Below are 171,040 nucleotides of genomic sequence, written 5' to 3' on the forward strand. Positions count from 1 at the left end.
AATCTTCCAATACCGCGCCATCCAGGATATTAGCGCCAATCCCAATCAGACAAAAGTCACCCACGGTGCAGGCATGCACCACCGCCTTATGGCCGATGGTCACGCTGTTTCCAATGGTCAATGGATAGCTTTTACCCCCGGTAAATTCGCTGGCATGGGAGACATGCAAGACTGCACCATCCTGTATATTAGTCTTCTCGCCCACAGTAATTTTTTCGACATCGCCACGCAATACCGCCATTGGCCAAACCGAGACATCATCGGCTAAATGAACATCGCCAATCACAACAGCGCTGTCGTCAATAAATACCCGTTGACCCGTTTTCGGTTCACAATTTTTAAATGTTCTTATCGTCACATCAAACCTTTTCTACTATATTTAAGACAATAAACTCCGCAGAGTGCTTATGGCTATTATAAACAGTATCAAACGTCAATTACGATCCGTTATTACCTGGGATAACCCAAATCCAAACCTGATTTTCAGCCAATGGACCGAAAATGGCGATGAAATCAAAAATGCATCGAAGCTCATCATCGGCCCCGGACCGCTAAATGTCAACCAACCTGTCGCATTTTTTGCAATAATTTACGAAATGAATTTTATTAAGCTGCTTGACATTCTGTTGTGTTGAAATTTTCCTTATCCGGATTAAGATAAACATGGCCAATGGGCGTTAAATTTCGTGTTTGTCGTCCATTCCATCGCTCTGGATTGTCTCTTTTTGCTTGCTCGATGACTCGTTTTCTTTTTTCGAGTACGGCGCTGTCTAAGCCGTTATGGCGTTGGTTGGGTGTTACAAACTTGAGCGCACTGTGTTGATGTTCATTGTTGAACCAACAAACGAAAGCTTCAACCCAGTTCCTGGCTTCGCTTAATGTTTTAAAAGGGTTTTCTGGAAAGGTATGATGATATTTGACTGTTTTAAATAACGATTCTGAATAAGGATTATCATTACTGACACGAGGTCTGCTGAACGACGTGGCAATGTCTAAATCGACCAATTTGGCCCTTAATGTTGCGCCTTTCATCGGACTGCCGTTGTCAGAATGTATCACCAATTGCTTTTTGTCGATGTTTTCCCGGCGAGCGATATCTTCGATCAAATCAGCAGCGTGTGCGCTTGATTCGGCATCATGAACTTGCCAGCCTACGATTTTCCGACTATAGATGTCCATCACCATGTAGAGGTAAAAATACTGCCCTTTGACGGGGCTTAATAAATACGTAATATCCCACGAGTAGATTTGATTGGCCTGTGTGGCTTTGAGTGACTGCGGTTTATTATGCTGACCTGCGGCTCCTTTAGCTCTGTGCTTAAGCTGGTTGTGGGCTTTCATGACACGATAAAAGGTTGATTCTGATGCCCAAATCCAATAACCTCGGAACGATTTGATGCGGCGTTAAAGCGCTGTATTCCGGTTTATTAATCACGGTGATGATTTCTTGCTTGATGGCCTCGGATAATTGATTGTGCACAGGCGCTGTATTGTGCAGTCGTAGGTCTTCTGAGAGTCCTTCTCCCCGGTTCCAACGCTGATAGGTTCGAGCTGATATACCCACCAGTTCACAGGCTAATTTCTGCCGCGCTCCATTGTCAACGGCTTCATCAATGAGTGCGCTGTAGTGTTGGCGATCTGAGTAGGCGATTAATCGGCCGCCTTTTCCCCCAGATCGCTTGGCACTTTTTTGATAACACCAGTAAAGCCGCTGTTTCTGATAACGCTTTCTCTTTGCGGTTTAGCTCCTTATGCAAACGCTTGTTTTCTTGTTTGAGTTTTGTTTGCGCCTGTTTATATACGGATTCTGTTGATTTAGATTCTGACAAAAATTCCGCTTTCCAGGTATTTAGATGATGTAAGTAGATGCCTTGTTCACGACAATAGGCGCTAGCCTGATCATCGGTGAGATGATGACAATGAACAATGGCTTCAAAACGTTCTACTGTATTCCAATCTTGAGGGCTTTTTTCTTTTGACATGTTTGACTCTGTTTTTTCGAGTTGATTTTTCTTAGCTAACCGAATCCATTTTTGAAGTGTGGAGTAACCCACACCTAAAGTAACTGCAATTTGCTTTAGCGATTGTTCTGGTCTTCTGGATAATGCTTTTTCTACTGATTGTACTTTAAATTCTTGGCTAAATACGCTCATTTTTGTCTCCTGATTTAAAATTTCCTAGGCGACAGGTATGTTGACATAGGGGGGGACAGGGTTGTATTTTTGTGTATGAAGGCCAGGTTAGAGCGGTTATTGAAGAAGAATGTTTGCTGGATCTTGAAACAGCGAATATTCCATTCTGGACCACCATCAAAAAATTTATGCAATTTTTTGAGAGTGAACATAAAGTTGGTCTCTATTTTTATCGAACCACCACGTTTCTGAATCAAAAATGGGGTACGACCTCGCCGGTTAAATACGAAGACCCAAAATATCAATTCCCGGTCAGCTTAAAAGCCTATGGCAATTACAGTTACAGGGTCTATGACGCCAGAGACTTTTTCACGCATGTTGTCGGTGGCCAATCGGTATTCCTGGCCGATGATTTTCGCCACACCCTGTCGGCCCGAATTATTCATACGATTTCCGATTATTTAGCAGAAAGCCAGTACAGCTATGCTGAAATCGACAGTAAACGAGAGGAAATCGCTCACAGCATTTCCATCAAATTGTCCATTACCTTTCGTAAACTCGGTTTTGACATTACCGACTTTCGCATCGAAGGCACAGAGTTTGACGCGCCGACCCAACAACGTATTAACCGGATTGCCGATTTAATTGCCGAGTCACATGCCGCTGAAGCCGCCGGTTTAGACTACACTCACCTGCAACAACTAGAAGCCATGCGCGAGGCGGCCCGCAATGAAGGGGGTGGTGCCGGGCTTGGCATGGGGATGGGTGCGGGTATCGGTTTAGGCCAAAGCATGGCGCAATCGCTGAATGATCAAGTACAACACTCGCCGGCAACTCAGCCCAAAAACGACCCAATGGCGGCATTGACACAACTAAAAAAGCTGTTTGAAGCCGATTTAATCTCTGAAGATGAATATCGTGCCAAAAAACAGGATATTCTGAATAGTTTATAAATGCGCCGTTGCCACGCCTGCTCTGCACCCTTAAATGCCAACAGCAATATTTGTCAATATTGCGGGACGCGTAATGATATTGATTTGCATGGAAAAATAGATTTTAGCGTACAAGAAGACATTTCGAATCGTGTGTGTCCTCATTGCACAACGCCATTACAGACGGTTAATCTTTATACCGATGGCAGCGTACAAATTGAACGCTGTCAAAAATGCTACGGCCTATTTTTTGACCCGGGTGAAATAGAAACCGTGCTTGAAAACAGCGTTTCTGGCGCAAATATTATCAATCGAAAACTATTAACGGCCATCACTCAGGAACGTTCACAGCATTGGCAAAAAATCCGCTATCTGAAATGCCCGGTGTGTCAGCAGTTTATGCGCAGAATCAATTTTGGTTATCGCAGTGGCGTCGTGATAGACCAGTGTAGAACACATGGCATATGGCTAGACAATGGTGAAATTAGCCATTTGATGGAATGGAAAAAAGCCGGCGGCCAGATACTACACGAGAAAAAACAGGCCCAACTAAAACGTCAGCAATCACGACCAAAATCAAACCATTCTTCTGTTGAAATCTCTGAGAGCTTCAATCACACAGACGATGATAATTTACTCGGAACTGTCGCTCGCTTGATCTTCCAACTTATGCGCTAAATCAGCCAGCCATTTTTCCTTGTCAGCCTTGCGTTGCGCCATGTTTTGACGATACTGCTCCCGCGTTTTCGCATCAGCAGTCAACCAACTGGTGATTTCATCCAAATGACGATAACAGCCCAAACAGATATCCTCTGTATCCAGACAGCAGTTTCCAACACAGGGGGATTCAACCGTTGCAAATTTAAATTCGTCAGCCATTTTCTTATTGTTAATATCTAAGTTAAGTTTATTCGAAGCTCCGGATTCTACCCTAACACCTAAACTGTGCCAACTTTTTAATATGAACTAATCCGCACAATAACGCCAAAATGCGGATGATCCAAATAATGGATTTCGTTTAGGGGCTGTTGGTCACCTTTTGGGAGCTCTGCAACTAATTTCGGTGCTTCTTTACAGTCATGAACTTCGCCGCCTGTCACTGAGAAATGAATAGGAAGACCACAGGCATCAACGGCCATATGAATTTTACTGGTGTTCCCGGCGACAGATTTCCCTATCGCTGTTTCTTGTTCACAGGCCGCACCACTACTATGCTGATGTGCTTTCACAATACTCCCATCAATAAATTCCCATTCCAGGTCTGGATCAACAACCAAGGCGTTAAAAATACCCATCAGTTTTTCTTTACGAGACCAGTCATTGAATCGTTTATATACCGCATTCCAATTACCAAAAGCCGTGGGTAAATCTCTCCAGGGACAACCTACTCGCAAGCGATAAAAAATACCTTCGACTGTTTTTCGAAGACAAGGTTTGTCATAAATTCCCATTTTCAACATAATTATCTTCAGTTTCTCCCAAAGTTCATCCGTAAGCATTTGTCGGGGCATAGTTTGCTTGTTTTTGAGTCTAATTTAAATCGTCGTTTCTCTTTAAGATGATAAATCACACGATCATCCGGCTGGTATTCAAAATCGGCAATCAAATGTAACAAGTTCCCCCGCTGCACCCTAAAAAAACCATCGATACCGTGTGCGGCATTGTGTATTCTAACCGCCGTTCCCAGTCGATTGGCACCAATCCGTTGCACCCAGGCCACATGCAATAAAGGCTGGTAATCGGAACTCGCTTGCAAGCGCCGCCAAATCCCGGTCAGGCTTTTTCCAGCGGCCGAATAGGCATTTAAGGTCTGTAGCGCATGAGGCCATTGAATTTGGCTTTGATACTGATCGAACACTTCATTGCTTGAGCTCTGCTGCGAAAACACAATCAATTCGATTTTATAGTTACGCGCCTTAGCCCAGCTCTGTCCGCTTATCAGGCATAATAGACCCAGCAATACGCCATACTTTATCCATAACTTTGTCATCAGGCCGCCTCCAGCGCCAATGTGGTCAATAATTCTTGTAAAAATGCCAGCCGTTCTTCCACCGTTTCCAAGGGTTTGCTAAATTTAAGCTTGTCTGCCCCATCAAAAGTGTAAACCTGATTTTGCGTCTGAATCAGTTCAATCAACTTGTCGGTGTTAATCTTAGGCTGTTGCGTAAAAATAATGCGCCCTCCGGCCACATGCGCTTCCAGTTTTTTAATACCCATGTGTTCGGCCTGCTGTTTTAATTCAGTAATGCTGAACAAGACCTTAACCGGATCGGGCAATAATCCGAAACGATCGATCATTTCCACCTGCAAGGCCTTGAGTTCGTCGTCATTTTCAGCATTGGCGATACGTTTATACAAGACCAGTCGCGCATGAATATCCGGCAGATAGTCTTCCGGTATCAGGGCTGCTGCCTGGACATCCACTTCCGGCCCGGTTTCCAATGACGTATTCAACGCCGGCTGATCGCCCGATTTAAGGGCATCAATCGCACGTTCCAGCAATTCGGTGTACAAAGTAAAGCCGATTTCCTGGATTTGCCCGCTTTGATCTTCGCCCAACAATTCGCCTGCGCCGCGAATTTCCATATCATGTGAAGACAACATAAACCCTGCACCCAATTCGCCTGAGGCTTCCACAGCTTCCAGCCGTTTGCGCGCATCCTTGCTCATCAGAGTTTGTGGCGGCACAATCAAATAGGCATATGCTCGGTGGTGGGAACGCCCGACACGGCCACGCAATTGATGTAATTGCGCCAGCCCCAGCTTATCAGCCCGATTGATGATGATCGTATTGGCACTGGGGATATCGATTCCACTTTCGATAATGGTGGTGCTGATGAGCAGATTGAAGCGTTGATGATAAAAATCCAGCATAATTTGCTCTAGTTCGCGCTCCGGCATCTGGCCGTGAGCAATCTGAATACGCGCTTCGGGGACCAGTCGTTCCAACGTACGCGCCATTTTCTCCATGCTTTTCACATCATTATGTAAAAAGAATACCTGTCCGCCACGTTTTATTTCACGCTGACAGGCTTCCTGAATCTGGGCATCCACCCATTCAGAAATAAAGGTTTTGATGACGTGCCGATTCGGTGGTGGCGTAGCGATAATAGAAATATCACGCAGGCCCGACATCGCCATATTCAGGGTTCTCGGTATCGGCGTCGCCGTTAGGGTCAGCAAATCCAACTCATGCCGCAGCTTTTTGAAATGCTCTTTCTGACGTACACCAAAGCGGTGTTCTTCGTCGATAATCACTAACCCTAACTGTTTATAGTGGATGTCTTTAGACAATAATTTATGTGTGCCGATGACAATATCAACCTGACCTCGCGCTAATTCTTCGACAATATTTTTTTGCTGCTTAGCCGTGTTAAAGCGCGAAAGCACCTCGATTTTGACTGGCCAATCGGCAAAACGGTCACGAAAATTCTGGAAATGCTGTTGTGCCAGCAGTGTCGTCGGCACTAAAACCGCCACCTGTTTACCGGCTTGCACGGCAACAAAAGCCGCTCGCATGGCAACTTCGGTTTTACCAAAACCGACATCACCACACACCACACGATCCATCGGCTTTGTCGAACGCATATCCGCCAGAATAGCGTCGATAGCCGATTTCTGATCGGGCGTCTCCTCAAACGGGAAAGCGTCGGCAAAGGCTTGGTATTCGGCATCATCCACCGCAAATACATGACCTTCGCGAGCGGCGCGCTGGGCGTGAATATCCAACAGCTCTGCCGCTACATCACGCGCTTTCTCCAGCGCTTTTTTCTTAGCTTTACTCCACTGATCCGTACCTAAACGATGTAACGGCGCGTTTTCGGCACTAACGCCACTGTAGCGACCAATCAGATGCAAGGATGAAACCGGCACATACAGCTTGTCATCATTGGCATATTTCAACATCAAAAATTCAGCTTCAATATCGCCAACCGTCAAGGTTTGCAGCCCCATATAGCGGCCAACGCCATATTCCTGGTGAACCACCGGCGATCCGATAATCAATTCATTCAGGTTATTAAAGACATTTTCCAGCGTTTTAGCGGCCGACTGACGCCGCCTGCGACGTTGCTGAACCTTACCTCCATTTAATTGGGTTTCGGTAATAATGGCAATGCCCGCCTGCGGTAATAGCAAACCATGATCAAGCGGTGCGACGACAATCGCCAAGGTGGTATCGTTGTGAATAAAGCCTTGCCAATCGGCAACCGGTTTGAGTGCAATTTTATAGTGTTTTAATTTGTCGATCAGGCCTTCCCTATGGCCTGCTGTTTCGGCAACAAACAAAATTTTGCCGTCAAAACCTTCGATAAACTGACGCAAATGCTGTGCAGGTTCTTTCATGCGAGTATCGATGGTTAAATCAGGCAAGGGCTGACAGTTAAAATCAATACTATTTTCAGTCTGCCGCGCTAGAATCAAGCGGTAGAATTGCGCCAGCCGCTGCTGCAGTTGTTCAGGATTGAGAAACAGGGTTTCCGGCGCTAACAGTGGTCGGTGTGCATCATATTTTCGCTGTTGATAACGCTCTTCAGCTTCATGCCAAAAAGCCTCAGCCGCCGTTTGAAAAGTATCAGGCAATGCCAGAACGGTATCGTCGGGTAAATAGTCGAACAAAGTCTCGGTTTTATCCACAAATAATGGCAGATAATATTCGATACCGCCGGGCGCGACCGCCTTGCTGACATCCTGATAAATCGGATTTTTTTCCGAACTTTCGGGAAAAGCTTCTCGAAAGGCACGCCGAAAATGTTTAATGGCATCGTCGGTAAATGGAAATTCAAAGGCTGGTAACAGTTCGACCCGCTCAATTTTTTCAATACTGCGCTGCGTTTCCGGATCAAAGCTGCGAATGGTATCGATGTCATCATCCATCAAATCCAATCGAAACGGTTGCTTGCTACCCATCGGAAAAATATCGACCACTGACCCACGTATGGCAAATTCACCATGCTGATAAACCTGGGAAACCCGCTGATACCCGACGGCCTCTAATTTCAGGCGATTTAATTCCAAATCAAACTGTGCGCCTGCTTCCAGCACAAAACTATTGGCCAGCACATGCTCACGTGGGGCCAGCCGGTTCATCAAAGTGGCTACCGAAACGACCAATGCGCCTTGCCTTGTCGCCGGTAACAAGGCAAGCGTCCGCAGGCGTTCAGAGACAATTTCTGGCAATGGCGAAAATACATCATACGGTAGCGTTTCCCAGTCGGGAAAGTGTAGAATCGGTAAGCTCTGTCCCAGAAAAAAAGCCAGCTCATGCTCTAATCGTAATGCGGTTTGGGTATCTGGCGTCACAATCACAAACAGGCGTTGGCTTTGTTGAATTGCCGTTGCCAGTGCCAGAGCGTCACCACAACCTTCAAGCCCATACCAATAGATGGCCTGTGTTTTTTGGTCTGGCAAGACCGGAAGCATGATAGAAGAGTCAGCCATAACGTCGTGAAATTTCTTAAAAACAGAGCATTATAGCGTTTTATCTGGGCATGGCTGAATCTTGCGAAAGGTCAGATTGATTCGAGCGGATTTGGGTTTGCGCGTTTTCGGCAATTCATGCCGCCAATGATGTTGAATAGAACCTGCCATGACTAGGGGCTGTTGCCATTTCACATAGGTAACCATAAAAAGGCGCAAGCCAGAGCGATAGAGCCTTCAAAATTTCGTTTGAGTTTGTCATATCGCGTGGCGATCGCTCTGAAATGCTTAAGTCTTGCAAACACATTTTCAACGAGATGGCGATATTTGTAGAGACACCAATCCATTTCATCATTTCCCCGAGTTGAATTCTTTTTTCTTGGGATAACAGGAACAGCCCTTTGTCTTTAGACCACAGGCATCAACGGCCATATGAATTTTACTGGTGTTCCCGGCGACAGATTTCCCTATCGCTGTTTCTTGTTCACAGGCCGCACCACTACTATGCTGATGTGCTTTCACAATACTCCCATCAATAAATTCCCATTCCAGGTCTGGATCAACAACCAAGGCGTTAAAAATACCCATCAGTTTTTCTTTACGAGACCAGTCATTGAATCGTTTATATACCGCATTCCAATTACCAAAAGCCGTGGGTAAATCTCTCCAGGGACAACCTACTCGCAAGCGATAAAAAATACCTTCGACTGTTTTTCGAAGACAAGGTTTGTCATAAATTCCCATTTTCAACATAATTATCTTCAGTTTCTCCCAAAGTTCATCCGTAAGCATTTGTCGGGGCATAGTTTGCTTGTTTTTGAGTCAAAATAAACAATCTATGTGGCGGAGTTATTGAATTTCAAGGGGGATTTTCAAAACGGCAACAGCCCCTAATAAATCACCATTTTTCAACTCAATATCCAGTTTTTGGCTACTTTGCCCATGACGGAATCGCAATAAACGGGTCTCACCGAAACTGAGTGAAGCGATAAAAGGGTTTTGCCCCAGTTCTGGTTCATCATCGGCATGGCAGCCCATCGAATCCTGCCCATGCCGGTAGAGATTAGCCATCATGCTATTGAATGGCTGCTGACAATGCTTTTCCACATTCTGCTTTATTTGTGATAATAAAGCCAGCCAGTGCAAAGGTTCATGATCAACGCCAGAATAGCGATAATGGGTGCCTTCATCACCATACCAGGCCATCAACCGGGGGACATTGAGCCATCGACCATAAATAAACAAGCGTTCTTGTCGCCAGTCAATCTGCGCCAATAACTGCTGAAAAATATGTCGAGCCTGATCTATGGTATAAAATGAGCGATACAAATACAGTTCGCCATCAAAGGGCAACAAATTTGAGACCACACTTCCCGTCCTAGAAATTGACCTTCATTTCCAGATAAAAGCTTCGACGCGGAATCGGTATGTAATTCGGATAAGTACTAATGGCAGGGTCACGCCCCTTGCTATCCAGCAGATTACGCACGGAGCCGGTCAAGTCGATAACGCCTAATAATCTTTTGCTATTGAGGGTCAAATCCATCGTCGCATAATCGGTCAGATCAGGCCGGTTTCCCTGATCATTGATAAACCGATGCCCAACCCAGTTGACCTGAGTCTGTAGTTGCCACTGAGGCAAAAACTGCCAGGAAAGCGCAGAATAAAGTTTGTGTTCCGGCTGCCAGGCAACGCATGTTTTTGTCGCCAAATCGCGCGCCTGCTGCCAAGCATAATTGCCTTTAAAGCGCCAGTTCGGCAGAAAGAAGCGCCAGTCCCATTCAAATTCAGCGCCATAGGCATCTACTCCCGGTTGATTTGACACTTCTGCAACCAAACCGCTTTCTACTGAACTGATAGAATCCCGGATTTTATAATAATAGATATTCATCGTCGTCCGTAACACCTCATCCGGCCGATAATCAAATACCAATTCCACCGTTTCGATTTCTTCTGGTCTAAGTGCCGGATTGCCGGCAAAAAGCTGACTGTTTTTCTGAAATTGCTCTAAAAAGCTCGGTGCCCGAAACGCCTGGCCGTAAAGCAGCTTGGTCGTCAATTGTGGCGAAACATCCCAAATCAACGCTGCCCGTGGGTTAAAGGTACTGCCAAAATCTGAATATTCATCATAACGAATACCGGCTGTCAAATGCCAATCAGGCGCAATTTGCCATTCATCCTGCAAAACAAACGACCATATGTCGCGGTGATGATCACCCAAAAAGGCATCACCCGTACCAGTCAAATCCACCAAAGCGCCGCCCGGCGACGACACACCCACCCCATAATTTCGACTTTCTCTGGCAACAATGCCTTCGTAACGATACCCTGCTGAAAATTGCCATAAATGCTGCTTCCAGCCACGATAAACCGTCGTAAATTGACTACTGGCCACTTGGTTTTTCAAGCCGATCTGTGATTTCATTCCATCAGAAAAAAACTGTGTCTTAACAAAATTTGTAAGATTCAAATTATTCTGAGCATCCAGCGGCGCTACTGAACCTGCTGGCAAATAAAAAAACAAACCGTTAATTTCTGTTTCCAGATAAGTCGCTTTTGCCTTTAACTCCCAATCCTGAAACCAGTCCTCACTGGAAAAACGCAAATCGAATAAATAACTTTCACCATCAATATTCCCTCGGTTATCCAATGCACCACCAGCTCCGGCTCGGGTTCCTAAATCAACATTGGCATAAGCCCAAAAATTAAATGCTATATATTTTCGCTGTGCATTTAAATGCGCATTCCAGCGCTTGGCTTGTGTTTGCATTGGCCCAGGTGCTAACGAAGCCGATGTTCCCAATTGTTGATCCAGCTGGCTCTGCAAATCGAACTCGACTATCCGTTTATCATCAACATTATTATGAGAAAACTGTAACGATGCTGCAATATCCCAGCCTAACAGTTGACCACTTTGCTGTCCCCAGATACTTTGGGTATCATAACTCCCACCTCTGATACCCATCACTGTACCATCAATATCTTTGGCTTTTTTGGTGATAATATTGACCACACCGGCAAAGGCATCTGCACCATACAAAGCTGATCCAGGCCCCCTTATCACTTCGATACGCTGAATGGCTTCTACCGGGATTTCCATGCCGGCCATTAAACTGCCTTTATAAGGCACATTGATCCTTGTGCCATTCATCATGAACAGCACCCGGGAGCCGGTTGAGTTATTAATGCCGCGTAGACTGTAAATATAATCATTGGTAACCGGTTGAATGGAGGCAACCATGCCAGGTACGGTCTGCAACACCTCATGCAAGTCGGTGGCGCCCATGCGGTCGATTTCATCTGCCGTGATCACGGAAGTAACCGCCGCTGAGTGAATCAGTTTTTTGGCGGTACCACTGGCAATGGTGACCGGAATGGATGCCAATTCCGCTGGCGATAAGGCAAACAGGTCTTCCGGCACATCTGATTTAGCATAAGCGTTCGTCATACCGACAGAAAACATAAAACTGCTATAGACGACTTTTTTTGCCAGCTGATTCAAAAATATCATTTATAACTCATCCAATGGCACGGGCTTGGCAATACCATAGCCCTGTGCGTAGTCCACACCGATTCGTTTGAGTTTAGCCAGAATCTCGTCATTTTCAACAAACTCGGCAATTGTTTTCTTCTGCATGACATGGCCGATTGTGTTAATTGATTCGACCATTACCCGATCAACCTCATCATGCAAAATATCTTTGACAAACAAACCATCGATTTTCAAATAATCGACGGGCAGGTTTTTCAAGTATGCAAATGATGACAAACCGCTACCAAAATCATCTAATGAAAATGAACTGCCTTTATCCTGCAGATCTTTAATAAACATCCTGGCAGAACCTAAATGACTGATCGCCGCTGTTTCGGTGATTTCAAAGCAAATTTTCCGCCGAGGTATTTGCCAATCCTGAAATTGTTGATCAATAAAAGCCAGCATTTTTTCATCCGATAACGACAAGCCGAATAAATTAACCGAGCATTGCAACAAATCCGCCAGAAACAAGGGATGCTCGGCCAGCCAGCAAAATAAATTCCTGATCACCCACTGATCCAGAGCAACGGCTAGATTGTAGCGCTCAACTGCCGGCAAAAAAGCACCCGGCGGGATAATATTGCCTTTATCATCACGATAGCGAATCAAGGTTTCAAAGTGCTTTCCTTCCTTTTTTCCTGAAATCGGCACAATCAACTGGCCATATAATTGGAAGCGGTCCTCTTCCAGCCCACGTTGGATTTTCTCCACCCATTGCATTTCGCCCTGACGGCAGGCCATTTCTTCATCATCGGGTCGAAAAACATGGACCCGGTTGCGCCCTCGCTCCTTAGCGGCATAACAGGCCGAATCAGCTTCTTTTAACAGTTCGACAGAATTTGCACTGGTTTTATTGATCATCGCAATACCAATACTGACACCAATATTAAAACTGCGATCCTCCCAGCAAAATAAATAATCCCGAATGGCATTACGCAATTTTTCACAGACCTGAATCGCCTGCTGTGCCGAACAATCGATCATCAAAATACCGAATTCGTCGCCACCTAGACGCGCCAACAAGTCTCTGTGTCGAATATTTTTTTTAAGCAAGTCGCCAATTTGCCGCAATAATTCATCGCCGGCCATATGTCCGCAGGTATCGTTTACCACTTTAAATTGGTCTAAATCAAGATAACATAATGCGTGTTCAACCTTCTCCTCAGACAAATTATCAACGACTTGCTGCAAATAAACATCGAATTCTGCACGATTGACCAAGCCAGTCAAAGCATCATGACTGGCTTGATAGGCAATTTTTTCCGCTAACTCGCGTGTTTCTGTCACATCTTCACACACCAGCAATAAATTCTGCTCACCGGTATTATTATCAATCAATAGCCTTGCCGATTCTCTAGCCCAGATAATGCGTCCGTCTGGGCATACCTTCCGTATTTCTTCCTTATAGACTTTATGCGGATTAAGACGACATAATTCAAACATGGACTTACACGCGGTCACATCCTCAGGATGAATAAAATCAAAAATCACACAGCCACGTAAATGATCGGCTTTCAAATCCAACTGTCTGGCACCAAAGCGATTAACCGATAAGATAACGCCCTTCAGATTCAAATGAAAAATCATGGTCGGATTATTATCGAAGAGCGCTAAAAAGTTATTTTTTACACTCACCAACGATTTGTTCTGATGCTCTACCGTAGCAATCATCGTGTTAAATGCATCAACCAACACGCCCAATTCATCATTACTGCGTTTCTCTGCACGATGCGAGTAATCACGTTGGTGACTTATTTTATGTGCCACCGCTGCTAAATCGGCTATCGGTCGGGTAACGCGACCTAGCAATGGCGCCACCATAACAAACGCACCTAAAGATGCGCCTAGCATCACCAGCAAAACTAGCGAAATATGCTCCAATTGTTGCCACAGAGGCCCCCTTAAACTAGCCTTCATATACAACCAACCGATAGTCTCATCATCCAATATGACAGGTTGGTATATATTCAATTCGAAGCGCTGAAACTGGGATATGGCATTTTCAATTTTTTTAGGGCAATTTTGCCAGTCAGGCTCATGCAATACCGCTAAAATATGTTGAGAACGATCATACAAACAAGCTGTTTCAACAACGGCCAAATCATTAAGCGCCTGTAGATTCTCTTTAGCGACATCCGCATCATCGAAACTCAATGCCGCAGTACTGCGGTTAGCGATCAAGCTGGCCATCGCCAATAAATCTTTGCGGCTTTTTTCTTTAACATCCGAAATGGTCAATATCACCAAAATAATCGCCGCTAGCAGCAACGACAGCACGCTGGATAATATTAAAATAGCCAGCAATTTGGATTTAATTAAAAAGCGGTCAAACAATCTATTCATGTTCGCCTTCCTGAACCACTTCAGCCACTTCCAGTAATTTAGCGCTGATTTTGAGTCCACTTTGCCTCAATGTCGTCAAATTGATCTGCAACCGAACCCGTTGTTCAACGATGACAAAGCCAATCATACCGCCCTCGCGAATAAAAAAAGGCTGGCTGCTGACGGTCAACGCATGTTCAATGGACTTAATCACTAAAACACCTGCCGGCTTTTTCTGCAAGTGGAAACGCGCATTTTCGGCTAAATAGAGTATCTGGCACGCGGTATTTAAGTTTTTTAACGATTTAATCGGTCGCAAATGAATGGGTTTGCCTTGCGCTTTCCGACCTTCTAACGGCGCCAATAATTCTGTAACGCCATCCTGCCCGAGTAAACAAATCGTAAACTTGTCTTCGGGGATTTCTGGCCAACTGATAAATTTCGTAAAATTATAAAGATAGGCGGCCTTAATCTTATCTTCCAGGCGCGTTTGCGCCATTCCTGTCGTGATGACAAGAAAGCTAAGCAAAAAGACTCTGAAAAAGATCATGTAAATCGTATCCTATCCACTTTATGATTTTATAGACGACCGTTATCAATAATTAAGACGCTAATAATAAATAATAGTTGAAAACACGCGTGAAACGCTCATTTTCTGTAAAAAGACCGCAAAACATGAATTAAATCACGGTGATCGAACACGCCTGCGCTTTCCCGAATGCTATGCATCGCCCACATTGGGTTGCCAATATCGATACTGCGAACACCCAGGCGCGCTGATAACATAGGCCCGATGGTGCTGCCGCAGGGGATATCACACCGATGCGAGTAGTGTTGCCACGAAACGCCCGCCTGCTGACAGCATTCGATAAATAATGCACTTGATAGACTTTCTGAGGTATAACGCTGATTGGCATTGTGTTTGATGACAGGCCCTTGATTCACCAGTACCTTATGTTCTGGCTCATAGGCATTCGCAAAATTGGGCTGCCAGGCATGTGCCATATCAGCACTGATAAGAAAGCTCTGCGCTAGTACTCTGAAAAAATCAGCGTCACTAACCCCAACAGCCAATGCCATGCGCTTCAAACTATCTGTCAGAAAAGCGCTATCTGCACCCTTATGACTCTCGCTGCCAATCTCTTCATGATCAAAAAACGCACAAACCAGTGTATTACCACTGTTCAAACAATCGTCATCCAACAGTGCGACTAATGCGGCATGGCAAGATGCTAAATTATCCAGTTGACTGTTCGCGATAAACTGATCTTTATCGCCCCAGAACGTACCTTTCTGGGTATCATAGACATTTAGCTCCCAACTCAGAATTTCAGCATCCATCAATCCAGCTTGCTCAGCCAAAAGTTCGGCAAAGTAATCAGAACCCAGCTCTTGCGTAATTTGCTCTGCAATCAGCAGCGGCAATTCGTTTTGCTTGTGTAATTTCAAGCCCTCTTCATTGACCTGTCGATTCATATGAATGGCTAAATTCGGCAGTCGCAATAACGGCCTCTCAAAACAAATATTTTTTACCGCAATGTTGTGTGCACCCGCTTTATAACTAATTCGCCCGGCCAGACTTAAATCCCGGTCGCTGAATGTTGCCAAAATTGGCCCGCCATAAATTTCCACGCCTAACCGTACCAAATCACCCGATGTTATCACGGGCTTGGGTTTAACCCGCAGGCCTGGGGAGTCGGTATGTGCGCCAACCATTTTAAACCCGGTTTCGGTCAAAGGCTTGTCGCCTACTACAAACGCAATCAATGAAGAGCCATCCCGAATCACATAATAACGTCCACCTTGCTGTAATGGCCAGGGTTCAGCTTCAAGCAACGGTTTGAACCCTGCCTGCTGCAACTGGGTAACCATGCTATCGACCGCATGCCACGGACTCGGACTGGCATCAATAAAGTCTAGTAGCTGCTGTGCATAGGTTTGCGCTTGAGTCATATCGCGTTCTGTCATTCTCCATCCTCAACGTTTGTTGGCACAAAATCCAATGCCGCCGAATTGATGCAATAGCGCAGCCCGGTAGGTGCCGGCCCATCTGGAAACACATGGCCTAAATGCGCACCGCAACCGGAACACACGACTTCAACCCGCCGCATGCCATGACTGTTATCAATGACCTCCCGAATTGCCCCCGCTTCGGCAGCATCATAAAAACTCGGCCAGCCCGACCCCGAATCATATTTGGTCGCAGCATCAAACAACACCTGCTCGCAGCAAACACAACGATACCGCCCCGGCGCTTTGGTATGTACATATTTACCGCTGAATGGTGCTTCAGTCGCCTTATCCCAGCATACTGCCATCTGCTCTGGATTAAGCTTACCCTGGTATAATTTCTTTTTGTTTTCGGCTGTCATGCTTGCCTCTTGTTCAAAATCAGTGAATATCATGTCAACAACATCTTGTCGTTCAGCGCCCCGATAATTGCGCAATAAAAATTTCCGCCGGCACAAAAACAACCCGCCTACCCTTAAAGGGATAGGCAGCTAAAACGTGCATTTCGGCATCCTCGGAGACCACTTGCAACACGACCGTATTTGGATATTTTTCCAGCCATTTTTTCAGACTGGCGATCGTTTGCATTACAGGAATAGGCTGAATCAAACGGCCGACAAAATTATATTGGCCATGATATTTTGCGATATAAAACACCACCGGTATGTTGTCATTTTGTAGCTGTTTTATCTTTTCTGCCGCAGGCGCCATATCATAGCGATAACCTAATACCGAAAAGGCTGCCGCTTCAATCATCAAAAACAACAATACGCTGGCCACACTAATAATAATCCAGGTTTTTGGTGTTCTTAGCCATAATAAAAGTATCGCCCCCGCAACTATGCCCATCCCCCAAAGTGGCGACAATGACGAAAACTCAGCTTTTATTGGCCAATATTGATTGATAAACGGCAGTGCTGTAAGCAAAACACCTAAAAGGCCGTAAAACAGCGCAATACCCAACGGCCTGTTGTCTTCACGATGCGCTAAAGCATGCGTGAGTGCGGCAGAAATAAGTAAGGCAAACCCCGGAACCAGTGGCAACCAATAATGCAAGCGTTTACCACTAATCAATGAAAACGCAATAATAACCGGCACGATCCAAGCCAGGATAAAGCGAATGCGGGTATCGCCAATCTGAATAGCCCGTAAGCCTTGCCAAAACGGTCGCCATAACAACCACGGCAATAATAATAGCGGCAACCACTTAAAATACCACCACCAGGGTAATTGATGCGCAAAGGACTTTACAATCCGACCACTGGTCTGACCCCAGAAAATGGCCTGTCGATAGGCTTCACCGCCCTTGAACCCGGCTGGAATTGCCCAGGCTAGCGCTATCGCCGCACCGATTAAAACAGCGACAAACACACCACCATACCACTGACGCCAACTGAAATTTTTTGGCCTTTCAAGCCACCAGGGTGCCAGTAATGCCAGGGGCAGAACATGCAACAGAATAACCGGGCCTTTGCTCAAAATGCCGCCACCAATCGCCAAGCTTAACAGCAGCCAGCGTTGCCAGTTGAGTCCACAGCGCGCTAGTTTCAATACACTATAAATCCCTAATAGTGCAAAACAGGCTAACATCATGTCAAACATGGTCAGGCTGCCATACAGCATCCATAAGAACATGCCTAATAAAACCCATTGCACTTGGAACATGGTTTGTGGGTGCTGCGGCCATAACAAACGCGCAATTTGGCCTGTTAAATACAGCCCTGCCAGGGAAAACAACGGCCCAATAAATCGTATGGCGGTTTCATTAACACCTACCACAGCCCAGACCAAATTGATTAACCAAAATAACAATGGCGGCTTGTGGCTGTAAGTTTCACCATTTAAATGTGGCACCCAATAGTCATGATTCAGCCACATCTCCCAGGCCACCGAGACATAACGCGTTTCATCAACAGGAAACAACGGCCGCACAGTAATGCTGACCGAAGTCAGCAGCAGCCAAACAAAAAAAATCCAGAATGCCTCTGGAATACGCTTTAACATAACGCTTACCTGTGTCAGATGCGATAACATAAGCACTGCATTAAGTCTGCTGCAATGCCACAATTATTGAAAATGTTGATCAATCCGAGGTTTTTTCATCCGGCCGTTCAAAGTCTTCTCGGTGATAGATAATAAAATAAAGGTTTCTGAAATAAATAAACAAGCCAGTTGCCTGACCAAGGATAAACACCGGGTCTTGCTTGTGGATGGCATAGCTGAGTAATGTCACGCCACCAGCAATGCTGAAATACCAGAACGCTACCGGAAAAACACTTTTCTTTTCCCGCTCACTCTTTAGCCACTGTACCAAAAAACGCGCCGAAAACAGCCCCTGCCCCAAAAAACCGATCGCTAACCAAATCGTTTCTGAATCCATTATTTAACTTCCTCGGCAATAGGGCGACTCGCGCGTTTAATCAGCCATATAACACCCATAATATCGATAATACCGACCCATAGCCGACCCCAGGTGCCATATTTTGACACGCCTCGCTGCCGGCTGCGGTGATTGACAGGCTCTGATACCACACAACCGCCTTCACGAATAATCAATGCCGGTAAAAATCGGTGCATATGATCAAAATACGGTAACGCCAGGAAGCGCTCTCGAAAAAACACTTTTAAGCCACAACCTGTATCGGGTGTATTGTCTTTCAGCAAGAAACTGCGCACAGCATTCGCCAGTTTAGATGAAAAAATACGCCAGGCTGAATCCAAACGCTTTTGTCGCCAACCCGCCACCAGCCAGACATTGTTCTCAGTTTTATTGGATGTCAACACCCGATACAAGCGCGGAATATCGGCCGGATCATTCTGACCATCACCATCCAAAGTTGCAATCACAGGCAAGCGGGCATAGCGAATCCCGGTTCTGACGGCAGCACTTTGTCCGCAGCTTTGCTGATGACGAATGACACGCAGTGCGCTAACTTCGGCTTTAGCCTGCCGCAGCCGTTCGGCGGTTTCATCCTGACTGCCATCATCGACATAGATAATTTCATAGTCTTCGGCATCGACCATCGCCTGCTGAATTTCGCCGATTAACGGCAGGATATTTTCCGCTTCATTAAAAACGGGAACAACAATCGAAACTTTCATCAAAAACCTATCTAAATATAACGCTGAATCGTACGATTATACTCTTCAGACTCGTTTGAATACCAATGCCGTATTGATGCCACCAAAGGCAAAATTATGACTGACGACATATTCACACGATTTTTTGCGTATGCCACCGATAATATAATCAAGTTCGGCACAGGCAGGGTCGATGTTTTCCAGGTTTGCGGTCGGATGCAGCCAGTCTTCCTGAATCATTCGTAACGTAGCCCAGGCTTCAATTGCGCCGCAGGCGCCGAGGGTGTGACCGGTATAGCTTTTCATAGAACTGATGGCTATATTTTTTCCATAAACCGCCGCTGTTGCTTGGCTTTCAGCAATATCCCCCAGTTCAGTCGCTGTGCCGTGTGCGCTAACATAATCAATCGCTGCCGCCGGCAAGTCGGCATTTTCCAGCGCCAGTCGCATAGCGACCTGCATGCTGTCACTATTGGGCTGGGTTACATGCAAGCCATCGGTATTGGTGCCAAAGCCAACGATTTCGGCATAAATTTTTGCACCACGACTTAAGGCATGCTCCCGCTCTTCCAGAATGAAGGTGCCCGCACCTTCGCCAATCACCAAGCCATCACGATCACGATCAAACGGCCGCGGCGTTTTATCCGGCTCATCGTTACGCAAGCTAGTCGCATACAACGTATCGAATACGGCCGCTTGCGCCGGTGACAATTCATCGCTGCCGCCAGCAAGCATCATCGTCTGCAGGCCTTGTTGTATGGTTTCATAGGCATAACCAATGGCTAAGCTGCCGGAGGTGCAAGCCGTCGAGGTGGGAATAATACGGCCCTTGATGCCAAAATGTAGCCCAATATTGACGGCAGCGGTATGCCCCATCATGCGGATATACGATGTCGCATTCATACTTCCGGTATCTTTCTTCAACAACATTTTGGTAAAGTCAATCAAGCCATCGAAACTACCGGAAGAGCTGCCATAGGCTACGCCGGTGCGGCCATTCTGCAAGCATGGTTCACCCAACAATCCAGCATCTAGCAAGGCTAGCTCTGAAGCATAAACGGCCATCATCGCCACCCGCCCCATGCCGCGTACCTGTTTACGACTGTAATGCGCCGGCCGCCTAAAATCAGTCGCCGCAGCAAGACGGGTATTTAGCCCTTGATAACATTCCCAATCTTTCCGATATTGAACGCCAGTATTTTGCGCTTTCAGTCTAGCCGCAACACTCTCCCAATCATTGCCAATCGGCGTCAACGCTGCCATCCCTGTAATCACCACGCGCTTCATCAGCACAGCCCTCCATTGACGGCAATCACTTGCCGGGTAATATAGGCGGCCTCTTCAGACATTAAAAAGGCGACAGCAGCGGCCACTTCTTTCGTTGTGCCTACTCGCCGTGCTGGAATCATGTTTTTAATTTCATCTAGCGCTACATTTTCCAGCATATCGGTTTCGATCAAGCCAGGCGCGACACAGTTCACCGTAATTTTGCGTTTGGCCAGTTCCAATGCCAAGGCTTTAGTTGCGCCAATAATCCCAGCTTTAGCGGCGCTGTAATTAACCTGTCCGCGGTTCCCAATCAAGCCGGAAACAGACGATAATGTGACGATACGGCCGGGTTTTCGGCGCTGAATCATCGGCATGATGAGTGGATTCAATACATTGTAAAAGCCATCCAGATTGGTCCTCAGCACCTGGTCCCACTGCTCGCCGCTCATCGCAGGAAAAGCGACATCATCGCTGATTCCAGCATTACACACTACGCCATAGTAGGCGCCATACTGCTGCATATCCTGATTCAAAACCTGCTTGCACTGCTCCCGATCACTCAAATCAAACTGCAAAATACGCGCCTTTCGCCCAATTGCCTTAATCTGCGCCACCGTTTGTTCAGCCTGCGCCAGGCGACTGCGACAATGCACGACAATATCAAACCCTTTATCTGCCAAATATACTGCAATCGCCTTGCCAATTCCTCGACTGGAACCGGTTACCAATACTGTTTCGCTCATGTTTACACCTGCTCCTGTGTTGTTGCGGGCGGCTGATAGACATTCAGTTTGGCACTCGCCTGCACGCCATCGCCTGACAGCGTGCACTCAAACACAGCCAACGCCTGATCCTGCATCAACTTTGTCACCTTAATCGTCAATACCTCACCAACCCTGAAATATGGCCGGTCTGATTCATAACGCCGCGTTCCTAGCAAAAAACCGGAACGCACCGGCCTTCCGGCCCTGTGATCTTCAACGCCGGTGAACGCAGCAATGGTTTGCGCCATATATTCAATCCCTAACCAAGCGGGAACCTCTTGCCCTCGATCAAACAAGCCATCTTGTCGCACGACAACCTGTGCGCACAGTGATTCTTCATCGCAATCCAGCACCTTATTCAACAATGACATTTTGCCGCTGTGTGGAACTAACGCATCAATGTCAAAATCATTCATGACGTGAAATAATGATCGAGATATTGTTTCCACCGAAGGCGAACGAATGGCTTTGACAATGCATGACACGTTTAGTTAGCCCTGGCTGAACATAGTTTAAAAGCGGTAACTCCGGATCGATTTGATCACCGTTTATATTCGGCGGCAATAGCGTTTCACCCTGCCTCAGCAACTGCCAGCACAAGGCCAATTCAAGTGCGGCAGCAGCGCCCAAAGCATGTCCGGTCATTCCCTTGCTAGAACTGACGGGGGTCTTATCGCCAAATATCATGGCCATCACCTGGCTTTCCATCGCATCATTTAATGGTGTCGCCGTGCCATGTAAATTAACATAATCAATCTGCTCTGGGGCTAGCTTAGCCTGGCTTAGAGCCATTCGGATAGCGCTTATCACTGCCTCTCCAGATGGATCGGGTGCAGAAAAATGATAGGCATCACTGCTAGCCCCGATGCCAGCCAATTTAACCGGCCCTGGCTGTTTGCTCAAGATGAACAATGCCGCTGCTTCAGATAGGTTAATACCATCCCGGTGTGCGCCAAATGGCTTACATAACCCTGCAGAAACCGACTCTAATGCCATAAAACCATTGACGGTAAAGCGACATAAACTATCTGCGCCTCCGACAATAACTGCATCACATAAATCCAGCGCCAACAGTCGCCGTGCCGATGCCAGGGCGCGGCCACTAGATGAACAAGCTGTTGATACGGCAAATGCCGGCCCTTTCGCCCCCACAATCTGCGCCAGAAAATCGGCTCCTGCCCCCAGTTGTTGCTGTTTATAATGAAACCAGGCGGGTTTTTGTCCACTTTGCGCAACCTCCGCCAACGCCCGTTCGGTATTTCGCACACCAGAGGTGCTGGTGCCGAGAACGACACCGATACGGTCGGACGAATATTGCCGTCTTAGGTTATCGATACTTGTTTCGATTTGCGCCAGCGCCGCCAGCAATAATTGGTTGTTGCGACAATCGTAAAGCCTGTATTGGGCTGGAATCTTAGGCAATTCCTCTTCAATACGACCCACAAAAACTGGCCGTCCCGGGCTGTAATATTCGGTTCGTTGCAAGCCGCTGCGATCGCCACACTGAATTTTATGCAACAGTGCCTGACCTGAGCCTGTCGCTGACACCACGCCCATAGCATTCAAATAATAATTTACAGGCGACATAATTCCACCAGTGTTTTAAGCCGAGGCTCGGCATTTTTGACATAAGGATTCTCTTCGTCCCAGACGTAGCCAGCCAAAATCGCACAAATCATTTGTTTAATATTCGCTTGCTGACGTTGATAAAAAATAACATCCTGCAAACCACCCTCGTACCAGGCGCGGACAAAGGTTCTGAATACATCGACGCCCTTCTGTAGCGGTTCAGCGAAGGACTTTTGCCAATCCACTGCCTCACCATTAAGCTGTAAATCTACCGCATCGGCGGCCAACACAGCCGATTTCATTGCAATGGTAACGCCGGAAGAAAATACCGGATCCAAAAATTCGCCAGCATTACCTAACAAGGCATAGCCAGGGCCGAACAATCGACTGACATTAGCGCTATAGCCTGTCAGGCTATTGACCGGCGTATCCCAAACCGCATTTTCCAATAATTTCGCCAGCCCCGGCTCTTCCTGCACAATATCCTGAAACAAGATCGCAGCATCAGTGTCGGTGCGGTCGAAAAAACCTGGCTCAGCCACCACGCCCACACTGACACGGCCATTACTGAACGGAATCAGCCAATACCAGACATCCCGGCATTCAGGGTGCACGATAATCCGAATCAGGTTGCGATCATAGTTTGAGTCACGGATGCGGTCTTCACAATGACTAAACATCGATTGTCTAATTGGGAAGTTAGACGGTTTTTCAAGTCCTAAAAGCCTTGGCAAAACCCGGCCAAAACCACTGGCATCCAATACGAAATCAGCTTCCAGACGGTATGCTTCGGAATTGGTTTGAATCATCAGGCATGGTTTGCCAGCATCAAAATCAGCCGCAATTACTCGCTGTCGCCAGCGTATCTCCGCCCCTTTTTTTTCTGCTTCATGCGCCAGTACATGATCAAACCGGTCACGCTGAACTTGAAAGGTACTGTCAAAACCATGTCCAAATTTATCCGAAAAACAAAACTCGGTCTGTCGCTCGCCCTGCAAAAAAGCGGCGCCGGATTTCAGCTGAAATCCGGCTTGCTCGACCGCCGGTAACATCCCAGCCTGTTCGATAAATTCCATGCATTGTGGCAACAGGCTTTCACCGATACTGAAACGTGGAAATTGCTGACTCTCGATGAGGGTTACACGATGGCCTTTTTGCAGCAGGCAAGCCGCCGCAATAGCACCCGCAGGCCCCGCCCCAATAATGGCGATGTGTCCGCTTTCAGACATAGCTGCTTTTCAATCCAAAACGACTATTATAGCGTAAGCCTCAGCATTGATGTCGATGCCGCCAGCCATACAGAAAGTCTTGTACCAGCAAGTCGAGCGTATGCTCAATCGTATTGACACCCACAGCATCCAATGAACCTGTCAACGACAATACACAAACCCCGTGTACACCACTCCATAACGCCCGCGCCCCCTGTTTGACCTGCTCCTCAGTTGCCTCAGGCGTCATCCGCTGAAACAGTCGCTCAATATTAGCAAACAAGACATCCACTTTTTGCTGATACCAGTCAGGCAATCCGTCTTTATCCGGTTGCAGCGGGTCAAACAATAAGCTCCAACGATGGTAATGCTGATTGGCAAACATCAAATAACGTCTAGCCGAGGCGATAATAGCCTGTTCAGGATCATCATCTGCCAGTTTAACCGCCTGCAGCTCTGCGGCAAGATCATCCAAAATACGGCCTTTCAATTCCAGCATCAGCTCGCTCAGACTATCATAAATCATATAGAAAGTGCCGACGGTGTAACCGATATCAGCGGTAATTTTTCTGACTTTCAACGCCTGAACACCCTCTTTGGCCACAATGGATTCGGCCGCATTTAACATCATTGCCTTAATTTCAGCTTGTGTGTGTTCGCTTCTTCTCGCCATGGGTTTTTTGCAAAAACAAATCAAAACGGCTACCTTACACGAGCAGAGAGCAGGAATCGAGAATAAACATGCGCAACAATGAACTTTTAGCCGTCGTTGACGACAACGACAGCATTATTGAGCACCAACCCCGCCAATTTATTCATCGGCATAACTTAAAACACCGGGCCGTGCATATTCTGGTGTTCAACAGCCAAAATCAGCTGTTTTTACAAAAACGCTCGCTAACAAAAGATTTAAACCCAGGGCTTTGGGATACATCAGCCGCCGGCCATGTCGATAAAGGTGAAAACTATGACATGGCGGCTGTTCGGGAACTGCATGAAGAACTAGGCATTCAAACCGAAGCACTCACCCTACTATTCAAACTCGAGCCAACGCCCGCACTGGGCATGGAGTTCATTCAGGTCTATCATTGTGTACATGACGGGCCGTTTGAACTGGCTGCGGATGAAATTGATGACGGCCATTGGTCGCCTATCGATCAAATCACTCAACGCGTAAACACTAACGACCCCAGCCTAACCCAAACCTTTAAAACTATCTGGCGACACTATTTATCACAAACATGATTACACGCACAGAACTCGAGGCTTTTTTTGCCACAGTATTGCATCCCGAGCAGTATCCAGACTATGGCCCCAATGGTCTGCAAGTTGAAGGTACAGATCACATTGAGACCATCGCTTTTGCCGTCTCGGCCACCCGTGCCAGCATTTTACAGGCGAAAGAACACAACGCCGATGCCCTAGTGGTACATCATGGTTTATTCTGGTCTTTTCATGGCGCCAAACCCATCACAGGTGTCTTCGGACAACGAATAATTCCGTTGATTAAAAACAATATCAATTTATTCGGCTACCATTTACCTTTAGATGGCCATGCCGATATTGGCAATGCCGCGGTCTTAGGGCATCTGTTAAACTGCGAGCAACAACAACCTTTCGGTGATTATAAAGGTGTCAGCACCGGCATTAAAGGCGTGTTGAAAACACCTGTTACTGCACTCACGCTGGCAGAAAGACTGGAAACGGTTGTGCGCCATCCGGTCATGATGGCAACCACCGACAAACACCGCCTGGTAAACACGGTCGGCATTATCACCGGCGGCGCAAACAGCGAATGGAAAACAGCTGTTGAAGCGAATCTGGATGTTTTTATTACCGGCGAAATGAGTGAACACGATTGGCATGACAGCCAGGAACACGGTATAACCATGTTAGCGGCAGGACATAATGCAACTGAACAATTTGGCATTAAAGCCTTAATGGAAGAAACACAGAATCAACTGGACGTTGAGTGTTTTTTTATCCGCAGTGAAAACCCTGCATGACGGTTAGAATGAAATGGCGGAGCGGACGGGACTCGAACCCGCGACCCCCGGCGTGACAGGCCGGTATTCTAACCAACTGAACTACCGCTCCGAAGAAAGAGCGCGTATTATAAAGTAGATTTTAAATTCGTCAAACTTTTTTTATCACAATGAATACAGAAACCCATAAAATCCGCGTCAATGAAAAAGCCGTCGTCAGCTCTATCTGGCATATTCCCGATCATTATGAGCATATCCTGCTGATTGCGCCAGGCGCTGGCAAGGACATGCATTCTGAGTTTATCACCGCCCTGCATAATGGTATCGCCGAGCATGACATCATGACAGTCAAGTTCAACTTTCCTTATCTGGAACAAGGCCGCACGGCACCGAATACACCGACGGTTCTGGAAGATACCTGGCTGGCGGTAATTGATGCGGTCATGGCACAAACGGGAGCGCCGCGGGAAAAACTGTTTTTATCCGGTAAAAGCATGGGCGGCCGCTATGCCACATTATTGGCAGCAAAAATCGATGGTTTTGGTGGATTGATTCTTTATGGCTATCCGCTACACGCCCCGGGAAAAACTGAAAAGCCCCGCAGCCAGGAGCTTACCGCCATCCATTCGCCCATGCTGTTTTTCCAAGGCAGCCGGGATTCGCTCTGTGATTTGACTGTTTTCAAACCCATTCTGGAAAACCTGAATCCACCACCGGAACTAGTTGTCATCGAAGGCGCCGATCATTCATTTAAACTATTAAAGCGCCTCAAGCGCAGCCAGGAGTCGGTCTATCAAGAACTCATTGATAAAAGCGCTCAGTGGATTAAAAAAATCGGTGGTGGTACCGCATAAATCGGCATCGAATAGGACTGTTGCAGCAAATGAATACAACACACAGCCCTGCTTATCATCCAACCTCAAAATACCCGCCCTTCAAAAACAACAAAACTTGATCTAAATCAAAAAACAAAAACCCTATCTTTAGTATTGTTATTGCTCCTTTACAAAAACAATACAACGTGAGGTAAATAACATGAGCGAAGAAAATAATGGACCTGATAAATTTTGGATTTATATTGCTGGATTAGTTGTTGTTTTTGCTGGCGTTATGTATGCAGTAAAAAGTTCCGAACATACCAAATATGTAAAAGCAGAGCAATTGATCGCAGAGGACAGCAGTAATTCCGCCTATAAAACCAGACCTTAGTTTTGTTGTAGCGAGATTTCTCTCCTGTGATACAGGCTGCACCTTAACGGGTGTAGCCTGTTTTTTTGCGTTTGCTAAGGACTAAAAACCTGCTCAGTCGGCTTTAATTACCCCATCGCACAGACTATCGCAATAGATGCCGAACCGCGTTGCGCTCTTCTTTGAGCTCAGCCTCGGTAATCTGCAACCTGTCACGACTGAATTTATTGATAGGCAAATTCTGCACAATACTGATTTGGCCGTCTTTGACCGTTACAGGATAGGAAAATACCAGCCCCTCTTCAATACCGTAACTCCCATCCGAAGCAACTGCCATACTCACCCAATCACCTTCCGGGGTACCCCTGACCCAGGCTCTCATGTGACAAATCGCGGCATTTGCCGCTGACGCCGCGCTCGACTGTCCGCGCGCCTTGATAATAGCCGCACCCCGTTGCTGTACGGTCGGGATAAAATAATTTTCAAACCAATCCTCACCGACCAGCGTCAGCGCAGGCTGACCTTTTACCTTTGCATAATGTAGATCGGGATATTGGGTAGCGGAATGATTGCCCCAGACCACAATATTTTTGATTTCATTGCAGGTTACGCCACATTTTTCAGCCAACTGACTGATTGAGCGATTATGATCGAGCATGGTCATCGCGCTAAAACATTCCGGCGCCAAATCTGGCGCATTGTTCATCGCAATATAGGCATTGGTATTCGCGGGATTGCCAGTCACTAGAATCTTGACCTGCCGATGCGCAACATCATTCAAAATCCGCCCTTGCGTGGCAAAAATTTCGGCATTCGATTCCAACAGGTCACGCCGCTCCATACCTGGGCCACGCGGCCTGGCCCCAATCAAAAACGCATAATCGACATTTTTGAAGGCTTCTGCGGGGTCATCGGTCACCACAATTTTGTGCAATAACGGATAGGCACAATCATTTAATTCCATGACCACACCCCGCAGCGCATCCATGGCGGGCGTCACCTCCAGAAGACGCAAGTTAATCGGCTGCTCCTGTCCAAACAGAGCGCCGCCTGCCAAACGAAACAGTAATGAATAACTAATCTGACCAGCCGCACCTGTGACTGCAATATCAATTGGGGTTTTCATGACGTTAATCTTCCCTCGTTCCTGGGCTTAGGTTCAGGCTGATCAATCAACCTCTACATTTGGAGGCTGTCGGATTTAGAAGGATTCTACTGCGACCAATTTCCCATGCGTCTCGTTTCGAACCCTTAAACCCGACAACCTCCTAGTTCTGCCACAATATGACATATTTTTAGCGGACTGCAAAGCGTCCAATCCGCGCTCAAGCGGCCTTCAATGCCATTTTTAAGCTTCAGATATATTGTATAATAGTTACATTTTGTCATCTCGCAATATAACGTTGCGTATTACTGTCAGGTATTTTCATGAAAAAACTGTTATTCCAGTTTGACACCGACACCCATCCCGCTAGCTTTGATACGGTAGTTGCTTATGATGGCGGGGCCGACCATGTGATTACGCATGGCGGTGTCACACCAGAAAATGTACGGTCTTTGGTTGAAGGCTGTATTTTTACCCGTCCGCCCAAAGCAAAAAAAAATACCGCCATTTTCGTAGGTGGCAGTCAAATGGCAAAAGGCCAGGAACTTTTCAATGCGATCCAATCGTTCTTTTTTATGGATTTCAGAGTTTCGGTTATGCTGGACAGCAATGGCAGCAATACCACAGCGGCGGCGGCCGTCGCCAAGCTTGCCAGTAGCGGCAGCCTGAAAGGTAAAAAAGCGATCGTTCTGGCCGGAACCGGCCCTGTCGGGCAACGCGCGGCGGTTATGCTGGCGCAGGAAGGTGCCGAAGTCAGCATAACCTCGCGTCATATTTTCAACGCGGAACAGGCTTGCTACGCCATGAAAGAGCGGTTTGGTGTCGATTTAACACCAATAGAAGCGGCAACGCCAGACGAGCGTGCCGAAGCCATAGCCGAGGCTAATATTGTTCTGGCCACAGGCGCTGCCGGCGTTGAATTATTAAAGCCCGAACACTGGCAGAACAATCCAGCACTAGAAATGATGGCCGATGCCAATGCCACGCCGCCTTTAGGTATCGGTGGCACTGACATGATGGACAAAGGCCAGAACCGCCACGGCAAAATCATCTGGGGAGCCATTGGCTTTGGAACCTTGAAACTGGCTTTGCACAGGGCGTGTATTGCCAAATTGTTTGAAGACAACCAACTCATTTTGGATGCTGAAGAAATTTTTCAGCTGGCAAAAGAAATGGCCTGATAAGGCTTATGCCCACCATTCTCAATCAATTACGCCGCGACGCTGTCGCCTTGTTTGAGGCCGGGGTTCTGGCCGCGCACCCGGGCCATGCCGTTCAGCGGCATTTGCACGATTTAGCCAATGCCTTAGGTGTTGCCCGGCACAGCAATGAATTACCCCACACATCAATTGCTGTGCACCTTGTCGCCGTTGGAAAAGCCGCCTGCACCATGGCGGCAGCGGCACAACACATCATCCATCCTGAAAAAATAAAATCCGCCATCGTGGTGACTAACACGGAAAACTTACGCCCAATCGCGCATTTTCAAGTTATCGCGGCCGGCCATCCTTTTCCTGATGAAGCCGGCTTGAAAGCAGGAAAACGGGTACTGCAAAATCTGCAACACTTAGCCCCACACGACCATGTTCTCCTCTTGTTATCGGGCGGCGCTTCTGCGATGTTGCCCTACCCTGCACCAGGACTGACACTTGGCGATAAGAGTATGAGCACGCGCTTATTGATGGATAATGGCGCCACTATCTATCAGCTTAACTGTGTCCGCAAACATCTTTCAGCCATCAAGGGCGGACAATTAGCGCAATACGTTGCCCCACATCCATTACACAGCCTGATTCTTTCCGATGTTCCGGACAATGACTTATCGGTCATAGCCAGTGGCCCAAGCTATGCCGATGCATCCACATTTTCCGAAGCCATCACAATATTGCATCAGCTAAATATCTGGGATAAAGTACCCGATTCAGTTAAACAGCACTTGATTAAAGGTCGTAACGGACGCATTCCGGAGACGCCTAAATTAAATCATCCGTGTTTCAACACCACTCAAAACACGCTGATCGGCGACAACATGACCTGCATCAAGAGCATGACCCAAAAAGCGCAGTCGCTAGGATACCGTGTTATACATTACAACTACCCAGTCACCGGAAACTGCCGCCGCGAAGCCGAAAAACTAGTGGACTGGTGTATTAAATGGGAATTTATGACAAACCTTGTCTTCGAAAAACAGTCGAAGGTATTTTTATCGCTTGCGAGTAGGTTGTCCCTGGAGAGATTTACCCACGGCTTTTGGTAATTGGAATGCGGTATATAAACGATTCAATGACTGGTCTCGTAAAGAAAAACTGATGGGTATTTTTAACGCCTTGGTTGTTGATCCAGACCTGGAATGGGAATTTATTGATGGGAGTATTGTGAAAGCACATCAGCATAGTAGTGGTGCGGCCTGTGAACAAGAAACAGCGATAGGGAAATCTGTCGCCGGGAACACCAGTAAAATTCATATGGCCGTTGATGCCTGTGGTCTTCCTATTCATTTCTCAGTGACAGGCGGCGAAGTTCATGACTGTAAAGAAGCACCGAAATTAGTTGCAGAGCTCCCAAAAGGTGACTATATAGTTGCTGACAGAGGCTATGACAGTGAAGCATTACGTCTTCAAATTAAAGACAAAGGGGCTGTTCCTGTTATCCCCTTTTATGGTTACCTATGTGAAATGGCAACAGCCCCTAAAAACAAAAAAATAATAGGGTCAACAAAAACAGCGATCATTACCGGCGGCGAAACCACCGTCACCCTCATCGGCACGGGTAAAGGCGGCCGCAACCAGGAAATGGCTTTAACTTTTGCGTTGATGGCCAAACGCTTACAATTACAAGGCAACTGGGTATTTTTAAGCGCAGGCACAGATGGCCGTGATGGCCCGACCGACGCCAGCGGTGCCGTGGTTGACCCGCAAACCATAAACCGTATCCCCAATGCGGCAACATGGCTTGAGAACAATGATTCCTACCACGCCCTGAAACAATCCCATGACCTGCTTCAGACCGGGGCCACCGGCACCAATGTCGCCGACGTACAAATCGCACTGTTTCATCCTTAAATAACTTTTAAAAAATTTAAATCAGGAGACATTAATGTTTAAACAATCCATGACTATTGCCGATTTTGATGAAGAACTTCATCGCGCTATTGAACAAGAAAGTCAGCGGCAGGAAGACCATATCGAACTAATTGCTTCGGAAAACTACACGAGCCCGCGCGTAATGGAAGCCCAAGGCACATTACTAACCAATAAATATGCCGAAGGCTATCCTGGCAAACGTTATTATGGTGGCTGCGAATATGTCGATGTCGTCGAACAACTGGCTATCGACCGCGCCAAAGAGCTGTTTGATGCTGATTATGCCAATGTACAGCCACATTCCGGCTCACAAGCTAATATGGCTGTATTTATGGCGCTCATCCAGCCCGGCGATACCATTTTAGGGTTAAGCTTGGCCGATGGCGGCCACTTGACGCACGGCGCAAAGCCCAATTTTTCCGGCAAGATTTACAACGCCGTTCAATATGGGCTAAACCCTGAGACCGGTGAAATTGATTACGACCAGGTCGAACGGCTGGCACAAGAACACAAACCTAAAGTGATCGTCGCCGGCTTTTCGGCTTATTCCCGAATTTGGGACTGGCAACGCTTTCGAGATATTGCAGATCAAGTTGGTGCCTATTTATTTGTCGATATGGCGCATGTTGCAGGTCTTGTCGCTGCCGGCCTTTACCCCAACCCGGTGCCTATCGCCGATGTGGTCACCAGCACCACGCATAAATCATTACGCGGCCCGCGCGGCGGCTTGATCTTATGCAAAAGCAACCCCGACCTGGAAAAGAAACTGAATTCCAATATATTCCCGGGCATCCAGGGCGGCCCGCTAATGCATGTGATTGCAGCCAAGGCGGTTTCTTTCAAAGAGGCCATGACGACCGAATTCAAGCAATATCAACAGCAAGTCATCAAAAATGCCCAGACGATGGCTGAAGTCTTTATCAAACGCGGCTTTGATGTCGTTTCCGGCGGCACAGACAACCATCTGATGCTGGTATCGCTGATTAACAAAGGCATTACCGGCAAAGCAGCCGATGCCGCATTAGGTAAAGCCCATATCACCGTCAATAAAAATGCCGTTCCCAATGACCCAGAATCTCCGTTTGTGACAAGCGGTATTCGTGTCGGCACACCTGCACCAACAACACGCGGCTTTAAAGAAGATCAAATGCGCGAAATTGCCGCATTGATGTGTGATGTCATGGAAAATATTGACGACGACAACGTCATTGCTGATGTACGACAAAAAGTCAGCTTGTTATGTTCGCGTTTTCCTGTTTACCGCAACGACTAAATCTAACGGAGAACTGTTATGTCTGATATTGAAATTGCACAACAGGCCAAAATGCGGCCGATTACCGAACTGGCGGCTGAAAAGCTGGGCATTCCTGCTCAGCACCTTGACCCTTACGGCCATTACAAGGCAAAAGTATCGCTAGAATATGTCAAACAATTGAGTGACCGCGCCGATGGCAAACTGATTTTGGTGACCGCCATCAGCCCGACACCGGCCGGTGAAGGCAAAACAACAACGACGGTCGGCTTAGGTGACGCCATGAACCGGCTGGGCAAAAAAACCGTAATTTGCCTGCGTGAACCCTCGCTAGGCCCTTGTTTTGGCATGAAAGGCGGCGCCGCCGGCGGCGGCTATTCGCAAGTCGTGCCGATGGAGGATATTAACCTGCATTTTACCGGTGATTTTCACGCTATTGCCGTCGCCCATAATTTGCTGTCTGCCATGATCGACAATCATATCAACCACGGTAACGCGCTGGGTATCGACTCAAGACGTATCACCTGGAAACGTGTCGTCGACATGAATGACCGGGCACTGCGGAAAATCACGGTAGGCCAGGGGGGACCTGCCAATGGCTATTGTCGGGAAGACGGCTACGATATCGTCGTTGCCTCTGAAATCATGGCCATCCTGTGTTTAGCGACAAGCCGTTCCGATCTCAAGGAACGCCTGGGCCGCATCGTTATCGGCTATAAATCCGACCGTGTCACGCCAATTTACGCACGGGACCTGAAGGCACATGGTGCGATGGCCGCACTGTTAAAAGAAGCCATCAAGCCCAATTTGGTACAAACACTGGAGAACAACCTCGCCTTAATTCATGGCGGCCCTTTCGCCAACATCGCACACGGCTGTAACACCGTAACTGCGACCAAAACAGCATTGAAACTGGCCGATTATGCCATCACTGAAGCCGGATTTGGTGCCGACCTTGGCGCTGAAAAATTTATCGATATCAAATGCCGAATGGCAGGCTTAAAGCCTTCCGCCGCTGTTTTGGTTGCCACCGTTCGCGCCCTGAAATTTCATGGTGGTGTCGCCCGCGAAGCTTTGAACGAAGAAAACCTGGAGGCCTTACAAAAAGGATTTTCCAACCTGGAAAGACATCTTAAAAACATCAGGGAGCATTATGGCCTGGCCTGTGTGGTCTGCATCAATCATTTCAGCTTTGACAGTGATGCTGAAATTCAATTATTACAAGATAAATGTGCCTCGCTCGGTGTTAAATGTGTCGTTTCCAAACACTGGGCAAAGGGCGGCGCGGGAGCGGAAGAACTGGCTAAAGAAGTGCTGGAGATTGTCGATAACAACGCTCCCTCGTTCCAATATGTTTATGATGAAAGCATACCGTTATGGGATAAAATAGAAACCATTGCAACCAAACTCTATGGTGCGGCAGGCATTAGTGCCAACCCAAAAGTTCGTAACCAGATTAACGCTCTGCAGGAAAACTACGGACATTTCCCTATTTGCATGGCAAAAACGCAAATGTCATTTTCAACCGACCCTAACGCTAAAGGCGCACCAGAAGGTCACACGGTTGAAATTAGCGATGTACGCCTCGCTAATGGCGCAGGTTTTATCGTTGCGATTGCAGGCGATATGATGACCATGCCGGGGCTACCTAAGGCCCCTGCCGCCGAACGCATCGATATTAGCGACGATGGTGTCATTACGGGGTTGTTTTAACCCAGCCCTCTACCAACAATCATAAGTATCGGAAGCTTAGACTGACCTTCAAACACAAGCCCATATCGTTTTTATGGGCTTGGCTTCACGAAGATTCTTGCGAAAGCAATATCAAAAATGAGTCAACAATTTTGGGAGACCATAACCCATTAGCTCATTTACCAGCGTTTGTTTAGAAAAAAATCAAGCGCCTTATAAATACCCGAAAAGAATATAACAATCAGTAATAATTTAATTAAGTTATCAATCTCAAACAAGTAATGGGGTATTGCTAAAATAAATGCAACAAAACCTTGCGGCTCCTCAGCGTTTTCTGACTGCAATAACAGCTGAGTTGTATTCATATCATACGCTTGATTATATAACGAACGCTGCGCAGCACTGCCTTGTGGAAAACCGACAAAAGCCATATTATCATCCACCGGGAATAAAACATTCATTATAAAAAAATCTGCCCTGACCTTATTGAAAGCCTGTTCTATCTGAACATTTAAATTTGTAGCTTTCTTATTTAAGTCTTTAGCCACCCATTTTATCTGACCTATCTTTTCGTCATCTAACAGCGGAACTTTATCCTGCACCGTTTCTAAAAGCGCCTTAACGACATCCGAATTATTTTCGCCTATCCTTGCTAGTGCTGCACTATTTCTATCTAAACGACTTTCTCTAGCACTGAAATTACGCCGAACATCATACGACTCCTTCGCCATATCCACTTTTTTATCCGTATGAAATGGCTTTTTCTCCAGGCTTTTCAAATTAGATTTTTTAATTTTAGCCGCATTTTGTTGGACTAATTTAGGAGCAGATAATAAATCATCATTATCTGTAACGCTGGGAATGTTCATTACCGGAAAAGTGGCCGCAGAAACTTGAGTCATATTGCCAAACAACACAACTATTATTATATAAAGTGGCAATATATCTTGTGTCATTTTCCGGCTACCTTATTCACACAGCTACCTGCCCTTGATAATAATAAATCTTAAAAAAACATGTCAACTCTATTCCGCCCGGATAGTTTAACGCTAAAAAATATCCGGGCGAAAGGATTATTTTTTGAGTTTCTGTTTGAGCATTTTATTGACTTCAGCCGGACTGGCTTTGCCCTGAGTTTCTTTCATCACCTGGCCGACGAAAAAGCCAAACACTTTTTCTTTGCCACCCAAATATTGCTCCACTTGCTTTGGATTATTCGCAATAATCGTATCGATAATCGCTTCTATCGCGCCGCTATCGGTAATCTGCTTCAGGCCTTGCGCCTCGATGATGTCATCCGCACTGTCCTGACCATGCCACATTGTCTCAAAAACCTGCTTAGCGATTTTACCGGAAATAGTATTGTCGCTGATACGCTTAATCAGGCCACCTAGTCGCACAGGATCAATCGGACTCTCAGTAATATCAAGACTTTGTTTGTTCAAGGCACCGAGTAAATCACCACTGATCCAGTTGGCCGCAAGTTTAACAGCATTATCGGATGCCTCAACGGTCAGCTCAAAGAAGTGCGCTAATTCCCGCGTTGATGTCAAAATGCCCGCCGTTTCCTGATCCAGTCCAAATTGCGACATAAAGCGTTCTTTTTTAGCGGCAGGCAGTTCCGGCAGCTCACTTTTAACCTGCTCTTTCAAGCTGTCTTCAATATAAACCGGCAATAAGTCGGGGTCAGGAAAATAGCGATAATCGTTGGCTTCTTCCTTGCTGCGCATAGGCCGGGTTTCATCGGCATCAGCATCATACAAGCGCGTTTCCTGAATGATTGTGCCACCATTTTCAATCACATCAATCTGTCGCTCGACTTCATGATTGATGGCCCGTTCAACAAACCGAAAGGAATTAATGTTTTTCAGTTCGGTACGGGTTCCCAATTCCTGCTGCCCTTTAGGGCGCACAGAAACATTGGCATCACAACGAAAGGAACCTTCCTGCATATTGCCATCGCAAATTTCCAGATAACGCACAAGCTCATGTAATTTACGCATATAGGCCACAGCTTCCTTAGCCGATCGCATATCGGGTTCCGATACGATTTCCAGCAATGGCGTGCCGGCCCGGTTCAAATCGATACCCGTCAAACCATGAAAATCCGCATGTAATGATTTACCCGCATCCTCTTCCAGATGCGCTCGGGTCACACCAATGCGCTTTATATTGCCATCAACTTCAATATCAATATGCCCAGGCCCTACGATAGGTAATTCAAACTGACTGATTTGATAGCCTTTAGGCAAATCAGGATAAAAATAATTTTTGCGAGCAAAAACGGAATACGGTGCAATTTCAGCATCAATCGCCAAACCAAATTTAACGGCCATACGTACCGCTTCCTGATTTAAAACCGGCAAAACACCCGGAAAGCCGAGGTCTACCGCGCATGCCTGGGTATTAGGCTGCGCACCATAAGCGGTTGATGCACCCGAGAAAATTTTGGATTTTGTGGCCAGTTGAGCATGAATCTCAAGACCGATGACTACTTCCCACTCCATAATGACTCCTTATTCAAAACCGTGAGGCGAGCGTTGATGCCAGTCTGTCACCAACTGATATTGATGCGCTGTTTGTAATAGTTTCGCTTCCTCGAAATAGTTACCAATAATATGCAGTCCTACCGGCATATCATTGACAAATCCTGCTGGAATTGACATTGCCGGAAGCCCCGCCAGATTGATAGCGATCGTATAAATATCCGATAAATACATTTGAATTGGATCACCGGTTTTTTCGCCCAGCTTAAATGCCGTCGAGGGTGAAACCGGCCCCATGAGAACATCTACTTCAGATAAAGCCTGCTTAAAGTCATTACTGATCAAGCGGCGAACTTTCTGTGCCTTCAAATAATAGGCATCATAATAGCCGGCTGACAGTGCATAGGTCCCCATTAAAATACGGCGTTTAACTTCCGCGCCAAAGGCTTCACCGCGTGAGCGCGTATACATATCCTCCAGATCTTTCGGATTCTGGCAGCGATAACCGAAGCGCACACCGTCGTAACGGGATAAGTTAGAGGAGCATTCTGCCGAAGCGATGACATAATAGGCAGGAATCGCAAATTCAAGATGAGGCATGGAAACCGATTTGATTTCCGCTCCCAGTTTCTTGTATTCGTCAATGGCTTCCTGAATGACAGTGGCAATAGCCTGATCTAAGTCGTCACTAAAAAATTGTTCCGGTAATCCGATTTTAAGGCCTTGTAATGGTTGATTTAAATCAGCCGAATAATCGGGAACCGGGTGATCAACGCTCGTAGAGTCTTTCTCATCAAAACCGGCCATCACTTGAAGCAACCAGGCCGCATCAGCTGCAGAACGCGCCATCGGGCCACCCTGATCCAGACTCGAGGCATAGGCAATCATGCCATAACGAGAAACCCTGCCATAGGTTGGCTTCAGTCCGGTAATGCCGCACAATGCCGCCGGCTGACGAATCGAACCGCCGGTATCGGTGCCGGTCGCCGCCGGAGTTAAGCGCGCCGCTATCGCCGCCGCACTGCCGCCAGAAGAGCCGCCAGGCACGGTATCGCTATTCCATGGGTTTTTACTCGCACCATAAAAACTGGTTTCGTTTGACGAGCCCATCGCAAACTCATCCATATTCAGCTTGCCCAGCATCACGGCACCGGCATCGTTGAATTTTTCTACCACCGTCGCGTTATAAGGTGCGATAAAATTATCCAGAATTTTGGAGCCACACGTGGTTTTTACCCCATCGGTGCAAAAAATATCTTTTTGCGCCAGTGGAATCCCAGTCAAAAATCCAGCATCACCGCTGGCCAGTTTTTTATCGGCCTGCTCAGCCTGCTGTAACGCAATATCTTCGCTGACCGTAATAAACGCATTTAAATCTCGATGCTGTTGAATTCGGTTCAAGAAATGTTGCGTCAATTCGACGCTGCTATAGCTGTGGCTGCGTAAACCAGCCGCTAATTCGATAAGAGTTTTGTTATGCATGATCAGATCATCAGTCGATTACTTTTGGAACCAAATAAAGGCCATTTTCTACTTGAGGCGCAATGCTTTGAAACTTTTCCCGCTGATTAGGTTCTGTAACCTCATCGGGACGTAGCCGTTGCTGCTGGTCTAAAGGATGTGCCATCGGCGCGACATCATCCGTATTTAAATCATTCATTTGCGTCATTAAATCCAGCATGCGTGACAAATCTTGTGTGTAATTATCGATATTTTGCTGGTCGATACCTAAGCGTGCCAAATGCGCAATCTTTTTAACATCGTCCGCTGTTAAAGACATTTTAAGAACTCCGTAATAAAATGGATAATAATATGATACTTTATATCTTGCTCTAATACCTGCTTGATTGTTAAAGTAATACAATTTTATGCGTGTTAAGGATACAGGAAAAGATGTTCAAACGAATTCGCGGCCTTTTTTCTAATGATTTATCGATTGATTTGGGAACAGCCAATACGCTGATTTATGTACCGGGCCAAGGAATTGTTCTGAATGAGCCTTCGGTCGTTGCCATCAAGGAAGACCGGGTACGTGGCAACAAAACCATTGCCGCCGTCGGCACCGATGCAAAAAATATGCTGGGCCGTACCCCCGGCAACATTACCGCAATCCGGCCGTTAAAAGATGGCGTCATTGCCGATTTTGCCGTAACCGAGCGGATGCTGCGCTTTTTTATCGAAAAAGTGCATGAAAACAAATTACTCAGACCCAGTCCCAGAATTCTAATTTGCGTACCCTGCGGATCGACACAAGTCGAGCGCCGGGCTATTCGAGAATCGGCAGCGATGGCAGGCGCCCGCGAAGTTTATTTGATTGAAGAGCCTATGTCCGCTGCCGTCGGCGCAGGCCTACCGGTCGATGAAGCACATGGTTCCATGGTGCTCGATATTGGTGGTGGCACCTCTGAAGTTGCGGTCATTTCGCTCAATGGCATTGTTTATTCCGCCTCTGTCCGCATCGGTGGCGACCGTTTTGATGAAGCCATTATCAATTACGTCCGCCGTAATTATGGCACCTTGATCGGCGAAGCTACGGCGGAACAAATAAAACACGAAGTGGGCGCCGCTTATCCTGGCACGGAAGTCAAAGAAATTCAGGTTACGGGCCGAAACCTGGCAGAAGGCGTGCCCAGAAGTTTCTCATTAAACAGCAATGAAATTCTGGAAGCTTTGCAAGAACCTTTATCGGGCATCGTCGGCTCAGTAAAAGTCGCTCTGGAACAAACGCCACCCGAGCTTGGCGCTGATGTCGCTAGCCGCGGCATTGTGTTGACCGGTGGCGGTGCCTTATTGAAAGACATCGACCGACTGATTGCCGAAGAAACAGGCCTACCGGTTTATATCGCCGATGATCCTTTGACCTGTGTCGCCCGCGGCGGCGGTATGGTCCTGGAAATGCTGGATCAAAAAGGTGTCTCTGCCTTTTCGTTGGAATAATAGATTGAGTTGACTATGTTGTTTTACAGAATGGGTACGGCTGCATGAGCAGTTCGTTTTGATGGGTTTTTAGCTATCGCTCTACCCATTCTACGGCTTATTACAATACGTTACAGTTTGAACCATTACTGAATAATTTTTCAGTCTACTTGACTACCATCATTTATAACCACGGCTTAAATTCTAGAGGGTTATTACCATTAAGCTTTTATTTGCCTCAGGGCCTGTGCTCAATACACGGTTGCTGGTGGTTTTAATATTATCTGTCGCTTTGCTTGTTACAGATTATAAAACCGACAAATTGCAACCTTTACGTTCAGCGCTGGCTTATGTTGTCTATCCTGTACAGTTACTGGTCAACCTGCCAGAGGATATTTATCGTTTTTTCAACACCTCGATGATGTCCTACCGCAAATTAAAAGTAGAAAATGAAACCTTAAAGCGACAACAATTGATCAATGACGTCAAATTACTGAAGCTTGCCGCACTGGAGAAAGAAAATATCCGTTTGCGTGCGCTGCTGGAAAATTCATTCAAAATTGGCGAACAGGTGTTGATTGCCGAACTCCTGTCAGTCAAACTGGTACCTTATGAACATTTAATTCTCGTCAATAAAGGCAGCCATTTCAGCGTACATGCAAAACAACCGGTTCTGGATGCTCACGGTGTCGTTGGTCAGGTGATTCGAGCGTTACCTAATGAGTCGGAAATCATGTTGATTACCGATCCGGATCACGCCATCCCGGTTCAGGTTAACCGCAATGGTTTACGCACTATCGCTATTGGAAGTGGCCGGATGAACCGACTCAACTTACCGTTTTTACCCAATAATGCCGATATTCAGCCCGGTGATCTATTGGTCACATCCGGGCTAGGTGGGGTTTTCCCACAAGGTTATCCCGTTGCTGTCGTCGACAAATTTTCAGTGCAACCGAATAAGCCTTTTGCTTTGATTCACGCCACGCCGACAGCAAAACTGGATAAAATCCGCGAAGTACTGATTGTCTGGAGTCATTCAACCCCTGTGGCGCTCACCGATGAAAAACCTGCCATGCTTAAACAGGACGCGAACGATGACAAATAACAGCGCGCCACTACCCTACATTTTCACCCTTATTTTGGCTATGGCAGCACGTATTGCCCCGTTGCCCCCCATTCTGGCTGATATCAATCCTGACTGGGTGCTGCTGGTTTTAATTTATTGGAGTTTAGCAACGCCTGAGCATACTGGTGTGTTCAGTGCCTGGATTATTGGTCTGCTGGTTGATGTGTTAACAGGGCGCTTGTTGGGTCAAAATGCCTTAATTTATGCCGTGGTCTGCTATTTTGTGGTGCGCCTGCATAAACGCATCCGCCATTATCCGGTGCCTCAACAAAGCGTGTTTGTGTTTTTTTGTCTACTTTTGGCTTATCTATTGACGTACTGGCTCGAAACATTACAGGGAAAATCAGCGCTGTCTTTACACTTTTGGTGGCCGGTTTTCAGCGGCGCCTTGTTTTGGCCTGGGGTCTTTATCCTGTTGCGCATTATTCGTATCAGGGGGTAATGCAAAATGTATAAGCGTTATTCGGTTAAAGATCCGTTACAGGAAAACCGAATTTTTTTAACGCGTGTGGTCGCTATCTTCGGTTTTATCCTCTTGCTTACGCTAGGTCTGATTGTCCGGCTGATTTACTTGCAAGTTGTCGGCCATGAGCATTATGCCACGCTGGCTAAAGATAACCGGATTAAAGTCGTGCCCTTGCCACCTACACGTGGCATTATCTATGACCGTAAAGGCCGAATTCTAGCTGAAAATATTCCATCTTACAGTCTCGAACTGATTCCAGAACAAGTCAAAAGTCTTGATGACACCTTAGGCAGACTGCAAAAACTATTAAATATCAGCCCTGAAGACCTGGACCGTTTTCACACCTTGCGCAAGCGCAGAAAACCCTTCAGCAGTGTGCCCTTGTTGTTACGTATGAGTGATGAAGAAGTCGCTCGTTTTGCCACCGTCAGGCCCTTTTTCCCCGGCGTGGATATTCATGCTCGCCTGGTACGCCATTATCCTTACGCTGAATTAACCTCGCATGTCATAGGTTATGTTGGCCGCATTAACGAGAAAGAACTCAAGTCGCTGCCGGTAGCGGAATACCAAGGCACCCATCATGTCGGTAAAACGGGTATCGAAAAATATTATGAAACGCAATTACATGGCAAAACCGGTTATGCTGAAATTGAAACCAATGCGCAAGGGCGCGAAGTGAAATTAATCTCGGCGATTGACCCGGTACCTGGTGCTGATTTATCGTTAACTCTGGATATTGACCTGCAAAAAACGGCTTATGATGCTTTGGAATCCCATACTGGCGCCGCAGTCGCTATCGAAATCCCCAGTGGCGATGTCTTGGTGCTAGCCAGCCGACCGGGCTTTGATCCGAATCCATTTGTTTATGGCATCAGCCGCAAAGCCTATAAAGCACTAAAACAATCTGAAGATCAGCCCTTATTTGACCGAGTATTGCGCGGCCAATACCCGCCCGGCTCAACGATGAAACCGTTTATCGGATTAGCAGGATTGGAATATCAAGTCACAGACTTCCACCACAAACTGTTTTGCCCCGGCTATTATAAATTACCCAACGTCAACCATCGTTACCGTGACTGGAAAACATGGGGGCATGGCTGGGTTGATATGGATATCGCCATTACGCAATCCTGCGATGTCTATTTCTATGACCTGGCTATGGCTTTAGGCATAGACCGGATGCATGAATTTTTATCTCGCTTTGGTTTTGGCCAGAAAACAGGCATCGACTTAGTCGGCGAACGATCAGGACTGCTCCCATCACGGGAATGGAAACGACGCCGCAAACGACAACCTTGGTATCCGGGTGAAACCTTAATCGTTGGTATTGGTCAAGGCTTTATGCAAGCCACGCCATTGCAATTAGCGCGTGCGACAGCGACATTAGCAAACCGCGGCCAGGTTGTTACCCCTTATCTGGCTAAATCCATTAAAACGGCTGATGGCACGGCTCAAGGGCAACAACAAAAAACGACACAGATTCCATTAAACCTACAGAATCTGAACAATATTATTCAGGCCATGACCCATGTCGTGCACGGTGCCAGAGGTACGGCAAGACGCCTGGCCAAAGGCATTGACTATCAAATTGCTGGAAAGACAGGAACGGCACAGGTCTTCACTGTCAAACAGGAAGAAAAATATAATGCCAAAGATGTCCATAAGAAATTGAGAGATCATGCCTTGTTTATTGCTTTTGCACCGGTCAATGACCCTCAAATTGCAGTTGCCGTCGTAGTCGAAAACGGTGGACATGGCGGATCGGTTGCCGCCCCGATTGCCGGTAAGATTATCCGTCAGTATTTAAGCGAGCGAACAAAATCACATGAAGACTGAAACCCGCAGCGAACAATTCCAGCCCCCTTCATTATTGGGCAATGTATTGCGTAAACTGCATATCGATATTCCTCTGATGATCGGCTTAGTACTAATCTGCCTACTCAGTTTGGTGGTGTTATACAGCGCCAGTGGACAAAATATGGCGATTTTATACCGGCAAATGGTTAGAATGGGCATTGCATTTGCTGTCATGGTGGTATTAGCGCATGTTGATCCGCAACAATTCAAGCGTGTTTCCGTCACTTTGTTCAGTATAGGTGTAGCGCTATTGATTGCCGTGCTGGTTATCGGCATGGTCGGAAAAGGTGCACAACGTTGGCTAAACCTTGGGTTCATTCGTTTTCAGCCTTCCGAGATGATAAAAATTACTATGCCTATGATGATTGCCTGGTACTTGTCCGACGCACCACTGCCGCCTAACAAACGCCAATTAGTTATTGCTGGCCTGCTGATTTTAATGCCTACGCTGTTGATCGCTAAACAACCTGACCTGGGAACATCCTTACTGGTGGCTAGTTCCGGTGCGGCGGTATTGTTTTTTGCCGGCTTATCCTGGCGTTTTATGCTCAGCATTACCGGGGTACTCGCCGCATTGACGCCCGTACTCTGGCATTTTATGCGTGAATATCAACGCGCCCGCGTCCTCACCTTTCTGAACCCGGAAGCCGATCCGATGGGGCGCGGCTACCATATTATCCAATCCAAGATTGCAATCGGCTCAGGCGGCATCGATGGAAAAGGCTGGCTGGGCAGTACGCAGGCTAAACTGGACTTTTTACCCGAAAGCTCAACTGATTTTATTTTCGCTGTTTTTGCCGAAGAATTTGGGCTATTCGGCTGCGTTGGCTTATTGATTCTCTATCTTCTGATTATCGGGCGTTGCTTGTATATTGCAGTCGCCGCTCAAGACACCTATTCCCGCTTATTAGCTGGAAGCTTAACCTTTACGTTTTTTGTTTATGTGTTTGTTAATATTGGCATGGTCATCGGCATTTTACCGGTTGTCGGCGTCCCCTTACCGCTGATCAGTTATGGCGGTACCTCAATGGTGACATTGATGGCAGGATTTGGCATTCTTATGTCGATTCATACACATCGAAAATTTTTACCAACCTAACACCCTCATGATGAAAATAGAATTCTGGCTTATCCTTTGTTTAAGTATCGTCACCGCGACCGCTCAGGCTGAAGTACCGCCTTCCAAGCAACTTAATGCGTTTATTGACAAAATGGTTAAATTGCATCAATTTGAGCGCCCAGCACTGGAGTCCTTGTTCAAACGTGTCAACATCAAACAAAACATCCTTGACACTATGGCAAAACCGGCAGAAGCCATGCCCTGGTATAAGTATCGCAAGATTTTTCTACAACCATCTCGAATTGAAGGCGGCGTTAAATTCTGGCAAACACATGCGGCTGTTCTACAGGCCTCCGAACAGCAATATGGCGTACCGCCAGAAATCATTACCGCCATTATCGGTGTAGAAACCTTGTATGGCAAACGAACCGGCAATTATCGGGTCATTGACGCCTTAGCAACATTAGGCTTTGCCTATCCTAAACGCAGTCGTTTTTTTCTGCACGAACTGGAGAATTTTCTGTTGCTGACACAAAAAGAGCAACTCGATCCCTTGCAACCGAAAGGCTCTTACGCCGGCGCCATGGGGATGCCCCAATTTATGCCAAGCAGTTATTTAAGTTATGCCGCCGATTTTGAACACGATGGCAAACACGATATTTGGAACAATCCAGCCGATGTGATTGTCAGTATTGCAAATTATTTCGCTCGTCATCATTGGCAAAAAGGGCAAGCGGTCGCTTATCCTGTCGCGGCAGAAGGTGATTTGTGGAAGCAAGGCATAACCCCCGGGTTGAAGCCAGAACAGACGCTGGCCGATTTACGCAGACTCGATATCTATGCCCCCGAACATCTGAACGAAAAGACAGCATTGAAATTATTACGTTTTGAACAAGCAGAAGGACAAAGCCTATGGATTGGACTGGATAATTTCTATGTTATCACCCGTTATAACCATAGTCCTTTGTATGCAATGGCAGTGTATCAATTAAGCCAGGCTATAAAAACACGTTATCAAGCCCTGAAACCATGAAAACTCAGTTAAAAACAACATCTATTCTCGCATCAATCGTAGCGGCCTTGCTGTTACCCGGCTGTTCTACCTCGCCAGACGGTGCGCCCGAGCAGGTACCGCTGAATATTGCCGCAATTCCTGATGCTGTCCCCCGCCACGAACCCCGCACCCGCGCCGGTAACCCGGAAAGCTATGAGGTATTGGGTAAACGCTATGTGACCTTAAAACACAGCACAGGCTTTCGTCAGCGCGGTGTCGCCTCTTGGTATGGCACAAAATTTCACGGCCGTAAAACAGCAAATGGCGAAATCTATAATATGTATGCGATGACTGCGGCGCATAAAACCCTGCCGATTCCATCTTATGTCCGCGTGACCAACCTGAACAATCAACGCAGTGTCGTCGTCAGAATAAATGACCGTGGTCCATTCCATAGCAATAGAATTATCGATTTATCGTATGCAGCGGCAACTAAACTGGGAATCGTACAGACCGGCACCGGCTATGTTGAAATCGAAGCGATTGAACCTGGGCAAAATATCGCAAAACAAACAACAAAGCCTGTGCCCTCCTCTGAAGCGGCAAAAACCGGGCTGTATTTACAAATCGGTGCCTTTAAAGATAAATTCAATGCACGCCGCTTACAACAGAGAGTAGCACAACTGCCAGAAACTCAAGCTGCATTAAAAGTCGCAAAAAGTCCACAGGGTATTTTTTACAAGGTTCTGGTTGGGCCATTGACATCAGAACAACGAATACAACAAATGAGTGAAAAACTCGCCGCGCTCGGTATTAAAGACATCAGTTTAATAACGGCTGATTAAAGCTTAAAGACAGCGTGATACAATTGACCTTCCTGATATACAATTCATCACCCATGAAAAAGTATTTGACACTCAAACATAAAATTCCGGCGTTTTTACTGTTGCTGTTCTGTCTTGAATGGGCACAGGCGGCAACTATTTTGATTCCTCCGGCACCCAATATTGCTGCTAGCAGTTATATTCTGATGGACTTTAACAGCGGCAAAGTCTTAGCGGAAAAAAACCCCGACAAACCACTGCCCCCTGCTAGTCTGACTAAACTGATGACCGTCTATGTGGTCTTCAAAGAACTGGCCAGCGGTCATTTAAGCCTGGATGAAAAAGTGACCATCAGTAAAAAAGCATGGCAAACGCCGGGCTCTAGAATGTTCATCGAAGTCGGTAAACAAGTGTCGGTGGAAGATTTACTGAAAGGTGTCATTATTCAGTCGGGTAATGATGCCAGCGTGGCCTTAGCTGAACATGTCGCCGGCAATGAATCGACCTTCGCCGCCCTGATGAATCAGAATGCCGAACGTTTGAAGATGCTGAACACGCAATTTAAAAACAGCACCGGCCTTCCCGAAGAAGGGCATTACACTACAGCACATGACTTAGCGATTCTAGCACAAGCGATTATCAAAGAATTCCCGGAATACTATAAATGGGATTCACAAAAGGAATTTACTTATAACAATATTACCCAACAAAACCGAAACCGCTTGTTATGGCGTGACAAATCGGTAGATGGTTTAAAAACCGGTCACACTGAAGAGGCCGGCTATTGCCTTGTCGCCTCGGCAAAACGAGGTGATATGCGATTGATTTCGGTGGTGATGGGGACAAACAGCGAAAACGCGCGTGCAACCGAGAGCCAAGCCCTGTTAAATTATGGCTTTCGCTTCTTTGAAACACGAAAACTCTACGATGGACAAACGCCTATTATAGAAACCCGTGTTTATAAAGGTGACCAAAAATTACTCGGCTTAGGATTGGCTGAGGATTTGTATGTCACCGTACCAAGACGCCATGTACAAGACATGAAAGCCGAAACCGTTATTGATAAGCGCATCATTGCTCCGGTTAAAGCTGGCGAAGAAAAAGGTCTGCTGCGTGTCATGCTGCTCGATGAACAAATTGACAGCAAGCCGCTGATTGCATTGAATGAAATCAAAAAAGGCAGCTTGTTCCAGCGTATTTACGACGAAGCCCTATTGTTACTGGATCGATAATGAATAAAACAGCTTATTTGAATGGCGAATACTTACCGCTGGCAGAAGCTAAAGTGTCGGTGCTAGACCGGGGATTCCTATTCGGTGATGGCGTGTATGAAGTTATTCCGGCCTATCGTGGCCATTTGTTCCGTTTCGATGATCACTTACGCCGCTTGAACAACAGTCTTAGCAATATTCGCTTAGTGCTGCATAAAACAGCGGAACAATGGCGGACTGTTTTAGAGCCATTGCTTTCAACCGACCGTGATCAATATATTTATTTACAGATTACTCGCGGTGTCGCGCCAACACGGGATCACGCCTTTCCTGAACATGCCGAGCCGACAGTTTTCGCAATGTGCTCAGATATTAAACCGTTCACCGAACGCGAAACCGGTGTTAAAGCGGTTACCTTAGACGATAGCCGCTGGGATTTATGTCATGTCAAAGCGACGACCTTGCTGGCCAATATTCTGCTTCGACAACAAGCCGTGGAACAAGGCGCGGCGGAAGCGATTCTGGTCAAAAATGATTACGTCACAGAAGGTGCCGCCAGCAATATCTTTGCCGTCATTGATGGCGTACTGAAAACACCCGAAACCAGCGGCGAAATTTTACCAGGCATTACCCGTGAAGTTATTATTGAACTGGCACAGAAAGACCAGATTCCATATCAGGAAGCGCCTATTTCCTTAGCCGAAATCAAACATGCCAGTGAAATATGGTTAACTAGTTCGACCCGGGAGATCATTCCCGTCGTTGAATTAGATGGACAGAGAATTGGAAATGGAAAACCTGGCCCGATCTGGCAAAACATGAATCAACTTTTTCAGCAGTATAAACAAAACGTATCATGACAGAACACAGTAAAGACAACGAACAGCAAGAATCAGTACTGACCTTTCCCTGTGAATTTCCAGTCAAGGCGATGGGCAAAAGTGGCGAAGACTTCGATGCCAAAGTGGTCTCAATTATTCGTCAGCATGTCGATGATATTAAAGAAGGCGCCGTGACGACCAATACCAGTAAAGGCGGCAAATATACATCGGTCACCGTCATGATTACCGCAACCAGCAAACAACAACTGGATAAAATTTATCAAAGCCTGAACGATGATTCTGATATCGTCATGACTTTATAGCCTGTGTCCGCACACATAAAAAACCTTGGCGTTCAAGACTATGTAACAACCTGGCAGGCTATGCAAGATTTCACCCTGTCACGGGATCAAAATACACGGGATGAAATCTGGCAGGTGGAGCATCCGCCGGTATTTACACTAGGCTTAAATGGACGAAAAGAACATTTGTTGAACACGGCAGACATCCCGGTTGTGGAAACAGACCGAGGCGGTCAGGTGACTTACCATGGGCCGGGACAATTAGTGCTGTACATTCTTCTGGATATTAAACGGCTACAAAAAGGCCCTCGGCAATTGGTCAGTATTCTTGAAAATGCCATGATCGCAACACTGGCCCAATATGGCATTCAAGCCGCTGCAAAAAAAGAAGCGCCCGGCGTCTATGTTGATGAAAAAAAAATTGGCGCTGTCGGCCTCAGAATTAAAAAAGGCTGTTGCTACCATGGACTCAGTTTGAATAACGCCATGGACTTGAGTCCTTTCAAGGCCATCAACCCATGTGGCTATCCCGGACTGGAAGTAACCCAAATACACGCTTATGGTGTTAACATCGACACTCAAGAGCTGGCGTTACCCGTTATCACACAACTCACTGAGATGCTTTACACATGACCTATCAGGCACCTTCTCGACTCACCCCGACAACACATCAGCGTAATGCGGATAAATTATCAAAGATTCCGGTCAAAGTCGAAAAGACCAAAACCGTACTCCGCAAACCCGATTGGATCCGTATAAAAGTTCCCTCTGGTAATCAGGTTGCCCGTGTCAAACAGAATTTGCGAGCCAATAGTTTACATAGCGTATGTGAAGAGGCCGCATGTCCAAATTTAGGTGAATGCTTTAGCCAGGGTACCGCGACGTTTATGATTTTAGGTGATTTATGCACCCGACGCTGTCCGTTTTGCGATGTTGCTCACGGCCGACCACAAGCGCCCGATAAGCAGGAGCCTTTTAACCTCGCCAATACTATTGAACAAATGGGCTTGCGTTATGTTGTCATCACTTCTGTCAATCGGGACGACTTAAAAGATGGTGGTGCGGGTCATTTTGCTGCGTGCATACAAGCCATACGGCAACAAACGCCCAACACCCGAATTGAAATCCTGGTACCCGATTTCAGGGGGCGCCAAGCTGTCGCTATCGAAGCCTTGCAACAACAACCGTGTGATGTCTTCAACCACAACCTTGAAACCGTCCCCCGCTTGTATAAAAAAGCACGGCCTGGTGCAAATTACGTCGAATCGCTAAAGCTGTTACAGCAATTTAAACAAAAGCAGCCTCATATCCCTACGAAATCCGGTTTAATGGTTGGAATCGGTGAAACTGAGGATGAAGTCGTCGCCGTCATGGAAGACTTGCTCACGCACGGCTGCTCAATGTTGACGATAGGACAATATTTACAGCCGAGTAAAGACCATTTACCAGTACATGAATACATTCACCCAGATCAATTCAAACGCTATGCCAACCTTGCAAAACAATTAGGTTTTCAGCAAGTCGCTAGTGCGCCGCTCGTTCGTTCCTCTTATCACGCAGATTTACAAGCTCAAGCTGTCGTTTCTGTGAAATAGTTCAAGCTATTGTTTTTATAAATAAAAACTCTGAAACACATCACATTTTATTTTCGAAAAACCGGATGGATATCAAATTCTCAAATCCTATTCCGCCTTACCCTGTCGCTGTAGTTTTTACAGTTATAGGAGAACGAAGATGTGTGGAAAAATGGGACACAATGAAATAGAGTCCATGCAAAATATGATGGCAATGTCAGCTTATTTTGTGATTGCCGAAGTATTAGATATCGATGCAATGGAATTAGAAGATAAGCAAGATTTAGATCACGATCTTCATTTAACCGAAAAGAAGCGTCAACTATTATCAGATTCAATCGAGGATATGTTTAATGGCTTGAAGCTGGATTTTTCAAAAATCCATCAGATTAAAGACATCGTCGCTCAAGTGATCAATCAGAACGTTAATACATTACATTGATAGAAGCAAAAAGGCTGTCACTTTCGACAGCCTTTTTGCGCTCTATATATTTAAGCGAATTATCCTTTACTACTATCTGTAAATTCGGGATACGCCTCCATACCACACTCAGAAAAATCAACGCCTTGATACTCTTCCTCTTCACTCACTCGAATACCAAATATAACTTTGATGATATACCAAGTAATAAAGCTGGCAATAAACACAAAACCTAAAATTGAGACGATACCAATTAATTGAGCAGAAAGTTTAGCCTCTGGATTTGTCAAGCAGACAGCCAATAAGCCCCAAATACCGACAACACCATGAACCGATAATGCCCCAACAGGATCATCTATTTTTAATTTATCCATTCCCAAAATCGAGAAAAAGACAAGAACTCCACCGACAGCGCCAATTAACGTCGCAATCAGTGGTGTCGGTGTCAAAGGCTCGGCTGTAATCGCAACTAACCCTGCCAACGCACCATTTAAAACCATCGACAAGTCAGCCTTACCAAACATAAATTGAGATGTCAGTAAGGCAGCAACAACACCACCCGCTGCAGCAGCGTTCGTGTTAACAAAAACCAATGCAACGGCATTTGCTTCGCCAACATCCGATATTTTTAATTCAGAACCACCATTAAAACCAAACCACCCCATCCATAAAATAAATGTTCCCAGCGTCGCTAATGGCAGATTACAGCCTGGAATTGGATGTATTTCACCATTAGGCCCATATTTTCCTTTACGCGCCCCCAACAATAAAACACCTGCCAATGCCGCCGTTGCACCACACATATGAACGACACCAGAACCGGCAAAGTCCAGAAAACCCAAACCATCTAAAAACCCACCACCCCATTTCCAGAAGCCTTGGATTGGATAAATAAATCCTGTCATGACGACAGCAAATATTAAAAAAGCCACCAATTTCATTCTTTCGGCAACGGCACCCGAAACAATAGACATCGCCGTCGCAACGAAAACAACCTGAAAGAAAAAATCGGCCATAGTTGAATAGTAGGTTTCTCCTTTACTATTCAATACAGTTTCCAATGAATTATCTCCACCCAACAAAAAACCAATGCCAGGCCAGACACTGTTCACAGCTTCCCCCGGATACATTAAATTATATCCACACAACATATACATCACGCAAGCAATTGCAAACAAAGCAACATTCTTGGTCAGAATTTCGGTAGTATTTTTAGCTCGAACCAAGCCTGCTTCCAACATGGCGAAACCAGCCGCCATCCACATGACCAAGGCCCCACAGATTAAAAAATAAAAAGTGTCCAGTGCGTAACTCAGTTCGACCAATGTATTCAAATTTTCCATGTTATTCTCCAAGGCTCTTATAGTGCATCTTCGCCGGATTCACCGGTTCTTATTCTAACGACCTGCTCTAAGGCGGTAACGAATATCTTGCCATCACCGATTTTTCCTGTATTAGCCGCCCGAGTGATCGCCTCCACTGCATTTTCTAATTGATTATTGGCTACAGCCACTTCAATTTTAGCTTTTGGTAGAAAATCAACCACATACTCGGCACCCCGATAAAGCTCAGTATGACCTTTCTGACGGCCAAAGCCTTTGACTTCAGTGACTGTGACGCCAGAAACCCCTATCTCAGAGAGAGCCTCCCGAACATCATCCAACTTGAATGGTTTTACGATCGCAGTGATTAGTTTCATTATATTTACCCTTTGTTATAAAAACAGCATAAAAAGAATAAAGCACAATACATGCCACAAACATAAATTATTGATATAAAACACAATTACAAGAAGAAAAGCCACAACCGAACGCACCATAATGGGGCATACAAGAAAAAAGCGCCTCATTTTGATACATTCCCCCTTCAAGTTAACCCTCGGTAATACCTGACTCATTTTCCAAAGGCCAAAAAAAAGCCCAACCTTAGTATTAAGGTTGGGCTTTATTTTAAGAGCCTGGCGATTCCCTACTTTCACATGGCAACCTGCCACACTATCATCGGCGCTAAGCGGTTTCACTTCCGAGTTCGGGATGGGATCGGGTGGTTCACGCTCGCTATGTTCACCAGGCAAACTGTTTTGGCCTGTAAAGGCCGTTGCCTTGAGGGTTTCCCCTCGATGCAGAAATCTGTAATCTCATGCAGTCAAAACGTTATGTCATCGCTCACATAACACCAAACTCATTGGGTGTTATATGGTCAAGCCTCACGGGCAATTAGTACGGGTTAGCTTCATACATTACTGCACGTCCACATCCCGCCTATCAACGTTGTGGTCTTCAACGGCCCTTCAGGGACTTTAAGTCCCAGTGAGATCTCATCTTGGGAGGGGCTTCCCGCTTAGATGCTTTCAGCGGTTATCCTGTCCGTTCATAGCTACCCGGCAATGCCACTGGCGTGACAACCGGAACACCAGAGGAACGTCCACTCCGGTCCTCTCGTACTAGGAGCAGCTTCCTCAAATCTCAAACGCCCACGGCAGATAGGGACCGAACTGTCTCACGACGTTCTGAACCCAGCTCGCGTACCACTTTAAATGGCGAACAGCCATACCCTTGGGACCTGCTTCAGCCCCAGGATGTGATGAGCCGACATCGAGGTGCCAAACACCGCCGTCGATATGAACTCTTGGGCGGTATCAGCCTGTTATCCCCGGCGTACCTTTTATCCGTTGAGCGATGGCCCTTCCATTCAGAACCACCGGATCACTAAGACCTACTTTCGTACCTGCTCGACACGTCCGTCTCGCAGTCAAGCACCCTTATGCCTTTGCACAAACCTCCTGATTTCCGACCAGGATTAGGGTACCTTCGTGCTCCTCCGTTACGCTTTGGGAGGAGACCGCCCCAGTCAAACTACCCACCATACACTGTCCCCAACCCGGATAACGGGCCTAGGTTAGAACTTCAAACATACCAGGCTGGTATTTCAAGGACGACTCCACGAGAACTGGCGTCCTCGCTTCACAGTCTCCCAGCTATCCTACACAAGTAGGTTCAAAGTCCAGTGTAAAGCTATAGTAAAGGTGCACGGGGTCTTTCCGTCTAGCCGCGGGTATACGGCATCTTCACCGCAATTTCAATTTCACTGAGTCTCGGGTGGAGACAGTGTGGCCATCGTTACGCCATTCGTGCAGGTCGGAACTTACCCGACAAGGAATTTCGCTACCTTAGGACCGTTATAGTTACGGCCGCCGTTTACCGGGGCTTCGATCAAGAGCTTCCCCCTCACCTAGATTATCTAAACTGTCACGTATTCGTTGTTTCAAACTATGATACGCTTTTCCACTACGCTTTAAGTTACTTTCTCTTTTTTCTTGCAGCCTGCTCTGTTAAGTAAGCTTCATAATAAGAAAGTATCCAATCTTGTGTTTTTTAGTCGATTTATTTGCTCCGTTTTTATGTTGATTAAAACGCTGTTTTAAGTCAGCGGTATAACCTAAATAAAACGTGTCTTTTTCTCGACTATAAAGTACATAAACGTAATACATTTTATAAATAATCTAGGTGAGGGGTAACCCCATCAATTAACCTTCCGGCACCGGGCAGGCGTCACACCCTATACGTCCACTTTCGTGTTTGCAGAGTGCTATGTTTTTGCTAAACAGTCGCAGCCACCAGTTTAATGCTACCCTCTTCAGCTCCACCCGCAAGGGGCTTCACTTACCAAGGGCGTACCTTCTCCCGAAGTTACGGTACCATTTTGCCTAGTTCCTTCACCCGAGTTCTCTCAAGCGCCTTAGAATTCTCATCCCACCCACCTGTGTCGGTTTGGGGTACGGCTCGTCATAGCCTGAAGCTTAGAGGTTTTTCTTGGAAGCCGGGCATCAATCACTTCGCACGCTTAAAAGCATGCTTCGTCATCACGCCTCAGGATTAACAAGAGCCCGGATTTACCTAAGCTCTCTCCCTACACGCTTAAACGACCTAATCCAACAGGTCGCTGACCTAGCCTTCTCCGTCACCCCATCGCAGCTATAACAAGTACAGGAATATTAACCTGTTTTCCATCGACTACGCCTCTCGGCCTCGCCTTAGGTGCCGACTAACCCTGCGTCGATTAGCGTTGCGCAGGAAACCTTGGGCTTTCGGCGTGGGGTTTTTCACCCCCATTATCGTTACTCATGTCAGCATTCGCACTTCTGATACCTCCAGCAAACTTCTCAGTTCACCTTCGCAGGCGTACAGAACGCTCCTCTACCACTCATCCTAAAGGATGAATCCGTAGCTTCGGTACATAGCTTAGCCCCGGTAAATCTTCCGCGCAGGCCGACTCGACCAGTGAGCTATTACGCTTTCTTTAAAGGGTGGCTGCTTCTAAGCCAACCTCCTGGCTGTCTGGGCCTTCCCACATCGTTTTCCACTGAGCTATGATTTTGGGACCTTAGCTGACGGTCTGGGCTGTTTCCCTTTCCACGACGAACCTTATCACCCGCCGTGTGTCTCCCGTGCTGCAACTTGTTGGTATTCGGAGTTTGCATCGGGTTGGTAAGTCGGGATGACCCCCTAGCCGAAACAGTGCTCTACCCCCAACAGTTATACACGAGGCGCTACCTAAATAGCTTTCGAGGAGAACCAGCTATCTCCGGGCTTGATTAGCCTTTCACTCCGATCCACAGCTCATCCGCTCATTTTTCAACATAAGTCGGTTCGGTCCTCCAGTTGGTATTACCCAACCTTCAACCTGGCCATGGATAGATCGCCCGGTTTCGGGTCTACACCTTGCGACTTTTCGCCCTATTAAGACTCGCTTTCGCTACGCCTCCCTTATTCAGTTAAGCTTGCCACAAAATGTAAGTCGCTGACCCATTATACAAAAGGTACGCAGTCACCCCCCACCTAGATGGCACTCACAAGACTCGTGAATGTTGTCTTTCGGTGCTTCACTTAGAGGCGTGGTGTTTTAAACACCAGAATACCATCTAGGTGAGGGGCTCCCACTGCTTGTACGCATACGGTTTCAGGATCTATTTCACTCCCCTCTCCGGGGTTCTTTTCGCCTTTCCCTCACGGTACTGGTTCACTATCGGTCAGTAAGGAGTATTTAGCCTTGGAGGATGGTCCCCCATATTCAGTCAACGTTTCACGTGCGCCGACCTACTCGATTTCATCCAGCACCATTTTTCGTGTACTGGGTTATCACCATCTATGACTGCACTTTCCAGAGCATTCCACTAAATGGTGCTGGACTTAAGGGCTAATCCCCGTTCGCTCGCCGCTACTTAGGGAATCTCGGTTGATTTCTTTTCCTCGGGGTACTTAGATGTTTCAGTTCTCCCGGTTCGCCTCCTTACCCTATGTATTCAGGTAAGGATAATCGACTTGGTGTCGATTGGGTTTCCCATTCGGAAATCCACGGATCAAAGAATGTTTGCATTCTCCCCGTGGCTTATCGCATGCTACAACGTCCTTCATCGCCTCTTACTGCCTAGGCATCCACCGTATGCGCTTATTCACTTGACCATATAACCCCAATCAGTCTGTTTGACTGCACTTTCTTTCGAAACTGCGGCTGAACATCTGTTGTGTTATATCGTCAGCTGACACTACGATTTTTCTGCTTGAGAACTCATTAGCATCAAGTCAATAGTCGCCTATTGTTTGATGTAACTCGTTTCGATTCTGTTTAAGAATCGGTTACAGATTTCCACATTGTTAAAGAGCTATTAGTCTTTTTTTAAAACTAATGCTATCGGTTCTCGATAATAGTTTTTATCGAAATCAGATAGCATTGGTTTCTTCCCACCTGCCTCATGATGGTGGAGCCAGGGAGGATCGAACTCCCGACCTCCTGCGTGCAAGGCAGGCGCTCTCCCAGCTGAGCTATGGCCCCAGTAAACTGGTATTTGCTGTTAAGCAATTCCCGCTTTCCCAGACCATCTCCCGTTTAATCTATCATGACCAATCCTTTTGATTCGCCTTTTAGATTATTCGGATTTTGTGTTGATCAAGGCAAATGGTCGCGTAGCGTACGTTAGTACGTGAGCGAGCATTTAACGCAGAGCAACGCAAAATTGGTGGGCCTGGGAGGATTTGAACCTCCGACCTCACCCTTATCAGGGGTGCGCTCTAACCAACTGAGCTACAGGCCCAGGCTCATCTTCTCTCTCAATCGAAATAATTTGTTGTGGACACTCATGACGGCTTTTAGCTGTCTTTGTAAGGAGGTGATCCAGCCCCAGGTTCCCCTAGGGCTACCTTGTTACGACTTCACCCCAGTCATGAATCACTCCGTGGTGACCGCCCTCCTAAAAGGTTGGACTAGCCACTTCTGGAGCAACCCACTCCCATGGTGTGACGGGCGGTGTGTACAAGGCCCGGGAACGTATTCACCGCGACATTCTGATTCGCGATTACTAGCGATTCCGACTTCATGCAGTCGAGTTGCAGACTGCAATCCGGACTGGACCGGCTTTGTGAGATTTGCTTACCCTCGCGAGTTCGCTGCCCTCTGTACCGGCCATTGTAGCACGTGTGTAGCCCACCCCATAAGGGCCATGATGACTTGACGTCGTCCCCACCTTCCTCCGGTTTATCACCGGCAGTCTCCCTAGAGTTCTCAGCTTAACCTGCTAGCAACTAAGGATAAGGGTTGCGCTCGTTACGGGACTTAACCCAACATCTCACGACACGAGCTGACGACAGCCATGCAGCACCTGTCTCCAGGTTCCCGAAGGCACTCCTCTATCTCTAAAGGATTCCTGGGATGTCAAGGGGTGGTAAGGTTCTTCGCGTTGCATCGAATTAAACCACATGCTCCACCGCTTGTGCGGGCCCCCGTCAATTCATTTGAGTTTTAGCCTTGCGGCCGTACTCCCCAGGCGGTCAACTTAATACGTTAGCTCCACCACTAAGCGCTCAATGCGCCCAACGGTTAGTTGACATCGTTTACGGCGTGGACTACCAGGGTATCTAATCCTGTTTGCTACCCACGCTTTCGTACCTCAGCGTCAGTTTGAGTCCAGGAGTCGCCTTCGCCACTGGTGTTCCTTCCGATCTCTACGCATTTCACCGCTACACCGGAAATTCCACTCCCCTCTACTCAACTCTAGTCTGCCAGTCTCAAAAGCCGTTCCCAGGTTGAGCCCAGGGCTTTCACTTCTGACTTAACAAACCGCCTACGCACGCTTTACGCCCAGTAATTCCGATTAACGCTCGCACCCTCCGTATTACCGCGGCTGCTGGCACGGAGTTAGCCGGTGCTTCTTCTGAAGGTAATGTCAAGACACGGGGTATTGGCCCGTGTGTTTTCCTCCCTTCTGAAAGTGCTTTACAACCCTCAGGCCTTCTTCACACACGCGGTATTGCTGGATCAGGCTTTCGCCCATTGTCCAATATTCCCCACTGCTGCCTCCCGTAGGAGTCTGGGCCGTGTCTCAGTCCCAGTGTGGCTGATCGTCCTCTCAGACCAGCTATAGATCGTCGCCTTGGTAGGCCTTTACCCCACCAACTAGCTAATCTAACGCAGGCTCATCCAATGGCGCGAGGTCTAAAAGATCCCCGCTTTCACCCTCACCTAGAATTCAATGTTCTCTACTGAATATGTCAGAACAATGACTTCCTAACATATCCTCAATAAAAACACTCAATTCTAGGTGAGGGTCGTATGCGGTATTAGCTTGAGTTTCCCCAAGTTGTCCCCCACCACTGGGCAGATTCCTACGCGTTACTCACCCGTCCGCCACTCGTCAGCACCCCTCACCTAAATCTATCGCATGTGTTCTCAACTGCTCTTTAGCAAATAAATTTAGGTGAAGGGCCTGTTACCGTTCGACTTGCATGTGTTAAGCATACCGCCAGCGTTCAATCTGAGCCATGATCAAACTCTTCAGTTTAATAATGTTTGATACTCTGTAAGACGAGTATCCAATCTTGGCTCGACCCAGAATCAACGTAAATTCTGCTTTAGAATTGACATGAATATCTGTGTCGAATATCTTAGTACAGTCTAAAATATCCACCACAAGTACCCACACAAATTATTTCGATTGTTTTGTTAAAGAGCATCGGCCGGATAACCGGTCCGGAGCAACCTGCCCCGTTGAGTCCGACCATTATACAGACCCAAATCCGTCTGTCAAATCCTTTTAAAAAAGTTGGAACAAAAAACATCGCCAACCCCGCCGTCCCGGCACTTCGCAATTCCATCGCGAAAGAGCAGGCCATTATACCCACTTCTTTAAAACTGTCAAACGGTTTTTATGCCTTTTTAAAAAGTCCTGAATCCTTTTGAAGCGCCCAATATAGACCTTTGGCCTCCAGTAACGCCTGATGTGTTCCTTTTTCGGCGATTTTGCCACTTTTAATCACAAAAATTACATCTGCTTTAACTATCGTTGAAAGACGATGCGCAATAACAATCGTCGTCCTTCCTTTCATAATTTTATCTAAAGCCGCCTGAATATATTTTTCTGATTGAACGTCTAAGGCCGATGTCGCCTCATCCAGGATCAATACTGATGCATTTTTTAAAATCGCTCTGGCCAATGCCAACCTTTGTCGTTGCCCACCTGACAAACTTATCCCTTGCTCCCCAATATTGGTATCAAAGCCTTCTGGTAATTTTTCGATAAATTCCAAGGCGTAAGCATCCTTTGCGGCTTGAATGATATCTTCACGGCTAGCACCATTCAACTCTCCATACGCAATATTATTGGCGACCGTATCATTGAACAAGGTGACGTTTTGACTGACTAAAGCAATTTGTTTTCTTAATGAGGCTAAGGTGTAATCTGTTATTTCAACGCCATCCAGTAATATTTGTCCTTTTTCATAATCATAAAACCGAGGCAACAAATTGATTATGGAGCTTTTGCCACCACCTGATGGGCCAACTAAGGCTACCGTTTGCCCTGGCTTTATTTTAAAACTCAAGTTATCTAAGACATTTTTATCTTTATCATAGGAAAAAAAGACATTCTTATATTCGATTTCACCATCAACCCTGTCAACTTCATAATGCCCTGTATCTTTTTCTATTTCTTCATCCAGAACTTCAAAAATACTTTCCGCTGCAACAATCCCTTTTTGGATGAGGCTATTCGCATCGCTAAGCTGTCGAATAGGTTTAGGCAGCATAAAAGCGGCAGTCAAATACCCTACAAAACTACCTGCACTACTATCTTCCATAATAAATAAAGCCAGATACATCAAACCGGCTAACGCCAAAGATATAAAAAATTGCATCAAGGGATTATGAATCGCCATTGTTGCAGACAGCTTTAATGATTGGCTTCGATTACGCCAACTGCTTTGATGGAAACGTTTTTTCTCATACTCCTGACCACCATAACTACGAACTATCCTATTACCATGGATAAGCTCGGAGGCAACATGAGTCATATCCCCCACTGAATCTTGTATATTTTTGCCTAAGCGCCGAAGCCGCTTACTGACATATCCAACCATGATTGCAATAACCGGGGTAATGGTCAGAAAAATCAATGTCAGCCGCCATTCGCTATAAAACAAATAAGCCAGCAATCCTAAAACAGTCAGGCCTTCTCGAACAAATGTTCGCACGGCATCGGTTACAGCTGTAGTCACTTCACCCACATTATGGGTAATTCTGGAAATTAAATAACCATGATTGTTTTTATCAAAATATTCCGTCGGTAATAATGTGTATTGATCAAATACGGCACAGCGTAAATCATGAACAACATTGTTGGAGACTTTAGCTAAAAAATAATTACCTAGATAAGTACCAACACCCCGGATAAAAAACAAACCGACAAACAACAAAGGCAAATAGAGCATTTTTTCACGCTGATCACTTTGCAAGGTATCGATGATATGCTTAATGACTGCGGCAAAAAGCGGCTGTGTTGCCGAATACAGCAAAAAACCAATGACACTTATAAAAAAAGCCCATAAATAGGGCTTTACGTAACCGAGTAATCGTCGATATACGCGAATACTTGACGCGTTATTTTTTGTTTTTTTTGCCATCTACTTAGTTGTGTTCTTAATTCCTGACAAGCGGGCAAATTTCGGCCAAGCTAAGCGCTTCAGATTATAGCGTTCAATTTTTTGTAATAAAAAAGCCGACCCTGCCAATGCTACAGCATCAACCAAACAATACCACGCAGCAACCCCACTTGGCGGATTCCCTTGTGCTAAAGTCGATGCCGGATCTATAGCCGCCCAATTCCAGGTTCCTAAGGCAGTACCTACGAGCTCAACCCAGGTTGTAATAAAAAACGCCCCTAAATAAACCATTGAAGAGCGCCCTTTCAAGAGGAAAATAAGATAAATTGTAAATAAAATAGCACCAATTTCATCTTTTCTGCCGGAAATCCCGAACAATGCCAATGCCGCCCAAATGCCGCCAAAAACAACGACAAATTGCAATATTTTTCGCGCGTGACGCTGGAAAAATCCCGATCGCCCCAGTACAACCGCAGTCAAATAAACAATACCATGACCTGGAGGAACAAAAGCTGGAACATTTTCCATTCGATAGGTATAACCTGCCATATATATTGATGCAAAATGCTCCCCGAGCGTCGCAAAAGCGACCGCGACAAGCACTTGCGCTCGCACATGAGCCGATTCGCCTGCCAGAAAAACAAACAAGGTCACCCATCCGGCCACACCTAAGGCTCGCTGTAAATTAGGCCCTGCCACAGAATCGATGATAAAACACAACGCAACACCCACAAACGCCGCCAAGGCGACATAATAATCTCTGGGATTATGCTCAACGTCAACATCATGAACCGGAAAATGCGGTAGTGTTATTTTTTTGAGTATCGTCATGCGTCTTTAGTATTTTATGGCTCCGAAAAATACAGCTTTTAGTCTTCAGCCAAGTTGCGATAAGCTGAATCAAAATAGAGTAATGGCGCACCCTGGTTTTGAGTGACACTTTCGACCTGACCGATTACAATCCAGTGCGTTCCAGCCTTCACTTGCTGTACCAGCGTACACTCAAGGCTCGCCAAAGAATTTTTCAACACAGGAGAGCCGGTTTTGCCTTCTTCCCAATCCACATTGGCAAAGCGCTCTTCTTGACTATTCGCGCCAGCAAATTGATTTGAAACATCCTGCTGCTCGCTGTTTAAAATATTGACCGCAAATTTGTTCTGCTCCAGAATCACCTTGCCGGTATCGGCTTTTTCATGGATACATACCAGAATTTGCGGTGGCTCCAGTGAAACACTGCTAAAAGATGTTGCCGTCATGCCTTTGACACCCTCTTGCTCGGATTTTGCTGTCACAACAGTCACGCCGCTTGCCCATAATCTCAGTGTGTTTTTAAAGTCTTGTTCTGAAACTGCCATCATTTTCCTCAGGTCTACTGTTTTGGTTTGAGATGTGGAAATAATAAAACATCTCGAATACTCGGCGCATCGGTAAACAACATAACCAACCGATCAATACCAATGCCTTCACCCGCTGTTGGCGGCATGCCATGCTCTAATGCGGTAATATAATCTGCATCATAATGCATCGCTTCGTTATCACCGGCCTCTTTTTCTTCCACTTGTTTGCGAAAACGTTCAGCCTGGTCTTCCGCATCGTTCAATTCGGTAAAGCCATTGGCGATTTCGCGCCCGCCGACAAAAAATTCAAACCGATCTGTCACTTCAGGGTTTTCATCATTGCGCCGCGCCAACGGTGATACCTCAACCGGGTAGGCGGTAATAAAGGTTGGATTCATCAGACGATGCTCCACGGTTTTTTCAAAAATCTCGATCTGGACTTTACCCAACCCATAACTCTCCTTAACTGGAATACCCAGATTTTCCGCTACCTTGACAGCGGCATCCCGATTATCAATATCAGATAGGGTCAAATCGGGATTAAAATGCAATATGGACTCAACCACCGTCATCCGTTCAAACGGCTTACCGAAATCATATTTTTCACCTTGGTATTCAATCACAGATTCACCGACAATTTCTTTGGCGATACCTCTGAGCATCGCTTCAGTCAAGTCCATCAAGTCTTCATATTCAGCATAGGCCTGATAAAACTCCAGCATGGTGAATTCTGGATTATGCCGAGTCGAAAGCCCTTCGTTGCGAAAATTGCGATTGATTTCAAACACGCGTTCAAAACCGCCGACCACTAATCGTTTCAAATAAAGTTCAGGGGCAATACGCAAATACATTTCCAGATCCAGCGCATTGTGATAGGTTTTAAACGGCCTGGCCGTTGCGCCGCCGGGAATGACCTGCATCATCGGCGTCTCAACCTCAAGAAAATCACGTTCAATCAAAAATTGGCGAATATACGAAACGATTTGCGAGCGAATCCGAAAGATTTTTCGGGACTGTTCGCTCATAATCAGATCAAGATAACGCTGCCGGTATTTAATCTCCTGATCGGCAATGCCATGAAATTTTTCAGGCAAAGGGCGTAACGCTTTGGTCAACAAACGAATATTATCGACCCGGATACTCAGCTCCCCCACCTTGGTTTTAAACAAAACACCTTCGGCGCCGATAATGTCACCAATATCCCATTTTTTAAACTGTTCGTTATAGAAACCTTCCGGCAAAACATCACGTGTGACATAAAGCTGAATTTTGCCGGACATATCTTGAATATGGCAAAAACTTGCTTTTCCCATAATGCGGCGCGTCATCATACGGCCAGCTACTTTGACCCGAATTGGATTCGCTTCTAATTCCTCTTTGCTTTTTTCACCATATTCAGCTAGTAGCTCTCCGGCAACTACATTGCGGCGAAAATCGGTAGGAAAGGCGATTCCTTCAGCTCTTAACGCCTGCAACTTTTGCCGGCGTTGCTGGATTTGTTCCTGTTCGTCTTGTACGGTCTCTGTCATTTTATGCTTTAGTCATAGTTTTGGTTACAGACCAGCTTTCAAGCTGGCTTCGATAAATTGATCCAGGTCGCCATCTAATACCGCTTGAGTATTGCCTGTTTCGACGCCAGTACGCAAATCCTTGATCCGCGACTGGTCTAATACATAAGAGCGAATCTGACTACCCCAGCCAATATCGGATTTAGTATCTTCCAGTGCCTGCTGTGCTTCGCTACGCTTCATCATTTCAAGCTCATACAACTTGGCTTTCAATTGTTTCATCGCGGTATCTTTATTCTTGTGTTGCGACCTGTCATTCTGACATTGCACCACGATACCGGTTGGATTATGTGTGATACGGACGGCCGACTCGGTTCGGTTGACATGCTGACCACCGGCACCACTCGCCCGATACACATCAATCCGCAAATCGGCCGGATTAATGTCGATATCAATATCATCATTGATTTCGGGCGAAACAAAAACCGATGCAAATGATGTGTGGCGGCGATTACCGGAATCGAACGGCGATTTTCTGACCAGGCGATGAACGCCTGTTTCAGTCCGTAACCAGCCAAAGGCATAATCACCTTCAAACAGAATCGTTGCACTTTTAATACCGGCCACCTCACCTGGAGACTCTTCGATCACTGAGGTAGCGAAGCCTTTTTGCTCACCCCAGCGCAGATACATTCTGAGCAGCATGGATGCCCAGTCCTGTGCTTCCGTACCGCCAGAACCGGCTTGTATATCGAGAAAGGCATTATTAGCGTCCATCTCGCCAGAGAACATCCGTCGAAATTCCAAACTGTTGACCTTACGCGCGTATTGATTCAAATCCTCAGCGACCGTATCAACCGTTTCCGCATCACCTTCTTCAACTGCCATTTCCAGCAATTCAGCCAAATCACTCAAACCGTGCTCCAGCTCATCAATCGTTTCGACGATAGCCTCCAACTGCCCCCGCTCTTTTCCTAACGCCTGCGCCTGTTCGGGATTATTCCACACATCAGGACTCTCAAGCTCTCTTAGAACTTCAACTAATCGCTCGCTTTTTTCCTCATAATTGAGATACTGCTTGAGCGCCTGTGTCCTTTCGCTAAGGTCGGCAATTTTATTTTTAATCGGGTTTATTTCTTGCATAAATCATTATAACTGTTGAAACAGTCGGCTATATCCTGAAAAAACAGCTAATTATACCTTATTGTAACAATTGCCGCCGATAACGTTTCAACGCCCAGACAACGACGCCAACACCGATCAGGAAAAATGGAATACTGAGTATTTGCCCGGTCGTCAACCAAAAATCATGATTGTAGGAAGCCTGCCGCGTCTTAAAAAATTCCAATACGAAACGAGCACTGAACGCCAGAATACAAAACAGGCCAAACAATAAACCATTGATTTGTTTTTCAGCCGTTTTCCGATAAACCCAGACCAGAACGAGAAAAATAACGGCATATGAAATGGATTCATAAAGCTGCACCGGATGGCGCGGCAAGGTATCCACACGCGGGAAAATAATCGCCCAAGGTATCTGCGCCGGAATACCGACGATTTCAGAATTAAAAAAATTACCGACACGAATAAAGGATGCCGCAATCATTGACGTCATGGCAACCCTGTCCAGTAACCACAGAAAATTATCTCCTGTTTTACGCACGTACAGATATAAACTGAGAATAATGCCGATACTGGCACCATGACTGGCCAACCCCCCTTCCCAGATGGCGAAAATCTTAAGCGGATGGGTCAGATAAAACACAGGATCATAAAACAAACAATGGCCAAGACGGGCGCCAACGATCGTACCAATCGCCATATACCACAACAGATCATCCAGCTGTTCGACATTCTTGCCTTCGCGCCGATAGATCCACTGCATCACATAAAAACTCGCCATAAAAGCCGATGCAAACATCAAGCCATACCAGCGAATCTTCACAGCACCAAGATCCAGCAGCACAGGATCAATATTCCAAACAAGATATTCATTCATAAGCGATGACAGCACTCTTTATAATGATGGGTAAAGTAACCCGATTTTCCTGACAATGAAAAGCGATCCATGTATTTAATCCAGCCTTGCTGTCAACAACATGTAGATGTATGACGCCACAATAACAAGGTTGGCTTAAATGGATGCGATACTAGGGGCTGTTGCCATTTCACATAGGTAACCATAAAAAGGCGCAAGCCAGAGCGATAGAGCCTTCAAAATTTCGTTTGAGTTTGTCATATCGCGTGGCGATCGCTCTGAAATGCTTAAGTCTTGCAAACACATTTTCAACGAGATGGCGATATTTGTAGAGACACCAATCCATTTCATCATTTCCCCGAGTTGAATTCTTTTTTCTTGGGATAACAGGAACAGCCCCTTTGTCTTTAATTTGAAGACGTAATGCTTCACTGTCATAGCCTCTGTCAGCAACTATATAGTCACCTTTGGGAGCTCTGCAACTAATTTCGGTGCTTCTTTACAGTCATGAACTTCGCCGCCTGTCACTGAGAAATGAATAGGAAGACCACAGGCATCAACGGCCATATGAATTTTACTGGTGTTCCCGGCGACAGATTTCCCTATCGCTGTTTCTTGTTCACAGGCCGCACCACTACTATGCTGATGTGCTTTCACAATACTCCCTCAATAAATTCCCATTCCAGGTCTGGATCAACAACCAAGGCGTTAAAAATACCCATCAGTTTTTCTTTACGAGACCAGTCATTGAATCGTTTATATACCGCATTCCAATTACCAAAAGCCGTGGGTAAATCTCTCCAGGGACAACCTACTCGCAAGCGATAAAAATACCTTCGACTGTTTTTCGAAGACAAGGTTTGTCATAAATTCCCATTTTCAACATAATTATCTTCAGTTTCTCCCAAAGTTCATCCGTAAGCATTTGTCGGGGCATAGTTTGCTTGTTTTTGAGTCAAAATAAACAATCTATGTGGCGGAGTTATTGAATTTCAAGGGGGATTTTCAAAACGGCAACAGCCCCTAATCCCAGCGTGTATCTTTAATCTGTATGCGTCCATTGACGACCCGAACCGGAAAAACGGCAACATCTTCATAAGCAGGCGGGCATTTTACTTCACCCGTTCGAATACAAAATCTGGCACCATGTCGCGGACAAATAATTTCATCACCATCCAGTTCACCGCTCGCGATTTCGGCGCCATCATGCGTACAGACATCTTCAATCGCATAAAACTCACCCTTCAGATTAAATATTGCAACATCGCTGCCATCGACATCGACAACGACATGCTCTCCCTCAGCGATAGCATCGGCCGCCGCCACATCAATCCAATCACTCATACGCTTTTCCGATTTTTAAAAAGACACATTGTACCCGAAAGCAACCGCCGCCTTTATCGCAAAAAAACATCATATCGCAACAATTTGCTACGAAAAGATTGATCGGGCTTAGCTAAAGGTTCAGCATAATCAGGACTTTTTATGACAACCCGCTTGCCGGCAGCCGACATGGCCGCCTCGAATAACTGCATCCTATCCAGGTCATCACCAAGAATATGTCGCAAAACAGCCATGGACTTTTTTGTCAGAGCTGATTTTTTGCGCTTAGGAGGAAACATAGGATCTAGATAAATACAATCGACCTGTGGCAAATCGCCCAGTAATGTGATGGCATCGCCGTAAATCAACTCAGGCATCTCCAATGCCCTTCTTTGCACCCAGTCTTTTTCAGATAAACGCTTAAAGCCATCGGCAATCAATGCATGCAAGACTGGAGAACGCTCAAGACAGCGCAATTGATAGCCCATACGGAATAAAGCCAGTGAATCTTGCGCCCACCCCGTAGTGGCATCCATCACCGTCCGTGTTTTTTTACCGATGGCCTGAGCGAGTATATTCTTTCTCGGCGCGGGCCAGGAATGCTGCTCACCCGGACGTGGTTCAATTTCGACCTGCAAACCGCCTTTTTTCAAAGACTGTCTGTCCAGCAGCTTTAACGCACCATCCCGATAGCTCAGAAAAAATTCAAAACCAGAATCTGCCATGACCTGTTCTGCCGACAGCACTGGCAACGCTAACCGCTCAGCCAAATGCTGACAGTCCGACTGCCGATCTGGATTCAGCAATACGGCGAGCACTAAGCCTGACATAGGCGGTTTATTCTGTCGAAATGCTGGTTTCCTGGTTTTTCAAGGCAGCATCCAGGGTATGCCAAGCCAACGTGGCACATTTGACCCGTGCCGGATACTCCCGGACACCGGCCAAAACAGCCAGCTTGCCCATCGCTTCCAATTGAATGTCTTCATCCTTGCCAGTTGTCATCTCATGGAATTTTTCAAACAGTTCCTCTGCCTCATCAATTGTTTTTCCTTTGATGATTTCAGTCATCAGCGACACCGATGCGGTAGAAATGGCACAGCCGGAGCCCTGAAAACTGGCATCGACAATCTTGTCGCCATCGAGCTTTATATACAAGGTCAGACGATCACCGCATAAGGGATTAAATCCTTCCACCGTACGATCAGCATCTTCCATGACCCGGAAATTGCGTGGATTTCGATTGTGATCGAAAATAACTTCCTGGTAAAGATCACGTAAATCATCAAACATTAGCCAAACACCTCAATCAGGGATTTAATCCCATCCATTAATACATCAATTTCGTCGACCGTATTATACATGGCGAACGAAGCCCGCGCGGTAGCCGGAACCTGGAAAAAATCCATCACTGGCATGGCGCAATGGTGCCCGGCACGCACCGCAATGCCAAGACTATCCAGCATGGTGCCAATATCATGCGGATGAATTTTATCTAATACAAACGACAAAATCGCACCTTTGTTTTCCGCTTCCCCGATAATTCGCAAGCCTTCTATTTTACGCGCCTCTTCGGTGGCATAGGCCAGTAATTCAGCTTCATAAGTGGCAACCGAATCCATCCCCACCTCAACCAGGTAATCAATAGCAGCACCCAACGCTATCGCTTCAGCGATAGCCGGCGTCCCCGCTTCAAATTTATACGGCAAATCATTATATTCAGTTGCTTCGAACGTCACTTTCCGAATCATATCGCCGCCGCCTTGATATGGTGGCATCGCCTCCAGCAATTCCTGCTTGCCGTACAACACACCAATGCCTGTCGGCGCATACAACTTATGCCCCGAAAAGGCATAAAAATCGCAATCCAAATCTTGCACATCAACGCACATATGCGGAATCGCCTGCGCACCATCGAGCAATACCGGAATATTGCGTGCATGCGCCTTGTCGATCAGCTGTTTCACAGGATTGATTGTGCCCAAGGCGTTAGACATATGCACAACCGAAACCAGCCGAGTTTTATCACTCAACAGTTTTTCAAATTGATCGACTTGCAATTCACCTTTGTGGTTAATTGGGGCAACTTTTAACACCGCACCGGTTTGCTGACACAACATTTGCCAAGGCACAATATTGGAATGATGCTCCATCGCGGTAATCAGAATTTCATCACCCGCTTTTATTTGGGTACGGCCAAAGCTTTGTGCGACCAGATTGATCGCGTCGGTGGTGCCTTTAACAAAAATAATCTCTTTATGACTCTTGGCATTGATAAACTGGCGCACTTTTTCCCGCGCCCCTTCATACAAATCTGTTGAGCGCACACTTAGGGTATGAACACCGCGATGCACATTGGCATAATCATGCCGGTACAAATGTGACATGGCCTCGATAACTGCTGCAGGTTTCTGGCAAGTCGCTGCATTATCCAGATAAACCAACGGCTTGTTACGAATTTTTTCTTGCAGTATGGGAAAGTCTTCCCGTATTTTTTGAATTGGAAATTGAGTCATTTTGAGTGATTGTTAAGTTATAACCAACTACTATCAACACCTTGTTGTGGAAAGCGTTGTAATAATAGTGACAACACATGATCATGCAGATCTTTTCGTTCAAGCTTTTTAACCATCTGATTGGCAAAAGCAAACGTGAGCATATTTCTGGCGCTCTCTTCATCGAGCCCACGCGACTGGCAGTAAAACACAGAATTTTCATCTAATTGCCCCACCGTGACACCATGTGCACATTTCACATCATCCGCATAAATTTCAAGCTGTGGTTTGGTGTCGATTTCAGCATACTCGGACAATAAAAGATTCTGATTATTCATCTGCGAGTCTGTACGCTGAGCATCCTGAGCCACAATGACTCGCCCTTGAAACACGCCCCGTGCACGCTGATCCAACACACCTTTATATTGCTCACGACTGATTGCATCCGGTTTTTGATGCACGATACGGGTATGGCTATCCTGATGCTGGCGCTTCATACCTAAAAACAATCCATTAAGCTCACATTCGGCCGCTGTTTCCAGATCGCAATGAATATCCGTGCGGGTCAATAACCCCCCAAATGCAAAATGATGATGGGTAAACTGTGCCTGAGCGCTCTGTTTGACATACCAGCCACCGAAATGCCAGGCTTGCTCTGCTTCTTGCTGAACCTTGCTAGCACTCAGCTGCGCTTTGTCGGCCAGAAAAACCTCATTGACTGACGTTGTCAGATACGCACAATCCTGACCGGCATAGGTTTCTATAATTTCTGCAGCCGCACCTTCTTGCAACACAAAAATCTGCCGCGTACACGACAATGTTTCAGTCTGCGTCGTGACATGAACAATCTGGATGGACTGTTCAAGATTGACACCCGCCTCGACGCGAATAAATATCCCATCACGAAACCAAGCGCTGTTAAATGCAATAAAATTATGTTCTTTATCACTTACGGCCTGCCCCAAATACCCCTTCAATGCATCCGGGTTTGACTGCAAGATTTCGGCGACAGAAGCGACCATAACGCCATCCGGCAATCCCGACAACCGGGAATAATCGGACGAAAACACACCATCAATCAATACCACAGTCCAGCAATCATCAAGAAACAATGATTGCACCCATGCCGGATCAATCGTTTTTTCGGCCGCTGCCCAATGAAAACGCTTTTTTTCAATTGCCGACACATTGGTATAACGCCACTCTTCTTCTCGTGGTGAAGGAAAGCCCGATGCCGAAAATTGACTAAATGCCTGTTCACGAAACGCCCGGCACCAGTCCACATCGTATCCTGGCAAATCGGCTTTAAGCTGCGGATAATCCTCAATCAATGCCAATGAAGCTGTCTCAGTCATCATGCAACCTGCTGTTCCAGAAAACTATAACCACTTTCTTCCAGCTCTTTGGCCAATTCGGGCCCGCCGGTTTTTACGATTTTGCCATCGGCCAAAACATGCACAAAATCCGGTTCAACATAATCCAGCAAGCGCTGATAATGCGTAATCATCAAGAACGAACGCTCCTTTGATCGCATAGCATTGATGCCTTCGGCCACAATCTTCAGGGCATCAATATCTAAACCGGAATCAGTTTCATCCAAGATGCACAACTTCGGTTCCAGAATCATCGCCTGTAAAATTTCGTTCCGTTTCTTTTCACCCCCCGAAAAGCCCTCATTGATCGCGCGATAAAGAAACTTTTCATCCATTTTGAGCAATTTGACCTTGTCCTTCACTAAGGTCAAAAAATCCATCGCATCCACTTCATCTTGGCCACGGTGTTTGCGCATGGCATTCAGCGCTGCTTTCAGAAAATAAATATTGCTGACCCCCGGAATTTCCACCGGATATTGAAACGCTAAAAAGACACCTTCCCGTGCTCGGATTTCCGGTGCCATTTCCAGCAAGTCTTTACCACAAAACGTGACCTTACCATCTGTGACGGTGTAACCTTCTTTACCCGTCAACACATGTGACAAGGTACTTTTCCCGGCCCCATTCGGCCCCATGATGGCATGCACTTCGCCAGGATTAATCTGTAGATTTAGACCTTTCAAAATCGGCTTTTCGCCGGCATTGGCATGAAGATTTTCGATGCTGAGCATTTTTTTTCCTGTTCTTTGATGTAATTCAGTTGAATTACATATAAATTCAATAATTAACCAACCGAACCTTCCAGACTGATGCCGAGTAAAGCTTGCGCCTCTACCGCAAACTCCATTGGCAACTCTTTAAAGACTTCTTTACAAAAACCATTCACAATCATCGACACCGCATCTTCGGCCGACAGTCCACGCTGTTGACAAAAGAATAATTGGTCTTCACTGATTTTTGAGGTCGTCGCCTCATGTTCCACTTTAGCCGTAGGCTGTTTGACTTCAACATAAGGAAAAGTATGCGCGCCACAGCGATCACCAACCAACAGGGAATCACACTGCGTATAATTGCGGGCGTTTTTTGCGCTTTTAGCCACCTTAACCAAGCCGCGATAGGTATTTTGTGCCTTACCTGCCGAAATACCTTTGGAAATAATGGTGCTTCGCGTATTAGCACCGATATGAATCATCTTGGTTCCGGTATCGGCTTGTTGATAATTGTTGGTCAAGGCAACCGAATAAAACTCACCGACAGAATTTTCTCCCAGCAATACACAGCTAGGATATTTCCAGGTAATTGCCGAACCGGTTTCAACCTGGGTCCAGGAAACTTTGGAATTTTTACCACGGCATTCAGCCCGCTTGGTTACGAAATTATAAATACCGCCCTTGCCATCTTTATCCCCAGGATACCAGTTCTGTACGGTGGAATATTTAATCTCGGCATTGTCCAGCGCCACCAGTTCCACTACGGCAGCATGTAATTGATTTTCATCCCGCATCGGTGCGGTACAGCCTTCCAGATAACTGACATGACTGCCTTCATCGGCAATAATCAGTGTGCGTTCAAATTGTCCGGTATTAGCCGCGTTGATTCGAAAATAAGTGGATAACTCCATCGGGCAACGCACACCTTTTGGAATATAAACAAATGAACCATCAGTAAAAACCGCCGCATTCAGCGCGGCAAAAAAATTGTCACCGGCTGGAACGACCGTCCCCAAATATTGTTTTACCAGCTCTGGATAGTCTTGCAGGGCCTCTGAGATGGGGCAGAAAATAACACCCGCTTCTTTCAACTTTCCTTTAAAGGTAGTCGCCACCGAAACGCTGTCAAACACCGCATCGACAGCAATACCGGCCAGCCTCTCCTGTTCATCGAGCGGAATTCCGAGTTTTTTATAGGTTTCCAGTAATTCAGGATCGACCTCATCCAGGCTTTTCGGACCATCTTCTTTTTTCTTAGGCGCAGAATAATAACTGATGGCCTGATAATCAATCGGCTCAATATTGAGTTGCGCCCAATTAGGCTCGGTCATTGTCAACCAATGCCGATAAGCTTCCAGCCGATATTCCAACATAAAATCCGGTTCGTTTTTAACTTTTGACAGACGCCGGATCACATCCTCATCCAGACCTGGTGGAAATGTATCCACCTCAATATCGGTTACGAAACCAGCTTCATAGTCCTGTTGCCCAATCAGGTCTTCAATTTCTTGCGCATTTGATGTCATGATTAATCTTGCCTGCTAGCGATATAAACTGTTAATAGAGATAATATGCTCTTCGGGTTGAGCCGCCGGCAGAATCATATCTGCCAAGGTAACCGATTCAAGCGCATTGGAAATACGTTGGTTAATCAGGTTCCAGCGCCCCTGGATATGACAGCCACTGGCCTGATCACAGGTTTTATGTGAGCTGCTGCATTCAGTCAATGCGATAGGCCCTTCTAACGCACTAATGACTGCCGCTACGGTAATCTTTTCCGGTGGCCGCGCTAAACGATAGCCCCCTTTTGCGCCACGCAACGAAAACAACACACTGGCCTTGACCAATCTTTTTAGAATTTTACTGACAGTGGGCAAGGCGATTCCTGTCGTTTCACTGATGTCCTGCGCCGTATAAACCCTCTGATTATTTTCAGCCATATAACTCAAAATCACCGTGGCATAATCGGTCAACTTACTCAACCGCAACATAATTCCTCCTTAATGAGGACTATTTTAGTCCCATTTTAATCCCTAGTAAAGCGCTTGGTTATTATTTTCTCATTCCACATCCGTCGTTTCTTGGCTCCTTCAAAGCACTCAAATCATCAGGACAACCATAACGCCTGGCGGTAAAGGATAGCAGACAAATCGCTCCGCTTAACATCAAAATGGCAAACACGATACTCAACAGCAAATAAAGATGAAATACATCTTTTACAATCTGCACATCAATCACTAGATGTCTGGATAAAGCCGTAATAGCAATATAGATCAAAAATTGAACAGGCAAGCGCTGGGTTTTAAAATAAACGCCAACCATCGCCCCCAACTCGAGATAAATAAATAGCAACAAAATATCTTCCAGCGAAGCATGACCTGATTTGACCATAAACGAATATTCGTAAACTGCCGACCAGACTATGGTGGAGCCGATACAAAACAGCGCTAAATAATGAAAAAGAGAAATCAGGCGATCGCCAATAACCTGAATCTTTTTATCAAAATCCGTCATATTCAGTTACCGCGGCAAAATAGTAAAAACGCCAATGGACGCACCGACATCGACCCCTCGACCTAAACCGGTCAAGGCCAATGAGACTTCGCCTTTTGTCATCACCACACCTTCAACCGATTTGGTCAACCCGGCATGCGTATCCAGATAAATATAATCACCATATACTTCGCCGATATCCTTAACCTCGGTGATGACTCCGGTTCCCCGATCGATTTCTGACTTACCAATCGTCAAACCGCCACCCCGGGAAACAATCCTGACCTCGGCCGACTGCCCATTTTCACACTCCACAACCCCCTGCCCCCGATAATCTTTATAAAAAAAAGACCAGCCTTCCAATTGATACCGGATATGACAAGTTGTAAAGGCAGATGCCGAAAAAGACATCGATAATAAAACAACCAAAATGACTGTTTGTTGTAGATAACGCATAAAACTCTCCTTTAAGAATCCATCTGAAACCAAACGAACATCGCCTGAGACATACTTAATACAACACCATTTTTTTGATGAAAAAAGTCACAACATCTTATACTTCATCAATTTTCATGTTCACACCAATCAATACAGAAAATGGAGCTATATTAATGCCGCCGGCCACTGCGCCAGATCGAAAAAAGCAACCAAATCCCACCTAAGGCAGCAAAAATATATCCAAAAAAACCAAACGCAGGCAGCCCCATGATTTCCGGCCCACCTTTTACCGTCATCATAATCGAAGTCCCTATAATCAACGCGGCAGTTACGATTCCCATAGTCAACCGACTGACCGCACGATCAATCTTATCGACATGCGAATCCAGACGTTTCACACTGATTTCAACCGGAATCAGACCTTTACGCGTCGCCCTGAGTAAATGATGCATTTCCTTTGGAAAAGCGGCCAACATATCGGCCATACTCAGAATATTGCGCCAGCCTCGTTTTGCGATAGCATCAGGACGATAACGTTCAACCATTAAGCGTTGAATATAAGGTGTAGCGAAAGCCAGAACCTGAAAATCAGGATCAAGATGGCGACCAAAGCCATCCAGCGTGATATAGGCTTTGATTAACAACGCCAGATCCGGCGGCAATGACAAATTATGATCGCGCAAAATCGACATCAAATCCGTCATCATTGTCGGCAAATTCACATCCTTCAAAGCCAAAGAACTGTACTGATCGACAAACGCTTCAATCTCTATCGAAAGTTGTTGCTCATCGGTTTGAATGACATCCGACCAGTCTTCCAAAATCTGTACGACACGTTCCGGCATCTGATTGACCATACCATAGAGGAAGCTAACCACCTGATCGCGGCGATCTTCAGTCAACCGACCGACCATGCCAAAATCCAGAAACGCCAAACGGTTGCCCGACAGATAAATGACATTACCAGGATGCGGGTCGGCATGAAAAAAGCCATCTTCCATAATCATTTTCAACATCGCCTCGGTTCCACGCTCCGCCAGCAATTTTCGGCTTAACCCCGCCTCATCCAACTGATCAATCCGATTACCGGGTACGCCACTTATATACTGTTGGACATTCAACCTTTCACCTGTCCATTCCCAATAAACCTTGGGAATAACGATATGCGGATTATCTTTAAGACTTTCGGCAACTCGTTCCGCATTTCGACATTCCGCTGCAAAATCCAGCTCCCGCCGTAAAGACTGCGAAAATTGTCGTACAATTTCCCGCGGATGATAACGCTGTAGCTCTGTTTCATCTGACTCAATAATTTCAACCAAACGATTCAACAGCCTCAAGTCAGCCTCAATCACACGCCGAACGCCCGGGCGACGGATTTTTAAAATCACCTCCGTACCATCTTTCAAAACTGCACGATGAACCTGTGCCAGCGATGCGGCCGCCAAGGGCGTTTTATCGACATTCAGAAAAACGTCATCAATACTTGAGCCAAGATCCTGCTCAAGCTGAGGTAAAAGTTCAGCAAAATCGACAGGCGGCGCATGATCCTGCAATTTACCAAACTCTTCAATATAAGCCGGGGGGAACAAATCAACCCGGGTTGCCATAATCTGGCCCATCTTGATAAACGTCGGCCCCAGCTCTTCCAACACACGACGCAAACGCTGCGGCGTATCCAGTTTTGCCAGCTCTTCAGCATGTTGCCAATGTAAGGTTTTGCCAACCCGCTCCAGCGCCTGACTCATCCCCAGCATTTGTACCACACTACCAAAACCATAGCGGATCAATATACCGGCAATTTCTTGTACTCGCCCTAAATCACGCGCCGCATTGATCATTCCCCAAAACATACTCATCCCGGTAAGCCAATCACTTGTGTCGCGACTCTAGGGGCTGTTGCCGTTTTGAAAATCCCCCTTGAAATTCAATAACTCCGCCACATAGATTGTTTATTTTGACTCAAAAACAAGCAAACTATGCCCCGACAAATGCTTACGGATGAACTTTGGGAGAAACTGAAGATAATTATGTTGAAAATGGGAATTTATGACAAACCTTGTCTTCGAAAAACAGTCGAAGGTATTTTTTATCGCTTGCGAGTAGGTTGTCCCTGGAGAGATTTACCCACGGCTTTTGGTAATTGGAATGCGGTATATAAACGATTCAATGACTGGTCTCGTAAAGAAAAACTGATGGGTATTTTTAACGCCTTGGTTGTTGATCCAGACCTGGAATGGGAATTTATTGATGGGAGTATTGTGAAAGCACATCAGCATAGTAGTGGTGCGGCCTGTGAACAAGAAACAGCGATAGGGAAATCTGTCGCCGGGAACACCAGTAAAATTCATATGGCCGTTGATGCCTGTGGTCTTCCTATTCATTTCTCAGTGACAGGCGGCGAAGTTCATGACTGTAAAGAAGCACCGAAATTAGTTGCAGAGCTCCCAAAAGGTGACTATATAGTTGCTGACAGAGGCTATGACAGTGAAGCATTACGTCTTCAAATTAAAGACAAAGGGGCTGTTCCTGTTATCCCAAGAAAAAAAGAATTCAACTCGGGGAAATGATGAAATGGATTGGTGTCTCTACAAATATCGCCATCTCGTTGAAAATGTGTTTGCAAGACTTAGGGGCTGTTGCCGTTTTGAAAATCCCCCTTGAAATTCAATAACTCCGCCACATAGATTGTTTATTTTGACTCAAAAACAAGCAAACTATGCCCCGACAAATGCTTACGGATGAACTTTGGGAGAAACTGAAGATAATTATGTTGAAAATGGGAATTTATGACAAACCTTGTCTTCGAAAAACAGTCGAAGGTATTTTTTTATCGCTTGCGAGTAGGTTGTCCCTGGAGAGATTTACCCACGGCTTTTGGTAATTGGAATGCGGTATATAAACGATTCAATGACTGGTCTCGTAAAGAAAAAACTGATGGGTATTTTTAACGCCTTGGTTGTTGATCCAGACCTGGAATGGGAATTTATTGATGGGAGTATTGTGAAAGCACATCAGCATAGTAGTGGTGCGGCCTGTGAACAAGAAACAGCGATAGGGAAATCTGTCGCCGGGAACACCAGTAAAATTCATATGGCCGTTGATGCCTGTGGTCTTCCTATTCATTTCTCAGTGACAGGCGGCGAAGTTCATGACTGTAAAGAAGCACCGAAATTAGTTGCAGAGCTCCCAAAAGGTGACTATATAGTTGCTGACAGAGGCTATGACAGTGAAGCATTACGTCTTCAAATTAAAGACAAAGGGGCTGTTCCTGTTATCCCAAGAAAAAAGAATTCAACTCGGGGAAATGATGAAATGGATTGGTGTCTCTACAAATATCGCCATCTCGTTGAAAATGTGTTTGCAAGACTTAAGCATTTCAGAGCGATCGCCACGCGATATGACAAACTCAAACGAAATTTTGAAGGCTCTATCGCTCTGGCTTGCGCCTTTTTATGGTTACCTATGTGAAATGGCAACAGCCCCTAAGCATTTCAGAGCGATCGCCACGCGATATGACAAACTCAAACGAAATTTTGAAGGCTCTATCGCTCTGGCTTGCGCCTTTTTATGGTTACCTATGTGAAATGGCAACAGCCCCTAATGATTCGGCAATACCGGCCAGAATACCGCTCCCTATTTTTGCCAATTTTGCCGCCGTATCGCTTGCCGCCTCCAATAACAGCTTGCCACTGTTATCCTTCACTTCCAACAAGGCATCAACCAGCTTCTGCACCCGATCGCCAACCGCCGTTCCGCTATTGCGAGCATGTTCAACAAAATTATTTACAATATTCTGCACCAATTCACTGCTTTCTTTCCCCGCCTCGGTCAAGGTATCTAAAAACAAATCTTCCAACGCCTTCAAATCCTCAATCGTGCGCTTAATATCCTGCTCAGAAAAGGCCTTCACAGTTGAAGCCGCCTCCTCCACTGCTAGCTTCGTTGCTTCGGCCGTGCTCACCAACGCATCATCCAATGCCTCGGCTGCTTCCTCAAAACTACGCTTAGCCACATCTTCTGTGGCATCCAAGCCCTGCGTCATACCTTTGCTAATTGCCTCAACAACGGCTTTGATATTCGCCTCATCCAGCTCATGCTCAGTCAACGCCTTCAAGGTAATATCCCGAACTTTCTGATAAACATCTTCCCCTGAACTAACGGCTTCACGAATATCCTTCTCAATTTGCGCTACATTTTGCTGTGTCATCTTGTTTTCTCCTGTAAAAAAACTACGCCCAGTATAACGTGAGCGCACTCAAAAAACCTATTCAGTCAACGCCTTCTAACGGCACTCTCAATCGTCTGATTCAACATAAATACCGTACCAGCCTTTGAGATATTGATGCATTTTTTTCAGAATCAAGAGATCTTTGACAATCTTTATATGCTTTCCCCATAAAACGTACTAATTTCTAACAAAACGCATTGATACCCTTTTCTCTGACCCATTTAAATATTGTTATTTAACACCCTTGTCAGTTATGCGATAATTAGCGGTTTTTCAATATTTTGCTTGGCATTTTTTGAAATGCTTGAGACTTAAAGCTTGGCCTTGACTGGAGAATTTGCATGACGGCACTGATTGGCATCATTATGGGATCGAAATCTGATTGGGAGACCATGCAACATGCGGCGCAAACGCTGGAACAATTAAACATACCACACACAGTGGAAGTGGTGTCTGCACATCGCACACCGGATAAACTGTTTGAGTATGCAGAGAATGCCGAATCACAGGGACTCGAGGTCATTATTGCAGGCGCAGGCGGAGCCGCGCATTTGCCCGGTATGACGGCAGCAAAAACGGTGTTACCGGTTTTAGGCGTGCCGGTTCAATCGAAAGCATTAAATGGCATGGACTCTTTGCTCTCCATCGTGCAGATGCCAGCAGGTATCCCTGTCGGCACCCTAGCCATCGGCCGCGCTGGCGCCATCAATGCCGCTCTGATGGCCGCTGCTATCGTGGGTAATAAATATCCTGAATACCGCTCGGCGCTGAAAGCATTCCGGCAAAATCAGACAGAAACGGTACTAGCCAACCCTGACCCAAGCGGAGAACAAATATGACTGTCGGTATTTTAGGCGGTGGTCAGTTAGCGCGTATGATTGCACTGGCCGGCATTCCTCTAGGACAGGAATTTATTGTCCTAGATCCTAGCGCCGAAGCAGGCGCAGTAAGACTTTCCCGTTTACTGCAAGGCGCTTATGACGACCCAGCCCTGCTTGAAAAAATGGCACAGCAAGCCTCTATTGTCACCTATGAATTTGAAAATGTACCAGCAAGCGCGGCGGAATATTTAACCGCACACACGACCATTTACCCGCCCGCCAAAGCCTTACAAACCGCACAAGATAGACTGGTTGAAAAACAACATTTTCAATCACTAGGCATTCAGACCGCACCGTTTGCCGCCGTGGACAATCTAAACGACCTGACGCAGGCAATGTCATCGATCGGCTACCCTGCCATCCTAAAAAGCCGGCGTATGGGCTACGATGGCAAAGGTCAGGTTGTCATTCAATCCGCCGGGGAATTGGCAGATGCCTGGCAGGCGATGCAGGATGCACCATCTATAGTCGAAGGCTTTATCCCCTTTCAACGTGAAGTGTCGATTATTGCAGTTCGCCGCGCCAATGGCGACACTGTCTTTTATCCGTTATCAGAAAACACCCACAAGGGTGGCATTTTACGGGTTGCCCACTGTCAAGCCGACGACCCACAGCAAATAGCCGCCGAAAATTATGTCTCGAAACTAATGGAATCCTTAGATTATGTCGGCACGATAGCACTAGAATTATTTGATGTGAATGGCCAGCTGATTGCCAATGAATTTGCACCCAGGGTACATAATTCAGGCCACTGGACAATCGAAGGCAGCGAAACCAGCCAGTTTGAAAATCATTTGCGTGCGATTCTCGATTTACCGTTAGGATCAACCCAGTCTGTCGGTTACAGCGCCATGGTCAATTTTATTGGCGATGTGCCGCCCGAAGCTTCTGTTTTGGCGATTCCACATGCGCATCTGCATCTGTACGACAAATTACCGCGCAAAGGCCGCAAAGTCGCGCATGCCACCATTCGCTGTGATGATGAACGGCAATTTAATGACTCCCTGAACGCATTACACGCGCTGGCCACACAATTCGACGATTCTTAAAGCCTACGATGATATTGAAAGCACTGCATATTATTTTCATGGTTACCTGGTTTGCCGGCTTGTTTTATCTGCCGCGTCTGTTTGTGTACCACGCCATGTCGGAAGACAGCCCAAGTATTGAGCGCTTTAAAATCATGGAGCGTAAATTGTATTACGGCATCATGACGCCTGGTATGCTGTTGACGCTGCTGTTTGGCAGCTGGATGCTGGTCGATTACGCCTGGGCCATGTACAGCAGCTTCGGCTGGCTACATGTCAAATTAGCGTTGATTGTTTTTCTGGTGATTTACCACGCCTTCTGCGGTAAATGGCTGAATGATTTCAAACATGACCGCAACCGACATTCGCATGTTTATTTCCGCTGGGTCAACGAAATTCCAGTGTTGTTTTTGTTTGCTATCGTTTTTTTAGCAACATTAAAGCCATTTTGATAGCAGACAAAACATTATTTCGGTTGTTCAAGCCCAACATAATCCATCAAATGCGCTAACTCGCGCTCATCTAACTCATAATAGGAGCGTTGCTTTATGCGTTCCGGCAACATGGCCGGCCCATAACGCACCCGTTTCAAACGGCTAACTTTTACGCCCTGCGACTCCCATAAACGCCGCACCAACCGATTACGACCTTCCATGACCACGACATAAAACCATTTATTGGCACCGTCTTCGCCGCTATGAAATTGAATGTCATTAAAGCGCGCCATACCATCATCCAGTTCCACGCCGGTTTTCAAGCGTTCGATCATCGCCTCATCCACATCGCCCAGAATACGTACTGCATATTCCCGATCGATTTCACTTGATGGATGCATCAAACGATTAGCAAGCTCACCATTATTGGTCACCAGCAACAATCCTGAAGTATTGATATCCAGACGCCCTACAGCAATCCAACGCCCCACAGTCAATTTAGGTAGCTGGGTAAACACCACCGGCCGCCCTTCAGGATCTCGTCGCGTGACGACTTCACCTTCGGGTTTATGATAAACCAACACGCGGACCGGTTGCACTGCATACTTTTCCCATTTGACGATACGCCCATTTACCTTGACCACGTCTCCCGGCTTCAATCGGTAGCCCGGCTGAATCACACCACCGTTCACCACAATTTTGCCATCTTCTATCCAACGCTCGATTTCCCGCCGCGAAGCCATACCACCCCGCGCCAGAACTTTCTGGATACGTTCACCGTTGAGACTATCAGTGGAGTGTAGGTTGCCCGGTTCCGCTACGCTCTTGCTCGGATTGCGCACCTTCTGTGTTCTTGTCTGCTGCGGTTTCTTGTTTTTGCTGCGGGGCGGTCTTCTCTTGTTGTTCACGTTGTTCTTGTCCCTCATGGTGATGATTAGGTTCTGCCATCAAATCCAGATCATTGATTTGATCGAGTGTCGGTAACTGTTCTAGCGAAGATAGATTGAAATAATCCAAAAATTGTTTGGTTGTGCCATACAGAGCGGGACGCCCAGGCACCTCCTTATGTGCAATGATACGAATCCATTCCCGGTCCAATAGCGTCCGAATAATATTGGAACTGACACTGACGCCGCGGATATCTTCAATTTCGCCGCGCGTGACTGGCTGCCGATAAGCGATAATCGACAAGGTTTCCAATAATGCCCGGGAATAACGCGGTGGTTTTTCTTCAAACAGCCTGGAAATCCACGGCGACAATCCTGCCTTGACCTGAAAACGATAGCCGCTGGCCAATTTTTTCAGGGCAATTGGCCGGTTTTGATAATCTATACTGATTTCATCAATTGCGGCCTGAATTTGCTTCACTTCGGGTTGTTCCAGTTCCGGAAAAACCACCTGAATTTGTTTAGGCGTCATGCAGCGGTTAGCTGCAAATAAAATGGCTTCGACAATATTTTTCAATGACGTATCGACTGGCACAGAACTTTCTGTATCACCTGATTCCGTTTCTACGATATTTTGCGCATCATTTTGCCCCTCGACAGACTCAGACACACTCTCGACTTCACTTTCTGTTATCTCTTGTGCCGCCTCGGTCTTAGGCTTTATATCGTGCATAGTGTTCTGTATTCGTCGAATATCATCTGCTTCAAGTTCTGGATACTGCTGCTGGACGTGTTCAATCGTATGCGATAAATCTGCCGCAAAAAGCATTGCATCCAACAACCTTTTTTTATCCAGCCGTGGTTTTTTAGGACGTTTTTTTACGGGCTCGAGTTTGATTTTTTCAAGCTGTTTTTCAGCACGCTCAAGTGTCTCGGGCTCGGATTTGGATATGGATGTCGCCTGCGGGCTCGGGCTGGATGATGTCGATGCACCCTTCCTTGCTGAGCTCGAGGATGGCAAGAAACGAGACAACCACCCCGCCTTTTCCTTCTTTTCGGATAAATAACGCTGTGAAAGGGAGCTGATTTGCTCGGTTAAGTTTTTCCAAAATGGTTGCCATTCGCTCACGGACTGATAGGGGCTCTTTTGTTATTTGGTGGTGACTAAACTGTTCTGCACGCTTGAGAACCTGCTGAAACGCCAGCAGCAACTCTTTGAGCTGAACATCCGGTAATGCCTGCTTAACCTCGACGGTTGCTGTATTGATGGATACATCAAAAATATCCCGCTCATAGCGCGGTAGCTCATCGAGCTGCTCTGCCGCTTTTTTGATGGCTTCATATTCTTGTAATTTCAAAATCAAATAGGCGCGTGGATCTTCTTCCTCGGCTTCTTCATCCGGCACCCGCGGCAATAACATGCGCGATTTGATTTCGGCCAACAAGGCTGCCATGACCAGATATTCCGCCGCCAACTCCAAGCGCAAGCTGTCCATCATATTGATATAACCGATATATTGTCGGGTAATCTCGGCAATGGGAATATTCAGAATATCGACATTTTGTTTACGAATCAAATATAACAACAAATCAAGCGGCCCTTCGAAGGCATCGAGAAAAACCTCTAGCGCATCAGGCGGGATATATAAATCTTCCGGCAGCTCAGGATAAGGCTGCCCCATCACCTTAGCCAGCGGCAAAGGCTCGGCCGTCTCGGCTTGTAGCACTGTCGAATCGCCTGCTATGCTCATTTAGCCCGTCAAACCTGCCAACGAGAAAAACAATGCCTGCATCAGCATCATTGGATACCCCAAAATCAACCCTAAGCCACCGGTCACCAATAACAGCAGTAAGACATAGAAGCCATAAGGCTCGAGGCGGTAATACTGCCAGGCCATCCGTTCAGGCAACAATCCGGCGACAATCCGGCTGCCATCCAAAGGTGGAATCGGTAAAAAGTTAATCAACGCCAACACCAGGTTAATGGAAATACCGGCGATGCCGCTGTAAATCAAAGGCAGTGCAACAGCCTGGACATCGGCTAGAGACACGCCAATTCTAGCGATTATGGCCCACCCCAATGCCATAAGCAGGTTTGAAATCGGGCCGGCCATCGCCACATACATCATATCCTTACGCGGCGATTTAAAATTGCGCGGATCGACCGGCACAGGCTTAGCCCAGCCAAAAATGAAGCCAGCACCTGATAACAATAAAATACCCGGCAACAACACCGTACCGACTAAATCAATATGATTCAACGGATTCAGCGTCAATCGCCCTTGCCGGTCGGCAGTATTATCGCCAAACTTCTTGGCCACCCAGCCATGCGCGACTTCATGCACGGTAATAGCAAACACCACAGGCAGCAACCAAACGACGATTTTTTGCACCATCGTCAACTCATTCATAAACATATTCATAACTCCAGTTAAGTACAAGACAAGTGCTTATAGATGCCACGACAATTAGGTAAATGGAAGCGCAAAATCCATCAAAATCGCTGCTTCCCACAGTCCTCCGTGAAAATCTATAGCACCGCTCCCTGGCTTCGACGCCCTATGTATTCTCATGCGGAAGCGGTGAGAATGGGTAAACCCAGCACCTCATGCTGATGGCACATTTTCATCCCCGCCATCAATGACGAGGTGCTGGGTAAAGGGGAATTAATCTAGCATGGGCGCGTGACCGGCACCTTGTCGAACAATCTCGATTTGATTATCGTGACAATCGATAATGGTTGTCGGTTGATATTCGATAATGCCAGCATCGATAACCAGATCCAGCTCATGTTCCAATTTTTCCCGAATATCATACGGGTCACTCAATGCTTCGTCTTCTCCCGGCAAAATCATAGTTGAGGTGAACAAAGGCTCCCCGAGCTCTTTAACCAGCATCAAAGCAATCTTACAATCGGGCACGCGAATCCCCACGGTCTTTTTCTTGGCCTGCTGCAAGCGCCGAGGAACTTCTCGGGTCGCATCCAGAATAAACGTAAATGGCCCGGGAATCAGGCTTTTAATCAGACGGAAAGCGTCATTACCCATTTTGGTAAAATTTGAAACCTGCGCCAGGTTTTCACATACCAGCGTGAAGTTATGTTTATTATCCAGCTGCCGAATACGGCAAATTTTATCCAATGCCGGCTTGTCGCCAATATGACAAGCCAACGCATAAGATGTATCGGTCGGATAAACGATCACCCCTCCTTGCCGAATAATCTCAACGGCTTGATGGATCAATCGTGGTTGCGGATTATCTGGATGAATTTCAAAATACTGTGCCATGTCAAAAAATCTTGTTCTTTGTCGCGTTTATTAATGAAAGTATTGTAACTGATTCTTATCAATTACCTTTCCGATTCTTTTTTAGCTACTTTATCACGCAGATAAACCGGCATGGCTCGTTCCGGCGCAACTGCCTTGCCCTGCCGGTAATCCTCGGCCGCCAACTGCACCACAGTCACCGCATGCGGCCAAACATCGACATCAACCGTTTCGAGCTGGGATCCGAGCCGCGTCGATAATTGTGCTTCGTAAACACCCCAGCCCGAACCGACACCACAGCCTTTGCCCTCAGGAAATACAATAGCCTCAGCCGGCGTTACCGCCTCTTGTCCGACTAATTGCGCCAGTCCCTGGCTGTTTTTTTGATAGACCGCCCAAAAAATCTCACCCATGCGAGCATCCAACGCGGTAAATACCAGATTGTGCTGGTTCCGGTTGAAAGAAAATTGCGCCATCGATGCCAACGTGGAAACCGGCAGCACAGGTACATCAGCACCTAACGCAATGCCTTGCACCACGCCGGTGGCGATTCTGACACCGGTAAACGAACCCGGCCCGCAGCCAAACGCAATAGCATCGAGTTGACTGACCGCCAAATCTGCCTCGTGCAATAACGCCTCGATCATCGGCAATATCAAACGCGTATGTTCGCGCGGCGCCATTTGAAAACGCTCACAAATCTCGCCATCCACCCATAATGCCGCAGAACACGCCGGTGTTGCCGTTTCAACCGCCAATAATTTCACGACTTCCTCTCATCCGCAAAAAATTGTTTAACATCTTCCATCTCCCGGCTACGTCGCATCGGCGGTACACTGTCCAGAAACATCTGCCCATAAGCCCGTTTCAATAAACGTGGATCACACACCATCAGTACACCACGGTCATTTTCATCCCGAATCAAGCGCCCAACGCCTTGCCGCAAAGCAATAATGGCTGCCGGCAATTGATATTCAAAAAAAGGGTTGCGACCCTGTTGTTCCATCGCATGCAGTCGCGCCTTCAAAACTGGGTCACCGGGGGAAGCAAACGGCAGTTTGTCAATAATAACGCAGGATAACGCATCGCCCCTGACATCCACGCCTTCCCAAAAACTGGCTGTTGCTAACAGTATGGCGTTACCTTTTTGTTTGAATTGCTCCAGTAAAACCTGCTTGGATTTTGTCCCCTGCACTAATAAAGGGTAATCGACTCGGTCGGCCAACAATTCTGCCGCACGCTGTAATGCCCGGTGACTTGTGAATAAAAAGAAAGCCCGGCCTCGGCTGGCTTCCAAAACAGGCACGACAAATTCTATGATTTTATCGGTATAATCGGATTCAGCTGGCTTAGGCAGTCCGCGCGGGTGATAAAACAACGCCTGTTTTGCATAATCGAACGGACTGTCCCAACTTTTACATTCGGCGTCATACAAACCCAAATTACGGGAAAAATGCTCAAACCGGCCAGCCACGCTCAAGGTTGCCGAGGTAAAAATCCAGGTCGCTGGATGCTGCTGCATGAAGTCCTTAAATTCCTTGGCAATATCCAGTGGTGTTCGGCTCAACATGAATGATTTGCTATGTACCTCAAACCATTTTATCCATTCACCTTGTTCATCATGCAAAATGCTATTGAGCTGATTCTCATAGTTTTCCGCCCGCTCAAAACACGATTCTAAGCCTTTACTGCGCACCGATGCTATTTCCAATTGATCAGTCAATGTCTGCAAGTGCCGATACACCGATTCTAGCGCCGCCGAAATCTTGGGATTATTTTCAATTTCCTGCCAATCGCCGCGACGCAGCTCCAGCCCAAAGGCCAGACGCAAATCTTTGACTTCAATCCGTAATTCTTCAAATGCGCTACGAAGATCAGGCATATCGCTAGCCTCTTTAAAATATTCGACTTCAGTATCAGCAGCTAAATCATTCAACTGCCTAGCGCCGATAGACACACCTAAAAAATTAGACGCAACATCGGCTAACTGATGTGCTTCATCAATGATCACTACCTCTGCGCTCGGCAGTAATTCGCCAAAGCCAATTTGCCGGATCGACCAATCCGCACATAACAAATGATGATTCACCACGACTAAATCGGCTTCTTGCGCTTTTTTGCGTGCCTGTACAAAAAAACAATCGGCATAATCCGGGCAATCCTGTCCTAAGCAGTTTTCCACCGTCGATGTCGCGTTGTACCAGATAGGATTGCCTTCCTGCACATCGCTGATTTCGGCAATATCGCCGGTTTTAGTGCGTTTGGCCCATTGCTTGATCTGTGCCAGCGCCGCAGCGTCTTCTTTGTTATAACCGATCGCATTATTCAGTGCGTTGTCCAACCGATAGGTGCACAAATAATTGGCCCTGCCTTTCAATAATGCCGGTACGAAAGGCTGCTGCTTCAAGGCGCTGCGAATAACGGGAATATCCTTATTGAATAACTGATCCTGTAGATTTTTGGTGCCGGTGGACACAATCACTTTTTTTCCGGCCAGAATGGCGGGAATCAAATAGGCGAAGGTTTTACCAGTCCCGGTGCCGGCTTCGGCAATCAGATTCTGTTCGGACTCGATGGCTTGCCAGATTGCCTCAGCCATATCAACCTGGCCTGCTCTCGGCTGATAATCTTCGATAACACAGGATAAATTACCGTCCGCGGCAAAAAATTGTTTAACGACTGACACGATTTATTGAATCTGGCGCACTTTTAATTCGGCTTCCCTGGCACCTTGCAAATCATGCTGCAAGCGTCTGGCCTGTGCAATCAACAACCAGCATTGCCGTTTCAAACGCGGATTACCGGCCGCCAATAACGCCGCTTTCTTGGCCAAATCTTCTGCCAATACAGGTTTTTCCTGTTGCAGGCGTATTTTTGCCAGTTTATAAGTGATTTCAGGGTTACGCGGCGTAATCCGCAATGCTCGTTCCAATCTTGCAACTGCCGCATCTAAATCTCCCGCACGGCTGTAGCGCTCAGATTCAGAAATCAACGCGACGACAGCCGGCGTCAACGGTTTATTGACGGACTCATAACGAGAATACTGTGGTGGCGCAACGCTCTCCGTCTTGCTGGCCTGATTATTACCCGCTCTCGGCGTCGTTTCTGTCACAGTCGGCTCGTAAGGGCGTTCCAAAGGTTTTGAATACGGCGGATTCCGATACGGATCGACAACTGTGCCTGATCCATAAACTGGCGCGGGCGGCTGGTAACCCGTGCAGGCTTGCATACCCAACAAAGGAAAAAGAAACAAAAATCGACGAGATTGCATGTTAGCTGACGACCCATTCAAAAAAACGTTATTATACCCGAAGTCAATCGACACAAGAGAAGCCAAGCTGATTTATGCCGCATATATGAAAAAGCACTCTTTTATCACACTTGCGCCAGATTTCCCTTTTCTTCCAGCCACTTCTTCCGATCCTGGGCGCGTTTTTTGGCCAGCAACATATCCATTTGCGCACAGGTTTCATCATCGTCTGTCACCGTCAATTGCACTAAGCGCCGGGTATCGGGATTCATCGTAGTTTCTCGTAATTGAGCGGGATTCATTTCCCCTAAGCCTTTAAAACGCTGTACATTGATTTTCCCTTTCAGCTTTTCCGCTTCGATTCGGGCTAAAACGCCTTGCCGCTCGGCGTCATCGAGCGCATAAAAAACTTTTTTGCCAACATCGATTCGGTACAAAGGTGGCATAGCGACAAACACATGTCCGGCTTCCACCAACACCTTGAAATGCTTGAAAAACAAGGCGCAAATCAAGGTGGCAATATGATTACCATCGGAATCGGCATCGGCCAGAATGCAGACCTTGCCATAGCGCAACCCTTCGAGATTTTGCGTATCCGGCTCTATGCCCAACGCCACAGCAATATCATGAACTTCCTGCGAAGCCATGACCTGTGACGAATCGACTTCCCAGGTATTGAGGATTTTGCCGCGCAAAGGCATGATGGCTTGAAATTCGCGATCGCGCGCTTGCTTGGCAGAACCTCCGGCCGAGTCGCCTTCCACCAGAAACAATTCGGTACGGGAAATGTCCTGTGCCGAACAGTCAGCCAATTTACCCGGCAATGCAGGGCCTGCGGCAATCTTTTTGCGAATGATTTTTTTATTGGATTTAAGTCGCTTTTGCGCACTGGCCAGGATAATTTCGGCAATTTTCTCACCATCCTGCGGATGTTGGTTCAACCATAAGCTAAAACTGTCTTTAGCCACGCCAGAAACAAACGCCACACATTCCCGCGAACTTAAACGCTCTTTGGTTTGACCGGAAAATTGTGGATCTTCAAGTTTGACTGACAATACATAATGACAGTGCTCCCAAACATCTTCTGGCGCCACTTTGACACCGCGCGGCAACAGATTACGAAACTCCAAAAACTCACGCATAGCCTCAGTCAAGCCCGCACGCAAACCGTTGACATGGGTGCCACCTTGCGCTGTTGGCACCAGATTGACATAACTTTCGGCGACCGTTTCGGGCAAGCTTTCCGGCGTCCATAAAATACCCCACTCGACAGCTTCCGTGTGACTAGAGAAACTACCGACAAAAGGGGGATCCGGATAAAACTCAACATCCCCAACTCGATCAAGCAAATATTGCGTCAATCCATTTTCATAACACCACTCCCAGCTCTCACCGCTGGCTTCATCCTTCAAGGAAATTTTGAGGCCTGAGCATAAAACCGCTTTGGCCCGCAAATTATGTTTCAGTTTTACGAGCGATATTTTGGCTGAATCAAAATATTGCGCATCGGGCCAGAAATGAATCAGGGTGCCAGTATTTCGCTTACCTACGGTTCCGATTTGCTCCAAGTCTTGTTGTTTTGCGCCATTGGCAAAACGCATTTGATAAACATTGCCATCACGTTTCACCTCCACATCCAACCGCGTGGACAAGGCATTGACGACAGAAACACCGACGCCATGCAAGCCGCCGGAAAACTGGTAATTTTTATTCGAAAATTTACCGCCCGCATGAAGTTGGGTCATAATCACTTCAATGCCAGGAATACCTTGTTCAGGATGAATATCTACCGGCATACCGCGACCGTTATCGGCAACGCTAACCGATCCATCCTTATACAAAACAACATCGATATTGTCGGCAAAGCCGGCTAAGGCTTCATCAACACTGTTATCGACGACCTCCTGTACCAAATGATTAGGGCGGGTGGTGTCGGTGTACATACCGGGGCGTTTTTTTACCGGATCCAGCCCACTTAATACTTCAATCGCGGCCGAATTATATTCGTTGCTCATCTTCTTGGCTTATCTCAGGTTAAATTTCATATATAATAGTCGATTACGCTTGGCATTGAGTTACAGATGCCAAACACTACAAGGCGACACATCGTACACTAAACATGAATCAATATGGCAAGAAAAAAGAACACGGCACTGTTTGAAGAATCATTGGCCGAACTCGAACAAATTGTCGAACAAATGGAGCAAGGCGATTGTTCGCTGGAACAATCATTACAAGCCTTCGAGCGCGGCATCAAACTGACACGCATCTGCCAGAAAGCCTTGCAGGAAGCCGAACAGAAAGTACACATTTTATTAGAAAAAGACGGACAACAAACGCTGGAGCCCTATACCCATGAGTGACGCTTTAAAAAACTATTTAACCGCCTGCCAAAGCCGGGTAGAATCGGCCTTGGACGCACGTTTACCGGCTGCAAATATCTTGCCGCAAAAACTCCATGAAGCTATGCGCTACAGCGTTCTTAACGGAGGCAAGCGAATGCGTCCAATGCTGACTTACGCCACCGGCAAAGCTTTGGGATTAAATGAAGATACCCTCGATGGCCCAGCCTGTGCCGTCGAATTTATTCATGTTTATTCCCTCATTCATGATGATTTGCCGGCCATGGATGATGACGACTTGCGTCGCGGTAAACCAACGTGCCATGTCGCTTATGATGAAGCGACAGCTATTTTGGCAGGTGATGCCTTGCAGGCTTTAGCCTTTGAAGTTCTGGCCCATGACGACAGCATCAAAGTGACCCCTGATGCGCGTTTGCAGATGATTACAACCCTGGCCAAAGCCAGTGGTTCACAAGGCATGGTCGGCGGGCAAGCCATTGATTTGGCCTCAGTCGGAAAAAAGATCAGCCTGCCGGAACTGGAAATCATGCATATTCATAAAACCGGCGCCCTGATTCGCGCCAGCGTCAACCTCGCCAGTTTGAGCAAAACCGATATCGACCCTGCAGTCGCCAAAAAGCTGGACCATTACGCCAAATGTATTGGTCTGTCTTTTCAGGTAAAAGACGATATTCTCGACGAAGAAAGCGACACCGCCACACTCGGCAAGACTCAGGGCAAAGACAAAAACAATGACAAACCGACTTATCCGGCGCTGTTAGGCCTTGCGGGAGCAAAAGAAAAAGCCCGCGATTTGCATGAACAGGCGATTGAAAGCCTGGCTGATTTTGGTCCTGAAGCCGATTTATTACGGGATTTGTCGCTATACATCATTGAGCGCACTCATTAAGCCGATTAAACCTGCAATTTGAGTGAGCTCGCCACTGACTCGACCACAGGTTTTCGTTTTGTAGCGCCAATTCCTGACTAAAATACAAGGTATTGAACCACCTTTACTGAACGATTTTAAAGATGACTGTTTCCGAAAAATATCCACTACTCGATTCTATCAACTTCCCCGCCGACCTGCGAGCCCTGCCCGCCGATCAACTGCCGCAGGTTGCCGAAGAGCTGCGCCGCTATCTGACCCATACCGTCAGCCAATCGGGTGGCCATTTTTCGGCAGGACTCGGCACGGTCGAGCTGACGGTGGCCTTGCATTATGTGTTTAATACCCCCTATGACCCGCTGGTGTGGGATGTCGGCCATCAGGCGTATCCGCACAAGATTTTAACCGGGCGTAAGGATAAGATGCCGACGATTCGAACGTTGAACGGCATTTGTGCGTTTCCGAACCGGGAGGAGAGCGAGTATGACGCCTTTGGTGTGGGTCATTCGAGTACCTCAATCAGTGCAGCGTTGGGGATGGCGATTGCGTCTCAGCTTAAAGGGGAGAAACGGCATTGTGTGGCGATTATCGGCGATGGCAGTATCACAGGTGGCATGGCGTTTGAGGCGATGAATCATGCCGGTGATATCGGCGCGAATATGCTGGTGGTGTTGAATGATAATGATATGTCGATTTCGCCGAATGTCGGGGCGTTAAATAAGTATTTGACTAAGGTGATTTCGTCGCGCTTGTATTCGTCGGTGCGGGAAGAAAGCAAGAAGGTGTTGAGTGTGATGCCGAATGTGTGGGAGTTGGCTCGGCGCACGGAGGAGCATGTCAAGGGCATGATTGCACCGGGAACGCTGTTTGAGGAGCTGGGGTTTAATTATATCGGGCCGATCGATGGCCATGATGTGGAGACCTTAGTGTCGACTTTGGAGAATATCAAGGATTTGTCGGGGCCTGTGTTTTTGCATGTGGTGACGCAAAAAGGGAAAGGTTATGAGCCGGCTGAGAAGGATCCACTAGCCTATCACGGGGTGCCGGCTTTTGATCCGAAGCAGGACTCGCTGCCGAAGGCGGCGAGTGTGCATCCGACTTATACCCAGGTATTCGGAAAATGGTTGTGTGATATGGCGGCGACCGATGAGCGGTTGTTGGGCATTACGCCGGCCATGCGGGAGGGTTCGGGACTGGTGGAATTTTCAAAACGGTATCCGGCCCGTTATTTTGATGTGGCGATTGCTGAGCAACATGCGGTGACGCTGGCGGCAGGCCAGGCGTGTCTGGGAATGAAGCCGGTGGTGGCGATTTATTCGACTTTTTTGCAACGGGCTTATGATCAGTTGATTCATGATGTGGCGATTCAAAATTTGGATGTGTTGTTCGCCTTGGATCGTGCCGGTTTGGTCGGACCCGATGGGCCAACCCATGCCGGGGTGTTTGATATCAGCTTTTGCGCTGTATTCCGAATATGGTGTTGATGGCACCGGCCGATGAGAATGAATGCCGGCAGATGCTGACAACAGGTTTTGAATACAAGGGGCCTGCGGCGGTGCGTTATCCGCGTGGTAAAGGCCCGGGTGTGCCAGTAACCGAGGATTTGAGCGCCCTGCCCTTAGGCAAAGCCGAGGTACGTCATCAGGGCGGCCGCATGGCGATTCTGGCTTGGGGTCTATGGTGGCGCCGGCATTGGTGGTCGGTAAACAACTCGGTGCCACGGTGGTCAATATGCGTTTTATCAAGCCATTGGATGAGGATTTGATTCTGTCGCTGGCCAAAAGCCATGACATGCTGGTTACGGTGGAGGAAAACGTCATCGCTGGCGGCGCCGGCAGTGCGGTAAATGAGTTTTTACAGCAACAGCAAATCCTGATGCCGGTGCTGAATATCGGCTTGCCGGATCAGTTTATCGAACAGGGTAGCCGCGAGGAGTTGTTGGCACTGACCGGGCTGGATGTGGAGGGTATTCGGCGGCAGATTGAGGCGTTTGGGGGCTAATCGTTCTTATGTTGCCAAACCTTCCTGCGCCACTGTCAGAATTTTTATTGACGACCATTTTTTCATTTCTGATTGGGCTTGAATATCATAATTATTTAAAGGCCAATCAGTATCAATTCAGTTTCGGTAGCATCCGAACCTTTTTATTGGTAGGCCTGTTTGGCCTGTTACTGTATCAACTCAATCCCAATGGACAATTTTTCCTCGCAGGACTCGGCGTACTGGGTTTGTTGTTGGCAATTTTTATTGGCGACAAAGCGCTGCTAATGTTTTCACCCTGTTGGAAATCATCCTGACCTTTTCAGTTTTTCTGCTCGGCCCGATAATCGTCAATTTTCCATCGTGGTATTTGATTTTATTCAGCGTTTTGCTAATTCTGGTATTGAGTGAAAAATCACTGATTCATCAGTTTTCCAGGAATCTTGATAACCGTGAAATCATAACCCTGGCCAAGTTCCTGATATTATCGGGCGTTATTTTACCGTTATTGCCGGATCGTGAAATCTCGGCATTGATCCCTGTCACTTATTATAAAATCTGGCTGGCGGTCATCATTATTTCCGCACTCTCTTATGCCAGTTATTTGGCGCAGACCTATTTGTTCAAGTCACGCGGACTGTTGCTGACAGGTATTTTAGGCGGACTTTATTCGAGTACCGCCGTCACGGTTGTCATCAGCCGACGCGCTAAACTGATGAAACAGGAATGGCCCCTCGTTTCAGCCGCACTGATCATTGCAACGGCTATGATGTACTTGCGTTTGCTAATCATCGTTTATTTATTGAATGATTCTATCGGCCATCAATTATTATTACCCTTCAGTTTGCTTATTGTCGTCTCTTGCCTCGTCGCCCTCGGCCTGTTGTTTTTCAACCATCAGGAGATGTACAAACATCCCTCTCATACATCACAACACCCTCTAGAATTACCGACAGCCCTCGCGTTTGCCTTCATGTTTGTCGTTTTCACCTTGATGACCGAATATGTGGCGCAACATTATGGCAATCATGGCTTAAAATTTCTGGCTCTGATTGTCGGCTTTACCGATATTGATCCGTTTATTCTATCGTTGTTATCGGGAAAATTTACGGTAGACAATCATGCTATCGTCGCATCGGTTATCATCGCCACGGCCAGTAACAACCTGCTCAAAGCCTTTTACGCCGTGTTATTTGCACGTAATCAAGCTGTGACAGTTGCCGTCATCTGTCTGATTTTATTGGCTTTAGCTTCTTTTTTCCTATATTTTTCTTGCTCTCTAACCTATCTGTCATAATCCCCAGTTTATTGAAAAAACCTTGCTTTAGCCTCATATTGCAGGTAATGATAAACATACGTTTTAGCTAAACCGAGAGGGCACGCCATGCACTACAAATATATCCGCTTTTTTGAAGAAATCAGCATCAACGATATTCCTCTGGTCGGTGGCAAAAATGCATCATTGGGTGAGATGTATCAACAGCTCATGCCGCAAGGCGTAAAGGTTCCGAATGGCTTCGCCATCACCGCTGAAGCCTATCGTTATGTCCTGGATAACGCTGAAGCCTGGGATGAATTGCATCAATTGCTGGACGACTTAGATCCTGCCGATGTTAAACAATTAGCCTATGCCGGAAAACGAGCGCGTGACATTGTTTATTCCGCTGGCCTACCGGATGATTTACAGACTGAAATTATTGAGGCTTACCAACGCCTTAAAACGCAATATGGTGAGCAACTAAGCTTGGCTGTCCGAAGCTCTGCAACAGCCGAAGATCTACCGACGGCGAGTTTTGCCGGACAACAAGATACCTACCTTAATATCCACGGCGATGATGTTTTACTGGAGGCCTGCCGACGTTGTTTCGCTAGCCTGTTTACTGATCGCGCCATCCATTACCGCATTGATCAGGGCTTTGATCACTTCAGTGTCGCCCTATCCATCGGCGTCATGAAAATGGTGCGCTCTGATATTGCAACTAGCGGAGTCATGTTTTCGCTAGACACCGAATCGGGTTTTCGCGATGTTGTTTTTATCACCGCAGCTTATGGGCTGGGCGAGAATGTTGTGCAAGGTGCGGTCGAGCCGGATGAATTTTATGTGCATAAGCCTACCTTTAAACAAGGTTTTCGCTGTGTGCTGCGAAGAGTTCTAGGCTCTAAAAAATCAAAATGGTGTACCAAGAAGGCAATACCCGTGAAGCCACTACAAATATCCCGACATCAAATGAAGAACGCAGTCGTTTTTGCTTATCCGACGCTGATGTATTAAAACTTGCCGACTACGCCATTAAGGTTGAAGCCTTATACAGCCAGCAAGCCGGGCATGATAAACCTATGGACATGGAATGGGCCAAAGACGGCATTGATGGTGAATTGTATATGGTACAAGCCAGACCCGAAACAGTTAATTCGCAGAAACAAGGGACAGTTTTAGAAGAATATCGCCTGACACAACCGGGTGAAATCATTATCAGCGGCCATGCGGTCGGGACTAAAATTGCGACGGGCAAGGCACATATTATTTCCGACACAACACAATTATCAGAATTTAAAGCGGGTGAAATTTTGGTCGCCGATACGACAACACCCGATTGGGAGCCTATTATGAGTATTGCTGCCGCCATCGTCACCAATCGCGGCGGCAGAACCTGTCATGCAGCCATTGTTGCGCGTGAACTGGGTATCCCTGCAGTCGTCGGCTGTGACCATGCTACCGAAGCGATCGCGCCGGGCGAAACCATCACCGTATCCTGCGCCGAAGGTGACAACGGAAAGGTTTATCGGGGAAAAGTACCCTTTGAAGTCATCAAAACTGATTTAAACAACTTAGCTCGCCCTAAAACCCGAATCATGCTGAATTTAGGCAACCCAGAACTCGCATTTAAAACCAGTTTCCTGCCTAATGATGGCGTTGGCTTGGCCCGGATGGAATTTATTATCAATGAATACATTAAAGTCCACCCTTTAGCCTTGCTACAACCTGAAAAAGTCACTAATCCACAAGACAAGCAGCGTATTCAAAACCTAACCCGGCACTACGGCAGCGGCGCCGAGCTATTTTATTCAACGCCTATCCGAGGGTGTCGGTACCATCGCCGCGGCATTCTATCCCAAACCCGTTGTGGTGCGAATGTCCGACTTCAAAAGCAATGAATATGCTGCCCTGATCGGTGGCCGTGACTTTGAACCCCAAGAAGCCAATCCCATGATCGGTTTTCGTGGCGCCGCCCGCTACACCCATCCGGCTTACGAACAAGGCTTTGCTTTAGAATGCGCGGCCATGAAACGGGTGCGAGACGAAATGGGATTAAACAATGTTATTTTGATGATACCGTTTTGCCGCCGTCTTGATGAAGCGCGACGGGTTATTGAAAAAATGGCTCAGCTCGGCTTAAAACAAGGCGAAAACAATCTGGAACTCTATGTGATGTGTGAAATACCCAATAACGTCATTCAGATTGATGCCTTTGCCCAATTATTTGATGGTTTCTCCATTGGATCTAATGACCTGACTCAACTGACCCTGGGCGTTGACCCCCTATGTCAACATACCTGTCGCCTAGGAAATTTTAAATCAGGAGACAAAAATGAGCGTATTTAGCCAAGAATTTAAAGTACAATCAGTAGAAAAAGCATTATCCAGAAGACCAGAACAATCGCTAAAGCAAATTGCAGTTACTTTAGGTGTGGGTTACTCCACACTTCAAAAATGGATTCGGTTAGCTAGGGGCTGTTGCCATTTCACATAGGTAACCATAAAAAGGCGCAAGCCAGAGCGATAGAGCCTTCAAAATTTCGTTTGAGTTTGTCATATCGCGTGGCGATCGCTCTGAAATGCTTAAGTCTTGCAAACACATTTTTCAACGAGATGGCGATATTTGTAGAGACACCAATCCATTTCATCATTTCCCCGAGTTGAATTCTTTTTTCTTGGGATAACAGGAACAGCCCCTTTGTCTTTAATTTGAAGACGTAATGCTTCACTGTCATAGCCTCTGTCAGCAACTATATAGTCACCTTTTTGGGAGCTCTGCAACTAATTTCGGTGCTTCTTTACAGTCATGAACTTCGCCGCCTGTCACTGAGAAATGAATAGGAAGACCACAGGCATCAACGGCCATATGAATTTTACTGGTGTTCCCGGCGACAGATTTCCTATCGCTGTTTCTTGTTCACAGGCCGCACCACTACTATGCTGATGTGCTTTCACAATACTCCCATCAATAAATTCCCATTCCAGGTCTGGATCAACAACCAAGGCGTTAAAAATACCCATCAGTTTTTCTTTACGAGACCAGTCATTGAATCGTTTATATACCGCATTCAATTACCAAAAGCCGTGGGTAAATCTCTCCAGGGACAACCTACTCGCAAGCGATAAAAAATACCTTCGACTGTTTTTCGAAGACAAGGTTTGTCATAAATTCCCATTTTCAACATAATTATCTTCAGTTTCTCCCAAAGTTCATCCGTAAGCAGTTGTCGCGGCATAGTTTGCTTGTTTTTGAGTCAAAATAAACAATCTATGTGGCGGAGTTATTGAATTTCAAGGGGATTTTCAAAACGGCAACAGCCCCTAAGAAAAATCAACTCGAAAAAACAGAGTCAAACATGTCAAAAGAAAAAAGCCCTCAAGATTGGAATACAGTAGAACGTTTTGAAGCCATTGTTCATTGTCATCATCTCACCGATGATCAGGCTAGCGCCTATTGTCGTGAACAAGGCATCTACTTACATCATCTAAATACCTGGAAAGCGGAATTTTTGTCAGAATCTAAATCAACAGAATCCGTATATAAACAGGCGCAAACAAAACTCAAACAAGAAAACAAGCGTTTGCATAAGGAGCTAAACCGCAAAGAGAAAGCGTTATCAGAAACAGCGGCTTTACTGGTGTTATCAAAAAGTGCCAAGCGATCTGGGGGAAAAGGCGGCCGATTAATCGCCTACTCAGATCGCCAACACTACAGCGCACTCATTGATGAAGCCGTTGACAATGGAGCGCGGCAGAAATTAGCCTGTGAACTGGTGGGTATATCAGCTCGAACCTATCAGCGTTGGAACCGGGGAGAAGGACTCTCAGAAGACCTACGACTGCACAATACAGCGCCTGTGCACAATCAATTATCCGAGGCCATCAAGCAAGAAATCATCACCGTGATTAATAAACCGGAATACAGCGCTTTAACGCCGCATCAAATCGTTCCGAGGTTATTGGATTTGGGCTGCTATCTCGCATCAGAATCAACCTTTTATCGTGTCATGAAAGCCCACAACCAGCTTAAGCACAGAGCTAAAGGAGCCGCAGGTCAGCATAATAAACCGCAGTCACTCAAAGCCACACAGGCCAATCAAATCTACTCGTGGGATATTACGTATTTATTAAGCCCCGTCAAAGGGCAGTATTTTTACCTCTACATGGTGATGGACATCTATAGTCGGAAAATCGTAGGCTGGCAAGTTCATGATGCCGAATCAAGCGCACGCTGCTGATTTGATCGAAGATATCGCTCGCCGGGAAAACATCGACAAAAAGCAATTGGTGATACATTCTGACAACGGCAGTCCGATGAAAGGCGCAACATTAAGGGCCAAATTGGTCGATTTAGACATTGCCACGTCGTTCAGCAGACCTCGTGTCAGTAATGATAATCCTTATTCAGAATCGTTATTTAAAACAGTCAAATATCATCATACCTTTCCAGAAAACCCTTTTAAAACATTAAGCGAAGCCAGGAACTGGGTTGAAGCTTTCGTTTGTTGGTTCAACAATGAACATCAACACAGTGCGCTCAAGTTTGTAACACCCAACCAACGCCATAACGGCTTAGACAGCGCCGTACTCGAAAAAGAAAACGAGTCATCGAGCAAGCAAAAAGAGACAATCCAGAGCGATGGAATGGACGACAAACACGAAATTTAACGCCCATTGGCCATGTTTATCTTAATCCGGATAAGGAAAATTTCAACACAACAGAATGTCAAGCAGCTTAATAAAATTCATTTCGTAAATTATTGCAAAAAATGCGACAGGTTGGTTGACATTTAGCGCTGATCACGGCAACCTATTCAGGATGTGTCAATGGTTATTGCCGATGGCTTGAGTTTGTAAGCTAAACTGCTATAGAGGCTTTCCCAGTCCATAATCAGATAATAGGTAAATCTTTCCCGCAGAGCCGCCCAAAAGCGTATCTTGCTGCCCATCTTTTCGAGACCTCGTTGAAACAATCGGCAGCAACGCTGTTGGATTTGATCAATCAGAAAGGCCAGCATCATCATCTGCATCAGTACGGTTGCCAGATTCTGGTTGCCGTGACCATTGTATGTTCGAAGTGATAGCCTTGGTTTTTCAGGGTGTTAAACGTTTCATTTTCAATACGCCAACGTGCCCGACCGGCACGCATGATGGGCATCAGGTTGTCCTCATTTAACGGCAGGTCACAGACCCAGCTAAAGTGTTGTGTTTTGCCATTGGGTCGGGTTTCCCAGTATTCAAGGAAATTGACCGTCAGGTCAAAATGGGTATCGTTTAAGGGTACCTCATTGTGGTAGCGGAAACGGTGTCGGGTACCGTGTTCGTCAATCTGTTCCCATTCCCGGGTGGTTTCACTGCTGTCGACCCATTCGAACAAATAAGGATGGTCACCTTTTTTAGCGCCCAGGATAAAACGATAATTCAATGCTTCCAGCTGCTTGATATGGGGCCCGTTGGAAGCCAGCGCATCTTCCACAACAATCAATTTGAGTCGTGGATGGTCGCGTCGTATCTGGGCCAACAGGCGTTTGGCTGCATTGCGCTCACAGTCGTTTTTTGTTTGTCCGTCCTGCTTGAGAATAGGCTCTGGTGCCAGTGGGAAGACTTCTCGGTGTTCAGGATGAACCAATACCGCGCCGAGGAGCTGATGATAATAGGTAATCTGGCCATTGCGGTGATGTTTTTCACAACAGTGAGGGCAATGGATTTTCTGTGAGGAAAACAAACCAGTTCCATCAATTGAGAGAAGGTAGTGCCCCTCAAATACTTCAAAACCTTCCAGCCCTTTGCCGCGTTGTAATGACTTGAACAGCTGACGGTACACCGGTAACAAGCAAGCAGGATCAACACGATCCAGGCGCTCACGCATAAACGTGTCACTCGGCGCCGTGGCAATACCATACAAGGTGCGCAAATTATGACGGGTCGCATCATCCTGACGGCTGGCCTGATCAAATTGCAGTAATGAGGGATATTTCAAGCCAAACAGGGCCAACGCCGACATCAGATGATCGGCCAGGGGAATCTGAGTGCCGGACATGTCATCGGGAATCGTTTCGAAAACTTTACGGGCTGTAGCGAGTAAACCGGGAATACTCAGGTCTTTGCGGAAGGGCGTCTTGGACATAAGATTAATTCCGAATGGTTGGATTGAAGTCGTATTTTAACCCAGCTTTGCCATAAACAATCACAACTTGTCGCTGTCTGGCCCACCAATCGCAAGGCTGAATTAACAGCCTTGCGACATAAATGGTTACGAATACTTTTTCTTATCTCCCCTCCAAAACCCTGTTTTTGCTGGGTTCATCTGCTCAGCGGGAATTGCTGGAGTTTCCAAACAAAGGCGTTTGAATTTTATGATGCATTAAACATTATTTGATTATTTGAGGGAAAAGGAACAATTAATCCAATCTCCCAATCAACAGCGTAAAATAAGTCACAACCTGCTTGCCACAAAGGATTTGAATCGTAAATACTAATTGTGCCTTCTAAACGTCCAGAGTTATTTTCTTCAATGTCATTAAGATAAGAACTAAGAATTGTACTATAAAACAGTGAGCCTTTGTCGTCGTACCATGTATCGCGCTCAGTAAAGCTAAAATGTATTAATTCAATAGTTGAATTACTTGTGCTAGAGACTGTGAATACTTGGGATTGCTGGCTTCCTTCTAATCTGTAGGTTGGAATAGCAAAAATAAAATCATCCGATGGATGCCAGTCCCATTCATTTTTCACATCTTCTCCTACAGTTTGAATAACAGTGAACTCATTCACTCCCCCGCTATCACATTGATTTTTAAGCCCTACAGATAAAGCATAAAAATTAATACGATATTTAGGTTCTATAGTGATATTTTTAAGCCTAAAATCAAAATCACCGTTAAAATCAATTGTCCTAAGAGTAACAATGTACTCTTCCGAAGCAGGGCCAATGTTTGGAAGATTCGCTGGCGTTACAGCATATTTATGATAGATCTCATAGGTACCAGGTAGTAGTGAGTTTGCGCCATCAAAAGCTGGAATCTTATGGAAATCAGCATACCTCATATTAATATTACTCTTTTCGCCATCCCCCCAGTCTACCTCTAAAAAGCTTGTTTTTTTGTCAGTTACTATTGTTGCCTTTGCAACTACACTGTCGGTGGTAAGTGTTTAGATTAAAGTTAGGTTGTGTAAAATAGCAATTTTACCTACGAAATAACCATGCCTATCCGAGTGACTATAGAGCTATCAGAAGAAGAATTGCAAATATTGGAAACGATTATTAAAAAGGGGAGTGACTGGCGAGAACGAGATCGAGCAATGACGATAAAACTTCTTCATGAAGGAATGAGTACAGCAGACATTGCAAAGCAACAAGGACATCATGTTGAATCGATCAGACGGCGTCGGCGCCGCTGGCTCAAAGAAGGCTTTGCCAGTTTACCCGAGAGTCCCCGTAGCGGAGCGCCCCAAAAAATTTCACTGGAAGCTCAGCAATTACTGTCGCAATGGGTTACAGAAGAAGCACTCACTTCACGGTATTTATTGAAAAAGTTAAAGGATGAATGTGGTATTGAGGTCAGTGACCGATGTTTACATCAGACGTTAAAGCGCTTGGGATTTGTCTGGAAACGCACGCGCTACAGTTTAAAAAAAGCGTGATGAACAGGCCTTCGAAAAAGCAAAGCAAGAGATTGAGCAATTAATTGAACGTGCTCAAAAGGTGAGATTGAGTTGGCCTATGTCGATGAAGCCGGATTTATGCCGCAACCACCGAATCGTTCAGCCTGGACTAAACAAGGTGAAACACATTGTGTCACGGCCAAACGAGGCCAGCGACTTAATTTAATAGGGGCTATGTTTTCATCCGGTAAACTCATGTTGGCAAAGCTTTGGAGAAGTGTTACCGGATTGTTTTTCTTTTTTTTTTTGATGGCGGTGATTAAAACAATACGCAAACCCTTGGTAGTGATTTTAGATAATGCTTCGATTCACACCAGCAAAAACTCGCTCCCTATTGGGAATTGCTGAAAGAGGAAGGCATGGAATTTTACTTTTTGCCCCTTATTCGCCAGAGCTGAACCGAATTGAAATGCTGTGGCGTAAAATAAAATATGAATGGTTGCCCTTTAAACAAATGGAGCCTGAGGAATTAGAAAATGAAATCGATAAAATTCATAAGGGATTTAGCTCGGAATACAACTTAACTTTTTGCTAACCACTTAACAAAAAGTCCTCTACCCTAGCAATACCACATTTTCTGGTATTAGGTTTTACAATAATTTTAACTAATGTATTTCCAAAAGTTATTTTATTTGTATCTTTAATATTCATGATTTATACCTCATTCGGATACTATTAGGCTGTAATTTAGAATTAAAATAGCTATAATTCATTTATAGTAGTTTCTCCTTAAGTAACTAGAACAAAGTTAGGTTGTATTTAATAATCGTCTCCAATCTTTATAATTCTGTTTCTGATAGATTTAAGGTAACTTGGATAAGCATGGTCGTTTTAGTGATAAAAATGCTATTTCACATACCCACTTCTATCTACGTAGACAAGTAAGCATATTCCTAACCACTTAATGAGGATATTTTTAATGATTTATTGCTTCTGATAAACCCAATTAAACCTAAAGAAAATAACCAAATTGCTGCTGGCTCTGATATAACCCGCTCAGATACTAAATATGATCCACTACCAGCCCCACCTCTCACAATCCCGCTATTATCACTCACAACCCAATCAAATGGAAAACCAGCGCTAGTCCTAAAAAACAGTGAAAAATTAGAGTGTGAAGAGGACAAAAACCCATCATTATTAATGTTGGTAATTCCAGAAATTATACCATCATTCGCTCCTGCAAATACCAAACTGGGAGTGATATCAAATAATATACCAGAAATGTCAATCTCAATACTTGTTATTCGTGATGAAAATGAAAGACCCGTCGGTGGAAGTGCAGCTAAATCTGCCGAATCAATTGTAAATATACCAGAATAACTCGCATTCCCAGGGTTATCTTCAAATAGTGTCAAATCAAATAATACTGGAGCTGAAAATAACCGACCCGAATAAAATATTAATAAGAAGATAAAAAATATAAGTTTATGTAATTTCATAATATTGATTCATAATTTTTGTTAACAAAATTGACTATCTTAGAACTGACCAACCTAACGGCTAAATAAGATAAGCCGAGACAAATGAGGCATGTTTTTTGCGGTAGCAAAAATGGTAAGGATTAAATGACTGTAAATATATTCTGTTACGTTACTATTTTCATTACTTGTAATCGCAAGTCATACAATAACGGCAATAAAATATATTCAACATCATTTTCTGTCATCCACTTAACGCATCCAAACTTTATGCCTCACACCTACTTTAAAACAGCATCTTCACATTTTTTCTTGGTTGCATCGTTTGAAAATCGACTAGCACAATCGTCGAGCATCGTCTTTTGTGTTTGAAGTGTTTTTTCTCTTGCTCGACTCATATTAGGGGCTGTTGCCATTTCACATAGGTAACCATAAAAGGCGCAAGCCAGAGCGATAGAGCCTTCAAAATTTCGTTTGAGTTTGTCATATCGCGTGGCGATCGCTCTGAAATGCTTAAGTCTTGCAAACACATTTTCAACGAGATGGCGATATTTGTAGAGACACCAATCCATTTCATCATTTCCCCGAGTTGAATTCTTTTTTCTTGGGATAACAGGAACAGCCCCTTTGTCTTTAATTTGAAGACGTAATGCTTCACTGTCATAGCCTCTGTCAGCAACTATATAGTCACCTTTTGGGAGCTCTGCAACTAATTTCGGTGCTTCTTTACAGTCATGAACTTCGCCGCCTGTCACTGAGAAATGAATAGGAAGACCACAGGCATCAACGGCCATATGAATTTTACTGGTGTTCCCGGCGACAGATTTCCCTATCGCTGTTTCTTGTTCACAGGCACCACTACTATGCTGATGTGCTTTCACAATACTCCCATCAATAAATTCCCATTCCAGGTCTGGATCAACAACCAAGGCGTTAAAAATACCCATCAGTTTTTCTTTACGAGACCAGTCATTGAATCGTTTATATACCGCATTCCAATTACCAAAAGCCGTGGGTAAATCTCTCCAGGGACAACCTACTCGCAAGCGATAAAAAATACCTTCGACTGTTTTTCGAAGACAAGGTTTGTCATAAATTCCCATTTTCAACATAATTATCTTCAGTTTCTCCCAAAGTTCATCCGTAAGCAGTTGTCGCGGCATAGTTTGCTTGTTTTTGAGTCAAAATAAACAATCTATGTGGCGGAGTTATTGAATTTCAAGGGGGATTTTCAAAACGGCAACAGCCCCTAGTCTCAGCTATTTTAAGTTTTATAGCATCAGAAATTTGCGCTGTTTTAACTTTCTTAATGCGATAAGCTTGATTGTCTATTCTGGCTTTTTCTATTATCGCATTAAGATTTGTAGTGCAAAATTTGGTCAACATTGTTGGTGCTGATATTACCTTAGCTCTTTGACTTATAAGTTTGTTAATTTTATCTTTATCTTCATCTGTTATCTCAATGTTTTGCCTGGTTTTTTCTTTAAACAGCAATGTTATAATTTCTTCTGAAGAAGGTTTTTGTCCTAAATCCACAAGACAAGATGTAATGACCTGATCAATTGACGCATCAGAAATAAAATTATCTTGCATGCGAGATAATTCAGCCGCAATCAAGGCTCCTGGATTTTGACCAATACTGCCACCTGTTACTAACTTATTAACCTTCGCTACACTTTTACTTGCTGTCTGGGCAGTGCTTTGAATAATTTGAAGGAGTGCATCCCGTTCTGCTTTGGTCTTTGCCAATTCCGTATTTTTAGTTTCTAAAGTTGCTTTTTTAGCCTCGATACGACCAGCCTCCACAGGCGTGGTGGTTTCCAAGGCTTTGACCTCATCTTCTAAGGCTTTGACCTCATCTTCTAAAGTATCGATCTTTTGATTTTTATCCGCAATTTTAGCACCGCTTTCATCAATATTCTTCAATTCACCAGGCAATCCTGACATAGCCGCACTAGCCTCAGCATTCGCTTCTGTACCTATACCGCCAAGACTTCGTCCAAATGCTCCAGCAGCTACTTCTCCTAACATCAAAGTGATGATGGTATCATCAAGTTTAGTCATAATTAAGCTGTAAGTAGTCCCAGAAATTGCTCCATTTTGATATGCAAGACAGCTCTGATACATTTTGTCACGTAACAGCTGTATAGATGCAGTGCGTTCACCTAATTGAATTAACCCTTCTGCCTGCGCAGTAGTTAACGCAGCATTACCATAACCTAATACATTAATACCAAAACCAAACGAATTTGCTAGAACAGTCGCTACATCAGGACTAGGTTCTGTACAAACAATGCGTTTTGGATCAACCAAACCAGGAAGTGAAAAAATAGATGGCGTAGAATTAACGATAAGCCTTAAACGAGAGTCTGTCGCATAAAAGGCATTCTTATCATTTGCTTTTTTTATAAAGCGTGCATTCGGAGCTGTAGCACACCCTTCCAATATAAAAAAAATGCCGATTGCAGCTGTAAGTAAATATGACCGTAAAAATATTTTTTTCATTGTTATATCCAAAATTATGCGTCTGGAAGGTTATCCAAATCAGGGACATTATCCATGTCAGGTACACCATCCATATCACCGTTAAGTATTACGGAAAATGTTTTATTAGTTGGTGCAGAAATATGCTCACTATCTTCTTCTGCCCATTTTCGCCAACGACGATATGATGAAGGAGATACTCCAGCTTTACTACAACATTTGTTAATTGATGGCGATTCCGAATGTTTTTTTCGCCACGCTTCAATCCAACCTAATCTTATTCCACGTGTTTGCGGTGAATATTGAGCCATTTACTCTTCTCCATATTTAAAAATAACACTGTAATAGTAGTTTAAACCTTAATTTCAATTAAGTTAATAATATCTAATTTATTTATTAATAATCCTTACACCATAAAATACTTGATAAAGGTATTTATTTTTCCAATACGTGTTTAACATGAAGCATAAGTGACGCGTTCGACTGCCTTCTTGCTTGATGCTATTGTTGGACGAAACCACTATCGCAGAGAAAAAAGCAGACTTCGTCGTAAAAATTAAGTGTAAACCCATTTAACTAACATATAGGTTGTGCTGCCATGAGAGCATATATCGATTCGAAATTCAACTATTATTCTCAGTAAGTGGTCAGAAACAAATGTGCTAGTCTTAGACAATTTCTTATCCGGTACAGATCATCTCCTTACACACAGCTCCCCCACAAACTGTAAAATAGAGAAATTTGGGGGCAAAGATGACGAACTGGGCAGAAAAGGAATTTCAACATTTGGACTTAGGCGATGAACGTATCAAGCAACGGGCGGTGAAACTGCTTGAAACACTGGCGAAGTCGCCGAAATCCAGTATACCTCAGGCCTGTCAAGGCTGGGCGGAGACCTAAGCGGCCTACCGTTTTTACAGTAATGACAATGTGAGCTGGGGAAAACTATTAAAAGCCCATACGACTCAGGTTGAACAGAGAATAATCAACAGCGAAAAACCGGTCGTCCTCTGTTTGCAAGATACGACGGACTGGACTTCAATGGTCAGAAAACAGAAGGCTTGGGGCGGTTGTCTCATGATGCCCAACGCGGCATGTATTGTCACCCTACGCTCTGCATCACCCCTGAGCGTATTCCGTTAGGGGTCAGCGATGCCTGGATGTGGTTCCGATACTGGAAACGCACGCGCTACAGTTTAAAAAAAAAGCGTGATGAACAGGCCTTCGAAAAAGCAAGACAAGAGATTGAGCAATTAGTTGAACGTGATCAAAAAGGTGAGATTGAGTTGGCTTATGTCGATGAAGCCAAGTTTATGCCGCAACCGCCGAATCGTTCAGCGTGGACAAAACGGTTCAACGGTTACGGTATAAATTGATGTGTCAACGCTTTTCCGGACAGTTCAGCCTGGACTTTTTGTGATTGCTGATGCTTACACGGCTGTTCTGGACCTTGGAAAAGCATGTATCCCGTTTACAGTTAATACACTTTCATTAGCACTAAGAGCCAGTAAATTGTCATAGCTGCATGGTCTACTATCATATACAGCTTTTTTCGGGGAGAATTACTGGCATATCAGTCTAAATGCGTTAAGATGAAGCCATTGAAATCACCTTTGTGAATTTGTTATGAGACGCATGATTTTTATTTTGGCTTTATGGCCAATAATTGGCTGGGCCGAGGAGCAAGCACCGATACCGGAACCACCGGATTTGCCTCTGCCGGTGGAGTCAGATCAAAATATGGAGCCTGATATTACCATTATTCGAAAAGGTAAAAACACCATTCAGGAATTTAGAATCAATGGGCAACTGTATATGATTCGGGTTAAACCGGATATTGGTCCGGCCTATTATCTGATCGATACCGATGGGGATGGCAATATGGATGTTAGAGGCTCTGATCTGGATAGAGGGCTAAACATAAATCAATGGAAGCTCTTAGAATGGGATTAGGTGACGGTGTCGGTTTATACAGAGGTTTCGCTTCAGTCGCTTAACGCCCTGCTAACACGATATGACATCGGTTCGCTCATTTCATGGCATGGTATTGAAGCAGGCATCGAAAATAGTAATTATCGGCTTTTGACCTCACGAGGACAGTATATTTTGACCTTGTATGAAAGCCTGCCTGAGCCCGAAGTTCTACCTGTTTTGACACTACTCCATCAATTAAATCTGCATGGTTTTCCTGCACCTGAATGTATTGTCGATAAAACCGGCCAAACATTACATTGGCTTCAGGGCAAGCGTGCGGCGATATTCCAGTGCATCCCCGGTGCATCAGTTGAAAATCCAACCGCAAGCCATTGTTTTGCCATTGGCGAATATTTGGCTCGCCTGCACCAATTAAGCCCGCAGTTGAGTTTTGTGCGTCATAATTCGCGTGATTTAAGTGCTTGCCAGTCTCTTTTTCAACAGCTTGCGCCGGTGCTACCGCCTAATGATAGAGCCTTGTTGGAATCAGAGCTAAGCTTCCAACGACACAGACAATGCTCAAGCTTACCGGCTGGCGTTATTCACGCCGATTTATTTCGTGATAATGTGTTATTTGTCGGCGATGTTATCAGCGGCCTGCTGGATTTTTACAGTGCCTGTCAGGGTGTCTTTATTTTGGATCTGGCCATTAGCTGTAATGACTGGTGTGTCATAAACGGCATCTGGCAGCCTGACTTATGTCGGGCTATATTAGACGGCTATCAAACAATCCGGCGACTAACGCCCGATGAACAGGCATTATGGCCGCTTTATTGCCGTTTTGCCGCACTCAGATTTTGTTTATCACGACACTATCATCAGCAATTTCCGCGCGAAGGTGCGTTGACGCAGCAAAAAGATCCGGATGTATTTCGACGCTTATTGGCCTATCATATAGCGCAAACTCAATCACTCAATTTCTTTAACTCGTTATCGACACAACTATCATGACAGAACTACCCGCTGATTTACGTTATGCCAAAACCCATGAATGGTCAAAATTGGATGAAGATACTGTTATCCGCATCGGCATCACCGATTTTGCTCAATCTGAACTCGGCGACCTGGTCTATATCGACCTGCCGGAGATCGGTCGTCAACTGACTCAGGGCGAACAATGCGCCACCGTTGAATCGGTAAAAACGGCATCCGATTTATATAGCCCCGTTACAGGTACGGTGGTTGAAATCAATGAAGACTTGGCCGATGAGCCGGAATTGGTCAATGAATCCCCTTATGATACCTGGTTATTCGCCATCAAAGCCGATAATCTGTCAGAGCTTGATCAGTTACTGAGTGCCGAAGACTATCGGCAGCATATTGGGGGCTGAGATATGGCAAATCAAGAACATAAAGGCTTACGACGCATCTGGAATGCATTTTTCTTTTCTCTATCAGGGTTCAAAGCCGTCTGGCAGCATGAGGAAGCCTTCAGGCAAGAGCTTTTGCTGTCCGTACTTATGGCTCCGGTGGCTATCTGGTTAGGCGAAACCATTGAGGATCGCCTTATTCTACTCAGTTGCTTGTTTCTTGTTTTGATAGTGGAATTATTAAATTCAGCCATTGAAGCGGTAGTCGACAGAGTCGGCCTTGAACACCATGAATTATCAGGCCGTGCCAAGGATATTGGTTCGGCTGCGGTATTTTTAAGTTTGACCTGGACGGTTATCGTTTGGGTCTCTATTTTAATTTTATGATTGCTTGAGGAACAAAATGAGTGCACTGATTTGCGGGTCAATGGCCTACGATACCATCATGGTATTCCACGACAAATTTAAAAATCATATTCTGCCGAACAAGGTTCATATGCTGAATGTGTCGTTTCTGGTTCCCCATCTGCGCCGTGAATACGGCGGCTGTGCGGGTAATATTGCTTACAACCTGAAATTACTCGGTGAAGAACCATTGATTATGGCAACCGTTGGCCATGATTTCGAGCCCTATGCCGACTGGTTAAGCCAATGTGGCATCTCGCAAGAGTTCATCAAAATCTTAGATGGCCATTACACCGGCCAAGCTTATATCACCACCGATGAAGATGATAACCAGATTACCGCCTTCCATCCCGGCGCGATGAATGATTCACATTTGAATAGCGTGCCGGAAAATGCAGGTATTGATATCGGCATTGTTTCACCCGATGGCAAACTGGGGATGCAGGAACATGCCCGCCAATTTGCCGCACAAAACATTCCGTTTATTTTCGATCCCGGCCAAGGCATGCCCATGTTCGATGGCGACGAGCTGATGGAATTGATATCGCTTGCCCGTTATGCCACGTTCAATGATTATGAATCTGAATTAATGATGGAGCGCACAGGTCTGTCGCTGGAACAACTCGCAGAAAAAGTTGATGCCTTAATCATCACCTTGGGCGGAAAAGGTTCTGTGATTTACAGTCAGGGTGAAAAGTTTGACATTCCTGCGGCTAAAGTAAAAGCGATTAAAGACCCAACTGGCTGTGGCGATGCCTTTCGCGCCGGTCTGCTCTACGGCCTGCTGAATGACTATGACTGGCCAACGACTGGCCGTATTGCCTCACTATTGGGCGCCATTAAGATTGAACACGAAGGTACTCAAAATCACCAGTTTTCACTCGATGATTTCAAACGCCGTTATCAGGAAAATTTTGACACCTCATTTTAATGTTAAAACAAACTGAACGCTTATTACATATCATGGCGCAGTTACGCGACCCTGAAACCGGTTGTGATTGGGATTTAAAGCAAGATTTTAAATCCCTGGCGCCTTATACACTAGAAGAAGCCTATGAAGTCGTTGACGCCATAGAGCGGGCAGATTTTGACGACTTACGCGGCGAATTGGGCGATTTGTTATTACAAATTGTCTTTCACGCCCAGCTGGCCAAAGAAAAAAACCTGTTTGATTTTGAACAGGTGGCCAAGGCCATTAGCGATAAACTAGTCAGACGCCATCCGCATGTTTTCGCCGACGTCCAGTTTAAAACCGATGCTGAGCGCCAACAGGCTTGGGAACAGGCCAAGATGGAAGAACGCAAACAAAAAATTACCGATACAGCCGACGAAAGCGTGTTAAACGGTATCGCCAAAACCCTGCCGGCCTTGACACATTGTGAAAAAATTCAAGACCGGGCAGCCCACCATGGTTTCGACTGGCCTGATGCGCCCCCAGTGTTTGACAAGGTTTTGGAAGAACTTGATGAAGTCAAAGAGGCTTGGATTTCTGAAAATCAGCCCCATATTGAAGAAGAAATCGGGGATTTGTTACTGGTTGTGGTCAACCTGGCGCGCCATTTGAATGTTAATCCAGAAATCGCTTTAAAACGGGCAACCGACAAATTTTCAAAGCGGTTTCAATTTATTGAACAGTCGCTTGCCAATAATGGACGGCAATTACAAGACTGTGAACTGGCCGAACTCGATGCGCTATGGGATGAAGCAAAACGCCACTTGAAACCTTAAATCCTATGGAATCATTGGCAACTGGCCAGGTCATAGGCAACTCCCCAAACAGGTTGCGCTATTTAAGCCGAATAAGCGGATAGCACTGCATATTATCACTAAAATCAAAGGAGTTTGTTATGCAAATTCAATTCATAACGCGATTACTGTTGTTATGTTGTTTTATTGCCGTTCCCGCCTATGCCAAGCAAGACAGCGGCATTGAAAACCTGCGTCAGACCAGTCGGGCGTTTTCATCGGTTGCCAAAAAGGTATCGCCTTCGGTGGTGTCTATCCAGATTGAAGCCAAAGTACCGGCCAGACAAGCCCCACAGTTTGCACTGCCGTTTGGCCAGGACCCTATGGCGGATGAATTTCTGCGCCGTTTTTTCGGTGCACCGTTACCCGGCATTCCAGGGCCTCAGCGCCCACCACAACCGCAGCAAGCCCCACAAAACCGGGTGGTCGGACAAGGTTCGGGCTTCGTTTTCAAGGTTAAGGATGGCCTGTTAAAAAATAAGACCTACATCATGACTAATAATCATGTGGTAGAACATGCCGACAAAATTCGGGTGAAATTTAAAAATGGCAAGGAATATATCGCCAAAATTACCGGTCGCGATCCATTATCTGATGTTGCCGTCATCGAGATCAACACAGATGATCACCCGGCCTTGGTAGCAGGCGATTCCTCCACATTGGAAGTCGGCGAATGGGTGATTGCGATCGGCAATCCTTTTGGTTTGAGTTATACCGTCACCGTCGGTGTCGTCAGTGCTAAAGGTCGTACCGGTATCGGAATCAATGACTATGAAGACTTTATTCAAACCGATGCCGCCATCAACCCAGGTAATTCAGGTGGGCCATTAGTCAATATTTACGGCGATGTCATCGGCATGAACACCGCAATTTTCAGTCGCAGCGGCGGTTATATGGGCATCGGCTTTGCCATTCCGATCAATCTGGCTTTAGCTGTCGCCGATCAATTGATTGATAAAGGCGAAGTCACGCGAGGATATTTGGGCGTTGTGATTCAGCAAATGACCTCAGACCTGGCTGAGTCTTTTGGTTTACAACCTGGCGAAGGCGTTCTAGTCGCCCAGGTTAATGAGGGTACGCCGGCCGCGCAAGGCGGATTGCAACAAGGTGATGTTATTGTGACATACCGGGGCAAAAAAGTGACCGATGTCGGTGAATTCCGCAACCGTGTTGCCTTGACGCCACCCGGAACCCGTGCGGATTTGGTCATATTACGAAATGGCGAGAAGAAAACGCTTAAAGTCGTTATCGGTAAACTCAATAAAGACGAACTGATTGCCCAAGGACCTGAACAAAATGCAGAAGAATTAGGGTTAGTTGTTCAAACCTTGACCCCGGCGCTTGCACAGCAATTCGGTATTCCTGCGGTCAAAGGCGTTGTGGTCACTGAGGTTGCACCAGGCTCTATTGCTGCGCTGGCAGGTATTCGACCTGGAACTGTTATTTTACAGGTCAACCGAAAACCTGTGACAAACGCTACCGAGTTTAAACAAGCTGTCGCAAAAAGTAAGGCTAAAAAGCGGGTTTTACTGTTAATTCGCCAAGGTAATATGCAACGCTTTATTACGTTGGGTTGGTAAGGTTAGGCCAAAAGACGCATCATTTAACCCGGCGTTGCCAATATCGCATGCAGAAAAACAAATATTTATGGATCGACAATGACAAAGCTGGGTTAAACAAATGACAGAGGCATGTTGATGGGTTTCGCTGTCGCTTAACCCATCCTACCTAAAGTGAAATCCTAACAATCAGATAATAAAAAGAGACAATGGAATATAAAGATTATTATAAAATCATGGGCGTTAGCCGCGATGCTTCCCAGGATGAAATCAAGCGGGCTTATCGCAAGCTGGCGCGAAAATATCATCCTGATGTCAGTAAAGAGGCTGATGCGGAAGCTAAATTTAAAGAAGTTGGTGAAGCCTACGAAGTCTTGAAAGATCCTGAAAAACGGGCGGCGTATGACCAATTAGGCGCCAACTGGAAAGCCGGGCAGGATTTCAATCCACCGCCAGGCTGGGATCAAGGCTTTGAGTTTCATGGCGGTGGCTTCACCGGTGCGGATTCTTCTAGTTTTAGTGACTTTTTCGAAGAATTGTTTGGTCGGGCTGCGTATAGTCAAAGCGCTGGTGCGCAGGCTGGCGGCTATCGGGAATACAATGTGCGCGGCGAAGATGCACACGCTAAGGTATTGATTGATCTGGAAGATGCTTACAATGGTGCCTCCCGAACCATTACACTAAAGCATACCGAACTCGGCTCGGATGGCCGTCCACAGGTCAAAGAGCGTACGTTGAATGTAAAAATCCCTAAAGGCGTCAAGGAAGGCCAGCATTTACGTCTGTCAGGTCAAGGCTCGCCGGGTGTAGGGCAAGGCAAGGCGGGGGATTTATACCTGGAAATCGCGTTCAAGCCACATCCTTTGTATCGTGTCGAAGGTAAAGATGTTTATCTGGACTTACCAGTTGCCCCTTGGGAAGCCGCATTAGGGGCAAAAGTTAAAGTGCCGACGCCAACCGGTATATTGGATTTAAAAATACCTGCAAACTCCAAGGGTGGCCAGAAATTGCGCTTAAAAGGTAAAGGTATACCCGGCAAACCAGCAGGTGATTTTTATGTTGTTTTACAAATTGCCCTGCCTCCGGCAAATACTGAAGAGGCTAAAGCGGCATACAAGGCTTTCGCTGAAGCCGTTCCTTTCAATCCACGCGCCAAACTGGGGGTGTAACGCATGAGTAGTCCAATACTGTCTTTATTGACGGGTGATATTCTAGAAGAGGATGTTGAATTAACGCTGGCCGATTTATGCAAAGCTAGCCACATGCCAGCTGAAACAGTTTATGAGTTTATTGAATATGGTGTCATTGAACCCCTACAGGCTCAATCGGATAACTTGCGTTTTCAAGGTACCAGTCTGTTTCGCATCAAGCGGGCGAAACGCTTACAACGTGATTTAGGTGTTAACCTGGCAGGTGCCGCATTAGCACTGGATTTGATGGAAAAAATTGAAGACCTGGAAGTACAGATTAAGCGATTGCAGCAGTTGCGTTAACACATGAATGAAGACAGGATTGACGCTTTCAAATGGCAACAGCATGCCTGGCTTAACCGCCTGCAATCATTGTTGTTGCTATTGGTTATCGTGGGTTTTTTGGCACTGTTAGGTGGCTTGTTATGGGGCGAGGATGGTGTCATCAGCTTAGTTGGCATGGGTATTATCAGCGTCATGATGAACAGTTTCATCGCGCCCCAATGGGTTATGAATCTGTATGGCGCTAAACCCATCCACCCCCAACAAATGTCCACCTTAAATGAGGCGCTTGAAATACTAACTCAACGCGCCGGTCTCAATGCGCAACCACAGCTTTATTTGATTCCAAGTCAGATACTCAATGCGTTTGCTGTCGGAACGCCTTCAAATTCGGCTATTGCAATTACTGAAGGGCTGCTTGAAACATTGACGCTAGATGAACTGGTTGCTGTTTTAGCCCATGAAATAAGCCATATCCGTAATAATGATTTATGGATTATGGGTTTAGCGGATATGTTTAGTCGCACAACCAGCTTGTTGTCCTTACTCGGTCAATTCCTGCTGTGGGTCAACCTACCATTGCTATTAATGTCTGCCGCGACGATTCACTGGGGTGCGATTCTGCTACTGATTTTTGCGCCCGATTTAAGCGCGCTAGCGCAATTGTCCTTATCCAGAACCCGTGAATATCATGCCGATTTAAATGCTGTTTTATTAATGGGTGATACTGATGCACTGGCGCGTGCTTTAATGAAGATTGAAGAACGACAAGGTAGCTGGATGGAACGTATCTTTCTTCCCGGCTATAAAGTGCCAGTGCCTTCTGTTTTGCGCACTCACCCTGAAACCGAAGAGCGTATCAAACGGATTATGGCATTAAAAAATGATGTGGATCGCGCAGACTGGTTTACGTCGATACAGGCCGATGCCCATAAAAAACAACTTCCTTTATCATCCAATCGAAAGCCACCCTATTGGCATATCAGTGGTTTATGGCATTAAGCTATCACCACTCCAAAGCATAAATGGATGCTTCAGTCTCCATACTATTCTTTAACAGGCTTTTTTTCCAGTTTACGCTGTAAGGTCCTACGATGCATATTCAAGGCTCTAGCCGCTGCAGATATATTGCCATCATGCTGCATCAGCACTTTCTGCAAATGTTCCCATTCCAAACGTTTAACTGAAAGTGGGTGATCATTAATGCTGACCGAGGAATCACCTTCATTTTTATACAAAGCGGCGACAATTTCATCGGCATTAGCCGGTTTGGTTAAATAATGCACAGCACCAAGCTTAATCGCTTCAACCGCAGTAGCAATACTGGCAAAACCGGTCAAAATAACAATTTGTGTATTACAATCGAGCGACATCAACTTTTTCACCATCTCAAGACCGGAATCATAGCCAATACGCAAATCAATTACAGCATACTCGGGCACGGTTTTTTCGGCTCGCTCAATGCCACTGACCACATCGTGTGCCACAGTGACCTGGAAATTTCTCTTCTCCAGCGCTGGTTTTAGCACCGAGCAGAAAATCTCATCATCATCGACTAATAATAATTGCGGTTTATCCTTATCCTCGGTCGTCATAACGTGCCTATAGTATGATTATGATTTAGACCTGAATCCGCATTGAAATCACGGATTCAGGTTAGAACTTAATATTTCAAACTTCATCATGATACGATGGCGTAATCAGCGGTAAAAAAATCTCAACTTGGGCACCACCTGATTCTAAATTGGAAAAGACAATTTCGCCACCGAGTCGCTTGATGGTGGAAAAGGTCAATAAAAGCCCTACGCCCATTCCTTTCTTTTTACTTTTGACCGGCTGATTACCCAACATTTTCAATTGTTCAGGCGGGATACCCGGCCCAAAATCCCGTATCGTAATATGTAATCTTTCTTGCGTCCAACTGGCATGAAACTCAATACCTTTGTCCTCTGCAGTTACCTCTGCGGCATTATTAAGAATATTAATAATAGCATGGGTCTGAGTGATTTCTGCGACAATTTGAGCATTAGAAACCGCTGCAGAAGCCGGGTCTATAAATAACCGTAATGTCGTTTTAGCATTATCAGCCCGCCACAGATTAAGCAATTCATCCAAATATTCGCTCACTGGCATAATATTGCCTGATTCTGCCCGCATTTTTCCAGCAGAAACACTCATCAATGCCAACGCTTCTTTGCATCGTGTGATCTGCTCATCCATGATTTTTAGTTTTTGATAGGCATCTGGAAAACGATGCTCAGGAAAGTCGTGCTGTAATTCATGCGATAAAATGGCAATTGTTCCTAAAGGCGTACCCATATCATGCGCGGCACTCGCGGCTAAAGTACCTAAAGAAACCACTTTTTCATTGCGCAAGGCTTGTTCACGCGCCTCTGCCAAATTACGCTCTCTCTCCTTCAGTGAACGGGATAACTCAATCACAAAAAATGCCACCAACCCCGCACTGAAAACAAATCCAAACCACATACCAAAAATATGCAGATTAAAATTATGCCGATCCCGGATTAAATGAAGCTGATGATTAACTTCTGGCGTCATCAGCGCTGGATCTGGCATATGTGGCTCAATCGCGGGTAGTGGAATATTGAATCCGATCAAAATAGTGTAGATACAGGCCGTTAAAATCACCATATTCCAGGTGTACGTCTGTGGCAACATAATACCGGTAACAATTACCGGCAACAGAAATACCCAAATAATCGGATTGGAAGCCCCTCCGGTTAAATACAACATGGAAGCCATTGCAATCACATCAATCACCAGTTGGGAGAAAATCTCCAACTCCGTGACAGGCTCTTGCGTTTGCAGGCGCATCCAGGTGTATAAGTTGACTGCGGCAATCGCAAAAATAACCAACCACAGTTGATCCTGTGGCAGTTTTATACCGAGTCCCGATGTCACAATAAACATCAGGAAGATTGTGGCGAAAATAATCAAATTGCGTAAAACAAACAGCCATTTAAGATTTTCACGAATCGATATTTCTGATTTAGGTAAAACTTGAGCGAGCATAAATATTATCGAGACAAAATTAAATAAGAGAGCAGTGTAACGCTTGAGTGTATTGATATGAAAGTATCTATCGAAAGCCTGCGACAATATGCCACATTTTCATTTTCTATAAGCGTTGCTATTATTAACCTAACTTAAGGTCATACAGCTAAAAGTTGCGTTATATTCTTCCTAAATACTATTCAAGGCGGTTTTTTTAAACCGCCTTTTTTTTGTCTTTTAATTTCCCTGCCACCAACATAAAATCTCAAGCGTTACGTTTCGGTTGTATTCGGGTAACAAGTAAAATAAAAATAACTGCTGCATAAATTAAGGGTTGCCTCAGATCTGATTTGACCAGCATGAAATAATGCAGAAGCGCCAATACAGCCGCAGGATAGATCAATTTATGTACTGTTTTCCAATATCGACCCAGACGTTTTTGCATATTAACGCTCGACGTTAGCGCCAGTGGCAATAACAAACAATACGTTGCCAGCCCCAATAATAAATACGGTGTTTCTGTCACTTCCTGACGAAAATAATGCCAGGAAAATTCAATATCCAGCCACAAAAACACCAGCAGATGCAAACTGGCATAAAAAAATGCAAACAACCCCATCATGCGCCGGAAACGCAGCGGCCAACGCTGACCACTCAGGCGGCGCAATGGCGTCAGCGCCAATGTTAAACATAAAAAGCGCAAGGCCCAGCGACCCAGGGTAAGATGCATGGTTTCGACTGGATTGGCGCCCAACCCATCATTCACGCCATCGATGACAAGCTGGGCCAACGGCCACAGCGACACAAAGAAAATAATAGCTTTAATCGCGCGCCAGTGCGTTTTTTTAAGTCGCATCAAATGTATTTGCTTAAATCCATACCTTTATAAAGAGGTGCGACATATTCGGCATAACCATTAAACATCTCAGTATCCCGCTTTGATGCAAACAGCCCCGCCCCCAGAATTCTTTCCCGCGCCTGGCTCCAGCGCGGATGTGGTACATTCGGATTGACGTTAGCATAAAAGCCATATTCATCCGGCGCAGCTTTATTCCATGCCGTTTGCGGCATGGTTTCGGTAAAGCGTATTTTGACGATGGCCTTGATACTCTTAAAACCATATTTCCAGGGCACAACCAGACGCAGTGGCGCACCATTCTGTTTAGGCAGTTCATCATCATACATTCCGGTGGCAATAAAGCTCAATGGATGCATGGCTTCGTCAATTCTAAGTCCTTCTGTATAAGGCCAGTCCAGTGATTTATTGCGTTGTCCCGGCATATTTTCAGGCTGATAAACGGTGGTGAACTCAACAAATTTCGCCCGTGATGTCGGCTTAAATGCCTTCAGCATATCAGCGAGCGGAAAACCGATCCACGGTACCACCATCGACCAGGCTTCGACACAGCGAAAACGGTAGATTCTTTCCTGCAAGGGGTTTTGCTTGAGAATATCTTCCAGATGATAAACACCGGGCTTGTCCACTTCGCCACTGACCTCAACCTGCCAAGGCTTCGTCTTCAGCGCCTGCGCCAATACGGTCGAGCCGGTTTTGTTGGTCGTGAATTCGTAATAATTAGTGTAATGAGTGACATCTTCATAATCGGTCACCGGAAAGTCACCCGAATAGGGACCGACCGGCACCGTTTCAAATGGTTTTTTTTCAGCATTCGCCGCCGTCGGTAAAAATGCAGCGGCAGTAAAACCTAAAGAAGCTTTGATGATTTTGCGGCGGGCCTGAAATATTTCTCTTGGTGTAATTTCAGAATTCTTGATTGATGCGAGGCGAAACAAAGACATAAATACTCTCTCCCTGAAAAGAATTAAACGCTAAAAGGCTGGACTTCTTAATATTTTTTACACGGCTTATTTAAAAACTTCCGGATTTTTTTGCTTTGACTGACCTGTTTTAGCATGTCGTTGTTCCAACCACAAACGTAATCTTTTATCCAAAGCGATAACCATATGAATGGTAAACCCTACAATAATGATAGGTAACCAATCATTCAGGCCAATCGGTGCAGTATGAAATAATTGGTTCATTATCGGCAAATAGGTAAATGCCAAACTCGCCATGATCATAGAAAATATACCTGTCCAAACCCATCGGTTACTAAACAATCCTAAGCTGAACATGGACAGCCGTAATGAACGACAATTCAGTAAATAGAAAGATTCACCGACAGCAAAGACATTGACTGCAATGGTGCGTGCCCGTTCTTCACTGGCTCCGTGCTGAAGTGCCCATTCAAATAAACCGAAAGCCCCTGCAAGCAACATTGAACCGACTAAAAGAATACGAAATATGAGTTCCCCATTCAAAATGGGCGCAGAAGTAGGGCGCGGTGGCCTGGCCATAAGGCCGGGTTCGCGTGGTTCAAAAGCTAACGTCAAACCTAAAAATAATGCGGCAGTCATATTTATCCACAGTGCTTGCACCGGCAGTACGGGTAACATTTCGCCCATGAGTACAGCAACGATGATGACCAACCCTTCACCCAGATTAGTGGCTAGGGGCTGTTGCCATTTCACATAGGTAACCATAAAAAGGCGCAAGCCAGAGCGATAGAGCCTTCAAAATTTCGTTTGAGTTTGTCATATCGCGTGGCGATCGCTCTGAAATGCTTAAGTCTTGCAAACACATTTTCAACGAGATGGCGATATTTGTAGAGACACCAATCCATTTCATCATTTCCCCGAGTTGAATTCTTTTTCTTGGGATAACAGGAACAGCCCCTTTGTCTTTAATTTGAAGACGTAATGCTTCACTGTCATAGCCTCTGTCAGCAACTATATAGTCACCTTTTGGGAGCTCTGCAACTAATTTCGGTGCTTCTTTACAGTCATGAACTTCGCCGCCTGTCACTGAGAAATGAATAGGAAGACCACAGGCATCAACGGCCATATGAATTTTACTGGTGTTCCCGGCGACAGATTTCCCTATCGCTGTTTCTTGTTCACAGGCCGCACCACTACTATGCTGATGTGCTTTCACAATACTCCCATCAATAAATTCCCATTCCAGGTCTGGGTCAACAACCAGGGCGTTAAAAATACCCATCAGTTTTTCTTTACGAGACCAGTCATTGAATCGTTTATATACCGCATTCCAATTACCAAAAGCCGTGGGTAAATCTCTCCAGGGACAACCTACTCGCAAGCGATAAAAAAATACCTTCGACTGTTTTTCGAAGACAAGGTTTGTCATAAATTCCCATTTTCAACATAATTATCTTCAGTTTCTCCCAAAGTTCATCCGTAAGCATTTGTCGGGGCATAGTTTGCTTGTTTTTGAGTCAAAATAAACAATCTATGTGGCGGAGTTATTGAATTTCAAGGGGGATTTTCAAAACGGCAACAGCCCCTAATATAAAACTGATGAATTTTATTAAATTATCCAATACGCCACGACCTTCCTCTACAGCCGCTTCAATGCTGGCAAAGTTATCATCCGTCAATACCATATCGGCAGCTTCTTTGGCGACTTCGGTACCGGTAATCCCCATCGCAATGCCTATATCGGCCTTACGCACTGCTGGGGCATCGTTAACACCATCACCCGTCATTGCCGTCACCTCGCCACTTGCCTGCAGGGCTTCGACCAGACGTAATTTTTGTTCGGGCGTGACTCGGGCAAAAACAGCGGTTTTTTCCACAGCCTGTGTTAATTCAGCACCGCTCATCGCTTCAAGTTCTGTACCGGTATGTACTGTTGTTTCCCCATCAGCCGCTTTGCTTAAACCTATTTTCTCAGCAATTGCAGCAGCCGTTAGCGCATGATCGCCCGTAATCATTTTGACCTGTATCCCCGCCGACCGGCAGGCGGCTATGGCTGGAATAACTTCTTCACGAGGCGGGTCAATCATGGCTTGCAAGCCAAAAAATTGCATACCGTTAGCAACATTATCGTGATCAATATGCTGAGTGTCTGTAGATACCGGCAACCGCGCAAACGCTAAAACTCGAAGGCCTCGACTCGCCATATCTTCGACCTGTGCCATTATTTCTGCCGGTTGCAGTGGAGTGGGAGAGCCCTTTTCGTCTAATACTGTATTACAACGCTGTAGAACACTCTCCACAGAGCCTTTTAAATAGATAATATTGTCTCCACCCGCCGCATTGGAATGCAACGTTGCCATATACTGATACTGAGACTCAAAAGGAATCGCATCCAACCGTGGCATTTGTTTTAATAATGCAGCCTGTTCCAACCCTACTTTACGCGCAGAAACCAGCAATGCGCCCTCAGTGGGGTCTCCTGCAATTACCCAGCCCTGTTCGCTTTGTTTTAATGTGGCATCATTACACAATAAACCTGCCAACAAGCACTCCCGCAAACTGGGCTTTGTGTTGATTTCAACTGTTTTACCATTCTGGGTGATACGACCTTCGGGAACATAGCCAATACCTTGGACGACAAAATGTTCCTGACCTGCCCAAACGTGTTGCACCGTCATTTCGTTACGGGTCAGCGTACCTGTTTTGTCGGAACAAATGACGGTTGTGCTGCCTAAGATTTCCACTGCGGGTAGATGACGAATAATCGCATTGCGTTTAGCCATCCTCGATACCCCAATCGCCAGGGTAATGGTCATGACTGCAGGGAGTCCTTCGGGGATCATGGCGACCGACAAGGAAACACTGGCCATAAACAGGCTTTCCCAGGATTCGCCGTGTGCCAATCCCACAAAAAAGTCAGCGTCGCTAGCCCAAGAATAACAAATAACAGAATATGACTGAATTTCGCTATCTTACGTGTCAACGGTGTCGCCAGAACTTCAGCGTTACTGATCAATTCAGAGATACGACCAATTTCTGTTTTGTCACCCGTTGCCACAACAACAGCTTTCCCCGTGCCATAAGTGACCAGAGCTGATGAATACAACATATTGCAAGCGCCAACTTAAGCCCCCAACCACTTGATTAAACACGACTTACGCCCAGCTCTCTGCATTGTCGAATCATTCCCAAAATCGGTTCAGGTAGACTCTGCAACGAACGTTTTCTCGGGCGTTCGCTAACGCTTTTCAAATAATCACGCTGAAAGCGTTCTTGCTTCGGAAAACAGGCGTTCAATCCTGATTTAATGTCCTCAGCAATCGTTTTATACAAACGCCAGGGTGTCAATGCACGCGGCCCATCCATTTTCGTCAAGGCCTTGGTAAAACACCGCTGCGCGATCTTTTCCGTAACCACCGCATACAGAAGTTTGCCCTGTAAATACAATTCGGCCAATTGACTGTCTTTACGGGCACGTAATTGATTGATCGCCAACAGGCTTTTCAGCCGTTTGATCACCAATTCCACCTGCCAGCGTACACGATAGAGCGCGGCAGCCGTTTCGGTGCTGAGCAACTCGACCGGCACGGACGTTAAAATTAAGACCCATTCACTGAGATAGAGCGTTTTTCCTGGGCTGTACGTCCTTTGTTCTGCGCTCTGAGTTTCGCTTTACGCCGGGCTTGCGCCGCTTTTTCGGCAGGTAACGGAACCGCATGTACCGTGCAGGCGATTCGTTTAGTATCATGGCACAAATAAACCGGAATAGCCCCCGCTTGTTTCCCGAGACGTTGTAATTTCGTTTCCCAGTCAATTTTTATCATTTTGCCGTGCTCGTCAAGCTCGTATAAATTCATGCTGTGTGCGTTATAGCGCAGCACAATATCGCCACCTCGGTCAATAAAGGCACCAACGACTTCGGTTGATTGTAGCCACGATCAATCAACACGACATCGCCCGATTCCAGCACATAATGGTCAAGGCTTTCGCCAATCTTGTCCGTACTGACTTCAACCTGGCGCAATGTCAGTGAAATCAAATCTATCGCGATATGTAGCCGATACGTGGTTTCTGTCGCACCGGGTTCCTGCACGGTCGAGCCATCAATAATAACGAAGCTTAATGAACCACTGTCAACCACCTGATGCAACCCAAATACGCCCGATAGCAAGGATTTTACCCAAGGAACGCAGGCCGCCACGCTTTACCTTCCTGCACAAATCCGATAATAGCGTTTAATAAAACCACGCCGAATATCACGCCAGCAGCAACCCAGTCACCCAAGTATATTTTGACACCGATGGCGACCAACAAAATATAAACCAGTGCCTGATGGAATTGCAGTAAAAAACGCAGTACCGGCCCTTTGCCCTTTTTTAGGGTTAGTATATTGCTGCCAAACTTTTCTCTGCGCTTTTCAGTCTCAGCCTGATCCAGTCCGGTATCGGCGTGAACATCCAGAAACTCGGTCACTTCAGCTTCAGGGAAATGGTGCCAGTGTTTCTTTAACAGTTCTGTCATTGTTTTCCTATCATGGCGTGGTGATTGTGTTGACAGCCCGGATACGATCTAGCGCACTATTTCTCCAGTATCAAGCACTGTTCCAATTGTTTTTTAAAAGTAGAAAACACAAAGCGCTTTTCAGCATCGATTTTACAGGTAAATTTTTGTTCATATCGATCCAGAGGGTCATGGTTTTTTAACTGATAATCCAGAACCGAGCTATCGGCTTCCGACACTTCAGCCTGGTTTTGACAACGTTTTTCAATGCGCGCTCTCAAAATATCTTCCGCAACCACAAAATCAATAATAATCCACTGACATGAACTGCGCTGTCCTATTTCGTAAAACTTTCGCCGCTGACGCCTGGATAGAAAAGTGGCATCGACAATCACATGATAACCACTTTGCAACACCACCTCCGCCAACGCTTTTAATCTATCATACGTTAACTCGGTCGCCTGCTTGCTATACACATTTTGGCCGATAGCTGAATGTGTTTTTTGCTGTTTTTTGACACCAAACAAACGTTTACGTTCAACATCGGAACGTAAACGTATTGCCGGCAGGTTTTCCAGAATAATCTGCGTAATCGTGGACTTACCCGAAGCCGAAAAACCGTGACAGAGTAACAACACAGGTTGTTGTGGTTTGATATAGCTCTCGGCAAGATCAAGATAGGCCCGATATTCCCGCTGCAAGGCTTCCCGTAACGGTGTCGAAACATCTGACTGCCTGGCACGCAAAGCCGCCACCATGGCCCGGACGATCGCCCGATAGACCAGATAATAGCGCAATAATTTCAAGCCGGCATAATCGCCAGTCTGCTCCAGATAGGCATTGAGAAAACGATACGCTTTTGGCTGAAGATTCCGATACTGCAAATCCATCATCAAAAAAGCAATCTCGCTGATAACATCTATCCAGCGCAGTGATTCACTGAACTCAATTCCATCGAAAATCAGAATGTCATCGTCAACCAACGCAATATTGCCAAGATGTAAATCTCCATGACATTCACGCACAAAGCCCTGATCATGCCTTTGTTGAAAATCGGCTTTATGCGAGTCGAATCTATCGTTTATCCATCGATAGATTTTTTCAACCCGCAACCGATCATTCTGGTCACTTACATTGCGCAACAAACACTCGAAGGTATCCTGTGTAGCGTGATGCGCCTGTTCTGGCGTTCCCCATATTGTTTGAGCCGAAGACCTGTCGATGCGTTGATGAAAGTCCGCAAGGATTTCCGCCAGCCTGTCGATATGCCTACACTTAAGCTGATTCTGCTCCACCACATGCGTCAATTCCGACTGTGCCGGAAACTGTTTCATCTTTACCGCATAATCAATAACCGCACCATTACCGCCTAATACTGGCTTCTCCACGCTTCCGGTAATCGGCACAACATCAAGATAAATTGTCGGTGCCAATCGCGAATTTAAGCGCAATTCCTCCTGACAATAAAAATGACGTTTTTCCAACGTAGAAAAATCAAGAAAACCAAGATTCACTGGCTTTTTGATTTTATAGGCATATTTTCCTGTCAGCAAAACCCAGGAAATATGTGTTTCAACTCGCTCAACCGCCTCAGCTTCGCCTGACAACTTGATAGCCTGTATTAAATTAGCAATATAATCTTTCATAGCATGATCAAAAATAGTGACGCCTCAACCCTTACCTGGCATCAAATGAATATGCTGAGCCAATACCGAAAAACCGATGGCTTCGCCTGGTCTCAAGCGGTTGCGTTGGGCGACGTGGAGCGGCACATTGATACTCAGCTTGCACAAGGGTGTTTGATCGACAGTGACGCAGATATGCGCTTGGCCGTTGATTTCAAAATATTCAACAATCCGGCCTGACAATGGGTTCTCTTTTTCACCTCGCGAAGGCCTATCGCGACGGTGTAATAAAATGCCCGATGCGGGAATCATCCAATACACTTTGCCACCAACCGGCCAGTCCGGTTGCGCTTGCGCGTACAAAACGATGCCGTGCCAATTGAGAGTAGTTTGGTTCGGCGCCTGTTCAATAACACACCCTTCAAATACATTTTGCTGATCCATCAATCGAGCAATGGTGACGGTTTGTGGTCGTTTGAGCAAAGTTTCCGGTGCGCCGGTTTGCAACACCTCACCTCTATGTAACAGGGCGATTTTATCGGCTAGCAACGCCGATTCTTCCAAGTCGTGGGTCACTAGAATAATCGGAATTGCCAACGATTGTCTCAGCAACAATAACTCCCGGTACAATTTCCGCCGGGTTACTTGATCCACTGCCGAAAACGGCTCATCCAATAATAAAACCGCAGGCTTTCGGGCCAAGGCGCGCGCAACGGCGACACGTTGTTTCTGACCACCGGATAATTGCTTGGGATAACGTTTTTCAAGACCCGCCAAATGCACCTGCGCCAATAATGTCATGACTTCCCGAGACTGCTCGACCTTAGATTGCTTCGGCAATGCCAACCGGATATTGTCAAATACGGTTAAATGCGGAAACAGGGCGTATTGTTGGAAAACCAGTCCAACATGGCGACGGTGAGCCGGTAAAAAACGTTTTCCATCCTGCCAGATTTCGCCATTACATTCAATCTGGCCATTCTTGGCTCGATATAAACCGGCGATGGCGCGGAGAACGGTGGTTTTGCCACTGCCGGAAGGGCCAGTTAAGGCTAATAATTCGCCGGGTTTGCAGGTTAATTTTACCTGTAATGGAATCGGTTGTTGCTGCGACAATGAAACAGAAATACCCGTCTTAGACATAGCGTTTTTCACTACGTGCGCTTAACCAAAAACTCAGACTGAGAGTCAACATGGAAAAAATCAATAGCGTCAATGCCATCACCGAAGCAGCCGGCCGATCAAAAAGTTGCATTTTTTCATAAATAGCAATCGCCAAAGTTTGAGTTTCGCCAGGAATATTACCGCCAACCATCAACACGATACCAAATTCGCCCAAGGTATGTGCAAAGGTCATAATCAACCCCATCAGAATACCAGGCCAAGCTAAAGGTAATTCTATTTTCCATAACACCCGCCAGTGATTCAGTCCACAACACTGTGCCGCTTCTCGAATTTCAACCGGAATGGCACTAAAAGCACGCTGCATGGGTTGAATGGCGAATGGTAAATTAAAAATAACCGAGGCTAGCACTAGCCCTTCAAAACTGAAAATCAAGCGTAGATCGAAACTGTCGGCCAACCACTTGCCAAGCCCATGATCGGGATTGAAACTGACCAACAAATAATAGCCCAGTACCGTTGGTGGCAACACTAAAGGTAAAGTAATCAAGCTTTGCAGCAGAAAACGTCCTGGAAAACGCCGATTGGCCAACAAACGCCCGATCAAAATACCCACCGGTAACAAAATCAACACGGTAACCAAACTGAGCTTAATGGAAAGATTGAATGCCAGCCAATCCATTATCGCGCCGCCTTTTCAACGTTAAACCCGTGTTGTCGTAACAGGGTTTGGCTGACTTCGCTGCGTAAAAAACGATAAAACTGCGTGGCTACATCACCGGCAGAAGACAACAGGGCAACCGTTTGCGGTAAATCCGGCTGTAATGTGGGTGCTAATAACACAGTATGGACGCGGGTTTTCAAAGCCGGGTTCAATGCCAGACTATAAGGTACCAAACCGGCCTGTGCTGCACCTGACACAATAAAATGTACGGTTTGCGCGGCATTTTCAGCATGAATCAAGTGCTCTTTTATCTGTGGCCAATCCTGTAAACCCTGCAAAATAGCTAAAGCCGCCTCACCAAAAGGCGCATAGTCTGGATTTGCAATCACAATATGCCGAACTTGGCCACTTCGACTCGCTTGTCCTAACCCATGCAGATGAGAGTCTATTGCTGACGGGACTAAATTTGATAGCATCAAGGCCAGTTGTCCGTAAGCCAAAACCTGTTTTTTACGAACCCTCTTTGCCGACAAAGATTCGATATAATCTGGGTTGGCGGAAATAAACAATTCAAAGGGCGCGCCCTGTCTGATCTGTTGCGCTAACACACCGGAAGCCGCATAACTGATACGTAATTTATATCCCGTTTCCTGCTCAAAATGTTGTTTGAGCGGCTGCATCACCCACCTGAAATTAGAGGCAACCGCAATCAATGGTGGTGCTTCAGCCTGCGCTAGCAGCGTCACTGTTAAAAGTATGCAAAAGATGATGGACTTCATCGCCATAAATAAAAACCGGCAAAACCTGCCTTTAAAACACACACTGTCACAAAAAAACAACAGATAATTGAATTTTTTTAAATTGATAAATCAATATGTTAAGACACATCCTTGCGATTAAACATAAAAATATTGTGTTTTTATACCAACAACCCTTGGCAACACACAATAATTGGCCTAGGATTAACTTGTTTTTTATGGGCTTAGCGCAGAGTTGTCATGTAAGCCTATAATATTTAACTTATGCCGAGGTGCTTGTCATGCTTCATATCATCAGCCAATTTCCCATCAACCCTTCCGAACTTGAAAAAACAGTTGAGGGTGACACGGTCATCTTTACCGAGAATGCGGTCTATTCAATCAAGCAGGACAATACTACACTGAAATGGATACAAGCGACATTGAAGCATGTGAATATTTGTGTCAGAAAAGCCGATTTGATGATTCGCAATATTGATATCAGTGAATTGATCACAGGTGTCGCCATTCTGGAGGATTTCGATTGGCCCATGCTGGAATCCCAGGAAGCGGTGGTACGCTCCTGGAATTAACGCTTAATTCATGAAAAAACCCTTTAAACCAGCGGGTCGCTTTCCTGTACTGGCCCGCTATCAGCAGGTTATCAATCAACAACAACGCTTATTGATTCAAATCAAATCGATTCTGCCAGAAAACCTGGCCGAGCATGTGCAATACTGTGTGGTATCCGGTAAAAAACTGGTGCTCTACACCGAATCGGCCATTTGGTCATCACAGTTACGTTTTTATCAGCAGGCTATTTTACATAAAGCGATTGAAGCTGACTGGCCACAATTACAACGTGTTCAAATCAAGGTCATCCCTGAGCGCGTGGTTCCACGTTCAACCCGAAAACCACGACTGCCGTCCCCTGAAAATATCGCCCTCATTCAGCAAACCGCACAAAATCAAAAAGACAAAAAACTTAAACATGCCTTAGCCCGGCTAGGCGAAACCCTGGCGAAAAAAAATTGTCTTCGCTGATGGTACGCAGTGACTCTTCCCTCACTCCACGTAAGAACCCATATAGACACTTCAGACCACTACAGCATTTTACTTAAAGGCGCAAGGCCTTGAAATATTCTATTAAGCCTGACAGTGTTAGGCAGCATCATCTTCAGTCTTGGTATTTGGCGATTTCAAATTCAGTAAGGATGACGTTCAGAGGGACAATCACAGCTTGGTTGGGAACCAGTGTAACTCTAATCAAGCCTCAAACGCACGGCTTTAACATCCTAAGGCCACTCCCTTAATGTAAACGATGCAGGACATCACGCTTGCGGAAAAACCATAATTCAAAGACCCGACCCCGTTGTTCCACTTTCTCAGCAATTTTTCGATCTAGCAATGCGGATAAATAAATATTCCACCCAGATTGCGGAGATTTAACTATACTTTTCGAAGGATTTAAATTTTTTTGCATAAGATTATCTTATTGCGCTAGACAGAATTCTGTCTAGCACTTTATTATCTGATTCAATATAGTTAACTGTTAGCACCATAAGGAAACCATGAAGCACATCAAACTCAAAACTATAAACCTGAAAAACCACCCCACATTAAATGAGAGGTGGTTACAGGATATTATTGCTGATGATCCTTCTATCCTTGGCATTGGCGATGTCATTTTAAAAGATAAAGAGCGTATTCATGTTGGCGCTGGTCGCCTTGACTTGCTATTGCAAGATGCCGATGGTCATGGAAGATACGAGGTAGAAATACAGCTAGGTGCTACAGATGAATCTCACATCATTAGAACTATAGAGTATTGGGATATCGAAAGAAGGAAATACCCTCAATACGACCATACCGCAGTTATTATTGCAGAAGATATTACAAGCAGATTTCTTAATGTTATCGGGCTGTTTAATGGTTTTATCCCAATAATGGCCATTCAAGCAACTGCTATCGAAACACCTGAAGGTATTGGGCTTCAATTCACAAAAGTCCTGGACACGGTCAAACTTGGTTACATAGATGAAGATGAAGAAACCTCTGAACCAACTGACAGAAACTATTGGGAAAAAAGAGGCACAAAGAAAACTGTAGCATTGGCAGATAAAATACTTGAAATAACCAAATCATTTTTACCAGCGGTAGAGTTCAGCTACAACAAATATTATATCGGATTCTGGGTAGCAGGTAGAGCATGTAATTTTGCTGTATGCCGCCCACAGAAAAGTGCGTTACGCCTTGAAATACGGCTGCCTCAAACGGAAGAAACAGAAGAAATAATTTCCAATTCTGAACTTGATGTCCTTGATTATGATAAACGCTGGGGAAGTTACAGGCTCAAGCTCTCCGAGAAAGATATTTCAGAAAAGGAAGAAACACTAAGAGCATTACTGCAACAGGCTTATGAATTACGCAAATAGCGCTAACAAGCGGGTCAACAAGGACTGGCAACTACGCTGCGCTTCGTTGCCAGCCTGTTACCCTTGTCGTTATACGATTAAGGGAGAAAAATATGCTGAATAAAATCAGCCAGTTTTTATTTGGCAAAAAGAACGAAGTGACGCGACTAGATAAAACGAAAAAAGAATTGCCTCACAAACAAGAAAAATTGTCGTACGCGCATACTTCAAATGCAGTGGACTCGTTCTTATTCTCGATAAAAGGCGTGGGGCATCTTGAATATCCAATTTTGGATAAACACTATTCACCAAGCTCTAGGGTTCCGTGTACCGATTTGGTTCCATTTATTTCTGAACGGTTAATCGTAGGGGATATCGCTAGTGTTAAGACTATCATGCGACTTGTGATAGAAGGGAATCCAGGGCTTGGCATTGGACCAGAGTGGATTGATGAGGGTATCGATGATATTCTGTCAATACCTTTCGGAAAGTATGTATCCTTTAAATCAGAAAATGGAATATATGAACTTAAAGCTCTTTTTATTGTTGCCGCGAAAGGCGGAGGTGGTAGAGAGTTTTTAATCACAGAAGAAATTCCTCGGCTTATATCATGGGCATGCATAGCCCACCAGCCTTCATGGTCAACACAGCTACATTCTTTGGCTAAAAAGGCGAATTCATGGATAGCCAAGATGGCTAAAGATACACCATACTGGCAAGAATATGAGAGATTTTATGTTAGAGAGCTTCCGAACGCATCTATCGAAACTGATTTGCGGGCAGTCATTTTAACACTCACCCCGGCGGCACGTTTGCAACTGTTTTACGCAGTAGAAAGAGAGGGTGGGGCTTTATCCAGCCTAACCAACTATCAAATACGCAGTCTCGGAATAAATGTAGAACAGACATCAAAAGAATTGATCGAGTCAGGGCTGGTATTGCATTCGTCTTCTAAGGAAGCCATCGAATCAGCTCATTCTAAACAGGAACTGGTGGATCTATGCGAAACCTATGGCGCGACCTATAGAAAATCATGGAAGAAAGAAAAACTTGTAGAAGCACTTGAAAAGATTGATTCTGCGGTGTTAGAAAAAATCGCAAAATCTAAGAACTTGGTATCACCAAATTACCAACGTTATCCAGACTTAAGGAATGTAGTGAGAATCGCTGATGAACATCAGGTAGGATTCAAGCTTTTATGTTTTGCGTAACTACAAAAACATCGTATAACAAATCGCTCCACCTGACCGCTATTCCGCTGCGCTTCATAGCGGCAGGTGAGCTTAGTCGTTATGCATCATGGGTAAAATTATGAGTGATTTCAAAATAATAGAAAATGAAAGCAGGTTCAATTATGGATAAAGCTAAATTCTATGGGCGATTAAAAGAAGCTTATGTGGCCTTTAAGCGCGAAATTTGCTTTTTAATGTTGTTTTTAATATTGCTAATACAAATATTTCCTGCAGCCTTTCTTTCATCTAACCTGTCAGAAGGGAATGTATTAAATATTAAGGTTTCAATTTTAGTATTTTTGGGCTTGCTGTTAATCAATGTGTTATTTGACATGTATGACAAGGTTCAGCAAGACAAACGGCGTGTGACAATTATCGAGTCAAATGACTTGTTAGAAAATATTTACCGCTTAGTGAAAAACGAGAACGAAATCAAAATTAAGTATATCACTATTGCTGGCTCTACTGGCTGGGGGGATGTGCTATGTAAATTCTTAGATAAAGCTGATTCTCACTGTTTATTAGGGGCTGTTGCCATTTCACATAGGTAACCATAAAAAGGCGCAGTTGAATTCTTTTTTCTTGGGATAACAGGAACAGCCCCTTTGTCTTTAATTTGAAGACGTAATGCTTCACTGTCATAGCCTCTGTCAGCAACTATATAGTCACCTTTTGGGAGCTCTGCAACTAATTTCGGTGCTTCTTTACAGTCATGAACTTCGCCGCCTGTCACTGAGAAATGAATAGGAAGACCACAGGCATCAACGGCCATATGAATTTTACTGGTGTTCCCGGCGACAGATTTCCCTATCGCTGTTTCTTGTTCACAGGCCGCACCACTACTATGCTGATGTGCTTTCACAATACTCCCATCAATAAATTCCCATTCCAGGTCTGGATCAACAACCAAGGCGTTAAAAATACCCATCAGTTTTTCTTTACGAGACCAGTCATTGAATCGTTTATATACCGCATTCCAATTACCAAAAGCCGTGGGTAAATCTCTCCAGGGACAACCTACTCGCAAGCGATAAAAAATACCTTCGACTGTTTTTCGAAGACAAGACAGCCCCTAGCAAAGCGAAAAATTAAAATTGAAATCGCCACCGTTGCAGACTCAGTTTTAAATCAGCTGGGTGAAGAGGGACATCGTTACGAATCGGTTTCCAATACGGTTGACGAAATTCACCGTTGTATTCAACGATTAGAAAATAGCGGTTATAAGAACGTAGATATTCGTTTGTATCGCTATACCCATATGCCCAATTTCATTGGTTATTTAATTAACGATAATTATTTGTTCACAACCTTGGCTTACTGGGAATTAGAAGATGGTAGTGAAAATAAACTGGCCTTACGCGGCGGTCGACGCCCACATATTGTATATGATAAAAACGATGGCTTTGGCGGTGATTATTATATTAATAAATTTAAGGGGCTTTGTTGCATAAATCATAAGGATCCCCATAGTATAGGGTATGGACAAGAAAAAGAAACAACGCTACAAACTAAAGAATTGGTCGAATTACAATCAAGCCTTGATCAATCGAGGTTCATTGACGCTATGGTTCGAAGAATCCATGATCAAGCAATGGCATCAGCCTGAAAAGACAGGCTATAGAGGAAGCCCGATGACGTATTCTGATACTGCTATTCAATGCGCATTGACCCTGAGAGAAACTCTTTAAGCTGCCGTTGAGAGCGACACAGGGATGTTTGTTGTCGTTAGTCCAGTTATTAAAGCTGTCTATCCAGATTCCTCATTACAGTACATTAAGTCGCCGCCAGCAAACTCTGGAGGTTCGGCTGCCTCGTTCAAGCAGTCGAACGCCAAGACACTTAGTCGTCGATTCGACCGGCTTAAAAGTCTACGGTGAAGGCGAGTGGAAAGTTCGCAAACATGGTGCCAGCAAGCGCAGAACCTGGCGTAAACTCCATATCATGGTTGATGCACAAACGCAGGAAGTCGTGGCAGTTGTAACCGTTCACACCCTTATAACCGCTTGCTGCTCAGGGATAGGTAAGCGGTAAGAGACTTGGCCATCTGTCAGACCCTGAGTGCAAATCGTTCTGAGGGTTTGATACAGATTAAGCCCCTAACCGTCTACAGGTCTCGATCACGGACAAGATCATCGGCCGAAACTGATCGCCGCGGTGTGATTGACTGAAAAAACTGATTTTCCGCCAGATAACATAAGGGCGCAACGACCTCTCCGCGGCATTGTTGGTCAGCGGCACACCGGGATGGTCCAGAAAGGTCCAGAGCCTTGGAAAATCCTTTAGCAGTTTGCGGCAGCTGTTGCCGGTTTTGGTTTTTCCATGGATGAGTGCGCTCTGTTCCAGTTGGGTTTTGAGGCGTTGACGGAGCTTTTCCAGTCGCTGTCGATAATGCTGGCTTTGATAGTCGCTTTGTTGCCAGCGTTTGGCGCATCGTACCCCTAATCGAGCCAGCCTCAGCAATTTTTGACCGTCTTTGCCTGCTTGTCCCCGGCGTTGGGCTATTTTTTCCAAGTTACGGATGATATGCGCCCAGCAATATTGGTGTTTATTGGCTGCATAGTCGTTGTAAGCACCATGGCGGTCGGTGACTAAGACGCCATTGAAGTTGCCGAGTAAAGCGTTGGCCGCGCCTTTACCGCGCGAATAGTGGGTCAGAAAGTAGGCGGCCTGGTCGGTGGATAAGGACCAGAGCCAGTAGGTGCTGCGATTCCGGTAGTGTCGGGTTTCATCGGCATAGCCGAGATTCGCGGCACGAACCGCTTCACCGATTTGTTGATAGACGGGGGCCAGCCAGTCATTGAGCTTTTTCTGGCTTTGGCTGATAGCTCCTAAACTGAAGGTCAGGCCCCATTGTTCCTGGAGCAGACTTTCAATCTGTCTTAAGGTCAGGTGGTAACGGCCATTTATCAGGTTGATCCAGGCAATCAGACCCGGCCCCATTTGGCCGGCAGGAACGGCGTCGGGCAGATGGGCTTTATGGTGCTGTCCACAGCGTTGACAACAACCTGCGTAGCACTGATGTTCGGTGACTTCATAGCGCACTTCAGGTAAATCAAAAACTTGATGGCGTTGGTAACGATCTATCTGGACTGTTCCACCACAACCACAGACTGCATGCGGATAGTAGCGCTTGATGTGGTCGACCTGGTCTTCGGGCAATAACGTCCGTTCGTGCTTTTTGTGGCCCGTCTGCGCCCCTTTTTACGCCCCGTCGGGGTTTTGCGGTGGCGTTCCGCGCGTTTTTTAGGGCTGTCTTGTGAGGGCGGTGTTGAGGAATTGTCGGAACCATTATTTAATTGTTCCTCCAGTTCCTCTTTCCAGATTTGGAGTTGCCTAATCGCTTCCCACAACGTCAAAATCACCTGGTGAGACTCTTCTAATGTCTCAGGCAAAGGTGGCGGTTGGGTGAAATCCAGTGGGAGTTTGCTCATACACGAATTTTCTGATTTTTTGGGTGGTTTGGCAAGTGTTGTGAACGGTTACCAACCAACGCTCTTTTTTAATTTTCATGATCAAGAAAAATGGCTAGACCTTTAAGACTGGAATTTGCAGGTGCCTTGTATCACATCACGTCTCGAGGTAATCGTAAGGAGGCGATTTACGAGCAGGATGAGGATAGAAAAAACTTTTTAAATATTCTGGCTGATGTTTGTCGGCAATATAATTGGGTTGGCTATGCCTACTGTTTAATGGATAATCACTATCACTTGTTGATTGAAACACCTGATGGCAATTTATCAAAAGGCATGCGGCAGTTAAATGGCCGTTATACCCAGACATTTAATCGCAGGCACCAGCGGGTTGGACATGTTTTTCAAGGACGGTATAAGGCTATTCTGATTGATAAAGACAGTTATTTGCTGGATCTGACTCGATATATCGTCCTCAATCCTGTTAGAGCGGGAATGGTGCGTTCCGCCAAGGATTGGCCCTGGAGCAGTTATCGGGAAACCATCGGACAAAAGAGCAAGCCTGACTGGTTAAATAGTGATTGGCTGTTGGCTGGATTTGGCCGAAACAAGACAGACGCCATTGAAGCCTATAAACGCTTTGTCAGAGAAGGTAAGGGACAGCCATCTCCTTGGGAGCAGCTGAAAAATCAAGTGTTTTTGGGTGATGACAAATTTGTGGAATCCATGCAAGGGCGGATAAAAAATGATCAGGACTTGAGCGAAATTCCAGCTTCACAGCGCAGGCCGATGGCAAAAGAGTTGTCGTATTATGCCAAGAAATACCTATCGCGAAATGATGCAATTGTTGCTGCCTATGCGAGTAATGGCTATACGTTAAAAGAGATTGGGGATTATTTTAATCTACACTATTCTACTGTCAGTGGTATTGTGAGAAATCATAAAGCAAAGGTGTGACCTTGTGAAATGCGAATCTGTTGTGTTATTACACGGCTTGGCAAGAAGTCACCGTTCCATGGCAAAGCTGGAAAAGGCACTTACCAAACAGGGCTATTCCACCATCAATATGGATTATCCGTCAACGAAATATCCTATTGAAGAATTAGCTGAAAACACTATTCCCAAAGCATTAGCATGTTGCCATAACAGCGCAAAGGTGCATTTTGTAACGCATTCGCTTGGGGGAATTTTAGCTCGTCATTATTTAGCCAACCATACTATTGAAAATTTAGGGCGCGTGGTTATGCTAGGGCCACCTAATAAAGGCTCCAACATTGTCAATAAACTGCATCAGTTGGCCGTTTATCAATTTATCAATGGTCCCGCAGGTATGCAAATTGGGGCCGAAGAAAGTAGCTTGCCAAATCAGCTTGGAGCTGTAAATTTTGAACTTGGCGTGATAGCCGGAACCCGAACAGTAAATCCTGTACTATCACTTATGCTAGAAAAGCCAAACGACGGCAAAGTCTCGGTCGAAAACAGTAAAGTTGATGGCATGACCGAGCATATTACACTCCCTGTCACACATACGTTTATGATGAATAATAACTCCGTTATTTCATATGTGATTCATTTTTTAAAATATGGCACTTTTAAGGGAATGAAGAATTTGAGGAACCCATTCGGCGTGAATAAAAATCATTAGAATTTAAATGGAATCCCCACTTCACAACGCAGACTAGCGGCAAAGAGTTCTCTGATTACGCGAAGAAATACAAGCAGCGAAATGATGCAATTGCAGCCGCCTATGCGAGTAATGCGGTTACATGTTGAAAGAATTGGGGGGATTATTTTAAGCCGCACAATTTCTCTGCCAGTGGTATTGCGATAGATCACAAACCAAAGACCTGACCCCAATTGACATTAAAAACCCCGCTATGCGTTTTTACACAGCGGGGTTTTTTAAACAGCAAGAATGAAAAAATCGAAATGATTATTTCATCATGGATCTTTTGAACATGCGATCAAGTTTGCTATTAGTTTCTTGAGCAAACTGCGCCGCACGGTTTGCAGCCGCTTCTGCCGCTGCCGCTCTAGCCGCTGCTTCTGCCGCAGAGGCTTGTGCTTTTGCCGCATCAGAAGATGCTGAAGAAATTTGCGTTTTTAAGGTATCAATCTGAGATTGCAGATTGTCGATATCTGAAGTGCTGGCACAACCTGTTGCTAAACCGGCAATAACTAAAACAGATGCAAATTTTATTGTTCTCATAATACGTTCCTCGTTTGATAAATTAGGAGTCAGATAAAGTCTATACAGAATTTATGAATCGTAACTTAAATACGCTTATATTCCTGTATTTCCCCCAATTCTGCCTTGTTTTTTGCAGACTTTCCAGTTTTATTTTATTTCTACACGTGTACCCTTTTCGATCCAGCGGCTTAAAATATCAATCTGGCGATTTGTCAGTGCGATGCAGCCGTGGGTCCAATTCATCAGGTGATGGATTTTAATGTCCCCTTTTCCAAGCCCATGAATCCCGATATTACCGCCTAACACCGTATCCTGAGGTGGCGGTTCATTAGCCATGTGTTTATCAATAATTCTATAATAGGTTTTATGGTCGATGCGCCCAATATTCAAGGCTCTGAAGGCATCTGAAATTGAGGGATAATTCAGCCCAAAAAACCGGTAATAAGGACTTCTCCGATTGATCCAGGCAATTCGGTAATGCCCGATTGGAGTGATATCATCGCCTTGCTCTAGCTTGTATCCTGAACCATTTCGACCAATTGCAATGTCAGATAAAGTGGTTATCGTTTTTTCGCCGCGTTTAATCAGAAGTTGCTGTTTTTGTGTATCGATTTCTATCCAAACCTCATCGGCAAACGTTTGAAAATGAAACAGACATAATACTAGAAACAACAAGACCTGTGTGAACGTCATAAAAACCTACAAATTAGAACTGATTTGGTGTAATTTAAAGCTCGTATTCTCTCATTGAAGGATTGATTTATGAAAACAGAAACCGTCAAAACCACGCCTTACGATGATCAAAAACCCGGCACCTCGGGATTGCGTAAAAAAGTCACTGTTTTTCAGCAACCGAATTATCTGGAAAACTTTGTGCAGTCGATATTCAATTCACTCGATGATTTTAGAGGACAAAAACTGGTTATTGGTGGCGATGGTCGTTATTTTAACCGCCAGGCAATTCAAATCATTATTAAAATGGCAGTTGCCAACGGTTTTGGCGAGTTGATCATCGGCCAGGGCGGCTTGTTATCCACCCCGGCGGCGTCCCATATTATCCGTAAATACCAGGCGTTTGGAGGCATCATCTTATCCGCCAGCCATAACCCTGGTGGCCCAAGTGAAGATTTCGGCATTAAATACAATGTCAGCAATGGCGGGCCAGCGCCGGAAAAATTTACCGATGCCCTCTATGAGAATAGCAAAACCATTGCAGAATACCGTATCGCCCGAATAGATGATATTGACTTAGACACCGTGGGCACACAACAGATCGCAGATATCGATATAAAAATCATCGATCCGGTCGATGATTATGCCCAATTGATGACTGAAATATTTGATTTTGATCTGCTAAAGACCAGCATCAGTTCCGGTTATTTAAGCTTATGTTTCGACGCCATGCATGCCATAACCGGCCCTTATGCCAAACGTATTCTGGAAGAGATGCTAGGTGCTGAACCTGGCTCAGTCATTAACGCAGAGCCTAAAGAAGATTTCGGCGGCGGTCACCCCGACCCCAATATGGCGCACGCCAAAGAATTGACCAAACGGATGTTTTCAGAGAATGCACCAGTATTTGGTGCGGCATCAGACGGCGATGGTGACCGTAACATGATTATGGGTGCCGGTTTTTTTGTGACACCCAGTGATAGCTTGGCCGTTATAGCCGCCAATGCCAACTTGATACCGGCCTATAAAAAAGGCTTGAAAGGTGTTGCCCGCTCTATGCCGACCAGCCAGGCGGTTGACCGGGTGGCCAAAGCCAGAAACCTGCCTTGCTACGAAACCCCAACGGGCTGGAAATACTTTGGCAACCTGTTAGATGCCGGAAAAATAACCCTTTGTGGCGAAGAAAGCTTTGGTACGGGTTCTGATCATGTCCGCGAAAAAGACGGCTTATGGGCTGTATTATTCTGGCTCAACATGATCGCGCGCAAGCGTCAGCCGGTTGCTGATATTGTGCATCAACATTGGCAGGAATTTGGCCGTGATATTTATTGTCGCCACGACTATGAGGCTGTCGATGCCGATAAAGCTAATGCTATTTTTGACCATCTGCGTGGCTTACTCGCTGACTTGCCGAACAAAACATTTAAAGGCTACAGTGTCGCCTTCGCCGATGAATTCAGTTATACCGACCCAGTCGACCAAAGCGTCAGTCATCGACAAGGCATTCGAGTCGGTTTTAGTGATGGCTCCCGAATTGTTTTCCGCTTATCCGGCACCGGAACAGTGGGTGCAACGTTACGAATTTACCTGGAAAAATTCGAACCTGATGTCGATAAACAAGACCAAGATGCCCAACAGGCTTTAGCCGATCTCATCGAAATTGCTGAACAATTATGCGAAGTCAAAAAACGCACAGGCCGTACTTCTCCAGATGTAATCACTTGATATGTGGATTCAAAAAGACATAAAACTGACCCCAAAAAAACGTGGATTTCATCTAGGGGCTGTTGCCGTTTTGAAAATCCCCCTTGAAATTCAATAACTCCGCCACATAGATTGTTTATTTTGACTCAAAAACAAGCAAACTATGCCGCGACAACTGCTTACGGATGAACTTTGGGAGAAACTGAAGATAATTATGTTGAAAATGGGAATTTATGACAAACCTTGTCTTCGAAAAACAGTCGAAGGTATTTTTTATCGCTTGCGAGTAGGTTGTCCCTGGAGAGATTTACCCACGGCTTTTGGTAATTGGAATGCGGTATATAAACGATTCAATGACTGGTCTCGTAAAGAAAAACTGATGGGTATTTTTAACGCCCTGGTTGTTGATCCAGACCTGGAATGGGAATTTATTGATGGGAGTATGTGAAAGCACATCAGCATAATAGTGGTGCGGCCTGTGAACAAGAAACAGCGATAGGGAAATCTGTCGCCGGGAACACCAGTAAAATTCATATGGCCGTTGATGCCTGTGGTCTTCCTATTCATTTCTCAGTGACAGGCGGCGAAGTTCATGACTGTAAAGAAGCACCGAAATTAGTTGCAGAGCTCCCAAAGGTGACTATATAGTTGCTGACAGAGGCTATGACAGTGAAGCATTACGTCTTCAAATTAAAGACAAAGGGGCTGTTCCTGTTATCCCAAGAAAAAAGAATTCAACTCGGGGAAATGATGAAATGGATTGGTGTCTCTACAAATATCGCCATCTCGTTGAAAATGTGTTTGCAAGACTTAAGCATTTCAGAGCGATCGCCACGCGATATGACAAACTCAAACGAAATTTTGAAGGCTCTATCGCTCTGGCTTGCGCCTTTTTATGGTTACCTATGTGAAATGGCAACAGCCCCTAGTGACTGATGAAATCTTAAGGCAGGTGCCGGAGTTATCGTCACTGACAGTTGGGTTGATGCATGTATTTATTCAACATACCTCGGCGTCTTTGACACTCAACGAAAATGCCGATGCCTCGGTCAGAGAAGATTTCGAACGTTTTTTTAATCAGGCAGTGCCAGAGGATGCGCCTTATTATACGCATACCTATGAAGGAAGCGACGACATGCCCGCTCACCTCAAGTCCAGCCTGCTCGGTGCTAGCGTGATGGTTCCGATTGCAAATGGACGTTTGAAAATAGGCATCTGGCAGGGTATTTATTTATGTGAGCATCGTAACCACGGGGGGCCGAGACACCTGGTTATTACCTTGCATGGAGAGTGAAGAAAATATATTTGAACATTTAAAAATAGTTAAAGTCTGCTTTGTGTCTAGGAGGCTGTCGGATTTAGGAAAATTCTACTGCGACAGTGGGAAATCAGTCCATTTTTCCGATCTTTTTCGTTGCGTAGCACCACTATGCGCCTCAAAAGATCGAAAAACTGTCCTCGATTTTCTACTCGTCTCGTTACGAATCCCTAAACCCGACAACCTCCTAGAGCAGAGCGTGTACAACATCCATGCAGGCGCATCCATCCTGACTAAAAAATATTTAAAGGTAAATCATTATGATAAAAAAAACATTCGTGACACTTTTTTTATGTTCCAGCATTCTGTCACCGGCAATGGCCGAATCAGAAACAACTGACATCACCGTGTATCGCAGCCCGACCTGTGGCTGTTGTAAAAAATGGGTGCAACATTTAAAAGACAATCATTTTAATGTCACCGATATTGTCAAAGACGATATGCAGAGCATAAAGCAAGCCTTAGGTATTCCTCGTGCGCTGGCTTCATGCCATACCGCTGTCGTCAATGGTTATACCGTCGAAGGCCATGTGCCGGCCACCGATATAAAAAATATGCTGACGCAAAATGCCGACATTGCCGGCATTTCGGTTCCGGGCATGCCTGCTGGAACACCGGGTATGGAAATGGGTGGACGCAAAGTTCCTTATCAAGTCGTTTCCTTCGACAAAAAAGGCGAATTCAAGGTATTCAATCAATATAACGTCGCACAATGATTTTAGCCGGCGATATTGGGGGCACGAAGACCCTGTTAGCGCTGTTTTCGGCAACAAGTGGCGATTGTGTCGTCAAACAACAGTACTCAAGCGCTGATTTTAAAAATTTTTACGATCTACTCGACAGCTTTTTAGCCAAACATTCAAAGCCTGAGTTGGCGGCGGTTTGTTTAGGAGTGGCAGGGCCTGTTGTGGAAGGAAATTGTGTAACCACAAATTTGCCCTGGACTTTGCGTGCAGGTGACATCAAGACCCGCACCGGTGCCCGGCATGTTGCCCTGCTGAATGATCTGGAAGCGATGTCCTGGGGACTGCTAAATATGCCTGAAGCTGATTTTATCGCACTGAACCCTGATGCCGAACAAACCATGGGGCATATTGCGGTACTGGCAGCCGGTACGGGGCTTGGCGAAGCGATTATCGTACGCGACAAGGCGCATACCAGGGTACTGTCCACCGAAGGTGGACACACCGATTTTGCGCCGACTGATGAACGTGAATTTAAACTGTTTACGTTTTTGCAGCAAAAATATGGACACCACATCAGTTATGAGCGCGTGGTTTCAGGCATGGGAATTGTTGATATTTACGACTTTTTAAAACAGCAAACAAATATGCCAGCGACAACGGAAACGGAGCAACGTTTCGAGCGAGAAGACAAGGCCGCGGTTATCAGTCAGCAGGCGCAAGCTAAACACGACCCATTATGTATCGAAACGATGCGCATTTTTTGTCGCTGCTATGGCGCTGAGGCGAGTAACCTGGCGTTGAAAGCATTGAGTTATGGGGGTGTTTTATTAGCTGGGGGTATCGCCGCTAAAAACCTGGATTTGATGACAGATGGTGTGTTTATGCAGGCGTTTTTGGACAAAGGCCGTTATCATAAGTTGTTAACAAAAATACCGGTAAAAATTTGTTTAAATGCTGAAGCCGCCCTGTTAGGCGCGTTTTACTATGCGTTAACACGTTGAAAAACAGAGGACGTTATGAAAATTGGTATCCCAAAAGAAATAAAAAACCAGGAAATGCGGGTGGCGATGACGCCGGTGGGCGTAGCCAGACTGACAGCCGCGGGGCACACCGTGTGTGTCGAACAATCGGCAGGTGAAGACTCAGGCTTTAGCGATGCTGAGTATAAAACTGCAGGAGCAGAAATCGTATCGACAGCACAGGCCTGGGCCAGCGATTTAGTCGTCAAGGTCAAAGAGCCGCAGCCCACCGAGTATGATTTTCTGAATGGGCAAATACTGTTTACCTATTTACATTTATCCGGTGTCGATAAGACACTGACACTGGCATTGCTGAACAAAAATGTCACCGCTATCGCTTATGAAACACTGGAAGATGAAAACGGCCATTTACCCGCATTAGCACCAATGAGTGCCGTGGCCGGCAATATGTCGGTTTTAATGGGAAATTATTTTCTGGCACGCTTCAATCAAGGACGCGGCGTTTTACTCGCCCAGGTCTTAGGCAAAAAATCCGGCAAGGTACTCGTGATTGGCGATGGCATCGTCGGTCAGCATGCGGCCAGAGTGGCATTGGCTTTAGGCGCTGAAGTCACCATTGCCGGCCTGAATAACACAAACAAGCATTAGCGGAAAAAGACCTTGCCGGCGTAAGCTTTTTGCTCTCGACACCGAAAAATATTGCGGCCAGCACTCAGGAGAGCGACCTGGTTGTGGGGGCTGTTTTGATAAAAGGCACTCGCGCACCCAAAGTTGTTACCGAAGAAATGATTTGTCAGATGCAGCCCGGCGCTGTGGTGGTCGATGTCAGCATTGATCAGGGCGGCTGCATTGAAACATCAAGACCGACCAGTCATGCAGACCCGGTGTTTGTCAAACACCATGTCGTACATTATTGTGTCACCAATATGCCCGGTGCTTATCCAAGAACATCTACGTTTGCGCTGACCCGGGTGACATTAGGTTATATTGAATTGCTGGCAAATGAAGGCGTCGAAGCCTTTTTGAAAACGCCAAACTTGCGCCGGGCGATCAATGTTTATCAAGGCCGGATCGTCTACAAAGCAATCGCCAAAGATCTGGCCTTGATGGATTATTATCAGGCCTTATAAATAGTCGTCTAAACCACTCAGGCCGTTAACCGACCAGTTATCCTTGTCGCTTAAGGCTGTCGGCTCAAATTCATCGCCTGTGTATTTAATCCGGCAGACATAGCGCGCGGTCACATTAGCCCCATTTTCGGGCAATAAATCAATATCGGCATTGATCACATATTGCGTATTGCCAATATCCCAGGCATTGACCGGCTTGCTGGCATAAGAGACGGAAATATGCGAATCAACTTCATCTGCAATGTAAAGATTACATTGGTCAAAAGCATAACCGAGCATACGTCCATCGGCAGAGGCTTCCACCGCTTCAGGGTCATCTTCTTTTAGGAATAAATCTGAAGCAATGACATCATAAACCAACGGCATGACAATCTTGACTTGAAAAGCGATTAAGGCAATCAGACCAACAATAAATAAAATAAACTTATACTTCTTTGGCATAGCTTGTTTTGACATAGTTTTTTTAATAGTTTTTAGGTTGTGGACTCAAACAGCGTTTATCTCTGTTCTAATGGATAAGATTATATAACAGGCCGAATTGTTCCGAGATGTTATATGGATTCAACTTTGTTCATGCAGGAATAATGACAGCTTTAGCCAATAATTGCTCGAATACGGGTAATCCATGTGTTACGAGGGACTCAGGATTTGCGGGCAATAGTGTTTCAGCAATACGGTTAATATAACTTATTGCTGTTTGTCCAGCATTGTTCTCAATCGCCTGTAACAATTGAAAGATTAAGGCGTTGATTTCAATAAAATGAACGTCATCATGCGCATCCCGATAAACCAGCAAAAAGGTCGGCTGCTCAGGCGGCGTTAGCGGCATAAATTGCGGTGATATTTTATGTACAGGGTATTGATAAGCCAGAGGCCAGGCCAAAGGCGACAGCCGAACGGTTAAATCCGCTATTGTTTCAGTCTTTGCTGTACGATTTGTCGGTAACGCCTCTTGTGCGATCGACAGTTTCATTTCGACCCATTCATAATGCGCCAGTTCCACTAGAAACGGAAAATCCTCGGTATTGTTGCGCTCATTTTGTAAATAATCGATAAATTCTTCTGCAATTTCTGAGAAATATGGCGTCGTACAGGCATGGCGGGCAAAAAAATCCTGTGCTAGTGCCAGCCATTGTTGATCGGACAACAGTGTGCGGATCACCGGAAAATTGGAACTTAAAAAACTTTCAATATTATTGAAAAACAGCTCCCGGTAGGCCGCCATGCGTTTTTGCTCAACATCAGCAGGTTGAGGATTATTAAATGGATCGCGAATATAGGCTGCAAAACATGCTTGAACGCGTTGGAAATGTTTCTCAGGCTGTTTGTTTTTCATGCTGCACCACCCAAGCCTGTTGAATATGACGAATGGTTTCTACCTCGCCGGCCAAATCTGCCAACGGTGGTAAATTAAAGTCACGCTCCAGCAATGTTGGAAACACACCATACCATTCATAGGCTTTAGCGAGTAATTTCCATACCGGATCAATAACATCGGCGCCATGGGTGTCAATCAAAAAATCATCCGCTTCAATATAGTGGCCGGCAATATGTGCGTAGGCGATACGATCAGCAGGAATGGCTTTTAAAAAGGCTTCGGCATCATAGCTATGATTGATGCTGTTGACATAAATATTATTGATGTCGATCAACACATCACAATCGGCTTCTTCGATAACGGCATTGAAAAAATCAATTTCCGCCATTTCCTGACCTGGTGCCGCATAGTAAGACACGTTTTCAATCGCAATTTTCTGCTCCAGAATATCCTGTACCCGGCGAATGCGGGCAGCGACATGATGAATGGCGTCTTCGGTAAATGGAATAGGCATCAAGTCGTATAAATGCCCCTCATGACTGCAATAGCTCAAATGTTCGCTGTAAAACTTGATTTGATGCTGTTGCATGAATTGTTTGACCGCCTTAACAAAATCTTCATCTAATGGATCACTACTACCAATCGATAAAGACAATCCATGACAAACAAAATCAAATTGTTCGGTCATAGCGCGAAACTGCTTGCCCAGTTTTCCGCCAAGCGTCATCCAGTTTTCAGGTGCAACTTCGTAAAAAGAAACATTTTCCGGCGGCTGTTCCAGGCATTCAGTCAAGAAGGAACGGCGCAAACCAAGACCTGCACCCTGTACTTTATTCCGGCAGGTTTCCATAACAGCCCCTTAAGTTGAATTAAAATAAAAAATCCGGGACACAAATTGCCCCGGATTTACTTTGAATAACCGGGAAAGTAGATTATTCGCCGGCTGCCGTATCAGGATCAACTTTGGCACCACAACTCATTTCACCACCTTTCATACCCCCCATGCCTTTCCCTTGCATACCACTCATCCCTTTCATGCCTCCCATTTTTTTCATCATGGCACCGCAGCTCATTTCACCACTTTTCATTTTCTCCATCATGGCGCCGCAGCTCATTTCACCGCTTTTCATTTTCTCCATCATGGCACCACAGCTCATTTCGCCATCCGTCTTCATGCCACCCATACCTTTCATATCATCCTTACCTTTCCCTTCCATACCGCAAGCGCCTTCCTTGCCTTTCATCATCGCACCACAGCTATTTTCCAAGCCTTTTTTCATTTTTCCATTTTCCATCATGGCGCCGCATTTTCCTTCGCCACAAGCTGCCTCCTGAGTTTTTGGCTTGTATTTTTTAACCGTGTAGTTTTGTTGTCCACCGGTTTTGCTTAAATTCCCGGCGCATTTCCCTTCACCGCATTTCGCCTCGCCACATTTCCCTTCACCGCAAGCGCCTTCGACTTTTTTAGTCATATTAGCGCCACATTTCATTTCAGAAGTATTATCAGATTGAGCCACCTGCATATAGCCTTCAGACAATTCATTCATAGCGAACGGGTTACTTTCGGCAACGGCCGTTGCCGAAAAGCTGGAAACAACAGTGGCGCCGATGGCAGTAACGAATGGTTTTTTATGTAATTTTTTCATAGCTATTCTCTTGTGTTTTATTGAGTGGATTCTGTGTTATCTGACTCTGGTATTTCAACCGCCGTCTGTCCAGGTTTTATTTTTAATAACCAGCCGCCTTGACCAAGACAACCGCCCTCTTTAGACCGGGCAAATAAATTGATACGCGCAAAGGTATTTTGCAGATCTCCCGGCAATTTTCCTTTAGCAACAAAAAAATTAGTTTTATCGATAATGGTCAATTCCACCGGAAGTTTTCTTGCTTCGGCCTTAATTGTACTTGGGTCTGCCCAATTTGAGACATGGAATGAAATCTCGCTACCTGGCTCGACTTCAGATAAGTGTTCAGGAACAAAAGTCCTGAATTTGGGTTTTTTACAGCCTTTCTCTTCCTCGGAACGGGCATTGTATGAAAAAGCCTGATGAGAAAAAGACAAGAGGCAAAGAAGTGTGATTAAGCTTTTTGTTATCGTCATTATTAGCCCTCTTTAATACATGCAGCATATCAGACTTTAATGACTTTTAGTGTCTATTTCAACTGGTTTATTTTATGAACAAACAATCCTTTATTTTTTCTGTTCAGAAACGACTACGCTTAATCATCATCGTCAGGAATTTGTGAGCGGCATTCGTGTGAAAGCAGAATCTGACCGCCTCGGACAACGATTTCATCGCCCGGGTTGATGTTATCGGAGACAAGATAGCCTTTTTGCACGGGTGTGTAATGGTCAATATTTTGATGTCGGAAATGTTCCGGGCCCGTTTTGATATACACGAAAGCCTGACCTAGATGCCATAACAAGGCAGAAGCCGGAATAAACAAACCGTGTTGCGTAGCACCCGCTAAAGGCACAGACACACTGAAATGTTGTTTATTGTGTAAATGGCCATCGTGCGTAATGAATAGAATTTGGGATGTTTGGCGGACAACATCGAATACGTCAATATTCGGCAGCGGCTGAACCTTTATGGTCTGTTGAGCGCCGGTAATGTTGATATCCAACGTGTTGATAGCGCTCATCACAGCCTGTCGTGGTCTTGGAATGGCAATGATTTTGCTGTTTCCAGTCAGTAGATCATCAACCTGGCCATGTTGTTGGCAAAAAATATCGGCTAATTGCTGCCACTGTAAACGGTTTTTGCTCATCAGGGTGTGGTAACGCAGGGTTGCTGTGTTTAGCGTGGTTTGGTCAGCCAGCCATTGCCGTTTTTGCTGCTCTACCGCACGCAACGAAGTCGCCTTATTGCGATACATGGTTTGCACACGGGCCAGTGCCGACTGACTGATGTTAAATTGCGCCCGCGCTTGTTCCATCAGCTGTTTGTTTTCCAGACATTGGCGTCGGAATGAAAGCAATGGTGTTAAATCCAGTACAGCACCATAATGCGGCAACTGAGCTGCAACTTGAAGGGTTTGTGCAGGCTGTGTTTCAATCAGCGCATTTTGCTGCATGGAAAGTGGCAGATTGACAAGAATACTAATAGGCTCATTTTCATCATCGTCATCAGCCATAGCAACAGACGGCATGCCGAATAGGGCCAATAAAAAAAAATAATAAACAGACATAGTCAATATTGTTTAATTTTTAAGAATGGTCAGCGGTGGCTGAGTAACGACCTTTCTGACGGCGATAAACCCCATCAGGGCGATCAATAGACTGCCGCCTGTCACAGTGATAAAGGCCTGTGCGATATGCCAATGAAACTCAAGATGCAACACCTTGTGATACAAGGCGAATAAAATCAGTTCAGACAAGATGACCGCCGACAAAGTTGAAAACAGACCTAACAACAAAAATTCAAAAAATTGTGCACGCTGAAGCAATGCCCGGCTGGCACCTAAGGTACGTATCAGAGCACCTTCGTACAGGCGTTGATCCAGACTGGCGTAAATGGCTGCTAATAATACGGTAAATCCAGCCAGCATGGCAAAATACAGTAAAAAATTGATCGCCGCCGTCAATTGCCTGAGGATATTTTTAAATTGTGCCAGTAATTGATCGACTTCCAGAATCGTCATCGCTGGAAATTGTTTCAGCATGGTATTTAGAAAGGCTTTCTGGTTTGCGGGTAGGTAAAAGCTGGTGATGTAGGTGTGCGCATAATTTTTGAGTGAACCCGGTGAAAAAATAAAATAAAAATTTGGCTTCATGGTATCCCAACGGACTTTTCGTAGACTGGTGACTACGGCTTCCTGTCGTTGGCTGCCGATGCTGAAGGTCAATTTGTCGTGTAGTTTCAGTTTCAAATTTTCAGCCAGTTTGGACTCAACCGAGACCTGGTTCAAAGCAGCCGGCTCAGACCACCACTGACCCGCCACGATACGGTTATCGGCCGGTAGTTGTTTATGCCAGGTCAGGCTTAAATCGCGATGTGTCGCACGCTCCCCCTGGGAGTCTTTGGAAACAATCTGATTGACCGGAATATCGTTGATTTTTATCAACCGTCCGCGAACAACGGGATAAAAGTCGCTGACCTCAATAGCGTACTGTTTAAATAAATCGACCAAGGATGTTTTTTGCTGAGGGAAAATATTCAAGGCAAAATGATTGGGTGCGTGTTCCGGCAGTTGTTTGCGCCAGTCGGTCAGCAAATCGTTGCGTACATTCAGGCTGATCAGAATGGCAACCAAGGTCAGGCTGAAAGCCAAAATTTGTGGCACACTGTTTTGCCCAGGATGATTCAGATGGCGCAGGCCAATTTTTAATGGCAAGGGCAAAATCGGCAGCAAACGGCGACTGGCGACCAGAATGCCGTGCATAAGCAGACTCAACGCGACTAGAAACACCAGGCTACCACCGAGCAAAATAGCGCTCATTTTGACATCATCGGTATAGCGAACAATCAGGACAGCCAAAACACTCAAGGCCAAGCCATAAACTAACCAGGCGCTGGCCGGCAATGGCGTCAAATCCTGCCGCAAAACGCGCAAAGGCGAAACCTGTTTCAGCCGCAGCAACGGCGGCAGGGAAAAACCGAACAATATCGCCAGCCCGGTTAAGACACCAAACAGCATCGACAAAATGCCAGGACTGGCGACGCTAGCAGGTAACAAATCTCTGAGCAGATGAAACAGGCCCTCTTGCCCCAGCCAGCCTGTTAGGCCGCCAAGCACGCTGACGACCAGCCCAAGCAGGACAAATTGAATCAAAAAAAGCCTTAATACCTCACCTTGCTTGAGTCCTAAACAGCGCAGCATGGCGGTGGTATTGAAATGACGTTCGCTATAACGGCGACTGGCCATGGCAATCGCAACACCGGCAATCAATACGACGACGATACTGGACAAGCCCAGATAGCGTTGAGCCCGTTCTAATGCGGCGCCAAGCTGTGGCCGATCCTGGTAAATATCCATAATACGTTGCGAAGGATTGAGATGCGGCTTGACCTGACGACTGAATGCGCTGATAGCCTCAGCTGGACCTGCAAACTGGAAGAAATAATGGACATGACTACCGGGCTGAATGACTTGGGTGGCATCTAAATCTTGCCAGTTCATCATCACCCGGGGCGACAGGCTGTAAAGGTCGCCACGTTTGTCTGGTTCATAACTGAGTCTATGGCTGATTTTAAGTTTTTTATCGCCCACTTGAAACCAGTCGCCAATCTGAAGTTTTAAGGCCGATAAAATACGTTGCTCAACCCAGACGTGGCCAGGCATTGGCCCTTGCCGGTGAATGCTTTCATGGTATTGCGAGTCGACTGTTTTCAACACACCGCGTAAGGGATAATGCGCACTGACTGCTTTGATGCCCGCCAGCAGAATTTCATCATTTTCCATTAAGACGGTGGAAAACTCGGCCGTTCGGGCTTGCTTCAATCCCAATTTTTTCGCCTGTTTCAACCACAAATCAGGGATCGGTTCAGGGCTGGTAATCACTAAATCAGCGGCCAGAAAGGTCGCTGCCTGTTGACTCATGGTGCGCTGCAATCGATCGGAAAACAGGCTGATGGTGGTGGTACTGCTGATAGCGATGAGCAATGCCAGCATCAATAAGGTCAATTCTCCAGCACGAATATCACGCCATAAAAATCGCCAGGCTAAGGAAAAAAAATTCATAACAAGCGTCCCGCCGAAATTTCGATACGCCGCTGGCAATGATCAGCTAGAGCCGCATCGTGGGTAACTAATACCAGCGTGGTGTGTTGTTCTTGATTGAGTTCGAATAACAAATCAATGATATGTTGCCCCGTTTGGCTGTCTAAATTACCCGTCGGCTCATCGGCGAACAAAATAGCCGGGCGGGTGACAAAGGCCCGCGCTAACGCCACCCGTTGCTGTTCACCGCCGGATAATTGCCGAGGTGTGTGGCTACTGCGTTCCGCTAAGCCCACACGCTCGAGCATGGCACTCGCCTTTTCTTCCGCATGCGGGTCTTCAATCAATTCCAGCGGCAGCATTACATTTTCCAGTGCGGTCAAGCCGGGCAATAATTGGAACGACTGAAACACAAAGCCAATCAGTTCGCGCCGGACTTCGGCACGTTCGTCTTCATCCATCACCGTAATATCTTGCCCGGCAATGCGAATAATGCCGGAGCTGGCGTTGTCCAGTCCAGCCAATAAACTCAACAGGGTTGACTTGCCTGAACCGGATGCCCCTAAAATAGCCAGACTATCACCTTTTACAATTGTCAGGCTGACTGCGGATAAAATCGTCAACGGGCCGTTACGGGTGTCGACGATTTTGCTAACATTGTCGGTTTCAATAATCGGTATAGAGGTTTGTGACATGCGAAAGTTGGGGGTTTTGATTGGGTTGATGCTATTGTCGGTGACTGTTCAGGCAAAATCAATCGTTGTTCTTGGCGATAGCATCAGTGCTGGTTACGGGATGGACGTCAATCAGGGCTGGGTGAGTCTGTTACAACAGCGTTTGCAAAAAACAGATCCTACGATAAGGCTGTATAACGAGAGTATCAGCGGCGAAACAACGGCCGGCGGATTGGCCAGAATCAAATCTATTCTAAAGCAGCGCCAGCCCGATATTGTCATCATCGAACTGGGGGCAAACGATGGCTTGCGCGGTCTTTCGCCCATTATGATGAAGCAGAATCTAGGACGGATGATTGAACTTTCCCAAAACGCCGGCGCTAAGGTGTTATTGCTGAGCATGCGTATTCCACCGAATTATGGCAAACGTTATACCAAGATGTTTTATCAAACCTATGCTCAATTAGGCGAACAATATGCTATTCCCGTCGTGCCTTTTCTATTAGAAGATGTCGCATTAGCCAAAGAACTAATGCAACAGGATGGCTTACACCCTAACCAGAAAGCCCAGGCCTTGATTGCAGAAAAAGTCTGGCAGTATTTGAATCAGGTGCTTTAATGGCTATGTTGTAATAATTTTTCCTTAAGCGCGGCGGTGCTGTGTTCGAGTCCCGCAATATCTTGTTGTGCGATCTGCGCCTTGCACGCATCAATCAGCTTTTGTAACGCCGCACATTCTGAATCCGACAAACCTAGACACAACACTTCAGCCTGCTGCACAATCTGTTCGGCAGTGACAATTTCCGGTATTTGCTCAGGCTGAAATTCCGTCTCAAGCGGCTGGAAACGAGAGCCATTTTCCAGATGCCCAAACAAGGCCGTTATTTTTTGTTGAGCTTGCTCTATTGCTTCAGGCTCTAGTCGCGCGAGGGCCTGCTCAATGGTAATACTTTTTTCAAGACCGGTGGCTTTTTCAACGGCGGTGACCGTCAGCAAACCATTCAAGTCTAGCGATAACGTCACAATAATAATACTGCCTGCTGGCGCAGGTGCTAAGCCTTCTACCCGAAATTCGCCGATCTTAATGTTTTCTAAGGCATCGGAACTTTCGCCCTGATAAATCGCAATATCGACAAAATCCTGATTATCATAACTGGTCTCAAAGGCTTCACTTTTACTAACCGGCAGCGGCGTATTTTTGGCGATAATCGGCACATATTGAAACGGGTAAAACTGACCATTCAAGCTACCAATCACCGAGCAGCCATAACTGTAAGGCGCTACATCAATCAATAAGCTATCGATGGCCTGTCCTTCAATCAAGGCTGCCTGAATCGCGGCGCCTTGCGCCACGCATAATTCGGGATCGACATCGGCACGCGCTTCGATGCTAAAGGCATCGAACAAATAACGACGAATACAAGGAATACGACTAGAGCCACCAACCAACAAAATATCATCGATAGCCTCGGCTTTGAGACGAGCCTGTTTTAAAGTATCTTGCACCCATGCCATAGTTTCCTGAACGGCCGGTGCTATCATCGCTTCAAACTCGACACGCGATAATTCCACCGACAAATTGACCGGCAGGCCGTCATGTTGCAGCAGATACTCTGCCTCAATCCGGGCAAATGGATAATCCGATAACTGAATTTTGGCTTGTTCGGCAGCACGCAACAAACGCGCCATGACTTGTGGATTATGACTAACATCAACATTGAACTGCTGGCGCAGATGATCTAAAAGAAAATCGACAATTTGCCGATCAAAATCATCGCCGCCCAATTGTGTATTGCCATTATTGGCCAATACTTCAGTAACGCCATTTTCAATCCGTACGATAGACACATCAAACGTTCCCCCGCCCAGATCATAAACCAGCACAGTGGCCGCCGTTTTTTTATCCAGCCCATAAGCCAGCGCCGCCGCAGTTGGCTCGTTAATCATTCTGACAATCGATAAGCCGGCAATCTCACCCGCTTGATAGGTTGCTTGTCGCGCCGCTTCGGAAAAATGAGCAGGAACCGTGACCACCGCCTGCTCAATGCCTTGGCCGCTGGCTTGCTCGGCAATAGCTTTTAAGCGCTTTAGAATCAGAGCCGAAATTTCCTGAGGGGAAAACGTTTGATCGCCCAACGTAATGGTCTGGTCAGTGCCCATCAAACGTTTGACAGATTGAATCGTGCGTTCGGGAAACAGTAATGCCTGGTTTTTAGCCGTTTGCCCAACTAATAAATGCCCTTGCTCATCTAGCCCGACAACTGAAGGCAACAGTTTTTGCCCCCGATCGCTGAGAATGCGCGGAATACCCTGCTCAACACAGGCCACTTCAGAATGGGTCGTTCCCAAGTCAATACCGATAATCATTTTACAGGCCGAAAAAATTGTTTAAATATGAGTCGCAAACATTAAAAATAATACTTTATTGCGCTGTTTTATATTTTAAAAACTCGATCATATCCTCATTGTGCACCCGCGCATAGATTTCTTCTACCGGTAATGCAAGGTCAATCGACTCAAAGGTCACATCATCACCTAAAAAATAATGTCTTGGAAACCAGGTTTCACTCTGCCGCAAAACCTGAACATCAACATAATCCTGTTCAATCAACACATATTCTTGCAAACTAGGCAAGTTGATATAAGACAACAGCTTAATAGTTTCGTCGATTTTTCGCGTCGCCTTAGACAATACTTCAACAATAATAATGGACGAATCCGTATAAAATGGCTGCGACTCATCAAAATGACAATCAACCATTAGGGGCTGTTGCCATTTCACATAGGTAACCATAAAAAGGCGCAAGCCAGAGCGATAGAGCCTTCAAAATTTCGTTTGAGTTTGTCATATCGCGTGGCGATCGCTCTGAAATGCTTAAGTCTTGCAAACACATTTTCAACGAGATGGCGATATTTGTAGAGACACCAATCCATTTCATCATTTCCCCGAGTTGAATTCTTTTTCTTGGGATAACAGGAACAGCCCCTTTGTCTTTAATTTGAAGACGTAATGCTTCACTGTCATAGCCTCTGTCAGCAACTATATAGTCACCTTTGGGAGCTCTGCAACTAATTTCGGTGCTTCTTTACAGTCATGAACTTCGCCGCCTGTCACTGAGAAATGAATAGGAAGACCACAGGCATCAACGGCCATATGAATTTTACTGGTGTTCCCGGCGACAGATTTCCCTATCGCTGTTTCTTGTTCACAGGCCGCACCACTACTATGCTGATGTGCTTTCACAATACTCCCATCAATAAATTCCCATTCCAGGTCTGGATCAACAACCAAGGCGTTAAAAATACCCATCAGTTTTTCTTTACGAGACCAGTCATTGAATCGTTTATATACCGCATTCCAATTACCAAAAGCCGTGGGTAAATCTCTCCAGGGACAACCTACTCGCAAGCGATAAAAAATACCTTCGACTGTTTTTCGAAGACAAGGTTTGTCATAAATTCCCATTTTCAACATAATTATCTTCAGTTTCTCCCAAAGTTCATCCGTAAGCATTTGTCGGGGCATAGTTTGCTTGTTTTTGAGTCAAAATAAACAATCTATGTGGCGGAGTTATTGAATTTCAAGGGGATTTTCAAAACGGCAACAGCCCCTACATCAGGATAAAAAAGTTTGAACCCACCTTGACTTTCATATCAGAACCAAATGGCTCACAAGGTAAATTTTTTAAGTGGCTTCTAAATTCTGAGTAAATATTTCCAGTGATACGCTCATGATTTGCGCTTGCTCCCGCCATCGCATAAAGACGCCCATCAATCAGCTCATGTTTGATAGTGCTGGCTAATTCGCCTTGTAAATAGGCTTCTTCAGTAATTGCATTTATCTTTTTAAGATTCGGCATGGCGTATAATTTTAACTAAATTGCTCACTGTATTTTCAGCAGTATAGCAAAAGGTTTGTATACCCTCCAAACATGAACCACATCACCCTTAGGAGACTGTCGTTTTAGGAAAATTCTACTGCGACAGTGGAAAACCCCTAAGCCCGACAATCTCCTAGCGTTCCTTTTTCGCCTTATCCTCGACAAAATAAACGACCGGTAGCCGTGTCTATGTGAAGCATATATTGCCAATTTAGTGCATTTAAGAAAAAAAAGCGTACAATGGTGGGGTATTTTCTTCACTGAATGACATCTCAAAACACAACAACATTCGCACCCTATTGATTTTATTAAAATTTAATAAGAAAAAGGCAGTTGGCGCGATAATTGCATTAAAATTTCTCACTAATGAAGCCACAGAGCTTTAACTTACATAACTGATGTTACGCAGTGCCTTTATGGTTTTCTTAGTTTCCACTGCGTTACCCGGGAATGTCGATTCCCAAGAAATTTCGGTAAGCGGTGATGATCGGACTCGAATGGGTCTAATGAATAGACACAGCGAATGAAACCGTGCAGTAAGGATGAACAACAAATGTTTCTACAGGGTTGCTAATAACTGAATGACTCCAGATCAGTCAATGGAATTAAACGATACAAACTATCACTCTGTGTGCGCTGTGATCTGAAGTGTCGATAAAAGATAGAAGCCAGAGAATTTTTTTCACAGTAATGATGAATGGAAGATTATGGGAATGAGGGAAGAACCGCTGCGTAACATCAGTTACATAAAGAGTTTTATGGCACGACAATGGCAAGGCTGGGTTAATATCAGTTTGTTGTGGAACAAGTGCATGTGACATGGATGTATTCACGGCGCCTTCTGGAGTAAGCAACTGTTATTAAATGTATACTCTCCGCACATGAAAATAGAGCAAACCATCATGCACCGATAATTTGAAAATTCTCAGTTAAAAGTGAGCGCAAATTGTCGACATGCTTTTCTGGCTCAGAAAAGAATGTCTCGCAGGCTATTTTGAATTCTTTGAATGTTTCATAATACTGGTCATATAAGATTTCTTTCTTGAAATATCGCCAGTACCGTTCAATCAAATTAAGATTCGGCGCATACGGCGGTAAAAACACTAATTCAATTCGCGACATTTCAAGAAATTGTCTGACAGCCTTTGATCGGTAGTAGCGTGCATTATCGCAAATGATGTAAATAGTCCCAGCCTTCGGGTAACGTTCTTCAATCGCCTTACAAAGATCAATCGTTGCCTCGCCATTGATGGTGTCATAGAAGCGGCAGACAGTATCCAGAGAATCGATATTGACTGCACCGTTGACATTGAGACGTTGACGCCGGTATTACTCTGAATCGTGAATTCCACACCACGCTTAATCCAACCACAAGCCATTACAGGATTATGTTGTGGATGAACACCATCCATGAACAATATCAAGTCTTCGGGCTGCTTGTCTTCCTTTAGTTGTTGATATTTCTCAAGGAACTCCAGTTGGGCTTTTGCATTAGCTTTGCCGGGTATCAGCTTGGGCTTTTTATAGACATAACCCAAGCGATGCAGCAAGGCTGTCACACCGCGTTCACTATAGCGAACCTGCCAACGCTCTTTAATGTAAGCTGCAACCGATTTAGCGGTTAAGTGAAGATTTTTCTGCAGATATTCATCCAACTCGGTCGCTTCTGAAACCGATAAGAAACTGGCACTTCCAACATGCTGAGTTTGTAGGAGTTTAGCAAGACCACCTTTCTTATATTTTCGATAGTAGGTACGGATTGTATTGCGGTCAATGAGAAGTGCTTCGGCAACGTTTGTTGCTGACCAGCCTGAACCTAAAAGAATGATGGCTTTAACTCGGTCTGCATCACGTTTTTCTCGAAGCTCACCATGGGCTTCGCGCAAATCGGCTAATTCAGTCTCTGGAAGGGTGTAATTCGACATGGCCTTATTTTATATATTTCACTCCATTACGTCATCTTTTTATGCTAAATTCTCATTTGCGAAGAGTATATATACGCTGAGTCATTGCTAAATTACTATAATTTACTTAATTGATAAGGAGTCAATCTATGATGCCCCCAAAAACCTCATATTGGATCAGTCCAATAAAACATATTACCTTCGCAGTGACTTTAGTCGCGGCCACCACCATCCCGCAACACGCCCATGCCGATATTAATGATGCTATTGACAATACCTTGAAGTTTGGACAGGCCGATGCCAAATACGGGCAAATCAAGTTCGATTTACGCTATCGTTATGAATATGCCGATACCGAGAACAATCCGGCAAAACCCGCTCATGCCAATACCTTTCGTTTACGCCTGGGTTATTTGACACCGGAAATCGCTTATTTTCAGGGCTTTGCCGAATATGAAACCCTTTTTGCCGCGCAGAATGATTACTATGTTCCTGCCAATGTCTACGGAAGCTCACAATACAATGTCATTGTCGATCCAGCTGACCGGCATGAACTCAATCAGTTATGGCTGACCTTCAAAGGGATTCCCGATACGGAAATCAAAGGTGGACGACAACGTATTAAACTGGATGATGACCGTTTTATTGGTAATGTTGGCTGGCGGCAAATGGAGCAAACCTATGATGCCGTTATGGTCACCAACAAATCAATCAAAAATGTCACCATTAAAGCCGGTTATATTGGTAGAGTCAGAAACATCAAATCCCTGACCGACAATATCGACGCTCCGCTGGTGCATATCGATCATAATCTTGGGAACTACGGCCATGCCATTGCTTACGGCTACTGGTTAGGTTTTCGCGGCGACCAATCACAAAAAGCCACCCAAACATACGGTATTCGTTTTATTGGGTCACCTAAATTAAATGAAACCTTCACCTTACATTACACCGCCGAATACAGTTACCAAGAAGATTATAGTAACAACCCGCTAAACTACGGTCTCGATCGCTATAATATTATGGCTGGCCTCAGCGCATTTGGATTTACTCTGAAAGGCGCTATGGAACAATTAGATGGTCATGATGGTGCGGCATTTCAGACCCCCCTGGGTACTAACCACGCTTTTCAGGGTTGGGCCGACCGCTTCCTGTCTACACCGACTACAGGCTTGCGTGACATCAATGCCACCCTGGCCACTAAAGTCGCAGGCACCAAGTTGATGTTTGTTTATCATAAGTTCCAGGATGACAGCAGCACGTTTGACTATGCGGATGAATACGATCTTCTTGCCGTTAAAAAATTTGGAAAGCACTATTCCTTGCTTGCTAAATACGCTTACTATAATGGCGACAATAACGCACCAGGCAACTTTAAAAACGATACGCAAAAAGTTTGGGTACAAGCAACTGTATCTTTTTAACCTATAATGGCTTTGAAACCTTGCGGTCGTTTTCGACAGCAAGGTTTCTTTGTTTTACCAGTGCCTGTCAAACTCATGTCTTGTCATTCAATGGCGAGTCCGATTTGTAAGGCACTTTGCCGGTAGGAATGTTTTTGGCAGCTGGGTCTAAATGCACATCCTGATCATCGAAGAAAATATGCGGTTTGAAGGCTTTTAAAATTTTAGCTTTATCCAGCCCACCTAAAAAAAATATTTCATCGACATAAACGCCCCAATGCCTAAGCGTTTTAATCACACGCATTTCCGCAGGACTATTTCGTGCAGTAACAATGGCGATGCGGATGGGTGACACCTCCACCCTATGCGGCAAACGTTCTTGTAATCGCGCCAGCTTCTTAAGCAGCGTGGCATACGGCCCGTCTTTCAAAGGAATATCTTTTTGTTCATTTTCAAAGTGCTGAAACCTTGCTAGCCCTTCAGCTTTATAAACAATTTCGCTTTCATCACTGAACAACACAGCATCGCCATCGAAAGCTAGACGCACCTGTCCTTCGGGTATTTTTTCAATATCGGAAGGCGGATCTTTAACGATAGCAACGGCACAAGTATCGCTATCAATAACCCGCTGCGCATCTTTTGGATTAGTCGTCAAAAATAAATCAACATCATAGGCATCAAGATAATCCACAACAGATTCGCCGCCAGTAAAAGCCGACCGGGTAATATCCAGCCGCTGCTGGCGGATGTTGTGAAACACACGAATGCCGGTTTCCGGGCTATTCCGAGACATGATGACAACCTCAACCAAAGGCGATTCACCTTCAGGCTTAAACTGATTCAATGACATCAATGCCTTGACCAGATAGAACCCCGTTCCTGGCGCTAAAGGCTCAGTTTCCCTCTCCTCCATATAGCGCCGGTATGCATCGATGGCGGCGTCCGGGTCAGCCTCAAATGTTTTCCGAAAAATGGTATCGGCTTCACTTAAGTCGAATAGTGCGGTCGAGGTGATACCAATCACCAAGGTATCCGATAAATCCAATGACATCACCATGCCTCCTTTTGTTTTGTATGGCTAACGAATGCTATTAACCAAATCGCCTCTTACTCCAAGGCCTTGCCTATCCGTTGAGAAAGTTCAGCAAGCTGTTGAACATATCCACTATATTCATTTCATAGCGGATAAATGATTACGACATTGTTTAATCATTTTGTTCAATAGTTCATTGCCCGGATAAACCGCATGGCCTTCCTCTGCAATGGCGCAGTATTTATCATGCTCTTTCAAATAAAAATAAGCCTGCGCCGTTGTTTTATAAATAACGATATGTGGATTTACCGGCAAAGTTTTTTCGCCCCATTCGGCATATAGTCTGACATTTTCCGTAATACCTCTTTGCATGCTCTTGAACAATAAAGCGCGCATCATGTGTTGGGTAACCAATTCCCTGAAGTAAGGGTTATTCAATGCCCGGACAAAAGGTTCACCTGTGGTTTGATGATGGATATAACGCTTTAGCTCAAGGCTGGATGCCATACTATGTAGTAGAAAAGCATTGGCAATCACAAACAGCGATAACGCACTTATTTGTATTACCGAACGAAACACAAAAGAAAAACCAACGGCTGCAGAAATAACCGTTGGCTTTAACGTCATAAATAACAAAAATAAAAATACAAACCAGTGCAGTGAAGAAATATAAAACGGTAATTCCACTTGGGTATGTAAAACGATAGGAATAAGCAACGCCATATACGCATAGCGGCGGGAAACCGGCAAACGCCACACAGAAATAAACACAGCAATCGCCAGCAGAATCAGCCCGAAAGTCATCAATATTCCGCCTTCAATCAGCCAGTAAATCAGCTCATTATGCGGATGCCCTACGCGGCTTTCAGGCAATCTTCCTTCCGGGTGTTGCGCATAGAAATCCGGTTTTGCCAGTTGAAAAACCCGCACAAAGCTACCGATACCATGCCCCAGCCAGGGTGCTTGTCCGGCAAGATCCAGCGCAATTTTGTACATTCCCAAACGAATAGAGCCCGAATAACCGGCATTGATAGCCGCCATTTTAGCTGCGGCATTACTGATTCCCCGGCTTTTTTCCAATATACTGCCGGCAGTAATCACGCTGGTTATCAATAACAGAATGAATAACCAGCGTTTTTTATCCTTTTTTATCCAGAGCCAGCGGCTGGCCATCATTAGCGGTAGAGCCAATATCAACCCCAAAAACGCCACTCTCGAACCTGAGCAGGTAATCACAAAAGTGCTAATGGATAAGGCAACATATAAAAATACTCTGATTTTGACCGGCCCCAGACGAACCATGGGCCGAGTCAACAACCAGAAAATAACCATTACCACCGTCGCCTGAAAGCTGGCCTGCACATTGATTTGCTGAAAAATACCGGTCGGCACATGATAAGGATTAACCGGAAGGCCGAACGGAATACCTGCACCAAACAACACTTGTAAACCGGCCGCAATACCGTGCAACATGGCAAAAAATACCAGTGTCAACAGTAACCGGTCGATCTGTGCCATACTCAGATGAAACTGAAACACGGCGAAAAAAAACAACAGTCCACCCCATATAAACAAAACCCGGAACAGCCATTGTTCAGCAATTTCAATGCCTGATAAAAAACCGCCGTACAGAGATAACAGCGGGAAAATAAAAAACCAGACCGCCATTTTAGGCCAGTAAATACGCTGTTGTCCGGCCAGCCGCCATAAACTGTACGAAATAATGGATACCGCGACCATCCAGACCAGAATATTGCCGGGGATATTAAAGCCGGTACCACCTTTATTGGCGTGGAAATACAAATTAACCGAAAACAACAAAACCAAAAGATACTCAATCGGCTGCCAGCGAAGTCCTGTTTTTATCATCGCAACACCTGTATTCTGCCCATTCTGCCGGTTTCAACGGTAACACTCAGCCGGGTAATTTTACTGATTCGAATAGCGCTTTTCGGGTGCGATGGGTCAATATTAAACTCATCCCCCTCTCTGACCATAAACGTGCCGACACCCTGTATTTCCAGCAAAGCCAGATACTCGCCCTTGTTACGGGTTATCAGGCCCAGTAATTTCATTCGTGGTATCCTGCCTTGCTGCAGTGAAGGAATAAACCCTGGCTGGGTCTGGTTGCCCAGTTGTTCATACATCAATAAACTGGGCGTAAAGGGGTCTCTTTGCCAAAGCTGAGGCTCTAATAAAATATTAGGCTGGGCAATACCTTGATACGAATAAAACAAAAGCATCCACAACCCGCCACACAGTAACAGACTTTTTCGCTGAAATTTAAACGACGGCATTACCTTCCTCCCACCAGCGAAAACAGTGCCTGAAAAAAAGCGTAATAAACAAATCCCACCATACTGCCTATCACCAGTATCATGGCCGGCTCTATCATGGCCGACAGCCGCTTGATCGCAATTTCCAGTAAATTTTCATAATAAACCCCTAACTCCTCTAGTACATCGTCCAGACTACCACTGTTTTCACCCACGGCAATCATATGCAGCACCAGCGGCGGTATTTGTGGATGACTTAAACTTCTGGCCAGATCGCGGCCTTGCAGAATCTGCTCAGATGCCTTGTGTAACTGATTAAAATATACCCGGTTAGGTAACAAATTCGCTGTTACTTTCACCGCATCAAAAACCGGGATGCCGCTGCGCAGCAAAATAGATAATGTCCAGCTTAATTGCGCCATCGCCGCATTGACCAGCAAACTACCGGTTATGGGGATGCGCAGCAACAAAGAATCAATACCCAGCCGGCCGTAACGGGTCTGGTACAAAATCAGTACCATGGCAATCAATACCGCAAGACCTATGGCAATAACAACACCGTTAGCGCGTAAATAGTCGGAAATATCAATCAGCATTTGTGTAGAAGGTGGCAAAGCCCGGCCTTTACCCAGCAAAAACTTGGCAAATTTGGGGATAATTTTCACCACCATAAAAATACCGACACCAATCGCCGCCAAAATAACAACCGCAGGATAAATCATGGCATTGATAACCTGCGCCCGTAATGCCGCTTTTTTACTGATGTGATCGGCCAGACGCTCCATCATGACACCCAGATCACCGGTGGTTTCACCGGCAATAATCAGATTGATGGCCATTTCAGAAAACACCTGTGGGTGTTTTTTCATTGCTTGAGACAGGGCATGCCCGGATTCAATATCCTTCAGCATCAAGCGAATGGTTAAATTCAGCCTGGGGCTTGAAACCTGGTCTTTAGCCAGACTCAAGGCATGCGCGAGCGACAACCCCGAACGCAGCATAAACGATAATTGGCGGAAGAAAAAAATCAATGCAGAAGTGCTGACCGAACGCTGCGAAGCCAGCCAGTCGGAAAAATTGGCCTGCCCTAAAAAACCCGATGAACCCCGTCGGGCTTTGATTTCCAGCACACGCAAACCTTGCTGCCTTAATGCTGACATGGCCGCTTCCTGATCCTGAGCCTCCAGTTTACCGCGCACCTCCTGTCCCTGCCGGTTCAGTGCCAGATAAGAAAATCGTTTCATGGGGTATCTTCCAGCATATCGCGGGTTTTAAATACGGCGACATTGTTTAGTTCATCCAGCGTGGTCAGCCCCTGTAACACCTTACGTGCCCCGTCTTCCCACATAAAACGCAAGCGCGACCCGGCTTGTTTTTCCAGTGCTTCTTCATCGGCTCCGCGCATCACCGCACGAGCCAGCGTATCGTCAAACCAAAGTGTTTCAAACAATCCCAAACGACCGGAAAATCCGCTGCCCTGACAACGGGCACAACCTGAAGCCTGATAAATTTCTGGTCGTTGTTCCTGTTGTCCCAGCATCACCGCTTCCGTTTCGCTGGCCTGATAAGGTTGGCGGCAATGGCTGCAAAGCCGTCTGACCAGCCGCTGGGCAATCACAGCGGTAATGGTTGAGCCAATTAAAAAGGATTCACAGCCAATATCAATCAAACGGGTAATCGCGCTGACCGCATTATTGGTATGCAGGGTCGAAAAGACCATGTGACCTGTCATCGCCGCTTTGACGGCGACATCGGCTGTTTCAAAATCACGGATTTCACCCACCATCAGTACATCCGGGTCATGCCGCAAAAACGACCGCAAGGCACTGGCAAACGTCACTTTTGGCCCAGTTTGCACTTGTGATGCCCCGGGAATGACATACTCAATCGGATTTTCCACCGTCATGATATTGATATCAGGATGATTGATTTCCTCCAGAGCCGCAGACAAGGTCGTCGATTTTCCACTGCCTGTCGGCCCTGTCAGCAAAATCAGACCATAAGGTTTCTCGATTGCCTGTTTAAAATGCTCCAAATCATCCGCCAGCATGCCCAGATCTTTTAAACTCAAACGACTGATTTCCTGACCTAATAACCTGAGGGTAACCCGCTCACCCAGGCGAATCGGTGCGGTTGCCACCCGGATATTAAATGTTTTATCCACTGGCGGCGCCAAATGATAGGAAAAGCCACCATCCTGCGGCATACGCTGCTCGGAAATATCCAGCTCGGACAACACCTTGATGCGCGAAATCAATGCCGCAGCCGTTTCACCATCGGCTTCCACCGGATGATCCCGCAAACGGCCGTCAACACGAAAACGCACACGAATACCGTTTTTTTCGGTAATTAAATGAATATCGGAAGCCCGGCTAAAATATGCCTCGCGGAGAATTGCATCTAATATGGCAATCAAATCCGGCTGTTCGGCATCGACGTTAGCTGCATCGTCACCCACCGGATCAGACTGCAATTGCCGAATTTTCAGATTCAAAGCCACCGGATCAACCAAAACCAGGGGAACCGATCCTCCGGTCAGACGCATCACCGAATCAATAGCAACCCGGTCAAACGGATCAGCCACCGCCAGATAATCGCTATTTTCAAAAACGACCGGCAAAACCTGCTTACGCCTGACCAGACTGGGAGGGATTTTTTTCAGGCTGGCTTCATTAACCTGACACACGGATAAATCCACAAACAACAAGCCGGCCTGTTCAGCCACCGCATGGTATAACACCGACAACGGAAAACGATAATGCGCCTGAACCAGCAATAACAACGGTTGCTGAGTTTTACGGGCTAAAAGGCGCAACTCCTTCAGTTGCCGGTTGTCAATCAAACCACATTGAACACCGGCCTCCAGTAATTTATCAACTGCTATTGCCATCTTCTCTACAACGCCAAAATGACTTTAGATATCAATCGTTGCGGATAACCGGGCGGTGAATCAGCATCGCTTTTTTTGATCGACAATTTAACAACCGTCACCTGATATGGCATAGAAGACAACCCATGAATAAAGGCATATAAAGCCTGATACGTCCCTTCCAGAGTCAATTGCTGCATGGGCCTGAAAAATACCGACCCCGGCGACATCCGCGCGACCCAGCCTTCAGATGCCGGCACCAGTTGTGCATCCTGTTTCTTTTTGCTTGCTAGCGGTTTGCCTTGCACCTTAATATTGGCACGCACATAAACACCGCTTTCCCGGGCCAACTGGGAAATTTTCAATTTCAGTGCCTGGGAATTAACCGGCGCCAGTTGTTTTTTAATAGGCGCAAACAACTTCTCTAGCGATTGGGCTTGTTGCGTCAGTTCATCGAGTTGTTTTTTCAATTCAGCAATTTTTTTCTTTGACGGTGGCGAGTCATCGGCTTTAGCCAAACGGCGTTTAAAACCTTCCGTCTCCGCCTGCCATTGATCAATCTTTTGCTGGACAGGTAAATAGCGAAAATAAATATACCCCCCCGCCACCAATAACACGATCACCGCCCCAATCAACAGCTGATGAACAGGTTTTATATAAACAGGCCTCATCAGGGCTTATCCTCTTTTAACTGCCATTTGACCAGATGCATAGTTACAGCATAGCCATCCAGATTGAAAGGCCCTTTAGCCGCCATTACCGGCATCTGGTAAATTTCCATCGACCACTGTTTGATCGCCGCCTGAACATTGTTAATCAACTGTTGAGCTGCTGCTTCATTCAGCGCCCAGCCCGACAATTCAAAATGAGCCGTCGCCACGGCATTTTTATTGATTTGCTTGACATATTCGCGTGCGGTGGCAGAAATATCGGTTTCCTGCAAAGAAAAAAACAGCGTCTCGTCATCAACAACCTGTTGCAACATACCCAGCAAATCCAGAATCAGCGCTTCCCGCCCCGGGATGACCTGATTGTAAAAATCCAGCATCGCTTGTAATCGTTTAATTTCTGCTTGTTTGTCTGTTATCGCTTGTTTGGCTTGGCTGTATTGTCGCTTCAATTTCTTGACTTTTTTCGACTCACGCTTCTTTTTAGCCCACTTTTCCGCCAGTTCCTGATGTTCGGTCTGCGCCCATTGCTGACGTAATGACAAACTCAGTTCCGCAACGGCTATCAACAACACCAGTATTCCCATCAAAATTGCCGCCCGTATTTGTGGCCGTTGCAATGGTGCAGGCAGCGGGCCGCCTTCTTGCAAGCCCAAACAAAAACCGCTATCGAGCTGTTTGAATTCATGCCGGGCCACGGCCAGCATCTGCGCCGACAACAATTCATCCAGACGTTCATCACGGAGACGATTAATCTCAATGCCTAAAGCGTCCTCCAACTCTTTCGCCAGCGATTCTTCCTCAGCAAATCGAGCAATTAACCACAATGGCTCATGATGTGAAGTTTGCAATGCATGATAACTTTCCAGACACAGTTCCAGGCTGGATTTACCGGAGTGACTATCAATATGCAAATGACTAACAACATCATGTTGCTGCCGCAGCAACACCGCCTGCCCCGGCAAGGCCTGTAACACCACATGAGGATCGGGCTGTTTTTGCACCAATGCGGCCGCACAGCTGGTCACAGGATACAAGGCTTTCAGCTCGATATTCTGACCTGCGAACAAATCCACCCAGCGTTTCAGCAACGGTTGGCTAACACAACTGACCAACCAATTGAATGTCCCCGGTGCATCCTTCGCTGCGCCTTGGGCCGACCAGTTGCACTCGATTGGAAACTCCTCGCCTTTCAACCACTCTTGCCCCTCCAGGCAAGCTGACAACTGGCTGCGCTTGATATACCCCAATTCTTCGGCCAGCTCACCAAACCGGCGAAAAGAATATTGATCCGCAGCACTCATTGCCGTATTGGCATTCGGCTTGTTTTGCTGCATATCCAGTACGGTTTGCAATTGCTCATCGGTCAGATAACCTTGCCGGAGCAATAGATTACCGATAGACCAGCGCAGCATATGCTGAATCAGCAAGACCTCGACCTCGTTTTGCACCAGCATTTTCATTTGCGGCAAAGGCCGGGGTTTAACGGGACTGACCGGCAGCTCTACCAGCGTAGACAATACTGCCGGTGTCAGTAATACTGCCGGACCATTCGCCTTCCAGCCCTCATCGGCCAGTTTAGCCAGCAATGTCTCCAGTGCTTCAGCCATATTGCCCTGTTCACTGCGGGCACGGTGCAAAACCTGAATATCATCATCTTGATGCGCAACCACGACACCGCTCAAAGAAAAGCCATCGGTTTCGCAAATTAACAGCGATTTGGCTTTGCCAAATGAAAACGGTAAATGTTGCAACATTATGGAATTATCCAATCCAGAACAGGCGTACTTCGGGGAGCAACGGTAAAATGACGAACATCATCAAGATAATTGATATTTTGTGTACAAGTGCCATCAAACAGTTTGTTGTTATTACTACAGACCAGCAGATAACCCTGCTCGCCCATTGGCACGGCTTCAGATGCACTGAAACTGAAGGGAACAATAACGCTACTTCCGGCTGGAATAACGCCGGCAGTCATATTATAGGAAGAACTGGTTTTGTAAAAATCTTTATCCGACCACACAACCCGCAACTCAACCGTCTGAGCAGAAGCGGGCAAAGCGGTACTGCTGTTGTTGACAAACCGAATCTGAATAGTATTGATTCGCCAGTCATTCGCCGTGATCAGTTGATCATCGGTTATATCATCGGCTGAACTGACTCCATCAGCCCCCTTGCTGGTCAACATGACTTCTACCGCGCCAGAAACCTGATAGTCCCAGCCGGAATTGAGGGCATCGGAAGCATCGGAATTGCCATAGCCATCACGAAAATAACGCTTGCCATTACTTTCTGGTATAACGTGAATATAAGGCCCGCGCCAGCCGGACCACACACCGGTGCTGGCATCTTGTAACCAACCAGAGATCGTGTTGCCGTCACAGTCTTCGTCTTGCAACAGTTCCTTGACACAACCCGGCAAGCGCCCCATGTCGGCAACAAAGCCGCTGATGTCAGGATGGCCATTGATCGTCCGTGCCGGATTGCCAATAATCGCCTGACGCATCATTGCCATCCGCCGTTTGGTTTCATCATATTTTTCCTGATCTTCCACATTTTCGGTCAGCATTAGACCTGCCGAGGCCACCAGCCCCATCAGAAACAATACCAACACCATTTCCAGCAGGGTAAAGCCATCACTCTGGTTTACCGATAATTCCACGCGCGCCATTTTTTTCATTTTAAAAGACACAATACCTGATCATCACTCGCTGCCGGAGCAAAACAAGGCATACTCCCTTCACCCTCATAAACACCATTCGCACCTGTACTGACAATACGGGCTTTATCGTCATTATCTAAATCTTTCAATAAATAAGGATTTCCATACGCATCAACAATTCCCCAAACGGCAGATAGGTTTTCATAATCCAGCGGTTGATCTTTTTGCAGCAAATACGGGCCATTCCAGCCCCGGTGTGTATCCCGGTTCCAACCTTTGGCTAAAGGGTCTTTAAACAGCATCCAGAAATTAACCTCAGACCGGCACCAGGTAACTTTATCCGCACTGCTTAAACTGGCGACAGATGACGGCAATTGTGGCTCGATCGCCGGATTGATGCTATTGCTGTCAGCAGTTGGGGCATCATCACAATCGTACTGACCTTGCCCTGGAAAATCATGGCTGCCACTGTCGCGGCGAAACTGCAACAAAGCGTTACGAATCTGGGACATTTCATAGACCACCGCATTATCACGCCCCTGTTCCTCCAGACCTTCATACGCATAAATGGCCGTGCCGGACAGAATCATCAGCAAGGTCAAAACAACCAATAATTCCAACAAGGTAAATCCCCGATAATAACCCGTCAGCACAGCCTTCCCCCTAAATCAGAAAAATCATTCAGGCAAGCGGTGCGCTTGCCTGAATGATCTTGGTTTCACAACAAAAATACGCAGTTTGTTTTGCTGCTCCACATTGGGGAACAGCAAAACCGCAGGGTTTCATGCGCCCAACCTCCTTGCTCTGGCCACCCGGTATTTGCCACGGGTGAATCTACCCTGCACTGCGTAATCCGTATTCAACGTCAGTGATTAGTTACCCGCGTTAGCCGCCGCGATCACTTCATCTACCGTACGGCCTTCAGGATCAACTACGCCAACCAGACGGGCTTTAGGGAATACTTCAGAAGCCTGGATTGTGCCGTCCGGTGTTGAACCATCATAACCATCTTCTGCCACTTGAAATAAGGCAATAGCACGCGCATAGTGCTGATTAGGGTTGATATTGTTGGTGCCAACCGTTGCCACCTGACCAATACCGACACGTGACCCTGCCGTTGCTCCTGGAACTTCTTTACCAATGCCGAGGGCAATGACCAAAGTACAGGTTTCTGAACCCAGTGCATCATTGATCAGATTCAAGCGGGTATTTTCATCTGCCACGGCAAAGGTTCCATCAAAAGAATTAGAAAAATCAGTACTATCGGCTGAACAAGCTGTGCCAGTACCATTGTTATCATAAGCGGAAGGCACAATGGACAGGGCGACATTAGTTGAACTAATAGTTGCTTCATCATAAATAAGCGCACCGGAAGCATCATTGACAAAAGCCAGTTCAGAACCTGGGTTTGTTGCAAGCGGATAACTTTCATTCAATGCCAGGTTGGGAACAAAACCGGCCTCCCATGTGGTATTACTGTTCACAGCCTGCAGCTCTTCAATACCTACATCTTTCATTGCATTAGCCACAACACGCATGACTGAACCTGAGGCATTAGCATTAGTAGTTGTTGGCGCCCACTGTCCAAAAAAGGCTTTAGTTTCAGGTGCTAATAACCGCATGGCGCCCGATGTATCAGTTGTTGTTCCATCCACATTAGCCAGCAAGTCAAATTGCTCAGGATACTCGCCTTCTACTGCGCGGTAATTACGCAGTGCGCCTTCCATTGTTTTTAACGCATTGGCGGCTGCGGTATCGTTAGCGTTTTCGCCAATGCCTTCATAAGCGACCAAAGCGCCGGTGGCTAAAACCGCCAGCAAGGTGATGACCACCAGTAATTCCAGCAAGGTAAAACCTGCCTGTTTAAATGATTGAGTCATTTTTTTATTCATAATTTCTCTCAAGTTAGTGTCAACCGCAACCGCCCCACGCGGTTTGTTGGTTTTTATTAGTTTTACAACAACGGATGCGAACCCTCATCGCCATCATTGGACTGATGCCCTGTAACCTGAGCCGGTTGCTTTAGGGGCATATCAATCACAAAACGGTATTGCCTGCCATAGTGAATAATCACTTCTTTTTGCTTACGCTTGAGTATTTTGACTTCCACACGAATATCGCCATAGCCATCGTGTTTGATGGCATCGTCCAGCAGTTCCAGCAATTTACGGCTCACGGTTTCCTGCTCAATACTGACGGACAGTGATTTATTAAAACTATTGTTAGTGATCATTGCGGTTGTCTGTTTCCTGTAATGCCAGTTTATAGCCACTGTAAACTGCCTGTTTCAGCCAATATTCGGCCTGTTGCCGCTGATTGAAATCTGCATTGGCCCGGTTTATCCGATACAACATATACTGGGCATGGGCATGGCCCTGGCGCGCAGCTTTTTCGTACCAGTGGCTTGCCAGTGCTATGTTTTGCTTACCGCCCAGCCCCAGGTAATACAATTCTGCCAGCAAGGTCTGGCTGTTGGCATCGCCCCAGCGCGCCGAACGGTAACACCAGTCAAATGCCTGGCTGAAATTGATACGGCGTATTTTGTCGCCATAGCGATAGGCGTAACAGTTTTCAGCGGCAATATCGGCCTCTGAATCCAGTCCAAAATGAGCACAGCCCACCGTGTTGAGGAACAGCAAACCAATCTGAAAGCGAGTAAGCGGCTTCATAGGTCTGATTGCCTCATGTTAGTGGGTGCGCAATAAGTTCCGCACACCGGCACTGGCGGTTGTTGTTGCAGTTCCGGAATCGGTTTGGCTTTAAAAGCTAAATCATCTGCATAGCGATGGTATTTCCGGGTCGGGTCCACACGTTGTTTTTTACCATCGTGCGTCAGAATA

166 protein-coding genes, 3 tRNA genes, 3 rRNA genes and 22 pseudogenes (1 of these 194 only partly in view) are annotated in these 171,040 nt (G+C 45.9%); 73 read left to right on the forward strand and 121 right to left on the reverse strand.

All coding sequences use genetic code 11. The features are described from left to right. The 4 genes from JEU20_RS05030 to JEU20_RS15825 all read right to left on the reverse strand — a co-directional run. Nucleotides 1-358: the 5' portion of a gamma carbonic anhydrase family protein gene (locus tag JEU20_RS05030; protein WP_198243931.1), read on the reverse strand. The gene continues 179 nt to the left of window position 1, outside the view; the window shows 358 of its 537 coding nt (coding positions 1-358); it begins with the start codon at nt 356-358; the stop codon falls past the left edge of the window. Between the two features lie 248 nt (nt 359-606). Then, complete coding sequence (locus JEU20_RS15815) at nt 607-1,341, reverse strand: DDE-type integrase/transposase/recombinase (RefSeq protein WP_198244948.1); 735 nt, start codon at nt 1,339-1,341, stop codon at nt 607-609. Further along, entirely contained in the window at nt 1,319-1,564 is a 246-nt protein-coding gene (locus JEU20_RS15820; RefSeq protein ID WP_425356679.1) for a hypothetical protein, read from the reverse strand. Before JEU20_RS15820 ends, JEU20_RS15815 begins: the two co-directional genes overlap by 23 nt. Before the next feature lie 46 nt (nt 1,565-1,610). Beyond that, the gene (locus JEU20_RS15825) at nt 1,611-2,153 is read right to left on the reverse strand and encodes a transposase (protein WP_425356680.1); all 543 of its coding nucleotides are present in this window, start codon (nt 2,151-2,153) and stop codon (nt 1,611-1,613) included. 59 nt (nt 2,154-2,212) lie between these two features. Here JEU20_RS15825 and JEU20_RS05040 point away from each other — a divergent pair. The 3 genes and pseudogenes from JEU20_RS05040 to JEU20_RS05045 all read left to right on the forward strand — a co-directional run. Beyond that, nucleotides 2,213-2,761, forward strand: a pseudogene (locus JEU20_RS05040) (SPFH domain-containing protein); the annotation flags it as partial. 225 nt (nt 2,762-2,986) lie between these two features. After that, entirely contained in the window at nt 2,987-3,085 is a 99-nt protein-coding gene (locus tag JEU20_RS15470) for an SHOCT domain-containing protein (protein WP_281066828.1), read from the forward strand. A gap of 84 nt (nt 3,086-3,169) precedes the next feature. Beyond that, nucleotides 3,170-3,742, forward strand: coding sequence for a TFIIB-type zinc ribbon-containing protein (locus JEU20_RS05045; RefSeq protein WP_245395109.1), 573 nt, complete (start codon nt 3,170-3,172; stop codon nt 3,740-3,742). Here the strand turns inward: JEU20_RS05045 and JEU20_RS05050 are convergent. From JEU20_RS05050 to JEU20_RS05150, 21 genes and pseudogenes are all read right to left on the reverse strand, one after another. Then, nucleotides 3,698-3,943: a DUF1289 domain-containing protein gene (locus tag JEU20_RS05050; RefSeq protein ID WP_198243933.1), complete on the reverse strand. Its 246-nt coding sequence runs from the start codon at nt 3,941-3,943 to the stop codon at nt 3,698-3,700. The genes JEU20_RS05045 and JEU20_RS05050 overlap by 45 nt on opposite strands. A 152-nt stretch (nt 3,944-4,095) precedes the next feature. Next, nucleotides 4,096-4,575, reverse strand: a pseudogene (locus JEU20_RS05055) (IS5 family transposase); the annotation flags it as partial. Further along, nucleotides 4,533-5,054: a CsiV family protein gene (locus JEU20_RS05060; RefSeq protein WP_198243934.1), complete on the reverse strand. Its 522-nt coding sequence runs from the start codon at nt 5,052-5,054 to the stop codon at nt 4,533-4,535. The pseudogene JEU20_RS05055 and the gene JEU20_RS05060, both read right to left, overlap by 43 nt. Then, entirely contained in the window at nt 5,054-8,503 is a 3,450-nt protein-coding gene (mfd, locus tag JEU20_RS05065; protein WP_198243935.1) for a transcription-repair coupling factor, read from the reverse strand. The genes JEU20_RS05060 and mfd overlap by 1 nt, the downstream gene beginning before the upstream one ends. Before the next feature lie 30 nt (nt 8,504-8,533). Beyond that, nucleotides 8,534-8,659 (reverse strand): annotated as a pseudogene (locus JEU20_RS05070) (alpha-ketoglutarate-dependent dioxygenase AlkB); the annotation flags it as partial. Between the two features lie 14 nt (nt 8,660-8,673). Beyond that, nucleotides 8,674-9,286 (reverse strand): annotated as a pseudogene (locus JEU20_RS05075) (IS5 family transposase). A 45-nt stretch (nt 9,287-9,331) separates the two neighbouring features. Then, nucleotides 9,332-9,850 carry an alpha-ketoglutarate-dependent dioxygenase AlkB family protein gene (locus JEU20_RS05080; RefSeq protein ID WP_245395110.1) on the reverse strand — a complete coding sequence of 173 codons (519 nt, stop codon included), beginning with the start codon at nt 9,848-9,850 and terminating at the stop codon, nt 9,332-9,334. Between the two features lie 10 nt (nt 9,851-9,860). Continuing rightward, on the reverse strand, nt 9,861-11,993 hold the full coding sequence (locus tag JEU20_RS05085) for a TonB-dependent receptor plug domain-containing protein (protein WP_198243937.1): 2,133 nt from the start codon (nt 11,991-11,993) through the stop codon (nt 9,861-9,863). Then, nucleotides 11,994-14,360 carry an EAL domain-containing protein gene (locus tag JEU20_RS05090; RefSeq protein ID WP_198243938.1) on the reverse strand — a complete coding sequence of 789 codons (2,367 nt, stop codon included), beginning with the start codon at nt 14,358-14,360 and terminating at the stop codon, nt 11,994-11,996. It lies immediately after the preceding gene. After that, nucleotides 14,353-14,868: a YfiR family protein gene (locus JEU20_RS05095; protein ID WP_198243939.1), complete on the reverse strand. Its 516-nt coding sequence runs from the start codon at nt 14,866-14,868 to the stop codon at nt 14,353-14,355. Before JEU20_RS05095 ends, JEU20_RS05090 begins: the two co-directional genes overlap by 8 nt. A 119-nt stretch (nt 14,869-14,987) precedes the next feature. After that, entirely contained in the window at nt 14,988-16,307 is a 1,320-nt protein-coding gene (locus tag JEU20_RS05100) for a M18 family aminopeptidase (protein ID WP_245395111.1), read from the reverse strand. After that, the gene (gene msrB, locus JEU20_RS05105) at nt 16,304-16,711 is read right to left on the reverse strand and encodes a peptide-methionine (R)-S-oxide reductase MsrB (protein WP_198243940.1); all 408 of its coding nucleotides are present in this window, start codon (nt 16,709-16,711) and stop codon (nt 16,304-16,306) included. Before msrB ends, JEU20_RS05100 begins: the two co-directional genes overlap by 4 nt. 52 nt (nt 16,712-16,763) lie before the next feature. Continuing rightward, entirely contained in the window at nt 16,764-18,383 is a 1,620-nt protein-coding gene (locus tag JEU20_RS05110; protein ID WP_214657285.1) for an ArnT family glycosyltransferase, read from the reverse strand. A gap of 49 nt (nt 18,384-18,432) precedes the next feature. Further along, nucleotides 18,433-18,729 (reverse strand): lipid-A-disaccharide synthase N-terminal domain-containing protein, encoded by a 297-nt coding sequence (locus JEU20_RS05115; protein WP_198243942.1) that lies wholly within the window; start codon nt 18,727-18,729, stop codon nt 18,433-18,435. Further along, entirely contained in the window at nt 18,729-19,451 is a 723-nt protein-coding gene (locus JEU20_RS05120; RefSeq protein ID WP_198243943.1) for a glycosyltransferase family 2 protein, read from the reverse strand. Before JEU20_RS05120 ends, JEU20_RS05115 begins: the two co-directional genes overlap by 1 nt. Nucleotides 19,452-19,496: 45 nt before the next feature. Next, complete coding sequence (locus JEU20_RS05125; protein WP_198245898.1) at nt 19,497-20,717, reverse strand: beta-ketoacyl-ACP synthase; 1,221 nt, start codon at nt 20,715-20,717, stop codon at nt 19,497-19,499. Continuing rightward, nucleotides 20,717-21,442, reverse strand: a complete 726-nt coding sequence (gene fabG / locus JEU20_RS05130; RefSeq protein WP_198243944.1) for a 3-oxoacyl-ACP reductase FabG — start codon at nt 21,440-21,442, stop codon at nt 20,717-20,719. The genes JEU20_RS05125 and fabG overlap by 1 nt, the downstream gene beginning before the upstream one ends. 2 nt (nt 21,443-21,444) lie before the next feature. Next, nucleotides 21,445-21,879, reverse strand: coding sequence for a hotdog family protein (locus tag JEU20_RS05135; RefSeq protein WP_198243945.1), 435 nt, complete (start codon nt 21,877-21,879; stop codon nt 21,445-21,447). After that, entirely contained in the window at nt 21,872-23,050 is a 1,179-nt protein-coding gene (locus JEU20_RS05140) for a beta-ketoacyl-ACP synthase (RefSeq protein WP_198243946.1), read from the reverse strand. Before JEU20_RS05140 ends, JEU20_RS05135 begins: the two co-directional genes overlap by 8 nt. After that, complete coding sequence (locus JEU20_RS05145; RefSeq protein WP_198243947.1) at nt 23,038-24,261, reverse strand: NAD(P)/FAD-dependent oxidoreductase; 1,224 nt, start codon at nt 24,259-24,261, stop codon at nt 23,038-23,040. Before JEU20_RS05145 ends, JEU20_RS05140 begins: the two co-directional genes overlap by 13 nt. A gap of 40 nt (nt 24,262-24,301) precedes the next feature. Further along, nucleotides 24,302-24,913, reverse strand: coding sequence for a TetR/AcrR family transcriptional regulator (locus tag JEU20_RS05150; protein WP_198243948.1), 612 nt, complete (start codon nt 24,911-24,913; stop codon nt 24,302-24,304). A gap of 68 nt (nt 24,914-24,981) precedes the next feature. On the opposite strand from JEU20_RS05150, the gene JEU20_RS05155 reads away from it, so the two are divergent. Together JEU20_RS05155 and JEU20_RS05160 are read left to right on the forward strand one after the other, a co-directional pair. After that, entirely contained in the window at nt 24,982-25,485 is a 504-nt protein-coding gene (locus JEU20_RS05155) for an NUDIX hydrolase (RefSeq protein WP_198243949.1), read from the forward strand. After that, nucleotides 25,482-26,246 (forward strand): Nif3-like dinuclear metal center hexameric protein, encoded by a 765-nt coding sequence (locus tag JEU20_RS05160; RefSeq protein ID WP_198243950.1) that lies wholly within the window; start codon nt 25,482-25,484, stop codon nt 26,244-26,246. The genes JEU20_RS05155 and JEU20_RS05160 overlap by 4 nt, the downstream gene beginning before the upstream one ends. A 14-nt stretch (nt 26,247-26,260) precedes the next feature. Here the strand turns inward: JEU20_RS05160 and JEU20_RS05165 are convergent. Further along, nucleotides 26,261-26,337 (reverse strand) — tRNA-Asp (locus JEU20_RS05165). Nucleotides 26,338-26,395: 58 nt separating this feature from the next. Between JEU20_RS05165 and JEU20_RS05170 the strand changes: the two genes are divergently transcribed. Continuing rightward, complete coding sequence (locus JEU20_RS05170) at nt 26,396-27,079, forward strand: alpha/beta hydrolase family protein (protein WP_198243951.1); 684 nt, start codon at nt 26,396-26,398, stop codon at nt 27,077-27,079. A gap of 181 nt (nt 27,080-27,260) precedes the next feature. Then, entirely contained in the window at nt 27,261-27,434 is a 174-nt protein-coding gene (locus tag JEU20_RS05175; protein WP_198243952.1) for a hypothetical protein, read from the forward strand. A 124-nt stretch (nt 27,435-27,558) separates the two neighbouring features. Here JEU20_RS05175 and JEU20_RS05180 read toward each other — a convergent pair whose 3' ends face one another. Further along, complete coding sequence (locus JEU20_RS05180) at nt 27,559-28,539, reverse strand: malate dehydrogenase (RefSeq protein ID WP_198243953.1); 981 nt, start codon at nt 28,537-28,539, stop codon at nt 27,559-27,561. A 302-nt stretch (nt 28,540-28,841) separates the two neighbouring features. Between JEU20_RS05180 and JEU20_RS05185 the strand changes: the two genes are divergently transcribed. From JEU20_RS05185 to JEU20_RS05210, 6 genes and pseudogenes are all read left to right on the forward strand, one after another. Then, nucleotides 28,842-29,699: an NADP-dependent methylenetetrahydromethanopterin/methylenetetrahydrofolate dehydrogenase gene (locus tag JEU20_RS05185; RefSeq protein ID WP_198243955.1), complete on the forward strand. Its 858-nt coding sequence runs from the start codon at nt 28,842-28,844 to the stop codon at nt 29,697-29,699. An 8-nt stretch (nt 29,700-29,707) separates the two neighbouring features. Then, a pseudogene (locus JEU20_RS05190) lies at nt 29,708-30,445 on the forward strand (DUF4147 domain-containing protein); the annotation flags it as partial. Nucleotides 30,446-30,672: 227 nt separating this feature from the next. Next, nucleotides 30,673-31,172: pseudogene (locus tag JEU20_RS05195) on the forward strand (IS5 family transposase); the annotation flags it as partial. 81 nt (nt 31,173-31,253) lie between these two features. Next, nucleotides 31,254-31,580: pseudogene (locus JEU20_RS05200) on the forward strand (MOFRL family protein); the annotation flags it as partial. A gap of 34 nt (nt 31,581-31,614) precedes the next feature. After that, nucleotides 31,615-32,874 (forward strand): serine hydroxymethyltransferase, encoded by a 1,260-nt coding sequence (gene glyA / locus JEU20_RS05205; protein WP_198243957.1) that lies wholly within the window; start codon nt 31,615-31,617, stop codon nt 32,872-32,874. Nucleotides 32,875-32,892: 18 nt separating this feature from the next. After that, nucleotides 32,893-34,566 carry a formate--tetrahydrofolate ligase gene (locus JEU20_RS05210; protein WP_198243959.1) on the forward strand — a complete coding sequence of 558 codons (1,674 nt, stop codon included), beginning with the start codon at nt 32,893-32,895 and terminating at the stop codon, nt 34,564-34,566. A 158-nt stretch (nt 34,567-34,724) separates the two neighbouring features. Here JEU20_RS05210 and JEU20_RS05215 read toward each other — a convergent pair whose 3' ends face one another. From JEU20_RS05215 to gatC, 4 genes are all read right to left on the reverse strand, one after another. Then, nucleotides 34,725-35,501, reverse strand: a complete 777-nt coding sequence (locus JEU20_RS05215; protein WP_198243961.1) for a hypothetical protein — start codon at nt 35,499-35,501, stop codon at nt 34,725-34,727. Between the two features lie 117 nt (nt 35,502-35,618). Continuing rightward, the gene (gene gatB, locus JEU20_RS05220) at nt 35,619-37,052 is read right to left on the reverse strand and encodes an Asp-tRNA(Asn)/Glu-tRNA(Gln) amidotransferase subunit GatB (RefSeq protein WP_198243962.1); all 1,434 of its coding nucleotides are present in this window, start codon (nt 37,050-37,052) and stop codon (nt 35,619-35,621) included. A 9-nt stretch (nt 37,053-37,061) separates the two neighbouring features. After that, a complete protein-coding gene (gene gatA, locus JEU20_RS05225; RefSeq protein ID WP_198243964.1) occupies nt 37,062-38,513 on the reverse strand; it encodes an Asp-tRNA(Asn)/Glu-tRNA(Gln) amidotransferase subunit GatA in 1,452 nt (483 codons plus the stop codon). A 10-nt stretch (nt 38,514-38,523) separates the two neighbouring features. Beyond that, nucleotides 38,524-38,811 (reverse strand): Asp-tRNA(Asn)/Glu-tRNA(Gln) amidotransferase subunit GatC, encoded by a 288-nt coding sequence (gene gatC, locus JEU20_RS05230; RefSeq protein WP_198243966.1) that lies wholly within the window; start codon nt 38,809-38,811, stop codon nt 38,524-38,526. Nucleotides 38,812-38,924: 113 nt separating this feature from the next. Here gatC and JEU20_RS05235 point away from each other — a divergent pair, with 113 nt between their 5' ends. The 13 genes from JEU20_RS05235 to JEU20_RS05295 all read left to right on the forward strand — a co-directional run bounded on the left by JEU20_RS05235 (nt 38,925) and on the right by JEU20_RS05295 (nt 50,624). After that, nucleotides 38,925-39,968, forward strand: coding sequence for a rod shape-determining protein (locus JEU20_RS05235; RefSeq protein ID WP_198243968.1), 1,044 nt, complete (start codon nt 38,925-38,927; stop codon nt 39,966-39,968). 199 nt (nt 39,969-40,167) lie between these two features. Continuing rightward, nucleotides 40,168-41,052 (forward strand): rod shape-determining protein MreC, encoded by an 885-nt coding sequence (mreC, locus tag JEU20_RS05240; protein ID WP_342590503.1) that lies wholly within the window; start codon nt 40,168-40,170, stop codon nt 41,050-41,052. Further along, entirely contained in the window at nt 41,042-41,515 is a 474-nt protein-coding gene (mreD, locus tag JEU20_RS05245) for a rod shape-determining protein MreD (RefSeq protein WP_198243970.1), read from the forward strand. Before mreC ends, mreD begins: the two co-directional genes overlap by 11 nt. 6 nt (nt 41,516-41,521) lie before the next feature. Further along, nucleotides 41,522-43,375: a penicillin-binding protein 2 gene (gene mrdA, locus JEU20_RS05250; protein WP_198243972.1), complete on the forward strand. Its 1,854-nt coding sequence runs from the start codon at nt 41,522-41,524 to the stop codon at nt 43,373-43,375. Continuing rightward, nucleotides 43,365-44,495, forward strand: coding sequence for a rod shape-determining protein RodA (gene rodA / locus JEU20_RS05255; RefSeq protein WP_198243974.1), 1,131 nt, complete (start codon nt 43,365-43,367; stop codon nt 44,493-44,495). The genes mrdA and rodA overlap by 11 nt, the downstream gene beginning before the upstream one ends. A gap of 7 nt (nt 44,496-44,502) precedes the next feature. Beyond that, nucleotides 44,503-45,489 carry a lytic murein transglycosylase B gene (gene mltB, locus JEU20_RS05260; protein WP_198243976.1) on the forward strand — a complete coding sequence of 329 codons (987 nt, stop codon included), beginning with the start codon at nt 44,503-44,505 and terminating at the stop codon, nt 45,487-45,489. Further along, nucleotides 45,486-46,295 carry a septal ring lytic transglycosylase RlpA family protein gene (locus JEU20_RS15475; protein ID WP_198243978.1) on the forward strand — a complete coding sequence of 270 codons (810 nt, stop codon included), beginning with the start codon at nt 45,486-45,488 and terminating at the stop codon, nt 46,293-46,295. Before mltB ends, JEU20_RS15475 begins: the two co-directional genes overlap by 4 nt. A gap of 53 nt (nt 46,296-46,348) precedes the next feature. Then, entirely contained in the window at nt 46,349-47,506 is a 1,158-nt protein-coding gene (locus JEU20_RS05270; RefSeq protein WP_198243979.1) for a D-alanyl-D-alanine carboxypeptidase family protein, read from the forward strand. Then, entirely contained in the window at nt 47,506-48,345 is an 840-nt protein-coding gene (locus JEU20_RS05275; protein ID WP_198243980.1) for a D-amino acid aminotransferase, read from the forward strand. The genes JEU20_RS05270 and JEU20_RS05275 overlap by 1 nt, the downstream gene beginning before the upstream one ends. Further along, the gene (locus JEU20_RS05280) at nt 48,342-48,629 is read left to right on the forward strand and encodes an HP0495 family protein (protein ID WP_198243981.1); all 288 of its coding nucleotides are present in this window, start codon (nt 48,342-48,344) and stop codon (nt 48,627-48,629) included. The genes JEU20_RS05275 and JEU20_RS05280 overlap by 4 nt, the downstream gene beginning before the upstream one ends. Before the next feature lie 3 nt (nt 48,630-48,632). Then, a complete protein-coding gene (gene lipB / locus JEU20_RS05285; protein WP_198243982.1) occupies nt 48,633-49,241 on the forward strand; it encodes a lipoyl(octanoyl) transferase LipB in 609 nt (202 codons plus the stop codon). After that, complete coding sequence (gene lipA, locus JEU20_RS05290; RefSeq protein ID WP_198243983.1) at nt 49,238-50,203, forward strand: lipoyl synthase; 966 nt, start codon at nt 49,238-49,240, stop codon at nt 50,201-50,203. The genes lipB and lipA overlap by 4 nt, the downstream gene beginning before the upstream one ends. A gap of 184 nt (nt 50,204-50,387) precedes the next feature. After that, nucleotides 50,388-50,624 (forward strand): hypothetical protein, encoded by a 237-nt coding sequence (locus JEU20_RS05295; protein WP_214657286.1) that lies wholly within the window; start codon nt 50,388-50,390, stop codon nt 50,622-50,624. A 59-nt stretch (nt 50,625-50,683) separates the two neighbouring features. On the opposite strand, the gene JEU20_RS05300 is transcribed toward JEU20_RS05295, so the two are convergent. From JEU20_RS05300 to JEU20_RS05420, 25 genes and pseudogenes are all read right to left on the reverse strand, one after another. Next, nucleotides 50,684-51,946 (reverse strand): ammonium transporter, encoded by a 1,263-nt coding sequence (locus JEU20_RS05300; RefSeq protein ID WP_198243985.1) that lies wholly within the window; start codon nt 51,944-51,946, stop codon nt 50,684-50,686. Between the two features lie 17 nt (nt 51,947-51,963). Further along, on the reverse strand, nt 51,964-52,302 hold the full coding sequence (glnK, locus tag JEU20_RS05305; protein ID WP_198243987.1) for a P-II family nitrogen regulator: 339 nt from the start codon (nt 52,300-52,302) through the stop codon (nt 51,964-51,966). Nucleotides 52,303-52,558: 256 nt separating this feature from the next. Further along, a 5S ribosomal RNA gene (gene rrf, locus JEU20_RS05310) occupies nt 52,559-52,674 on the reverse strand. 124 nt (nt 52,675-52,798) lie between these two features. Then, nucleotides 52,799-56,065: ribosomal RNA gene (locus JEU20_RS05315) — 23S ribosomal RNA — on the reverse strand. A gap of 294 nt (nt 56,066-56,359) precedes the next feature. After that, nucleotides 56,360-56,435: transfer RNA gene (locus tag JEU20_RS05320), tRNA-Ala, on the reverse strand. A gap of 182 nt (nt 56,436-56,617) precedes the next feature. Continuing rightward, nucleotides 56,618-56,694: transfer RNA gene (locus JEU20_RS05325), tRNA-Ile, on the reverse strand. A 68-nt stretch (nt 56,695-56,762) separates the two neighbouring features. Further along, nucleotides 56,763-58,437, reverse strand: a 16S ribosomal RNA gene (locus JEU20_RS05330). Together the 16S, 23S and 5S rRNA genes with 2 tRNA genes alongside form the textbook arrangement of a ribosomal RNA operon. Before the next feature lie 364 nt (nt 58,438-58,801). Next, nucleotides 58,802-60,553, reverse strand: coding sequence for a lipid A export permease/ATP-binding protein MsbA (msbA, locus tag JEU20_RS05335; protein WP_198243989.1), 1,752 nt, complete (start codon nt 60,551-60,553; stop codon nt 58,802-58,804). Next, entirely contained in the window at nt 60,554-61,363 is an 810-nt protein-coding gene (locus tag JEU20_RS05340; RefSeq protein WP_198243991.1) for a hypothetical protein, read from the reverse strand. 38 nt (nt 61,364-61,401) lie between these two features. Then, nucleotides 61,402-61,887, reverse strand: a complete 486-nt coding sequence (locus JEU20_RS05345) for a flavin reductase family protein (protein WP_198243993.1) — start codon at nt 61,885-61,887, stop codon at nt 61,402-61,404. Nucleotides 61,888-61,901: 14 nt separating this feature from the next. Next, nucleotides 61,902-63,398, reverse strand: coding sequence for a lysine--tRNA ligase (lysS, locus tag JEU20_RS05350; protein ID WP_198243995.1), 1,497 nt, complete (start codon nt 63,396-63,398; stop codon nt 61,902-61,904). 24 nt (nt 63,399-63,422) lie between these two features. Next, nucleotides 63,423-64,520: a peptide chain release factor 2 gene (prfB, locus tag JEU20_RS05355; protein ID WP_198243997.1), complete on the reverse strand. Its 1,098-nt coding sequence runs from the start codon at nt 64,518-64,520 to the stop codon at nt 63,423-63,425. Nucleotides 64,521-64,578: 58 nt separating this feature from the next. Beyond that, complete coding sequence (gene lgt / locus JEU20_RS05360; protein WP_198243999.1) at nt 64,579-65,376, reverse strand: prolipoprotein diacylglyceryl transferase; 798 nt, start codon at nt 65,374-65,376, stop codon at nt 64,579-64,581. Between the two features lie 169 nt (nt 65,377-65,545). Further along, nucleotides 65,546-66,292: pseudogene (locus JEU20_RS05365) on the reverse strand (IS5 family transposase). A gap of 86 nt (nt 66,293-66,378) precedes the next feature. Then, a complete protein-coding gene (locus JEU20_RS05370; RefSeq protein WP_198244001.1) occupies nt 66,379-66,699 on the reverse strand; it encodes a non-heme iron oxygenase ferredoxin subunit in 321 nt (106 codons plus the stop codon). A gap of 53 nt (nt 66,700-66,752) precedes the next feature. After that, a complete protein-coding gene (locus JEU20_RS05375; protein ID WP_198244003.1) occupies nt 66,753-67,508 on the reverse strand; it encodes a class I SAM-dependent methyltransferase in 756 nt (251 codons plus the stop codon). A 7-nt stretch (nt 67,509-67,515) separates the two neighbouring features. Next, the gene (gene sufU, locus JEU20_RS05380; RefSeq protein WP_198244005.1) at nt 67,516-67,968 is read right to left on the reverse strand and encodes a Fe-S cluster assembly sulfur transfer protein SufU; all 453 of its coding nucleotides are present in this window, start codon (nt 67,966-67,968) and stop codon (nt 67,516-67,518) included. After that, a complete protein-coding gene (locus JEU20_RS05385) occupies nt 67,968-69,191 on the reverse strand; it encodes a cysteine desulfurase (RefSeq protein WP_198244007.1) in 1,224 nt (407 codons plus the stop codon). Before JEU20_RS05385 ends, sufU begins: the two co-directional genes overlap by 1 nt. 17 nt (nt 69,192-69,208) lie before the next feature. Then, entirely contained in the window at nt 69,209-70,525 is a 1,317-nt protein-coding gene (gene sufD / locus JEU20_RS05390; protein ID WP_342590463.1) for a Fe-S cluster assembly protein SufD, read from the reverse strand. Further along, a complete protein-coding gene (gene sufC, locus JEU20_RS05395) occupies nt 70,525-71,274 on the reverse strand; it encodes a Fe-S cluster assembly ATPase SufC (protein WP_198244011.1) in 750 nt (249 codons plus the stop codon). Before sufC ends, sufD begins: the two co-directional genes overlap by 1 nt. Nucleotides 71,275-71,327: 53 nt before the next feature. Further along, the gene (gene sufB / locus JEU20_RS05400; RefSeq protein WP_198244013.1) at nt 71,328-72,779 is read right to left on the reverse strand and encodes a Fe-S cluster assembly protein SufB; all 1,452 of its coding nucleotides are present in this window, start codon (nt 72,777-72,779) and stop codon (nt 71,328-71,330) included. Between the two features lie 15 nt (nt 72,780-72,794). Next, nucleotides 72,795-73,244 carry an SUF system Fe-S cluster assembly regulator gene (locus JEU20_RS05405; RefSeq protein ID WP_198244015.1) on the reverse strand — a complete coding sequence of 150 codons (450 nt, stop codon included), beginning with the start codon at nt 73,242-73,244 and terminating at the stop codon, nt 72,795-72,797. Nucleotides 73,245-73,305: 61 nt separating this feature from the next. After that, complete coding sequence (locus tag JEU20_RS05410; RefSeq protein ID WP_198244017.1) at nt 73,306-73,767, reverse strand: phosphate-starvation-inducible protein PsiE; 462 nt, start codon at nt 73,765-73,767, stop codon at nt 73,306-73,308. A gap of 6 nt (nt 73,768-73,773) precedes the next feature. Next, entirely contained in the window at nt 73,774-74,202 is a 429-nt protein-coding gene (locus JEU20_RS05415) for a hypothetical protein (RefSeq protein ID WP_198244019.1), read from the reverse strand. A 152-nt stretch (nt 74,203-74,354) separates the two neighbouring features. Continuing rightward, entirely contained in the window at nt 74,355-76,037 is a 1,683-nt protein-coding gene (locus JEU20_RS05420) for an ABC1 kinase family protein (protein ID WP_198245904.1), read from the reverse strand. 126 nt (nt 76,038-76,163) lie between these two features. Here JEU20_RS05420 and JEU20_RS05425 point away from each other — a divergent pair. The 3 pseudogenes from JEU20_RS05425 to JEU20_RS05435 form a co-directional block, all read left to right on the forward strand. After that, nucleotides 76,164-76,818, forward strand: a pseudogene (locus JEU20_RS05425) (IS5 family transposase); the annotation flags it as partial. Between the two features lie 85 nt (nt 76,819-76,903). After that, nucleotides 76,904-77,655, forward strand: a pseudogene (locus tag JEU20_RS05430) (IS5 family transposase). 16 nt (nt 77,656-77,671) lie between these two features. Further along, a pseudogene (locus JEU20_RS05435) lies at nt 77,672-77,770 on the forward strand (IS5/IS1182 family transposase); the annotation flags it as partial. Here JEU20_RS05435 and JEU20_RS05440 read toward each other — a convergent pair. Continuing rightward, a complete protein-coding gene (locus JEU20_RS05440; RefSeq protein ID WP_198244021.1) occupies nt 77,759-78,394 on the reverse strand; it encodes a DUF6781 family protein in 636 nt (211 codons plus the stop codon). The pseudogene JEU20_RS05435 and the gene JEU20_RS05440 overlap by 12 nt on opposite strands. 362 nt (nt 78,395-78,756) lie before the next feature. On the opposite strand from JEU20_RS05440, the gene purE reads away from it, so the two are divergent. The 3 genes from purE to JEU20_RS05455 are packed head-to-tail and all read left to right on the forward strand — an operon-like array spanning nt 78,757 to nt 80,776. Beyond that, the gene (gene purE / locus JEU20_RS05445; protein ID WP_198244023.1) at nt 78,757-79,254 is read left to right on the forward strand and encodes a 5-(carboxyamino)imidazole ribonucleotide mutase; all 498 of its coding nucleotides are present in this window, start codon (nt 78,757-78,759) and stop codon (nt 79,252-79,254) included. Further along, a complete protein-coding gene (locus JEU20_RS05450) occupies nt 79,251-80,345 on the forward strand; it encodes a 5-(carboxyamino)imidazole ribonucleotide synthase (protein ID WP_198244025.1) in 1,095 nt (364 codons plus the stop codon). Before purE ends, JEU20_RS05450 begins: the two co-directional genes overlap by 4 nt. An 8-nt stretch (nt 80,346-80,353) precedes the next feature. After that, nucleotides 80,354-80,776, forward strand: coding sequence for a CopD family protein (locus JEU20_RS05455; protein WP_198244027.1), 423 nt, complete (start codon nt 80,354-80,356; stop codon nt 80,774-80,776). Between the two features lie 14 nt (nt 80,777-80,790). On the opposite strand, the gene rluB is transcribed toward JEU20_RS05455, so the two are convergent. From rluB to parE, 9 genes are all read right to left on the reverse strand, one after another. Further along, nucleotides 80,791-81,666 (reverse strand): 23S rRNA pseudouridine(2605) synthase RluB, encoded by an 876-nt coding sequence (rluB, locus tag JEU20_RS05460; RefSeq protein WP_425356681.1) that lies wholly within the window; start codon nt 81,664-81,666, stop codon nt 80,791-80,793. Then, nucleotides 81,548-82,474 (reverse strand): SMC-Scp complex subunit ScpB, encoded by a 927-nt coding sequence (gene scpB / locus JEU20_RS05465; protein WP_245395215.1) that lies wholly within the window; start codon nt 82,472-82,474, stop codon nt 81,548-81,550. The genes rluB and scpB overlap by 119 nt, the downstream gene beginning before the upstream one ends. A 94-nt stretch (nt 82,475-82,568) precedes the next feature. Then, nucleotides 82,569-83,396, reverse strand: coding sequence for a segregation and condensation protein A (locus JEU20_RS05470; RefSeq protein WP_198244031.1), 828 nt, complete (start codon nt 83,394-83,396; stop codon nt 82,569-82,571). Then, nucleotides 83,397-84,062, reverse strand: coding sequence for a site-2 protease family protein (locus JEU20_RS05475; RefSeq protein ID WP_198244033.1), 666 nt, complete (start codon nt 84,060-84,062; stop codon nt 83,397-83,399). It lies immediately after the preceding gene. Nucleotides 84,063-84,311: 249 nt separating this feature from the next. Beyond that, nucleotides 84,312-84,932, reverse strand: a complete 621-nt coding sequence (locus JEU20_RS05480; protein WP_198244035.1) for an L-threonylcarbamoyladenylate synthase — start codon at nt 84,930-84,932, stop codon at nt 84,312-84,314. 62 nt (nt 84,933-84,994) lie between these two features. Then, a complete protein-coding gene (tsaB, locus tag JEU20_RS05485; RefSeq protein WP_198244037.1) occupies nt 84,995-85,678 on the reverse strand; it encodes a tRNA (adenosine(37)-N6)-threonylcarbamoyltransferase complex dimerization subunit type 1 TsaB in 684 nt (227 codons plus the stop codon). Beyond that, nucleotides 85,675-87,597 carry a DNA repair helicase YoaA gene (yoaA, locus tag JEU20_RS05490; RefSeq protein ID WP_198244039.1) on the reverse strand — a complete coding sequence of 641 codons (1,923 nt, stop codon included), beginning with the start codon at nt 87,595-87,597 and terminating at the stop codon, nt 85,675-85,677. Before yoaA ends, tsaB begins: the two co-directional genes overlap by 4 nt. 3 nt (nt 87,598-87,600) lie before the next feature. Next, a complete protein-coding gene (locus tag JEU20_RS05495) occupies nt 87,601-88,182 on the reverse strand; it encodes a tetratricopeptide repeat protein (protein ID WP_198244041.1) in 582 nt (193 codons plus the stop codon). A 104-nt stretch (nt 88,183-88,286) separates the two neighbouring features. Further along, the gene (gene parE, locus JEU20_RS05500) at nt 88,287-90,176 is read right to left on the reverse strand and encodes a DNA topoisomerase IV subunit B (protein WP_198244043.1); all 1,890 of its coding nucleotides are present in this window, start codon (nt 90,174-90,176) and stop codon (nt 88,287-88,289) included. A gap of 114 nt (nt 90,177-90,290) precedes the next feature. On the opposite strand from parE, the gene JEU20_RS05505 reads away from it, so the two are divergent. The 7 genes and pseudogenes from JEU20_RS05505 (at nt 90,291) to JEU20_RS05530 (ending at nt 97,124) form a co-directional block, all read left to right on the forward strand. Beyond that, nucleotides 90,291-90,524: an exodeoxyribonuclease VII small subunit gene (locus JEU20_RS05505; RefSeq protein ID WP_198244045.1), complete on the forward strand. Its 234-nt coding sequence runs from the start codon at nt 90,291-90,293 to the stop codon at nt 90,522-90,524. Continuing rightward, the gene (gene ispA / locus JEU20_RS05510) at nt 90,517-91,413 is read left to right on the forward strand and encodes a (2E,6E)-farnesyl diphosphate synthase (protein ID WP_198244047.1); all 897 of its coding nucleotides are present in this window, start codon (nt 90,517-90,519) and stop codon (nt 91,411-91,413) included. Before JEU20_RS05505 ends, ispA begins: the two co-directional genes overlap by 8 nt. A gap of 122 nt (nt 91,414-91,535) precedes the next feature. Beyond that, nucleotides 91,536-93,393 (forward strand): annotated as a pseudogene (gene dxs, locus JEU20_RS05515) (1-deoxy-D-xylulose-5-phosphate synthase). An 8-nt stretch (nt 93,394-93,401) separates the two neighbouring features. Next, nucleotides 93,402-93,689 (forward strand): hypothetical protein, encoded by a 288-nt coding sequence (locus JEU20_RS15075; protein ID WP_245395113.1) that lies wholly within the window; start codon nt 93,402-93,404, stop codon nt 93,687-93,689. Then, nucleotides 93,674-94,669 (forward strand): MgtC/SapB family protein, encoded by a 996-nt coding sequence (locus JEU20_RS05520; RefSeq protein WP_245395114.1) that lies wholly within the window; start codon nt 93,674-93,676, stop codon nt 94,667-94,669. Before JEU20_RS15075 ends, JEU20_RS05520 begins: the two co-directional genes overlap by 16 nt. A gap of 87 nt (nt 94,670-94,756) precedes the next feature. Further along, nucleotides 94,757-96,910, forward strand: a pseudogene (ppsA, locus tag JEU20_RS05525) (phosphoenolpyruvate synthase); the annotation flags it as partial. A 52-nt stretch (nt 96,911-96,962) separates the two neighbouring features. After that, nucleotides 96,963-97,124 carry a transposase gene (locus JEU20_RS05530; RefSeq protein WP_198244049.1) on the forward strand — a complete coding sequence of 54 codons (162 nt, stop codon included), beginning with the start codon at nt 96,963-96,965 and terminating at the stop codon, nt 97,122-97,124. On the opposite strand, the pseudogene JEU20_RS05535 reads toward JEU20_RS05530, so the two are convergent. Further along, nucleotides 97,117-97,866: pseudogene (locus JEU20_RS05535) on the reverse strand (IS5 family transposase). The gene JEU20_RS05530 and the pseudogene JEU20_RS05535 sit on opposite strands and share 8 nt — an antisense overlap. A 48-nt stretch (nt 97,867-97,914) precedes the next feature. Here JEU20_RS05535 and JEU20_RS05540 point away from each other — a divergent pair. Beyond that, nucleotides 97,915-98,868, forward strand: coding sequence for a transposase (locus JEU20_RS05540; RefSeq protein ID WP_198244051.1), 954 nt, complete (start codon nt 97,915-97,917; stop codon nt 98,866-98,868). Beyond that, a complete protein-coding gene (locus JEU20_RS05545; protein WP_198244053.1) occupies nt 98,843-99,298 on the forward strand; it encodes an integrase core domain-containing protein in 456 nt (151 codons plus the stop codon). Before JEU20_RS05540 ends, JEU20_RS05545 begins: the two co-directional genes overlap by 26 nt. A 146-nt stretch (nt 99,299-99,444) precedes the next feature. Here the strand turns inward: JEU20_RS05545 and JEU20_RS15080 are convergent, their stop codons facing one another. The 3 genes from JEU20_RS15080 to JEU20_RS05555 all read right to left on the reverse strand — a co-directional run bounded on the left by JEU20_RS15080 (nt 99,445) and on the right by JEU20_RS05555 (nt 101,677). Then, complete coding sequence (locus tag JEU20_RS15080) at nt 99,445-99,660, reverse strand: hypothetical protein (RefSeq protein WP_245395115.1); 216 nt, start codon at nt 99,658-99,660, stop codon at nt 99,445-99,447. Then, nucleotides 99,660-100,757, reverse strand: a complete 1,098-nt coding sequence (locus JEU20_RS05550; RefSeq protein ID WP_245395116.1) for a transposase — start codon at nt 100,755-100,757, stop codon at nt 99,660-99,662. The genes JEU20_RS15080 and JEU20_RS05550 overlap by 1 nt, the downstream gene beginning before the upstream one ends. A gap of 227 nt (nt 100,758-100,984) precedes the next feature. Further along, nucleotides 100,985-101,677 carry a hypothetical protein gene (locus JEU20_RS05555; RefSeq protein WP_198244055.1) on the reverse strand — a complete coding sequence of 231 codons (693 nt, stop codon included), beginning with the start codon at nt 101,675-101,677 and terminating at the stop codon, nt 100,985-100,987. A gap of 156 nt (nt 101,678-101,833) precedes the next feature. On the opposite strand from JEU20_RS05555, the gene JEU20_RS05560 reads away from it, so the two are divergent. From JEU20_RS05560 to JEU20_RS05570, 3 genes are all read left to right on the forward strand, one after another. Beyond that, complete coding sequence (locus JEU20_RS05560) at nt 101,834-102,274, forward strand: helix-turn-helix domain-containing protein (RefSeq protein WP_198244057.1); 441 nt, start codon at nt 101,834-101,836, stop codon at nt 102,272-102,274. A gap of 99 nt (nt 102,275-102,373) precedes the next feature. Continuing rightward, nucleotides 102,374-102,643, forward strand: a complete 270-nt coding sequence (locus JEU20_RS15830; protein WP_425356703.1) for a transposase — start codon at nt 102,374-102,376, stop codon at nt 102,641-102,643. Then, nucleotides 102,594-102,830: a transposase gene (locus JEU20_RS05570; RefSeq protein ID WP_245395117.1), complete on the forward strand. Its 237-nt coding sequence runs from the start codon at nt 102,594-102,596 to the stop codon at nt 102,828-102,830. Before JEU20_RS15830 ends, JEU20_RS05570 begins: the two co-directional genes overlap by 50 nt. A 358-nt stretch (nt 102,831-103,188) precedes the next feature. Here the strand turns inward: JEU20_RS05570 and JEU20_RS05575 are convergent, their stop codons facing one another. The 4 genes from JEU20_RS05575 to JEU20_RS05590 all read right to left on the reverse strand — a co-directional run bounded on the left by JEU20_RS05575 (nt 103,189) and on the right by JEU20_RS05590 (nt 106,511). Beyond that, nucleotides 103,189-103,737, reverse strand: a complete 549-nt coding sequence (locus tag JEU20_RS05575; protein WP_198244063.1) for a hypothetical protein — start codon at nt 103,735-103,737, stop codon at nt 103,189-103,191. Between the two features lie 396 nt (nt 103,738-104,133). Then, nucleotides 104,134-104,879, reverse strand: a protein-coding gene (locus JEU20_RS05580) for an IS5 family transposase (RefSeq protein ID WP_245395118.1) whose coding sequence is annotated in 2 segments (ribosomal slippage) — nt 104,134-104,153 and nt 104,153-104,879 — 747 coding nt in all. Because the reading frame shifts where the segments join, the coding sequence is not laid out codon by codon here. 55 nt (nt 104,880-104,934) lie between these two features. After that, the gene (locus tag JEU20_RS05585) at nt 104,935-106,221 is read right to left on the reverse strand and encodes a hypothetical protein (protein WP_198244067.1); all 1,287 of its coding nucleotides are present in this window, start codon (nt 106,219-106,221) and stop codon (nt 104,935-104,937) included. A gap of 14 nt (nt 106,222-106,235) precedes the next feature. Beyond that, entirely contained in the window at nt 106,236-106,511 is a 276-nt protein-coding gene (locus JEU20_RS05590) for a hypothetical protein (protein WP_198244069.1), read from the reverse strand. Nucleotides 106,512-106,953: 442 nt separating this feature from the next. Between JEU20_RS05590 and JEU20_RS05595 the strand changes: the two genes are divergently transcribed. From JEU20_RS05595 to JEU20_RS05650, 12 genes are all read left to right on the forward strand, one after another. Further along, a complete protein-coding gene (locus JEU20_RS05595; RefSeq protein WP_198244071.1) occupies nt 106,954-107,100 on the forward strand; it encodes an IS4/Tn5 family transposase DNA-binding protein in 147 nt (48 codons plus the stop codon). Nucleotides 107,101-107,261: 161 nt separating this feature from the next. Continuing rightward, nucleotides 107,262-107,576, forward strand: coding sequence for a hypothetical protein (locus tag JEU20_RS05600; protein WP_214657287.1), 315 nt, complete (start codon nt 107,262-107,264; stop codon nt 107,574-107,576). A 250-nt stretch (nt 107,577-107,826) separates the two neighbouring features. Continuing rightward, a complete protein-coding gene (locus JEU20_RS05605; RefSeq protein ID WP_198244075.1) occupies nt 107,827-108,153 on the forward strand; it encodes a DUF2782 domain-containing protein in 327 nt (108 codons plus the stop codon). Between the two features lie 6 nt (nt 108,154-108,159). Continuing rightward, nucleotides 108,160-109,125, forward strand: coding sequence for a homoserine kinase (locus JEU20_RS05610; protein WP_198244077.1), 966 nt, complete (start codon nt 108,160-108,162; stop codon nt 109,123-109,125). Beyond that, nucleotides 109,122-109,505 (forward strand): glycine cleavage system protein GcvH, encoded by a 384-nt coding sequence (gene gcvH, locus JEU20_RS05615; RefSeq protein ID WP_198244079.1) that lies wholly within the window; start codon nt 109,122-109,124, stop codon nt 109,503-109,505. Before JEU20_RS05610 ends, gcvH begins: the two co-directional genes overlap by 4 nt. Nucleotides 109,506-109,508: 3 nt before the next feature. Beyond that, nucleotides 109,509-109,871 carry a diacylglycerol kinase gene (locus JEU20_RS05620; RefSeq protein WP_198244081.1) on the forward strand — a complete coding sequence of 121 codons (363 nt, stop codon included), beginning with the start codon at nt 109,509-109,511 and terminating at the stop codon, nt 109,869-109,871. 16 nt (nt 109,872-109,887) lie between these two features. Continuing rightward, nucleotides 109,888-110,820 carry a carbohydrate kinase family protein gene (locus tag JEU20_RS05625; protein WP_198244083.1) on the forward strand — a complete coding sequence of 311 codons (933 nt, stop codon included), beginning with the start codon at nt 109,888-109,890 and terminating at the stop codon, nt 110,818-110,820. Beyond that, complete coding sequence (gene mazG / locus JEU20_RS05630) at nt 110,820-111,617, forward strand: nucleoside triphosphate pyrophosphohydrolase (protein ID WP_198244085.1); 798 nt, start codon at nt 110,820-110,822, stop codon at nt 111,615-111,617. Before JEU20_RS05625 ends, mazG begins: the two co-directional genes overlap by 1 nt. Nucleotides 111,618-111,736: 119 nt before the next feature. Continuing rightward, on the forward strand, nt 111,737-113,215 hold the full coding sequence (locus tag JEU20_RS05635) for a DegQ family serine endoprotease (protein ID WP_198244087.1): 1,479 nt from the start codon (nt 111,737-111,739) through the stop codon (nt 113,213-113,215). Between the two features lie 188 nt (nt 113,216-113,403). Next, entirely contained in the window at nt 113,404-114,363 is a 960-nt protein-coding gene (locus JEU20_RS05640; protein WP_198244089.1) for a DnaJ C-terminal domain-containing protein, read from the forward strand. A 3-nt stretch (nt 114,364-114,366) separates the two neighbouring features. After that, nucleotides 114,367-114,687: a chaperone modulator CbpM gene (locus JEU20_RS05645; RefSeq protein WP_245395119.1), complete on the forward strand. Its 321-nt coding sequence runs from the start codon at nt 114,367-114,369 to the stop codon at nt 114,685-114,687. A 3-nt stretch (nt 114,688-114,690) separates the two neighbouring features. After that, the gene (locus JEU20_RS05650; RefSeq protein WP_198244091.1) at nt 114,691-115,668 is read left to right on the forward strand and encodes a zinc metalloprotease HtpX; all 978 of its coding nucleotides are present in this window, start codon (nt 114,691-114,693) and stop codon (nt 115,666-115,668) included. 44 nt (nt 115,669-115,712) lie between these two features. On the opposite strand, the gene JEU20_RS05655 is transcribed toward JEU20_RS05650, so the two are convergent. The 15 genes and pseudogenes from JEU20_RS05655 to modA form a co-directional block, all read right to left on the reverse strand. Beyond that, nucleotides 115,713-116,261 (reverse strand): response regulator transcription factor, encoded by a 549-nt coding sequence (locus JEU20_RS05655; protein ID WP_198244093.1) that lies wholly within the window; start codon nt 116,259-116,261, stop codon nt 115,713-115,715. Nucleotides 116,262-116,337: 76 nt separating this feature from the next. Next, nucleotides 116,338-117,699: an ATP-binding protein gene (locus JEU20_RS05660; protein ID WP_198244095.1), complete on the reverse strand. Its 1,362-nt coding sequence runs from the start codon at nt 117,697-117,699 to the stop codon at nt 116,338-116,340. 247 nt (nt 117,700-117,946) lie between these two features. Beyond that, nucleotides 117,947-118,537: a protein-methionine-sulfoxide reductase heme-binding subunit MsrQ gene (locus JEU20_RS05665; RefSeq protein WP_198245908.1), complete on the reverse strand. Its 591-nt coding sequence runs from the start codon at nt 118,535-118,537 to the stop codon at nt 117,947-117,949. After that, nucleotides 118,537-119,481: a protein-methionine-sulfoxide reductase catalytic subunit MsrP gene (msrP, locus tag JEU20_RS05670; protein WP_198244097.1), complete on the reverse strand. Its 945-nt coding sequence runs from the start codon at nt 119,479-119,481 to the stop codon at nt 118,537-118,539. Before msrP ends, JEU20_RS05665 begins: the two co-directional genes overlap by 1 nt. A 66-nt stretch (nt 119,482-119,547) precedes the next feature. Next, entirely contained in the window at nt 119,548-120,225 is a 678-nt protein-coding gene (locus tag JEU20_RS05675) for a cation transporting ATPase C-terminal domain-containing protein (RefSeq protein ID WP_198244099.1), read from the reverse strand. Continuing rightward, nucleotides 120,210-120,959, reverse strand: a pseudogene (locus JEU20_RS05680) (IS5 family transposase). Before JEU20_RS05680 ends, JEU20_RS05675 begins: the two are co-directional and overlap by 16 nt. 87 nt (nt 120,960-121,046) lie before the next feature. Next, a pseudogene (locus JEU20_RS05685) lies at nt 121,047-122,572 on the reverse strand (HAD-IC family P-type ATPase); the annotation flags it as partial. A gap of 32 nt (nt 122,573-122,604) precedes the next feature. Continuing rightward, the gene (locus JEU20_RS05690; RefSeq protein WP_245395120.1) at nt 122,605-123,048 is read right to left on the reverse strand and encodes a transposase; all 444 of its coding nucleotides are present in this window, start codon (nt 123,046-123,048) and stop codon (nt 122,605-122,607) included. An 11-nt stretch (nt 123,049-123,059) separates the two neighbouring features. Next, the gene (locus tag JEU20_RS05695; protein ID WP_198244101.1) at nt 123,060-123,341 is read right to left on the reverse strand and encodes a hypothetical protein; all 282 of its coding nucleotides are present in this window, start codon (nt 123,339-123,341) and stop codon (nt 123,060-123,062) included. Continuing rightward, on the reverse strand, nt 123,314-123,631 hold the full coding sequence (locus JEU20_RS05700) for a hypothetical protein (RefSeq protein WP_198244103.1): 318 nt from the start codon (nt 123,629-123,631) through the stop codon (nt 123,314-123,316). Before JEU20_RS05700 ends, JEU20_RS05695 begins: the two co-directional genes overlap by 28 nt. Before the next feature lie 5 nt (nt 123,632-123,636). Further along, the gene (locus JEU20_RS05705) at nt 123,637-123,981 is read right to left on the reverse strand and encodes a cation-transporting P-type ATPase (protein WP_198244105.1); all 345 of its coding nucleotides are present in this window, start codon (nt 123,979-123,981) and stop codon (nt 123,637-123,639) included. Between the two features lie 56 nt (nt 123,982-124,037). Next, complete coding sequence (locus JEU20_RS05710; protein WP_198244107.1) at nt 124,038-125,606, reverse strand: bifunctional aminoglycoside phosphotransferase/ATP-binding protein; 1,569 nt, start codon at nt 125,604-125,606, stop codon at nt 124,038-124,040. A 24-nt stretch (nt 125,607-125,630) separates the two neighbouring features. After that, nucleotides 125,631-126,740 (reverse strand): ABC transporter ATP-binding protein, encoded by a 1,110-nt coding sequence (locus JEU20_RS05715; RefSeq protein ID WP_245395121.1) that lies wholly within the window; start codon nt 126,738-126,740, stop codon nt 125,631-125,633. Continuing rightward, complete coding sequence (gene modB / locus JEU20_RS05720; protein ID WP_198244111.1) at nt 126,721-127,389, reverse strand: molybdate ABC transporter permease subunit; 669 nt, start codon at nt 127,387-127,389, stop codon at nt 126,721-126,723. The genes JEU20_RS05715 and modB overlap by 20 nt, the downstream gene beginning before the upstream one ends. Then, nucleotides 127,389-128,150, reverse strand: coding sequence for a molybdate ABC transporter substrate-binding protein (gene modA / locus JEU20_RS05725; RefSeq protein WP_198244113.1), 762 nt, complete (start codon nt 128,148-128,150; stop codon nt 127,389-127,391). The genes modB and modA overlap by 1 nt, the downstream gene beginning before the upstream one ends. A gap of 260 nt (nt 128,151-128,410) precedes the next feature. Between modA and JEU20_RS05730 the strand changes: the two genes are divergently transcribed. Continuing rightward, nucleotides 128,411-128,701 carry a DsrH/TusB family sulfur metabolism protein gene (locus tag JEU20_RS05730; RefSeq protein WP_198244115.1) on the forward strand — a complete coding sequence of 97 codons (291 nt, stop codon included), beginning with the start codon at nt 128,411-128,413 and terminating at the stop codon, nt 128,699-128,701. 10 nt (nt 128,702-128,711) lie between these two features. Continuing rightward, nucleotides 128,712-129,152, forward strand: a complete 441-nt coding sequence (locus tag JEU20_RS05735) for a DciA family protein (protein ID WP_198244117.1) — start codon at nt 128,712-128,714, stop codon at nt 129,150-129,152. 265 nt (nt 129,153-129,417) lie between these two features. On the opposite strand, the gene JEU20_RS05740 is transcribed toward JEU20_RS05735, so the two are convergent. Continuing rightward, nucleotides 129,418-129,591, reverse strand: a complete 174-nt coding sequence (locus JEU20_RS05740; protein ID WP_198244119.1) for a hypothetical protein — start codon at nt 129,589-129,591, stop codon at nt 129,418-129,420. 88 nt (nt 129,592-129,679) lie between these two features. Between JEU20_RS05740 and JEU20_RS05745 the strand changes: the two genes are divergently transcribed. The 3 genes from JEU20_RS05745 to JEU20_RS05755 all read left to right on the forward strand — a co-directional run bounded on the left by JEU20_RS05745 (nt 129,680) and on the right by JEU20_RS05755 (nt 132,305). Then, nucleotides 129,680-130,543 carry a DUF5655 domain-containing protein gene (locus JEU20_RS05745; protein WP_198244121.1) on the forward strand — a complete coding sequence of 288 codons (864 nt, stop codon included), beginning with the start codon at nt 129,680-129,682 and terminating at the stop codon, nt 130,541-130,543. A 92-nt stretch (nt 130,544-130,635) separates the two neighbouring features. Next, a complete protein-coding gene (locus tag JEU20_RS05750; protein ID WP_198244124.1) occupies nt 130,636-131,733 on the forward strand; it encodes a hypothetical protein in 1,098 nt (365 codons plus the stop codon). Nucleotides 131,734-131,876: 143 nt separating this feature from the next. Continuing rightward, on the forward strand, nt 131,877-132,305 hold the full coding sequence (locus tag JEU20_RS05755; protein ID WP_198244126.1) for a hypothetical protein: 429 nt from the start codon (nt 131,877-131,879) through the stop codon (nt 132,303-132,305). Nucleotides 132,306-132,322: 17 nt separating this feature from the next. Here the strand turns inward: JEU20_RS05755 and JEU20_RS05760 are convergent. Beyond that, a pseudogene (locus JEU20_RS05760) lies at nt 132,323-132,814 on the reverse strand (IS5 family transposase); the annotation flags it as partial. A 418-nt stretch (nt 132,815-133,232) separates the two neighbouring features. Between JEU20_RS05760 and JEU20_RS15480 the strand changes: the two are divergent. After that, nucleotides 133,233-133,442: a transposase gene (locus tag JEU20_RS15480; RefSeq protein WP_198244128.1), complete on the forward strand. Its 210-nt coding sequence runs from the start codon at nt 133,233-133,235 to the stop codon at nt 133,440-133,442. 7 nt (nt 133,443-133,449) lie between these two features. Next, nucleotides 133,450-133,785: a transposase gene (locus tag JEU20_RS05770; RefSeq protein WP_198244129.1), complete on the forward strand. Its 336-nt coding sequence runs from the start codon at nt 133,450-133,452 to the stop codon at nt 133,783-133,785. Between the two features lie 57 nt (nt 133,786-133,842). On the opposite strand, the pseudogene tnpC reads toward JEU20_RS05770, so the two are convergent. Together tnpC and JEU20_RS15835 are read right to left on the reverse strand one after the other, a co-directional pair. Further along, nucleotides 133,843-134,934: pseudogene (tnpC, locus tag JEU20_RS05775) on the reverse strand (IS66 family transposase); the annotation flags it as partial. After that, on the reverse strand, nt 134,835-135,185 hold the full coding sequence (locus JEU20_RS15835; protein ID WP_425356682.1) for a DUF6444 domain-containing protein: 351 nt from the start codon (nt 135,183-135,185) through the stop codon (nt 134,835-134,837). The pseudogene tnpC and the gene JEU20_RS15835, both read right to left, overlap by 100 nt. A gap of 90 nt (nt 135,186-135,275) precedes the next feature. Between JEU20_RS15835 and JEU20_RS05780 the strand changes: the two genes are divergently transcribed. Then, complete coding sequence (locus JEU20_RS05780) at nt 135,276-136,121, forward strand: REP-associated tyrosine transposase (RefSeq protein ID WP_198244133.1); 846 nt, start codon at nt 135,276-135,278, stop codon at nt 136,119-136,121. 22 nt (nt 136,122-136,143) lie between these two features. Further along, on the forward strand, nt 136,144-136,809 hold the full coding sequence (locus JEU20_RS05785) for an esterase/lipase family protein (protein ID WP_281066831.1): 666 nt from the start codon (nt 136,144-136,146) through the stop codon (nt 136,807-136,809). Between the two features lie 288 nt (nt 136,810-137,097). Here JEU20_RS05785 and JEU20_RS05790 read toward each other — a convergent pair whose 3' ends face one another. Both JEU20_RS05790 and JEU20_RS05795 read right to left on the reverse strand, forming a co-directional pair. After that, nucleotides 137,098-137,373: an Lpp/OprI family alanine-zipper lipoprotein gene (locus JEU20_RS05790; RefSeq protein ID WP_198244138.1), complete on the reverse strand. Its 276-nt coding sequence runs from the start codon at nt 137,371-137,373 to the stop codon at nt 137,098-137,100. 129 nt (nt 137,374-137,502) lie between these two features. Next, nucleotides 137,503-138,048 carry a L,D-transpeptidase family protein gene (locus tag JEU20_RS05795; protein ID WP_198244140.1) on the reverse strand — a complete coding sequence of 182 codons (546 nt, stop codon included), beginning with the start codon at nt 138,046-138,048 and terminating at the stop codon, nt 137,503-137,505. A 69-nt stretch (nt 138,049-138,117) separates the two neighbouring features. Here JEU20_RS05795 and JEU20_RS05800 point away from each other — a divergent pair, with 69 nt between their 5' ends. From JEU20_RS05800 to ald, 6 genes and pseudogenes are all read left to right on the forward strand, one after another. Then, entirely contained in the window at nt 138,118-139,752 is a 1,635-nt protein-coding gene (locus JEU20_RS05800) for an alpha-D-glucose phosphate-specific phosphoglucomutase (RefSeq protein ID WP_198244142.1), read from the forward strand. 142 nt (nt 139,753-139,894) lie between these two features. Next, nucleotides 139,895-140,642, forward strand: a pseudogene (locus tag JEU20_RS05805) (IS5 family transposase). Beyond that, a complete protein-coding gene (locus JEU20_RS05810) occupies nt 140,627-141,025 on the forward strand; it encodes a secondary thiamine-phosphate synthase enzyme YjbQ (RefSeq protein WP_198244144.1) in 399 nt (132 codons plus the stop codon). Before JEU20_RS05805 ends, JEU20_RS05810 begins: the two are co-directional and overlap by 16 nt. A 284-nt stretch (nt 141,026-141,309) precedes the next feature. Continuing rightward, nucleotides 141,310-141,765, forward strand: coding sequence for a DUF411 domain-containing protein (locus JEU20_RS05815; RefSeq protein ID WP_198244146.1), 456 nt, complete (start codon nt 141,310-141,312; stop codon nt 141,763-141,765). Further along, the gene (gene glk / locus JEU20_RS05820) at nt 141,762-142,736 is read left to right on the forward strand and encodes a glucokinase (protein WP_198244148.1); all 975 of its coding nucleotides are present in this window, start codon (nt 141,762-141,764) and stop codon (nt 142,734-142,736) included. The genes JEU20_RS05815 and glk overlap by 4 nt, the downstream gene beginning before the upstream one ends. Before the next feature lie 15 nt (nt 142,737-142,751). Further along, nucleotides 142,752-143,845 (forward strand): annotated as a pseudogene (gene ald / locus JEU20_RS05825) (alanine dehydrogenase). Here the strand turns inward: ald and JEU20_RS05830 are convergent. From JEU20_RS05830 to JEU20_RS05865, 8 genes are all read right to left on the reverse strand, one after another. Then, nucleotides 143,840-144,301 carry a hypothetical protein gene (locus tag JEU20_RS05830; RefSeq protein WP_198244150.1) on the reverse strand — a complete coding sequence of 154 codons (462 nt, stop codon included), beginning with the start codon at nt 144,299-144,301 and terminating at the stop codon, nt 143,840-143,842. The pseudogene ald and the gene JEU20_RS05830 overlap by 6 nt on opposite strands. Nucleotides 144,302-144,416: 115 nt before the next feature. Next, a complete protein-coding gene (locus JEU20_RS05835) occupies nt 144,417-145,181 on the reverse strand; it encodes an HvfC family RiPP maturation protein (RefSeq protein ID WP_198244152.1) in 765 nt (254 codons plus the stop codon). Then, nucleotides 145,162-146,013: an HvfB family MNIO-type RiPP peptide maturase gene (locus JEU20_RS05840; protein WP_198244154.1), complete on the reverse strand. Its 852-nt coding sequence runs from the start codon at nt 146,011-146,013 to the stop codon at nt 145,162-145,164. Before JEU20_RS05840 ends, JEU20_RS05835 begins: the two co-directional genes overlap by 20 nt. A gap of 82 nt (nt 146,014-146,095) precedes the next feature. Then, a complete protein-coding gene (locus JEU20_RS05845; RefSeq protein ID WP_198244156.1) occupies nt 146,096-146,809 on the reverse strand; it encodes an HvfA family oxazolone/thioamide-modified RiPP metallophore in 714 nt (237 codons plus the stop codon). A gap of 17 nt (nt 146,810-146,826) precedes the next feature. After that, nucleotides 146,827-147,264, reverse strand: a complete 438-nt coding sequence (locus JEU20_RS05850; RefSeq protein ID WP_198244158.1) for a hypothetical protein — start codon at nt 147,262-147,264, stop codon at nt 146,827-146,829. Nucleotides 147,265-147,383: 119 nt separating this feature from the next. Continuing rightward, the gene (locus JEU20_RS05855; RefSeq protein WP_214657288.1) at nt 147,384-148,316 is read right to left on the reverse strand and encodes an efflux RND transporter periplasmic adaptor subunit; all 933 of its coding nucleotides are present in this window, start codon (nt 148,314-148,316) and stop codon (nt 147,384-147,386) included. A 51-nt stretch (nt 148,317-148,367) separates the two neighbouring features. Beyond that, the gene (locus tag JEU20_RS05860; RefSeq protein ID WP_198244162.1) at nt 148,368-150,848 is read right to left on the reverse strand and encodes an ABC transporter permease; all 2,481 of its coding nucleotides are present in this window, start codon (nt 150,846-150,848) and stop codon (nt 148,368-148,370) included. Beyond that, nucleotides 150,845-151,522, reverse strand: coding sequence for an ABC transporter ATP-binding protein (locus JEU20_RS05865; RefSeq protein ID WP_198244164.1), 678 nt, complete (start codon nt 151,520-151,522; stop codon nt 150,845-150,847). Before JEU20_RS05865 ends, JEU20_RS05860 begins: the two co-directional genes overlap by 4 nt. Between JEU20_RS05865 and JEU20_RS05870 the strand changes: the two genes are divergently transcribed. Then, nucleotides 151,521-152,120 carry an arylesterase gene (locus tag JEU20_RS05870; RefSeq protein ID WP_198244166.1) on the forward strand — a complete coding sequence of 200 codons (600 nt, stop codon included), beginning with the start codon at nt 151,521-151,523 and terminating at the stop codon, nt 152,118-152,120. The genes JEU20_RS05865 and JEU20_RS05870 overlap by 2 nt on opposite strands. Here the strand turns inward: JEU20_RS05870 and JEU20_RS05875 are convergent. The 6 genes and pseudogenes from JEU20_RS05875 to JEU20_RS15095 all read right to left on the reverse strand — a co-directional run. Then, complete coding sequence (locus tag JEU20_RS05875) at nt 152,117-153,868, reverse strand: Hsp70 family protein (protein WP_198244168.1); 1,752 nt, start codon at nt 153,866-153,868, stop codon at nt 152,117-152,119. The genes JEU20_RS05870 and JEU20_RS05875 overlap by 4 nt on opposite strands. A 55-nt stretch (nt 153,869-153,923) precedes the next feature. Then, nucleotides 153,924-154,295: a Uma2 family endonuclease gene (locus JEU20_RS05880; RefSeq protein ID WP_245395122.1), complete on the reverse strand. Its 372-nt coding sequence runs from the start codon at nt 154,293-154,295 to the stop codon at nt 153,924-153,926. Continuing rightward, nucleotides 154,280-155,027: pseudogene (locus JEU20_RS05885) on the reverse strand (IS5 family transposase). Before JEU20_RS05885 ends, JEU20_RS05880 begins: the two are co-directional and overlap by 16 nt. Before the next feature lie 85 nt (nt 155,028-155,112). After that, complete coding sequence (locus JEU20_RS05890) at nt 155,113-155,361, reverse strand: Uma2 family endonuclease (protein ID WP_198244170.1); 249 nt, start codon at nt 155,359-155,361, stop codon at nt 155,113-155,115. A gap of 921 nt (nt 155,362-156,282) precedes the next feature. After that, on the reverse strand, nt 156,283-156,672 hold the full coding sequence (locus JEU20_RS15090) for a transposase (RefSeq protein ID WP_342590504.1): 390 nt from the start codon (nt 156,670-156,672) through the stop codon (nt 156,283-156,285). Nucleotides 156,673-156,899: 227 nt separating this feature from the next. Then, nucleotides 156,900-157,307, reverse strand: a pseudogene (locus tag JEU20_RS15095) (helix-turn-helix domain-containing protein); the annotation flags it as partial. A gap of 128 nt (nt 157,308-157,435) precedes the next feature. On the opposite strand from JEU20_RS15095, the gene JEU20_RS05900 reads away from it, so the two are divergent. Beyond that, on the forward strand, nt 157,436-158,710 hold the full coding sequence (locus tag JEU20_RS05900; protein ID WP_245395123.1) for an alginate export family protein: 1,275 nt from the start codon (nt 157,436-157,438) through the stop codon (nt 158,708-158,710). 73 nt (nt 158,711-158,783) lie between these two features. On the opposite strand, the gene JEU20_RS05905 is transcribed toward JEU20_RS05900, so the two are convergent. From JEU20_RS05905 to JEU20_RS05960, 12 genes are all read right to left on the reverse strand, one after another. Further along, nucleotides 158,784-159,740: a 5'-nucleotidase gene (locus JEU20_RS05905; RefSeq protein ID WP_198244172.1), complete on the reverse strand. Its 957-nt coding sequence runs from the start codon at nt 159,738-159,740 to the stop codon at nt 158,784-158,786. Between the two features lie 120 nt (nt 159,741-159,860). Beyond that, nucleotides 159,861-161,591, reverse strand: a complete 1,731-nt coding sequence (locus tag JEU20_RS05910) for a PglL family O-oligosaccharyltransferase (protein ID WP_198244174.1) — start codon at nt 161,589-161,591, stop codon at nt 159,861-159,863. Beyond that, entirely contained in the window at nt 161,588-162,019 is a 432-nt protein-coding gene (locus tag JEU20_RS05915) for a hypothetical protein (RefSeq protein ID WP_245395124.1), read from the reverse strand. Before JEU20_RS05915 ends, JEU20_RS05910 begins: the two co-directional genes overlap by 4 nt. Further along, a complete protein-coding gene (locus tag JEU20_RS05920; RefSeq protein ID WP_198244176.1) occupies nt 162,019-163,242 on the reverse strand; it encodes a type II secretion system F family protein in 1,224 nt (407 codons plus the stop codon). Before JEU20_RS05920 ends, JEU20_RS05915 begins: the two co-directional genes overlap by 1 nt. Then, nucleotides 163,239-164,888 carry a GspE/PulE family protein gene (locus tag JEU20_RS05925; protein WP_198244177.1) on the reverse strand — a complete coding sequence of 550 codons (1,650 nt, stop codon included), beginning with the start codon at nt 164,886-164,888 and terminating at the stop codon, nt 163,239-163,241. Before JEU20_RS05925 ends, JEU20_RS05920 begins: the two co-directional genes overlap by 4 nt. Nucleotides 164,889-164,893: 5 nt before the next feature. After that, entirely contained in the window at nt 164,894-165,538 is a 645-nt protein-coding gene (locus tag JEU20_RS05930) for an MlaD/PqiB family protein (protein ID WP_198244179.1), read from the reverse strand. Next, nucleotides 165,538-167,292: a hypothetical protein gene (locus JEU20_RS05935; protein WP_198244182.1), complete on the reverse strand. Its 1,755-nt coding sequence runs from the start codon at nt 167,290-167,292 to the stop codon at nt 165,538-165,540. The genes JEU20_RS05930 and JEU20_RS05935 overlap by 1 nt, the downstream gene beginning before the upstream one ends. After that, the gene (locus JEU20_RS05940; RefSeq protein ID WP_198244184.1) at nt 167,292-168,218 is read right to left on the reverse strand and encodes a type II secretion system protein; all 927 of its coding nucleotides are present in this window, start codon (nt 168,216-168,218) and stop codon (nt 167,292-167,294) included. The genes JEU20_RS05935 and JEU20_RS05940 overlap by 1 nt, the downstream gene beginning before the upstream one ends. Beyond that, nucleotides 168,215-168,853, reverse strand: coding sequence for a prepilin-type N-terminal cleavage/methylation domain-containing protein (locus tag JEU20_RS05945; protein WP_198244186.1), 639 nt, complete (start codon nt 168,851-168,853; stop codon nt 168,215-168,217). The genes JEU20_RS05940 and JEU20_RS05945 overlap by 4 nt, the downstream gene beginning before the upstream one ends. A gap of 219 nt (nt 168,854-169,072) precedes the next feature. Further along, on the reverse strand, nt 169,073-170,092 hold the full coding sequence (locus JEU20_RS05950) for a type II secretion system protein (RefSeq protein WP_198244187.1): 1,020 nt from the start codon (nt 170,090-170,092) through the stop codon (nt 169,073-169,075). Between the two features lie 62 nt (nt 170,093-170,154). After that, a complete protein-coding gene (locus JEU20_RS05955; protein WP_245395125.1) occupies nt 170,155-170,433 on the reverse strand; it encodes a hypothetical protein in 279 nt (92 codons plus the stop codon). Next, entirely contained in the window at nt 170,423-170,869 is a 447-nt protein-coding gene (locus JEU20_RS05960; protein ID WP_198244189.1) for a tetratricopeptide repeat protein, read from the reverse strand. Before JEU20_RS05960 ends, JEU20_RS05955 begins: the two co-directional genes overlap by 11 nt. Between the last annotated feature and the right edge of the window lie 171 nt (nt 170,870-171,040).

The organism is methane-oxidizing endosymbiont of Gigantopelta aegis (genome assembly GCF_016097405.1).
GTDB lineage: Bacteria > Pseudomonadota > Gammaproteobacteria > Methylococcales > Methylomonadaceae > Methylomarinum.

Bases quoted from the DNA above. Each gene is read 5' to 3' on its own strand.
- JEU20_RS05530 (WP_198244049.1), top strand. From the start codon at position 96,963: ATGAGCGTATTTAGCCAAGAATTTAAAGTACAATCAGTAGAAAAAGCA.
- gatB (WP_198243962.1), bottom strand. From the start codon at position 37,052: ATGGAGTGGGAAGTAGTCATCGGTCTTGAGATTCATGCTCAACTGGCC.
- JEU20_RS05845 (WP_198244156.1), bottom strand. From the start codon at position 146,809: ATGAAAAAATTACATAAAAAACCATTCGTTACTGCCATCGGCGCCACT.
- JEU20_RS05750 (WP_198244124.1), top strand. From the start codon at position 130,636: ATGCTGAATAAAATCAGCCAGTTTTTATTTGGCAAAAAGAACGAAGTG.
- JEU20_RS05370 (WP_198244001.1), bottom strand. From the start codon at position 66,699: ATGAGTGATTGGATTGATGTGGCGGCGGCCGATGCTATCGCTGAGGGA.
- JEU20_RS05560 (WP_198244057.1), top strand. From the start codon at position 101,834: ATGCCTATCCGAGTGACTATAGAGCTATCAGAAGAAGAATTGCAAATA.
- JEU20_RS05625 (WP_198244083.1), top strand. From the start codon at position 109,888: ATGAGTGCACTGATTTGCGGGTCAATGGCCTACGATACCATCATGGTA.
- JEU20_RS05950 (WP_198244187.1), bottom strand. From the start codon at position 170,092: ATGAATAAAAAAATGACTCAATCATTTAAACAGGCAGGTTTTACCTTG.
- JEU20_RS05880 (WP_245395122.1), bottom strand. From the start codon at position 154,295: ATGGTTACCTATGTGAAATGGCAACAGCCCCTAATGGTTGATTGTCAT.
- lipA (WP_198243983.1), top strand. From the start codon at position 49,238: ATGACCTATCAGGCACCTTCTCGACTCACCCCGACAACACATCAGCGT.
- lysS (WP_198243995.1), bottom strand. From the start codon at position 63,398: ATGACAGAGACCGTACAAGACGAACAGGAACAAATCCAGCAACGCCGG.
- JEU20_RS05180 (WP_198243953.1), bottom strand. From the start codon at position 28,539: ATGAAAACCCCAATTGATATTGCAGTCACAGGTGCGGCTGGTCAGATT.
- JEU20_RS05215 (WP_198243961.1), bottom strand. From the start codon at position 35,501: ATGACACAAGATATATTGCCACTTTATATAATAATAGTTGTGTTGTTT.
- glnK (WP_198243987.1), bottom strand. From the start codon at position 52,302: ATGAAACTAATCACTGCGATCGTAAAACCATTCAAGTTGGATGATGTT.
- JEU20_RS05155 (WP_198243949.1), top strand. From the start codon at position 24,982: ATGCGCAACAATGAACTTTTAGCCGTCGTTGACGACAACGACAGCATT.
- JEU20_RS05915 (WP_245395124.1), bottom strand. From the start codon at position 162,019: ATGCCGTCGTTTAAATTTCAGCGAAAAAGTCTGTTACTGTGTGGCGGG.
- JEU20_RS15835 (WP_425356682.1), bottom strand. From the start codon at position 135,185: ATGAGCAAACTCCCACTGGATTTCACCCAACCGCCACCTTTGCCTGAG.
- JEU20_RS05920 (WP_198244176.1), bottom strand. From the start codon at position 163,242: ATGAAACGATTTTCTTATCTGGCACTGAACCGGCAGGGACAGGAGGTG.
- JEU20_RS05150 (WP_198243948.1), bottom strand. From the start codon at position 24,913: ATGGCGAGAAGAAGCGAACACACACAAGCTGAAATTAAGGCAATGATG.
- JEU20_RS15470 (WP_281066828.1), top strand. From the start codon at position 2,987: ATGGCGGCATTGACACAACTAAAAAAGCTGTTTGAAGCCGATTTAATC.
- JEU20_RS05870 (WP_198244166.1), top strand. From the start codon at position 151,521: ATGCGAAAGTTGGGGGTTTTGATTGGGTTGATGCTATTGTCGGTGACT.
- msrP (WP_198244097.1), bottom strand. From the start codon at position 119,481: ATGTCTTTGTTTCGCCTCGCATCAATCAAGAATTCTGAAATTACACCA.
- JEU20_RS05910 (WP_198244174.1), bottom strand. From the start codon at position 161,591: ATGATAAAAACAGGACTTCGCTGGCAGCCGATTGAGTATCTTTTGGTT.
- JEU20_RS05345 (WP_198243993.1), bottom strand. From the start codon at position 61,887: ATGGCAGTTTCAGAACAAGACTTTAAAAACACACTGAGATTATGGGCA.
- glyA (WP_198243957.1), top strand. From the start codon at position 31,615: ATGTTTAAACAATCCATGACTATTGCCGATTTTGATGAAGAACTTCAT.
- msrB (WP_198243940.1), bottom strand. From the start codon at position 16,711: ATGACAGCCGAAAACAAAAAGAAATTATACCAGGGTAAGCTTAATCCA.
- gatC (WP_198243966.1), bottom strand. From the start codon at position 38,811: ATGTCTTTAACAGCGGACGATGTTAAAAAGATTGCGCATTTGGCACGC.
- JEU20_RS05875 (WP_198244168.1), bottom strand. From the start codon at position 153,868: ATGATTATCGGTATTGACTTGGGAACGACCCATTCTGAAGTGGCCTGT.
- JEU20_RS05060 (WP_198243934.1), bottom strand. From the start codon at position 5,054: ATGACAAAGTTATGGATAAAGTATGGCGTATTGCTGGGTCTATTATGC.
- JEU20_RS05840 (WP_198244154.1), bottom strand. From the start codon at position 146,013: ATGGAAACCTGCCGGAATAAAGTACAGGGTGCAGGTCTTGGTTTGCGC.
- gatA (WP_198243964.1), bottom strand. From the start codon at position 38,513: ATGCATAACAAAACTCTTATCGAATTAGCGGCTGGTTTACGCAGCCAC.
- JEU20_RS05620 (WP_198244081.1), top strand. From the start codon at position 109,509: ATGGCAAATCAAGAACATAAAGGCTTACGACGCATCTGGAATGCATTT.
- JEU20_RS05495 (WP_198244041.1), bottom strand. From the start codon at position 88,182: ATGCAATCTCGTCGATTTTTGTTTCTTTTTCCTTTGTTGGGTATGCAA.
- prfB (WP_198243997.1), bottom strand. From the start codon at position 64,520: ATGCAAGAAATAAACCCGATTAAAAATAAAATTGCCGACCTTAGCGAA.
- sufC (WP_198244011.1), bottom strand. From the start codon at position 71,274: ATGCTCAGCATCGAAAATCTTCATGCCAATGCCGGCGAAAAGCCGATT.
- JEU20_RS05665 (WP_198245908.1), bottom strand. From the start codon at position 118,537: ATGCGACTTAAAAAAACGCACTGGCGCGCGATTAAAGCTATTATTTTC.
- JEU20_RS05800 (WP_198244142.1), top strand. From the start codon at position 138,118: ATGAAAACAGAAACCGTCAAAACCACGCCTTACGATGATCAAAAACCC.
- JEU20_RS05470 (WP_198244031.1), bottom strand. From the start codon at position 83,396: ATGAGCATAGCAGGCGATTCGACAGTGCTACAAGCCGAGACGGCCGAG.
- JEU20_RS15830 (WP_425356703.1), top strand. From the start codon at position 102,374: ATGCCGCAACCACCGAATCGTTCAGCCTGGACTAAACAAGGTGAAACA.
- modB (WP_198244111.1), bottom strand. From the start codon at position 127,389: ATGGATTGGCTGGCATTCAATCTTTCCATTAAGCTCAGTTTGGTTACC.
- JEU20_RS05140 (WP_198243946.1), bottom strand. From the start codon at position 23,050: ATGTCGCCTGTAAATTATTATTTGAATGCTATGGGCGTGGTGTCAGCG.
- JEU20_RS05655 (WP_198244093.1), bottom strand. From the start codon at position 116,261: ATGACGACCGAGGATAAGGATAAACCGCAATTATTATTAGTCGATGAT.
- JEU20_RS05605 (WP_198244075.1), top strand. From the start codon at position 107,827: ATGAGACGCATGATTTTTATTTTGGCTTTATGGCCAATAATTGGCTGG.
- JEU20_RS05545 (WP_198244053.1), top strand. From the start codon at position 98,843: ATGCCGAATCAAGCGCACGCTGCTGATTTGATCGAAGATATCGCTCGC.
- JEU20_RS05120 (WP_198243943.1), bottom strand. From the start codon at position 19,451: ATGAAAGTTTCGATTGTTGTTCCCGTTTTTAATGAAGCGGAAAATATC.
- JEU20_RS05145 (WP_198243947.1), bottom strand. From the start codon at position 24,261: ATGTCTGAAAGCGGACACATCGCCATTATTGGGGCGGGGCCTGCGGGT.
- sufB (WP_198244013.1), bottom strand. From the start codon at position 72,779: ATGACATCAAATGCGCAAGAAATTGAAGACCTGATTGGGCAACAGGAC.
- JEU20_RS05780 (WP_198244133.1), top strand. From the start codon at position 135,276: ATGGCTAGACCTTTAAGACTGGAATTTGCAGGTGCCTTGTATCACATC.
- JEU20_RS05135 (WP_198243945.1), bottom strand. From the start codon at position 21,879: ATGAATGATTTTGACATTGATGCGTTAGTTCCACACAGCGGCAAAATG.
- JEU20_RS05835 (WP_198244152.1), bottom strand. From the start codon at position 145,181: ATGAAAAACAAACAGCCTGAGAAACATTTCCAACGCGTTCAAGCATGT.
- mazG (WP_198244085.1), top strand. From the start codon at position 110,820: ATGTTAAAACAAACTGAACGCTTATTACATATCATGGCGCAGTTACGC.
- JEU20_RS05860 (WP_198244162.1), bottom strand. From the start codon at position 150,848: ATGAATTTTTTTTCCTTAGCCTGGCGATTTTTATGGCGTGATATTCGT.
- JEU20_RS05125 (WP_198245898.1), bottom strand. From the start codon at position 20,717: ATGAAGCGCGTGGTGATTACAGGGATGGCAGCGTTGACGCCGATTGGC.
- JEU20_RS05340 (WP_198243991.1), bottom strand. From the start codon at position 61,363: ATGACGATACTCAAAAAAATAACACTACCGCATTTTCCGGTTCATGAT.
- JEU20_RS05235 (WP_198243968.1), top strand. From the start codon at position 38,925: ATGTTCAAACGAATTCGCGGCCTTTTTTCTAATGATTTATCGATTGAT.
- JEU20_RS05710 (WP_198244107.1), bottom strand. From the start codon at position 125,606: ATGAAAGATTATATTGCTAATTTAATACAGGCTATCAAGTTGTCAGGC.
- JEU20_RS05575 (WP_198244063.1), bottom strand. From the start codon at position 103,737: ATGAAATTACATAAACTTATATTTTTTATCTTCTTATTAATATTTTAT.
- JEU20_RS05810 (WP_198244144.1), top strand. From the start codon at position 140,627: ATGGTTACCTATGTGAAATGGCAACAGCCCCTAGTGACTGATGAAATC.
- JEU20_RS05555 (WP_198244055.1), bottom strand. From the start codon at position 101,677: ATGAGGTATGCTGATTTCCATAAGATTCCAGCTTTTGATGGCGCAAAC.
- sufU (WP_198244005.1), bottom strand. From the start codon at position 67,968: ATGTTTGATGATTTACGTGATCTTTACCAGGAAGTTATTTTCGATCAC.
- JEU20_RS05405 (WP_198244015.1), bottom strand. From the start codon at position 73,244: ATGTTGCGGTTGAGTAAGTTGACCGATTATGCCACGGTGATTTTGAGT.
- lgt (WP_198243999.1), bottom strand. From the start codon at position 65,376: ATGAATGAATATCTTGTTTGGAATATTGATCCTGTGCTGCTGGATCTT.
- JEU20_RS15480 (WP_198244128.1), top strand. From the start codon at position 133,233: ATGGACAAGAAAAAGAAACAACGCTACAAACTAAAGAATTGGTCGAAT.
- JEU20_RS05590 (WP_198244069.1), bottom strand. From the start codon at position 106,511: ATGGCTCAATATTCACCGCAAACACGTGGAATAAGATTAGGTTGGATT.
- gcvH (WP_198244079.1), top strand. From the start codon at position 109,122: ATGACAGAACTACCCGCTGATTTACGTTATGCCAAAACCCATGAATGG.
- JEU20_RS05110 (WP_214657285.1), bottom strand. From the start codon at position 18,383: ATGTTATCGCATCTGACACAGGTAAGCGTTATGTTAAAGCGTATTCCA.
- JEU20_RS05085 (WP_198243937.1), bottom strand. From the start codon at position 11,993: ATGATATTTTTGAATCAGCTGGCAAAAAAAGTCGTCTATAGCAGTTTT.
- rodA (WP_198243974.1), top strand. From the start codon at position 43,365: ATGAAGACTGAAACCCGCAGCGAACAATTCCAGCCCCCTTCATTATTG.
- JEU20_RS05645 (WP_245395119.1), top strand. From the start codon at position 114,367: ATGAGTAGTCCAATACTGTCTTTATTGACGGGTGATATTCTAGAAGAG.
- JEU20_RS05410 (WP_198244017.1), bottom strand. From the start codon at position 73,767: ATGACGGATTTTGATAAAAAGATTCAGGTTATTGGCGATCGCCTGATT.
- JEU20_RS05475 (WP_198244033.1), bottom strand. From the start codon at position 84,062: ATGTTTATGAATGAGTTGACGATGGTGCAAAAAATCGTCGTTTGGTTG.
- JEU20_RS05585 (WP_198244067.1), bottom strand. From the start codon at position 106,221: ATGAAAAAAATATTTTTACGGTCATATTTACTTACAGCTGCAATCGGC.
- JEU20_RS05930 (WP_198244179.1), bottom strand. From the start codon at position 165,538: ATGAGGCCTGTTTATATAAAACCTGTTCATCAGCTGTTGATTGGGGCG.
- JEU20_RS05960 (WP_198244189.1), bottom strand. From the start codon at position 170,869: ATGAAGCCGCTTACTCGCTTTCAGATTGGTTTGCTGTTCCTCAACACG.
- JEU20_RS05830 (WP_198244150.1), bottom strand. From the start codon at position 144,301: ATGTCAAAACAAGCTATGCCAAAGAAGTATAAGTTTATTTTATTTATT.
- modA (WP_198244113.1), bottom strand. From the start codon at position 128,150: ATGAAGTCCATCATCTTTTGCATACTTTTAACAGTGACGCTGCTAGCG.
- JEU20_RS15075 (WP_245395113.1), top strand. From the start codon at position 93,402: ATGTTGCCAAACCTTCCTGCGCCACTGTCAGAATTTTTATTGACGACC.
- JEU20_RS05280 (WP_198243981.1), top strand. From the start codon at position 48,342: ATGACAGAACACAGTAAAGACAACGAACAGCAAGAATCAGTACTGACC.
- JEU20_RS05595 (WP_198244071.1), top strand. From the start codon at position 106,954: ATGACGAACTGGGCAGAAAAGGAATTTCAACATTTGGACTTAGGCGAT.
- JEU20_RS05955 (WP_245395125.1), bottom strand. From the start codon at position 170,433: ATGATCACTAACAATAGTTTTAATAAATCACTGTCCGTCAGTATTGAG.
- JEU20_RS05455 (WP_198244027.1), top strand. From the start codon at position 80,354: ATGATATTGAAAGCACTGCATATTATTTTCATGGTTACCTGGTTTGCC.
- JEU20_RS05640 (WP_198244089.1), top strand. From the start codon at position 113,404: ATGGAATATAAAGATTATTATAAAATCATGGGCGTTAGCCGCGATGCT.
- JEU20_RS05170 (WP_198243951.1), top strand. From the start codon at position 26,396: ATGAATACAGAAACCCATAAAATCCGCGTCAATGAAAAAGCCGTCGTC.
- sufD (WP_342590463.1), bottom strand. From the start codon at position 70,525: ATGACTGAGACAGCTTCATTGGCATTGATTGAGGATTATCCGCAGCTT.
- JEU20_RS05115 (WP_198243942.1), bottom strand. From the start codon at position 18,729: ATGGATTCAGAAACGATTTGGTTAGCGATCGGTTTTTTGGGGCAGGGG.
- JEU20_RS05790 (WP_198244138.1), bottom strand. From the start codon at position 137,373: ATGAGAACAATAAAATTTGCATCTGTTTTAGTTATTGCCGGTTTAGCA.
- JEU20_RS05175 (WP_198243952.1), top strand. From the start codon at position 27,261: ATGAGCGAAGAAAATAATGGACCTGATAAATTTTGGATTTATATTGCT.
- JEU20_RS05440 (WP_198244021.1), bottom strand. From the start codon at position 78,394: ATGACACAGCAAAATGTAGCGCAAATTGAGAAGGATATTCGTGAAGCC.
- JEU20_RS05815 (WP_198244146.1), top strand. From the start codon at position 141,310: ATGATAAAAAAAACATTCGTGACACTTTTTTTATGTTCCAGCATTCTG.
- JEU20_RS05570 (WP_245395117.1), top strand. From the start codon at position 102,594: ATGCTTCGATTCACACCAGCAAAAACTCGCTCCCTATTGGGAATTGCT.
- JEU20_RS05925 (WP_198244177.1), bottom strand. From the start codon at position 164,888: ATGGCAATAGCAGTTGATAAATTACTGGAGGCCGGTGTTCAATGTGGT.
- JEU20_RS05100 (WP_245395111.1), bottom strand. From the start codon at position 16,307: ATGACAGAACGCGATATGACTCAAGCGCAAACCTATGCACAGCAGCTA.
- JEU20_RS05735 (WP_198244117.1), top strand. From the start codon at position 128,712: ATGAAAAAACCCTTTAAACCAGCGGGTCGCTTTCCTGTACTGGCCCGC.
- parE (WP_198244043.1), bottom strand. From the start codon at position 90,176: ATGAGCAACGAATATAATTCGGCCGCGATTGAAGTATTAAGTGGGCTG.
- JEU20_RS05705 (WP_198244105.1), bottom strand. From the start codon at position 123,981: ATGACAGAACTGTTAAAGAAACACTGGCACCATTTCCCTGAAGCTGAA.
- JEU20_RS15815 (WP_198244948.1), bottom strand. From the start codon at position 1,341: ATGAAAGCCCACAACCAGCTTAAGCACAGAGCTAAAGGAGCCGCAGGT.
- JEU20_RS05480 (WP_198244035.1), bottom strand. From the start codon at position 84,932: ATGGCACAGTATTTTGAAATTCATCCAGATAATCCGCAACCACGATTG.
- JEU20_RS05730 (WP_198244115.1), top strand. From the start codon at position 128,411: ATGCTTCATATCATCAGCCAATTTCCCATCAACCCTTCCGAACTTGAA.
- JEU20_RS05935 (WP_198244182.1), bottom strand. From the start codon at position 167,292: ATGTTGCAACATTTACCGTTTTCATTTGGCAAAGCCAAATCGCTGTTA.
- scpB (WP_245395215.1), bottom strand. From the start codon at position 82,474: ATGCTTTTTGCGGCAGATTTATCGCATACGATTGAACACGTCCAGCAG.
- JEU20_RS15475 (WP_198243978.1), top strand. From the start codon at position 45,486: ATGAAAACTCAGTTAAAAACAACATCTATTCTCGCATCAATCGTAGCG.
- JEU20_RS05900 (WP_245395123.1), top strand. From the start codon at position 157,436: ATGATGCCCCCAAAAACCTCATATTGGATCAGTCCAATAAAACATATT.
- JEU20_RS05385 (WP_198244007.1), bottom strand. From the start codon at position 69,191: ATGACTCAATTTCCAATTCAAAAAATACGGGAAGACTTTCCCATACTG.
- JEU20_RS05420 (WP_198245904.1), bottom strand. From the start codon at position 76,037: ATGTTTTGGGGAATGATCAATGCGGCGCGTGATTTAGGGCGAGTACAA.
- purE (WP_198244023.1), top strand. From the start codon at position 78,757: ATGACGGCACTGATTGGCATCATTATGGGATCGAAATCTGATTGGGAG.
- JEU20_RS05660 (WP_198244095.1), bottom strand. From the start codon at position 117,699: ATGCTCGCTCAAGTTTTACCTAAATCAGAAATATCGATTCGTGAAAAT.
- JEU20_RS05755 (WP_198244126.1), top strand. From the start codon at position 131,877: ATGGATAAAGCTAAATTCTATGGGCGATTAAAAGAAGCTTATGTGGCC.
- JEU20_RS15825 (WP_425356680.1), bottom strand. From the start codon at position 2,153: ATGAGCGTATTTAGCCAAGAATTTAAAGTACAATCAGTAGAAAAAGCA.
- JEU20_RS05550 (WP_245395116.1), bottom strand. From the start codon at position 100,757: ATGTCCAAGACGCCCTTCCGCAAAGACCTGAGTATTCCCGGTTTACTC.
- mltB (WP_198243976.1), top strand. From the start codon at position 44,503: ATGATGAAAATAGAATTCTGGCTTATCCTTTGTTTAAGTATCGTCACC.
- mrdA (WP_198243972.1), top strand. From the start codon at position 41,522: ATGTATAAGCGTTATTCGGTTAAAGATCCGTTACAGGAAAACCGAATT.
- JEU20_RS15080 (WP_245395115.1), bottom strand. From the start codon at position 99,660: ATGCAGATGATGATGCTGGCCTTTCTGATTGATCAAATCCAACAGCGT.
- JEU20_RS05185 (WP_198243955.1), top strand. From the start codon at position 28,842: ATGAAAAAACTGTTATTCCAGTTTGACACCGACACCCATCCCGCTAGC.
- ispA (WP_198244047.1), top strand. From the start codon at position 90,517: ATGAGTGACGCTTTAAAAAACTATTTAACCGCCTGCCAAAGCCGGGTA.
- JEU20_RS05210 (WP_198243959.1), top strand. From the start codon at position 32,893: ATGTCTGATATTGAAATTGCACAACAGGCCAAAATGCGGCCGATTACC.
- JEU20_RS05740 (WP_198244119.1), bottom strand. From the start codon at position 129,591: ATGCAAAAAAATTTAAATCCTTCGAAAAGTATAGTTAAATCTCCGCAA.
- JEU20_RS05415 (WP_198244019.1), bottom strand. From the start codon at position 74,202: ATGCGTTATCTACAACAAACAGTCATTTTGGTTGTTTTATTATCGATG.
- glk (WP_198244148.1), top strand. From the start codon at position 141,762: ATGATTTTAGCCGGCGATATTGGGGGCACGAAGACCCTGTTAGCGCTG.
- mreD (WP_198243970.1), top strand. From the start codon at position 41,042: ATGACAAATAACAGCGCGCCACTACCCTACATTTTCACCCTTATTTTG.
- JEU20_RS05160 (WP_198243950.1), top strand. From the start codon at position 25,482: ATGATTACACGCACAGAACTCGAGGCTTTTTTTGCCACAGTATTGCAT.
- JEU20_RS05375 (WP_198244003.1), bottom strand. From the start codon at position 67,508: ATGTCAGGCTTAGTGCTCGCCGTATTGCTGAATCCAGATCGGCAGTCG.
- JEU20_RS05745 (WP_198244121.1), top strand. From the start codon at position 129,680: ATGAAGCACATCAAACTCAAAACTATAAACCTGAAAAACCACCCCACA.
- msbA (WP_198243989.1), bottom strand. From the start codon at position 60,553: ATGGCAAAAAAAACAAAAAATAACGCGTCAAGTATTCGCGTATATCGA.
- mfd (WP_198243935.1), bottom strand. From the start codon at position 8,503: ATGGCTGACTCTTCTATCATGCTTCCGGTCTTGCCAGACCAAAAAACA.
- JEU20_RS05865 (WP_198244164.1), bottom strand. From the start codon at position 151,522: ATGTCACAAACCTCTATACCGATTATTGAAACCGACAATGTTAGCAAA.
- JEU20_RS05275 (WP_198243980.1), top strand. From the start codon at position 47,506: ATGAATAAAACAGCTTATTTGAATGGCGAATACTTACCGCTGGCAGAA.
- JEU20_RS05090 (WP_198243938.1), bottom strand. From the start codon at position 14,360: ATGAATAGATTGTTTGACCGCTTTTTAATTAAATCCAAATTGCTGGCT.
- JEU20_RS05635 (WP_198244087.1), top strand. From the start codon at position 111,737: ATGCAAATTCAATTCATAACGCGATTACTGTTGTTATGTTGTTTTATT.
- JEU20_RS05940 (WP_198244184.1), bottom strand. From the start codon at position 168,218: ATGAAAAAAATGGCGCGCGTGGAATTATCGGTAAACCAGAGTGATGGC.
- JEU20_RS05905 (WP_198244172.1), bottom strand. From the start codon at position 159,740: ATGTCATTGGATTTATCGGATACCTTGGTGATTGGTATCACCTCGACC.
- JEU20_RS05300 (WP_198243985.1), bottom strand. From the start codon at position 51,946: ATGGAAAATTTGAATACATTGGTCGAACTGAGTTACGCACTGGACACT.
- JEU20_RS05450 (WP_198244025.1), top strand. From the start codon at position 79,251: ATGACTGTCGGTATTTTAGGCGGTGGTCAGTTAGCGCGTATGATTGCA.
- JEU20_RS05850 (WP_198244158.1), bottom strand. From the start codon at position 147,264: ATGACGATAACAAAAAGCTTAATCACACTTCTTTGCCTCTTGTCTTTT.
- JEU20_RS05505 (WP_198244045.1), top strand. From the start codon at position 90,291: ATGGCAAGAAAAAAGAACACGGCACTGTTTGAAGAATCATTGGCCGAA.
- JEU20_RS05675 (WP_198244099.1), bottom strand. From the start codon at position 120,225: ATGGTTACCTATGTGAAATGGCAACAGCCCCTAGCCACTAATCTGGGT.
- JEU20_RS05855 (WP_214657288.1), bottom strand. From the start codon at position 148,316: ATGCCGTCTGTTGCTATGGCTGATGACGATGATGAAAATGAGCCTATT.
- JEU20_RS05295 (WP_214657286.1), top strand. From the start codon at position 50,388: ATGATGGCAATGTCAGCTTATTTTGTGATTGCCGAAGTATTAGATATC.
- JEU20_RS05795 (WP_198244140.1), bottom strand. From the start codon at position 138,048: ATGACGTTCACACAGGTCTTGTTGTTTCTAGTATTATGTCTGTTTCAT.
- JEU20_RS05890 (WP_198244170.1), bottom strand. From the start codon at position 155,361: ATGCCGAATCTTAAAAAGATAAATGCAATTACTGAAGAAGCCTATTTA.
- fabG (WP_198243944.1), bottom strand. From the start codon at position 21,442: ATGAGCGAAACAGTATTGGTAACCGGTTCCAGTCGAGGAATTGGCAAG.
- JEU20_RS05270 (WP_198243979.1), top strand. From the start codon at position 46,349: ATGAAAAAGTATTTGACACTCAAACATAAAATTCCGGCGTTTTTACTG.
- JEU20_RS05650 (WP_198244091.1), top strand. From the start codon at position 114,691: ATGAATGAAGACAGGATTGACGCTTTCAAATGGCAACAGCATGCCTGG.
- JEU20_RS05050 (WP_198243933.1), bottom strand. From the start codon at position 3,943: ATGGCTGACGAATTTAAATTTGCAACGGTTGAATCCCCCTGTGTTGGA.